Source organism: Acinetobacter sp. 766875, from assembly GCF_000582055.1.
Lineage (GTDB): Bacteria > Pseudomonadota > Gammaproteobacteria > Pseudomonadales > Moraxellaceae > Acinetobacter > Acinetobacter nosocomialis.
The window spans coordinates 57,672-288,357 of sequence record NZ_JEXX01000002.1 but is presented as its reverse complement, the minus strand read 5'-3'; the positions used below and the strand labels follow the sequence as shown (position 1 = coordinate 288,357).

Annotated in this window: 219 protein-coding genes and 7 pseudogenes (2 of these 226 only partly in view); 130 read left to right on the top strand and 96 right to left on the bottom strand. The window is 39.1% G+C overall.

The genetic code is table 11. The annotated features are described in order from the left end of the window. The 4 genes from leuC to leuB form a co-directional block, all read left to right on the top strand. On the top strand, window positions 1-43 hold the end of the coding sequence (leuC, locus tag J576_RS03835; protein WP_002053327.1) for a 3-isopropylmalate dehydratase large subunit. It extends 1,376 nt beyond the left edge of the window; 43 of the gene's 1,419 nt are visible here — the last part of the coding sequence; its start codon lies beyond the left edge, outside the window; the stop codon is at window positions 41-43. Window positions 44-61: 18 nt separating this feature from the next. Beyond that, a complete protein-coding gene (gene leuD / locus J576_RS03830) occupies window positions 62-709 on the top strand; it encodes a 3-isopropylmalate dehydratase small subunit (RefSeq protein ID WP_002053468.1) in 648 nt (215 codons plus the stop codon). Window positions 710-821: 112 nt separating this feature from the next. Then, a complete protein-coding gene (locus J576_RS03825) occupies window positions 822-1,412 on the top strand; it encodes a hypothetical protein (protein WP_004710709.1) in 591 nt (196 codons plus the stop codon). Window positions 1,413-1,443: 31 nt separating this feature from the next. After that, window positions 1,444-2,523, top strand: coding sequence for a 3-isopropylmalate dehydrogenase (gene leuB, locus J576_RS03820; protein ID WP_002053431.1), 1,080 nt, complete (start codon window positions 1,444-1,446; stop codon window positions 2,521-2,523). A 58-nt stretch (window positions 2,524-2,581) separates the two neighbouring features. On the opposite strand, the gene J576_RS03815 is transcribed toward leuB, so the two are convergent. Next, window positions 2,582-2,989, bottom strand: coding sequence for a hypothetical protein (locus J576_RS03815; protein ID WP_031951290.1), 408 nt, complete (start codon window positions 2,987-2,989; stop codon window positions 2,582-2,584). 167 nt (window positions 2,990-3,156) lie between these two features. On the opposite strand from J576_RS03815, the gene J576_RS03810 reads away from it, so the two are divergent. Continuing rightward, a complete protein-coding gene (locus J576_RS03810; protein WP_002053311.1) occupies window positions 3,157-3,531 on the top strand; it encodes a lysozyme inhibitor LprI family protein in 375 nt (124 codons plus the stop codon). Between the two features lie 51 nt (window positions 3,532-3,582). Here J576_RS03810 and infA read toward each other — a convergent pair whose 3' ends face one another. Next, the gene (infA, locus tag J576_RS03805) at window positions 3,583-3,804 is read right to left on the bottom strand and encodes a translation initiation factor IF-1 (protein ID WP_001284370.1); all 222 of its coding nucleotides are present in this window, start codon (window positions 3,802-3,804) and stop codon (window positions 3,583-3,585) included. Between the two features lie 263 nt (window positions 3,805-4,067). Here infA and J576_RS03800 point away from each other — a divergent pair, with 263 nt between their 5' ends. Beyond that, entirely contained in the window at window positions 4,068-5,078 is a 1,011-nt protein-coding gene (locus J576_RS03800) for an AraC family transcriptional regulator (RefSeq protein ID WP_004710706.1), read from the top strand. 16 nt (window positions 5,079-5,094) lie between these two features. Here J576_RS03800 and truA read toward each other — a convergent pair whose 3' ends face one another. The 5 genes from truA to asd all read right to left on the bottom strand — a co-directional run bounded on the left by truA (window position 5,095) and on the right by asd (window position 10,917). Further along, window positions 5,095-5,892: a tRNA pseudouridine(38-40) synthase TruA gene (gene truA / locus J576_RS03795; protein WP_002053407.1), complete on the bottom strand. Its 798-nt coding sequence runs from the start codon at window positions 5,890-5,892 to the stop codon at window positions 5,095-5,097. Between the two features lie 14 nt (window positions 5,893-5,906). Further along, window positions 5,907-6,878: an asparaginase gene (locus tag J576_RS03790; RefSeq protein WP_025467984.1), complete on the bottom strand. Its 972-nt coding sequence runs from the start codon at window positions 6,876-6,878 to the stop codon at window positions 5,907-5,909. 58 nt (window positions 6,879-6,936) lie between these two features. Continuing rightward, the gene (gene fimV / locus J576_RS03785) at window positions 6,937-8,229 is read right to left on the bottom strand and encodes a T4P machinery localization factor FimV (RefSeq protein ID WP_002053287.1); all 1,293 of its coding nucleotides are present in this window, start codon (window positions 8,227-8,229) and stop codon (window positions 6,937-6,939) included. 59 nt (window positions 8,230-8,288) lie between these two features. Next, on the bottom strand, window positions 8,289-9,650 hold the full coding sequence (locus tag J576_RS03780) for a type IV pilus assembly protein FimV (RefSeq protein WP_002053414.1): 1,362 nt from the start codon (window positions 9,648-9,650) through the stop codon (window positions 8,289-8,291). A 148-nt stretch (window positions 9,651-9,798) separates the two neighbouring features. Continuing rightward, window positions 9,799-10,917, bottom strand: a complete 1,119-nt coding sequence (gene asd, locus J576_RS03775) for an aspartate-semialdehyde dehydrogenase (RefSeq protein ID WP_002053322.1) — start codon at window positions 10,915-10,917, stop codon at window positions 9,799-9,801. 187 nt (window positions 10,918-11,104) lie between these two features. On the opposite strand from asd, the gene J576_RS03770 reads away from it, so the two are divergent. Together J576_RS03770 and gltP are read left to right on the top strand one after the other, a co-directional pair. After that, the gene (locus J576_RS03770) at window positions 11,105-12,226 is read left to right on the top strand and encodes an endonuclease/exonuclease/phosphatase family protein (RefSeq protein WP_002053517.1); all 1,122 of its coding nucleotides are present in this window, start codon (window positions 11,105-11,107) and stop codon (window positions 12,224-12,226) included. Between the two features lie 690 nt (window positions 12,227-12,916). After that, the gene (gene gltP / locus J576_RS03765) at window positions 12,917-14,203 is read left to right on the top strand and encodes a glutamate/aspartate:proton symporter GltP (protein WP_002053256.1); all 1,287 of its coding nucleotides are present in this window, start codon (window positions 12,917-12,919) and stop codon (window positions 14,201-14,203) included. Window positions 14,204-14,259: 56 nt separating this feature from the next. On the opposite strand, the gene J576_RS03760 is transcribed toward gltP, so the two are convergent. The 3 genes from J576_RS03760 to J576_RS03750 all read right to left on the bottom strand — a co-directional run bounded on the left by J576_RS03760 (window position 14,260) and on the right by J576_RS03750 (window position 17,313). Continuing rightward, entirely contained in the window at window positions 14,260-15,360 is a 1,101-nt protein-coding gene (locus J576_RS03760; protein ID WP_002053315.1) for a glycosyltransferase family 4 protein, read from the bottom strand. Window positions 15,361-15,625: 265 nt separating this feature from the next. Then, window positions 15,626-16,561, bottom strand: a complete 936-nt coding sequence (gene lpxL, locus J576_RS03755) for an LpxL/LpxP family Kdo(2)-lipid IV(A) lauroyl/palmitoleoyl acyltransferase (protein ID WP_002053409.1) — start codon at window positions 16,559-16,561, stop codon at window positions 15,626-15,628. Window positions 16,562-16,680: 119 nt separating this feature from the next. Next, window positions 16,681-17,313, bottom strand: coding sequence for a LysE family translocator (locus J576_RS03750; protein WP_002053241.1), 633 nt, complete (start codon window positions 17,311-17,313; stop codon window positions 16,681-16,683). Between the two features lie 140 nt (window positions 17,314-17,453). On the opposite strand from J576_RS03750, the gene J576_RS03745 reads away from it, so the two are divergent. Further along, window positions 17,454-18,461, top strand: a complete 1,008-nt coding sequence (locus tag J576_RS03745; RefSeq protein WP_002053447.1) for an acyltransferase family protein — start codon at window positions 17,454-17,456, stop codon at window positions 18,459-18,461. Window positions 18,462-18,480: 19 nt separating this feature from the next. Here the strand turns inward: J576_RS03745 and J576_RS03740 are convergent, their stop codons facing one another. Then, window positions 18,481-20,391 (bottom strand): ATP-binding cassette domain-containing protein, encoded by a 1,911-nt coding sequence (locus tag J576_RS03740; protein WP_002053207.1) that lies wholly within the window; start codon window positions 20,389-20,391, stop codon window positions 18,481-18,483. 32 nt (window positions 20,392-20,423) lie between these two features. On the opposite strand from J576_RS03740, the gene J576_RS03735 reads away from it, so the two are divergent. Next, a complete protein-coding gene (locus tag J576_RS03735) occupies window positions 20,424-20,669 on the top strand; it encodes a SlyX family protein (protein WP_002053395.1) in 246 nt (81 codons plus the stop codon). 55 nt (window positions 20,670-20,724) lie between these two features. Here the strand turns inward: J576_RS03735 and J576_RS03730 are convergent, their stop codons facing one another. Beyond that, window positions 20,725-21,732 (bottom strand): zinc-binding alcohol dehydrogenase family protein, encoded by a 1,008-nt coding sequence (locus tag J576_RS03730; RefSeq protein WP_002053379.1) that lies wholly within the window; start codon window positions 21,730-21,732, stop codon window positions 20,725-20,727. 99 nt (window positions 21,733-21,831) lie between these two features. Between J576_RS03730 and J576_RS03725 the strand changes: the two genes are divergently transcribed. The 10 genes from J576_RS03725 to J576_RS03680 all read left to right on the top strand — a co-directional run bounded on the left by J576_RS03725 (window position 21,832) and on the right by J576_RS03680 (window position 30,783). Beyond that, the gene (locus J576_RS03725) at window positions 21,832-22,209 is read left to right on the top strand and encodes a winged helix-turn-helix transcriptional regulator (protein WP_002053421.1); all 378 of its coding nucleotides are present in this window, start codon (window positions 21,832-21,834) and stop codon (window positions 22,207-22,209) included. A gap of 147 nt (window positions 22,210-22,356) precedes the next feature. Continuing rightward, entirely contained in the window at window positions 22,357-22,806 is a 450-nt protein-coding gene (locus J576_RS03720; RefSeq protein ID WP_002053270.1) for a hypothetical protein, read from the top strand. A gap of 35 nt (window positions 22,807-22,841) precedes the next feature. Further along, complete coding sequence (topA, locus tag J576_RS03715) at window positions 22,842-25,478, top strand: type I DNA topoisomerase (RefSeq protein WP_033855510.1); 2,637 nt, start codon at window positions 22,842-22,844, stop codon at window positions 25,476-25,478. 86 nt (window positions 25,479-25,564) lie between these two features. Further along, window positions 25,565-26,323, top strand: coding sequence for a hypothetical protein (locus J576_RS03710; RefSeq protein WP_002053211.1), 759 nt, complete (start codon window positions 25,565-25,567; stop codon window positions 26,321-26,323). Window positions 26,324-26,460: 137 nt separating this feature from the next. Continuing rightward, window positions 26,461-27,033, top strand: a complete 573-nt coding sequence (locus J576_RS03705) for an HdeD family acid-resistance protein (RefSeq protein ID WP_006580460.1) — start codon at window positions 26,461-26,463, stop codon at window positions 27,031-27,033. Window positions 27,034-27,149: 116 nt separating this feature from the next. After that, window positions 27,150-29,129 carry an ATP-dependent helicase gene (locus J576_RS03700; protein WP_002053312.1) on the top strand — a complete coding sequence of 660 codons (1,980 nt, stop codon included), beginning with the start codon at window positions 27,150-27,152 and terminating at the stop codon, window positions 29,127-29,129. A gap of 73 nt (window positions 29,130-29,202) precedes the next feature. Beyond that, a complete protein-coding gene (locus tag J576_RS03695; RefSeq protein WP_002053404.1) occupies window positions 29,203-29,442 on the top strand; it encodes an RNA recognition motif domain-containing protein in 240 nt (79 codons plus the stop codon). A gap of 6 nt (window positions 29,443-29,448) precedes the next feature. Further along, the gene (locus J576_RS03690) at window positions 29,449-29,808 is read left to right on the top strand and encodes an ASCH domain-containing protein (RefSeq protein WP_002053243.1); all 360 of its coding nucleotides are present in this window, start codon (window positions 29,449-29,451) and stop codon (window positions 29,806-29,808) included. Window positions 29,809-29,888: 80 nt separating this feature from the next. Continuing rightward, window positions 29,889-30,392, top strand: coding sequence for a DUF6586 family protein (locus J576_RS03685; RefSeq protein WP_004710685.1), 504 nt, complete (start codon window positions 29,889-29,891; stop codon window positions 30,390-30,392). A 112-nt stretch (window positions 30,393-30,504) separates the two neighbouring features. After that, window positions 30,505-30,783 (top strand): hypothetical protein, encoded by a 279-nt coding sequence (locus J576_RS03680; protein ID WP_002053465.1) that lies wholly within the window; start codon window positions 30,505-30,507, stop codon window positions 30,781-30,783. A 36-nt stretch (window positions 30,784-30,819) separates the two neighbouring features. Here J576_RS03680 and J576_RS03675 read toward each other — a convergent pair whose 3' ends face one another. The 4 genes from J576_RS03675 to J576_RS03660 all read right to left on the bottom strand — a co-directional run bounded on the left by J576_RS03675 (window position 30,820) and on the right by J576_RS03660 (window position 34,697). Then, a complete protein-coding gene (locus J576_RS03675; protein ID WP_002053504.1) occupies window positions 30,820-32,529 on the bottom strand; it encodes a cation:proton antiporter in 1,710 nt (569 codons plus the stop codon). A gap of 147 nt (window positions 32,530-32,676) precedes the next feature. Further along, window positions 32,677-32,832 carry a 50S ribosomal protein L33 gene (gene rpmG, locus J576_RS03670; RefSeq protein WP_001205031.1) on the bottom strand — a complete coding sequence of 52 codons (156 nt, stop codon included), beginning with the start codon at window positions 32,830-32,832 and terminating at the stop codon, window positions 32,677-32,679. 12 nt (window positions 32,833-32,844) lie between these two features. Next, window positions 32,845-33,081, bottom strand: coding sequence for a 50S ribosomal protein L28 (gene rpmB / locus J576_RS03665; protein ID WP_000048256.1), 237 nt, complete (start codon window positions 33,079-33,081; stop codon window positions 32,845-32,847). A gap of 167 nt (window positions 33,082-33,248) precedes the next feature. Next, window positions 33,249-34,697: a coniferyl aldehyde dehydrogenase gene (locus J576_RS03660; RefSeq protein ID WP_004710683.1), complete on the bottom strand. Its 1,449-nt coding sequence runs from the start codon at window positions 34,695-34,697 to the stop codon at window positions 33,249-33,251. 112 nt (window positions 34,698-34,809) lie between these two features. Here J576_RS03660 and J576_RS03655 point away from each other — a divergent pair, with 112 nt between their 5' ends. From J576_RS03655 to J576_RS03635, 5 genes are all read left to right on the top strand, one after another. Then, window positions 34,810-35,502, top strand: a complete 693-nt coding sequence (locus J576_RS03655; protein WP_002053350.1) for a TetR/AcrR family transcriptional regulator — start codon at window positions 34,810-34,812, stop codon at window positions 35,500-35,502. A gap of 74 nt (window positions 35,503-35,576) precedes the next feature. Continuing rightward, on the top strand, window positions 35,577-36,440 hold the full coding sequence (gene purU / locus J576_RS03650; RefSeq protein WP_002053369.1) for a formyltetrahydrofolate deformylase: 864 nt from the start codon (window positions 35,577-35,579) through the stop codon (window positions 36,438-36,440). Window positions 36,441-36,826: 386 nt separating this feature from the next. Then, window positions 36,827-37,582, top strand: a complete 756-nt coding sequence (locus J576_RS03645) for an energy transducer TonB (protein ID WP_002053518.1) — start codon at window positions 36,827-36,829, stop codon at window positions 37,580-37,582. A gap of 45 nt (window positions 37,583-37,627) precedes the next feature. After that, a complete protein-coding gene (locus J576_RS03640) occupies window positions 37,628-38,248 on the top strand; it encodes a MotA/TolQ/ExbB proton channel family protein (protein WP_002053291.1) in 621 nt (206 codons plus the stop codon). Further along, window positions 38,248-38,652: an ExbD/TolR family protein gene (locus J576_RS03635; RefSeq protein WP_002053449.1), complete on the top strand. Its 405-nt coding sequence runs from the start codon at window positions 38,248-38,250 to the stop codon at window positions 38,650-38,652. The genes J576_RS03640 and J576_RS03635 overlap by 1 nt, the downstream gene beginning before the upstream one ends. A 57-nt stretch (window positions 38,653-38,709) precedes the next feature. On the opposite strand, the gene msrA is transcribed toward J576_RS03635, so the two are convergent. The 8 genes from msrA to lgt all read right to left on the bottom strand — a co-directional run bounded on the left by msrA (window position 38,710) and on the right by lgt (window position 44,257). Then, window positions 38,710-39,234, bottom strand: coding sequence for a peptide-methionine (S)-S-oxide reductase MsrA (gene msrA / locus J576_RS03630; RefSeq protein WP_002053439.1), 525 nt, complete (start codon window positions 39,232-39,234; stop codon window positions 38,710-38,712). A 135-nt stretch (window positions 39,235-39,369) separates the two neighbouring features. Then, window positions 39,370-39,867: an SRPBCC family protein gene (locus J576_RS03625; RefSeq protein ID WP_002053247.1), complete on the bottom strand. Its 498-nt coding sequence runs from the start codon at window positions 39,865-39,867 to the stop codon at window positions 39,370-39,372. 148 nt (window positions 39,868-40,015) lie between these two features. Continuing rightward, on the bottom strand, window positions 40,016-41,071 hold the full coding sequence (locus J576_RS03620) for a DUF4105 domain-containing protein (RefSeq protein WP_025467983.1): 1,056 nt from the start codon (window positions 41,069-41,071) through the stop codon (window positions 40,016-40,018). Window positions 41,072-41,085: 14 nt separating this feature from the next. After that, entirely contained in the window at window positions 41,086-41,595 is a 510-nt protein-coding gene (locus J576_RS03615) for a dihydrofolate reductase (protein WP_000312548.1), read from the bottom strand. A gap of 44 nt (window positions 41,596-41,639) precedes the next feature. Beyond that, complete coding sequence (thyA, locus tag J576_RS03610; RefSeq protein ID WP_002053494.1) at window positions 41,640-42,482, bottom strand: thymidylate synthase; 843 nt, start codon at window positions 42,480-42,482, stop codon at window positions 41,640-41,642. Between the two features lie 146 nt (window positions 42,483-42,628). Next, complete coding sequence (locus J576_RS03605; RefSeq protein ID WP_002053416.1) at window positions 42,629-42,994, bottom strand: hypothetical protein; 366 nt, start codon at window positions 42,992-42,994, stop codon at window positions 42,629-42,631. Between the two features lie 11 nt (window positions 42,995-43,005). After that, window positions 43,006-43,365: a hypothetical protein gene (locus J576_RS03600; RefSeq protein ID WP_002053200.1), complete on the bottom strand. Its 360-nt coding sequence runs from the start codon at window positions 43,363-43,365 to the stop codon at window positions 43,006-43,008. A 73-nt stretch (window positions 43,366-43,438) separates the two neighbouring features. Beyond that, entirely contained in the window at window positions 43,439-44,257 is an 819-nt protein-coding gene (gene lgt, locus J576_RS03595) for a prolipoprotein diacylglyceryl transferase (protein WP_002053387.1), read from the bottom strand. A gap of 93 nt (window positions 44,258-44,350) precedes the next feature. On the opposite strand from lgt, the gene J576_RS03590 reads away from it, so the two are divergent. Next, window positions 44,351-45,130, top strand: coding sequence for an NRDE family protein (locus J576_RS03590; protein ID WP_002053495.1), 780 nt, complete (start codon window positions 44,351-44,353; stop codon window positions 45,128-45,130). 44 nt (window positions 45,131-45,174) lie between these two features. On the opposite strand, the gene J576_RS03585 is transcribed toward J576_RS03590, so the two are convergent. The 5 genes from J576_RS03585 to J576_RS03565 form a co-directional block, all read right to left on the bottom strand. Then, the gene (locus J576_RS03585) at window positions 45,175-47,367 is read right to left on the bottom strand and encodes a PhoX family protein (protein WP_002053374.1); all 2,193 of its coding nucleotides are present in this window, start codon (window positions 47,365-47,367) and stop codon (window positions 45,175-45,177) included. A 205-nt stretch (window positions 47,368-47,572) separates the two neighbouring features. Then, window positions 47,573-49,558, bottom strand: coding sequence for a PhoX family protein (locus tag J576_RS03580; protein WP_002053376.1), 1,986 nt, complete (start codon window positions 49,556-49,558; stop codon window positions 47,573-47,575). A gap of 176 nt (window positions 49,559-49,734) precedes the next feature. Beyond that, window positions 49,735-50,505, bottom strand: coding sequence for a twin-arginine translocase subunit TatC (gene tatC, locus J576_RS03575; protein ID WP_002053474.1), 771 nt, complete (start codon window positions 50,503-50,505; stop codon window positions 49,735-49,737). After that, window positions 50,502-50,939 (bottom strand): Sec-independent protein translocase protein TatB, encoded by a 438-nt coding sequence (tatB, locus tag J576_RS03570; protein ID WP_002053452.1) that lies wholly within the window; start codon window positions 50,937-50,939, stop codon window positions 50,502-50,504. The genes tatC and tatB overlap by 4 nt, the downstream gene beginning before the upstream one ends. A gap of 11 nt (window positions 50,940-50,950) precedes the next feature. Next, window positions 50,951-51,169 (bottom strand): Sec-independent protein translocase subunit TatA, encoded by a 219-nt coding sequence (locus J576_RS03565; protein ID WP_002053267.1) that lies wholly within the window; start codon window positions 51,167-51,169, stop codon window positions 50,951-50,953. 252 nt (window positions 51,170-51,421) lie between these two features. Between J576_RS03565 and J576_RS03560 the strand changes: the two genes are divergently transcribed. After that, window positions 51,422-52,297: an AEC family transporter gene (locus tag J576_RS03560; protein WP_002053292.1), complete on the top strand. Its 876-nt coding sequence runs from the start codon at window positions 51,422-51,424 to the stop codon at window positions 52,295-52,297. A gap of 196 nt (window positions 52,298-52,493) precedes the next feature. On the opposite strand, the gene rdgB is transcribed toward J576_RS03560, so the two are convergent. The 7 genes from rdgB to J576_RS03525 all read right to left on the bottom strand — a co-directional run bounded on the left by rdgB (window position 52,494) and on the right by J576_RS03525 (window position 60,886). After that, a complete protein-coding gene (gene rdgB / locus J576_RS03555) occupies window positions 52,494-53,120 on the bottom strand; it encodes an RdgB/HAM1 family non-canonical purine NTP pyrophosphatase (RefSeq protein ID WP_002053259.1) in 627 nt (208 codons plus the stop codon). 167 nt (window positions 53,121-53,287) lie between these two features. Continuing rightward, window positions 53,288-53,875, bottom strand: coding sequence for a tetratricopeptide repeat protein (locus J576_RS03550; protein ID WP_000751694.1), 588 nt, complete (start codon window positions 53,873-53,875; stop codon window positions 53,288-53,290). After that, on the bottom strand, window positions 53,872-54,465 hold the full coding sequence (gene metW / locus J576_RS03545; protein WP_001217230.1) for a methionine biosynthesis protein MetW: 594 nt from the start codon (window positions 54,463-54,465) through the stop codon (window positions 53,872-53,874). Before metW ends, J576_RS03550 begins: the two co-directional genes overlap by 4 nt. Beyond that, complete coding sequence (gene metX, locus J576_RS03540; RefSeq protein ID WP_002053295.1) at window positions 54,465-55,625, bottom strand: homoserine O-succinyltransferase MetX; 1,161 nt, start codon at window positions 55,623-55,625, stop codon at window positions 54,465-54,467. Before metX ends, metW begins: the two co-directional genes overlap by 1 nt. 83 nt (window positions 55,626-55,708) lie before the next feature. Beyond that, window positions 55,709-57,406 carry a 2-isopropylmalate synthase gene (gene leuA, locus J576_RS03535; RefSeq protein WP_002053486.1) on the bottom strand — a complete coding sequence of 566 codons (1,698 nt, stop codon included), beginning with the start codon at window positions 57,404-57,406 and terminating at the stop codon, window positions 55,709-55,711. A gap of 459 nt (window positions 57,407-57,865) precedes the next feature. Next, the gene (locus J576_RS03530; RefSeq protein WP_002053497.1) at window positions 57,866-58,549 is read right to left on the bottom strand and encodes a Fe2+-dependent dioxygenase; all 684 of its coding nucleotides are present in this window, start codon (window positions 58,547-58,549) and stop codon (window positions 57,866-57,868) included. 105 nt (window positions 58,550-58,654) lie between these two features. Next, window positions 58,655-60,886, bottom strand: a complete 2,232-nt coding sequence (locus J576_RS03525; protein WP_002053320.1) for a TonB-dependent receptor — start codon at window positions 60,884-60,886, stop codon at window positions 58,655-58,657. A gap of 415 nt (window positions 60,887-61,301) precedes the next feature. Here J576_RS03525 and tig point away from each other — a divergent pair, with 415 nt between their 5' ends. The 4 genes from tig (at window position 61,302) to J576_RS03505 (ending at window position 65,715) form a co-directional block, all read left to right on the top strand. Next, window positions 61,302-62,636 carry a trigger factor gene (gene tig / locus J576_RS03520; RefSeq protein WP_002053278.1) on the top strand — a complete coding sequence of 445 codons (1,335 nt, stop codon included), beginning with the start codon at window positions 61,302-61,304 and terminating at the stop codon, window positions 62,634-62,636. 194 nt (window positions 62,637-62,830) lie between these two features. Further along, window positions 62,831-63,436 carry an ATP-dependent Clp endopeptidase proteolytic subunit ClpP gene (clpP, locus tag J576_RS03515; RefSeq protein ID WP_000289452.1) on the top strand — a complete coding sequence of 202 codons (606 nt, stop codon included), beginning with the start codon at window positions 62,831-62,833 and terminating at the stop codon, window positions 63,434-63,436. Window positions 63,437-63,537: 101 nt separating this feature from the next. Further along, window positions 63,538-64,851 carry an ATP-dependent Clp protease ATP-binding subunit ClpX gene (clpX, locus tag J576_RS03510; protein ID WP_002053318.1) on the top strand — a complete coding sequence of 438 codons (1,314 nt, stop codon included), beginning with the start codon at window positions 63,538-63,540 and terminating at the stop codon, window positions 64,849-64,851. Between the two features lie 147 nt (window positions 64,852-64,998). Continuing rightward, window positions 64,999-65,715 (top strand): DUF2846 domain-containing protein, encoded by a 717-nt coding sequence (locus J576_RS03505; protein ID WP_002053277.1) that lies wholly within the window; start codon window positions 64,999-65,001, stop codon window positions 65,713-65,715. Between the two features lie 24 nt (window positions 65,716-65,739). Here J576_RS03505 and J576_RS03500 read toward each other — a convergent pair whose 3' ends face one another. The 4 genes from J576_RS03500 to J576_RS03485 form a co-directional block, all read right to left on the bottom strand. Continuing rightward, window positions 65,740-66,294, bottom strand: coding sequence for a DUF2059 domain-containing protein (locus J576_RS03500; protein ID WP_002053362.1), 555 nt, complete (start codon window positions 66,292-66,294; stop codon window positions 65,740-65,742). 141 nt (window positions 66,295-66,435) lie between these two features. Continuing rightward, complete coding sequence (locus J576_RS03495; RefSeq protein ID WP_002053445.1) at window positions 66,436-67,962, bottom strand: fumarate hydratase; 1,527 nt, start codon at window positions 67,960-67,962, stop codon at window positions 66,436-66,438. 226 nt (window positions 67,963-68,188) lie between these two features. Next, the gene (gene pta / locus J576_RS03490; protein ID WP_033855509.1) at window positions 68,189-70,333 is read right to left on the bottom strand and encodes a phosphate acetyltransferase; all 2,145 of its coding nucleotides are present in this window, start codon (window positions 70,331-70,333) and stop codon (window positions 68,189-68,191) included. Between the two features lie 43 nt (window positions 70,334-70,376). Further along, complete coding sequence (locus J576_RS03485; RefSeq protein ID WP_002053506.1) at window positions 70,377-71,579, bottom strand: acetate/propionate family kinase; 1,203 nt, start codon at window positions 71,577-71,579, stop codon at window positions 70,377-70,379. Window positions 71,580-72,341: 762 nt separating this feature from the next. Here J576_RS03485 and edd point away from each other — a divergent pair. The 5 genes from edd (at window position 72,342) to J576_RS03460 (ending at window position 78,723) form a co-directional block, all read left to right on the top strand. Next, complete coding sequence (edd, locus tag J576_RS03480) at window positions 72,342-74,195, top strand: phosphogluconate dehydratase (protein WP_002053258.1); 1,854 nt, start codon at window positions 72,342-72,344, stop codon at window positions 74,193-74,195. Window positions 74,196-74,215: 20 nt separating this feature from the next. Beyond that, window positions 74,216-74,836 carry a bifunctional 4-hydroxy-2-oxoglutarate aldolase/2-dehydro-3-deoxy-phosphogluconate aldolase gene (gene eda, locus J576_RS03475; RefSeq protein WP_002053427.1) on the top strand — a complete coding sequence of 207 codons (621 nt, stop codon included), beginning with the start codon at window positions 74,216-74,218 and terminating at the stop codon, window positions 74,834-74,836. Window positions 74,837-75,033: 197 nt separating this feature from the next. Further along, on the top strand, window positions 75,034-76,392 hold the full coding sequence (locus tag J576_RS03470) for a GntT/GntP/DsdX family permease (protein WP_002053229.1): 1,359 nt from the start codon (window positions 75,034-75,036) through the stop codon (window positions 76,390-76,392). Between the two features lie 17 nt (window positions 76,393-76,409). Continuing rightward, a complete protein-coding gene (locus tag J576_RS03465) occupies window positions 76,410-76,922 on the top strand; it encodes a gluconokinase (RefSeq protein ID WP_033855508.1) in 513 nt (170 codons plus the stop codon). Window positions 76,923-77,094: 172 nt separating this feature from the next. Beyond that, window positions 77,095-78,723 carry an NADP-dependent glyceraldehyde-3-phosphate dehydrogenase gene (locus J576_RS03460; RefSeq protein ID WP_002053334.1) on the top strand — a complete coding sequence of 543 codons (1,629 nt, stop codon included), beginning with the start codon at window positions 77,095-77,097 and terminating at the stop codon, window positions 78,721-78,723. A 105-nt stretch (window positions 78,724-78,828) separates the two neighbouring features. Here the strand turns inward: J576_RS03460 and J576_RS03455 are convergent, their stop codons facing one another. Beyond that, window positions 78,829-80,094, bottom strand: coding sequence for a glutamate-5-semialdehyde dehydrogenase (locus J576_RS03455; RefSeq protein ID WP_002053346.1), 1,266 nt, complete (start codon window positions 80,092-80,094; stop codon window positions 78,829-78,831). Window positions 80,095-80,393: 299 nt separating this feature from the next. On the opposite strand from J576_RS03455, the gene J576_RS03450 reads away from it, so the two are divergent. Beyond that, entirely contained in the window at window positions 80,394-81,707 is a 1,314-nt protein-coding gene (locus J576_RS03450) for an alpha/beta fold hydrolase (RefSeq protein ID WP_002053472.1), read from the top strand. A gap of 51 nt (window positions 81,708-81,758) precedes the next feature. On the opposite strand, the gene J576_RS03445 is transcribed toward J576_RS03450, so the two are convergent. Both J576_RS03445 and nagZ read right to left on the bottom strand, forming a co-directional pair. Beyond that, entirely contained in the window at window positions 81,759-82,601 is an 843-nt protein-coding gene (locus tag J576_RS03445; RefSeq protein WP_025467982.1) for a class I SAM-dependent methyltransferase, read from the bottom strand. Between the two features lie 304 nt (window positions 82,602-82,905). Beyond that, complete coding sequence (gene nagZ / locus J576_RS03440; RefSeq protein WP_002053488.1) at window positions 82,906-83,925, bottom strand: beta-N-acetylhexosaminidase; 1,020 nt, start codon at window positions 83,923-83,925, stop codon at window positions 82,906-82,908. A gap of 192 nt (window positions 83,926-84,117) precedes the next feature. On the opposite strand from nagZ, the gene J576_RS03435 reads away from it, so the two are divergent. From J576_RS03435 to J576_RS03370, 14 genes are all read left to right on the top strand, one after another. Then, window positions 84,118-86,301, top strand: coding sequence for a carboxy terminal-processing peptidase (locus tag J576_RS03435; RefSeq protein ID WP_002053305.1), 2,184 nt, complete (start codon window positions 84,118-84,120; stop codon window positions 86,299-86,301). A gap of 137 nt (window positions 86,302-86,438) precedes the next feature. After that, complete coding sequence (locus tag J576_RS03430; protein ID WP_081401011.1) at window positions 86,439-87,737, top strand: glycosyltransferase family 4 protein; 1,299 nt, start codon at window positions 86,439-86,441, stop codon at window positions 87,735-87,737. Between the two features lie 24 nt (window positions 87,738-87,761). Beyond that, complete coding sequence (locus tag J576_RS03425) at window positions 87,762-88,313, top strand: phosphatase PAP2 family protein (RefSeq protein WP_002053282.1); 552 nt, start codon at window positions 87,762-87,764, stop codon at window positions 88,311-88,313. Between the two features lie 99 nt (window positions 88,314-88,412). Next, window positions 88,413-88,613: a Fe-S cluster assembly protein IscX gene (gene iscX, locus J576_RS03420; RefSeq protein ID WP_000524329.1), complete on the top strand. Its 201-nt coding sequence runs from the start codon at window positions 88,413-88,415 to the stop codon at window positions 88,611-88,613. Between the two features lie 113 nt (window positions 88,614-88,726). Next, complete coding sequence (gene ndk / locus J576_RS03415) at window positions 88,727-89,158, top strand: nucleoside-diphosphate kinase (protein WP_000963851.1); 432 nt, start codon at window positions 88,727-88,729, stop codon at window positions 89,156-89,158. A 122-nt stretch (window positions 89,159-89,280) separates the two neighbouring features. Next, window positions 89,281-90,513, top strand: a complete 1,233-nt coding sequence (rlmN, locus tag J576_RS03410; RefSeq protein ID WP_002053401.1) for a dual-specificity RNA methyltransferase RlmN — start codon at window positions 89,281-89,283, stop codon at window positions 90,511-90,513. A gap of 39 nt (window positions 90,514-90,552) precedes the next feature. Then, a complete protein-coding gene (gene pilW / locus J576_RS03405) occupies window positions 90,553-91,329 on the top strand; it encodes a type IV pilus biogenesis/stability protein PilW (RefSeq protein WP_308646142.1) in 777 nt (258 codons plus the stop codon). Further along, window positions 91,320-92,111 carry a helix-turn-helix domain-containing protein gene (locus J576_RS03400; RefSeq protein ID WP_002053491.1) on the top strand — a complete coding sequence of 264 codons (792 nt, stop codon included), beginning with the start codon at window positions 91,320-91,322 and terminating at the stop codon, window positions 92,109-92,111. The genes pilW and J576_RS03400 overlap by 10 nt, the downstream gene beginning before the upstream one ends. Before the next feature lie 21 nt (window positions 92,112-92,132). After that, the gene (ispG, locus tag J576_RS03395; RefSeq protein ID WP_000572095.1) at window positions 92,133-93,248 is read left to right on the top strand and encodes a flavodoxin-dependent (E)-4-hydroxy-3-methylbut-2-enyl-diphosphate synthase; all 1,116 of its coding nucleotides are present in this window, start codon (window positions 92,133-92,135) and stop codon (window positions 93,246-93,248) included. Continuing rightward, window positions 93,245-94,537, top strand: a complete 1,293-nt coding sequence (gene hisS / locus J576_RS03390; protein WP_002053284.1) for a histidine--tRNA ligase — start codon at window positions 93,245-93,247, stop codon at window positions 94,535-94,537. The genes ispG and hisS overlap by 4 nt, the downstream gene beginning before the upstream one ends. 28 nt (window positions 94,538-94,565) lie before the next feature. Beyond that, complete coding sequence (locus tag J576_RS03385; RefSeq protein ID WP_002053293.1) at window positions 94,566-95,264, top strand: YfgM family protein; 699 nt, start codon at window positions 94,566-94,568, stop codon at window positions 95,262-95,264. Beyond that, window positions 95,264-96,409 (top strand): outer membrane protein assembly factor BamB, encoded by a 1,146-nt coding sequence (gene bamB, locus J576_RS03380; protein WP_002053514.1) that lies wholly within the window; start codon window positions 95,264-95,266, stop codon window positions 96,407-96,409. The genes J576_RS03385 and bamB overlap by 1 nt, the downstream gene beginning before the upstream one ends. 188 nt (window positions 96,410-96,597) lie before the next feature. Continuing rightward, on the top strand, window positions 96,598-98,007 hold the full coding sequence (gene der / locus J576_RS03375; RefSeq protein WP_002053398.1) for a ribosome biogenesis GTPase Der: 1,410 nt from the start codon (window positions 96,598-96,600) through the stop codon (window positions 98,005-98,007). Window positions 98,008-98,121: 114 nt separating this feature from the next. Then, window positions 98,122-98,778, top strand: a complete 657-nt coding sequence (locus J576_RS03370) for a 4'-phosphopantetheinyl transferase family protein (protein WP_002053214.1) — start codon at window positions 98,122-98,124, stop codon at window positions 98,776-98,778. Window positions 98,779-98,849: 71 nt separating this feature from the next. Here J576_RS03370 and secB read toward each other — a convergent pair whose 3' ends face one another. The 4 genes from secB to rsgA all read right to left on the bottom strand — a co-directional run bounded on the left by secB (window position 98,850) and on the right by rsgA (window position 101,177). Beyond that, the gene (secB, locus tag J576_RS03365) at window positions 98,850-99,308 is read right to left on the bottom strand and encodes a protein-export chaperone SecB (protein ID WP_031982311.1); all 459 of its coding nucleotides are present in this window, start codon (window positions 99,306-99,308) and stop codon (window positions 98,850-98,852) included. 27 nt (window positions 99,309-99,335) lie between these two features. Then, window positions 99,336-99,593 (bottom strand): glutaredoxin 3, encoded by a 258-nt coding sequence (grxC, locus tag J576_RS03360; protein WP_000729828.1) that lies wholly within the window; start codon window positions 99,591-99,593, stop codon window positions 99,336-99,338. An 11-nt stretch (window positions 99,594-99,604) separates the two neighbouring features. Next, entirely contained in the window at window positions 99,605-100,021 is a 417-nt protein-coding gene (locus J576_RS03355) for a rhodanese-like domain-containing protein (RefSeq protein WP_000443006.1), read from the bottom strand. Between the two features lie 97 nt (window positions 100,022-100,118). Then, window positions 100,119-101,177: a ribosome small subunit-dependent GTPase A gene (gene rsgA / locus J576_RS03350; RefSeq protein ID WP_002053397.1), complete on the bottom strand. Its 1,059-nt coding sequence runs from the start codon at window positions 101,175-101,177 to the stop codon at window positions 100,119-100,121. A 125-nt stretch (window positions 101,178-101,302) separates the two neighbouring features. Between rsgA and orn the strand changes: the two genes are divergently transcribed. From orn to J576_RS03335, 3 genes are all read left to right on the top strand, one after another. Further along, the gene (orn, locus tag J576_RS03345) at window positions 101,303-101,869 is read left to right on the top strand and encodes an oligoribonuclease (RefSeq protein ID WP_002053300.1); all 567 of its coding nucleotides are present in this window, start codon (window positions 101,303-101,305) and stop codon (window positions 101,867-101,869) included. 154 nt (window positions 101,870-102,023) lie between these two features. Further along, window positions 102,024-102,755, top strand: a complete 732-nt coding sequence (locus tag J576_RS03340; RefSeq protein WP_002053496.1) for a Bax inhibitor-1/YccA family protein — start codon at window positions 102,024-102,026, stop codon at window positions 102,753-102,755. A gap of 136 nt (window positions 102,756-102,891) precedes the next feature. Next, a complete protein-coding gene (locus J576_RS03335) occupies window positions 102,892-103,695 on the top strand; it encodes an enoyl-ACP reductase FabI (RefSeq protein WP_002027450.1) in 804 nt (267 codons plus the stop codon). Between the two features lie 68 nt (window positions 103,696-103,763). On the opposite strand, the gene J576_RS03330 is transcribed toward J576_RS03335, so the two are convergent. From J576_RS03330 to J576_RS03300, 7 genes are all read right to left on the bottom strand, one after another. Further along, the gene (locus J576_RS03330; RefSeq protein WP_081401014.1) at window positions 103,764-105,158 is read right to left on the bottom strand and encodes an efflux transporter outer membrane subunit; all 1,395 of its coding nucleotides are present in this window, start codon (window positions 105,156-105,158) and stop codon (window positions 103,764-103,766) included. A 22-nt stretch (window positions 105,159-105,180) separates the two neighbouring features. Then, a complete protein-coding gene (locus J576_RS03325) occupies window positions 105,181-107,175 on the bottom strand; it encodes a MacB family efflux pump subunit (protein ID WP_002053251.1) in 1,995 nt (664 codons plus the stop codon). A 2-nt stretch (window positions 107,176-107,177) separates the two neighbouring features. Further along, window positions 107,178-108,518, bottom strand: a complete 1,341-nt coding sequence (locus J576_RS03320; protein WP_002053440.1) for a MacA family efflux pump subunit — start codon at window positions 108,516-108,518, stop codon at window positions 107,178-107,180. A 107-nt stretch (window positions 108,519-108,625) separates the two neighbouring features. Then, complete coding sequence (holA, locus tag J576_RS03315; RefSeq protein WP_002053357.1) at window positions 108,626-109,615, bottom strand: DNA polymerase III subunit delta; 990 nt, start codon at window positions 109,613-109,615, stop codon at window positions 108,626-108,628. A gap of 20 nt (window positions 109,616-109,635) precedes the next feature. After that, entirely contained in the window at window positions 109,636-110,145 is a 510-nt protein-coding gene (locus tag J576_RS03310; protein WP_002053498.1) for an LPS-assembly lipoprotein LptE, read from the bottom strand. A 27-nt stretch (window positions 110,146-110,172) separates the two neighbouring features. Then, window positions 110,173-112,797, bottom strand: coding sequence for a leucine--tRNA ligase (gene leuS, locus J576_RS03305; RefSeq protein WP_033855506.1), 2,625 nt, complete (start codon window positions 112,795-112,797; stop codon window positions 110,173-110,175). A gap of 187 nt (window positions 112,798-112,984) precedes the next feature. After that, window positions 112,985-113,338 carry a DUF4124 domain-containing protein gene (locus tag J576_RS03300; RefSeq protein ID WP_002053283.1) on the bottom strand — a complete coding sequence of 118 codons (354 nt, stop codon included), beginning with the start codon at window positions 113,336-113,338 and terminating at the stop codon, window positions 112,985-112,987. A gap of 503 nt (window positions 113,339-113,841) precedes the next feature. On the opposite strand from J576_RS03300, the gene J576_RS03295 reads away from it, so the two are divergent. The 5 genes from J576_RS03295 (at window position 113,842) to J576_RS03275 (ending at window position 120,790) form a co-directional block, all read left to right on the top strand. Further along, window positions 113,842-115,566, top strand: a complete 1,725-nt coding sequence (locus tag J576_RS03295; protein WP_033855505.1) for an acetolactate synthase 3 large subunit — start codon at window positions 113,842-113,844, stop codon at window positions 115,564-115,566. Beyond that, on the top strand, window positions 115,566-116,057 hold the full coding sequence (gene ilvN, locus J576_RS03290; protein WP_001215920.1) for an acetolactate synthase small subunit: 492 nt from the start codon (window positions 115,566-115,568) through the stop codon (window positions 116,055-116,057). The genes J576_RS03295 and ilvN overlap by 1 nt, the downstream gene beginning before the upstream one ends. Before the next feature lie 32 nt (window positions 116,058-116,089). After that, complete coding sequence (gene ilvC / locus J576_RS03285) at window positions 116,090-117,106, top strand: ketol-acid reductoisomerase (protein WP_002053209.1); 1,017 nt, start codon at window positions 116,090-116,092, stop codon at window positions 117,104-117,106. Between the two features lie 462 nt (window positions 117,107-117,568). Beyond that, the gene (locus J576_RS03280) at window positions 117,569-119,623 is read left to right on the top strand and encodes a bifunctional diguanylate cyclase/phosphodiesterase (protein WP_004710647.1); all 2,055 of its coding nucleotides are present in this window, start codon (window positions 117,569-117,571) and stop codon (window positions 119,621-119,623) included. 603 nt (window positions 119,624-120,226) lie between these two features. Next, window positions 120,227-120,790, top strand: coding sequence for a TetR/AcrR family transcriptional regulator (locus J576_RS03275; protein WP_002053434.1), 564 nt, complete (start codon window positions 120,227-120,229; stop codon window positions 120,788-120,790). A 234-nt stretch (window positions 120,791-121,024) separates the two neighbouring features. Here J576_RS03275 and J576_RS03270 read toward each other — a convergent pair whose 3' ends face one another. After that, window positions 121,025-121,597 carry a TetR/AcrR family transcriptional regulator gene (locus J576_RS03270; RefSeq protein WP_033855504.1) on the bottom strand — a complete coding sequence of 191 codons (573 nt, stop codon included), beginning with the start codon at window positions 121,595-121,597 and terminating at the stop codon, window positions 121,025-121,027. 330 nt (window positions 121,598-121,927) lie between these two features. On the opposite strand from J576_RS03270, the gene J576_RS03265 reads away from it, so the two are divergent. The 3 genes and pseudogenes from J576_RS03265 (at window position 121,928) to J576_RS03260 (ending at window position 124,509) form a co-directional block, all read left to right on the top strand. Next, the gene (locus J576_RS03265; protein WP_033855503.1) at window positions 121,928-122,791 is read left to right on the top strand and encodes a heme oxygenase-like domain-containing protein; all 864 of its coding nucleotides are present in this window, start codon (window positions 121,928-121,930) and stop codon (window positions 122,789-122,791) included. A 227-nt stretch (window positions 122,792-123,018) separates the two neighbouring features. Further along, window positions 123,019-123,090: pseudogene (locus tag J576_RS20625) on the top strand (hypothetical protein); the annotation flags it as partial. Between the two features lie 219 nt (window positions 123,091-123,309). Beyond that, complete coding sequence (locus J576_RS03260) at window positions 123,310-124,509, top strand: tyrosine-type recombinase/integrase (protein ID WP_002053261.1); 1,200 nt, start codon at window positions 123,310-123,312, stop codon at window positions 124,507-124,509. Here the strand turns inward: J576_RS03260 and J576_RS03255 are convergent. Beyond that, window positions 124,502-124,723 carry a hypothetical protein gene (locus J576_RS03255; protein ID WP_000541019.1) on the bottom strand — a complete coding sequence of 74 codons (222 nt, stop codon included), beginning with the start codon at window positions 124,721-124,723 and terminating at the stop codon, window positions 124,502-124,504. The genes J576_RS03260 and J576_RS03255 overlap by 8 nt on opposite strands. Before the next feature lie 221 nt (window positions 124,724-124,944). Between J576_RS03255 and J576_RS03250 the strand changes: the two genes are divergently transcribed. Beyond that, a complete protein-coding gene (locus tag J576_RS03250; protein WP_002053239.1) occupies window positions 124,945-125,841 on the top strand; it encodes a hypothetical protein in 897 nt (298 codons plus the stop codon). Window positions 125,842-125,843: 2 nt separating this feature from the next. On the opposite strand, the gene J576_RS03245 is transcribed toward J576_RS03250, so the two are convergent. Further along, on the bottom strand, window positions 125,844-126,770 hold the full coding sequence (locus J576_RS03245; protein ID WP_002053248.1) for a hypothetical protein: 927 nt from the start codon (window positions 126,768-126,770) through the stop codon (window positions 125,844-125,846). Window positions 126,771-126,935: 165 nt separating this feature from the next. Between J576_RS03245 and J576_RS03240 the strand changes: the two genes are divergently transcribed. Then, complete coding sequence (locus tag J576_RS03240; protein ID WP_033855502.1) at window positions 126,936-128,573, top strand: helix-turn-helix domain-containing protein; 1,638 nt, start codon at window positions 126,936-126,938, stop codon at window positions 128,571-128,573. A 407-nt stretch (window positions 128,574-128,980) separates the two neighbouring features. Next, complete coding sequence (locus tag J576_RS03235) at window positions 128,981-129,916, top strand: YagK/YfjJ domain-containing protein (RefSeq protein ID WP_002053470.1); 936 nt, start codon at window positions 128,981-128,983, stop codon at window positions 129,914-129,916. Between the two features lie 67 nt (window positions 129,917-129,983). On the opposite strand, the gene J576_RS03230 is transcribed toward J576_RS03235, so the two are convergent. Genes J576_RS03230 through J576_RS03220 form a run of 4 tightly spaced genes read right to left on the bottom strand, consistent with a single transcriptional unit; the run spans window position 129,984 to window position 131,262 of the window. Next, complete coding sequence (locus J576_RS03230; RefSeq protein WP_002053358.1) at window positions 129,984-130,637, bottom strand: hypothetical protein; 654 nt, start codon at window positions 130,635-130,637, stop codon at window positions 129,984-129,986. 14 nt (window positions 130,638-130,651) lie between these two features. Further along, the gene (locus tag J576_RS03225; RefSeq protein ID WP_002053356.1) at window positions 130,652-130,876 is read right to left on the bottom strand and encodes a hypothetical protein; all 225 of its coding nucleotides are present in this window, start codon (window positions 130,874-130,876) and stop codon (window positions 130,652-130,654) included. Continuing rightward, window positions 130,877-131,005, bottom strand: a complete 129-nt coding sequence (locus J576_RS20540) for a hypothetical protein (RefSeq protein ID WP_002053253.1) — start codon at window positions 131,003-131,005, stop codon at window positions 130,877-130,879. Between the two features lie 2 nt (window positions 131,006-131,007). Beyond that, complete coding sequence (locus tag J576_RS03220; RefSeq protein WP_002053455.1) at window positions 131,008-131,262, bottom strand: hypothetical protein; 255 nt, start codon at window positions 131,260-131,262, stop codon at window positions 131,008-131,010. Between the two features lie 315 nt (window positions 131,263-131,577). On the opposite strand from J576_RS03220, the gene J576_RS20390 reads away from it, so the two are divergent. Beyond that, on the top strand, window positions 131,578-131,922 hold the full coding sequence (locus J576_RS20390; protein ID WP_155758097.1) for a hypothetical protein: 345 nt from the start codon (window positions 131,578-131,580) through the stop codon (window positions 131,920-131,922). Between the two features lie 59 nt (window positions 131,923-131,981). Here the strand turns inward: J576_RS20390 and J576_RS03210 are convergent, their stop codons facing one another. Then, window positions 131,982-132,743, bottom strand: a complete 762-nt coding sequence (locus tag J576_RS03210) for a hypothetical protein (RefSeq protein WP_002053467.1) — start codon at window positions 132,741-132,743, stop codon at window positions 131,982-131,984. 401 nt (window positions 132,744-133,144) lie between these two features. On the opposite strand from J576_RS03210, the gene J576_RS03205 reads away from it, so the two are divergent. The 13 genes and pseudogenes from J576_RS03205 to J576_RS03145 all read left to right on the top strand — a co-directional run. Next, window positions 133,145-133,432, top strand: a complete 288-nt coding sequence (locus J576_RS03205; protein WP_000058782.1) for a hypothetical protein — start codon at window positions 133,145-133,147, stop codon at window positions 133,430-133,432. Between the two features lie 58 nt (window positions 133,433-133,490). Next, complete coding sequence (locus J576_RS03200) at window positions 133,491-134,534, top strand: DUF932 domain-containing protein (protein ID WP_033855501.1); 1,044 nt, start codon at window positions 133,491-133,493, stop codon at window positions 134,532-134,534. Between the two features lie 168 nt (window positions 134,535-134,702). Then, entirely contained in the window at window positions 134,703-135,743 is a 1,041-nt protein-coding gene (locus J576_RS03195) for a YqaJ viral recombinase family nuclease (RefSeq protein WP_002050975.1), read from the top strand. A 180-nt stretch (window positions 135,744-135,923) separates the two neighbouring features. Further along, a complete protein-coding gene (locus J576_RS03190; RefSeq protein ID WP_002050936.1) occupies window positions 135,924-136,865 on the top strand; it encodes a recombination directionality factor in 942 nt (313 codons plus the stop codon). Between the two features lie 132 nt (window positions 136,866-136,997). Next, complete coding sequence (locus J576_RS03185) at window positions 136,998-138,938, top strand: DUF262 domain-containing protein (protein ID WP_002050986.1); 1,941 nt, start codon at window positions 136,998-137,000, stop codon at window positions 138,936-138,938. 238 nt (window positions 138,939-139,176) lie between these two features. Further along, window positions 139,177-139,770 (top strand): restriction endonuclease subunit S, encoded by a 594-nt coding sequence (locus J576_RS03180; protein ID WP_002050981.1) that lies wholly within the window; start codon window positions 139,177-139,179, stop codon window positions 139,768-139,770. Between the two features lie 27 nt (window positions 139,771-139,797). After that, window positions 139,798-142,035, top strand: coding sequence for a type I restriction-modification system subunit M (locus tag J576_RS03175; RefSeq protein ID WP_002050996.1), 2,238 nt, complete (start codon window positions 139,798-139,800; stop codon window positions 142,033-142,035). Continuing rightward, window positions 142,032-143,372: a restriction endonuclease subunit S gene (locus tag J576_RS03170; protein WP_002050927.1), complete on the top strand. Its 1,341-nt coding sequence runs from the start codon at window positions 142,032-142,034 to the stop codon at window positions 143,370-143,372. Before J576_RS03175 ends, J576_RS03170 begins: the two co-directional genes overlap by 4 nt. Window positions 143,373-143,407: 35 nt before the next feature. Continuing rightward, window positions 143,408-146,461, top strand: a complete 3,054-nt coding sequence (locus J576_RS03165) for a type I restriction endonuclease subunit R (protein ID WP_002050926.1) — start codon at window positions 143,408-143,410, stop codon at window positions 146,459-146,461. Window positions 146,462-146,581: 120 nt separating this feature from the next. Then, window positions 146,582-147,688 carry an ImmA/IrrE family metallo-endopeptidase gene (locus J576_RS03160; RefSeq protein ID WP_002050997.1) on the top strand — a complete coding sequence of 369 codons (1,107 nt, stop codon included), beginning with the start codon at window positions 146,582-146,584 and terminating at the stop codon, window positions 147,686-147,688. Continuing rightward, window positions 147,681-148,187 (top strand): DUF4411 family protein, encoded by a 507-nt coding sequence (locus tag J576_RS03155; RefSeq protein WP_002050938.1) that lies wholly within the window; start codon window positions 147,681-147,683, stop codon window positions 148,185-148,187. Before J576_RS03160 ends, J576_RS03155 begins: the two co-directional genes overlap by 8 nt. Window positions 148,188-148,291: 104 nt before the next feature. Continuing rightward, a complete protein-coding gene (locus J576_RS03150; protein ID WP_002050993.1) occupies window positions 148,292-149,284 on the top strand; it encodes a Fic family protein in 993 nt (330 codons plus the stop codon). A 25-nt stretch (window positions 149,285-149,309) separates the two neighbouring features. Then, window positions 149,310-149,612, top strand: a pseudogene (locus tag J576_RS03145) (recombination directionality factor); the annotation flags it as partial. Here the strand turns inward: J576_RS03145 and J576_RS03140 are convergent. The 3 genes from J576_RS03140 to J576_RS03130 form a co-directional block, all read right to left on the bottom strand. Next, the gene (locus tag J576_RS03140) at window positions 149,602-149,886 is read right to left on the bottom strand and encodes a putative quinol monooxygenase (protein WP_002050931.1); all 285 of its coding nucleotides are present in this window, start codon (window positions 149,884-149,886) and stop codon (window positions 149,602-149,604) included. The pseudogene J576_RS03145 and the gene J576_RS03140 sit on opposite strands and share 11 nt — an antisense overlap. A gap of 20 nt (window positions 149,887-149,906) precedes the next feature. Next, complete coding sequence (locus J576_RS03135) at window positions 149,907-150,905, bottom strand: zinc-binding alcohol dehydrogenase family protein (RefSeq protein WP_002050922.1); 999 nt, start codon at window positions 150,903-150,905, stop codon at window positions 149,907-149,909. Between the two features lie 74 nt (window positions 150,906-150,979). Next, the gene (locus tag J576_RS03130; protein WP_033855500.1) at window positions 150,980-151,720 is read right to left on the bottom strand and encodes an SDR family oxidoreductase; all 741 of its coding nucleotides are present in this window, start codon (window positions 151,718-151,720) and stop codon (window positions 150,980-150,982) included. 135 nt (window positions 151,721-151,855) lie between these two features. On the opposite strand from J576_RS03130, the gene J576_RS03125 reads away from it, so the two are divergent. After that, entirely contained in the window at window positions 151,856-152,755 is a 900-nt protein-coding gene (locus J576_RS03125; RefSeq protein ID WP_033855513.1) for a LysR family transcriptional regulator, read from the top strand. 14 nt (window positions 152,756-152,769) lie between these two features. Here the strand turns inward: J576_RS03125 and J576_RS03120 are convergent, their stop codons facing one another. Continuing rightward, on the bottom strand, window positions 152,770-153,786 hold the full coding sequence (locus J576_RS03120) for a zinc-dependent alcohol dehydrogenase family protein (protein ID WP_002050956.1): 1,017 nt from the start codon (window positions 153,784-153,786) through the stop codon (window positions 152,770-152,772). After that, on the bottom strand, window positions 153,776-154,771 hold the full coding sequence (locus J576_RS03115) for a zinc-dependent alcohol dehydrogenase family protein (protein ID WP_033855499.1): 996 nt from the start codon (window positions 154,769-154,771) through the stop codon (window positions 153,776-153,778). The genes J576_RS03120 and J576_RS03115 overlap by 11 nt, the downstream gene beginning before the upstream one ends. Window positions 154,772-155,238: 467 nt before the next feature. On the opposite strand from J576_RS03115, the gene J576_RS03110 reads away from it, so the two are divergent. The 4 genes from J576_RS03110 to J576_RS03095 all read left to right on the top strand — a co-directional run bounded on the left by J576_RS03110 (window position 155,239) and on the right by J576_RS03095 (window position 158,345). After that, the gene (locus tag J576_RS03110) at window positions 155,239-155,514 is read left to right on the top strand and encodes a metal/formaldehyde-sensitive transcriptional repressor (RefSeq protein ID WP_001133624.1); all 276 of its coding nucleotides are present in this window, start codon (window positions 155,239-155,241) and stop codon (window positions 155,512-155,514) included. A gap of 21 nt (window positions 155,515-155,535) precedes the next feature. Continuing rightward, the gene (locus J576_RS03105) at window positions 155,536-156,648 is read left to right on the top strand and encodes an S-(hydroxymethyl)glutathione dehydrogenase/class III alcohol dehydrogenase (RefSeq protein ID WP_000842149.1); all 1,113 of its coding nucleotides are present in this window, start codon (window positions 155,536-155,538) and stop codon (window positions 156,646-156,648) included. Window positions 156,649-156,876: 228 nt separating this feature from the next. After that, complete coding sequence (gene fghA, locus J576_RS03100) at window positions 156,877-157,707, top strand: S-formylglutathione hydrolase (RefSeq protein WP_002050963.1); 831 nt, start codon at window positions 156,877-156,879, stop codon at window positions 157,705-157,707. Window positions 157,708-158,042: 335 nt separating this feature from the next. Further along, window positions 158,043-158,345, top strand: coding sequence for a putative quinol monooxygenase (locus tag J576_RS03095; RefSeq protein WP_002050969.1), 303 nt, complete (start codon window positions 158,043-158,045; stop codon window positions 158,343-158,345). 84 nt (window positions 158,346-158,429) lie between these two features. Here the strand turns inward: J576_RS03095 and J576_RS20620 are convergent. Beyond that, window positions 158,430-158,764: pseudogene (locus J576_RS20620) on the bottom strand (IS3 family transposase); the annotation flags it as partial. Window positions 158,765-158,947: 183 nt separating this feature from the next. On the opposite strand from J576_RS20620, the gene J576_RS03090 reads away from it, so the two are divergent. The 3 genes and pseudogenes from J576_RS03090 (at window position 158,948) to J576_RS03080 (ending at window position 162,195) form a co-directional block, all read left to right on the top strand. Continuing rightward, window positions 158,948-160,105, top strand: coding sequence for an iron-containing alcohol dehydrogenase (locus J576_RS03090; RefSeq protein ID WP_002050973.1), 1,158 nt, complete (start codon window positions 158,948-158,950; stop codon window positions 160,103-160,105). An 85-nt stretch (window positions 160,106-160,190) separates the two neighbouring features. Next, complete coding sequence (locus J576_RS03085; protein ID WP_002050954.1) at window positions 160,191-160,868, top strand: type 1 glutamine amidotransferase domain-containing protein; 678 nt, start codon at window positions 160,191-160,193, stop codon at window positions 160,866-160,868. 199 nt (window positions 160,869-161,067) lie between these two features. Further along, window positions 161,068-162,195: pseudogene (locus tag J576_RS03080) on the top strand (alkene reductase). Window positions 162,196-162,278: 83 nt separating this feature from the next. On the opposite strand, the gene J576_RS03075 reads toward J576_RS03080, so the two are convergent. Together J576_RS03075 and J576_RS03070 are read right to left on the bottom strand one after the other, a co-directional pair. Further along, on the bottom strand, window positions 162,279-162,509 hold the full coding sequence (locus J576_RS03075; RefSeq protein WP_002050964.1) for a hypothetical protein: 231 nt from the start codon (window positions 162,507-162,509) through the stop codon (window positions 162,279-162,281). 107 nt (window positions 162,510-162,616) lie between these two features. After that, window positions 162,617-163,225, bottom strand: a complete 609-nt coding sequence (locus J576_RS03070) for a TetR/AcrR family transcriptional regulator (protein WP_002050928.1) — start codon at window positions 163,223-163,225, stop codon at window positions 162,617-162,619. Window positions 163,226-163,367: 142 nt separating this feature from the next. On the opposite strand from J576_RS03070, the gene curA reads away from it, so the two are divergent. Both curA and J576_RS03060 read left to right on the top strand, forming a co-directional pair. Beyond that, window positions 163,368-164,387, top strand: a complete 1,020-nt coding sequence (gene curA / locus J576_RS03065; RefSeq protein ID WP_002050967.1) for an NADPH-dependent curcumin/dihydrocurcumin reductase — start codon at window positions 163,368-163,370, stop codon at window positions 164,385-164,387. A 15-nt stretch (window positions 164,388-164,402) separates the two neighbouring features. Further along, window positions 164,403-165,041: a glutathione S-transferase family protein gene (locus J576_RS03060; RefSeq protein WP_002050959.1), complete on the top strand. Its 639-nt coding sequence runs from the start codon at window positions 164,403-164,405 to the stop codon at window positions 165,039-165,041. A 414-nt stretch (window positions 165,042-165,455) separates the two neighbouring features. On the opposite strand, the gene J576_RS03055 is transcribed toward J576_RS03060, so the two are convergent. Continuing rightward, complete coding sequence (locus J576_RS03055; protein WP_000407076.1) at window positions 165,456-165,887, bottom strand: PPC domain-containing protein; 432 nt, start codon at window positions 165,885-165,887, stop codon at window positions 165,456-165,458. Window positions 165,888-165,943: 56 nt separating this feature from the next. Continuing rightward, a pseudogene (locus J576_RS19485) lies at window positions 165,944-166,181 on the bottom strand (IS3 family transposase); the annotation flags it as partial. Window positions 166,182-166,190: 9 nt separating this feature from the next. Between J576_RS19485 and J576_RS20615 the strand changes: the two are divergent. The 8 genes and pseudogenes from J576_RS20615 to J576_RS03020 all read left to right on the top strand — a co-directional run. Beyond that, a pseudogene (locus J576_RS20615) lies at window positions 166,191-166,400 on the top strand (GIY-YIG nuclease family protein); the annotation flags it as partial. Then, a pseudogene (locus J576_RS19480) lies at window positions 166,389-167,288 on the top strand (IS3 family transposase); the annotation flags it as partial. The pseudogenes J576_RS20615 and J576_RS19480, both read left to right, overlap by 12 nt. A 296-nt stretch (window positions 167,289-167,584) precedes the next feature. Beyond that, window positions 167,585-169,174 carry a peptide chain release factor 3 gene (locus J576_RS03045; protein ID WP_002050972.1) on the top strand — a complete coding sequence of 530 codons (1,590 nt, stop codon included), beginning with the start codon at window positions 167,585-167,587 and terminating at the stop codon, window positions 169,172-169,174. A gap of 69 nt (window positions 169,175-169,243) precedes the next feature. Continuing rightward, entirely contained in the window at window positions 169,244-170,086 is an 843-nt protein-coding gene (locus J576_RS03040) for a hypothetical protein (RefSeq protein ID WP_002050934.1), read from the top strand. An 87-nt stretch (window positions 170,087-170,173) separates the two neighbouring features. Continuing rightward, window positions 170,174-171,115, top strand: coding sequence for an RsiV family protein (locus J576_RS03035; RefSeq protein ID WP_002050966.1), 942 nt, complete (start codon window positions 170,174-170,176; stop codon window positions 171,113-171,115). Beyond that, a complete protein-coding gene (locus tag J576_RS03030) occupies window positions 171,115-171,927 on the top strand; it encodes a TatD family hydrolase (RefSeq protein ID WP_002050989.1) in 813 nt (270 codons plus the stop codon). Before J576_RS03035 ends, J576_RS03030 begins: the two co-directional genes overlap by 1 nt. Before the next feature lie 124 nt (window positions 171,928-172,051). After that, the gene (gene acnA, locus J576_RS03025) at window positions 172,052-174,808 is read left to right on the top strand and encodes an aconitate hydratase AcnA (protein ID WP_002050987.1); all 2,757 of its coding nucleotides are present in this window, start codon (window positions 172,052-172,054) and stop codon (window positions 174,806-174,808) included. A gap of 329 nt (window positions 174,809-175,137) precedes the next feature. Further along, window positions 175,138-175,899, top strand: a complete 762-nt coding sequence (locus tag J576_RS03020; RefSeq protein WP_033854140.1) for a tRNA threonylcarbamoyladenosine dehydratase — start codon at window positions 175,138-175,140, stop codon at window positions 175,897-175,899. A 63-nt stretch (window positions 175,900-175,962) separates the two neighbouring features. On the opposite strand, the gene J576_RS19475 is transcribed toward J576_RS03020, so the two are convergent. Continuing rightward, window positions 175,963-176,085, bottom strand: a complete 123-nt coding sequence (locus J576_RS19475; protein ID WP_081400969.1) for a hypothetical protein — start codon at window positions 176,083-176,085, stop codon at window positions 175,963-175,965. A gap of 102 nt (window positions 176,086-176,187) precedes the next feature. Here J576_RS19475 and J576_RS03015 point away from each other — a divergent pair, with 102 nt between their 5' ends. Beyond that, entirely contained in the window at window positions 176,188-177,081 is an 894-nt protein-coding gene (locus J576_RS03015; protein ID WP_025467885.1) for a LysR family transcriptional regulator, read from the top strand. A gap of 11 nt (window positions 177,082-177,092) precedes the next feature. Here the strand turns inward: J576_RS03015 and J576_RS03010 are convergent, their stop codons facing one another. Then, the gene (locus J576_RS03010) at window positions 177,093-177,602 is read right to left on the bottom strand and encodes a hypothetical protein (RefSeq protein WP_002050979.1); all 510 of its coding nucleotides are present in this window, start codon (window positions 177,600-177,602) and stop codon (window positions 177,093-177,095) included. 336 nt (window positions 177,603-177,938) lie between these two features. Beyond that, a complete protein-coding gene (gene dusA, locus J576_RS03005) occupies window positions 177,939-178,955 on the bottom strand; it encodes a tRNA dihydrouridine(20/20a) synthase DusA (protein WP_002050941.1) in 1,017 nt (338 codons plus the stop codon). 134 nt (window positions 178,956-179,089) lie between these two features. On the opposite strand from dusA, the gene J576_RS03000 reads away from it, so the two are divergent. Next, on the top strand, window positions 179,090-180,238 hold the full coding sequence (locus tag J576_RS03000) for a tyrosine-type recombinase/integrase (RefSeq protein ID WP_000534873.1): 1,149 nt from the start codon (window positions 179,090-179,092) through the stop codon (window positions 180,236-180,238). Here the strand turns inward: J576_RS03000 and J576_RS02995 are convergent. The 5 genes from J576_RS02995 to J576_RS02975 all read right to left on the bottom strand — a co-directional run bounded on the left by J576_RS02995 (window position 180,222) and on the right by J576_RS02975 (window position 185,169). Beyond that, the gene (locus J576_RS02995; RefSeq protein WP_000500676.1) at window positions 180,222-180,494 is read right to left on the bottom strand and encodes a pyocin activator PrtN family protein; all 273 of its coding nucleotides are present in this window, start codon (window positions 180,492-180,494) and stop codon (window positions 180,222-180,224) included. The genes J576_RS03000 and J576_RS02995 overlap by 17 nt on opposite strands. Window positions 180,495-180,512: 18 nt before the next feature. Continuing rightward, window positions 180,513-181,493, bottom strand: coding sequence for a hypothetical protein (locus J576_RS02990; RefSeq protein ID WP_000170392.1), 981 nt, complete (start codon window positions 181,491-181,493; stop codon window positions 180,513-180,515). Window position 181,494: 1 nt separating this feature from the next. After that, window positions 181,495-182,730 (bottom strand): YagK/YfjJ domain-containing protein, encoded by a 1,236-nt coding sequence (locus J576_RS02985; protein ID WP_000838814.1) that lies wholly within the window; start codon window positions 182,728-182,730, stop codon window positions 181,495-181,497. A gap of 749 nt (window positions 182,731-183,479) precedes the next feature. Continuing rightward, entirely contained in the window at window positions 183,480-184,592 is a 1,113-nt protein-coding gene (locus J576_RS02980; protein ID WP_000235770.1) for a hypothetical protein, read from the bottom strand. A 361-nt stretch (window positions 184,593-184,953) separates the two neighbouring features. Continuing rightward, window positions 184,954-185,169 (bottom strand): hypothetical protein, encoded by a 216-nt coding sequence (locus J576_RS02975; RefSeq protein ID WP_000489165.1) that lies wholly within the window; start codon window positions 185,167-185,169, stop codon window positions 184,954-184,956. A gap of 546 nt (window positions 185,170-185,715) precedes the next feature. Between J576_RS02975 and J576_RS02970 the strand changes: the two genes are divergently transcribed. The 7 genes from J576_RS02970 (at window position 185,716) to J576_RS02945 (ending at window position 189,982) form a co-directional block, all read left to right on the top strand. Then, the gene (locus J576_RS02970) at window positions 185,716-185,979 is read left to right on the top strand and encodes a hypothetical protein (RefSeq protein WP_000790976.1); all 264 of its coding nucleotides are present in this window, start codon (window positions 185,716-185,718) and stop codon (window positions 185,977-185,979) included. 100 nt (window positions 185,980-186,079) lie between these two features. Continuing rightward, window positions 186,080-186,226, top strand: a complete 147-nt coding sequence (locus tag J576_RS20175) for a hypothetical protein (protein ID WP_000682545.1) — start codon at window positions 186,080-186,082, stop codon at window positions 186,224-186,226. A 70-nt stretch (window positions 186,227-186,296) separates the two neighbouring features. Further along, window positions 186,297-187,322 (top strand): J domain-containing protein, encoded by a 1,026-nt coding sequence (locus tag J576_RS02965; protein ID WP_000942646.1) that lies wholly within the window; start codon window positions 186,297-186,299, stop codon window positions 187,320-187,322. A gap of 81 nt (window positions 187,323-187,403) precedes the next feature. After that, window positions 187,404-188,102, top strand: coding sequence for a hypothetical protein (locus J576_RS02960; protein ID WP_001985473.1), 699 nt, complete (start codon window positions 187,404-187,406; stop codon window positions 188,100-188,102). A gap of 58 nt (window positions 188,103-188,160) precedes the next feature. After that, window positions 188,161-188,490, top strand: coding sequence for a hypothetical protein (locus tag J576_RS02955; RefSeq protein WP_001068164.1), 330 nt, complete (start codon window positions 188,161-188,163; stop codon window positions 188,488-188,490). Window positions 188,491-188,581: 91 nt separating this feature from the next. Next, a complete protein-coding gene (locus J576_RS02950; protein ID WP_000553831.1) occupies window positions 188,582-188,878 on the top strand; it encodes a hypothetical protein in 297 nt (98 codons plus the stop codon). A 54-nt stretch (window positions 188,879-188,932) separates the two neighbouring features. After that, entirely contained in the window at window positions 188,933-189,982 is a 1,050-nt protein-coding gene (locus tag J576_RS02945; RefSeq protein WP_000951143.1) for a DUF932 domain-containing protein, read from the top strand. Window positions 189,983-190,247: 265 nt separating this feature from the next. Here J576_RS02945 and J576_RS02940 read toward each other — a convergent pair whose 3' ends face one another. Beyond that, the gene (locus J576_RS02940) at window positions 190,248-191,129 is read right to left on the bottom strand and encodes a CopD family protein (protein ID WP_002035490.1); all 882 of its coding nucleotides are present in this window, start codon (window positions 191,127-191,129) and stop codon (window positions 190,248-190,250) included. Window positions 191,130-191,196: 67 nt separating this feature from the next. Beyond that, the gene (locus J576_RS02935; protein ID WP_000689221.1) at window positions 191,197-191,577 is read right to left on the bottom strand and encodes a copper resistance CopC family protein; all 381 of its coding nucleotides are present in this window, start codon (window positions 191,575-191,577) and stop codon (window positions 191,197-191,199) included. Between the two features lie 281 nt (window positions 191,578-191,858). Between J576_RS02935 and J576_RS02930 the strand changes: the two genes are divergently transcribed. Beyond that, window positions 191,859-194,198 (top strand): heavy metal translocating P-type ATPase, encoded by a 2,340-nt coding sequence (locus J576_RS02930; protein WP_000349577.1) that lies wholly within the window; start codon window positions 191,859-191,861, stop codon window positions 194,196-194,198. Between the two features lie 77 nt (window positions 194,199-194,275). Here the strand turns inward: J576_RS02930 and J576_RS02925 are convergent, their stop codons facing one another. Both J576_RS02925 and J576_RS02920 read right to left on the bottom strand, forming a co-directional pair. Beyond that, window positions 194,276-195,652 carry a heavy metal sensor histidine kinase gene (locus J576_RS02925; protein ID WP_000149039.1) on the bottom strand — a complete coding sequence of 459 codons (1,377 nt, stop codon included), beginning with the start codon at window positions 195,650-195,652 and terminating at the stop codon, window positions 194,276-194,278. Continuing rightward, complete coding sequence (locus tag J576_RS02920) at window positions 195,642-196,325, bottom strand: heavy metal response regulator transcription factor (protein ID WP_001221580.1); 684 nt, start codon at window positions 196,323-196,325, stop codon at window positions 195,642-195,644. Before J576_RS02920 ends, J576_RS02925 begins: the two co-directional genes overlap by 11 nt. A 149-nt stretch (window positions 196,326-196,474) precedes the next feature. Between J576_RS02920 and J576_RS02915 the strand changes: the two genes are divergently transcribed. The 8 genes from J576_RS02915 (at window position 196,475) to J576_RS02880 (ending at window position 206,569) form a co-directional block, all read left to right on the top strand. Next, window positions 196,475-196,816: a hypothetical protein gene (locus tag J576_RS02915; protein WP_033855498.1), complete on the top strand. Its 342-nt coding sequence runs from the start codon at window positions 196,475-196,477 to the stop codon at window positions 196,814-196,816. 83 nt (window positions 196,817-196,899) lie between these two features. Then, window positions 196,900-198,717 (top strand): copper resistance system multicopper oxidase, encoded by a 1,818-nt coding sequence (locus tag J576_RS02910; protein WP_081404060.1) that lies wholly within the window; start codon window positions 196,900-196,902, stop codon window positions 198,715-198,717. Next, a complete protein-coding gene (locus tag J576_RS02905) occupies window positions 198,704-199,633 on the top strand; it encodes a copper resistance protein B (RefSeq protein WP_001260874.1) in 930 nt (309 codons plus the stop codon). The genes J576_RS02910 and J576_RS02905 overlap by 14 nt, the downstream gene beginning before the upstream one ends. 45 nt (window positions 199,634-199,678) lie before the next feature. Beyond that, window positions 199,679-200,140: a hypothetical protein gene (locus J576_RS02900; protein WP_000771473.1), complete on the top strand. Its 462-nt coding sequence runs from the start codon at window positions 199,679-199,681 to the stop codon at window positions 200,138-200,140. 77 nt (window positions 200,141-200,217) lie between these two features. Further along, a complete protein-coding gene (locus J576_RS02895) occupies window positions 200,218-201,522 on the top strand; it encodes a TolC family protein (RefSeq protein ID WP_001028920.1) in 1,305 nt (434 codons plus the stop codon). Beyond that, a complete protein-coding gene (locus J576_RS02890; RefSeq protein WP_000945698.1) occupies window positions 201,522-203,012 on the top strand; it encodes an efflux RND transporter periplasmic adaptor subunit in 1,491 nt (496 codons plus the stop codon). The genes J576_RS02895 and J576_RS02890 overlap by 1 nt, the downstream gene beginning before the upstream one ends. Window positions 203,013-203,026: 14 nt before the next feature. Continuing rightward, the gene (locus J576_RS02885) at window positions 203,027-206,173 is read left to right on the top strand and encodes an efflux RND transporter permease subunit (protein WP_000561666.1); all 3,147 of its coding nucleotides are present in this window, start codon (window positions 203,027-203,029) and stop codon (window positions 206,171-206,173) included. 33 nt (window positions 206,174-206,206) lie between these two features. Then, a complete protein-coding gene (locus J576_RS02880) occupies window positions 206,207-206,569 on the top strand; it encodes a copper-binding protein (RefSeq protein WP_000911302.1) in 363 nt (120 codons plus the stop codon). A 71-nt stretch (window positions 206,570-206,640) separates the two neighbouring features. Here J576_RS02880 and feoB read toward each other — a convergent pair whose 3' ends face one another. From feoB to J576_RS02865, 3 genes are read right to left on the bottom strand one after another with little or no spacing between them, the layout of a single operon-like run. Then, window positions 206,641-208,470 (bottom strand): ferrous iron transporter B, encoded by a 1,830-nt coding sequence (gene feoB, locus J576_RS02875; protein ID WP_001086233.1) that lies wholly within the window; start codon window positions 208,468-208,470, stop codon window positions 206,641-206,643. Continuing rightward, entirely contained in the window at window positions 208,460-208,720 is a 261-nt protein-coding gene (locus J576_RS02870; protein WP_001048218.1) for a FeoA family protein, read from the bottom strand. The genes feoB and J576_RS02870 overlap by 11 nt, the downstream gene beginning before the upstream one ends. An 11-nt stretch (window positions 208,721-208,731) precedes the next feature. Next, window positions 208,732-210,039 carry a cation efflux transmembrane domain-containing protein gene (locus J576_RS02865; protein WP_000537300.1) on the bottom strand — a complete coding sequence of 436 codons (1,308 nt, stop codon included), beginning with the start codon at window positions 210,037-210,039 and terminating at the stop codon, window positions 208,732-208,734. Between the two features lie 75 nt (window positions 210,040-210,114). On the opposite strand from J576_RS02865, the gene cadR reads away from it, so the two are divergent. The 12 genes from cadR (at window position 210,115) to J576_RS02805 (ending at window position 220,067) form a co-directional block, all read left to right on the top strand. Then, window positions 210,115-210,507, top strand: a complete 393-nt coding sequence (cadR, locus tag J576_RS02860; protein WP_000480874.1) for a Cd(II)/Pb(II)-responsive transcriptional regulator — start codon at window positions 210,115-210,117, stop codon at window positions 210,505-210,507. 224 nt (window positions 210,508-210,731) lie between these two features. After that, window positions 210,732-211,166 carry an arsenate reductase (glutaredoxin) gene (gene arsC, locus J576_RS02855; protein ID WP_000213577.1) on the top strand — a complete coding sequence of 145 codons (435 nt, stop codon included), beginning with the start codon at window positions 210,732-210,734 and terminating at the stop codon, window positions 211,164-211,166. A 55-nt stretch (window positions 211,167-211,221) separates the two neighbouring features. After that, entirely contained in the window at window positions 211,222-211,545 is a 324-nt protein-coding gene (locus J576_RS02850) for a metalloregulator ArsR/SmtB family transcription factor (RefSeq protein ID WP_000373080.1), read from the top strand. Window positions 211,546-211,551: 6 nt separating this feature from the next. After that, window positions 211,552-212,025: an arsenate reductase ArsC gene (locus J576_RS02845; protein ID WP_000670223.1), complete on the top strand. Its 474-nt coding sequence runs from the start codon at window positions 211,552-211,554 to the stop codon at window positions 212,023-212,025. 7 nt (window positions 212,026-212,032) lie between these two features. Beyond that, window positions 212,033-213,073 carry an ACR3 family arsenite efflux transporter gene (gene arsB / locus J576_RS02840; protein WP_000068658.1) on the top strand — a complete coding sequence of 347 codons (1,041 nt, stop codon included), beginning with the start codon at window positions 212,033-212,035 and terminating at the stop codon, window positions 213,071-213,073. Between the two features lie 4 nt (window positions 213,074-213,077). Further along, a complete protein-coding gene (gene arsH / locus J576_RS02835) occupies window positions 213,078-213,782 on the top strand; it encodes an arsenical resistance protein ArsH (protein WP_001052988.1) in 705 nt (234 codons plus the stop codon). Between the two features lie 18 nt (window positions 213,783-213,800). Then, complete coding sequence (gene trxB / locus J576_RS02830; RefSeq protein WP_001191832.1) at window positions 213,801-214,754, top strand: thioredoxin-disulfide reductase; 954 nt, start codon at window positions 213,801-213,803, stop codon at window positions 214,752-214,754. Between the two features lie 104 nt (window positions 214,755-214,858). After that, a complete protein-coding gene (locus tag J576_RS02825; RefSeq protein ID WP_000080827.1) occupies window positions 214,859-215,926 on the top strand; it encodes an ArsO family NAD(P)H-dependent flavin-containing monooxygenase in 1,068 nt (355 codons plus the stop codon). A gap of 296 nt (window positions 215,927-216,222) precedes the next feature. Next, a complete protein-coding gene (locus J576_RS02820) occupies window positions 216,223-217,041 on the top strand; it encodes a hypothetical protein (RefSeq protein WP_000835370.1) in 819 nt (272 codons plus the stop codon). 407 nt (window positions 217,042-217,448) lie between these two features. After that, window positions 217,449-217,721, top strand: coding sequence for a type II toxin-antitoxin system HigB family toxin (locus tag J576_RS02815; RefSeq protein ID WP_000770669.1), 273 nt, complete (start codon window positions 217,449-217,451; stop codon window positions 217,719-217,721). Beyond that, window positions 217,711-218,934, top strand: a complete 1,224-nt coding sequence (locus J576_RS02810; RefSeq protein WP_000394712.1) for an ImmA/IrrE family metallo-endopeptidase — start codon at window positions 217,711-217,713, stop codon at window positions 218,932-218,934. Before J576_RS02815 ends, J576_RS02810 begins: the two co-directional genes overlap by 11 nt. Before the next feature lie 2 nt (window positions 218,935-218,936). Beyond that, window positions 218,937-220,067 (top strand): beta family protein, encoded by a 1,131-nt coding sequence (locus J576_RS02805; RefSeq protein WP_000975797.1) that lies wholly within the window; start codon window positions 218,937-218,939, stop codon window positions 220,065-220,067. Window positions 220,068-220,411: 344 nt separating this feature from the next. Here the strand turns inward: J576_RS02805 and J576_RS02800 are convergent, their stop codons facing one another. The 3 genes from J576_RS02800 to J576_RS02790 all read right to left on the bottom strand — a co-directional run bounded on the left by J576_RS02800 (window position 220,412) and on the right by J576_RS02790 (window position 223,023). Further along, window positions 220,412-221,602 (bottom strand): MFS transporter, encoded by a 1,191-nt coding sequence (locus J576_RS02800; RefSeq protein WP_002054558.1) that lies wholly within the window; start codon window positions 221,600-221,602, stop codon window positions 220,412-220,414. A gap of 18 nt (window positions 221,603-221,620) precedes the next feature. Next, window positions 221,621-222,028 (bottom strand): RidA family protein, encoded by a 408-nt coding sequence (locus J576_RS02795; RefSeq protein WP_002054562.1) that lies wholly within the window; start codon window positions 222,026-222,028, stop codon window positions 221,621-221,623. A gap of 68 nt (window positions 222,029-222,096) precedes the next feature. Next, window positions 222,097-223,023 (bottom strand): DMT family transporter, encoded by a 927-nt coding sequence (locus J576_RS02790; RefSeq protein ID WP_002054509.1) that lies wholly within the window; start codon window positions 223,021-223,023, stop codon window positions 222,097-222,099. Between the two features lie 239 nt (window positions 223,024-223,262). Between J576_RS02790 and J576_RS02785 the strand changes: the two genes are divergently transcribed. Genes J576_RS02785 through J576_RS02775 form a run of 3 tightly spaced genes read left to right on the top strand, consistent with a single transcriptional unit; the run spans window position 223,263 to window position 226,183 of the window. Further along, window positions 223,263-224,390 carry a Re/Si-specific NAD(P)(+) transhydrogenase subunit alpha gene (locus J576_RS02785; RefSeq protein ID WP_002054515.1) on the top strand — a complete coding sequence of 376 codons (1,128 nt, stop codon included), beginning with the start codon at window positions 223,263-223,265 and terminating at the stop codon, window positions 224,388-224,390. An 11-nt stretch (window positions 224,391-224,401) separates the two neighbouring features. Next, on the top strand, window positions 224,402-224,716 hold the full coding sequence (locus J576_RS02780; RefSeq protein WP_000230434.1) for a proton-translocating transhydrogenase family protein: 315 nt from the start codon (window positions 224,402-224,404) through the stop codon (window positions 224,714-224,716). Between the two features lie 12 nt (window positions 224,717-224,728). Then, entirely contained in the window at window positions 224,729-226,183 is a 1,455-nt protein-coding gene (locus tag J576_RS02775; protein WP_000394402.1) for an NAD(P)(+) transhydrogenase (Re/Si-specific) subunit beta, read from the top strand. Window positions 226,184-226,234: 51 nt separating this feature from the next. On the opposite strand, the gene J576_RS02770 is transcribed toward J576_RS02775, so the two are convergent. From J576_RS02770 to J576_RS02745, 6 genes are all read right to left on the bottom strand, one after another. Then, window positions 226,235-227,056, bottom strand: a complete 822-nt coding sequence (locus J576_RS02770; protein WP_002054525.1) for an SDR family NAD(P)-dependent oxidoreductase — start codon at window positions 227,054-227,056, stop codon at window positions 226,235-226,237. A gap of 236 nt (window positions 227,057-227,292) precedes the next feature. Then, entirely contained in the window at window positions 227,293-227,694 is a 402-nt protein-coding gene (rsfS, locus tag J576_RS02765) for a ribosome silencing factor (RefSeq protein WP_002054521.1), read from the bottom strand. Window positions 227,695-227,775: 81 nt separating this feature from the next. Beyond that, entirely contained in the window at window positions 227,776-228,570 is a 795-nt protein-coding gene (locus J576_RS02760) for a hydroxypyruvate isomerase family protein (protein ID WP_002054583.1), read from the bottom strand. A gap of 16 nt (window positions 228,571-228,586) precedes the next feature. Further along, the gene (locus J576_RS02755) at window positions 228,587-229,453 is read right to left on the bottom strand and encodes an NAD(P)-dependent oxidoreductase (protein WP_033855495.1); all 867 of its coding nucleotides are present in this window, start codon (window positions 229,451-229,453) and stop codon (window positions 228,587-228,589) included. Between the two features lie 11 nt (window positions 229,454-229,464). After that, on the bottom strand, window positions 229,465-230,253 hold the full coding sequence (locus tag J576_RS02750) for a crotonase/enoyl-CoA hydratase family protein (RefSeq protein ID WP_002054519.1): 789 nt from the start codon (window positions 230,251-230,253) through the stop codon (window positions 229,465-229,467). Between the two features lie 96 nt (window positions 230,254-230,349). Beyond that, window positions 230,350-230,686: the 3' end of a GacS-like sensor histidine kinase gene (locus J576_RS02745; protein WP_002054575.1), read on the bottom strand. 2,471 nt of this gene lie beyond the right edge of the window; only the last 337 of its 2,808 coding nucleotides appear in the window; its start codon lies off the right edge, out of view; the stop codon is at window positions 230,350-230,352.

The following is a 230,686-nucleotide window of genomic DNA, read 5'->3' as shown; positions in this document are numbered from 1 at the left end:
GGCTGCAATTGCAGGTCATTTTGTTGACGTTCGTTCATTTTAATTCGGTCTGGAGCAAACCATGAAAGCTTATACAGTTGAACAAGGTATCGTTGCACCATTAGATCGTGCCAATGTCGATACAGATTTAATTATTCCAAAACAGTTTTTAAAATCGATTAAACGTACTGGTTTTGGTGACAACTTATTTGATGAACTTCGTTATTTAGATGAAGGTTACCCAGGTCAAGATAACTCGGTACGTCCAAAAAATCCGGACTTTGTTTTGAATCAACCACGTTATCAGGGAGCAACAGTTTTAATTGCTCGTACGAACTTTGGTTGTGGTTCAAGTCGTGAGCATGCACCTTGGGCATTAAACGAATATGGTTTCCGTACCGTTATTGCACCAAGCTTTGCTGATATTTTCTTTAATAACTGTTTTAAAAACGGCATGTTACCAGTTATTTTATCTGAGAATATTGTTGATCAATTATTCAAAGAATGTGCTGCGAATAAAGGATATCAATTAACAATTGATTTGGCTGCGCAAGAAGTTCGTACACCAACAGGTGAAGCATTTAAATTCGAAGTGGATCCATTTCGTAAGCATTGCTTGTTAAATGGCTTGGATGATATTGGCTTAACTCTTCAAAATGCGGACGCAATTCGCGCTTATGAAGAAAAAAACAAACAGGTTCGTCCTTGGGTATTCCAAGAGATAAATTAACCTTTTGGTACATTTTAAACATAGTCATGGCGTCGTGTTCAAACTCTTGCTAACATGCTAAAGCATAACAACAGCTTAAAATTATGCACTAGATGAGGATTGGGCTTGAACAATGAAGAGGAACGTTACTCATAGCTTTTTGTTGGGCCTGTGCGCAATAACACTAAGTGCTTGTCAGAGCACTTACAATGTAGTGGATACTGTTCGTATTAAGCAGGCTGAACAAGAAAATTTGGGGCAGAATGCAGCAATATATTGTTCGGGCGCAAAAAGTTGCGAATTTGAACGGCTAAATGATATTACTGTTGTTGATGCACAGACACGTCGTATTAGTAATCAGGCAATTCATCAAGGAATTGTGAGATTAAATGGTTCGGTGTTAAGTCAAAGCAATAGTTTGTATTTATCTGTGCCTGCCAAACAATATGAAGTGGTGATTCGTTACTATCCGATTTCTCCAGATCGGGCAGAAACCATCCATGTTATTCACCAATTCAAAGCCAACCATCGCTATATGTTTAAAATGTACCGAGACAAATCTAACCGTTCGGGTAGTTTGCTGAATGTTTCTGTACCAGATCCATTATGTGTTGACTTAGAGCAGGATGGGCGTGTAATTCGCCGTTTTTGTCGACCATTTGATGTAACCACAGGACTCGGTGAATTTCTCGAACAGAAAAAACTAACACCACGGCAGTCGTAACGCTGTCTTGTCTTTGAAAATGGAAAACTTCATGTCTAAACAGATTTTAATTTTGGCTGGCGATGGGATTGGTCCTGAAATTGTTGGGGCAGCAGAAAAAGTATTAAATAAAGTAAATGAAAAATTTAATTTGTCTTTGACTTGGGAACATGGCTTGTTAGGTGGAGCTGCGATTGATGCTCATGGAGAACCATATCCAGCTGTAACAAGTGAGCAAGCCAAAAAAGCTGATGCCATTTTATTAGGCGCCGTTGGTGGACCAAAATGGGACACTATTGAACGCTCTATTCGCCCTGAACGCGGTCTTTTAAAAATTCGTAGTGAACTTAACTTATTTGCTAACTTGCGCCCAGCGATCTTATATCCACAATTGGCTGATGCTTCTAGCTTAAAACCTGAAATTGTTGCAGGTTTAGATATTTTGATCGTTCGTGAATTGACTGGTGGTATCTACTTTGGTCAACCACGTGGTATTCGTGAACTCGAAAATGGTGAAAAACAGGGCTATAACACTGACGTTTATTCTGAGAGCGAAATTAAGCGTATTGCAAAAGTTGCTTTTGAACTTGCAGGATTACGTGGCGGTAAAGTGTGTTCTGTAGATAAAGCAAACGTTTTAGAAGTGACAGAGCTTTGGAAGCAAACGGTTACTGACTTACAGCAAGCGAACTATCCAAATATTCAGCTTTCACATATGTATGTGGATAATGCTGCTATGCAACTTGTACGTGCACCTAAACAGTTTGACGTAATCGTTACAGGTAACTTATTTGGCGATATCTTGTCTGACGAAGCAGCAATGCTTACAGGCTCAATTGGTATGTTGCCGTCAGCTTCTTTAGATGAAAATGGCAAAGGCATGTATGAACCTTGTCATGGTTCGGCGCCTGATATTGCGGGTCAAAATGTGGCAAACCCATTAGCAACCATTCTTTCTGTTGCAATGATGCTTCGTTATACCTTCCGTGAAGAAGCTGCTGCTAAAGCAATTGAAGATGCAGTAGGGCAAGTACTTGATCAAGGTTTCCGTACAGCCGATATTATGTCTGAAGGCATGACTAAAGTAGGTACAGCCGAGATGGGTGCAGCTGTTGTAGCTGCTCTTGCTTAATCGCTACTTTGGTAAAAAACGCAGCCTAATCGCTGCGTTTTTTTATTGTCGAAAAGTTTTAACAGGCTTTGCCCTGATATTGGATTGATTCAGCAATGTCATTTTTAAGCTGAAAAATAACTTTGCAATTAAAATTAACATCGTAAGAGTTGCTCCCTAATGTCCCGGATTGGATAGGAACTGGATTACCACCCATCTCTACATTACTCACCATAGGAATGGGAATACTTAATGGCCGTAAAATCGTGTAGATGAGTTGATTTGATGTTTTTTGTGGAACATGCGCAATTTGAAAGCCAAGACCGCGTAAGTTTAGTTCTTGTTGAATGGTGGTCGATGATTTGCCCAGAAAGCCTTTTAAATATTCTTGTAAGTCGACAGATTGGCGTGGTTGAGTTGCGCAACCGTTCAAATAAATAGACATCACTGAGAGCAAGGTTATTCGGCATAGGTTCGGTATATTCATTTTTCTCTCTATCAAATTATATTTATTATTAGATAACGGTAGGTTGGATTGCCTAGCTTGTAAAGAAAAAAAGGAAGTTTATGATAAATGGAGGATGAGTTTATCTAGCAATTCATACTCACATCTGAAAGGCTTTATAATTACTTCGTAAAAAACTTAAGGAAAACATGATGAAAAAAATACTTTTAGCACTTTTATGCAGCTTTGGAGTAACAGCGGTATATGCCGATAATTGCGACACTACTCGTAATACCTATGATGATATTTACTGTACAAATAAAATCTATGCGAGTGCTGATGCAGATCTAAATAAAAATTATCAGGCATTAAGAGCAAAATTGAATGCGGCGCAAAGAAATACGCTTAAGAAGTCTCAGCTTGCGTGGATACGTCAACGTGATGCTGAATGTACAGATTCAAATAGAAATAGTGTAGACGTGCAGTGTCGTTTACAGACAACGCAGGAAAGAAACCATTGGCTACAAGAAAGATTGCGTGAATGCCAAACAGTTGGATGTAAGTCTAGTCGATTAAGTGAATAAATAAAGCAATAAAAAAGCCACATCATGAAGTGGCTTTTTTGCATTCACTAATTAGCGAGCACGGTACGTAATACGACCTTTAGTTAAGTCATATGGAGTCATTTCGACTTTTACACTGTCGCCAGTAAGAATACGGATATAGTGTTTACGCATTTTACCAGAAATGTGTGCAATAACTTCGTGACCGTTTTCAAGACGTACACGGAACATCGTATTAGGAAGCGTTTCGGTGACAACGCCTTCGAACTCAATGAGTTCCTCTTTATTGGCCATAGCCTACCTGATGATCAAATTGGAAAGGCGCAAATTATAGTCAATTTATTTAAAAAAAACAAGATAGACATCTTCTTGTTAAAGCATCTGGTTAAACTATGACTAGTAAAAAAGATGTAATTTTTTTCACAAAACAACTCTAATTCTGTTGTCAGTTTGGTCAATCAACGCTAATCTAAAATCATAGTTATTAGGGACTGTTCATGCATAAAGAGTCAACAGCTCCTAAGTATCAATGAAGTATCTACATGGAAGGGCACTGCGTGGGTCAGCTAACAGATGCATCAGTTGTATTACGTTTTGGCTATCAAGCAATTCGTCGTGCAGGATTGCCAACAGAAGAAATATTAACTAAAGCGGGAGTCGCTTTAAATCAGGTCGATACAAATGCACGTACTCCGTTAAGTGCACAGTACGCCTTTTGGACTGCAGCTCAGGAAGTCAGTAAAGATCCAGACATCGGTTTGCATTTAGGTGAGCATTTGCCTTTGTACCGTGGTCAGGTGATTGAACATTTATTTATTAGTAGTGAAACCTTTGGTGAAGGCCTTAAAAGAGCTTTAGCGTATCAACGTCTAATTAGTGATGCATTTGATGCAAAGCTGGTTGTCGAAGATGGGCGTTGCTATTTAACCAATGGTGAGCAAGTGGGGGCTGATAACCTTGTGAATCGTCATTTTTCAGAATGTGCGATTTCTGGTGTGCTTCGATTCTTCAAATTTATTACCGAAGGTCAGTTTCATCCTATCTTCATCGATTTTAACTTTAGTGAAGGTGCTTCGGAAGATGAATATTTCCGAGTTTATGGCTGTCCGGTAAGTTTAGGGCAAAAAGAAACAAGGCTATATTTTGATCCTGCCATTTTAGACTTCCAGCTTTGGCAGGCGGAACCTGAACTATTGCAACTGCATGAACAGCTCGCAATTGAAAAGCTACAAGAATTGGCTCGTTATGATTTGGTTGGTGAGGTTCGTCGAGCGATTGGTTCAACACTAGAAAGTGGAGAAACCACGCTAGAAACTGTAGCAGCACAATTAAATATTACGCCACGTCGTTTACGCACTCAGTTGAGTGAAGCGAATACTAGTTTCCAACAAATACTTTCTGACTATCGTTGCCGTTTAGCTAAAAAACTTTTGGCAAATACCAGTGAGAGCGTAGAGCGTATTGTGTATTTAACTGGTTTCTCTGAACCAAGTACATTCTATCGTGCGTTTAAACGCTGGACCAATGAAACACCAGTTGAGTACCGTAAGCGTAAACAGCATCGTTAATAAAAATGGGTTAAGCCTACTCAGGTAGGTTTAACCAATGTGGCCCAAGTGGTGGCTGTGGCAAGTCAAATTGCTCAGGGTAATAACATTGAATAAAGTAGAGACCATCAGGTGGAGCCGTGACTCCTGCCGCTTTACGATCTTGTGCCGCAAACATCGCATCGATATGGTCTATTTCATACATACCTTGACCAATTTCGAGTAAGCATCCAACAATATTACGCACCATATGGTGTAAAAAACCATCTGCTTGAATATCTAATACCAAGTAGCGACCATGTTCAAATAGACGGCAATGCGTTACATGTCGTACAGGCTTATTGGACTGGCATGCTGCTGCGCGAAAGGTTTCAAAGTTATGTATACCTTCAAATTTGCTAGCAGCTTTAATCATCTTCTGCACATCTAGCTGTTGGTAAATGTGTGTGACCTGTTTATGTAAGAGGGCTGGGCGACAAGGAGCGTTATAAATAACATAGCGGTAACGTCGAGCCGTCGCCTTAAAGCGCGCATGAAAGTTTTCATCCATCAGTTTAATCCACTGGATGGAAATATCTTTAGGTAATTGGCTATTTGCTCCTCTTAACCATCCCGTCTCTGGACGAATGGCATTCGTATCGAAATGAGCCACCATATTGGTTGCATGTACTCCCGCATCTGTTCGACCTGCACCGTGAAGTGCAATGGGTTCATCTGCGATTTTGCTGAGTACACGCTCAATAGTTTCCTGAACGCTGGCAACGCCTGGCTGTTGTGTTTGCCAACCTCGATATTGAACTCCGCTAAACTCAATACCGATCGCATAACGTTGCATAGCTTTACCTCTATTTAATGCAAATTTTCATTCCAATGGCTGAGCCATTGTTCTGGGGTTGGGTATTTTAAATAGATTTGAAGTGCTTTTGCATAAAGATCTGCATGACTATGTGCATCATTAATGACAATTTTTGCAGTTTTGGCCCATGCACTAATTGCATAACGTTGGTCAATGCCGCCAAATGTCACTTGTGTTGCCAAGATTGGAACACAACCATGAGCATAGAGTTCATCTAATGTTGCCAATAGTTCAGGGTTAACTGCGATATTGCCTGTACCAAAGCCTTGTAACACTAAAAAGTGCGGTGGAGCAGGAAGTAAGTGACGTAACTGTTGTACCAAGTGGTGTGTTGAAATCGGTTGCATCATCCAGTTTAAAATCTGAAATGAAGCAGCTCGTTCAATTTGAGCATCTTGTACGATCAATTCATTTTGTTGAGGCGTAAATTCAACTTCACTACTTAAACCTGAAAATGCATCGAGTTCAGTTGTATGAGTTTTTAATGCAGTTTGTGCATGGAATACTTGATGATGGAATGCAAGATAAGCACCTACAGGTAAGCTAATCACTTGTTCTAATGCAAGATATAAGTTCTCGATTGCATCAGTGAATTCACGAGTATTATCACCTTGAACATTGAGTAACGGGTATTGGCTACCAGTAATCACAATATGACAGCTTTGGCCTAAAAAGCGAGCTAGGGTCGCAGCCGCATAACTGAGCGTGTCTGTACCGTGAATAACAACGAAATGCTGATAGCCTTCAAGTTGTAGTTGTTGTATGCGTTGAATTAGGCGTAACCAATCAGGAGCCGTACATGCACTGCTATCGACAATATTGGGTGCCGCAAAGCAGTCAACTGTTAAGTGTGGAGGTATCACTTTCTCAAGTTGAGGTAAGAATTGGTCATAAGGCATAGGTGCTAACGGCTCACCGACGCAACCAAAAGTACCACCCATGTAAAATAAGGCTATTTTTTTCATATTTTTGCAGGCATAAAAAAGCAGTCATCTCTGACTGCTTATGGTAAATCGAACAGTTCTAAGAAGCTATGCGATTAAGTAGGTTTTTCGCATGTTGTTGTTGTTCTGTGTTGAATTTTTGCTCATTAGCCTGTAGTAAATTGCGCGCTGCTTGGTTCTCACCAAACTTGATATATTGCTCAGCCAGTTTTAAGTTGAGCTCACTTTCATTTACTTGTTTTAATTCTGGAAATGCGTCTAGTAGTGGATCCTCTATTTGAGTTTGAGTAGCCTCTTTAGTTACTATATCTAGATGGTTTTGAGTTTCAATTTCTGGTGCTGTAACTAGTGCAGGTTCATCTAGCGAAAACTCAAGAGGTGCGATAGAGGTCGCTTCTAATGGTGCTTGTTCTACGAGTGTAAGTTCATCTAATGATGGAACTTGTTCATCAGATTTTTTTTCTGAAATTGAAGGATTTAAGTCAAGGTTAAAATCTAATGCATTGACGCTATTTTCTTGATTTGCTTTTACTTCTACTGCTTGAGTTTTTTCTTCATTTTCATGTAGAGGTGCCAAGTCAAAAGAAAACTCTAAATCAGCTAGTTCATTTGTTTCTTGAGATGACGAAACTTCTGGTATTTGCTGAGATGTTGATTGTTCTGGTTCCTGTAGGGATTGACTGATATTTTCGGTAGCTGTAGTTTTTTCGAATGAAAAGTTAAATTCTAAAGGTTCAACTTCAACTGCTGGTTCTTGTTTTACAGGTGTATAGTCTTTCTGCAAGTCATCAAAAGAAGTTTCAGAAGAACTTGTTGTTAACTGGTCAAACTGAGCAGTTGTGTCAGGTGTGTTTTTCGGTTCTTCATACGATTGAGCTTGAGGAAAATCAATAGCATCGGGTTGTCTTGCAGATTCATATTCTTTTTGTCTTGCTTCTGCTTTAATCGCGATTTCATTTAATGCCAAACTGCGAATGTGGCTAATTAGTTGTTGAATCGCGAATTCATCTTTTTGAGCAATATGAACTTCAAGAAGTAATAAATACAATTCATGCTGGGTATTGTCTTTTTTTAGTGCCTGATTGACTTGAGCTTCAGCCGCTGAAAACTGTTTTTCTTGAATGAGCTGTTGAATATTTTGACGAACAGCCTCAGGAACAGGACTACTTTGTGGAAGAGCAGGAGTGACTTCTTCAACTACATTGGTTTTACTTTTTTCACGCGAGCTTTTACTCGATTTGGCACCTGCTTTTTTGCCCGATTTTTTACTTATACTTTTTGGGGAGGTGGTCTCTTGTTTTTGGCCATTCTCGCGCTTTTTTAAAACAACAGCAACCACGAGTAATATGATAAACGGAATCACATATAACATTACTTTCCCCTTAAAAAATAAAATTTTGCAATATAAAGCGAGCTAACTCTGGTTTTAACTTAGTGTTTTTGCTTGTGAGTTTGTTGCTGTGCTTTTAATTGCTGCTGTAACTCTGCCAAACGCGCATTCAGAAGTTGAATACGTTGGTCTTTTAAACTTAAAGTTTGATTTAGTTTGGTTACATTCCTTTGTAATGTAACGGTTTTTTCTCGAGTTGTCATAACTTTTACTGCTAACTCAGTATTGTTTTGACCTTGTTGTGTGCTCTTTTTTGCACTTCCATGATTAGAATTTGGGCTGTTCTCTGCCACAATGCTCATTTCAGCTTGTTGCAAACGATATTTAGCTCGGCCAGAAGTAGGTTTTGCTAAGTTAGCTTCAGTTGATTTAGGTTTTGTATGAGGCGCTTTGGCTGTATTTGCTGCTGTTAAATTTAGTGAAATTCCCTGACGTAAACGGTTTACATCGCCTTGGATAAAAGCATGTCGATTTTGAGCTTGGATATCTCGCATGACTTTAGCTACAGGTTGTTTAGTTTGTGCTGCGATACGATTAGCAATAGACCATAAAGACTCATTACGTTGTACGACATACTTACCTGTAGGTGCTGGACCTTTATAGGTGCTTATTTTTTGTTTTTTTTGTGTGTTTTTACTTAATAGATTTTTTTGTTGAGCAGGCTTAGGTTGGGCTGCTTTTTTGACTGTAGTTGTTTGATTGTCATTGCTTGGTTTAAGAGGCGTAGATGGCTGTTTTTCTATAGCAGATGGCTCAGTACTCATTGCTGCTATAGTTTGCTGTGGCGCTTGAGTCGAAGGTTTTTCGGCAAAAGGCGTCGCAGGAGCAGAGCTATTCAAAGCTGGAGCAGTTCCAGTACTAATATTTAGATTACGTTCATTAGCTGGAGTTTCTGCTACGGCTGTTGCTGTCTCAGCAGGTGTGTATCGAGTACTTTCCGGTAAGTTTAACGCGATGTCTTTTTCATTTACGATAAATTGCGGTGAAAGTGGACTTTCGTTAGCAGCGACCTTTTTTATAGGCGATGGCTTTAAAACGGTTTTAATATGTTGAAGACGAGTTGCATTACCTTCACTGACTTTTACGACAATATTCAATTCAGGATCAATAATAGGACGAGATGAGGTAATCACAATAACGCCAGAACCTTGGCCATTTTGGCGTGTATAAAAGTTCAGATTACCAGGAGGTTGGTGAGTGACTCCCAAACTATTAAGATCTTCTTGAGTGGCTAAACTGACTTGTAATGGGGTATTTGGATCTGCTTGCTGAAAATTCATTTCTGCATAAAGTAATTCCCCAGGTGCAGATTGAATTTGAATAGGATCTAATGTAATCGCATAAACACAAGGCGAAGACATAATGGTGAAAATGGCAATTTTTAATTTGTTATATGCAGTCATCTCAATCCATGACCTGATCAGTCGTAAAGTCGTTCAAAATTATACAATAATGAAATGTAAATAAATTGTTAATTTTTCACAAACCAGTTACGAAAAAGCCGATCAAATGTGATCGGCTTTTTATTTTGACTGAATAATTCAGGTTAAATTATGAGCTTTTGTATTCTACTAAAATACGTAACATACGACGTAAAGGTTCAGCAGCGCCCCAAAGTAGCTGATCGCCTACTGTGAATGCACCGAGATACTCTTTACCCATATTGAGTTTACGTAAACGGCCTACAGGTACAGTTAAGGTACCAGTCACAGCTACAGGTGTAAGATCAGTCATTGATGCTTCACGTGTATTTGGTACAACTTTAGCCCACTGGTTTGAGTTACGAATCATATCTTCGATCTCATCAAGCGGAACATCTTTTTTCAGTTTGATGGTTAATGCTTGAGAGTGGCAACGCATTGCACCGATACGCACACAGTGACCATCAATAGGAACAATTTGAGAGTTACCTAAAATCTTGTTGGTTTCAACTTGACCTTTCCACTCTTCTTTAGATTGACCGCTTTCAAGCTGTTTATCAATGTAAGGAATCAATGAACCAGCAAGTGGCACACCAAAGTTCGCAGAAGGGAAGCCTTCACCACGTTGTAACTCAGCAACTTGACGATCAATATCAAGAATTGCAGATTTAGGATCATCTAACAATGTCTTGGTATTGTTGTACAAATAACCCATACCTGTTAACAACTCACGCATGTTTTGTGCGCCAGCACCTGATGCTGCTTGATAAGTCATAGCAGTCATCCACTCAACCAAATTATTTTGGAAAAGTGCGCCTACGCCCATCAACATAAGTGATACTGTACAGTTACCACCAACGAAAGTTTTAGTACCTTTCGCTAAACCGTCTTTAATTACGTTAAGGTTAACTGGATCAAGAACGATGATTGCATCATCAGACATACGTAAAGTAGATGCAGCATCAATCCAGTAGCCATCCCAACCAGTTGCTTTTAACTGTGGGAAAACTTCAGACGTGTAGTCACCACCTTGGCAGGTAATAATGACATCCATTTGCTTCAGACTGGTAATGTCTGTAGCTTCCATAAGTGCTGGGGCAGTCTTACCACCAAATGAAGGAGCTTCACCACCTGCATTACTGGTAGAGAAGTAGAATGGCTCAATATGAGCAAAATCATTCTCTTCAACCATACGTTGCATAAGGACGGAACCGACCATCCCGCGCCAACCGACCAGACCTACTTTCATGTCATTTTGCCTCGGTGCGTTAAAATTGTTAGGGGGAGTTGAGTGTATCAAAAGTGCTCACAACTGCAAGCGTTACAGAATCAAAACAGCAATTTTATTGAGTAGAATATCTTGTTTATGTTACATACAAAATTGATAAAGATGACAAAAACATTAAAAAACAAATCATCTTAAAAGAGTAATTTCAATGATTTATATCGAGGTTGTGTCTGTGGTGGTGATTTGGTTGACTTTCTGGTCACTTATCCCTCGTGATGAGTGGTGGTTTAGAGGGGCTGATTTTCCACGTTTACAAATTCTGTTTGTGGGCTTTATTGCTTTAATTGGCATGTTGTTTTGGCCGTCTGAATGGAACATATGGCGTGAGCTTTTGCTTGCAGTACTCATTGCAGCAATTGCTTATCAACTTAAAATGGTTTTGCCTTATACCTTGTTTTGGAAAAAACAGGTTAAAAAGGTAAAGCAACATCAAGTAGATCCTAAAAAACAGATTTCACTAATTGTTTCTAATGTGCTTACACCCAATGATAAATATCATTTATTACTTGAGCATGTACGGACATTAAAACCTGATTTATTGTTGACGTTAGAAAGTGACAAGACATGGGAAAATGCTCTAAAAGAAATTGAAGAGGAGTACCCTTACCGTGTGCCGGTACCATTAGATAATTTATATGGCATGCATTTATATAGTCGATTACCGCTTAGAAATACTGAGGTCAAGTTCATTTTAAGTAATGAAATTCCTTCTATTCATACCACTGTAATCTTACGTTCTGGGATGCCTGTTCAGCTCTACTGTTTACATCCTAAGCCGCCTAGTCCAACTGAAGCAAAAGATTCAACACTACGAGATGCAGAGCTTTTAATTGTTGGAGATCAAATTAAAGATCTGGATGAGAGTTGTATCGTGATGGGAGATCTAAATGATGTCGCATGGTCACGAACAACACGTTTATTTCAGCGTATTAGTGGATTACTCGACCCGCGAGTTGGCCGACACTTTATTAATACTTTTCACGCAGATTACTCTTTATTGCGTTGGTCACTTGATCATATCTTTCATAGTACAGACTTTGGTTTAGTAAAAATGCAGCGTTTATCTCATATTGGCTCAGATCATTTTCCTGTCTACGTCGTTTTACAAACAGGTCGAATATTTGAAGAGATTCAAGAAGAAGTTGAAGAAACTCAAGATGATGAAGAAGAAGCTCAAGCTGCAATACAAGAAGGTATTGCTAAAGCTGAAAAAGAAGAAAAAATAGTGACTGATGAAATTGCAGAGCCTTATAAAGAGAAAAGTATATAAAAGCAGGTTGTAAGCAATATCGTACAAAGATTTGAGTCTAGGTCCAATAGGCAGGGTGAACTAAAACCCGTATTCTACATTCATCGGCACACGGAAGCGGGAATGGATAATCCCAAGTAAGGATGCACTAAGCTGATATGGAACGACATCACGGATAAGATGTTAGAACGGAAGCAATAAAAAGAATTATATACCCTGAAAGCACAACCTCATTTACCCGAGTTTTGCAGGACGCAGAACTCGGGTTGATATTTTAGATAAATACCATTTAATTATTTGTAAATTAAAGAAATATTTTTAAGATTATCTTAATTTTAAAATCTATTTAATTATAGGTAGTTGTCCATAAGTTTTTTTATATATCCGAGCCTTTTTCGATGAAAATAGATACAAAAATTTTTTTTGATAAGTTTTTGTTTTTATAGATTATTGAAGAATAAATATAGGCTTTGGTCTATTTAGACATAAATTGGACTTGTTTAATTGGCAAATCTCAATAGAATGTGCCGATCGTTGACATGTTGGATCGTCAACAGGCATTGTTGTTTACTTCGCCGGATCGGCGGGGTGTGATTTGCTTGTGCATTTAAATTTCTGTTTGGAAATTAGTGTACATATTGAGGTTTCACTCTAAGATAGTGGTCTTCTCCCTCTCATATTTGATACTTTGCGGTGCATAAGGATTGTCTTATGAAGAATTTTAAATTTAGCCTTGCGTGGCAAATTTTAATTGCTTTAATCCTAGGGATAGTTGTCGGGGCTGTTTTACATAATCAGCCTGAAATCAAAGATAGTATTGTAAATAACGTTCTTACGCCGTTAGGTAAGATCTTTATTAGCCTGATTAAAATGATTGTTATTCCAATCGTTTTCTCTACATTGATTTTAGGTATTGCGGGTGTTGGCAGTACAAAAAGTCTTGGGCGTCTTGGTTTTAAAACCATTCTCTATTTCGAAATTATTACTACTATTGCTATTTTGGTCGGCTTGGTTGCAGCAAATATCTTCCATCCAGGTTCAGGCATTGATATGTCTCAACTGGTTCAAACTGATATTTCTCAATATAAGCATACAACTGAAGAAGTACAGTCACAGTCTCATGGTATTATCCAGACGATATTATCGCTTATCCCAACGAACATTATTAGTTCAATGGCACATGGCGAAATGTTACCAGTGATTTTCTTTGCTGTGCTTTTTGGTATTGGCTTATCTTCATTGCCAGCTACAACAAAAGACCCATTATTAAATGTATTTCATGCTGTATCGGAAACAATGTTCCGTGTGACACACATCATCATGAAATATGCACCAGTGGGTGTATTTGGTTTAATCGCTGTTACTGTTGCAAACTTTGGATTTGCTTCACTTATTCCATTAGGTAAATTGGTTGTATTGGTTTACGGTGCAATCTTGTTCTTTGCTTTAGTGGTACTTGGTTTAACTGCAAAAATGTTCAGCATCAATATCTTTACTTTGTTTAAGATTTTGAAAGATGAATTAATCTTGGCATATTCAACTGCTAGTTCTGAAACAGTTTTACCGCGTATTATGCAAAAAATGGAAGCTTATGGTGCGCCAAAAGCGATTTCTAGTTTTGTAATCCCAACTGGTTATTCATTTAACCTTGACGGTTCTACGCTTTATCAAAGTATTGCAGCAATCTTTATTGCACAGCTTTACGGTATTGAAATGTCGATCAGCCAACAAGTTATTTTGGTTGTAACATTAATGATTACTTCGAAAGGTATTGCAGGTGTTCCTGGCGTATCGTTTGTGGTGTTATTAGCGACATTAGGCAGTGTTGGTATTCCTGTAGAAGGCTTAGCATTTATTGCTGGTGTTGACCGTATTATGGATATGGCACGTACTGCGTTGAACGTTGTTGGTAACGCGCTTGCTGTACTTGTTATCAGTAAGTGGGAAAAACAATATGACTATGAAAAAGCTGCTGCTTATGAAGCAACATTTAAATAAGACTGCTTTCTTTTAGTTAATAAAAAACCCGCGATGATCGCGGGTTTTTTATTACGTTATTTCAATACACTTTGATATAGCTCAAGGGTCTGGTCGCACATATCTTTTAAACTGAACATTGTCACAGGAGCAACTGTTTGCGGTTGTTCAATATGATACTTTACTGTTGCTAGTAAGGCTTTTTCATTTTCAGCTTCAACAAGACCTTGTGGATATACATGAGATAAAATCTCTGCAACACCTCCACGATTCCAGCCAATCACTGGCGTACCGACTGACAGTGCTTCTAATGCTGTTCTACCGAATGTTTCTGCCTGATTGGATAGAGAGAGCACAATATCGCTAAAAGCGAGCCATTCACGTATATCTGAGCGATGTCCTACAAAGGTGATCTTATCTGCAAGTCCTTTGTTTTGAATGGTGCTTTGCAACTCACTTAAATAGGCCTGTTTTTTAGCATCGGCACCACCCACAACAACAGCATGCAGTTGAGGATATTGCAAATGAAGTTGCTGCATCAGTTCAATTAAACTTTCATGTCCTTTTAAACGCGTAATACGGCCAGGCAAGCAAAGTAAAAATTTATTTTCGAGTTCAGGAAAGTCATTAAAAACTTGATTAAACCACTGTGCTGAGGGTTGGTAGTTATGCGGGAAAGCAGCTGGATCAATCCCTCGATAAATCCGGACAATATCTTGTGGTGGACAGTTTTTATAATGGTCAGTGATGTATTTAACCACGCTGTCAGAAACGGCAATTACTTTTTCTGCCTGAGTCATGATCGCACTATAGCGATTGACTGAGTAGAAACCATGTACTGTACTGATGAGGTGAGGGCGCTTATGGGCTGGTATTCCTTTTAAAGCAAAATGGGTAAGCCATGCAGGAACACGTGAGCGTACATGAACAATATCGGGCTGATGCTCTTCAATAAGTCGACGTAAAGGGCGGATTTGCCATAAGCTCGATAAAGATTTTTTATGAATCGGTAGTGTTAAGTGTTTAGAGCCCTCGGCTTCAAGTTGAGACACTAATCGTCCGCCATTCGATACAACCAAAGATTGGTGGCCTTGTGCAACCAGTGCACGTGCAATTTCCAGTGTGCCGCGTTCTACGCCACCGCTATTAAGTTCTGGGAGAAGTTGCATCACTTTCATTGTTTTTTGCCTTATACGTTCATAAAAGATGGATCATCCATAGATACATCATCTCAAACTAAATCATTATCCAGAGTTTACTATCGTGATAGCGACATGGATGTCGCTGTTGCGTTGTGTTACAAGGATGTAACATCAGCGGAACAAAGGATTTTTGCTTACTTTTTATCCCTAAAAAGTAAGGTCTGCCTATCCGAAAGTATTTGAATATCACTTTAAATCGAGGCTGTGCCTATTACTAATCTAAAATTATTACAGCCTTATCTTAATAAATCTCTTCATATCCCTCAGGACGTGTCTTAAATCGACGATGAAACCACATATATTGAGTTGGTGCGATGCGAAGCTGACTCTCAATAATCTTATTCACGCGGGTTGCATCATCGACTTCATCTTCGCTTGGCATATTGTCGACTGCAGGTTCTATCAAGATATGATATTTAGGGTTCTGTACATCGCCATGACGATAAAAATATAAAGGAACAGCAACCGCTTTGGAAATTTTTAATAAACGACGGTGAGCCGTTACTGTCGCAGCTGGCACTCCAAAAAATGGTGCCATAACGCCTTGTTTAAGCCCGAAGTCTTGATCGGGACTATACCAAATGGCATCACCATCTTTAAGGTGACGAATTAAGCCGCGCATATCATCATGATCAATTTGTGCTTTGTAGATTGTGCCGCGGCAGCGATAAATCAGCATATCGAGTAGTGGATTATTTTGAGGACGATAAACAACATCGGGTTCAAAATATTGAGCACATACATAACCACCGGCATCAAGCAAAGTACTATGAGTTCCCAGTAATAAAACACCTTTGCCCTGAGCTTGAGCATCAGTAATGTGTTCTAAACCTTCAATTGTGACGCGGTTTTTAAACCAGTAAGGCTTATACCATGCGTTTAAGGTCTCAAAAATACCAAGCATCATATCTACAAAAACTTGTTTTGCTTGTTGCTGTACTTTTTCAGGTGACCATTCAGGGAAGCAAACTTCTAAATTACGAATAGTAGTTTTGCGACGAGATTTTAAATATTTCCAAGCAAGGTTTGCTAATCCATGAGCTAAACGCCATTGGATCGCCCATGGTAAAATAGCCAAAAGCATGAGGAAAGTAATCGCAATCCATACACCCCAATATTTAGGTAATAAAAAGGACCATTGAAACTCACCGGGCGTATAAGGCTGCTTTTGGCTCATAACGATATAAAGAATTTAAAAAGTTAAAACTGGCAAAAGTGTATCACGAACTGAATTTATCGTCGTAATACACAGGAGTAAATTGAAGTTTTAGAGCAGGGGGAAGAAAACAAAGTGGGTTATCGGCGGTGTTCTAAAAGAATACGAACAGCGAGTCCGGCTAATACAGTCCCCATAATCCAGCGTTGAATGCTTGCCCAAAGCGGTTTTTGCTGTAGAAAGAGCGCAATACTACCTGCAGAAAATACAATAAGTGCATTTACTGAAACACTTACAAAAATTTGTATGGTTCCGAGTTGAATGGACTGCGCTAAAATACTGCCTTGTTGTGGATGTATAAACTGTGGCAATAAAGACAAATACATAATTGCAATTTTAGGATTAAGTAAATTTGTCAAAAAGCCCATTAAAAATAATTTTAATGGTGAGTCAATAGATAAGTCTTTTACACTGAAAATAGGCGCTGCATTTGGACGTAATGCTTTCCATGCAAGCCAGAGTAAATATATGGCACCGGCAATACGAATCATGTCATAGGCATATGGAACTGCCACAACAAGCGCTGTGATCCCGAAAGAAGCGCAGAGCATATAAAATACAAAACCAACAGCAACCCCACCGAGGGAAATAAAACCTGCTATTTTGCCTTGACTAATGGAGCGAGAGATAAGATAAATCATGTTCGGACCCGGGGTGAGTACCATCGCCAAGCAAATGAGTCCGAATGCCAAAATTTGAGAGAGATCTAGCACGGAATTATCCTTAAATATTATTATACTGGTAGGTATATCATAATTATTTTATATACAGCGAAACTTTATTCATTGTCTTTTTAAATTAAAAAATAAGAATAATTCAGTATGATAGGAATATCCTGATTTCATAGAAATTTATGAGAAATCTCCATATCGATGCCACAAAAGGCATCTTAATTTTTCTGGTTGTATTAGGTCATTACCTTGAAAGGTTAATTGGCTGGAACGAGTCTCTAAATCAAGCGATTTTAGGGAGTATTTACTTTGTTCATATGCCAGCTTTTATTTTTATATCGGGCATGTTTTTTAAAGAAGAGAAAATACTAGAAAAATTAATTTACTTTTTATCGTTATATTTGCCATTTCAGTTTTTATTTCAATTGCTTGATGCCTTTTATAATGGAAGTCTTTGGACTGGTACATTTCATTTGGTATGGTTTGCTAAACCTTATTGGGTGTTATGGTATTTATTTGGCATGGGGGCTTGGACGGTTCTCGCTTTTTTCTTAAAAAAGACGGCATATCCAGTTCTGTTTTCAATAGTTTTAGCTTTACTGGTTGGATGCTCACCCATCAATAATTACAGCTATTCGATGGGTCGAATTTTCGTATTTCTACCTTTTTTTATAGCTGGGGCGATTTATGGTAAAACCATTTTTCAGTATATATCGCAGTTGCCTTATGCAAAGTTATTTGCTGTTATCACATTATTAATCATTACTGCTGTAGCCGATATAAGTCATTATAGTTATTACTGGTTATTTGGTAGTTTGTCATATTTTCAACTACATGTAGATCTATGGCAGGGAATGCTGATTCGCAGTGTAATTATGTTGCTATCGACTATGGGTGTTTTGAGTTTATTTGTACTCACTCAAAATTTTAAACGATCTTGGATCGGTTTAGGCCAAAAAACGCTACCAGTTTATATATTGCATGGTTTTGTAATTATTGTTTTGACTCATCAACTAAGTTTTAAATATTCGGTCGAGATCAATATTTTCATTAGTCTTGTTTTGGCTATCCTCACTTGTATGATTTTGCAGTTACAGATATTTGAACGTTTAATTCGCTTCATCTCTTTATTTGTTTATAAACCTTTTATGGCATTACTACAAATTCTAAATCCAAAAAAAGGGCTTTAATTAAAGCCCTTTTTATTGATTAACTGCCTTTACTCATTTGCTCAAGTTCATCCCAACGCTCTAATTTTTCAAGCAATAATTCTTCAATTTCTGCTAGGCGTTGACTTGCTTGAGTCGCAGCATCTGCATCAGACACAAACCATGAACCATCTGCAAGTTTGTCAGAAAGCTCGGCTTGTTCAACTTCCAGCTTTTCAATTTCAGCAGGAAGTTGCTCAAGTTCACGTTGGTCTTTATAGCTCAATTTCACCTTTTTTACGCTACTTTGAACAGCAGCTTTTTCAGCTTCAGCTTTTGCCTGAGCTTTCTTAACGTCAGACTTCTGGTCTACCACTTTTTCATCTGGGCGTTGTAGTAAGTAATCTTGGTAACCACCGATGTACTCTGCAATACCACCTTTACCATCAAAGACCCAAGTAGAAGTGACAACGTTGTCCATAAATGCACGGTCATGCGAAATAAGTAATAGCGTGCCTTTATATTCGGAGAGCATCTCTTCAAGTAGCTCAAGAGTTACCATATCCAAGTCATTGGTTGGTTCGTCCATCACAATCAGGTTCGATGGTTTAAGCAATAATTTAGCAAGCAAAATACGGTTACGCTCACCACCAGAAAGGGCTTTTACTGGTGTGCGTGCACGTTCAGGTGAGAACAAGAAATCTTGTAAATAACTGTAGATATGACGACGGTTGCCATTTACATCCACAAAGTCAGAGCCTTCTGAAACGTTTGCCATGACTGTTTTTTCAAGATCTAAGGCATTACGTAATTGATCAAAATAAGCAATCTCTAATTGAGTACCTGTTTTAACAGAGCCACCGTGTTCGATTTCACCTAAAATAGCTTTAATTAAAGTCGTTTTACCGACACCGTTATCACCGACTAAGCCAATACGGTCACCACGCATGACGAGCGTAGAGAAGTCTTTGATGAGTGGTTTACCATCATAAGATACACTCAAGTGCTCAATATCAAATACTAATTTACCAGAGCGATTTGCTTCTTGAGTCGCCATGCTCACTTTGCCTTGTTGTGAACGGCGTGCTTTCGATTCTTCGCGTAAAGCTTTTAATGCACGAACACGGCCTTCGTTACGTGTACGACGTGCTTTAATCCCTTGACGAATCCAAGCCTCTTCTTCAGCTAATTTTTTATCAAATAAAGCATTTTGTTTCTCTTCGGCTTCCATTTGCTGAGCTTTAAGCTCCAAATAGCGTGAATAGTTACCTTCGTAGCCACGTAAGATGCCGCGGTCAAGTTCAACAATTCGAGTCGCAATGCTATCTACAAAAGAGCGGTCATGCGAAATAAATAGAAGTGTTAAATTATTTTGATCGAGTAGGAATTTTTCTAGCCACTCAATACTTTCAACATCTAAATGGTTGGTTGGTTCGTCTAGAAGCAATACGTCTGGCTGCGTTAAAAGAGCACGAGCGAGTAAAACACGACGTTTACGTCCACCAGATAAGTCTGCCAAATCTGCATTTGGATCGAGACCCATTTTACTTAATAGAGCATTCACCTTATTTTCAAGTGCCCAACCGTCTAGTTGGTCTAGCTTGTGCTGAAGGTTACCCATACGGTCGCAAGCTTCCATATCGCCAAGCATACAAGCATCGGTTGCTTGATGATACGCTTTAAGTACTTCAGCCGCTTCTCCTGCGCCATCTGCTACAATATCAGCAACCTTACCTGAATCCATTGGAACGTCTTGGGCTAACATGGAAACCGTTAAACCATTTTGGATAGAAACTTCACCAGAATCCGGTAATAAGCTTCCCTCGATGAGTTTAAGTAAAGTAGACTTACCTTCACCATTACGCCCAATTAAACAGACTCGTTCGCCACGTTCTAGATTAAAGTTCGCGCCATCGAGCAGGGCAGGTCCGCCAAAAGCAAGTTGGACATCCCTTAGGGTAATATAGGCCATAATGTTTTCCAGAATCTCAAATGAGGATTTAAATGACTAAACCACCATATCATGATGATCAAGCGTCATTTTCCGCACCCATTGAAGATTTGCAAGTGCGAATTACATTTTTGGATGATTTAGTTGAACAATTAAATCAACAACTCGCTATTCAAACTCAGGAAATAGCTGATTTGAAAAAACAAATGCAATTGCTTTATCAACGTGTGGAATCTTCGGATTTATCAGAAGGCATTGCACCTTTTGACCCTTTAACGAATAAACCCCCGCACTATTAATAAAAAGGCAAGTTCAATACTTGCCTTTTTATTGGGGGAATATTTTTAATTTTACTTAAAAACCATGTAAGACAATCTTACCTTTTGTTGTTCCACTTTCAATTTGCTGATGAACCCGTTTTAAGTTTTCAGCATTAATTGGGCTTAAAACCTGAGTTACAGTTGTTTTGATTTTACCCTCATCCACCAGTTTACTGATTTCATTTAGTAGTTCACTTTGTTTTTCCATATCTTCAGTCTGGAACATGGAGCGCGTAAACATAAACTCCCAGTGGACTGAGACAGACTTGGATTTAAACGGTTTAATATCTAACTGATCAGGGTCATCAATAAGTCCAAAATGCCCTTGTGGTGCAATCAACTCTACAATATCTGCTAAATGCTGATCCGTTTGAGTGGTCGAGAACACATATGAAGGTGCATTTAAGCCTAATTGCTTGATTTGTGGGGCTAAAGGCTCGCGATGATCTAATACATAGTCGGCACCTAGTTGTTCTACCCATTCTTTTGTTTCGGGACGTGAAGCTGTAGTAATAATTGTTAGATTAGTTAATTGCTTAAGAAGCTGAATGGTAATTGAACCTACACCGCCAGCTCCACCAATCACTAAAATAGTTGTATTAGCAGGTGCAGTCTTTGGAACTTGCAGACGATCAAATAGCATTTCCCAAGCTGTGATTGCAGTTAAAGGGAGAGCTGCTGCCTCTGTTGCTTCTAAAATTTTTGGTTTATGACCAACAATACGTTCATCAACCAATTGCAATTCACTATTACTGCCTTGGCGATTTAAAGCACCTGCATACCAAACAACATCGCCTACTCTGAATTGAGTGACTTTATCGCCAATCGCTTCTACCGTGCCTACAGCATCCCAGCCAAGCACTTTCCAGCCGGATTCCGCACTTATATTTTTACGTATTTTGGTATCGACTGGATTTACTGAAATAGCTTGCACGCGAACTAGTAAATCGTGTCCCTTCGCAGCAGGTGTATCGAGTTCAATATCAATGAGTGATTCTGGCGATGTAATGGGACCTGCTTTTTGATATGCGACAGCTTTCATAATTGTGATTCCTCTTGTTGAGAGTTTGATCATAACGTAAGCTTAAAAATAGTGACTACAGACAAATAACGCTCATAGTGTCAAAAAGGATACTGTAAAATGGCAAAAGCTCGACATTCAAGTTTTGACTGCTCACCGGGTTGTTCAGTTGAAGCCGCGATCAGTTTGATTGATGGCAAATGGAAATGCGTCATTCTTTGGCATTTATTAAATGAAGGAACTTTACGATTTAATGAAATCCGTAAACGAGTTCCAAGTATTACGCAAAGAATGCTCACCAATCAGCTTCGTGAGTTAGAACAAGATGGTATTATTCATCGCGAGGTTTATCCTCAAGTTCCTCCTAAAGTGGAATATAGCCTGACTGATTTAGGACGTGGGCTTGAGCAGATACTTCTTGCTCTAAAAACGTGGGGAGATGCGCATCTGGATCAGTTTGGTAAGTTAGCTACTCTTGAAACTGAAAAGAGCGCCTAAATATTGTGCCTAGATTGCTAAGAATATCTATGAGGAAATGTTGTAGTTTTTAACCTCGTCGGTTAATTGGGCATTATTTTTATGATGTAACTTGCGTTTTCTGGTCAGCTTATGCAACTCTAATAAAAGAGATTAATAGGTTTTGCTATGGACAATATCGGAATTTGGGTTACCGTTATCATTGTTCTTTTTGTGCTGGGCTCCATTTTTGGTTTAAGAGTGAGTCCGCGTGAAAAGGCACTCGGTATTATGCGAGACAAAGCCCGTAAAATGGGACTACATCCACGCATAATTGCCGCACCTGAATGGACACATGTCCCGATGGCAACTGAAAAGCGTGCCAGCATGGTTGCTTATTATAGTGTATTGATCCCCGATGCTCGTTTAACGCTCATGCGTGCTCGTGTTATAGACGGAAAATTAAAAGTAGTGCAGGGTGATGAGAAATTTAATGATTCTCCCATTGCATTAAAAGGGATTTATGCTATTGATATGCAGGCAAACTGTGTAGGCCTTTATTGGGATGAGGAATCGGACCTAAAAGCCACGCAATTAGATGAGATGAAGGCTTATCTGTTGGCCTTGGCTGAAGCCTGATTTTTAAATTTATTGGTATAGGAATAACATTTTATATGGCGAATACCTCGCGCTCTGCATCTCAAAGCACAGCATCTACTGCCTCTGCTGCACATAAACGTGCCTTAGTGATTGTGGAGTCGCCTGCCAAAGCGAAAACCATCAACAAATATTTAGGTTCGCAGTACATTGTTAAGTCTTCTGTAGGTCACGTACGTGACTTGCCAACAGGCGGCAGCAAATCAACAGAGAAAAAGCCGGCTACCCGGACAAAACTCACTGAAGCTGAAAAAGAACAAAAAGCCCAATCTGCGCTGATTAATCGTATGGGTGTCGATCCGGAACATGACTGGAAAGCACACTACGAGGTTCTACCTGGCAAAGAAAATGTTGTTGCTGAACTCAAGAAACTTGCCAAAGATGCAGATGCAATCTATCTCGCAACGGACTTGGATAGAGAAGGGGAAGCAATCGCTTGGCACTTACGCGAAGTGATTGGTGGTGACGATAGCCGTTATCATCGTGTGGTATTTAACGAAATTACTAAAAATGCCATTCAAGAAGCATTTAAACAGCCAACTCGCCTAGACTTAAACCGTGTTAATGCACAGCAAGCGCGTCGTTTCTTGGACCGTGTAGTAGGCTTCATGGTTTCGCCATTACTATGGGAAAAGATTGCCCGTGGTTTGTCAGCAGGTCGTGTACAGTCTGTAGCGGTAAAGCTTGTTGTTGAACGTGAACGTGAAATTCGTGCTTTTATTCCAGAAGAATATTGGCAAGTGTTTGCAGACACTAAGGCTAAAAAAGATGATATTCGTCTTGAGGCTGTGAAACAGGCTGGTAAGACTCTTAAATTAAAGAACAAAGCTGAAACAGATGCTCTGTTGGATGTATTAAAGGGCGCTGAATATAAAGTTGCACAGCGTGAAGATAAGCCGACTAAGGTGAATCCGAGTGCACCATATATCACGTCGACTTTGCAACAGGCTGCAAGTACACGTTTAGGTTTCTCTGTAAAGAAAACCATGATGTTAGCGCAGCGTTTGTATGAAGCTGGTTTTATTACCTATATGCGTACGGACTCAACATTCTTGAGTGATGACGCTGTAAGTATGGTCCGTGCTCATATTGAAAGCCAGTTTGGTGAGAAATATTTACCAGCAAAGCCAAACCGCTATGGTAACAAAGCGGGTGCTCAAGAAGCCCATGAAGCAATTCGTCCGTCAAATGTTGCACTTACAGGTGATCAACTTGCAGGTGTAGAGCGTGATGCGCAGCGTTTATATGATTTAATTTGGCGTCAATTTGTTGCTTGCCAAATGACTCCGGCAGAATATTTATCTTCAACTTTAACCGTTGAAGCTGGCAATGTGGAGTTAAAGGCAAAAGGCCGTACGCTTGTATTTGATGGCTTCACTAAAGTTCGTGGTGCTAACAAATCTGATGACGATATCATTTTACCTGCAATTAAAGTGGGTGAAATTTTAAAATTAGAAAAGCTAGATCCAAGTCAGCACTTTACTAAACCACCAGCTCGTTTTACTGAAGCATCTTTAGTAAAAGAACTTGAAAAACGTGGTATTGGTCGTCCGTCAACTTATGCTGCCATTATTTCTACAATTCAAGAACGTGGCTACGTTAAGTTAGAAAATCGCCGTCTCTTTGCCGAGAAAATGGGTGAGATCGTAACAGATCGTCTTGATGAAAGTTTTAATAACCTGATGAATTATGCTTTTACCGCAGATTTAGAAGGTCAGTTGGACCGTGTGGCAACGGGTGAGCGTAATTGGAAAGAATTACTCGATACATTCTACGGTGATTTTAAAAAGCGTCTGACCAATGCTCAAGGTGAGCAGGGAATGCGCCGTAATCAACCAGTTGAAGTACCAGCAGTACATTGTCCTGAATGTTCACGACCAATGCAGATTCGTACGGGTACTACAGGCGTATTCTTAGGTTGTTCAGGTTATAACTTGCCGCCTAAAGAACGCTGTAAAGGAACTTTGAACTTAACACCAGTTGAGTCATTAGCAGCGTTATCTGATGATGACAGTGCTGAAACCGCAGACTTGATGTCTAAACATCGTTGTCCGAAATGTGGTACAGCAATGGACAGTTATGTCATTGATGGTGGCCGTAAGTTACATGTTTGTGGTAACAACCCAGACTGTGATGGTTATGAGCTTGAAGAAGGTGAGTTCAAGATCAAAGGTTATGATGGCCCAACCATTCCATGTGATAAATGTGATGGTGAAATGCAGCTTAAAACTGGCCGTTTTGGTCCGTATTTCGCTTGTACAAGCTGTGATAATACCCGTAAAGTCTTGAAAAATGGACAACCTGCACCACCACGCGTAGAACCAATTAAGATGGAACATTTGCGCTCGACCAAACATGATGACTATTTTGTGTTACGTGATGGTGCGGCTGGTCTGTTCTTGGCTGCAAGTAAGTTCCCGAAAATTCGTGAAACACGTGCACCAAAAGTTGCTGAGCTTCGTAGTGTTGCTGACCAACTTGATCCAAAATACCAGTTTATTTTACAAGCTCCGGATGTAGACCCTGAAGGTAACCCAACGATTGTGAAGTTTAGTCGTAAGAACCAATCACAGTATGTGGGATCTGAAACACCAGAAGGTAAACAAACTAAATGGAGCCTGATTTACCAAGACGGTAAATGGATTGAAGGCTAAATAAGACAAATGAAAAATGCTAGCTCAGCTAGCATTTTTTATATCTAGAACAAGAAAAGAAAATTTAATTTTTATGGGGAACAAGAATGTGGAAAAACATTCGGATTTTGTGTCTATTGATTGTTTTATTAATCGTTGCAGTTCAAGCGTGGCGTGACCAAAACCAAGACTGGAATCAGCCTATTGTTGTGGTATTGCACCCAATAAATGCGGATGGTTTACAAACCACGCAAGCTTATATTCATCAGCTACAAAACGCTGACTTCCAAACGCTTAAAAGCTATCTAAGTGAATGGTCACAGCATTATCGTGGGCAATCTAGTAACTTTGAACTTCGTTTAGGGCAGCAACTACAGCAGAGGCCGCCTGTAGTTCCTCAAAATGCCAATATCCTGAATGTCATTTGGTGGAGCTTAAAGTTTCGTTTTTATGCATGGCGACAACAACAGCCTGAAGATAGTGGTGCATCACTCAAACTTTATTTAAATTATTATGATCCAAGTTATCAAAAAGTTTTGGTGCATTCGACTGCTTTAGAAAAAGGCCGTATTGGTAGCGTTAATTTGTTTGCTACACGAGAGCAAGCCCCACAAAATCAGGTTGTTATCGTTCACGAGCTATTACACGGCTTTGGCGCAAAAGATAAATATGATTTAAAAACAGGTCAGCCGATTTATCCATTAGGCTACGCACAACCTGAAAAGGTCCCTCTTTATCCACAAACACGAGCAGAAATCATGGGTGGTCGAACACCATTATCTGAACAGACCAATAAAATGCCAAGTGATTTACAAGAAACTGTAATCGGTTTACCGACTGCTCAAGAAATTGGATGGTTGAAATAAAATTGTGGATAAATACTGTTTTATCCCCATCAATTGTTAATAAACGATGCAGATCTTATACAGACAATAAATGTGAAGTACATCACTATAATGACATTATATAAACTTTCTAATACCTGATAATAAGAGTAGCCATGATGAAAACTGTAGGTAATGATTTAGTTCGTAATCAGCTACATGCTGATCGTAAATGGTATCTAATATTAGGCTTTGTGCTCATTATTTTCGGTTTGGTGTTATTTAGCTCACTGCCATTTGCAACATTTTCGGTTGTTTTCCTATTTGGTATTTTAATGATGATAGGTGGTGTGCTGCACTTGATTGCTGCCATAAGTGTATTTAAGGGCGGTAGCCGATGGCTGTGGGCACTTTTTGGTGTGCTGTATTTAATGGCGGGCTATTACGCATTTTCTACGCCTGTGACTACGGCTGTGGTTTTAACTAGCTTATTATCAATTGCCCTTATTATTGCCGGGGTAATTCGTACTATAAATGCATTTTTATTGAGACCAATCGCTGGATGGGGCTGGACCTTATTTTCCGGGTTACTAACACTCGCTACCGGTATTTTAATTTTAGTTTCTAAAGACTCACCTTTTTGGGTGTTGGGAATGTTTTTAGCAGTAGATATTTTATTTCAGGGAATCAACTTTTTAGGACTTGCTTCTGCAATTAAACATTTGCCTTCTAGTTCAAAAACGGTTTCTTAATATAAATAACGAACAAAAGGACACCTAGGGTGTCCTTTTTTGTTTTTAGTGAGTGAAGGTCCATCTCATGGCATGGGTCTGTTAAACTAAGCCTTGGTGTTTTAGCGATATGTGTTATGAGTCTTGCAAAGTTAATTAATGAATTAAATGCTCAGCAAAAAAAAGCAGCAACTACTACAGCACAAAACTGTTTGGTTTTGGCTGGAGCGGGCTGTGGCAAGACTAAAACCATTGTTGCTCGCGCAGCTTATTTAATTGATCAGGGTTTGTCAGCCAATCAAATTCAGATTTTAACGTTCACGCGCCGTGCTGCGAGTGAAATTGTTGCAAGGGTTGAACAGCATGTTGGTGCACAAGCCAAAGGCCTTCGCGCATCCACTTTTCATACCTTTTGCATGTATTTATTGCGTCGTAATCCGCAAGCGTTTGGTTTAACCCAATTTAGTATTATTGATCGTGATGATCAGTTACTCATGTTTCGCTTATTGAGAGGCAAAGACAAAGATAATGTTTTGCCTAAAGCGGCAGAGCTGTGTGATTTATATTCTTATGCCCGAAATACGCAATCTAAGCTGTCTGAAGCGTTACTCAAGCAATTACCTGAAGCATATCAATATAAATCACAAATTGCTGAGTTAATGAAAACCTATGAACAGCGTAAAAGAGAGCGTAATTTTTTAGATTATGATGATATTTTGTCGATCGTCGCTGTTCATTTACAAAACTCAGAAGCACTGACGAACTGGGTTGCAGGCTTTTGCCAAGCTTTACTGGTTGATGAGATGCAAGATACCAACCCTTTACAGTGGGCTCTTTTGCAACCACTGATTGGTAAGGTGAAATTATTTTGTGTGGGAGATGACGCCCAGTCGATTTACGGTTTTCGTGGTGCCGACTTTGAAAACATTCATTCGTTTAAAGAGCGGATTCCAGACGCAGTAATTCATACCTTAGATCTAAATTATCGCTCGACTCAAGAAATATTAGATTTATCAAATTGGTTACTCGCCCACAGTCCAATCGATTATCAAAAACAGTTACAGGCACATCGTGGCAAAGGACAAAAGCCACAACTCCATTTGTTTGGTAATGAATTTGAAGAAGCCAACTGGATTGCACAAGACTTAATAGAGAGACACCAACAGGGCGCAAACTGGTACGATCATATGGTGTTAGTCCGCTCTGGGTACAGCGCTCGCTATTTGGAAGGTGCATTTATTGCCGCTGAAATTCCGTATCGTTTTATTGGTGGCGTAAAGTTGCTTGAATCAGCGCATGTAAAGGATGTGCTCAGTTTATTGCGTATTGTGAGTAACCCACAGGATGACTTGGCTTGGATGCGCTTTTTAACCTTATGGGATGGTATTGGTGATGTTGGGGCCAGCAAGTTAGCGCAAGAGTTAATGAGCATTAGTGAGGTCGAAGAGCGTTGTCAGCGTTTGGAGCGTCATGGAAAAGTTCCTTTACAAGCCATTTTGATTTTGAAACAACTTGATGTGCTACAGCAGCATGTTGAGGCAAGTATTGGACTAGCTCTTGATGCCTTAAGTGAACAGTTGGAGCAAAACTATAAAACTAAAGATTGGTCACGTCGCGTTAGAGATTTTGACTTGGTTAAACAACTTGCGCGTAAGCATGCATCTCTTGGTGAGTTCCTCGAAGAATATGTGCTTGAACCAATTTCAATTTCTGAAATTGAAAAAGCGGGTGATGATGATTTAGTGACCTTAATTACAATTCACTCCGCTAAAGGTGCAGAACAGAAGGTGTGTTATGTGCCACATGTCTCACCAAACCAATATCCCTATGCGCGTGCACAGGGCGATTTTGATGAAGTCGAAGAAGAGCGCCGAGTATTATATGTTGCATTAACACGGGCGGAAAATGAGTTGATTTTGACGAAGCAAAATCTCAATACATGGTCACAAGACACATATGACGAACAAGGCCGCAAAATCGAAAGCTATTTTCTAAATGATTTACCTGCTCATTTGGTTCAGGCAAAAATTCATCGTCAGGTGCCACAGCCATTCGCCAAAAAACAATGGAATACTTCACGAACAGTAAACTTAGGTTTTGGTATCGATCTTGACTAAATTACTGTATAAGACACTGTGAATACTCAAATGTATATTGGCCTTTCTTTTGATGGTCAATGAAGGTTGGAAAATGAAAATATTAGTTCGTAATTTAGATCGCTCAGTGACTGAGGCTGAAGTTTTAGAGCTGTTTAAAGCTTATGGTAAAGTTGATTCTTGTATCGTTGTAACCGATAAAGATACGGGTAAATCAAAGGGTTTTGGCTTTGTCGAAATGCCGAATCCGCGTGAAGCCATTAAAGCAATCAAGGGTCTAAATACACTTAAAGTAAAAGGTTACGGTATTCGGGTTAAGGCCGCTGAAGAGTAAGCTTTTATGCAACAATTTTTAGCTCTTTCAGTGGTTGCTCCAAATGGAACCCGTATAGCTCAGGGCATAAAAACACTTGAAGTTCGTTCATGGGTCCCTGCACAGCTACCTCTTAAAGATCTATTCATTGTTGAGAACCAAAATTTTTTAATGAATGATGGTGATGAAGAAGAGGGAGTTGCCGTCGCTTTGGTCGATGTTGATTCTATTCACGTTTGGCGAAACGATGAGATTGAACCTGCCTGTGCCACCAGTTGGAGTGAAGGATATTTCGCTTGGGTTCTAAGTAATGTACGTCCTATGAAGCGACAGTTGAAAGTTCCGGCTAAACGTAAAATTTATCAAGTCTCTCTGGATTTACCATAAATAACGTTGATTTTATCAATGGAGTCGTTAAGCTAAGAATAGCCATATTGATGGCAATTTTAGAACAGGAAAGTTTAGTTATGTCACGTGTTGCTCGTTATCATGCCGATCGTACCAATCAAAAACTCTATTTTGCGCGCCTAGCGTGTCAACAAGCAGAGCAAACTGATCATGTACAGCAGGTACAAGCGTATCGTGAAACAGCTGTCTTTCACTTGCATGGTGCGATGTTAGCATTCCTGCAAGAACTGGTACGTTATTACCGTTTAAATGACTCACAGCCGACATTAAAATCGATTGAAGAGCATATGGCGGCAAAAGGACAAGTTTCTCCTGAAGTTTCTGTTTTGCAGCAATTGGCAAAAGATGGTTTTGTTGCAGAGTTAAAGCGTGCTTACCGCATGTGCCAATATGCACCGGAACCTACTGAACCGACACCGGAAGAAGAAACTTCTTCTAATTTGATCATTAAAGTGACTCAGGGGCCACAATCATGGTTACCTGATGTGAAAATTTTGCGTGAATGGCATAGAGAGTTAAGTCATTTAATTGATGGTTTTCGTAACGAAATGGTCGAGTTCTAAAATTAAACTGTCTGAGCGCTTGAAATTTAATCCTAGTGCGCCTATATAAATAAGACGAGAGATGCAAAGTGCAAGGGTGCTTTGCCACCATGTTGAAACATGGAGGAAGTATATGTCTATACAGCAATTGAAAGAGTTATTTGGAAATCAAGAAGCAGTGTTGGAGTTAGTCCAACTCGAAGGTGGTGAGCTCGCCTTGCGTAATGCTGGTTCTGAAAAAGAGCCTTTGGTTAAAATTCAATTTAGTGATGAACTAAAAGAGATATTAGGCGAGCAAACGCCTATCGTTGCCCAGCATATGATTCAAGCTGCTTTATTTGGACTGCTAGAGAAGCAGGTTAATGAATGGCAGGCTGAAGTTGTAGATGAGCAGCCTAAATTCCTAAGTTAAAAAAAGCGTACTCTTGAGTACGCTTTTTTGTATGCGTTAATGATGTGTTGACTGATGCGCAAGCTCGATTTGATTTAAAATATGATGGCTCATATTCTTTGCCATTTCTTCTTTTGCATAGAATACTTCACCAATATTTTCATCTCGAATAACGGCGGCTTCTTCTTTACTTTCTGCACAAATTAAAACCTGAATTTGAGGGTTCAATTGTTTGGCAATATCCACAATCCGGTGGATATCTAAGATATCCATAGGGGAAATCACCAATAGTCGTGCATGCATGATATGAGCCTGAATGAGAACGCTGGGTTCAGTTGCTACACCACTTACGGCAGCAATATTTGCTTGACGTAACTTTTCTACAATTTCACGATTTTCTTCAGCAATTACGACTTTAATATTCTGATTAATTAAATTTTCAGTAATACGTCGTCCAACGCCACCATATCCTACAATTACCACTTGATCGCGTAGATAAGCCTGATCGACTTCATCTGGCAGCATGGCTAATGGGTCGCCACTACGTTCAAGAAGTCGTGCTAAATGAGAGCGTTCACGAATCCAACGTTGTACAGGCTCAATTGCCGAGAAGATAAAAGAGTTCAGTGTAATTGAGAATAAAGCACCTGCTAAAATCAGATTTTGAGCTTCTAAAGTTAATAGACCTAAAGAGACACCTAGTGTCGCCAAAATAAATGAAAACTCACCAATTTGAGCAAGGCTAGCCCCGACTGTTAAAGCAGTATTGATGGGATAGCGGAAGAATAAAACCAAGGCCATTGCAGCAAGTGTTTTACCCACCATAATAATCGCGATAACAGCCAAGATATGTAGTGGACGTTCAATAAGGATATGTGGATCAAACAACATTCCTACCGAAACGAAAAATAAAATTGAGAAAATTTCACGTAGAGGAAGAGTCTCTTCTTCTGCACGATGGCTAAAGTCTGATTCTTTTACGACCATACCCGCAAAGAAGGCCCCTAAGGCCATTGAAACGCCAAAGATAGCATAAGAGCCATAGGCGATTGAAACAGCTGCTGCTACGACTGTCAGCGTAAATAACTCTCTTGAACCTAAGCGAGCAACAAACTGCATAATGATAGGCACTACACGCTTGCCTACAATGAGCATGAACGCAATAAAGCCAATCACTTTTAATAGGGTGATTCCAAGCGTTAACCAAATGTTGCCTTCCGCGCCTGCTGGTGCTTTGCCACCAAGTAAAACTGCTGTAGCTGGAAGAAGTACTAAAACAAGTACCATTACTAAGTCTTCAACTAACAGCCAACCCACAGCAATTTTACCGTTTACAGAGTCTAAAAGACCGCGGTCTCCTAAAGCTTTTAATAAGACAACAGTACTCGCACACGATAGGCTTAAACCAAAAACCAGAGCGGAGCCAAAGCTCCAGCCCCATAACATTGAAACGCCAATACCCAGTAAAGTTGCAACAGCAATCTGTAAAATCGCACCCGGCAAGGCAATACGACGAACTTGTAAAAGATCATTTAATGAAAAATGCATCCCAACGCCAAACATCAAGAACATTACGCCGAGTTCAGCCAGTTGGTTGGCAAGATGAATATCTGCTTCTATGCCAGGGGTATTCGGACTAATAATAATTCCGGCAATAAGGTAGCCAATAAGAGGGGGAAGTCGTAGTCGGGCGGCTATATAGCCAAAAAAGAGGGCAACACCGAAACCAACAGCAAGTAAAATAATTAAATCTACGTCATGCGGCACTAAAAACTCCTTTTACGTGAGTTAGGCTAAAGACAAGCATAAAAAATGCCAAGGCGGAATATGTAGAAAGTTTAACAAAAAGGCAGGTATAAAAAAAATGCAAAAAAAAACGACTTCTTTAAGAAGTCGTTTTTTTCGACGCTAAAATTATTTGATTTTAGCTTCTTTGAAAATCACGTGTTGACGGATTTTTGGATCAAATTTTTTGATTTCCATTTTTTCCGGCATAGTACGTTTGTTTTTAGTCGTGGTATAGAAATAACCTGTACCAGCTGAAGAAACGAGACGAATCTTATCACGCATTGCTCAGACTCCTTAGATCTTTTGACCTTGAGCACGAAGGTCTGCAACAACCTTTTCGATACCCAATTTGTCAATAATACGCATACCTTTAGTGGTTAAACGAAGACGTACAAAACGTTTTTCGCTTTCTAACCAGAAACGGTGGTGGTGCAGGTTCGGCTCGAACCGGCGCTTGGTTTTGTTGTTGGCGTGTGAGACGTTGTTACCAACGACTGGACGCTTGCCGGTAACTTGGCAAACCTTAGACATGGTGTAACTCCATTGATTTAGCCAACAGCAAATCTGTGGCCAGTCATACTAAATGTAAACGGATGAATTCATTCAAGGGGCGTTTTATACCAAAAATACGATTAAAAGACAAGCGAAATTGGTAAAAACGAGGCATGATCTAGTGTAACAGATCATGCCTTGATCAGTTAACGCAACAAGGTTTTCGAAATGAAGCGATGAATTGGTTTATTGAACGGTGGAAGAATGTATTTCAAGCTATAAAGTTTTGGATTTGACATGACCGAACGTTCATGTGACAGCCCAAAAAAGCCTTCAGGTCCGTGGTATTTACCCATACCTGATGCGCCGATTCCTCCAAATGGCAAGTCATCTTGCGCAACATGGGTAATCACCATGTTAATTCCGAAATGCCCTGAATGAGTATGTTGAGAGATATAATCAGCGCGTGCCTGATCATAATCAAAATAATACATTGCTAAAGGACGCGGGCGACTATTAATAAACTCAATGACCTCTTCGATTTGGTCATATTCTAAAATTGGTAAAACAGGACCAAAAATTTCATTTTGCATAATATCCATTGCAGTTGTTACACCAGTCACTAGAGTCGGTGCAATTTTGCGGACATCATCTAAAATTTCATTTTGCGGATTAACTTCAACAATACGCGCACCTTGATCACGGGCATTTTCGAGATATCCCTGAATACGGTTGTACTGTTTATCATTAATAATAGAGGTGTAGTCTTGGTTGTTACGGAAATGTGGGTACATTCCGGCCACAATCAATTTAAAGTTTTCAATGAACTCGGCAGTTTTTCCGCGTGGCAAGAAAATATGATCTGGCGCAACACAAGTTTGGCCTGCATTCCATAGTTTACCTACAGCAATACGCTGTGCGACATCTTTCATATCTACAGAAGCATGTACCAAAGCAGGGGATTTACCACCCAACTCAAGAATAACCGGAACCAGATTTTGAGCTGCGGCTGCCATGACGGTTTTACCAACAGAAGTCGAGCCAGTGAAAATCATTTTATCGAAAGGCAAATGACTAAACGCATCAGAAATTACGCCGCCGCCATTTACCACCGCAACCAGCTCTTGTGGGAAGGCTTCAGAAAGTGCATTTTCAAGAACCTGTCCAAAATTTGGAGAAGCACTCGAAATTTTGATCATGGCATGGTTACCTGCAGCCAACGCACAAATAAGTGGACCAACAGACAGTAGTAACGGGTAGTTCCATGGTGTAATAATGCCAATTACGCCCATTGGTTGATATTGTACCCAACCTTTTGCTGGCTGATGTAATACACTGATATGGCGTTTTGATGGTTTCATCCATCCGGTCAGGTTCTTACTGTAATACTTGATTTGTTCAAGACAGGTAAGTAACTCACCAATTTTGGTTTCCATAATGGCACGATTGCCATAATCAAGGTTAATTGCTTCGGCAATCTGATCTTGATATTTTACCAAGACTCTTTTAAGACGAGCTAAACGATCAATACGCTCTTTAGCAGTGGGTACCGGATGACGTAAGTAGGCAATCTTTTGCTGCTCAAGCAAATCTTGTAAATGCTTAACATCATAAGGAACCTGAGTCTCTGGATTTGTTTTTGTTTGACTGTTCATCGGTACTTACCAAATATACTGATATACTTATTTTTTAGAGTAAATACTCTAAAGAGTCAAGTTGGTTTCTGTGTGCAAGTCTTAACCATATGAATTAACGAAGGTTATTAAAATGTCTCTACCTAAAGCTTTGAAGACAAAAGACCGGATTTTACAAATCAGTTTGCAGCTTTTTAATGAGCGTGGCGAACGGTCTGTCACTACCAATCATATTGCTGCAGAGTTGGGCATTAGTCCTGGAAACTTGTATTATCACTTTCGAAACAAGCATGAAATTATTAAAGAATTAATGTATCAATATCAGGTCGAGACTTTGGAAATGCTATCTTTACCTGAAGACAGACCATTAACGACCAATGACAAAATTAACTATTTTCAAGTGCTCAGCGGTCAGTTATGGAACTATCGTTTTATTCATCGTGATGTTTATCACTTAGTTGAAAGTAACGAAGACTTTAAGAAGATCTATCCGCGATTTGCGGGGCAGGTGATGCAACAAGGACAACGAATTTATCAGGCCTTTGTTGATGCAGGACTTATGAAAATGACAGCTTCTGAAATTGAAGCTTTAATTATTAACCTTTGGATTGTCTTAACGAACTGGACCAACTTTCTATATATGTCTGGGCATATTAGTGACAACAATCACCTTGAAGAGAAATGGGTCTGGCAAGCATTACGTCAAATGGTTTTCTTAGAAGGGCCTTATTTGATGGGTGAAAGCCGTGCGACTTATGAACAATTGTTAGAATCACTTGGACCCTCTGATCTTTTTGCAAGCTTGTCATCCTTAAAAGATGAATAGTTGTGCTTGTTTATTTAGAGCGCTAGAATACTCGGCTTATCAAAATTTTGTCTCAATTAAGTGATATTAACCAAATGAATATGACCACTGCCAATACAGCCCGTTTACTGATTACTTGTGAAGACAAGCCTGGGATCGTACAGGCTGTATCGAGCTTTTTGTACCACCAAGGTGCAAACATTACCGCGCTTGATCAGTATGCGACGGAAGCTCAAGGCGGGCGTTATTTCATGCGTGTTGAATTTGAACTTGATCATTTACAGTCACGTAAGGATGCTTTAATTCAGACTTTCGCTGCAAATGTTGCTGAACGTTATGGCATGCAATGGCGTCTTGCTTTTGTAAATGACGTTAAAAAGGTTGGTATTTTAGTTTCTAAAGTCGACCATGCTTTGCTTGAGTTATTGTGGCGCCATGCTCGTGGTTCTTTACCTTGTGAAATTACCCACGTTATTTCTAACCATGAAGATTTACGTGAAGCAGTTGAAAACTTTGGTATTCCGTTTACTGTGATTAAGGTAACTAAAGACAATAAAGCAGAAGCCTATGCTCAAATTCATGAAATGATGCAGGGTAATGACTTATTAGTTCTAGCGCGTTACATGCAGATTTTAAGTGAAGATTTCGTTTCTAAATGGGAAATGAAAATCATCAATATTCACCACTCATTCTTACCTGCTTTCGTTGGGGCAAATCCATATAAGCAAGCCTATGAAAAAGGTGTGAAGTTGATTGGTGCAACAGCTCACTATGTGACTGCTGACCTAGACCAAGGCCCAATTATTGAGCAAGACGTTGAACGTGTGAGCCACGATTATAATGTTGAGCAGTTACGTGAGCTTGGGGAAGATGTGGAACGTAATGTGTTAGCTCGTGCTGTTAAATGGCATTTAGAAGACCGAATCATTGTAGATGGTAATAAGACGGTTGTTTTCTAATTACCTCATATTTTTAAAAGCACACTTTTGAGTGTGCTTTTTTATGGCTAAAATAAAATTAAAATGTTATAACATAACTATGATTTGAGGTTTCATTGATTACGTTCAATATAGTTGCTTAATGTTTTTTTAAGTTGAGCACGATTTGATAAGTAGTATCTGAAACCAACAAGTTTTAGTGCATTGTCTAAACATGAGAAAAGTAAAGTGATATCACTTTATGAAGTTAGATCGCACAATACTGAAAGTGTTTTCGCAAAAAAAAGTAGTTGCAAATGAAAACACTTCTCATTTATTATTGTGGCACTTTATTGTTCTATCCGATGTTTGAAATCGTTTCTATAAATTGAAGTCGACTTCATCATCCATTAGGTAATTAGATTCTTATGAGTCAATCTTCCGCAGCCTTAAACTCTCCCAATCCGATGAAAAAGAAAGTCATCACGGCACTAATTGCGGTTGCAATTGGTCATATCGGGGTCTTATGGGCAGTTAGCCACATTAAGCCTGCTGAACTAAAGCCAATTGATAAGAAGCCTTTACAAGTCCGCTTTGTAAAAATTCAAGAACAACCAAAACCTTTACCACCGAAACCGAAAGAACCGCCTAAAAAGCCGGAACCTAAAAAAGAAGTGAAAGAAGTTAAGGTTGTTGAGAAACCTGTGACTCCGCCTAAACCAGTGGAAAAAATTCAGCAGGTGAAAAAGGCTGAAACTCCTAAACAAGCAGTAAAGACAGAACCTAAAGTTGAACCAAAAGTAGTGACCCCAACGACTACTGTGACTGAAAAAGTCGTTGAAAAGCCAAAGCCAGTGGTACAAGAAGCACCTAAAGCTCAACCTGCGCCAGATCCATCACCAAAACATGTTTCAATTGGTGGTTCAGGTGTGCAGTGGAGCCGTTCACCACGTTTGACTGTTTCACCAAAAGATTTACAAGGCGAAGCGCGTTCGGTTGTTGTACTGATTGAAGCCGATGAAAAAGGCAAGATTACTAATGTGCGCGTAACCCGAAGCAGCGGCATTTCAAGTCTAGATGACAAAGTAGTCCGTGCTGTACGTGGTGCAAAATTTAAACCTTATATGGAAAACGGTGTTGCTTATCCAATTAAAGCAGAGCAACCGTTTGATTTAACCCCTTAAACGAAATTTGAGTCCCAACGGCTAACCTTAATCAGGAGTTCGAATATGAACTTTTCAATCTATTGGCAACATGCAGATGCAGTGAGTAAAACCCTGTATTTCATCTTATTGGCAATGTCGATTGCTACCTGGACAGTTTTCATCTTACGTTTGATGGGGACTCGCCAACTAAAACAACAAGCTTATGCTCAACTCTCTAAAGCTATTAGTTCGCTAAAAGCGAAGTTACAGCCTTTGAGTTTTGAACAGCGTAAAGCAGTTGCAGAGCAAGCATTATTGCGCCAAATTTCTGCTGAAAAAGTCAATGCTGAGAAAGGTATTTCTGTTTTAGGAACAATTGCTTCAATTGCACCATTTGTTGGTTTGTTTGGTACAGTATGGGGTATTTTCCACGCGTTGGTTGCTGTAGGTAAGAGCGGACAAGCAGGTTTGGCTCAGGTGGCTACACCAGTAGGTGAAGCACTTATTATGACTGGTCTTGGTCTTGCAGTTGCGATTCCTGCGGTATTGGCTTATAACATTTGTGTACGTGCTAATCGTGGTCTTGCTCATGATTTACAAGATCAAGCACACAGTTTGTTAATCGACACCATGTTGCAGCAAGACTCAACTGTAAAGTCTGATGTTAAAACTGCAGAGCAAAGTTATGTTGGAGGTCAAGCTTAATGGCTTTTCAATTGGGTGAAGACCACGATAGTGGCATAAATGAGATGAACCTCATTCCGCTAATCGACATTATGTTGGTGTTAATGATCATCTTTTTGGTCACAGCAACAGTTGCCAACCCATCGATTCCATTAACACTGCCTAAAACAACTGCTGAAATTATTGATCCACCACCAAAAGCAATTACGATTAGTATCAATGCAAATGGTGAAGTGGCTTGGGATACTCAAGTAATTAGTCTTGATGAGCTTCAAAAACGTTTCCAAGAAGCAGGTCAAGGCGCGGTTAAACCTACCGTTCAACTTCGTGCTGATAAAGAGTCGAAGTACGATACGGTAGCTCAGGTAATGTCTCGCGCCAGTGAAGCCGGACTGAGCGATATTGCCTTTGTAAGTGAAAACTAAAATTTAGTTTACTCAATAAAAAAGCAACCAAGTCGGTTGCTTTTTTATTGCTCTAATTTATTGATCTTTCATTAGATGCTGGAATTTACTATATAGCTTTAATAGCTTAGGTGGAATCGCAAAGTTGCAATAACCTTGTGAAGGATTCTTTGCATAGTAATTCTGATGATATTCTTCGGCTGGATAGAATGTCGGGGCAGGAGACAGCTCAGTCACAATATCAAGATCGTCATCTTTTAACGTTTGAATCGTGTGTTCTGCTGCCTGTTTTTGCTCTTCATTAAAATAGTAAATAACAGAGCGGTACTGAGTACCAATATCATTACCTTGGCGATTTAAGGTCGTTGGATCATGCGTTGCAAAGAACACATCAAGTAACTGAGAATATGTAACTTGTTGTTCATCAAAGTCGATGAGAACTACTTCAGCATGCTGAGTGTCACCTTGACATACTTGCTCATAAGTTGGCTGAGTTGTATGCCCACCAGCATAACCACTTGTTACTTTTTCTACACCACGTATTTGTAAAAATACGGCTTCGACGCACCAAAAACAGCCGCCGCCAAATAATGCCTGTTGCATTGTTTTTCCCTCTATTTCCTGCCTATTACAATAGGGTCTATCTATCTAGATTACAAAGTAAAGCGTGTATAAAAAAGTAAAGAAAAAGAGAATAACTTATTTAGTTTTCGATAGCCACCAACAGATCCTCTATATTTAAAGGGTTTTTAAATAAGCTTCTAAATTGGAGAATGTTCCATTAAAACCTTGCGTCATTCCATCGCGTGCAGAATCAAAAGTTGAGTTACCAATATCGTCAGAGTTCCACGGTTGCCAAGTAATTGTGACTTTTGTTTTATTATCAATATTTTCAAAAGTTGTGGTTGCTAACATTTCTAATGGCCATGTCGGTGACATAGGGTGTCGTGTGTTGTTACCGTCTTTGTCTGAAAAAGATTGAATAAACGTTAATCGCTCATTAGGTACAATCTCACGAAACACTTGCTTACCCCACATTTGTGTTCCATCGGGTCCTTCTAATCCATAGTGATAAGTGCCACCAACTCTAAAATCCATTGAGGTATGAATGATTGTGAAATTTTTTGGACTCATCCAATTTTGTAAGTGATTAATATCAGTATGTACCTTGAATAAAAGATCACGAGGTGCATTAAATACCTTAGAAATACTAAATGGTGTAATTTTTTCTGTCATGATTATTTTCCTTTATTAGAAAACTGGTTAATTTACAAATTGAATAAGTTATACAATTACTTTGTAATTTTTGCAGATCATATTCAATGCTATCAAAGTATTCTTCTAATATTTGGCGAAAATGAGCCTATAAAATATCAAGCAGACTCTAGTCAGCTTTGGGTAAACCTTGTCGCACAATTTGAGAGAAGTGTTCACTACTCTGATCTGAAAGTTGTTCAAAATGCTCAGTACGTGGATTGATATGTGCGATTTGATACCACTGTTTTAAACTAATATTTTGATTAAGTGCTTTAAGATCATATAAATAATTAGGTAAGTAACCAGACGCAATTAACCGATAATCTTTAGGAAGTTGATATGGGTTAATGGCTTGAACCATATCAAAAATCAAGGTTGTGCAATTACTTGTGAGGGTGTTATACCATTTTGGCTGTGCACGTAGCTCATCTGACTTTTTAAGATATTCTAAAAATAGTGCTTTTTGTTCAGAGCGAGGCATATTGACTGGAAAATTATAAACTTGCTCTTTACGGATGTTGCTACGCGTGTAGACAATATCTTTTTCATCAGACGCAATTAAGCTCAGTTCATATTTTCTAAAAAAGCCACCCACTGCCGAAAACTCTTCAGTCTTTTCTTTGCGAATCTCGATTGAAAAAACTAAAGGCTGTTGATTTTTAAATTCGAAACTGACCAGCGTATGGGCAATTTGTGGCCCCATCCAATAAGAGGTAATGATATTTATGCCATTTAACTGGTTTAGATCAAAAGTACGGGTTTCCCAACGGACATCATAAGTGCCATCAGGGTGCCAGTTGAAGTTACGGACATTGTGCAAAGTAATAACACTGCCGTGTTTTTCGTAACTTAACATATTGGCAACTTCAGGGTTCCAGTCACGGTCTTGACGTGCTGTAATCGAAAAGTACCAAACCAAAGAACAGGCAAAAGCTAAAAGATAAATTAAGATGTCTGTACGACGGCTAATGATATGCCCATTAAAATATAAGCCTGCCATACTTAGAGCAAAGGCAATCCATATGCCAATAATAATACGGCTGCCTAACCAGCCAAAAGGTTGTTGCACCCATAAGGCTAAGCATACCCAAATGCTGGAAAGCACAATAAACAACGTGAATAAACTATGTAAAGCGCCGAAGAGGAGGGCGATAATAAATTCACGTGTTCCGATATTGTGCATAGGCGACCAGAAAATTATTTTTTATAAGTGGCAAATTCGAATGAAGTTCCTGATTTTTCATCTACTTGCTGTTCGCTTGCAGTTTTATGAAATTCACTCGGTATAGTTGGATAATGTGCATCACCTTGTACATCTAAGTCAACATGAGTGAGCTCAAGACGGTCTGCAATTGACAAGGTTTGCTTAAAGATTTCACCGCCACCAATAATGAATAAAGCTTGCTTTTCGGTGTTTTTGGCATCTTCTAAAGCAGCATTTAAAGCATCTTCAATTGAATACGCAATTTTTACACCGTCAAAATGCCAGTTAATATCACGGGTAATTACCCAGTTCACACGGTTCGGTAGAGCACGACCCATAGACTCAAGGGTTTTACGGCCCATGATCACCACACCACCTTGTGTGATTTCTTTAAAGTGTTTTAAGTCGGCAGAGATATGCCATGGCAACGCATTGCCTTTACCAATACAGTGATTTTTGTCCATTGCGACAACGTGGACAACTTCTACATTTTGCCATGCCATAATCTTATTCTCTAAACCGTAATCTAATGAAATTTAAGCCGTCGTTATACTGCAACTGGTGCTTTAATTGCCGGATGTGACTCGTAACCTACAATCTCGATATCTTCAAATTTAAAGTCGAAAATATCTTTAACTTCTGGATTAAGTTTTAATTGGCAAAGTGGTAATGGCTCACGCGTCAATTGTAGTTTTGCCTGTTCAAAATGATTGGCATAAAGATGCGTATCGCCACCTGTCCAAACAAAATCACCAACACCTAAGTCACACACCTGAGCAATCATATGGGTGAGTAGGGCATAGCTGGCAATATTAAATGGCACGCCTAAGAATACGTCAGCACTACGTTGATAAAGCTGGCATGATAACTTGTTGTCTTGTACAAAAAATTGGAAGAGTGTATGGCAAGGCGGTAATGCAACTTGTCCTGCCTCATTTGGATTCCAGCCAGAGACAATTAAGCGGCGTGAATTTGGGTTGGTTTTAATTTCATTAATTAACCATTTAATTTGGTCAAAACCATCTTGGTTATAAGTACCATCGGCATTTTTGGTTGCGCCGAAATTACGCCATTGATGGCCATAAACTGGACCAAGTTCATGTTCTGGGCGGCCGAAACGGGCAGTTTGTTCTGCTGTTGCCCATTCATCCCAAATGGTGACTTTATTGTCTTGCAAGTACTTAACGTTAGTATCGCCTTTTAAGAACCAAAGTAACTCAATCACGATAGAACGAAAGTGAACTTTTTTTGTGGTGAGTAAAGGAAAACCCTTAGAGAGATCAAAACGCATTTGATGACCAAATACAGAACGGGTTCCTGTGCCTGTACGGTCGCCTTTGTCACCGCCATTATCAAGGATATGTTGTAGAAGGTCTAAATATGCACGCATAACACTCTCGAGTTCGGATTAATTCCATAAAATAAAAGGGGGAGACAGCTCAACGATAAATACATCAATGAACCATTGAAGATGATACCTGTTGTAGCCCAAGATGAAAATCTAAAAATGGTTCTATGAGATTTTGATGGATGTAATTAATCAAAACGCTTGGCACGATTTTGATAAATTGAAATAAGAAAAAATCCAACTAGTACAAAGCCTAAAGCTTGTATTGTTGCGATCCAATTGTGTTGAGGGGGCAATAACCACATCACAATAACAACAATAATGAGAGGGTAAATTCTAAGCAGAAACTGGAGTTTAGATTTATATGAGCTGTGCTCTGGAATTTTTGTTTGTAAATATTGCCCGAAATGAAGCCCGAACCCTAACACGAGGCTAAGAACAGTGTAAGTCGACGATAAAGGCTGAACTTGATTGGCTGCATAAATTGCAGCACAAACGACAATAATGAAGATGAGTTTGATGTGACGCGGTGCGTTATACCAATAAGCCAACATAAAAAATGAGCCTATTTGTTAAATAACGATTGGGGTGAAAAAATAAAAGCAGCAAGCGCCATAAATGCGATGCCTTGAACGCCCCAGATCAGTAAGTTAGGCATGGTTTTTACAAAAATAAGTGCAAACAATAGGGCAATAGGCACCCACGTAAATAGGCGATAAAGTAAACCGGTTGGGTTACTTTGAGCAAAATGCAATTTAAAGTAACGGCAGATTAAAAAAATAACCCCAGTTCCTGTAAACATTAAAATAGTATCTAAAGGCAATGGTTGATATTGATATAACCCAATACAGATTAAGAGGGTAATAATTAAGATCATTAATTTTTTAAAAGTCGGGACTTGCGTATTAAACCAGAATTCCAGCATGGCGAATCTTCTTTCTTGGGAGATAAAAACTGTAGCATAAAAAAGAGGAGCCGAAACTCCTCTGATTTAGATGTTAACTGTTCTTTTGAGGGCCCCAGTCATAAATTTTCTTTTGGTAGGCATACCACATCATCCAAAGGCCAATGAGTAGCATTGGAACGGTGAGGATTTGTCCTTTCGTCATCCAACCAAATAAGATAAAACCTTGGTCAGCATCTGGTTGACGGAAGAATTCCATTACAAAGCGTGCAACACCATAACCCATTAAAAATAGGGCAGATACGGCCATACGTGGGCGTGGTTTTGAGCTAAACCACCACAAAACAATGAATAGAATTAGACCTTCACAAAGCGCTTGATAAATTTGAGAAGGGTGACGAACTAAATGTAATGGGTCGGTTGGGAAAATCATTCCGAATGGATAATTCGGGTCTGTAACCGCACGACCATATAATTCTCCACCAATAAAGTTGCCGAAGCGTCCAAACATTAAGCCTGTCGGTACACATGGGGCAATAAAGTCGAGTGTCTGGAACCATGTTTTTTGATATTTTTTACACCAGAATAGCATTGCAATCATGACGCCTAAGAAGCCGCCGTGGAAGCTCATACCACCTGTCCAGACTTGGAAGAGCCAGATCGGGTTTTCCAGGAATTTATCAAACTCATAGAAAAGCACATAGCCGATACGTCCGCCGAGTACAACCCCTAAGGCACCGTAAAACACCAGATCGGAAACCATGTCCGATGTCCAGCCATCACGCTGTTTGGCACGGTAGGAAGCGAGTCCCCAAGCACATAAAAATGCCAATAAATACATGAGTCCATACCAATGGACTTGAAGAGGCCCTAGATGTATTGCGACCGGATCGATATTAGGATAGGTCAGCATTGCTGCTCCTTGATCTTACGTTTTGACAGATTGTAGCGGAATGATGTGAAAAATGTTGTACATTCAATGTGTAAACATAGGGAACAAGAATCAATGTGTATTGTGGCTTTAGCATGGCATGTTCTGGATGATATGCCCTTGTGTCTGATTTCAAACCGTGATGAGTTTTATCACCGACCAACAGCATTGTTGCATCAATGGGAACATACGCCAATCATTGCAGGGCAAGACTTACAGTCGGGTGGTACTTGGATGGGTGTTACGCCACAGGGCCGATGGGCTGTGTTAACCAATTTTCGTGATGGACATGATAAAAAACAATATGAAACTTCTCGTGGTCATTTGGTTCAGGCTTTTTTAGAGTCTGATTTATTACCGATTCGCTTTGCTCAGCAATTAGAACAACGGCAACAGAACTTTGCTGGTTTTAACCTGTTTATGGGGACTGCTGATCAGGCGGTCTATATGAGTAACCGTGGTGAGGCTCCTCAAGTATTAGCCAACGGTGTTTATGTGGTTTCGAATGGTTTAATGTCCGATCACTGGGAGAAAACCAGACATTTACGCACACGTTTTACGCAAGAGTTCTTGCCTATGCATCAGCACAAAACAGAAGAGTTAAGCTTACAACATGCAGCGTGGGATATTTTAGAAGATGAGCGCAAGGTCACCACAGCATTGTTGCCAAATACAGGCATTCAACCAGAAATGGAAGAGTTGTTATCATCGACTTTTATTCAAAGTCCAGTATATGGAACCCGGTGTTCGAATTTCTTAAGAATGACCAATAATGAATGGATTTGGTTGGAAAAGACCCAGCAAGGCGAACATAGCGGCCAAATTGTACAGCAGCAGGTGCCTCTAAACCGTTAAAAGAATGCCGATCACTTGATCGGCATTTTCTAGGAAGAAATCAATTAACCAGCAATAACACCGCCATCTTTACGGGTAATAACTACAGTTGCCGAACGTGGGCGCGCAGTTTTGTTGCTTGGATCTTTTTGTGTGGCAGGCCAGTTACTTTCTGGTTTTGCATAACTTGCCGAGTCTTCACCAGGATGCTGAACATTAATGAAAATAGCTTTGTAGTCAGGTGTCATAGCAATACCAGTAATTTCACATTGCTTTGGTCCAACTAAGAAACGACGTAATATTGCGTCTGTAACTTTAGCACCGGTTATAGTTTGCTGACCATTTGATGTAGTTGCCGCACCACCATCACCAATTTGACCTGGTAGGGCAGCAAGCATCATACAGTTGGTGACATCTGTATAAGCGCCGTCATCTGTTTCAATCCAGAGAACACCGCGTGGGTCAAACCACATCCCATCCGGAGACGAAAAGTCGTTATTATCTGTTAAGCCTGACAAATTGATATTTGAAGCCATCGAAGCTTCTGCACCGAACAGATAAATATCCCATTTGAAGGTTTCAGCAGTGGTTTTGTCATCGGCTTCTCTAAAACGGATGATATGACCGTTCACATTTCCCTTTTGTTCTTTTGTGCCTGCATACAGATCGGTATAGTTACGAGGGTTAGCCGCATCTGTAGGGTAATCTTTTCCACGGTTTGAGTTGTTTGTAAGTGTGACATAGATTTCGCCATTGATTGGGTTAACGGTAGCCCACTCTGGGCGATCCATTTTAGTTGCTCCGACTGAATCTGCTGCCAAGCGTGCAAAAGTGACTACCTCTGCCTGAGATTTAAATGGATAGGTAGTGTTACTTTCATTTAAACCATTTTTACCGTAGGCAAGTTCAATCCATTGACCTGAACCATCGTTATTAAACTTGGCAACATACAACTTACCTGAGTTCATGTATTTGTCACCGGCTGCATAACCGCCGTTTATATCTTTTGTGTCCCACACTGCGGTTGAAACAAACTTATAGATATATTCGCCACGAGAGTCATCCCCCATATAAAATGCGATTGGTTGACCTGCTACGGCACAGCATGCACTGTCTTCATGGGCAAAACGGCCTAATGATGTGCGTTTAACCGGATTTTGGCGGTTATCAAATGGGTCAATTTCGACCATCCAGCCAAATGTGTTTGGTCCATTGCGGTAATCTTGAGTTGCTTGAGCTGCTTTTACATCGGCATTCCAGCGGTCATATAGGTCTTGCGCCTCTACTTGACCAATTGCGGTTTCCCAACCGTAGCGAGAGCTTGATCCTGCTTTAAGACCATAGCGTTTAAGAGCAATAATTTCTTCTGGAGTACGTAGCGCATCATCAGTTGTACTACGCGCAAAATAACCAATGAAGTTTTCTTCCGTGGTTAAGTATGTTCCCCAAGGTGTATAGCCATTACCACAGTTGTTGTGTGTACCACGAGTCTGGCGACCAGCAGGCGAAAAACGCGTCGAAAGTAAGTTAGATCCTGCCGCGGCACCAGCGAAGTCCATGACTGTAGAACCTGTAATGCGTCTATTAAAAATAGAGTTTTTTACAACTTCGACTTTTTGAGTAGCAGGGTCTTTTTTGATATGAACTACAGAAACCCCATGGGCATTGGTTTCACGAATGACTTCGTCTTCTGGGCGGCGTCCATCAACTTTGGTTGGACCTTTAGGGTGTAGAAAGGTTTGGTTGATGTATTCGTGGTTCATCACCAATAAACCTTGTGCTGAAACAGTGTCATCAAAACGGTTTGTTGATGTGTTTAAACCAAAATAGTGCATACCATCATGGCAGTCACCTGAGCGAAACTGGAAGCTTGGACCAGATGGAATATTGTTATCGTCCCAATCACCAAAAGAAGGATTAAGAGAATCACCTAAAGCGTAAATTACATTTGCTTCGTAACCTTCTGGTACGGTCACAATATCATTTAAATTTTTAGCCACTGGCGTAAAGGTAAGTTTTTCAGGCTTTTTGTTTGGATCGACTGGAGCAGTTCCACCGTTATTAGAACCAGAGTCATCGTTATTATCATTACAGCCCGTTAAAGTAGAGGCTAAAGTTAATGCCACAGCACCGCTTGCTGCTTTAGTAATGAGGCTACGACGGCTCACATATTGGTCTAAAACATCACGAAAGTGAATATTGTCTGAAGTGTTGTTGTCTAATTCCTGATCTTCATGATATGGCGTCAAATCGTTCATATTAAATTCCTAATTCAAAATAAGTTTTTTATAAAAGTCTTGATTAGCTTAAATTTTGAATATGACGAGGTCTTGACGTTTTAATGATAACTTAATGAAAAATTTGATCGTTTAGTCAAAAAAGAAAAGGGCTTTTTATTTTTATGAATGCTTTTAAATAAAAGAAACCTGCATAAAGCAGGCTTCTTTTGAGTTGCGCTAAGAATTATTTCTTCACAACAGATGGTGCGATAGGGTCAGCTGTAATATAGCCAACTGCTGCTGCAAAACGATCTTTGTAGTTTGCACGAACAAGAGGATCAAGCGTTGCTTTTACTTTATCGTGTAATGGAGATTCCCAGTCACCAGGGTGCTGGAAGTTACTCATGATGTAAGTCCAGCCATTTACAGAGTCAACTGCGTGCAAACCTGTAGATTCTGCGCCAGCAGGTGTTGATAAGATACGGCTTAATTGTTTGGTATCAACATTATATGCCCATAAGAAGTTATTTACGTGCATACCACTATCTTCACCAATGAAGAGGGTACGTAAATTTTCAGAGAACTTAATGTTATCTGGGTTGGCAATTTTATCTGCATTTGCAGTATTACCTAAAGCATCAGCAGTTGTTAGGTCTTCACCCACTAAAGCTGCAGGTGGTTCCATATGAGTCGATACCCATTCACTGTTAATAAGCTGACCTTTGTTATCAACTTGGCTGCCTTTTAACGTATGTGCGTAAATTGCACCAGCTTTTGGACCTTGTACTTGAATATCAGTAGTTTTATCAACCATAGAAGACTGTACATAAGACATCGCAGAGTAAGCGATTTTATCTTTGATATTTACAGTTGTGCCTTCCATCTTAGTAAAGCCCATACTTGCACCAACCAAGGCTGCATAACGATGCGTTTCTAAGAAAGCCGCTTCACGTTCTTTACCAGGTACAAGTTTTACCCAGTTATCTTTACCGCTATAACGGATTTTGGTATAGCTTGCATCTTTTGGATCAGACGTTTTTACATCCATCAGGTCGGTAATCTTATATTGATCAGCCCAGCTCTTTACTTCAGCACTTGTCGCGTGACCAAGGTTAATCCAAGAAATATCACCGGCACCAGCACCTACGCCTGAGGTTTGCTTCCATTTAGCTACATAGAGCGTACCCGCAGATAAGTCTTTTTCTTTATCTGCAACAAACATGAATAAACCGCCATTTGTTGCATCATCACCCATCAATGCAGTGCGGTTATCTGGCATAACTTGAATAAGTTCGTGAGAGATACGACCTAAACAGTAATGTTTTTTGATTGAACCTGTACCATCCGTATTTACAGTAACTTCTGGTAAGTGACCGTAGTGGTAAGGATTACCTTTTGTACTGTCGCCAAATAAGTTTTTGCTAAATACTGGTAAATAGCTTCCAGCAACATTGTTTGCATCTGGTTCATATTCTTCACTCGACAGGTGAGTTCCCCATGGAGATAAACTTGCACCACACGTGATCCATAAACCGTTTACTTTAGAGGTATCAACATTGTGGTATTTAACAAGGGTTAAATGACCAGTTTTAGGGTCTTGGTCTAAAGTTAAAATCGCAATTGGAGATGGTAGTAAACCATACATAGACGCTAAGCTTTGGTCACGAGTCGTATATTCAAATTGAACTACGTGAAATACAGGGTTGCCAGTAACACCTAAAGCTTGTTTGTCTGCATCGGTAAAGTCACGGCCTGTTGCTTGTTTAAAGCTAATTAAAGAGCTTCCGTCCGGACAGTCAGAGAAGAATTGACGTTCTTGGCCTGGTTTTGACTTATCAATAATTGGTTGATTATTAATATCAACATAACCACCCGCCAGAATTTTTCCACCTTTACCGTCTGCAACCAAATCACCTGTGGTAAAGAAAGGCTTATACGCTAATGTGTAGTCAGTTTTTGAGCCATCTTCCCAATTAATTGAAAGGCTTGATGCAACAGTTGTGGTTGCCATCGCCGCTGGGTTAGCTAAAGATGGCGCTGCCATTGATGTAAAGGTTGCGTTTTTAAAGTTTACTGTTGGTGGTGGAGTAACAACATCTGAATCATTATTGCTGTCATTACAGCCTGCTAACGTTGCTGCCGTAGCCATCGCACCTAATGGAAGAAAAGGAATCCCCGTAAACCATTTTAAAATATCGCGACGTGTTGGGTGGTTAGAAGCAGTTGTCATAATAAATCCGTAACTTTTGTGTGTATATTTGTTGAGTCGATTCTATGGATTGGAAATGACACTTTTCTTACATTTTTAAGTCACTTTGAAGACAGTTTATGGTTTGATTAATTAAGACGATTTAAAAGTAAAAAGCCCAAATTTTAATATTCGGGCTTTTAAAGAGAAGTTTTAAATTATTCAGCAGTCTGGCTTTTTCTCTTCTCAAGAATCTTACCGAACAGTAGGCCTATTTCAAAAAGTAACCACATTGGAATAGCTAACATCACCATTGAAATCGCATCTGGTGGAGTAATAAACATTGCAACAAAAAAACAGCCCACAATAATAAAACGTCTTTTTTCAGCAAGGCTTTGCGTATTTACTACACCAATTAAAATCAGTAATAAGGTCGCGATAGGAATCTCAAAGGTCACACCAAATACCAAAAATAGCTTTAAACAGAAGCTTAAATAACTATTAATATCGGTCATTGGTGCTACTGTTTCAGGTGAAACGCTAATAAAGAAATGTAATATGGCAGGCAAGGTAATGTAATAAGCAAAAGCGACACCTGCATAAAATAGGACAATACTACCAATCAGTAATGGAAGCGCTAAATGGCGTTCTTTTTGATAAAGCGCAGGGCGAACAAAAGACCATATTTCATAAAGAATAAATGGCATTGCAAGCATAAGTGCGACAAATAAATTAAGTTTAAATGGCGCCATAAAGGTTGCTGTTACATCTGTTGCAATCATTGACGATGACGCAGGAAGTTGTAACCTTAAAGGCTCAGATAATAATTGGTAAGTATTATTTCGAAAGGGTAATAAACAAAAGAATAAGAATAATGTTACCCCTACAATCCTGAATAAATGGCGTCTTAAAACAACCAAATGATTCATGATTGGCATTTGGTCTAAGTTTTCTTGACTATTTACAGTGGTTGAAGGCAGTTGGTTCATACGGCAATCTTCAATTCAACAGGAGATGTTTCTGCAATATCAGTTTGAGTCACTAAAGGCGTAGGTTTAGCAACATACGGTACTTTGTAATGGTCTGATATAGGAATACATTTCCGAATAGGCTTTGGTGTTGTTTTAGGCGTTTCAGTAACTTCTAAATGTTCTGAAATCTGCTGTTTTTGTATTTCTTCAAGCTGTTGCTGTACTTTTCGTTCCAATGCTTCGATGCGATTAAGTTCCTCTTGCATTTCTTTGCGGAACTCAGAAAGACGCAGCTCCTGATCAATCTCGTTTTGCAGATTGGTAATATAGCGTTTTAGTCGAACATACCAGCGGCCTGCAAAGCGTGCAGCTTCGGGAAGCTTATCTGGACCTAAAACTAAAATTGCAATAATTGCAAAACAGAGTAGCTCTGTCATTCCTACATCAAGCATGGGTCAAACCTTTAGCTTTTCACTGATGTGCTTTCAGATGTTTTAACTTGTGCATCGATTGTACGAGGAGTATTTAAAGATGCAGCTTCGTCTTCTTCACGAACTGATTTTTTAAAGTCTCTTACTGCACCGCCAACATCTTTACCAATATTTTTTAATTTAGATGTACCGAACAATAAAATAACTACAATTGCGAAAATGACGACATGCCAAATAGATAAACCGGCCATAATTTTATACCTCTTTTTAGTTCGCTTTATCTCAACAGGTTGCCATGACAAGAATGTGACACTTATATTTCATTTTTAAGACAATATTTATAAGTAGACACTTATGATCAGTTTTTAAAAGATATTTTTTGGAAGGATTTTTAAGTTTTATTGAGCTTCTTTCTTAGATGAATTTACTTGAAATAGACCATACATTTCAAAATTAAAAGGTGTAGCATAACAAGCTGATTTTAACGAGCGAGAGGAGAGAGCGTGGCATTACTACTGCCTGTATTGGCATTTATCACAGGACTTCTACTTGCTCAGACCTCCATTTCAGAAACCGTAAAACCTATTCTTTCAGCTTGGCTTGCACGACTCCTGATTCCAGTTGTAATTATTTACAACATGGTCTTTTATCAATCGGGAAGTTTGAGCTTAATGCTCTTTAGTTTTGGATCAGCGTTTATTATTTTCTTTGCCTATTTGGCTTTATTTAAAGACCGCTTATTGGCGCTTTGCGTCAGTTATACCAATATGGGATGGCTTGGTTTTCCGTTCGCTATGGCTTTATTTGGACCTGAAGCAACTGCTCCAATTGTCGCTTTATATATTGGAATGTCGCTTTTTGGCAATGCTTGGGCTGTGACTGCCGTTACTACGGCACCGCAAAGTAAGCTCAATATATTAAAAAAGGTTTTAACGTCGCCACCTTGTATATCAATATTTTGTGCTGTTGTGCTCAGACTGTTAGGGGCCCAGCATATCGAAAGCCCTGCTATACATTGGGTTTATGAGGTTGCTAAATTTGCGATGACTTTCGCAGGTATGTGTGTGCTTGGAATGTGGCTACGCCGTACCAGAGTTTATACAAAAGATTTAATTTACAGTACGAAGGCTCAAACATTTAAAGTAGCCTGTGGATTTGTACTTTGTGGATTAAGTTATAGATTTTTACCGATTCCAAATATAAATCAGCATATTGGTGTAATGTTTTTAATGTTTTGTTTGCCACCGGCAGCCAATATTGTAGCTCTGGAAACACATTATCAAGGGACGGGTAGATCTGCGGCTTATATCGCATCAGGGACGATTGTGAGTTGTGTGTGTATTGCGATTTATGCAGTGTTTTTACACTTGTTCGTATAATTAATTATTTAATTCTAAGTTCCTCTACACTCGCTGGTGCGAAGGCGGCATGGATGCCGCCAGTTAGACTGTGGTACATGAACGTACCATCAGTCTAACAAAAGATTTTTGCTTACTTTTCATCTTTGAAAAGTAAGGTTTGCCTATACAAAGCTTAATATGTTTTAACGCTGCATATTGTGGCTATATGATCAGCTTACTTCTGCAAGCTCTCTCTAAATAACTGCATCGCTTGTCCACGATGACTAATCTTATTTTTTTCTTCTTTAGACAACTCAGCGCTAGAAACTTGTAGCTCTGGTAACCAGAACAGTGGGTCATAACCAAAACCATTTTCACCGCGTGGCGCTTCTAAAATTTCACCATGCCAGATGCCTTGGAAAATTTGTGGTAATGGATCTTCCGCATGAGTCACTAAAGCAAGCACACATACGAACATGCCTTCAATCACTTCTCCATTTTTACGAAATGGCAAAAGATCATTTAATAATTTGGCATTATTCGCTGCATCGTCACCATGTTCTCCAGCATAGCGTGCTGAATAAATACCAGGTGCACCACCTAAAACGGGAACACAAATACCTGAGTCATCAGCCATAGCAGGTTTCCCTGAAATTTTAGAGGCATGACGTGCTTTAATAATGGCATTTTCAATAAAGCTTAAGCCGTCTTCAATGGCGTCGGGAATATTAAGGCGACCTTGAGGAATAATTTCTACAGGTAACTTAAGCTGTTCAAAAAGTTTTTCAAACTCTGCGACTTTACCTTTGTTATTACTTGCAAGGACTAAAGAGCCCTGATCAAACCAATGTGGGGTAGACATAAGATAACCAAACTTTATAACCAATATTGAACGTGAGCTATGTTACGTGTTTTTTGAAAGGGGATATAGAGCAAAACAAATAGAATATAAAATTAGAAGCTTAAAAACTAAAACCACCTTATAGGTGATATAAGGTGGTTTTAGTCGAGTAAGTATAAGCTGGATTATTATTGTGCTTGAATCCATTTATCCGCGCGGTCACGTGCCATACGGATTTGCTCTTGAGTTAAGTTTGCAGCAAGAGCCGTCTTTTTACCTTCAGATAAGCTAATTACTTTATTGTCGAGCATGCCATCACGAGTTGAAAGCTCATACCACTGGTAAGCACCTACGTAGTTTTTCTTTTGCTCTTCCATCATCGCAAGGTTATAGCTTGCACGGTTATCGCCGTTACTAGCCGCTTTTTCGAAATACTTACGAGCCATAGACTCATCTTTCTTAACGCCAATACCATCGGCGTACATACGGCCAACATTTAATTGCGCAGGTGAAAGGCCTTGGTCAGCAGCAGCTTTGAACCAAGTAAAAGCTTGTTTATCGTCTTTTGCTACATCTTTACCGTATTGGTAACGTGTTCCAAGATAAAATTGTGCGCCAGCTTGACCCGCTTGAGCTGCTTTTTGAAGGTCATGAATCCCCATTGTGGAGAAGCGCGCAGCCTGGCTCGCAACCGATTGTGGCTGGGCGATATAATCTGCATGAGCCTGCATACTTAGCAGTCCTGCAATTAGTGTGCTAAATAATGTCTTTTTCATAGTGCACTCACTCGATAAATAGCGACTTCACCAAACAAATTCGGAACATGTTTGCTTAACAGGCTACCCTGCTGGTTTCCATTGACGGCGAGTCGATTAATAATTTGTATTTGATTTTCCGCACATAGTGCTTCGAAATCTTTAAACGTACATAAATGAATGTTGGGGGTGTTATACCACATATATGGTAGAGCATCCGATACAGGCATCATTCCTTTTAATGCTAGAAAAGAGCGAGTCTTCCAATGCGCAAAGTTTGGAAAAGTAATAATAGCCTGTTTACCCACACGCACCATGTCTCTTAATAAAACATCGGGTGCATCTACGGCTTGTAAAGCCTGTGCCATAACCACATAGTCAAAAGACTGGTCGGCAAAACGGCTCAAACCGAGATTCAAATCTTGTTGAATAATATTTAACCCGCGACTGACGGCAATTGCAATCTTTTCTTGATCAATTTCTAAACCATAAGCACGAATTTGATGCTTTTGGCTCATATGAGCGAGTAATTCACCGTCACCACACCCTAAATCGAGTACGCTAGAGCCGGGTTTAATCCACTTTTCTGCCAGTTGTTGATCAATACGCATTAGCTTGCCTCCAGTGATGTCGATTTTAAATGTTCTTCACCGCCTAAGAAAGCGCGCAGTGTTTTGACATACAGTGGAATCGGGAATAAGAACGAGTCATGACCTTGTTCAGCATCAATATCAAGATAACTTACCGGCTTATGGTTGGTAATGAGTGCATCTACAATTTCTTGTGAACGGCTTGGTGCAAAACGCCAGTCAGTGGTGAACGAGACAATAAGGAACTGACATTTGGTCTTACTCATCGCTTCTGTAAGCGAGTGGCCGTACTCACGCGAAGGATCAAAGTAATCCAAAGCTTTAGTCATAATGAGATAAGTATTGGCATCAAAGTTACGGCTAAACTGTTCACCTTGATAACGCAGATAACTTTCAACCTGAAACTCGACATCAAAACCGTACATAAACTTGCCGGATTTTAAATCACGACCAAATTTTTGTTTCATGGCTTCTTCGGAAAGATAGGTAATATGGCCGACCATACGAGCCAAAATCAAACCACGTTTTGGATAGCTATCATTTTCCAAATAACGACCATGATGGAAGTCCGGGTCAGACAGAATTGACTGACGTGCTACTTCGTTAAATGCAATATTTTGTGCTGAAAGCTTCGGCGCACTAGCAATAACGACACATTTTTGTAAACGGTCAGGGTAATCTACCGACCATTGTAGTGCTTGCATGCCCCCTAATGAACCGCCAACGACTGCATACCAAACGCTTACTCCTAAACGATCAGAAAGCATGGCTTGAGTTTTAACCCAGTCGCGTACCGTTACTAATGGGAAATCTGGTCCATAAGGGCGATTGTCATTTTCAGGGTTTGGTGAAGTTGGACCGGTCGATCCGCTACATCCACCAATATTGTTGAGTGCAACTACAAAAAATTTATTTGTGTCGATTGCCTTACCCGGGCCAATACAGCTATCCCACCATCCAGCTTTTTTATCATCTTCATGGTGATAACCCGCTGCATGATGATGTCCGGAAAGGGCATGGCAGATTAAAATCGCATTTGATTTATCTGCATTTAAAGTGCCGTAAGTTTCAACCATTAACTCAAAGCGCGGTAAAACACGGCCACATTCAAGATGTAAGGGTTCTTCAAATTGGAACTTTTGCGGAGTGACTAACCCCACTGAGTCAGCTGGAAAAGACACGGGAACATTTCGCCTTTTAAATCTTTCAGGAATAAAAAGAAAGGATACCAAGCTAGGTATCCTTTCCAAAGTCTTTTTTTTAATTAAACAGCGGCAGCAACAACCTGATCTGTACTTAAAACACCTTGATCAATCAAACGGTTGGTACATGCAATAATGGCTTCAATAGATGAAGTGACTGTGTTGTCGTGAACACCTGCACCAAATGAGCCTCTACCAGTACCTTTCACTTGAAGTTCAATTAAGGTTAATGCTTTGGCATTTGCGCCTGAACTAATACTACGTTCTTCGTAGTTCAATACGTCAATTGGTAATTGGAGTGCATTTAAGAATGCAGAGATTGGACCATTACCTTCGCCACGTAATTGTTGAGTTTCACCTTCAACATCAATCTCAAGTTCAATAATTTGAGTACCATTAATGTCAGATAACTTATAGTTTTTGACCGTGTAATGGTGGTTTTTCACTTCAACATACGTGTCTTTAAATAAAGTCCAGATTTGTTTAGCACTAATCTCTGTACCATTTTCATCAGTATATTGTTGAACAACCTGACTAAATTCGATTTGTAAGCGACGAGGCAATACAACGTTATAGTTTGATTCTAATAAGTAAGCGATACCACCTTTACCAGACTGACTATTTACACGAATGACAGCATCATAGTCGCGGCCCAAATCTTTCGGGTCGATTGGTAAGTAAGGCATATCCCAGATTTCTTCGTTTTTCTGGTATTCAAAGCCTTTTTTGATTGCATCTTGATGCGAACCAGAGAATGCAGTAAATACCAAGTCACCTGCATATGGATGACGAGGGTGTACAGGCAAACCAGTACATTCTTCAACCGTTGCAATGACTTCATTAATATTAGAGAAATCTAACTCTGGCGCTACACCTTGGGTGTACATGTTCAATGCAATTGCTGCAACGTCAACGTTACCTGTACGCTCACCATTACCAAACACACAACCTTCAACACGGTCGGCACCCGCCATAATGGCAAGTTCTGATGCGGCAATACCACAGCCACGGTCATTGTGACAGTGAACGGAAATAATCACACCATCACGACGTGCCAAATTACGATGCATCCATTCGATTTGGTCTGCATAAACATTTGGCGTAGAAACTTCGACAGTCGCAGGTAAGTTCAAAATAACTTTATGATCTGGACGTGCATCCCAAATTTCTGTAACCGCATCACAGACGTCTTTCGCTACTTCTAATTCAGTTGCAGAGAAACATTCTGGACTGTACTGGAAAATCCAATCAGTTTCAGGGTATTGCGCAGCATATTCTTTCACTTTCTGAGCTGCATTCACCGCCAACTGTTTTGCGCCATTAATATCTACATTCAACACTTTTTGACGGAAGGTTGGAGAGTTAGAGTTATAAATATGCACAATTGCGCGCTTAGCACCTGCTAAAGCTTCGAAGGTACGCTCAATTAAATGGTCACGTGCCTGAACCAATACTTCAATGTATACATCATCAGGTATATGATTTTCTTCGATCAACATACGAGTAAAATCGAAGTCAATTTGAGACGCAGAAGGGAAGCCGATTTCAATATGTTTAAAACCGATTTTTACAAGCATTTTGAACATTTTGAACTTTTGTTCCATGTTCATCGGTTCAAAAATTGCTTGGTTGCCATCACGTAAATCCGTGCTCATCCAGATTGGCGCTTTTGTAATTTCATTATTTGGCCATTGGCGATCTGGTAAATCGACTCGCTGGTACATACGGCGGTATTTTTTGCTAGGGTCAGCCAACATCATGAGAAAACTCCTTATCTCGTAGCACGGTTGCTCTAGGTATCGTATAAAAGGCAACGTTCTACAGTTATATATGGTATTTAATACAGAAAAATTAAAGGGAATTTGAAAAGGTCTGCTCTAAAATACAGACAAAAATTTATACGCGCGCGAGGCGCAGCATCAGGAGTTCGAGATGATGTCTTGCTTGAGTAGGCTGGGCAAACAAGTGATTCGTTTTCATCTATGGACCATGTAATAGTAAGTTTGGTGGTTTGCAAATATGCTTATTGTTTAGATATACCACATCTAAACAATGATTACACGTTGTGCAAAAGTCTTATACTCATTTTAATTTTAGTGTTCAGAAAATAATTTTCTAATTTTGCGTTGTTTAATGTTTTGTCGAAAATAATTTTCATTGTTTTGCCTTATTGAGATAAAAATAATTAATTAGTCCAAATAAGGCAAAAATAAATAGAGTTACAGTTCAGCCCATTTACGCATTAAGTTATGGTAAAGGTTAGTCAGTTTAATGACTTCGCTATGATTGTCACCCAGCTGGATTCTTAGGTTTTGTACTGTTTGATCTAGATTAAAAAGCATATGTCGCTCAGCATCATCACGCACCATACTTTGCACCCAGAAAAAAGAAGCAATACGACAGCCAGAAGTAATCGCCGTCACTTCATGTAAACTGGTAGATGGATATAAAATCATATCTCCTGCCGGAAGTTTCACTTCGTGATAGCCATAAGTGTCTTCTACGACTAGATCACCACCTTCATATTCTTCAGGTTCGCTTAAAAATAAAGTGCATGATAAATCGGTTCTAAGCCGTTCATTGGTACCACGTATGCGGCGGATAGAATTGTCTACGTGAAAACCAAAAGACTCCTGATTTTCATAACGATTAAACAGGGGAGGGATAATATCAAGTGGTATTGCAGCAGATAAAAATAATGGGTGAGTACCTAGTGCCTCAAGAATAATATTACTCAGATGGTGAGTAAGCGGATGATCTTCGGGTAATTGCTGATTGCGTTTTACAGTTGCAGAGAGTGTACCAGCTGTTACTTTGCCATTGACCCATTCAATTTTGTCCATTTCATTACGAAAATATTGAACCTGTTCTTTACTCAATACATTGGGAATATGGTGGATCACGGTGATACCTGCGAGTAATAGTAGTAGAAAATTAAAAATAGCCTCTAACTATAGAGGCTATTTTATATCAGAACCCATAAAAAGATTATGGGATTCTAGACTAACTTAGTATTTAAAGTTGATTGCGAGTACTGCGCTACGGCCTTCTGCTTCTGTTGCATAGTGAGAAGCATAAGCTTTAGTAAAGTAACGCTTATCAGATAAGTTGTTTAGGTTAAGCTGTAAATTAACATTTTTATTTACGTCATAACGAGCCATAGCATCGTAACGCACGTAAGATGGAACCCATTTAGTATTTGCTACATCACCATATACTTTGTCTGAGTAAACCGCACCAGCACCTACAGTAAATTGCGGTAGTAGTTTATAGGTAGTCCATAATGTTGCGGCTTGTTTCGGAACGTTTGGCATTTGATTGCCGTTATAAATCGATTGATCAGTACAGGTATTATTACGACAAGATTTACCATTTTTGGTTAGTTCACTGTCTAAATAAGTGTAGCCAGCTGAAATATTCCATTTATCAGTAATTTCACCGTTTAAGCCTAGCTCAAAACCGTCAACTTTACTTTCACCTACATTTGCATAAGTCGTTGGATCGATTTGTACACGAGTATTTTGTTTTTCAGTACGGAAAATAGCAGCTGTTAAGTTTAGATGATTATCTAGGAAATCCCATTTTGTACCGATTTCAAACGTTTGAGCCTCTTCAGGGTCAATCATTTGATTATTGGCATTAATCGTTTCGCTATTGTCGCCCCAACCCGCATTTAAGCCGACTGGACTAGCAGAGGTTGCATAGCTTGCATAAATAGAGCCGTTATCTGTTGGTTTAAAAGTAATACCAGCTTGATAGGTCACGAAATCTGAATCATTTTTTGCTGTATAGGCTGCTGCACTAGAAGTAGCTAAGAAGTTTTGTTCAGCTTCATATTTATCCCAACGCAGGCCAAGATCTAATAACCATTTTGGTGTGATTTCGATATTGTCGAGTAAGTAGACAGAAGTACTTTCTACAGTTGCGTCAAAGTCTTGGCGTGCTTGTAAACGGTCAACAAATGGCTTTTGAGTTGGGCCATTGAGTGAGGTACACCAGTTTGTAGACAAATTTGAACAGTCGCTATAAAAGCCAGTAGTAGAAACATTACCTTGTGCGTCAATAATGTTATAACCGCCTTTATCAGTTTTTTGTTTGCTGTACTCTGCTCCTACATTAAATCTGTGCTTTAAGAAGCCAGTATCAAATTTACCTGTAAGTGCTAATTGATCGGTAAACGTCTCACTATCTGTAATAGCTGAGTTCAAACGATGCCAAACAAGACCTTTGCCAACATTTCCTTTTGAGTCATCTGGGTTTGTCCAGACATAATCATTTTTTGATTTGGCATACATGGCCGTATTAGTAATAGTTATATTGTCGGTAAGGTCGTGTTCTAATTTAATTGTACCGATGTGATTTTCTTGCTTTTGAAAATCTCGATCTTTCCAGCCGTAATATGTACCTTGCTTGACTTCAGCTGGTTTACCTTGAGCTTTTCCAAGAGATGAATCCCAATAAGGAATACCTGAATCAGGTTTATCATCAGTTTGTAAATAATAGTAGCTCAGAGTTGCACGTGTCGGTGTATCTAAGCCAAAAGTAATACTTGGTGCAATACCAACACGTTTATATTCAGCTCCATTACTTTGGCCGGCTTTGTCATTTTGGTGTCCGAGAATAGCTACACGGGCAGCCACTCCATTACCAAACTCTTTATTACCATCTAGAGTGATACGTTGGTAGTTATCAGTACCAGCAGCTACTGAGCCTTCTAGGAAATCACCCTTTTTAGCTACCTTGGAAATCATATTGATGCTGCCACCAACTGAACCTGCACCACCCATTGCTGATGCAGAACCTTTGGTTACTTCTACTTGCTCGACCGCAAACATTTCACGGTTTTGTGAGGTAGAGTTGCGGATACCATCAATATACATAGAGCTTTCTGAACTATACCCACGAATGAAAGGTCGGTCACCATTCGGATTACCGCCTTCACCTGCACCTAAAGTAATGCCAGGAACAGTACGCAATGCATCTGCTAAAGTTGTTACTTTTGTATCTTCAATAAGTTGTTTTGAAATCACTGAAACTGATTTCGGAGTATCTAAAAGGGGAGCAACGAATTTTGCATTTGCTGATTGATCTACCTTTAAAGATTCTTCTTGTGTTGCTTGAGTATGAATCGTTGGTAGTTGTGAAACAGCTTCTTGTGCCATTGCAGTAGTTGCAATCATAGAAAGGGATGAAGCGATTGCAGATGAAACAATTTTTTTACGTGTTCTAATCAATGACATGACTTTCAGGACTTAAATACAAAACGTTATGCGAATAATAATAATTCTTATTTATATGTACAGTTTGTGTTAATTGGTTTTGCCGATAGGATTATGAAGAAAATATGAAAGATTTAATAGGTTTTTGTGTCTAAAATTCTCTAATTGATTGATTATTCTTAACTGTTTGTAAAGTCGATAATAATGTGAAATTTAATTGTAATTTTAGATTCATGAAGAATAACTAAAAAATTACTTTGGCTTAAGGTTGAATTAAAAAAAATTAAAAAATCATAAAATTATTGTGAAATTTCTTGGAAAAACCACCTTCAATTTACTGATCTGATCGGTTAATTTTGTATATCTTGAAAGTTGTCATATAATACAGCACTTTTTTAAAAACTGTTCCTACTAACTAATTTTTATCGAGGAAGCCATGCAAGTAACGACTGAAGCGGTTTCGGGCGTTGCCCGTCGTTTAAATGTTTCTGTCCCGACGAGCCGTATTAACGAGCAATTTGAAGCTCGTTTGAAGCGCACTGCCAAAACTGTGAAGATCAACGGCTTCCGTCCGGGCAAAGTACCTGCAAACGTTGTTCGTCGCGAATACGGTGCAAGTATTTATCAAGAAGTTGTGAATGACATCATTCGTGACAGCGTATTTGAAGCAATTCAACAAGAAAAAATCAATGCGGTAGGTATGCCGAACATTGAGAAAGTTGAACATAAAGAAGATGCTTTAGTTTTTGAAGCGACTGTAGAAGTTTATCCTGAAGTTGAAGTAAAAGCATTTGACGGCTTAGAAGTTGAACGTAAAACAGCTGAAATTAAAGATGCTGACGTTGACACTATGATCGAAAACTTGCAAAAACAACGTCAAACTTGGGCTGTGACCAAGGGTATGGCGAAAAAAGATATGCAAGTGACTTTTGACTTCGAAGGTTCTATCGACGGTGAGAAGTTCGAAGGCGGTTCTGCTGAAGACTTTAAACTTGTGTTAGGTTCAGGTCGTATGATTCCTGGCTTCGAAGACGGCATCATTGGTATGAAAGCTGGTGAAGAGAAAGTAATTGATGTGACTTTCCCTGAAGACTACCAAGCTGAAAACTTGGCTGGTAAAGCAGCTCAATTCAAAATCACTGTGAAGCAAGTTGAAAAACCTAAACTTCCAGAGATTGATGCTGAATTCTTAAAAATCTTCGGTGTTACTGAAGAAGAAGGCATTGAAAAATTAAAAGCTGACGTTCGTAAAAACATGGAACGTGAAGTTCGCAATGGTTTACGTAACCAAGTTAAACAAGCAGCATTTGATGCTCTTGTTGCTGCGAACGAAGTTGAAGTTCCAGCTGCAATGGTTGCTCAAGAAATTGACCGTCAACGTCAACAAATGGTTCAACAGTTCACTCAACAATTTGGTGGCGCTGGTGCTCAATCTTTTGACAAGAGTATGCTTCCTGACGAATTGTTCAAAGAACAAGCAGAGCGTTCTGTTAAACTTGGTGTATTAGTAAGCAAAGTATTAGCTGATGCTAAACTTGAAGTTGACCAATCACGTGTTGATGCTTACATCGACGACATGGCTTCTTCTTATGAAGATCCAACTGAAGTGATCGAATACTTCAAAAATGATGCTCAACAACGTGCTCAAATCGAAGCTGTTGTATTAGAAGATCAAGTTGTTGATCACATCTTAGCTGCTGCTAAAGTGACTGACAAAGCAGTATCTTACGAAGATTTATTGAAAGAACAACAAGCTCGCCGTATGGGCTAATCTTTTGAGAAGTCAGGAAAAGGCGCTTTAGGCGCCTTTTTCATTTTTTAGGTATGTGGTTAATTTGAGTACGTCATTAAGTACTTAGGTATAAATAATATAATATTTCAGTGCGAACCTTTTGCAATTTGAGAAATTATCCCGCATATTGTTGCCATAGGTTAAGTCACAAAAAATTTAGGAATAAATAACGTATGTATGTTCCAACAATTGAAAATGCTTTAGTTCCTGTTGTGGTTGAACAATCTTCTCGCGGCGAACGTTCTTTTGATATTTATTCACGACTTTTACGTGAGCGCGTCATTTTTCTAACTGGTGAAGTTGAAGACAACATGGCAAATTTGATTGTTGCTCAAATGTTGTTCTTAGAAGCTGAAAACCCAGATAAAGATATCCATCTTTATATTAACTCGCCTGGTGGTTCAGTCACTGCTGGTATGGCGATTTATGACACGATGCAATTTATCAAACCTGATGTAGTGACATACTGTATGGGGCAGGCTGCATCTATGGGCGCATTCTTATTAAATGCTGGTGCTAAAGGTAAACGCTATTGCCTTGAAAATGCACGTGTAATGATTCACCAACCATTAGGTGGATTCCGTGGTCAGGCATCAGACATTGAAATTCATGCACGTGAAATTCTATTTATTAAAGAACGCTTGAATCGTTTGATGGCAGAACACAGTGGTCAAGACTATGACACGATTGCTCGTGATACTGATCGTGATAACTTTATGACTGCACAAGCAGCAAAAGAATATGGCTTAGTCGATCAGGTATTAAGTAAGCGTCCATAAGGGGAGTTTTTAAGTGGCTTGAGTTGTTAGAAAACGCCTCCATATAGTCATTTAACCCTATCGCTTGCCCTCATATTTAAGATTCTATTTGTGGAGAGAATATGTCCGAACATCCTCAAGGACAAAAACATTGTTCATTTTGCGGTAAAACGCAGTCTGAAGTCGGGAAACTGATTGCGGGCGAGGACGCATATATTTGTAATGAGTGTGTAGATGTCTGCTTAGACCTTGTACAAACCAGCCAACAGGTTGAAGCAGGTGACTGGGCGAGCAAGGCATTGCCAAAACCACATGAAATACGTGCTGCGCTTGATCAATATGTGATTGGTCAGGATCTTGCCAAAAAGACATTATCTGTTGCCGTTTATAACCATTATAAGCGTTTGAAAGTCGGGCAATCTGGTCATGTGTCTAAAGATGTGGAAATTGCTAAAAGTAACATTCTACTGATTGGACCTACCGGTTCAGGTAAAACATTACTTGCTCAAACATTAGCTCGTTTGTTAGATGTTCCATTTGCGATGGCAGATGCGACCACTTTAACTGAAGCGGGTTATGTCGGCGAAGACGTTGAAAATATTGTACAAAAGCTTTTGCAAAAAGCAGATTACGATGTAGAAAAAGCTCAAAAGGGCATTATCTATATCGATGAAATCGACAAGATTACACGTAAATCTGAAAATCCTTCGATTACGCGTGACGTTTCTGGTGAAGGTGTACAACAAGCATTGCTTAAGATGATTGAAGGTACTGTAGCTTCAATTCCACCACAAGGTGGACGTAAACATCCTCAGCAAGAGTTCATTCAAATTGATACCTCAAATATTTTATTTATTTGTGGTGGTGCATTTGCTGGACTGGAAAAAATTGTACAACAGCGTCAAGAGAAAGGCGGAATTGGCTTTACAGCTGACGTGAAGAAAAAAGATGAAAGCAAGAAAATTGCTGAATTGTTCCGTCAAGTTGAGCCAACTGACTTAGTAAAATTTGGTTTAATTCCAGAGTTTATTGGCCGTTTACCAGTCATTGCGACGCTAGAAGAGCTTGATGAAGAAGCATTAATGCAAATTTTGACAGAACCGAAAAATGCATTAACTCGTCAATACCAATACTTGTTCAATATGGAAAATGTTGACCTTGTATTTGAAGACTCTGCTTTACGTGCAGTTGCTAAGCGAGCGCTTGAGCGTAATACCGGAGCTCGTGGTCTACGTTCGATTCTGGAAAACGTTTTACTTGAAACAATGTATGACTTACCAAGTCGTACAGATGTAGGAACAGTTTTCATTAATGAAGCAGTGATTAATGGTGAAGCTGAACCTGTTTATAAGCCAGAACGCCAGCCTAAAGAAACAGCAACTCATGAAAGTGTTGCTAAGGCAGATTTAAAAGTAATTGATTCGAAGTCTGCTTAGATTTCATTCATCTAAAAAGCATGAATCGCGTAAGTGATTCATGCTTTTTTTGTTTTCAATTCATGTAGGTGGTGTTAATCTAAAAAAACAAAATACGCATAGTTTTGCGATATAGAAAAATCAAAAGAAAACGCTTTGAGGGATGTCATGCGTTATTTAATTATTGCATTAAGTTGTACCGCATTACTTGCAGGTTGCCAAAGTTCATCACACTTAGCAAAAAATTCAGGTGAGCTGACTGCGACTTTACCGAAAGTTGATGTAGATAAAGCACCTGGGGTATTTGATCAGTACCATGTCGGTGGCTTTAGCATGGGCGGGTGGGTAAACCAGAAACTAGGTCAGACATTTGTACCGATTAAACCGCAAAATGAACATGCGGCAGTTGTCTATCTGTATCGGCCAGATACTAAATGGAACCGTCAGGAAATTGCAGCCATCAATTTGTTTGTAAATGGCAAGCGAATTCCAAGTTTATTGCATAACCACTATTACTGGATTGAACTGCCAGCAGGAAGTTATCGTATTTCTGCAAGTCGTCCTTTATTAGGTATTCATTTCCAAGAGCCAAAATATATTGATATTACGGTCGATGCAGGAACATCTTATTATTTAAAATACGATGAAGAAAATAAAATGGACCGTGGTGAACACACTGGCCCGTTTATGTTAATGCAAGATAATATCGGTCGTAGAGAAATTGCATTTACCGAGCTTAAATCTTCTAGCTATAATTTTGTTGCTGAAGATGCTTCAGGAAAAATACGTCATAAACCACAAGAGCTAAAACCAGCCAAATATGACGAAAAGTCAGATGTTCATCTGATTAAACCATTTAAATTGTGGAATCCTTTAACGTGGTAATGGGTTGCAAAAGATAAAGAAAAGTTAAGACTTTTCTTTATCTTTCATCAATGGGGCAATAATTTTAAGCATCTCTTCTTGCATATGATCACGTGCTTTAGGGTCATTAAAAGTTTGCTGTCCCAGCTCCATCATATATTCTGAAATTTGCCCCATAATCTGTACGTTTTTACGCGTAATCGATTGGCCTTCTGGGGTTTTTAAAAACTTTAAATTTGCTTGAACTTCTTCCTCAGTATATGTCTTTAAATAAATATCTTGTAAGGCTTGCGTAGTTTTTGGGCTACTAATGAGCTGGTTACTCGAATCTTTTAAAAGTAAGCCTAACTTTTTTGCGGCCTCTTTTTCTTTCGCACCTAAAGTTTTGATGCCAGTAATATTAGTGATGATCTGCTCAGCTTGTTGATCATAATAAGGTGTTAATTCATTAATTGATTCTTTCAGTAAATAATCAATTTGGCTCATTTGCATGAGTTCTTTGACTGAACTTAATTTGGCAGGAGAAGCAAATAAGCTTGTGGTAATACAGCTTAGGCAGAGGCTGATTGAGAGATTTTTGAGAATAGGGCGGATAGTCATGAAATGACCTATATGCAATATATGGCGGGGGGGGTTATTTATTAATAAAACAGATTGGCGAACTAATTGTTACAATTCTTTTCAATTTCCAAAAAAAATTATAAGGCATAAAAAAAGCACCGAATTCGGTGCTTTTCTTGATTAGCCTGCTGCGGCATCGATTACTGGAATTTTACCAATTTTCGCTTGCCAGATTTTTGGAGCCACTGCGTGAATTGAAGTACCGTTTACATCAACTGCTACAGATACAGGCATGTCTTCAACTACGAATTTGTAGATTGCTTCCATACCTAAGTCTGCAAATGCTACAACTTCAGCTTCACGAACAGCTTTAGATACGAGGTAAGCCGCACCACCAACTGCCATGAGGTAAGTTGCTTTATTGTCTTTGATTGCTTCAATTGCTGCTGGACCACGGTCAGCTTTACCAATCATACCGAATAAACCAGTATGCTCGAGTACTTTACGTGTGAATTTGTCCATACGTGTTGCAGTTGTAGGACCAGCAGGACCAACGACTTCATCACCCACTGGATCAACAGGGCCAACGTAGTAAATAAATTTACCTTTAAGATCAACTGGTAATTCTTCACCATTGTCGATCATTTCAACCATACGTTTGTGCGCAGCGTCACGACCTGTGTACATTGTACCGCTAAGAAGTAATGTGTCACCTGGTTTCCAAGAATCCATTTCTTCTTGAGTAATGGTATCAAGGTTTACACGCTTAGATTGTGAAGAGTCCCAAGTGACTGAAGGGTAGTCTTCAAGTTTTGGTGCTTGAATATGAGCTACACCTGAACCATCAAGCTGGAAGTGAGCATGACGAGTCGCAGCACAGTTAGGAATCATACCGACTGGTTTGCCTGCAGCGTGACATGGATAATCTTTGATTTTAATATCAAGAACAGTCGTTAAACCGCCAAGACCTTGAGCACCAATACCAAGAGCATTTACTTTTTCAAAGATTTCGATACGAAGTTCTTCGATTTTGTTCTCTGGCCCACGGCGAAGTAATTCGTCCATGTTGATTTCTTCCATGAGTGCTTCTTTCGCCAGCATCATGGCTTTTTCAGCAGTACCACCAATACCGATACCGAGCATACCAGGAGGACACCAGCCTGCACCCATAGTCGGAACAGTTTTAAGTACCCAGTCAACAATCGAGTCAGATGGGTTAAGCATTGCAAGCTTAGATTTGTTTTCTGAACCACCACCTTTCGCAGCAACAGTAATATCTACCTTGTTACCCGGGACGAGTTTGTAGTGAATAACAGCAGGGGTATTGTCTTTTGTATTTTTACGACCAAATGCAGGGTCAGCAAGTACAGATGCACGAAGAACGTTACTGTTTTCAAGGTAGCCTTGGCGAACACCTTCGTTTACTGCATCGTCTAAGCTCATAGTTAAATCAAATTTAACATCTAAGCCCACTTCAAGGAAAACGTTAACAATACCAGTATCTTGGCAAATTGGGCGATGACCTTCCGCACACATGCGAGAGTTAATTAAAATCTGTGCAATTGCATCCTTTGCAGCTTTGTTTTCTTCGCGATCATAAGCACGGCTCATCGCTTGGATAAAGTCTTGCGGGTGATAGTACGAAATAAACTGTAGGGCGTCCTTGATTGATGTAATCAAGTCATCTTGTTTGATAATCGTTGTCATACCAGAAAATCTCTTGAGCGGGCTGTTAGCTAGCGGGCTAAATTATATGACAAAAACACAAACTTGTGGGGGATTGGTTGATCTTTTGACCGAAAGTCGAATAGGACTAGTGCTAAGTGTTTTAAAACTAAGAATAACCAAAAGGGAATGTTGTTATTTAAGAATAAAAAAAGCCATTTGAGCGGATATCAAATGGCGAGAGGTAGAAAAGATTAAATGATATTAATTATTTCGCAGCAGCCTGTTGTTCAGCCTGAATTGCTGTTAAGGCAATAGTAAAGACAATATCATCTACTAAAGCACCACGAGACAAGTCATTGACTGGCTTTTTTAGACCTTGCAGCATTGGTCCAACGCTGACTACATTTGCTGCACGTTGTACTGCTTTATAGGTCGTGTTACCTGTATTTAAGTCAGGGAAAATAAATACATTGGCACGGCCAGCTACAGGTGAATTCGGTGCCTTTTGGCGTCCGACACTTTCAACGGAAGCTGCATCATATTGGAGTGGACCGTCAATTAGTAAATCAGGACGGCGTTGCTGTGCAATTTGAGTCGCTTGCTGTACTTTCTCAACATCCGCACCTGTTCCAGACGTACCAGTTGAATAGCTGATCATGGCAATACGTGGGTCAATTCCAAACGCTTTTGCAGAGTCAGCAGACTGAATCGCAATTTCAGCAAGTTGGTCGGCTGTAGGGTCTGGGTTAATTGCACAGTCACCGTAAACATATACTTCATCTGGTAAAAGCATAAAGAATATGGACGAAACTAAAGAGTAAGAAGGTGCGGTTTTAATCAGCTGAAAAGCAGGGCGCACGGTGTTAGCCGTGGTGTGAACTGCACCTGAAACCAAACCATCTACATGATCTAGCGCCAGCATCATGGTGCCAAGAACTACGGTGTCTTGTAATTGATCTTTGGCTTGTAACTCATTGAGTTTGCCTTTGCGGAGTTCAACCATAGGTGCAACATATTGATTGCGAATGCTGTCCGGATCAATAATTTCCAAGTCTGCTGGTAATTCAATACCGCGTGCCTTTGCAACGTCTTGTACCGCATCTGGTTTTGCTAACAAAATACAATGCGCAATACCACGAGCCTGACATATAGCAGCAGCTTCAATAGTGCGTGGTTCATCGCCTTCAGGTAGGACGATCCGTTTTTTGGCTGCAATCGATTTTTGTACCAGTTCGTGACGGAATGCAGAAGGAGAAAGACGTGGTGTTGCTCCATTATTACTGTGTTGTTTAAGCCATTCGACATCGATATGACTTGAAACAAAACGAGTCACTTGCTCGGCACGCTCAGTGTCATCGGTTGGAATTTCATTACCAAAATCGGATAAACGCTGTGCTGTTTCCAGTGTGTTTAAACGAGTATGTAAAATTGGCAACCCTTGTTTGATGGCACTTTGGCAGAACTCTAAAAGCTCAGGAGCAGGGGCTTCACGTTCAGTCAACACCAAGCCTGCCAGTGGAATACCATTACTGGTTGCTAAACTACTTGCAAGTAATACATCGGTACGTTCAGATGCACTAATAATCAGCTCACCTGCAATGAATTTATTAAGTTCATATTCAATACTTGAGGCAATTAAACTTGAGTGCAAAATACGACGTGTTTTCGCTTCGCCTTGATGTACCCATTGACCATCAATCACGTTCGCGATGTCTAAAGTTCTAGGTACACTTAAGGTATTACTAAATGGGACTAAACCAATAATTGGTAAATCGTTTGATCCAAAGTAGCGATTGTATTTTTGCAGTTCTGTCGTAAATTTTGCGATGTCTTCGGTTGGGCGTAGTGACGGATCAAATGCGACAGGTATTTGAGCTGTTTCTTCCGACAACCCGCGTGTACGCATAAAGAGTACGCCGGCTGTTCGGTTAGAGGTTGCACCACCAAACTGCCGTAAGTGTGCTTCAACTTTCTCTGCTGTTTTACGTGGGTTTTGAATATCTGCTGTACTGACTAAAACCACTTCAGCATCGAGAGCTTGTGCAAGGCTTGCATTAAGTTCACTAGCAAAATGATCTTGCCCATTTGGCAATAAGCCTTCAACAATAATCACATTATTGTCTTCTGAAATACTACGATGAAGACTTACCGCTTCTTCAAGTAGTTCATCTACTTCGCCTGACGCAATGCGTTGGGTTAGTTTTTCATGAGAAATGGATTGAACAGTTTTACCTTGAAATAAGTGGCCAAATAAAGAGGTGGTCCGGTCTAAATTTTCTTGATCTACCTGAGAGAACGGTTTTAAAAAGCCTGCTTTAATCCCATTACAATCAAGTGCATAAATCATACCTAAACAGGCAGAGGTTAGACCAACCCCTTCACCTGTAGGAATTAATAAAATTGTATTCATATAAACCTATAAATAAATGAATAACGTTCTTTGACTTCTGTAATTAAGCAAGGCTAACTTCAGGAGTTGTATTTGGTGAAACGTCTACAACCTGACGAGTTTCTTTGGCAATACGGCCTTCTTCATCTGTTGGAATCACCCAAATTTGTGGACCTGTACCGCTATCGATACGGCCTTCTGTACCACGTTTTAAGTCGTTATTTTGATCTTTATCGAGCTGTAAACCGAAGTGAGGTAAATAAGCTAGAGTTTTTTCACGAATATAAGCAGAGTTCTCACCGATACCACCTGTGAAGATCAGACCATCAATACTTGGTAAACCACAACTTAAGGCAGCAAGCGATTTTGCAAGGCGATAGCTAAATACCTCTATTGCAAGGCGAGCATCCTCGTTGCCGTTTTCAGAAGCTTCAATCACTGTACGCATATCGTTAGAAAGTTGTGATAAGCCAAGTAATCCACTTTCGTTATTTAAAACTTTGTCTATTTTCGCTAAGTCCCAGCCAAGGTTTTTTGCAAGGAAGCTGTGTAAGCTTGGGTCGACATCACCACTACGGGTTCCCATTACAACGCCTTCAAGCGGAGTAAGGCCCATAGAAGTATCAACACTTTGTCCATTCCATACTGCACAAGTCGAGCTACCATTGCCCAAGTGTGCTGTTAGCCAACCACCTTTTTGGAAATTTCCAGCCAGTTCACTGCCGCGGTCAGACACATAAGCATGGCTTGTGCCGTGGAAGCCATAGCGGCGAACGTTATGGTCTGTATATAAAAATTTCGGAATTGCATAACGGTATGCATGCGCAGGCATGGTTTGGTGGAATGCGGTGTCAAATACGGCAACTTGAGGCAATTCAGGAAATAGGCGCATTGTTGCTTCAATCCCAATTAAGTGAGCAGGGTTATGAAGCGGGGCAAGAGGCGTGGCTGCACGAATACGTTCTATAATTTCAGGGGTGAGTAATTCAGCTTTAGTAAGACTTCCACCATGTACGACACGATGACCGATTGCTTGAGGTTTATAGTTTGCAAGACGTGCAAGTAAGGTTTCTAAAGCTTTGGCGTGGTCAGCATAGGGAATTGAAAGCTCTAGCGGTTCTCCACCGACTGTAATTCCTTTAATACGAGCATCAGCTGCCCCTAAGTTTTCTGCTAAACCATAAATACGATCTTCACGACGCTCTGAAACCAGTGCGTATTTGATAGATGAAGAACCGCAATTAATAACTAATACTGATGTAGCCACGTTGAAATACCCAAGTCCTGATTTAAAAATAGTTTTCCTAACTTCCTGATCAAAAGGCATTAATTGCAATATGCACTAAGAGCAGGTTGTGATGTTTTAACATGTGTTGTTTTTCTGTCCAAGATAGACTTTAGCCCATTAGACTTAAGCACTATCGACCATCAAATTTTTTATAACTAATATCTGTTCAGTATAAAGCTTAACCACTGTATTTATTGTTTTTTTGTAGAAGAATTAAACAGTTTTTTGTATGTATTTATGAAAAGTAAATTTTGAATTAAAGTAATTTTCAACTATTTGGTATAAATTTTTTAAGAAAAAAGAAGTGCTGTCATTTTAATCAAACTAGAGGGGAGTATTACAAATAATATACGTAATTGAAATTAAGTTTTAATAGTTTCTATATAGGATAAAAAGAATAAATTATAAACATTTTTATTATAAAATTTAGTATAAAAAAACTGTGTTAATACATTTATAAAGATATTTTATTACTTTGATATTATGAGAATTTTCTCATAGTTATTAGAGGCTAATATACCGGTAAATATAGTCAAAAATAAAACCAGCTTCTTGTTTAAAACTTAAACATAATTTGTATTTAATACTCATGCTCAGGTATTACCGTAAAGTTGTCTAGGGCTTGCATGTCGCTTTTTGCCTTAATAATATTGTTCCTCCCCCTTATCAAATGATGATGAAATATATCATTTGGTCTATTTTTATTGTTCCGGCTTATCCGGTTGTACAGGAGCGTCCAGCATGGACTTGCCGAATCCAATATTGGCAAAAGTTACCGAACGTGTAATTGCGCGTAGCCAAAAAACTCGTTCTGCATATTTACAACGTATTGAACATGCTCAAGGCAAATTTCCAGCTCGTGGAGCACTTTCATGTGCCAATCTGGCTCATGGATTTGCCGGCATGGAAGATAATGAAAAATTAATTATTAAAGTGGGGCGTGAACCAAATATTGGTATTGTGTCTTCTTATAATGAAATGCTTTCGGCACATGCCCCATATAAAACATTCCCTGACATTATAAAAACAGCTGCTCGCGAAAATGGCGGCGTTGCACAGTTTGCTGGTGGTGTACCGGCAATGTGTGATGGTATTACTCAAGGTAATGCCGGTATGGAATTGTCATTGTTTTCACGTGAAACAATTGCAATGAGTACAGCGATTGCACTTTCTCATAATATGTTTGACGCTGCATTGTGTCTCGGGGTATGCGATAAGATTGTGCCAGGCTTGCTGATTGGTGCTTTACAGTTTGGTTATCTACCAACCATTTTTGTACCCGCAGGTCCAATGAGCAGCGGTTTATCGAATGATGATAAAGCTAAAATCCGCCAGCAATTCGCTACAGGCCAAGTAGGTCGCGATGCCTTACTTGAAGCTGAGTCTGCTGCATATCATGGGCAGGGCACATGTACATTCTATGGTACTGCCAATAGTAACCAAATGTTGATGGAAGTGATGGGTTTACATTTGCCAAGTGCTGCATTTGTTCATCCTCACACACCACTACGTGACGCGCTTACTGCCGAAGCTGCTAAACGTGTACTTGACTTAACTGCTGAGCGAGGCAACTACACGCCAATTGGTCATGTTATTGATGAAAAAGCCATTATCAATGGCATTGTAGCTTTACTGGCTACAGGCGGTTCAACCAACCATACCTTACATCTTATTGCGATTGCACGTGCGGCTGGCATCTTAATTGACTGGGATGACTTTGATGAGTTGTCTGCTGTTGTTCCATTGCTCGCAAAAATCTATCCAAATGGTAAAGCCGATGTAAACCATTTCCAAGCAGCGGGTGGGGTGGCATTCCTTATTCGTAACTTACTTGAGGCTGGTTTGTTGCATAACGATGTAACAACAGTGGCTGGGAAAGGTTTGCAGCACTACACCAAAGAACCGAAATTGATTGACGGTAAGCTCACTTGGGTTGACGGTGTGGTTCAAAGCCTTGATGACAAAGTACTCCGTAGCATTGATGCGCCGTTTCAGCCAGATGGTGGTTTGCGCTTAATGCAAGGTCGCCTTGGTCGTGGTGTTATCAAGATTTCTGCGGTTGCGCCAGAGCACCGTAAAGTTAGAGCTCCAGCAATTGTGTTTGATTCTCAAGAAGCGGTACAAGCAGCGTTTGACCGTGGCGAATTACACCGAGATTTTATTGCGGTTGTTCGTTTCCAAGGTGCACGTGCGAATGGTATGCCTGAATTACACCGTTTAACGCCTGTGTTGGGTGTTTTACAAGATCAAGGCTTCCATGTTGCATTAGTGACTGATGGCCGTATGTCTGGTGCTTCAGGCAAAGTACCGGCAGTCATTCATTTGTCTCCAGAAGCGTTATTAAACGGTCCGATTGGAAAAGTTCAAACCGGAGATATGTTAATCATTGATGCTGAAGCAGGCGTACTCGATATTGAGTTAGATGAACAAACTTGGCAGTCACGCCCTGTTGCACAGCCAGAACATCAGGCTGAAAACGAAGTCGGTTTTGGACGTGAATTATTTGGTGTATTCCGTGCAGCAGCAGCGCCTGCTGAGCATGGTGCATCTGTGTTTGGTGCACTTGTTGGCGAAGAGCCACAAGCGCATATTTGAGACGAAGGAATTACAAAGTAATGAGCAAGATTGAAGATGTTGTCAAATTAGGCCCAGTAATTCCAGTGTTGGCTTTTGATTCTGCTGAACAAGGTGAGCATGTATCACGTGCGTTGCATGCTGGTGGTGTAAAAGTACTGGAAATTACTTTACGTACCGCTGCTGGTTTGGCTGCTATTGAGCGAGCGTCTCAGTTAGCAGATGACATTGTGGTGGGCGTAGGAACGATTACTAAGCCTGAGCATTGTGCTCAAGCTAAAAAAGCAGGTGCTAAATTTGGGGTATCTCCGGGTTTGACTAAAGACTTGCATCTGGCTGCGCAAGATGCGGGCTTGCCTCTTTTACCAGGGGTAATGACACCGAGTGATCTTATTCAAGCGATTGAATTGGGTTACGACATTGTGAAGTTTTTCCCTGCTCAACAGGCTGGTGGTGTAGAGATGCTAAAAGCATTTTATGGGCCATTTCCAAACTTACGTTTTTGTCCTACAGGTGGAATTACAGCGGAGTCAGCTCCAGATTTCTTGAAGCAACCTAATGTCGTGTGTGTAGGTGGGTCATGGTTAACACCTAAACCTGTTGTCGCTGCACAAGATTGGGCTGAAATTACTCGTTTAGCCCAAATTGCAAGTCAGTTGTGAGTTTTACGAAAGTAATTGTGGTTTGAAAATCTAAAGTATCTTTTAGGTGCTTTAGATTTTTTGTGATGCGGTGACTGGCGGATGCCAGTCATACAAAATATAAAAAATGAGTGCTTCAACAATGAGTATATCTCTGGTTGAAGAGCTTCGTTTGGGCAGTATGCCTAGATAGCATTATTCCAAGGAGAAAGTGTCACATGGAGACCGTTCAGGGTGGCATGTTGCTTATCTATACTTTAATCGCGATTGTTGCTTTGATTGTTATGATCGCGAAGTTTAGAATTTACCCCTTTTTAGTTCTTATTATTGTTTCTCTCGGTTTAGCTCTTGCAGTTGGCATGCCAATGGATGGGATCGTTAAATCATATGAGGCTGGTACCGGTAAAACATTAGGTCACCTTGCGATTGTGATTGCGCTAGGAACCATGCTTGGCAAGATGATGGCCGAGTCAGGTGGTGCGGAACGAATAGCAATTACTTTAATTAAATGGTTTGGTGAAAAACATATTCACTGGGCCATGATGTTCATTGCATTAATTGTGGGGCTTCCCGTATTTTTCGAAGTCGGTTTTGTACTTCTAATTCCAATTGCCTTCAACATTGCTAAACGCACAGGTAAATCATTGTTGGTTGTAGGTTTACCTATGGTTGCAGGTTTATCGGTCGTACACGGGTTGATTCCACCACATCCAGCAGCTTTGCTCGCGGTGCAGGCTTACCACGCCGACATCGGTAAAACTATTATGTACAGTTTGTTGGTTGGTGTCCCGACAGCGGTTGTTGCAGGTCCATTGTATGCATTATGGATCAACAAATATGTCAAATTGCCTGAAAATAATCCTTTAGCAAAGCAGTTTGTTGAAGCAGATGCTAACAAGACACGTGAATTACCAAGTTTTGGTATTACCTTATTTACGATCATGCTGCCAGTTGCATTGATGCTAGTTGGTAGTTGGGCAGATGTTTTCTTTGCTCCAAAAACTTTTCCAAATGAGTTATTACGCTTTATTGGTACTTCTGATATTGCATTGCTTATTGCTGTTTTGGTCAGCTTTATTACTTTCGGCACCATGCAGGGTTTCAACCGTGAACAAATTGAAAAGTTCTGTGGTGGGTGCTTGGCTTCAATTGCCGGTATTTTGTTGATTGTTGGTGCTGGTGGCGGTTTTGGCGGTATTTTAAGAGACAGTGGAATTTCTAATGAAATTGTATCTACTGCCTTAAAAGCAAACCTTTCACCATTGTTGTTAGGATGGCTTGTTGCAGCTCTTATACGCTTGGCGACAGGTTCGGCTACTGTTGCGATGGCTACGGCTTGTAGCATTGTTGCACCTATTGCGGCGGCGGCAGGGGTAGTTGTTAGACCTGAACTTTTAGTATTAGCAACAGGTTCAGGATCATTAATTTTCTCGCATGTAAACGATGCTGGTTTCTGGCTAATCAAAGAATATTTTGGAATGACAGTTGGGCAGACACTGAAGACTTGGTCTGTACTGGAAACAATTATTTCAGTACTTGGTTTGTCTTTCACATTGTTGCTTAGCGCTGTTTTGTAATTAGAGGTAGGTAATCCATGATTGTGATAGCTATGGGTGTCTGTGGAACAGGGAAAACCCTCATTGGTGAGTTGTTATCAGAGCGTTTGGCTTGTGAGTTTCTTGATGGCGATACGCTTCATTCCGCTGCAAATAAAAGCAAGATGAGCCAAGGTATTCCTTTAACTGATGAAGATCGCTTGCCATGGTTGCAAGCCATTCGTCAGGCAATTGAAACAAAACAAAGAGATGGTGAAACAGCTGTGTTTACATGCTCATCTTTAAAGCGGATGTATCGCGATATTTTAAGAGGGCAGGACCAGAATGTTAAGTTTGTATATCTAAAAGGTTCTTTTGAACTATTACAGCAAAGACTTGCAGAAAGATCTGGTCATTTTTTTGATCCATCATTGTTACAAACTCAACTAGATACATTAGAAGAACCTGATGTGAATGAGGCAATAGCAATTGATATTGCTCTCACACCAGAACAGATCATTGAACAAGTCATCCAGAAGCTAGGGGTGACTGCTAGTGTGTGTCGGGGGTAAATTCATCTAGAAAATATCGAAACTATCACAGCCTTAAGATATTCACCTTGCATCTACGGTTCAAGCAAGGTGAGTACTGATAATAATAGTAGTATTGACCCGAATAAGACCTGATTACAGTGAAAGCTCGGTAGATATAAAAAGATATACAAAGAATAAGGTACTAAGAAGAATGAATCAGTTAAATAATTTACAGCATAAATTTCCAGTAGTGGACAGTATTCCTGAAAGTGTACGTCTGCCATCTCAAATTCATCAACGTGTCTCACTGGTGGACGGTGAGTTGAAGCTATGGGCTGGTCCAACCAAGAAAACATTATCTCCGATCTGGATTCAGCAGTCTGACGGTAGCCTACAGCAAGTTGAACTTGGTAGTTATCCAGTCATGGGCGAAAAAGAAAGTGATGAAGCTCTGGAAGCGGCAGTACGGGCTTACAACAATGGTCGCGGCGAATGGCCAATGATGAAAGTTGGTGAGCGCATCGCTTGTATGCAGAATTTCATTCAGCGCATGGTAGAGCAACGAGATCTGATTATTAAGCTGATCATGTGGGAAATTGGCAAGAGCTTGGCTGACTCAGAGAAAGAGTTTGATCGTACTATTACCTATATGCGTCAAACCATTGATGCTTTAAAAGATCTGGATAATGCTAACTCTCGCTTTGTAATTGCTGAAGGTACTATTGGTCAAATTCGTCGTACTCCATTAGGTGTTGTGTTGTGTATGGGACCATACAACTACCCACTGAATGAAACCTTCGCAACCCTAATCCCAGCTATGCTAATGGGTAATACCATTATTTTTAAACCACCTCAATTTGGAACTTTACTATTTGAACCATTGCTAGAGGCATTCCGAGATTCATTTCCAAAAGGCGTAATCAATACTATCTATGCACCCGGTTCTCTGGTAGTGCCTCACTTATTAGCGTCAGGGCAAATTAATGTACTGGCACTGATTGGTTCTAGTAAAGTGGCTGATCATTTGAAAAAGCAACATCCAAAATCCCATCGTCTGCGTGCGATTTTGGGGTTGGATGCGAAGAATGCAGCCATCATTTTGCCTGATGCTGACTTAGACCTGACAGTGAAAGAATGTCTACTGGGTGCATTGTCATTCAATGGTCAGCGTTGTACTGCTTTGAAAATGCTGATGGTACACCGCTCAATAGCCGATGAATTTGTTAATCGTTTAACGACTGAGCTGGCTAAACTGAAAGTAGGTATGCCGTGGGAAAAAGGTGTCTCTATTACGCCGTTACCGGGTATGCACCGTACCGCCTACATGACTGAAGTGATTGAAGATGCTGTGGCAAAAGGGGCTAAAGTGGTTAATCCGGAAGGTGGTGAATTCTGCAAAACCATGTTCTATCCAGCTGTCGTTTATCCAGTGACTGAGGGGATGAGACTATATCGCGAAGAACAGTTTGGGCCAGTGGTACCAGTTGCTGTTTATGATGATATTGAAACTGTATTGGATTATGTCACTACTTCTGATCATGGTCAGCAGGTGAGTATTTTTGGTAGTGACCCAGCGCAAATTGGTCATTTGGTCGATACACTGGTACATCAAGTTTGTCGTGTAAACATCAACTGTCAATGTCAGCGTGGCCCTGATGTATTCCCATTTGGTGGTCGTAAAGATTCTGCAGAAGGTACACTGTCTGTGCATGATGCGCTTCGTGCATTCTCGATCCGCTCTATGATTGCGGCTAAACAGACTGATGACAGTAAAGGTATGCTGGCTTCTATGGTGTCTGAGCACTATTCGAAGTTTGTGAATACCGACTTTATTTTCTAATTGATATACGATTAAAAAAACCAGCCTTCGGGCTGGCTTTTTTATGGGAAATAACAAAATAAAAACGCCTGATATGGATCAGGCGTTTTTATTTAAATAAGGGATTTATTGACGAATTTGACCGTCACCTAACACAATCCATTTTTGAGAAGTTAAACCTTCTAAGCCAACAGGGCCGCGTGCATGGATTTTATCAGTTGAGATACCAATCTCAGCACCTAAACCATATTCAAAGCCATCAGCAAAACGAGTTGAGGCATTAACTACGACTGAACTCGAATCTACACGAGCCAAGAACTGACGAGCTAAAGTATAGTTTTCAGTCACAATTGCATCGGTATGATGCGAACCATATTTGTTGATATGGTCAATTGCTTCATCAATCCCGCTAACCACTTTAATTGCAAGAATTGGTCCTAAATATTCGGTATACCAGTCTTCTTCTGTTGCAGGTTTGACAGTCGTACCCAAAATACGACGTGTTTCTGGACAGCCACGTAACTCAACTTGTTTTTCAGCATAAAGTTCAGCAATGCGTGGTAAGAAAACGTCTGCAATTTTTTCATCAACAAGCAGTGTTTCCATCGCATTACAAACACCGTAACGATGAGTTTTGGCATTTAAAGTAATCGGTAATGCTTTTTGCAAGTCTGCTTGTGCTTCTACAAACACGTGGCAGTTACCATCAAGATGCTTAATCACAGGAATACGGGCTTCGTTGGTCACACGCTCAATTAAGCTTTTACCACCGCGTGGAACAATGACATCTACATACTCAGCCATGGTAATGAGGTGACCAACTGCCGCACGGTCAGAAGTTTCAATCACTTGTACTGAGTGCTCAGGTAAACCAGCAACTTTTAAACCATGTTTAACTGCTTCTGCGATTGCTTTGTTTGACTCAAGTGCTTCTGAACCACCACGTAAAATAATGGCATTGCCCGATTTAATCGCTAACGAGGCAGCTTCAAGTGTTACGTTTGGGCGTGATTCATAAATCATACCTACTACACCCAAAGGCACACGCATTTTCCCAATTTGAATGCCTGTGGGGCGATATGCAAGATCCGTAATTTCCCCAATTGGATCGACGAGAGCGATCACATCTTTTAAACCTTGCAACATCCCCTTAAAACGTGCGGGCGTAAGTTCAAGACGATCAAGTAAGGCACTGTCAAGTTGGTTACTACGGCCTTTTTCCATGTCGAGTTGATTCGCCGCCAAAATCGCTGCCTGATTATTTTCTAAAGCAGTGTAAATAGCAGAGAGTGCATGATTTTTAAGCGAAGTCGAAGCACTTGTTAAGACACGTGAAGCCTCACGTGCTTGTTGCCCGACTTTTTGCATGTATTGTTCAATTGAATCTTGCATAGCAGTTTTTAATCATTTACCAATGACTACGATAGTAGCAGTCAAATGCGGAACAATGAATGGCTTTTTTTGAAAAATGTGACCGCTATAAAAAAACATTTAAATATTTTGCAAACTATTCGCGGCTTAAACAAGATGAGTGGTCATTTCAGCGATTGCGTATATTTCAGACAATTGTTTAGAATGGACTTGTGCAATACAAACTAATACAAATTTTAAAGATTTGTGCATAAAAGATTACATGTTCAAGAAGGAACTCTTGCAGCATAAAAAAATTACAGCAAGGAGGAAGCAAGGATATGAATTCCATTATTCAAATGGATTCGGAGATAAACCAAGCTTATGCCGGTTTTGGGTTTTTCGATATCTACCATAGAGATAGTTTTAAACAGCCAGCTCGTACGACATGGATTGACGGTTGGAAAATTGAATACATGGCGATTGCAGACCCAAAAACCATTCACAAAACACCGATTGTGATTGTTGGTGGTGCTTTTCAAAATTTTAACTCTTATAAATATTGTGTTGAGCAACTGTTTGAAAGTGGCCCGGTCATTTTAATCGACTTGCCATCTATGGGAGCAAATCAACAAATTACCAATCGAGATACCGGAATTTCTGCTGGAACATTAGAACTACCTGATTTGTCCGAAATGTTAGGTCGCTGGTTAGATATCGTGGGAATTCAAAAAGTTTCTGTAATGGGAATGTCGTTGGGTTCAGTTGTTGCTTCTTGTTTTGCTTATCACCGTCCAGATTTAATGGACCGTATGATTTTAATGGGTGTCATGCAAAAGACCCGTAAAAGTTGGCGGATGATTTTGGAAGAATCACTCAAACTCATGCAAGAAAACCGTATGGAAGAGTTTGGACAAGCGGTGATTCTATATTTGGTGAATCATGCCAAATTAGATAAAACACGTATGTCACCGACAGCTAAAAAATTATTTTTTAGGCAAATGGCTGAGTTTACGGGGACCGAGCGTGAACGTTATGACATTAACTGTAATCGACTTTTACGCTTAACAGATGTACCGATTCCACAGTGTAAAACACTGGTCGCAGCAGGGCAGTACGATAGTTTTACTTTGCCTCATGAAAATGCCAATTTTGCTTTGCAATGTCCGGATATGGAATTTGCTCTGATTGCTAACGCAGATCATGTGCCACAGCTTCAGCGCCGTAAAGAAACTATGAGTTTGTTCACTTCATTTTTGAAGGGTGAATCTATCCAAATTCTGGATGGCATTATTCCAATGACGCGGGAACAAATGCAAAGTATGGAACGTCGAGGTGAAGAACGGATTTCAGTTCTGCAGCCTAAAACCAAACTAAGCCACCGTGAATGTAAATCAGAAGTCCCAGTAACGATTGTGGATGTGACTTTCTTTGGAATGTATTTGAAGTTAGATGATGTGAAACAGCTCGCCTTTGTAAATGAACACCCACGTGATTTGGCTTTACATTTAGAAGATGAAGAGGGCGCTTTTTCGATTGAGTGTTTAATCTTTGAAGCTACTGAACAAGGAGTCCGTGCCTTATTTAAACATGGCAGTTTCGAACTTGCTGACCGTTTAAGTCGTTTTATTGCCCGCCAAAAGCAAGCAGCATAAAGTTTAATTTTTTATAAAAAAGAAGTCCCAAAAATATTGAGACTTCTTTTTTTATTTCAATTGAGCATGGATAGTCCATACTAAGTCGCCTAAATGCTCTTCATTGCTCTCTTTAGAAACTTGTCCGAAGAATATTTGCGGTTGTTCAACGTTAACTTGACTAAAGCCTGCATCTTTAAAAAAGTCTTTCACTTCTAGTGGAGTCTTAAAATGAAAACTAAATGAGCTTCGAGACATAAGTTTAAGTAATTTACTACTGTTCCAGATAATACTTGCGAGTTTGTTCTTAACGGGTTCAGGATACAGGTCGGTTAAATAATGAAGCTTTTTAAAAGAAGCACCATAGTGGGCAATGGATTGGATCAGTTGCTTTAATAAGTCTTTATCAAAATAGTTAATTAAACCTTCACTGATTACAACTAGTGGACGGCTAGGGTCAAACACTTCAAATGCTTGTGCGAAAGCCTCAGTAAATAAATCAACCGATAAAATTTCAGGTGCATTTTTTTCAATTTGTTTTAGTGCATTTTGTTTTGTTTGAGCCATATCGGGCAAATCAAGCTCTCGATAGCTAATAGAAGGATAATGCTGCCTAAACCACCAACCACGTGGTGATAAACCACAAGCGATTTCAAGCACCTGTAAACCAGGATTTTCTTGAATTAACTTCTCTAAATCATGATCAAGCATAGTATGGCGCTGTTTAAGTGTCGTGCGCATACTGCTACCGACATATTTCTCTGCCCAAGATTCTAATGGGTGAACTAAATATGCCAAAGATTTGCCTTTACTCGTAGCAAGTGCTTCGTGTGAGATCCCCATTTGATACCAGATATAGCCTGTATAGTGGGCTGTAAAAGAAATGTGGCGGTGTTTTGAAAGGTGTTGTGTCATTCGTCCTGAACTCGGTTTTTCCATAAGTTGATCTTGATATTTTTTATGTCGTAATTTTCATGGCAGAGTCATGCTGTGTTCTAATTTTATTTAGTCATCAGCCTTCGGCTCGACCTACTTTTCTTTGGGGAAAAGTAGGCAAAACCATTGTCATCCACAAAACCTGTTCAAAGCCTGATATTTTTTGATTTAATTGCAAAAACAGCTTTTTACATAAACCATGCAGGTTGTGGATGACGTTGTCGAGTATCCAATTGTTGAGATAATCTTATGTCATAAAAAACTTATTAATTACTCAGCAAAGTTAAATCGAATTTTTAAACTCTTCAATGGCTGTTTTGACATCTTGCCATTCATTTCCAAGCGATAAAGTTTCACCAACTTGGATTTGTGGAATTCGACCACGCATACGTTCTAAACGTTCTTGATTTGGTAACGCTAAGTTTGCAATACCATCGAGTGCTGTACATGCTGCACTACGGTCATTACACACTAGCCCCATATCACAACCAGCTGCCAGAGCTGCTTGAATACGCGCATCTGCACCTCCAGCGACACAAGCAGCTTGCATGCTTAAGTCATCAGAGAAAAGTACACCATTAAACTTCAAACGATTACGAAGGACTTCTTGAATCCAGAAAGGTGAGAAACCTGCCGGATTTGGGTCAACCTTGTCGTAAATTACATGTGCAGGCATGAGCGCATCGAGCTCAGGCATAAGCTTAATGAAGCTTTGCATATCATGGTTGTAAATTTCGTCATAGCTACGGCTGTCAATTGCGGCTGCGACATGTGAATCGGCTTTGACCGAACCGTGACCCGGGAAGTGCTTACCAGTATTTGCCATGCCGGCTTTTTTCATGCCGCGCATAAATGCACCAGCAAGAGGAGCAATATCTTCAATATTTTTAGAGAAGCCACGGTCACCAATCACATCACTAATCGCATTAAGATCTAAAACTGGTGCAAAACTAAAATCAATCCCCACAGCTAAGACTTCAGTTGCCATTAACCAGCCACACTGTTCAGCCAGTTCTAGAGCCTTTTGTGGTTGAGTGATATAGAGTTCGCCAAAGCGGCCCATAGCTGGCAATAGTGTAAAGCCAGATTTTAAACGTTGAACCCGGCCGCCTTCTTGGTCGACAGCAATTAAAATATCTGGGCGAACTTGACGCATATGGTCGGTTAAAGCACGGACTTGTTGTGGTGATTCAATATTTCGTGCAAATAAAATCATGCCACCGACTTGCGGAGCTTGTAATAGTTCAATATCTTCTTTAGTAAGTTCTGTGCCGGCAATGTCCAGCATCAACGCGCCAATCATATTGGTTCCATTTGAATTTTGATTGAAAAACAATAAGCGAATTTTGCAATGATTTGCTACATTTTGTCAGTACAGAATATGATAAAACTACACGGTATAAACAATTTAGTTGGTTAAGATGTTGAATCTGCTTAGTTCATATCGAAAACAGAGCGTGTAAGATACGAACACCCAAGGAAGTATTAAGAATTTATGAAACTTCAAACTATAGCTTGTGCAGTAGCAATCGCGACTGGCGGTTTATTCTTCTCTCATACGATGAACGAAGCAAGAGCAGCAACCAATACAGCTGCTGTTTCTCAATCGATCCAGCCAACGCAAGAGCAGGCCTTGGTGGCTCGTCAACTGGCAACTTTAGTTGATCGCCAACATTATTTAAATATGCGTTTGGATGCGAATACATCTAACCGTATTCTCGATATGTATTTAGATAGTCTTGATCCAGACCATTCATTATTTTTAGACGCTGAAGTTCAAAATTATAAAAAGCTCTATGGTTCAAATTTTGGTGCTTCATTAAAAGCGGGGAATTTAACTGGACCGTTTGCTATTCACCAGCAATATCGTGAACGCTTAAAACAATTTTATGAGTTCATGCTTGCTGAGTTAAAGAAACCACAAAATTTAAAACAGCCAAATACCTTTATTGAAGTAGATCGCGAAAAAGCACCTTATTTTAAAACATCGGCTGAGCAGCAAAATCACTGGCGTAAAATGTTAGTTTCGCAGTTAATTAATTTAACGATTAGCCGTGAAGAAGAGCAGGCGAAACAAAAGGCATTAAAAGAAAATCCATCACTTGCTGATGGTCAAGACTTAACAGGCCCAGAAGATTTAACACCAGCTCAGACTTTGACCAAGCGTTATACACGTCAGCTTGAAAGAATTAGCCGTGTGAAAAGCGACGATGTTTTAGATAAAATGTTAAATGCAATGTTGGCGACTTATGATCCACATAGTAACTATTATCCGCCAATTGATGCGATAGAACTGAACCGCCAAACGACCTTACAACTTGAAGGTATTGGGGTATCGATTCGTCCAGAGCGTGGCAATGAAGATTACACCAAGATTGAAACCATTGTAGAAGGTGGCCCGGCAAGTAAGTCTGGTCAAGTGAAATCAGGAGACCGAATCGTTGGTGTCGCTCAAGAGGGCGGTAAAATGATTGATGTGGTCGGCTGGTCGAGTTCAGAAATTGTTGGGTTGATCCGTGGTAAGCGTGGCACAAAAGTAACGCTGAAACTTCTTGGTGCTGGTGCGTCAATGAGTCAGGCACGCAATGTGACCTTGGTGCGTGATGTCATTCAAGAAGAAGATGCGGGCGTCCGTTCACGTACAGTTGAAGTAACACGTGATGGTAAAAAACATCTATTAGGTGTCATTGAAATTCCATCTTTCTATTTCGACTATCGTTCACGTCGTGCTGGTCAGCAATATCGTTCAGTTTCTGAAGACACTGCAAATGCGTTTGAGGCATTAAAAGCTAAGAAAGTTGAAGGTATTATTATTGACTTGCGTAATGACCCAGGTGGTTCATTAGAAGAAGTTGCACGTATGCTTGGACAGGTAATTAAGTCAGGTCCGGTTGTGCAAATTCGTGACGGCAATGGCAATGTAAGTGTATTTGAAGACAATGATGGTGGTCAGCAAATCTATACAGGTCCACTCGCTGTATTGGTGAACTTGGCATCGGCATCTGCAAGTGAAATTTACTCTGCTGCAATTCAAGATTATGAGCGTGGCATTATCATTGGTAGTACAACCACAGGTAAAGGTACAGCTCAGGTCCAACTTGATACTTTGGCATATGGTCAAGCAACCTTAACTCAGCGTAAATTCTACCGTGTTACCGGTGGTAGTACGCAAAACAAAGGTGTAGTGCCAGACATTAAGCTTGTTGATATTTATAACGAAGAGTTTGGTGAGCGTAAATCGAAAAATGCGTTAAAGTGGGATACGATTCCAACTGCACCATTTAAACGTGAAGGTTCTGTTCAGCCATATGTGGCGAAGTTGTCTCAACTTTCAGAGCAACGTGTAGCAGTCGATCCGCAGTTTAAATATTTAAATAAACGTACGGCAATCGCAAAGGTGACTAGCGATCAGAAACAAGTTGTTCTTGATATTGATAAGCGCCGCGCAGAGCTTCTGAGTTTAGAAAAGCAAACTTTAGATGCTGAAAATGAACGCCGTGTAGCGACAGGTCAAAAACCTTTTGCTAACTGGGAAAGCTATCAGGCTTCCTTAGATGCATTGGCTGAATCTCGTGCCAAAATGAAAGCCAACCAACGTCCTGCATTGCCAGAAGAAGAAACATTTGTGAATGAAGCAGCAAATGTACTTATGGATTATGCAAAATTGCAGAACCGTTAAGTTTTTTGTCTGTTTATAAAAAAGCACGCTGTTCTCAGCGTGCTTTTTTAATTTTTCATGTCAGTAAACTGTCATGCATTTATCATCAAAGTGTCAAGAAAGCTGCTTAATCTTTAAGCATGAAAATAAATACATTGATGGATGGCGCTATGCAAGGCTCATACGCGACAGCACTATTAAAACAACAGCAACTCCCTGAAAGCTTCCACTTCTATTTTAAACAAAAACAGCAGTTGTCTAATACTCAGGAATTGCACCAACTTCATGGGTTGGTTCGTCCCCGTTTAAAAATTGCGATTGTGACAGAGACATGGCCACCAGAAATTAATGGTGTAGCACTTTCGTTATTGCAGTTATGTCAAGGTTTGCAAAAACAAGGTCATAAAATTCTACTGGTTCGCCCAGAACAAAAAGCCAAGTGTCATGATTTTCTACCAGAGCAAGAATGTCTCGTCATGTCACAGGCTATTCCTAAATATCCAACTCTGCAATTTGGTTGGCCTCAATATTTAAAAGTTTCAAAAGCTTTTGAAAAATTTGTGCCAGATGTTGTGCACATCGTGACGGAAGGGCCTTTGGGCTTAACTGCCATGCAAGCTGCAAAAGCAAAAGATATTCCGGTCTCTAGTGGCTTTCATTCACCATTTCAAGATTTTAGCCGATTTTTTGATTTGGCTTTTTTAGTTAAGCCAATTCAAAAATATCTTTGCTGGTTTCATAACAATACTCAAGTGACTTGTGTGCCAAGTAAAGATACCGAAGAAGCTTTACGTGGTTTTGGTATTACCTGTCCACTGGTTGTGGTGGGACGAGGGGTCGATACCACACGCTTTTCACCAAAACATCGTTCGGAAAGCTTACGCCAGCAATGGGGTGTCGATGCCGATACTCGTGTCATGCTGTATGTAGGGCGTTTATCACCAGAAAAAGAAGTTCAATTGATTGTTGAAAGCTATGCAGCTATGCAAAATATGCAGCAACATAAAACTAAACTTGTGGTGGTAGGAGATGGCCCAGATCTTGCTCGATTAAAAGCATTACCTGAAGCGAGAAATGTCATTTTTACGGGTAGTTTGCGTGGACAAGATTTAGCGACCGCATATGCAAGTGCTGATGTCTTTGTATTTGCGAGTCAGGTTGAAACGTTTGGTAACGTAGTTTTAGAGGCAATGGCAAGCGGTTTGCCTGTTATCGCGTATGATTATGCATGTGCACATCAATATTTAGTCCATAATGTAAGTGGCTGGTTAAGTCCACTTGGACAGAAAAACCATTTTATACAACAAATTTATCAACTCCCTTCAGTACAACAACTTAGAGAAATGGGCATACAAGCCTGTCGTAAAGTACAGCAAAGCGGTTGGCAACTTCCGGTACAGCAATTAGAACAGGCATTTTATCAGGTAGTGAAGGAATCCTCGGTGGACTTCACCTAAGTATCCTAAAATAGGAGAACAACCATGAAATTAAAGAATGCAAAAATAAAAATACTCGATCTAGATTTACGAGGCTGTTTATACCTCAATCACTTTTCCCATTCACAGCGTGTAGCTTTATTTTTCAAAATTATTAGCCGTGCTGGCGATGGGCCATTTTGGTACCTCATGCTGGCAATTGTATGGGGAATGCATGGCATTACCTATAGTTTGCAAATTATCTATTTGCTACTTGGTGGTTCGGTCGGAACGGCAATTTATAAATTCTTAAAACATAAAACCACGCGTCCACGCCCTTACCAAGTACATCAGGTGATTGTGCTTGGAGAGAGACCACTTGATCACTTTAGTTTTCCATCAGGCCATACGCTACATGCAGTGATGGTGACAATTGTGTTAGGTTATATCCAGCCTGTGTTGCTGGCTGCCATGTTGCCATTCATGGTGCTTGTGGCATTGTCTCGTATGGTGCTTGGGCTTCACTACCCAAGTGATGTGATTGTAGGCGCACTTATTGGTGCGGCAGTAGCAAGTCTGATTATTTTTATCGCGCCATTATTGGGCATTGCTTTATAACGAACAGTAATTTTTATCAGCTTAAGCTATCGATTACGTTTGTGGATTTGCTAAAGTACACAGTTCGTGATTTAGCAGATTAAACAGATAGGAGCCGCTATGGGCTTACGTTGGACAGATACGATTGATATTGCCATTGAATTGTCAGAAGCACATCCAGAAGTTGATCCGCAATGGATTCGTTTTACCGATTTACATGCATGGGTATGTGCGTTACCAGACTTTAGTGATGACCCAAATAAATCAACCGAAGGATTGCTAGAAGCCATCCAAATGGCTTGGTTAGATGAAGTTCGCTAAAAACAGTAGAAAAAATCGCAACTTTTACACATTCAAAGCTGATTATTGCCTATGACATCGGTATAATGCGGCAAATTTTTTAAAGTTTAAATCTTAAAATAAAGGAGCCACTCATGGCAATTGAACGTACTTTGTCTATCGTAAAGCCAGATGCTGTGTCTAAAAACCACATCGGTGAAATTTTTGCTCGTTTCGAAAAAGCGGGTTTAAAAATTGTTGCGACTAAAATGAAACACCTTTCTCAAGCTGATGCTGAAGGTTTCTATGCAGAGCACAAAGAACGCGGTTTCTTTGGTGACTTAGTTGCATTCATGACTTCTGGTCCAGTTGTAGTATCTGTTCTTGAAGGTGAAAATGCAGTTCTTGCTCACCGTGAAATTTTAGGTGCTACAAACCCTAAAGAAGCGGCTCCTGGTACTATCCGTGCTGATTTCGCTGTAAGCATCGACGAAAATGCTGCTCACGGTTCTGACTCAGTTGCTTCTGCAGAGCGTGAAATTGCTTACTTCTTTGCTGACAACGAGATCTGCCCACGCACTCGTTAATCGAAAGCATTCAAACCAGATAAGTGGTATACTACTTATCTGGTTTTTTTATTCTCTCAAGAGCATATTGTTTGATTCTTGAACAATATATTCTTTTTTTGACATGGTTTAGGTAAATACACATGAGTTCTGCAGTGGTCGTTTCATCTGAAAATCTTGATGGACAGCAGCAATCTTCGTCCACGCCAGCATCGCCTGCTGCCGAAAAAGTGAATTTACTCGGCATGTCACGCGCTCAATTAGAAAAATTCTTTGAAGATATTGGTGAGAAAAAGTTTCGTGCCGGGCAGGTTATGAAATGGATTCATCAATATTTTGTCACTGATTTTGCTGAAATGACCAATATTTCAGGCAAATTGCGCGCAAAGCTTGAACAAATCTGTGAAATTAAAGCCCCTGAAGTGGTTCACCGTCATTATTCAAAAGACGGAACACGTAAATGGGTGTTTCGCGTAGGTGAAGGTTCTGGCTCTTTAGTAGAAACTGTATTAATTCCTGCCGAAGATAAAACTGGTTCACGCAAAACCTTATGTATTTCTTCACAAGTGGGCTGCGCATTAGACTGCTCATTTTGTTCAACAGGTAAGCAAGGTTTTCAGCGCGATTTAACGCCAGATGAAATTATTGGGCAACTTTGGATGGCAAACTATTCTTATATGGAAGAAGTGCCTGTTGCCGAGCGCGAGCGTTCAGTAACTAATGTGGTGATGATGGGTATGGGTGAGCCATTACTCAACTATGATGCTGTATTAAGCTCAATGCACATTATGCTTGATGACTTTGCTTATGGCATGTCAAAACGTCGCGTGACTTTGTCAACGTCTGGTGTTGTACCGAAAATTGACCAACTTGCACAAGATATTGATGTTGCATTAGCAATTTCTTTACATGCACCAAACGATGAACTACGTAATGAACTTGTGCCTATTAATAAAAAATATCCATTGGCTCAGTTGATTGCAGCGTGTCAGCGTTATATTGCCAAAGATGGTAATGAAAGTGCGCGTAAACATGTGACTATTGAATATGTGATGTTAGAAGGCGTAAATGATCAGCCTGAACATGCACAGCAGTTACTTAAGTTGCTTAAAAACTTACCAAGTAAAATTAATTTAATTCCATTTAATCCATTCCCTCATGCGCCGTATGGTCGCTCAAGTCGAAATCGTATTATCTCGTTCCAAAAAACTTTGTCTGATGCCGGATTTGTGTGTACGATTCGTCAAACACGTGGTGATGATATTGACGCTGCATGTGGACAGTTAGTGGGTCAAGTTGCTGACCGTACGCGCCGTGCTGAGCAGTGGCAAAAGAAAGTAGCGCAGCGACAAGAGATTTTACGTACACAAGGATAAAGTTGAGGGCAGACTTTGAGTACTCCGAAGTTAAAGATCATGTTATGTATGGGGGTTGCTGTTGCATGTCTGGCCAGTGGTTGTCAGTCTTCGCCAACACTTAAAAAGGACCCGGAAAAAGCAGTTAAGGTGCGTACGCAGCTTGCCGCTGAATACATTCGTTCTGGTGACTTGGACTCTGCAAAGCGTTCCCTTGACCAAGCTTTAAGTGTCGATAGTCGTGATGCAACGGCAAATATGATGATGGGTATTTTATTGCAACAAGAAGGCAGTAAACCCAATTTAGAAAAAGCAGAACATTATTTTAAACGTGCAATTTCATCTGAGCCAGATAATGCTCAGGCGCGTAATAATTATGGTACGTATTTGTACCAAATGGAGCGTTATAATGATGCCATTGAGCAATTCCGTATTGCTGGTGCAACATTAGGTTATGATCAACGCTATCAAGCCTTAGAAAATCTAGGGCGGATTTATTTAAAATTAGGTGATATTGCGAGTGCTGAAAAAACATTCAAACAAGCACTCCTTGCTAACCGCGATTCTTACATTTCAATGTTAGAGTTAGCAGAAATTTTTTATTTGCAGCAGCAGATTCCGGCTGCTACACAAATGTATGAACAATACGTTCGTACAGTGGGGCAGAAAAATCAGGGTGCTCGCGCACTTTGGATTGGTTTAAGAGTGGCTCGAGCCAATGCGGATAAAATGGGAATGCAAGTTTTAGTAAACCAGTTACGTGCTTTATTCCCGGAAAGTCCAGAATATCAACGTTATTTGCAATTACAGTATAGTACTGAGGCCGTATGGAAATAAATCCTAATTCACAGCAGCCAACTGGCTCAAGCTTACCGACTTCTGCTTTAGGAAATATTCAACGTCCTGGTGAGTATTTACGTCAAATTCGCGTTTCTCAGAAAAAAGAATTAGAGCAAGTATCTTCTGATTTAAATATGCCGCTTAAAACGCTAAGTGCGTTAGAGCAAGACGATTATAAATCTTTGCCAGAAGCAACCTTTATTAAAGGTTATTATCGTTCTTATGCGAAATATTTAAATGCTGATGCAACTGCAATTATTCAGCGTTTTGATGAAATTTATGCGAACGATACAGGTCTTTTGCCAAATCATGCTTTAAACAACTCACCAATTAAAATCATGGGTAAATTACCGGGTTCTAATAGTGATCGTAACAAAAAATGGTTAAAGCGTGCGTTACTTGCGATTTTGATTATTGCTGTCGTGTCATTGATTGTGATGGGTGTCCAAAAATGGACTTCAAACAAAGAAGAAGCTGATGTGCCAAAAGCCAATCAGTCTAATGTTGAAGTTTTACCTATGAAAGGAAGTGCCTCTGCAACAGCGGGTGATCAATTGGTGTTAAACTTTAACCGTCCAACTTCTGTTCATATTGTAGATGCAACAGGCAAGGTTTTAGCGACGGGTCGTCAGGCATCGACTTTAACCTTAAATGGTGAGTCTCCATTCCAGATTCGTCTTGATGATGCAACAGCTGTGTCATTAAGTCTAAACCAAGAACAGATTTCATTGTCTCCATATACGGTAAACGGTAAAGCTGAATTCCGTTTATCCCGCTAATACCATGAGTTGAGCGATACAATGATAGAGAACCCAATTAAACGTCGACCAACACGTAAAATCCGTGTTGGTTCGGTCTATGTCGGTGGCGATGCACCTATTAGCGTGCAAAGTATGACAAATACCGAAACTTGCGATGTCGATGCAACTGTTGCTCAGATTGAGCGTTGTGTTGACGCAGGTGCAGATATTATGCGTGTTTCAGTTCCTTCTATGGAAGCAGCTGAAGCCTTTGGTGCGATCCGCAAACGTGTTTCAGTTCCATTAGTGGCTGATATTCACTTTGACCATAGAATTGCCTTGGCAGTTGCAGACTATGGTGCAGACTGTTTGCGTATTAACCCGGGTAACATCGGTTCAGATCAAAAAGTTCGTGAAGTTGTTGCTGCTGCACGCCATCACGGTATTTCTATGCGTATTGGTGTGAATGCGGGTTCTCTAGAAAAAGATTTACAGAAAAAATATGGTGAGCCAACAGGGCAGGCACTGCTTGAGTCAGCTTTACGTCATATCGATATTTTAGACCGTCTAGATTTCCATGAGTTTAAAGTCAGCGTAAAAGCATCAAATGTGTTTTTAACCATGGATGCTTATCGTTTGCTTTCTCAGCAAATCGACAATCCATTGCACCTTGGTGTGACTGAAGCTGGTATTTACCGTACAGGTACTGTGAAATCAGCGATTGCTCTTGGTGGATTATTGATGGAAGGTATTGGCGATACCATGCGTATTTCGCTTGCTGCTGAACCAGAAGATGAAATCAAGATCGGTTTTGACATCTTGAAATCGCTTGGCCTACGTTCTAACGGTATTAACTTTATTGCTTGTCCAAGTTGTTCTCGCCAAGAATTTAACGTGATTCAGGTGATGCAAGCCTTAGAAGAGCGCCTAGAAGATATACGTACGCCAATGGATGTTTCAGTTATTGGTTGTAAGGTAAATGGCCCAGGTGAAGCAAAAGAAGCAGATATCGGGGTTGTTGGGGCTGCGCCTCGTTCACTGGTTTATCGTAATGGTGAGAAAAGCCATTTAATTGATACCAATCAATTGGTTGATGAAATCGAAACTATGGTTCGTCAACGTGTTCAAGAGCTTGAAGAAGCTAAATCTAAAGAAATTATTCGTAGTTCATCATGAGTTCAATTGTCGCAATCAAAGGTTTTAATGACGTTTTACCAACGCAAACAGCAGCGTGGAGACGTCTCGAGCAGCATTTAGCATCGTTAATGGATGCTTATGGTTACCAACAAATTCGTTTGCCGATCGTTGAACAAACGGGACTGTTTAAACGTGCTATTGGTGATGCGACCGATATCGTAGAAAAAGAAATGTACACCTTCTTCGATAAAGGAAACCCACCTGAGTCACTGACTTTACGTCCGGAAGGAACAGCGGGCTGTGTTCGCGCGTTGGTTGAACATAACTTGTTGCGTGGTGCTACGCCACGTGTGTGGTATATGGGACCTATGTTCCGTTATGAAAAACCACAAAAAGGCCGTTACCGCCAGTTCCATCAGTTTGGTGTGGAAACTTTTGGTGTGGCAACTCCTGATATTGAAGCTGAAGTTATCTTGATGACAGCTCGTTTATGGAAGCGTATGGGCGTTGCCCATATGGTTCAGCTTGAGTTGAACACGCTGGGCGAAAAAGATGAACGTACAGAATATCGTAATGCTTTGGTTGCCTTCTTAAATGAACATAAAGATGCTTTGGATGAAGATTCACAGCGCCGTTTAACAACAAACCCATTACGTATTTTAGATTCTAAAATTGAATCGACTCAGAAAATTTTGGAAAATGCGCCGAAATTAAATGACTTTTTAAAAGAAGATAGTCTAAACCACTTCCAGCAATTACAAGATTATTTGACTGCTGCGGGCGTTAAATTTGTAATTAATCAAAAACTGGTACGTGGTTTAGATTATTACAATAAAACGGTTTTTGAGTGGACAACGACCGCACTTGGTTCGCAGGGTACGGTGTGCGGGGGGGGGCGCTATGATGGTCTGGTTGGCCAGTTAAAAGGTAAGGCAGATCAATCTGTACCCGCTGTTGGCTTCGGTATGGGGATGGAGCGTTTATTGCTTCTGATTGAGCAAGTTGAAAAAGCTGAAATTGTACGTGATTGTGAAGTTTTCTTAGTAGCAGAGCCAGCTTATCAAGCTAAAGCATTAGTTTTGGCAGAACAATTACGTGATCAGTTAGAAGCTGCGAATAGTAATATTCGTATTAAAACAGGTTCACAGGGTAGCATGAAGAGTCAGATGAAAAAGGCTGATCAGGCTGGGGCCGTTTACGCCATGATTTTGGGTGAACGTGAATGGGACGCACAGCAGCTTGCTCTCAAAGAGTTGGCAACAGCTGAGCAGACACAAGTGGCACTAGCTGAACTCGTACCATTCTTAATTGAAAAATTTACAAAATAAACTGAAACATCTGGAAAAGGACAATCACATGAGCTTAAGTGATGAAGAACAATTCGACAGCTTAAAGTCGTTCGCCAAAAAATATGGTTCTGCCATGATTAGCGGGATTCTCATTGCATTGATTGCCTTTTTCGGGTGGGAATATTGGCAAAAAAGAAACCTTGCAACAAGTCAGACAGAAACTGCAAAAGTACAGCAGTTAATGGATGAAGCAAATGCAACAGCCGATAATCCAAATGCTTTAGCTTCAATAACAGCATCGGCAGATAAACTTGTAAAAGACGATATTGATTCAGTTCAGGCGATACAAACTCAATTTGTATTAGCAAAGCTTGCATATGAAAAACAAGATTATGCTGCTGCTGAAAAAGCTTTGAAAAAAGTTGAAAACTCAAAAGTAAAAGATGAAGGACTGATTCAGGTTGTAAAATTGCGTTTAGCAGATGCACAATTAGCGCAAAACAAATATGATGAAGCTCTAAAAACCTTGTCTGGTAATGTCGATCCGGCATTTAAAGCAACAGTAGAAGAGTTACGTGGTGATATCTTTGTTGCTAAGAAAGATATTGATTCTGCTAAAAAAGCGTATCAAGCTGCATGGGATTCGTTACTGGAACGTAAACAAGAGCGACAAATTTTACAAATTAAACTCGAAAGTGTTGGCGTTTTAGTTGAAGATCCACAGATTGAGCGCCCAATTTTGGAAACACAGGTGGAAGAGTCTTAATGAATCAGAAATTCAAACTGCCTTTGGCAATTGCAATCGCATCAGCTGTACTGGTGGGATGTTCTAGCAACAAAGTAAAAGAAGCAAAACCAAATCCACTACCGAAATTGACTGAGTCGAAAAAGGCTCTGGTACCGGTGTTTTCGCGCAGTGTTTCTTCTACAAATAAGGCAGATCCATTACGTTTACAACTTGACGCTAGTGACGGTGTTGTTTTTACGCTTGACCCTAAGGGTGAAGTTGCTGCATATCGTGGCAAACAACGTCTTTGGGAGAAAAAAGTCAGTAAATTGGGCTTAAGCTCTGGTGTTGAAGCAGCTGAAGGTATTGTTGTTGTTGGTAACAGCAAAGGTCAATTATTTGCTTTAGATCAAGCGACAGGTGAACAAAAATGGACTGCACAATTATCTGGTGCATTATTAAGTCCTTCTTTAATTCAATCTGGACGTGTGATTACGATTGCAAACGACGGTACCGTATTTGCACATGATGCGTCATCAGGACAACAAGTTTGGGCATACAAATTGCCAAACGTTCAGTTCAGTTTACGCGGTCAACCATCACCGGTAAGTCTTGACCCACGTACTGTTTTAATTGCTTCTGCAAATGCATATGTTTATGCAATTGATACGATTAGTGGTATCCCACGTTTCCAACGTCGTGTTGCGGTAAGTGAAGGTCGTTCTGATATTCAACGTCTAATTGATATTGATGGTGATCCGGTTGTTGCAGGCCAACTCATGGTTACAACCAGCTTCCAAGGTCAAGTCACAGTGACTGATTTGGCTTCTCAACGTGTAGTTTGGAGTGAAGATTCAAGCAGCACCAAGCGTCCAGAAGTTTATGACAACAAAGTATTTGTTTCATCAACTGATGGCAAGTTGACTGCTTATGATTTATCTACAGGCGAAAAGCTTTGGGAAAATGATAGCTTGTTGAATCGTCATTTAAGTAACCCTGTTGTGTTGGGATCGGACCTTATTGTTGGCGATTTGGATGGTGTTTTACACCTGATCGACCCAGCAACTGGTAAATTGGTAGGTCGTTCTAAAACAAGTGGTGAGGTTAATACTTTACGTGTTATTGAGAATCAACTCTACGTTTCGACCCGAAAAGGCGATTTAAGTATTTGGCAGAATCGTTAATTTTGTTCGCTTGTGCTAAAATAGCCGCTTAACAAATTACGCTGTTAAAAAATATCGGGGTGTTTGAATTAAATCAGTTCAAAGCCCCGTCTTTTATTATGGTCATATCTGACCTTAAAATATATCTCCTGTACTGTTTCTAATGCTCATGCCATGAGATATGGCTGGTCTTGAATTAAGGTTATTGTATGAAACCCGTTATTGCGCTCATTGGTCGTCCGAATGTCGGAAAATCAACGTTATTTAACCAGATTACCAAGAGTCGTGATGCACTTGTAGCCGACTTCGCGGGTCTGACTCGTGACCGTAAATATGGTGATGCGACTTATCAAAATAAGTCTTTCATTGTTGTTGATACGGGTGGTATCGGTGAAAGTGAAGGCGGTATCGATAACTACATGGCCGAGCAGTCAAAAACAGCCATCAACGAAGCAGATATTATTATTTTTGTGGTTGATGCGCGCGCCGGATTGTTAGCTTCTGATGAACAAATCGCTCGTGAACTTCGTACGTTAGGCAAGAAAATTTATCTTGTTGCGAACAAGGTAGATGGTGTGCATGCTGAAGCTGCTTTAGTTGAGTTCTATAAACTTGGTATGGGTGAACCATTACAAGTTGCAGCGAGTCATGGTCGTGGCGTTCAGCAAATGCTTGAAGATGTACTTCAAGATGTTCCTGAAGATGAAAACCCAGAAGAGCATGATAAAGATACTGGTTTACGTTTAGCCATTATTGGTCGTCCAAACGTGGGTAAATCAACGTTGGTAAACCGCTTACTTGGTGAAGACCGTGTAGTGGCATTTGACCAACCGGGTACAACTCGTGATTCTATTTATATTCCTTTTGAACGTGAAGGCCGTAAATACACTTTAATTGATACAGCGGGTGTACGTCGTAAAGGTAAAGTTGATGAAATGATTGAGAAGTTCTCGATTGTGAAAACTTTACAGGCAATGAAAGATGCTCACGTTGTAGTGGTTGTCGTTGATGCACGTGAAGGTATTGTTGAGCAAGACTTACATTTAATTGGCTATGCGCTTGAAGCTGGTCGTGCCATGGTGATCGCCATTAACAAATGGGACAACATGAGCGAGTACGACCGTAAACAATGTAAGCTTGACGTTGAACGTCGTTTTGACTTCATTCCTTGGGCAAAAATTCACTTAATTTCTGCTTTACATGGAACAGGTGTAGGTGAGTTATATCCTTCTATCCACCGTGCTTATGAGTCTGCAAATTTAAAAGTTTCACCAGCAAAATTAACTCAAATTTTGAGTGATGCGACAGAAGCTCACCAACCACCAATGATTAGTGGTCGCCGTATTAAAATGCGTTATGCGCATATGGGCGGACAAAACCCACCGACTATTGTGATTCATGGTAATAAGGTTGATAAGACACCTGCGGACTACCGCCGTTACTTAGAAAACGTGTTCCGTAAAGTATATAAACTTGAAGGTACGCCAGTTCGTATTGACTTTAAAACTTCTGAAAACCCATTTGAAGGTCGTAAGAGTCAAGTTGATGAGCGTACAGCTGCGCGCCGTCGTCGTTATATTCAGAAATTCAAAAAAGCGGAAAAGAAATTTAATCGTTAATCTGTATAAACGTAAAAAAGCCCAAAGTATTCTTTGGGCTTTTTATTATATGGTTTAATAAGTTATTGGTATTTTTATATTAGTTTTAATCCTTAATTAGATGGATTTAAAAAGATGAATGATAGGAAAATTGAAGTTTATATAGGAAAGCTCAATGAGTTTTTAAAACAAGAACAGCAAGACTTTCCTGACTTTCGTACATTTAATGAATATAAAAAGCAGCAAATACAGCACATTAAAAATAATTTATTAGCTCAAAAGCTAAATGTAAATCCAGAAGATTTGTTATTTGCTAAACATGAGTATGGCAAACCTTACTTATTGGACCATGTTCTGCATTTTAACCATTCACATAGCCAACAATACTATGCTTTAGCGCTAAGTGAGCGGGTTAAAGATATTGGTATAGATGTTGAAGAACTTGACCGTAAAGTACGTTTAGATAGTTTGGCACAACATGCTTTTCATCCTGATGAATATGCAACATGGCAAAATCTAGAACAAGATAAAGAGTATTGGTTTAAAGTCTGGACCACTAAAGAAGCTGTTTTAAAAGCATCGGGCCTTGGTATACGTTTAGATTTAAATACTTTAAACACTCAAGCACACCCTACAAATCATGGCGGATTATGTTCGCATGAACTTATTGGAACGTTTGCTTATCAAAATTTTGTTTCAGGTAACATGATTTTAACGGTCGCATGGCGTTCCGAGCAGTCTTGCCGCGGGTTTCAGTTTCCTTCTATTCAGCTTCATCCATTTGAAAGATAGAGTGTGCCAAATAGCACGTATAAAAAAACCGCGAATTACGCGGTTTTTTGAGTTTAGAGCAAGCTATAAAATTAAGCTTGACCTTCAACAGCAGCAGCTTGAGCACGTTCCATATTTGCTTCGAACTCTGCATCAAAGTTGATTGGAGTAAGAAGTAATTGTGGGAAGCTACCCTTAGTAACTAAGTCGTTTACCGCTTCACGTAGGAACGGGAACAAAATGTTCGGGCAGTATGCACCCAAAATGTAAGGTAAGCGGTCTTCTTCGATATTATCGATTAAGAAAATACCAGATTGAGTTACATCTACGATGAATGCTGTTTCATTGTCGTTATTGGCTTTAACCACAACTTTTAAAGATACTTCAAAGTGAGTTGGGTCAATCTTTTCAGCAGCAGAAGAAAGATTGATGTTAAGTTCAGGTTGCCATTGTTTAGTAAAAACTTGTGCCCCTGGAACCTCAAAAGAAATATCTTTTGTATAAATACGCTCTAAAGCTAATTGTGGTTGAACTTGTTGTTCTTCGCTCATTGTTTTTTCCTTAATATGGATGCGATGTTAAGCCAATAATTCGTCGAGTTTACCTTCACGCTCTAAAGCATAAAGTTGGTCAAAACCACCGATAAACTGATCATTAATAAAAATTTGTGGAACAGTACGATGATTTGTACGTTGCATTAATTCAGCACGTACTTCTGGTGCCTCAACAGAAAGATTTACTTCTTTGTAAGCAACACCTTTACGCTCAAGTAATTGTTTCGCGCGAACGCAGTACGGGCATACAGAAGTTGAGTAAACAATGACATTTGCTGCCATAACAATTCTCCTTAAGCTTTTGGTTTGCTTTTAACGAGAGGTAAGCCTTGAGCTTTCCAGTTACTGATACCACCATCAAGGCGATAGCTGTCATGGTGAGCAACTTTCTGTAAAGCGCTACCAGCAACTTGCCCTAGGTTGCAAATAAATACCAATGGACGGTCACTTGCTTTTAATTCATCAGCATGACTTGCAATTTGGCTATAAGGAATATTGCGGCTACCACTAATGTGACCTTCGCGGAAGTCTTTGCTATCGCGTAAGTCAATCAAAAGGGCATTTTTCGCTTTCACTAAAATACCAAGCGACTGTGGAGAAATTTTACGACCGTTACGTTGACCTTCAAAAATGAAGAACAATACGATCAAGACTCCGAGTGTACCAAACAAAATGGGGTGATTCCCCATAAACTCTAACCAGCGTTCCACAAGTCACCTAAAAAAATTAAAAACAAAATTGACCTAGAGTATAGCGTATATAGATGGTGATCAAAATCACCACTTCAAGGGCAAATGGAGCAGAAAATTAGTTTTTTTGCTGCGCTTCTTGAATCTCATCGATTAAACGTAAAAAGCTGTCTAGGCGGCGTGGTAAAATTTCACCTGCTTCAACAGCCTGTTTTAAGCCACAGTTCTTTTCATGAGTATGAGTACAATTACGGAACTGACACGAACCTAAATGTGCTTCGATTTCAGGGAAGCCCATACGAATTTTATCTAAATCGAGATGCCAAAGCCCAAACTCGCGAATTCCCGGCGAATCAATTAAGGCGCCATTTTTACCAAAGTTGATTAAGCGCGTAGAAGTCGTGGTGTGCTGTCCAAGTGCTGAGTTTTCAGAAATAATATTAGTTTTTTGTTCAGCATCTGGAATGAGTACATTAATAAGTGAGCTTTTCCCAACCCCTGACTGACCTACAAAAGCTACTGTCTCGCCATCAAGACGTTGAGACAATGCTGAGATGTCACCTTTAGAATGACAAATCATGACTTCATAGCCTAAATTTTCATACTCTTTGAGCATGTCGAGAATCGGATCATTTTCAGTGAGTAAATCTGATTTATTTAGTACTAGAAGAGCAGGAATATTTGCATCTGCACATGCTACTAAATAGCGATCAATTAAAGTCGGTGCCGGTTCTGGAAGCGGAGCAAAAACAATAACGATTAAACTAATATTGGCTGCTACAGGCTTTACTTTATGATAGCGATCCGGGCGTGTAAGTAATGAAGTACGTGGATGAATTGCGGTAATAATCCCTAAACCTGTATTAGGGTCTGCTTGCCACTTCACTCTGTCACCCGTGACTAGTAGTTCAAGATTTGTACGAGTGTGGCAACGCCAAATACTTTTTAGTTCAATCGGTTTCCAAAATGGTTCTGGTTCGCCTTCGGCAACTTGAGGTTTTTCTGGGTGATGCTCGGGTACAGAAAGTGCCTGTACTTCAAGTTGACGGCCATAGTGCTGTACTACCAGCCCATCTAGATCTTGTGAAGTATCGACTTCTTCTTGGCGAGTTTTATGCTGTTTTTCAATACGACGTTGCTGTTGCTCAGTTAAACGACGCTTACGAATTAGAGCCATTCATATCCCAAAAAAACCATTGTTTGAAGACCGCAAAAATAGCACGAAGCTGGTATGGAATTACAGCGCAGAAGCAAGAAATTTGCTACTATTGATGTTTTTACGGCATTTTAGAACGTACATACATGAGCAGTACTTTAAATACACGATTAATTTGGATTGATCTGGAAATGACCGGTTTGGATACCGACAACGACCAGATTATTGAAATCGCAACAATTATTACAGATGATCATTTAAATGTACTTGCCGAAGGTCCGGTTTTGGCTATTCATCAACCTGATCGTATTTTAAATGCAATGGATGAGTGGAATACGCGTCAGCATGGCCAGTCAGGTTTAATTGAACGAGTTCGTCGTAGTAAATTGACAGCTCGTGATGCTGAGTTACAGACTTTAGAATTCTTAAAAAAGTGGGTAAATCCAAAAGTTTCACCAATGTGTGGTAACTCGATTTGTCAGGATCGCCGTTTCTTGCATCGTCTTATGCCTGAACTAGAGCAGTATTTCCACTATCGTAATCTCGATGTGTCTACGATCAAAGAACTCTCAAAACGCTGGCGCCCTGAAATTATGAGCGGTCTGAAAAAGAATGCATCACATTTAGCTATGGATGACATTCGCGATTCAATTTCAGAGTTGAAATACTACCGCGAATATTTTTTCATTATGAACACTGATGGTAAAGATTGATTACGTTGTTCAAGTCATATGAAAGGGGGCAGTAGCCTCCTTTTTTATTGCTTATAAGACATGGTTACAATAATACCAAGGGGTAATTTGGCTTTCATATTCATTTTGCTTAAAATGATGTTTTAAGTTTATTTATTATAAAAAGAGAGCATTTATGCAAAGTAATAACCCGATACTGACTCGCGTTGAAACGGTCAGTGACTACAGTCAACCAATGACCGTGCAAGGTGCGATTCAAAAATCTGTGATGTTGACTATCATTGCTGCTGCAGTGGGTGTCGCTTTATTTTTCTATGCAGCCTTTACTGCAAATGTTGGTATTGCTTACGCAGCTTCAATTGTGGGTGCAATTGGTGGCTTGGTTTTAGCTTTAATCACAACGTTTAAACCAACGACTGCGCCAACTTTAGCAATTCCTTATGCTTTATTCGAAGGGGCATTTATTGGAGGTATTTCTTTTACTTTCCAGTTGAAATATCCGGGCGTTCCGCTTCAAGCCTTATTAGCAACTTTCGTTACCACTTTAGTGATGTTTGGTCTATATAAGTTCCAAATTATACGTGCAACCGAAAAGTTCAAATCAGTTGTAATTTCGGCATCTCTAGCAATCTTTATTGTATTTATTGTACAGATGGTGATGCGTTTAGCGTTTGGTTCAAGCATTCCTTATATTTTTGAAAGCAACTGGTTGGGTATTGGTTTTGCTGCATTTGTTGCAGTCATTGCTTCACTTAACCTGATTTTAGATTTTGACTTGATCGAAACCAATGCAGCATACCGTGCTCCAAAATTCATGGAATGGTTGTGTGGTATTGCCTTACTTGCAACTTTAGTTTGGATGTATATCTCGTTCTTACGTCTACTTGGCTTATTGTCTGATGACTAAAAATGAGATGATAAAAAGTCGCTCCTATGTAGGGGCGATTTTTTTTCGTGCGATTTTTGAAAAAAGATGCATTATGCAATTTCGAAAAATGTTGAATATTGGCATTATGCTGGAAATTGTTTTGAGTGAGATCGGCATGACACAAGGACTTTTAGCAGGTAAACGCTTTTTGATTGCAGGCGTTGCTAGTAAATTATCAATTGCTTATGGTATTGCACAAGCATTACACCGTGAAGGTGCTGAGCTTGCATTTACTTATCCAAACGAAAAATTAAAAAAACGTGTAGATGAGTTTGCTGAGCAATTCGGTTCTAAACTTGTGTTTCCATGTGATGTTGCCGTTGATGCTGAAATTGATAATGCATTTGCGGAACTTGCAAAACATTGGGACGGCGTAGATGGTGTTGTACATTCAATCGGTTTTGCACCTGCACACACGCTTGACGGTGACTTTACTGACGTGACTGACCGTGATGGTTTTAAAATTGCTCATGACATTAGCGCATACAGCTTTGTTGCAATGGCACGTGCTGCAAAACCTTTATTACAAGCTCGCCAAGGTTGTTTGTTAACTTTGACTTACCAAGGTTCTGAACGCGTTATGCCTAACTACAACGTAATGGGTATGGCAAAAGCTTCTTTAGAAGCTGGTGTCCGTTACTTAGCATCAAGCTTAGGTGTTGATGGTATCCGTGTAAACGCGATTTCTGCGGGTCCAATCCGTACTTTAGCCGCTTCTGGTATTAAATCTTTCCGTAAAATGTTAGATGCTAACGAAAAAGTTGCACCGTTAAAGCGTAACGTAACGATTGAAGAAGTGGGTAACGCAGCGTTATTCCTATGCTCACCTTGGGCTTCAGGTATTACTGGTGAAATTCTATATGTAGACGCTGGTTTCAATACTGTCGGTATGAGCCAATCTATGATGGATGATGAATAAGTCTTAAGATTTATTCAAATAAAAAAAAGCCGTAGTTGAAGGACTACGGCTTTTTTACTGGGCGCAAGTTATTGTGGCAATTCTTTTACAGGTGAACCACCTAATGCCTGCATGAGGGTGACATAAGCGTTGTATTGGCTTTGTTTGGTTTCAACAAGACTCAAGCGCGCAGTACGTGTTGTTTGCTGGGCATCGAGAAGTGTTTTTAACGCAACAGCGCCATAACGGTAACGTACTTCGGTTAAACGTTCGGTTTTTTCTGCAAGTTCAACATTACGTTGTTGCAGTTCTACTTGTTTGTCGAGTTCTGTACGGCTTGATAACGCATTTTCTACATCAGCAAAAGCCTGATAAAGCGTTTGGCGATATTGAATAATCGCTTTTTCATAATCAAGATTACTAATCGCAATATCTTTCTTCATATCGTTATATTGCAAAAACGGTAAGCTCAAACTCGCCCCAAGCGTGAGGGCAGGGTTGCGTAATAACTCGGTTAAAGATGTGCTGCTTGAACCTAAACTGCTGGTTAAGCTAATAGACGGATAGTAGCTTGCTTTAGTCGCATCTTTGGTTGCTAGCGCCTTTCTTAAACGAAGCTCGGCTGCTTGCAAGTCAGGGCGGCGTGACAAAATATCCGCCGGTAAACCTGCACCAATAGCAGGAAGCGCTGTACGTGGTAAACGCTGTGGTTCTTGAATGTTGAGTTGCTGTACTGGCTCATGCAATAACACTGCAATGGCTGTACGTGTTTCTACAAGCTGTTGTTCAATTTGGCTTAAACTTGCTTTTTGGCTTTGAACAGACTGCTCGGCTTGCGTAAGGTCTAAGCCTGAAACTGCACCTGCTTTATACTGAGTTTGAACTAACTGATAAAGCTTTTGTGAAGTGGCTAAGCTCTGCTGTGCAGTTGCATAACGTTCATTTAAGTAGCCCAGTTGCCAGTAGAGTTTCGCTGTAGTGGCAATCAGACTTTGACCTGTAGACTGTAAGTCTTGTTCAGTCGCTAAAGCTTCCCATTTACTTGCTTCGGTTTGACGAGCAAGCTTGCCAAACAAATCAAGTTCATAACTTACGCCTGCACTTAGCGAAAGTCCTGCTGAGCTGTCATCACCTGAATTTAAATCGAAACTATGACCTGTAGAAACTTTTGAATTGGTACGCAAGCCTTGTTGATTTGCAGTTAAATCAGCTTTCAAGCGAGCTTGCTTTAAGGTAATTCCCGCTACAGCTAAATCGCTATTACGCTCTAATACGTTGTTTACGAGTTGGTTGAGCTGTGCATCTCCAAACAGTGTCCACCAACGGTCAGAGTATTGTTCAACTGATGCTGTTTTAGTTTTAGTCGTATCGTACTGAAAACTACCCGGAACCTGTACAGACGGTGCTTGGTAAGGCGTTTTAACCATTGCTGCACATCCCACAAGAGAACTGCTGAGGAGAAGTGCTGCGCTAAGTTTAGTCATTGAAAAAGACATGCAATTTTCCTTATTCTCGTGATAGTGCTGCAACAGGGTCAAGTTTTGCGGCATTTTTGGCAGGCAAGAAACCGAATACGACACCAATCAGTGTTGAGCAAACAAATGCTGCCACAATCGAAGTCGTTGAATATGCCACTGCAAAATTACCTGCGGCTACTTTGTTAATAAGCTGTCCTAACCCCAGCGAAAGTAATACGCCGAGAACACCACCAATTAAACACACTAAAATTGCTTCAATTAGGAACTGTTGCAAAATATCACTTTGTCGAGCACCGACAGCCATACGTACACCAATTTCTTGCGTACGTTCAGTTACCGAAACCAACATAATGTTCATTACACCAATACCACCAACTACCAGAGAAATGACGGCAATTGCTGAGACCAGAAGGGTCATGGTGCTGGTTGTTTTCTCAATGGTTTGACGGATACTGTCACTATTCATAGTGAAAATATCTTGGGCACCATGTCGCTGCGTTAATAAATTAACGATGGCGTTTTCAGCAGCGCTGGTCGAGTATTTATCATTAATACGTACAACAATATTACGGACATGTGCCTGACCTAACATACGGCTCATGACCGTGGTATATGGCATATACACATTAAGCGTATCATCTGAGCCCATACTACTGGTCTGAGGTTCGACAATGCCGATAATACGAGCCGGCACACTACCTAGTAAGACCACTTGCCCGATTGGGTTAGTACCATCACTAAAGAATTGTTTTTGCGTATTCGTGTCAATCACTACATCTTGTGAACGGTCACGTACACTACGTTGATCAAAAGTTTGACCATCTTTAAAAACCAGACCTTTTACATCAAAAAAATCGTTACTTACGCCATTAATGGTCGCGTTCGCTTCATTTTGTTGATAACGCATAGTTTTGGATGTGCTGACCATTGGACTGACCGCACTCACATAAGGCTGCGTCATTAATGCATCGGCATCGGCAGGCACCAATGTTTTAAAATTGGCCGTCTTGGAGTTATCACCAAAACCACGCCCTTGGAATACCGTAATTGTGTTAGTACCGAGGCCGCTAATATTTTCCAAAATCTGCTTTTGTGAACCATTACCCAGTGCGACTACCGTTACGACAGATGCAATACCAATAATAATCCCGAGCATGGTTAAAAAGGTACGCATACGGTGGGCATTCATAGACAGCAACGCCATTTGGAACGCCTCAGATAAGCGGTCTAAAGTTGAACGCCAAGCTGAAATGCTTTTACCTTTTTTCTGCTTATTTTGTAGAGCAGGGGCAGCATCGGGGTCAGATTTAACTTCTTCTGTAGATTGGTCTGGAACATTAGGACGGTCACTAATAATTTCTCCGTCACTAATTTCGATAATACGCGTTGCATTTTTCGCAACTTGCATATCGTGCGTGACCAAAATAATGGTGTGACCAGCTGCATTGAGTTCACGCAAAATTCGCATTACCTCAATACCACTATGTGAGTCGAGTGCACCTGTTGGCTCATCGGCTAAAATCACATCACCGCCATTCATTAAGGCACGGGCAATTGAAACACGTTGCTGTTGACCACCTGAAAGTTGGCTTGGTCGGTTTTGTGTTTTTGTGCCTAAACCTAACTCGGTAAGTAAGGCAGTTGCACGCTGTTTACGATTTGAAGGTGTAACACCTGCATAAACGGCTGGAACTTCAACGTTACCTTCGGCTGATAAGTCACCAAGTAAGTGATAGCGCTGGAAAATAAAGCCAAAATATTCACGGCGTAATTGGGCTAACTGGTCAGGTTCTAGCTTACCGGTTTCTTGACCATTAACCTTGTAACTACCACTTGTTGGGCGGTCCAGACAGCCCAAAATATTCATGAGCGTTGATTTACCAGAACCGGACTGGCCGACAATCGCAACCAGTTCACCTTCATAAATGGTCAGGTCAATGCCTTTTAAAATTTGAATCGTGCTTTCGCCAGCAGGGAATTCCCGGACCAGATTGCTGACTTCAAGCAAAGCTTGTTTTGTCATGCTTACATTCCCATTGGACCATTACGGCGACGGTTATTACCACTATTTGCAGAGGCAGCAGAGTTTTCTGAACTATCCGCAATTACAACTTGATCACCTTGTTTTAATCCGGCAAGTACTTGTGCATTTACACGGTTATTAATACCTACCAAAATTTGTGTTGGTTTAGTTGTGCCATCTGCTTGTAAAACACGAACTACGCTCAAGGTTGCTTTGCCTTGTTCAATAAGTTGTTTTTGTTCAGGAGTTAAGTTTAAGCGTTCTAAACGGGCACCATTACCTGAGTGTTTTCTTTCGGCATTTGGAGTTGAAGCCGCTTTATCTGCTGACTGACCAGGTTTTTTCTGACCAGAAAATTGTTTGCTACTTAAGGCAGAAGATGGAACCAGTAAGGCATTTTTTGCTGAATCTAATACGATATAAACTTGAGCAGTCATATCAATACGCAATTTGCCATCTGTATTTGGAACGTCAAATAAAGCGTTGTAGTAGACAGCTGAGCTACTGGTTGAACTTGTAGTACTGTTTGACTCACTAGAAATTGAATCTGGCGCTGGCTCAATCTGACGTAATGTCGCATAACGCTTACTGTCATCGCCTAAAGTAGTGAAGTAGACTTTTTGACCTTTTTCTACTCGCATGATATCGGCTTCACTTACCTGCGCTTTAATCGTCATATTTTGCAGTTTTGCAATTTTAACGATCGTTGGAGCACTTTGGTTCGCGTTTACGGTTTGGCCTTCTTCAGTCACAATCGCAACAACGGTACCATCAGTTGGCGCAACAATACGGGTATAACCAATATTTGTTTGTGCTGTTGAACGAGTAACTTTCGCAGACTCGATTTGTGCATCTAATGCTTTGACTTGTGCTTGGGCTGTTTTATAAGCAGCTTCAGCTGACTCTAAATCTGCACGAGGTGTCGCATCTTGAGCATACATTTGTTGCTGACGACGATATTCGAGTTGCTTTTCATTTAAAGATGCCACTTGTTGAAGGCGCTGTGCCTCTAAGTTTTTAATATTGGCATCAGATGTTTTTAAACTGTTTTCTTGGGTGGTTGAGTCAATTTGTGCAATAAGTTGACCTTGTTTCACTTGATCACCAAGCTGCACATACATCTTTTTAACCTGACCGGATACCTGAGCACCGACACTAATGAGCTTGGTTGCATCAAGCGTACCGGTTGCAAGTACATTATTCTCAATATCTCCGCGAGTTACCTCAGCTGTAATATATTGAGGCTGCTGCTGTTTAGGTTTAAAAAACTTCCAAGCTAATGCAGCAATAACGGCTATACAGACGACAATAATAACGAGTTTAATGGGCTTTATTTTTGGCATGGCGAGAGGTCGAAAAGTCTAAAATTTTAATTAGTATAAGAGTCAATTGAGGATAAAACGTGAATTTTTATGATATTTCAACAAAGCAGACAAAGGATTTGACCGCTCTATTGTATAAATAATGTTTTCCCACACAACTCGGCAATCGCTTGTTGCATTAAATGTTCGGCATTTTCATTAGACATGCCTTTAATTGCCGCATCGATTTGCAAGAGTAGAGCAGACCATCCCAGAAATTGCTGTGGATTGAGTCTTCTTAAAGCTTGTTGGTATAAGCTAACTTTGGTTTTCCAAATACCGAGTTGCAATGCATTGTGTGGCTGTTCAAACAACTGCATTAATAAACGCATTTCTTTACTTAATGTCCATAAGATCAGACTTTCTGGTTCACCCGAACCAATTAAATATTGGAAAATCTTAATAGACTGAGCAAGATTGCCTTCTAATAAAGCATCGCTTAAATCATAAGTGGTGTAACGAGACTGATCTTGCAAACAAGCATATAACTGTTCAATTTGAATCAGTTTCTGGTCTGGGAAAGTATCTCTTACGCGCATCAAACTATTTTTAGCTGCGAGTAAATTGTGCTCATGATGCTGCATGAGCCACTGCCAAGCATCATTGTCGAGTTGAATTTCGAGCTTTTCTGCTTCAGCAGCTAAAATTCTTTGGCGGTCTTGCGGATAGTTTGCAGTAAGAGCAACAACAACGCCGTTTGCTTCAACAACTTGGAAAAAAGCAGACTTTAAGCTACTGCTATCTTGTTTGGGTAAAACAATTAACAGCAGGTTGGTTTCATTATGCTGAATATAACTTTTAAGCTGTTTTAAACCATTTGCATCGGGCTTGATATTGCCGTGAACTTCAATAGCAAGTTGCTGTGAAAATAAAGACAAGCTGTTCAGGGCATTAAACACATTTTTCCAGTCACTCACACTACTAATATCATAGCGCTGTCTTTCAATGTCTTGTTGCTGCCAGCTTTTACGGAAAGTATCTAGTAAATTTTGTTCAAGTAATGGTTCCTGACCATGCAGGATCCACGCACCCCGAGCTTCCGGAATGCGTTTAAGGGCTTGTAAGTAGTCAAGTTTCATTACTAAAGAATAGATAAATCTTATGGTTGAGCTTTTGGTAAGCGATTAGCTGAAATTTGACGAGTAATTTGCTGAGCAATGTCATCAATCACAATACGTTGCAAGTAACCTTCTTGCTGGTTTTCAGTGTTGACAGTTGCCAAGTCATATTGATAACTACGAGCTGCGGTTAAAGTACGTGGCTCGGTAATTTTATTCCCTTGACGGTCTTCAATTTGGAAAGTCACAGTCAGACGTAATAGAACTTCTGTAAGCTTACCATTTAGAAGTTGACGACGAGGCGTGTACTCTAAAACATGAAGAACATAGGCGTCGTTGTCATTGGTGAGCTGAACGCCATTTGCTGTTAAGTACACTTTTAATTGTGTTTCTAAGTCATCGGTTTTTGCCGGTAACTCAAGGCTCAACTTTTTATAAACAAGTGGAGTCGCAGTCGGGTTAGTTCCTTTTAAATGGAAACCACACCCGACTAAGCCTGCACTAAGGCCTAAGGTTAAAACAACAGCGGCTAAACGTTGGGCTAAGTGCATGCTTGATCCTCTCATTAATACCTGTAATTAAACCACGAGGTTAACCAATTTGTTTGGAACCACAATTTCTTTTTTGGTTGGTCCTGTTAAGAACTGTTGAACTTCTGGTAACGCTTTAGCTTGAGCTAATAATTCATCTTTAGAAATATCAACAGAAACTTCAAGTTTACCGCGAAGTTTACCATTTACTTGTACAACAATCGTTTGGGTATTGCGTGTTAACGCAGAAGCATCAACTTCAGGGAAAGTTGCTTCTGTTAAGTCCGTACCAAACTGAGCCAATAAAGTCTGGCTTAAATGCGGAGCAAATGGAGCAAGTAACGTTAACAATGTTGTGATTGCTTCACGTTCTACAGCAACGTCGTTGTCATCTTTTGCTTCAAACTTATTGCTTGCGTTTAATAATTCCATTAACGCGGCAATTGCAGTATTGAATGCATGACGACGTTCAATATCATCACTTACTTTTTGAATCGTTTCGTGAGTCTTACGACGTAAATCTTGAGCGTCTTTAGACAAGTTTGCCGTATCGATTGCAGTTGCAGCGTTTCCTTTTTCAAGGAAGCTTGCTACCAGACGCCATACACGTTTCAAGAAACGGTTTGCGCCTTCAACACCTGCATCAGACCATTCTAAAGATTGATCTGGTGGAGCAGCAAACATCATAAATACACGTGCTGTATCTGCGCCGTATTGATCAATAATGGCTTTTGGGTCAATACCGTTATTTTTCGACTTAGACATTTTTTCTTGTCCGCCGATAATCACTTCTTGACCATCACCTGAATATTTTGCAGAAATGATGCGACCTTTCTCATCACGTTCTAATTCGATGTCAGCAGGGTTGAACCAAGTTTTCTTACCATTTTCCGCTTCACGATAGAATGTATCTGCAAGCACCATGCCTTGAGTTAACAAGTTAGTAAATGGTTCATTACCTTGTACAACGCCTTCATCACGCATTAATTTGTGGAAGAAACGTGCATAAAGTAAGTGAAGAATCGCGTGTTCAACACCACCAATATATTGGTTTACAGGAAGCCAGTTTTGAGCTGCTTCAGGTTTAACCATACCGCCAGTGAAGTCTGGAGACGCATAGCGTGCGTAGTACCAAGATGACTCTACGAATGTATCCAATGTATCTGTTTCACGGCGTGCATCGCCACCACAGCAAGGACATTTTGTTTCATAGAATTCAGGCATTTTATTAAGCGGGTTACCTGAACCATCTGGAACAACGTCAGTTGGTAATACAACCGGAAGTTGGTCTTCTGGAACTGTGACTTGACCACAAGTATCACAGTTAATCATTGGAATTGGACAACCCCAGTAACGTTGACGAGAAACACCCCAGTCACGTAAACGGAATTGAACTTTAGAGTTTGCTAAACCTTGTGGCTCTAATTTCGCAAGGAATGCGTCAAACGCAGCTTGGAATTCTAAACCGTCAAACTCGCCAGAGTTAACAAGTTTACCTTCTTTAGAACCGTACCATTCTTGCCACTCAGTTGCAGAGTAGTCTGCATCGTCAGCGCCTTTGGCATCAATCACTTGCTTAATTGGCAAGTTGAACTTGTTTGCAAATTCAAAATCACGTTCGTCATGTGCTGGTACAGCCATTACTGCGCCAGAACCGTAAGACATTAATACGTAGTTTGCGATCCAGATAGGAAGCTCTTCACCAGTTACAGGGTGTTTTACAAACAAGCCTGTTGCCATGCCTTTTTTCTCGGCTGTTGCCAAGTCAGCTTCTGCAACTGAACCCATGCGGCATTCTTCAATAAATGCAGCTAATTCAGGGTTATTTTCAGCAGCTTTAAGCGCAAGAGGGTGTTCTGCTGCAACAGCAACGTATGTTACGCCCATAAGCGTATCAGCACGTGTTGTATAAACGGTTAAGCCGTCAGCATAAATTTCGGTATTAGCAGATGGGAAAGTAATTTCCATACCTGTAGAGCGACCAATCCAGTTACGTTGCATGGTCAACACTTGTTGAGGCCAGCCGTCTTGTAGTGTGTCTAGGTCGTCTAATAATTCTTGTGCATAGTCCGTAATACGGAAGTAGTACATTGGAATATCGCGTTTTTCGACCAATGCACCAGAGCGCCATCCGCGACCATTTTCAACTTGTTCGTTTGCCAAAACTGTTTGGTCAACCGGATCCCAGTTCACTGTTGAAAGTTTACGGTAGATCAAACCTTTTTTATAAAGCTGAACAAACAACCATTGTTCCCAGTGGTAGTACTCTGGTGTACACGTTGCAAATTCACGGTCCCAATCAACAGATAAACCTAATTTTTTTAATTGGTCACGCATATAAGCGATGTTTTCAAATGTCCATTTTGCCGGAGCAACTTTATGGGCAATTGCAGCGTTTTCCGCAGGCAAACCAAAAGCGTCCCAACCCATAGGTTGTAGTACGGTTTCGCCTTTTAAACGATAGAAACGGCTAATTACGTCGCCAATTGTATAGTTACGCACATGACCCATGTGCAGTTTGCCACTTGGGTAAGGGAACATTGACAGGATGTAACGATGTTTACCTTCGACAGTGTCGGCAACTTTAAAGACTTTACGATTTTCCCAATCTTGTTGGACGGATGGTTCAATCGTGTTTGCTTGATATTCTGGGTCAATGTGAGAAATAGTCATAGACGTAAGCTATACAACGAAAATTGAAATGAAAGATTGCTGCACAGCATAGCGCAAAATAGAGGAAAATGTCAGTTTTTAGATCACGATTTTATCTTTTAATATGCGCTATAAAAATTTCCCAACTTATTCTTCTTTATTTTAAATCCGAGAAGAGTGGTGAAAGTATTCACCACTCTCATTTTACTTATCGTGGTGCTGAAGCTGATGGAGCAGGTGCGGGTGCAGCAGGTGGAGCTGCTACTGCAGGCGCAGTTTTTTCCTGCGTGGCGTTAGCTGCTTCTGGTACGGCTTTATCTGTTTTAGTCTGAGCTGGTTGTTCTGTGTTTGATGTCGGATTCTTTACAGAAGGCTGGGTACCGTAAGTTGAAACTTTGTTCAAATGTTTCGCACCCTTAGGTGGTGGCGTCGTGGTGTAATGTGTCGAGCCGTTTTTATCTACCCATTTATAATATTGCTCGGCTTGACTTTGAGTTGAGCAAACTAAAATTGCTGTGATGATTGCTGTATATAAGCTTGTTTTTAAATAAGATAAATTCATATTAGATGTTCCCCAAAAAATACTGACTATATTTAAATAAAGTTTATAAATAAGCAATTTAGAATGCATGGTTTTATATAAAAAAGAGTGTTTTTTTAATAAAAATGGAGAGGGAATGAACAAATTTACGGCTTAAGATTAGATTAAAAAAACAACAGCTAAAACTTTTTATGGAAAAACCATTTCTTTATTCTTGACTTTGTATATAGAAACAACAAAAATGCTTTCTCTAGTTTTATATGTATTTACTCGATCACCCTTCGAATAAATATCATGTTTTGTAATAGACATTCTCTCTAGCCGAGAGATTGATTTTACTAAAGTATGTATATCCAGACATGCTTTATTAATGTTAAAACAGCTTATACGGCTGAAAAACAGAAATTTTTCTATTGCAACGAAAACTAGACAATATGTGTGCTATAACAGTGCAGACAATTCAATGAATGAAACACTATTTGTGCCTTCCATAAATAGTGATAAAAATTTTAGGGTGAATCACGTTGGAACTTTTATCTGGTGGTGAAATGCTCGTTCGTGCTCTTGCGGACGAAGGCGTTGAACATGTTTTTGGTTATCCAGGCGGCGCTGTATTACATATTTATGATGCGCTATTTCAACAAGACAAAATCAATCATTACCTCGTGCGCCATGAGCAAGCTGCTGGTCATATGGCAGATGCCTACTCGCGTGCTACAGGTAAGACTGGCGTAGTACTGGTCACTTCTGGTCCGGGCGCAACCAATACAGTAACTCCAATTGCAACAGCTTATATGGACTCAATCCCAATGGTGATTTTGTCTGGCCAGGTTGCATCACATCTGATTGGTGAAGACGCTTTCCAGGAAACTGACATGGTTGGTATTTCACGTCCTATCGTGAAACACAGCTTTCAGGTCCGTCACGCGAGTGAAATCCCTGCAATTATTAAAAAAGCATTCTATATCGCGTCAAGTGGGCGCCCTGGTCCAGTTGTAGTTGATATTCCTAAAGATGCGACGAACCCTGCAGAAAAGTTTGCCTACGAATACCCTGAAAAAGTGAAGATGCGTTCATATCAACCGCCTTCACGTGGCCACTCTGGTCAAATTCGTAAAGCAATTGATGAATTACTTACTGCAAAACGTCCTGTTATTTATACAGGCGGTGGTGTCGTACAAGGTAATGCTTCTGCGTTATTAACCGAACTTGCACATTTACTTGGTTATCCGGTAACTAACACACTTATGGGGTTAGGCGGATTCCCGGGCGACGATCCACAGTTTATTGGCATGTTGGGCATGCACGGTACATACGAAGCCAATATGGCAATGCACCATGCAGATGTAATTTTGGCGATTGGTGCGCGTTTTGATGACCGCGTAACAAATAACCCAGCCAAATTCTGCCCGAACTCAAAAGTGATTCATGTCGATATCGATCCTGCGACCATTTCAAAAACGATTATGGCGCATATTCCGATCGTTGGTGCAGTAGAGCCTGTTCTTCAAGAAATGTTGGCACAGTTAAAACAGTTAAATGTGTCTAAACCAAATCCTGAAGCAATTGCGGCTTGGTGGTCTCAAATTAATGAATGGCGCAAAGTTCATGGTTTGAAATATGAAAACCCATCTGATGGCACCATGAAGCCACAGCAGGTTGTTGAAACTTTATATAAAGTAACCAATGGTGATGCCATCATTACTTCTGACGTTGGTCAACATCAGATGTTTGGTGCACTTTATTATAAGTACAAACGTCCTCGTCAATGGATCAACTCAGGTGGTCTTGGCACCATGGGTGTTGGCTTACCTTATGCAATGGCTGCGAAGCTTGCTTTCCCTGACCAACAAGTTGTTTGTATTACGGGTGAAGCTTCAATTCAGATGTGTATTCAGGAACTTTCAACCTGTAAACAATATGGCTTTAACGTAAAAATCTTTTGCTTGAACAACCGTGCTTTTGGTATGGTGAAACAATGGCAAGATATGAACTATGAAGGTCGTCATTCAAGTTCTTATGTTGAGTCATTACCTGACTTTGCCAAGTTGATGGAAGCTTATGGTCATGTAGGCATTCAAATTAATCATGCCGATGAACTTGAATCTAAGCTTGCAGAAGCAATGGCCATCAATGATAAATGCGTATTTATCAACGTTATGGTTGACCGTAGCGAACACGTTTATCCAATGCAGGTTGCAGGTCAATCTATGCGTGACATGTGGATTTCTAAAGGGGAGCGCATTTAATGAGACATATTATTTCTGTACTCGTTGAAAACGAAGCTGGTGCGCTTTCTCGTTTGGTGGGCTTATTCAGCCAACGTAACTACAACATTGAAACTTTAAATGTTGCACCAACCGAAGATCCGACATTATCGCGTTTGACGTTAACGACTTATGGTGATGACCATAAGATCGAACAAATTACGAAACAGCTCAACAAACTTGTTGAGGTGGTAAAAGTAGTTGATTTATCAGAAGGTTCACACATTGAACGTGAACTTATGCTAATCAAAGTAAAAGCATTAGGTGCATCACGTGCCGAAATTAAGCGCACTGCGGATATTTTCCGTGCGCAAATTGTAGACGTGACACCAACGACCTATACCATTCAAATAGCAGGGACAACTGAAAAATTAGATGGTTTTATCGATGCGCTTGCAGAAAACACCATTCTTGAAGTCGTTCGCTCAGGTGTATCAGGTATCGCCCGTGGCGAAAAAGTTTTAGCCATTTAATTTTTTAAAAAGTATTTTAGCGGAGAACACAAATGCAAATTTTTTACGATAAAGACTGTGACTTATCAATCATCCAAGGCAAGAAAGTTGCGATTATTGGTTACGGTTCTCAAGGTCATGCTCATGCACTTAACCTTAAAGACTCAGGCGTAGACGTAACTGTAGGTTTACGTGCAGGTTCAGCTTCTTGGAAGAAAGCTGAAAACGCTGGTCTTAAAGTTGCTGAAGTCCCAGCAGCAGTTAAGCAAGCTGACCTCGTAATGATTTTGACTCCAGATGAATTCCAATCACAACTTTACCGTGACGTGATTGAGCCAAACATCAAAGAAGGCGCGACTTTAGCATTTGCTCATGGTTTCTCTGTTCTATATAACCAAGTTGTTCCACGTAAAGACTTAGACGTAATCATGGTTGCGCCTAAAGCTCCTGGTCACACTGTACGTTCTGAATTCCAACGTGGTTCAGGTGTTCCTGACCTAATCGCGATTCACCAAGACGCTTCTGGTAATGCACGTAACGTTGCACTTTCTTACGCTTCTGGCGTAGGTGGTGGTCGTACAGGTATTATCGAAACTTCATTCCGTGAAGAAACTGAAACTGACTTATTCGGTGAGCAAGCAGTTCTTTGTGGTGGTGCAGTTGAACTTGTTAAAATGGGCTTCGAAACTTTGGTTGAAGCTGGTTATGCACCAGAAATGGCTTACTTCGAATGCTTACACGAACTTAAGTTAATCGTTGACTTGATGTTCGAAGGCGGTATCGCTGACATGAACTACTCAGTTTCTAACAACGCTGAGTACGGTGAATACGTAACTGGTCCTGAAGTAATTAACGAACAGTCTCGTGAAGCTATGCGTAATGCATTAAAACGTATTCAATCTGGTGAATACGCGAAGATGTTCATCCAAGAAGGTGCGTTAAACTACCCATCTATGACAGCTCGTCGTCGTCAAAATGCTGCACACGGTATTGAACAAACTGGTGCTAAATTACGTGCGATGATGCCTTGGATTCAAGCAAACAAGATCGTAGATAAAGAGAAAAACTAAGTTTTTTCTTTAGCTTGAAACGCGCGTTAGCGAAGTAAAACTTCGCTCTTGCGCTCGGGTAGAGCAATGCTCTACTAGTCCTCGCTCATACCTTGGATTCAAGCAAACAAGATCGTAGATAAAGAGAAAAACTAATACTCTTTTCTATTGTTTAAAAAGACCCTGCTTCATGCAGGGTTTTTTTATTTTAGAGCAGCTAAAATAAGCTTAAAAAAACATCATTAAGGTCAATTGACCTAGATTTAAGAAATCCTATATTTTTCATATAATTGGATGCTTAATTTTTGTTTACTTTATTGATTTCTAAAGTAAAAAATACTTGACCAAATGTTAGATAATGTTATTGTTTATAACTGACCAAAAAAGTCGAATTTACTATTTTTCTTTAACGTGTTTAATTGTATTTTGTGCAATGAATTGAACAAAATAAAAAAAAGTATTGAATAATCATGGAAGTCCAATATGGGTCATGTTGATTACGATAGCACATTGATCGTCGGCTCTTTTATTGCGGCTGGCGCTATTTGCTATATTGTGATTTCCATGGAGCAATTAATATTTAAGCAAGCCTATCAAAAGATTGAACCGCTTATTTTATTATTTAATGGATTATTACTCGCTGCGGCTATTAGTATTGTCCATATTGTTGGTATGCATGCTTATCATTTATTTGAAACTGCCAACGCTAATCTTTCTTTAATTACGCTTTCTTTTGGTATTAGTGCTGTACTTTCTTGTGTGGCAATTTGGCTCACTTCCCGTTTTACACTACCATTATTTAGGTTGGTTTTAAGCTCAGTCATTATGGGAATTGGTATTTCAGCTTCATATTATGTGAGTATGCTGGGCTGGAATATTGATATTTATAAGAAAGATTACACCTCATTTCTCATTTTATTTTCTGTCTTAATTGCCATGAGTGGTTCAGGTCTAGCTTTTTTGTTGGCCTATAAATTAAAAGAGAGCGAGCGTAATCGAGTAAGTTTAAAACTCGCTTTTGCAGTCATGATGACTTTAAGCATTATGGGCATGCACTATACGGCACTCATTGCGACTAATATTACCGATAAATTTGTGAGCCAATATCAGGCTGAACATGACCTGTTGCTGTTTACTATTATTCTGGTTACATGTCTGGTGCTGGTCGCGAGTTTTATTGTCGCCGTGCTGGAACAACGACTGAACCAACGAAATTTAGAACTCCGTAAAGCCAATAAAGAACTCGCCAATCTCTCCATTCAAGATAACTTAACTAAACTACCAAACCGACTTTATTTAGTTGATTACGCAGAAGTTCTTTTGTCAGATCATCGTTATAAAGACCAGAAAATTGCTTTTCTCTATATTGATTTAGACCGTTTTAAATCGGTAAATGATGCCTTTGGTCACCACATTGGTGATCAACTGCTTATACAAATGGCCAATCGCTTACATTGGCAACTCAATGAAAAATGTAAGTTGCTTAGGATTGGCGGAGATGAGTTTTTATTAATAGCTGAAAATACCGATACTGAAGAGGCAATGCAACTTGCTGAAAAAGTATTGCAGCTTATTCAAGACAGTTACCAGATTTCCGGTAAAGAAATTAACATTTCGGCAAGCCTTGGCATCGCATTGTTCCCTGAACATGGGCAAAATGTTCAAGACCTGTTAATGAATGCCGATGCTGCCATGCTGATGTCTAAAGAGCAGGGCCGCAATACTTACACCGTCTTTAGTTATTCAACCCATCAACAAGAAACCAGAAGTCAGTCAAAACTGATCAATGATTTATATAAAGCAGTCGAAGAAAAACAATTTGTTCTCTATTACCAACCTAAATTTAATACCAATCTTGAGATTTGTGGGGTAGAGGCGCTCATTCGCTGGAATCATCCATCTTTAGGTATGCTGACACCACATATGTTTATTGGTGGCGCAGAAAAGACAGGTTTAATTATTCCAATGGGATATTGGGCACTTGAGCAAGCTTGCCAGCAAATTCAAGAATGGGAACGTAGCAATACCCAGTTTTATCCAATCGCAGTCAATTTATCGGCTTTGCAGTTTGAAAATAAAAAGCTCTTTAGTACCCTCGAAGGTTTGTTAAAAAAATACCAAATTAAGCCTCATCACCTCATTATTGAAATTACTGAATCAACTGCAATGCGGCATATCGACTTAAGCATTCGTGCTTGTGAACGGCTGCGTGATATGGGCATTCGTGTCGCAATTGATGACTTTGGAACAGGGCACTCAAGCTTCTTATATTTAAAAGACTTACCAGTCGATGAGCTTAAAATTGACCGTGGTTTTATTGTCGATTTAAAACCGGGCTCAAAAGAAGAAGTCATTTTAGAAAGTATTATTCATTTGGCGAAAAAGTTAGGTTTAACCGTAACAGCCGAAGGAGTGGAAACTCAGCAGCAAGTCGAAATTTTAACGCGTTTAGGCTGTCAGCAGTTCCAAGGTTACTTGTTAGGAATGCCTGTAAATGTAGGGCAACTGATTCAGTCACAAGGCGCTCATTTTGTTTAACGAACTTGTGATAAATTTTAAAATTACAACTTTATATAATATCTAAAATAATAATTTAGTTAATCTAATGAAAAATAATAAGAATTTTAAAAACTTGTCATAAATTCCACATTGACACTTCTAAACTCTCAGATTATCCTTTGCCTGCTGGCCTACATTGCCAGGTGGTTTTGACAGACCACATACGACCGCATCAGAGTTTTCCCGTCTGAGGGATAGTTCTGTGTGTAAGCTCCTCGTCTCCTCCCGTAGCGGTAGGACGGGAGAGGGACACCTTCGGGTGTGCTGGCGTCGTACCAGTCTGTCAACCCTCTTTCGTTCTGCCACCATAATTCTTTATTAATGCTTTGGCAGAACTCCCCATATAAGGAGTTGGCTGTGCATACTTTTTTTACACCTCCCAGTTAGTCTTTAACACAGTTTGATCACTTTCGAGTTTTCAGGCTTTAGTTCGTCACGACTAAAAAATCATATCAACAATAAAACTTGAGATGCCCTAGGGCCATCTTTGGGGCCTTTGCATGCTTTTTTGCCTAGAGCAAAAGTTGCGGCTGTTTTATCTCATTTAGACACAACAACAAATTATTTTATAACGGTACATATATGCCATATTCAGATCTCTCATTTCGCGCGTTAAGTGTGCTTCATACATCTCGTTATCTTTTTAATGACCATGGTTTTCACAACGTTGGTGTAGACCGCATTGTAGAAGAAGCGGAAGTGACCAAAACCACGTTTTATAAATATTTTCAGTCTAAAGAGCGGCTTATTGAAATGAGTTTAAACTTTCAAAAAGATGCTTTAAAAGAAAAAGTCTTCTCAATTATTTACACACAAAAAGATTTAGTGGTGCGTGAAAAGTTAAAGGAAATATTCTTTTTACATGTCAATCTGGAAGGGCATTATTATTTGCCATTTAGAGCTATTTTTGAAATTGAAAAAATTTACCCTACAGCCTATCAAGTGGTTATACAGTACCGTCAATGGTTAATTGATGAAGTTTATAAATTGCTTTTAACAGCGAAGAACGATGCTACTAAAAAAGATGCTCATATGTTTTTATTTGTAATTGATGGTGCCATTATTCAACTACTAGATGAAACAAAGGCTGATAATAGAGAACTGTTATTGCAATATATTTTAAAAAGTATTTTTCTTAGTGATTAATTAATTAAATAGATGAGCTTAACTAACATTAGAGTTTTATTAATAAATTTTTTTAAGAAAAGCTTGAGCTTATATAAAATAAGGCCGCTATGCATTTAAAACATAACGGCCTAATCTATATATAGCTAAGAAGATGAAACAAGTCTGTTCATGTAAAAGAGTATGTATTCAAGCTTTCGTATGGGTTAAAAAAAGGTTTATTTATGAGATAGCATCATAAATAATTAAATCTATTTACGCAGCCGCACAGCTCTGCGTTGTTTCAAGCTCAATGAGTTTATTTATATAAGACCATGTTCTTTCAGCATTAATTTCTGGTTTATTAATGGTGCCATCGATAATAAGCCCATCAATAATATTTAAAAAAAGGCTGCTTAGAACTGTTGGATCTTCAATTTCTAGCTCTAAAAACATAGAGACTACTAAGTCATAAATCCATCGTCTATATTGGTTCACTTGGCTTTTAATGGATGGATACATTTGTAAAACTTCTATAGTCGCTTTTTTAAATAAACAACCATAAAAATCTTCAGTATTAATCCAGTCTATATACCAGTTAAAAACATTTTTAAGTTTATTTAACGGATCATGTGCGCGGTTTACCTTTTCTAGTAAAGAAGCCTGCACTTCCAAAATTCTTCGCTGAAGGCATTCTTCAATTAAAACTTCTTTAGAAGAGAAGTACTTATAGAAAGTCATTTTTGCAACATTGGACTCAGCAATAATTTTGTCTACCCCAATTGAGGTATAACTTTTCTGATTAAAAAGGGTCATTGCTGTTGTTATAATCGTTTCTCTTTTTGACATTGGTTGCCCCGTCATAGATATTTTTTGATTAACTTTGCTATTGTAAAGTATGAAAGCTTAAATAAAACTTATTTTATGATATTTAAAAAATTATATTTATTCAATAGTTTGGTTTATTTTAAAAAACAATAATATATATTTTTTATTGGCAATAGTTTACTTTTTTAAATAATATTAATTAATCCATTGATTTGTTGAGATAATAAACATAATATCGACTCGTTAAGTATGGGTATATGGAATTTATCCTTTTAGCAATTGAGTGCGAAATGGAAATAGAGGGATAAGCCTTAGCTTAACTATAAGAAAAACTTTTTATTGAGAATGATTATGTCAAAAAAATTTGAAGACTTTGATAATCCAAGACAAAAAGCATTACAAGGTATGAAAAATAGTATTTCTGCCCAACAGTGGGAAGAAAACTTACAATTTCTCAAACAGTTAAGGAATAGAATTGCACATTTACCAGTAAGTCATCATCCAGCCATTGAAATATTAAATAACGGTTATCTTGATAAACAAACCTTGACACGTATTCATTTAGAATATCGTCATGCCATCGTACAAATTTTTACTGATGCTTTATTACAGGCACAGTTTTTAACAAAGCAATTGGAACCAAAGCTTCACTCTGGCGCCAAAATGTTTCCACGTGTGTTATTAAGCCTAAATATATTAGATGAATTTGGTTTTAGACCGGGTTTGGGTAAAGATAATTATTATTTAGGAAACCCTGAATACGCACATTATCCATTATATGAAGATTTATTAAATGACTACGGTTTGTCTGAGGACGACCGCCGTAATTATAAACCATCAAAAATTGCAGATCAGGTGAGAACATTTTTAGAAGCTTCTTATGATAGCTATATGAATGTAGTGGCTTTATTGGCTGTAGCAGAAGAAGAGTTTATTCTTTTTAGCCCGCCATTAAGACAAGCCACCAAGTTCGTTAATATTGATGTTGAGGGTGGTGGTTATTATCACGTCCACGGCGTCTCAACAGATGAAACAGCAGAAGCTGCTGACGATGATCATCAAGACGACTTGTGGTTTGCATTAGCACAAGCGATTACCAAAGATGATTATGAAAGCTTGACCAAACTATGTCTTGATTATTGTGCATTGTGGACTGAGTTTTGGGATGCACAAATTGCCGATGTTCATTTTATTGAAGAAAAGAAGTTGGCATAAGTTTTTTAAGTTCACTCGTAAAAGCCTGTTTATATTGGACAGGCTTTTTTATTGGTGTGAGGACCCAAATTTTTATATTTTCACCAAAGTTATTTCAAATATGAAAACACGGGCCAACAACTCAACAATCTCTAAACAGTACCTATAAATCTGCTACAATTACGCCAATTTTTATTTTGATCGACTTTAGATCTTTGGCACTGCAGTCTCCGCAGTAGGTGTATTTCATGAGTTTTAAAGATGAGTTAGCGGCACAGGTCGCTCAACGACGCACATTTGCTATTATTTCCCACCCAAATATTTGATATCTATTCAAGCCCATTCAACCTATTTCAAATATAATAATAAAATCATTGTAAGTACTGTAAAAATATAAAAATATTGCTATTCTTTATCTGATATATCTTTCAACCCCGTTCAATGGATTTCAAGTCTAGTCAGTATGTTTGTGTACATATGTGTGTACATATTTTCTAGAATTAGCTACTTGAAAAAAATATGTACACAGGTGGAGTAAAATGCCTTTAACAGATACTTGGCTTAAGAAGAATCTAGATCGTGAACGTTCAGCTATACATACAGAGCCTGATCAAGATGGATTGAGCGTTCGTGTATCGCAAAAAGGAAAGCTCACTTTTCAGATGCGTTTTCGATATAACGATAAGCAAGCTCGTTTAGACTTGGGAACCTATCCAAATATGAGCCTTAAAGAAGCTCGTATTGAATTGCAGAAAATGAAAGCAATTTTAGAAAAGGGACATGACCCACGTATTCATAAAAAAGTAGAACTTCACAAGATCACAGAGGCTATAACTTTTGAAGCGTTATTTCGTGAGTGGCATGCGAAATATAGTATTCCTAATAAAAAGAATGCAGATCAATATTTGAGATCATTTGAACTTTATGTTTTCCCAAAGTTAGGCGGCATACCTGCTGAGCAAATCACATTACATATGTGGTTAGATTTACTAGAAGAGCAATTTAAACAGTCGCCATCGATAACTGATCGCATTCTTACGAATACAAAGCAGTGTTTGGATTGGGGGATCAATCGAAAATTAATTGAGCAAAACCCTATAAGACATATCACTGGAAAACGTGACTTGAATATTAAGAAAAATAAAACTGTTCGAGTATTACAAGATGATGAGTTGTCTTTAATTTTTAAAATTTGTGATGAGTCTAGAACATCATTAAGGAATGTTTTATTTCTCAAGTTATGTTTGTTTTATGGTAATCGATATAGTGAGTTGAGGCTTGCACGGAAATCAGATTTTGATTTTAGTAAAAATACATGGACAGTACCGTATGAAAATCATAAGACAGGAGAAAGTAAAGGGGACATTGTTCGACCTATTATTGATGAGATCAAACCGTGGCTTCAGTCTGCAATGGATTTGAGTAATTCTGAATACATTTTCCCACATGAAAATGGCAAAGAGCCAATGGGGCGTAGTGGGCCAACAGATACCCCTTATAACTTCATGCAATTTGCAAGGAAGAATTATAAATTTGAAATGGATCATTGGTCTATGCATGATTTACGGCGTACAGCAAGGACAAATTTCAGTGCGTTTACGAGTAGGGATGTTGCGGAACTGATGGTTGGTCATGTGATGCCTGGGGAACAGGGGACATATGACTATTATGATTATCAAAAAGAGATGTCGAAAGCTTATAAAAAATGGTGGAAAAAGTTAAGTAATCTGTCTAGCTAGACAGATTACTCATTTGGTTGTTATTGAAATATTTGAGTAGCCATTCATTAAACATTTCTTCATCCCAAAGACTAGAAGAGCCAGCACATTTTTTAATAGGTTGTGGCATCGGTTGTTCGAACATTTTTTGATTAGGTTGTTGGTAACGCCATAATGTTGAAGGAGAGCAATTTTTAAGTTTGTGGCGAATTTCTTTAGATGTTAAGTAGCCCATACCTTTGATCCTTTTGTAGTAATAACAATTAGATGAAAGAACTAATTTCCAGCTTTAAATACAGGTCAGAGAGCAACGCGTATTTTTAAGTCATTAGTTCTGTTTGTTGATGAGGTCACTATAAAATTTAGAAAAGGATTAAAGTAGATCAGTACTCATGTATAAAAAAAATTTAGCATTATCAGGTTATAATGTTTTGTTAAATAAAGGATTAAAAAATTATGGAATCAAAAATAACTTCATATTTAGCATTACTTGAACAAAACATTGTTGAAAATTTCTGTTACTACTATCAGTGTGATTTGGTGGCAGAGTTTGGGAATCCATTATATGCAGCTATGAAAGAAAAAATTATGCTTCGAATGAAAGATAATGATTTTTCACTCAGTGAGCAAGCCTTAAGTCTGATAGAGGCGAGTGGCGATCTTAAATCAATTCCTTTTAAGCCTACTCAAATTTTTGAACTTCTTACTCAGATCAATAGCTTAAGACAAGGGATGGATCAGTTAAAAAAGACGCTCCAAAAAAATCATTATTCAAACATTTTAATGGCGTATGTGGATGCATTGGGTGGAGAGCTATATTTAATCTATAACTCGACGCTTGAAAGACAAGCCAAAGCAGTAAGGGCAGCGATGGCAAGTCACACTAAAAATTTATACCCAAGACGTGAAATAATACTTAGCGTTTTACGTGAGCAACTTGCTCAACGTGGGCATAAATGGGATAGCCTGAATCAGGCGGTCACTTCAATAATTCCTATATTAATAAAAGAGTTTGAAAAATATGATCTCATTTGGATCAAATCTCAAATGAACTTGATGCAAGCGGAGCTTCAAAAACTTGAACAAGAAGATACGCTCAAGTCTGAACCACTTTTAGATAATTCAATAAAACGTAAAAAAGTAACATCTGCTGTAAGAGCTAAAAAGATCGATAAAATTCAAACTGAAATTAAAAAATTAGACAGTATTCTTCATTCAAAAAATCCTTCATTCATGCTTAAGCATTTGAATTACAAAATACCATATAACAACACCGTGTATTTGGATGAAACGATCATTCATTGGCTGAGGGAACAGCCTGAAATATTGAAGGAAATATTGAATCCAATTTAAGCTTATTTGTTGGTGAATAGTTTTATTGGGTTTGTAAGGTACTCTGGCACAGCTCTCTGTTTGTTATCAGTTTTTTCTTCTATGCCATCATGAATAATTTCTCCTTGTTTAGTAAATCCTGAAGGTCGTGGATAAATAGGTGGGTAATCGTTTTCAGAAATAGGCGCAAGAGTTGTATGAAGGGGATTTGTGGTTTCTGATTTGAGTTCCAGTGTCGCTTTTATGCGGAGAAGGTTGTTATTAAAATCAGATTGTAAATTCGATTTTATTATCCTACGAGAGTTCTCCTTTTCTTCGTCACTTTGAGAAGCATAAATTTGGTCAAGGTCATCTTCATTCGGAAATTGGTTTTCTAGGACTTCCAATTTTTGCTGGGTTGAAACCCATTGGCTGAATAAGTAATCCTGAATTTTCTGATTGAGTGCATGTGCTGTCTCAAGCTCTAATTTGTGCTTACTATTTAGATACGCTTCAAAATCTCGCAGTTTTTGAATTTGTTCCTGTAATTTATTAATTTGAATTTGTTGCTTTAATTTGTCTTCATCAAAACTATTAATGACATGTTCAAGTGTCCCTGAAGCACTGCTATGTTCAAGCTTTTTTTTGATTTGTTCAAGCTTGGATGTTGAGCTTTTACTTATTCTTGCCTGAATACGGCTTTTGTGCTGTTTAGAGGTTTGGTGCTTGTGCTCCCTAAATTTTTTACGAATGGTTTCATAGAAATCTTTAGATGCGGCGACAAATTCTTTTGTCGAAAGTATGGCTTGTTCTTGATCATAACCGAATAGGATTTGGGGTTGGGATATAGACACTGTAAATTGTTTTGGGATTAATTTGCTCCATGCATCTTTATTTTTTTGGATGAAATCTTCCTTAGCTTTACTGTCTTTCTTCATCCAATTTTCAAAATGTTCGTATGGTCTTGTCATGATGAGCATTTCTTATGAAATTAATAACAGGAATAATATTAACTTATTAGTAAGTTAATGTTAACTATAATGTTAAATTAATATTTACTAAATTTTAATGGTTGCGTATATGAGTTTTATCATCCATATTTGTGAAATTACAAGTGGGTAGTGTTCGATAGCTTCATGGAAGATAGATTTTTACTTTTTTTACTTGCTCATGAATTTTCTCCTATTACTTTGAGCCCAACAGCACGATGGTTGTTACTCCAAATAATTCAAATGTATGGAGGGCAAGAATTTTGTTTAACATCTGCAATGAGTTCAAAGAAGTTTGTATTTCATGATAAAAAATTGCAGACAACGCTGAATGAGTTACAAGAGCATCAAATAATTGTTAGAGGAATTGATGAAAAATCTTGCAAAGAATTTGTAAGAATAGATATTGAAATGTTTGGTCTTTGGGGGAGTGTAAAAACGATAGGTGATTTTGAGAAAGAGCGATGGTTCTCTAAGATGATGAATCATGAACTTCCGCTGAAGGCTCTTTTTTTTCACCTTGTCGATACCAAATTAAATGACTTTTATGTACATCACTTACAACATACTAAACCGATATTATTTGGAAAAATAGATTTCAAAACGGCATTGGTATTAATGGTATTGGTTAGACATAGTAATCAATTTGGAATTACCAATAAATGCGGAATTCATAAATTAAAGCATAAAACAGGACTGTCTAAAGATGCGATCTTTCGGTGTATCAAAAAATTAAAGCAACAGGGACTCATTCGTACACGAGTCGATGGGACTCAATCAAGCAAGATTATCAGTCGAATGAATCCATTTTACGCACTCAACTTATCGCATGAGCTTTGGGGGGATAAAGCTCGATATGGTCGATTTTATATTGAGAAAAGTAAACCCACTCAGCTTTTTGAAGTACAACGGGTAGGTCGTTTACTTCAGTTGTTTGAAACCTTTAATAGAGAATTGGACTATTATTTAAATTTTAGACATGATCCACATTCAGCATATATCAGTTTGATACAGCATGAACCTAGAATCTTGAGTGATCGCTTATGCCAGCGAACGGTATTCAATTTTGAAAATTCATCCAGAATGGCTCAGGATGATTTAGAAAAGAAGCTTGTTCTTAATTTATTGAGTGGTTACTTTGAATTAAAAAAGCACCCTGTAGCTAAGAAGTGGTTGAAAGAAGTCATAAGTTATAATGAGTTGGACACCAAGTCGAATAATTTTGCTAACGCTTTAATGGCTTGCGCATTATTTCAGTGTTATTTGGAGCAGTGGAGTTTAGAGTTATATTCCTCCTCAACTAGATTGAAGCAATTATTACTAAATTTTGATGTTGTAGAAGTATATGATCTCAAGAGGCTTGAAAAAAACCTTAAGCTAAGTTCTTTGCTTCAGATAAATGATCGCGATTTGAGTAGATTCTTCGAACAAGAAATTCAAAGTGTTACCTTCTTAATTAGTTTTTTACTGACATTTATTGCAAACAATAAGCTTTATCCGTTCCTTGCTAAGCAAAGTAATATTAAGCAGTTGAAGCCTTTCAGTATTATGCCTCGTTCATATCATCAACAAATATATAGCTGCATTTTTATGATTGATCCAACCCTACGAGCAAATGAGTTTTACTTATTGGATGAAACAGATGAGGACTTTTCCGAGAGTCAACAACACAAAAATCGTGATTCAAATTTCAGTTCTTTTGACTCACCAAGTTTACAGCAATTACAAGATTTTGGTTTGCTTCCTGTGGAATGTAGGGAGGTAGATTGCTTAGTTAATATTTAACTATATTGGCGTAACTTTAGCCTAAGCAAATTTCGATGTATATTAGGATACATCGATGGTTAGCATCATATGGTTCAATGATCTTACCGAGGCAATAGCTTAAGGTACTTAACAGGTATCTTATATAATTATCTATAAGTAATATATTAATAATATAAACAATATCTTATCTAGTTGAGTAAGTACAATGAGTTGCTTAGTTCAGTATAGCCCATACTCAAAATGGGCTATACAACGTATAGATTCCAATGAGTTAAAACATTCTGAATTAACCCTATAGTATGTTCCAAAGTCTTAAAGCATATTCAGCTGAGCAGGATGACCACAACATCCTGCTTTAGAATCATTGTCAGTAAAATTTTACATCTCACTCTTAGATATGAAGCTTATATTTCAAGAGAAAACCAATGTCCCCAAATATTCCATTAGCCAATGAATCTTCCATTCTTATCTCAATCGAAGATTTTATGATTAGTACATGCCATGAGCAATTCATTGATGATCATGATGAGTTCAAACGAGAATTATTAGAAGCGGTAGTGCTGTTTAAGCAGATTTATAGATTTGATCTGAGCTATTCCAAAATCATACAAGTTTTTACAAGGGTGATTATCCTTGTCGATTACATCATGGAAAAACTGGATTTTCAGATTTATGAAGATATTCTACGGTTTGAACTCAATCATATCTTTCATATCCAAGGTATGATTCAGTATGAAATGAAAAGTTCTTTTCTAGATATTCATAAATTTAAATATCAAGAACGAAAAAATCAAATTGAATTAGAACGCTATTTGAACAAAATACTCAATCATTATGCTAGGTTGGTTTTTGTACGAGTAGATGTAGGAATCTTTCAAGAACATCAAGCGAATTGGGATGTTGAGGATTTTCATAGGGCTTTGGAAATATTACGGAATAGGATGTCAAATAAAGATTCCTGCTTTCGTCATTTACAAGGGTGTGTTTGGGCATTTGAGCAAGGTGCTAAGAAGGGCTATCACTGCCATTTATTACTTATTTATGATGGCAATATGCGTGACGGCGATGAATGGTTAGGAGAGGAAGTAGGGAAGTACTGGCAACAATACATTACTAATAATCAAGGGTGTTATTTCAACTGTAACCGAAAAGAGAATAAAGAAAAGTTTGAGGTCAATGGTTTGCTTGGTATAGGAATGATTCATAGAAATCAGCAAAAACAAGTCGAGAATGCTATTCGTGCTGGTCTATATTTAGTGAATCCCAAAAAAGTAGAACAACGCTTACGTGCCAAGACATCCCCTAAAATGAGGTCATTTGGGATTAGTCAGTTTGATCTGGATTGGCGAAGAGGCATATAAAGAATAGGTCATTTTGAGAATAGAGAACACTGGTAATGCTATGTTCTCTATTTCATATTTACTGACATCAAAAAGATAAACTGACATTGCCTTGGTCGGTTGTCAACTCAGCTTCAAGCACTTGATCACCACGACATTTCAACAAGTACGATACCGTTGAGCTATAACTCATTTGCACAGGCATCTTGCTATGGAAATCTGCGGTGTAATAACCACAACGACCACGATTAATGCTCATACCTTGAAGAACAAAAGGTTGATCGTTTGTGGACTGAATCTCTAAAATATATTCAATCGCTCCTTGTACATTAAATGCAGATTGAGACTCACGACTGGTAATTTGAGCACGAACAGATAATGCAGGCTGTTCCATTTCCATGGGAATATGATTGCTATATTCAGCATTGTTTGGATTAAGATCAGACTCCATCATGGATTTGAGTGCTTCGGGATATTTATCCCAACTCTCAAGAAATGACTGAGCTTGTTTGACCGCAGCAGGCAGATACTCAGTATCATTTTCCACAATCTGAGTTAAAGCTTGTACTTTGGCTTCAACCTCATCCTTGCTATATGGGGCGTATTTGGATTGTTCATTCTGAGCAGAAGCATTGGGTGAACTAGATGCTTGATCCGTTGTACTATTCTGAGTTGGCTGATTATTCTGATTACATGCCATCAGTAAACTAGATAACATCACAGTGGAAAGTATTTTTTTCATATCTAGCTACGCCTTTACTTAGAACGCATGGTCAGAAAGCCGACCAAACATAGAATCAAAATTCCACCAACGATTTTCCCCACTGTTGGAAACATTACCGCAGGCCAAACTAAGCCTTGACCAATGTTGTAGGCAAAAGACTTGTAGTTATACTGCCCCCAAAAGTGTTGATAGATGGCAAAGAAGAAACCAATTATCAAATAGACACTAATCAAACCTGTTTTAATATTTGAATTCATTTACTTTCCCCCCATTGCATATTTTGCTAATGCAATAAAAATTCCCATTACGATCATGAAGCCAATAAATGGCAAACCTAAAAAGCAAATCACTGCAATGATGCAGATGATGCCAGCAAGTGTTCTCATGGTTATTCCTTCATGCACTGATAGGAAATATTGACCATATCTTTTTGGAAGGATTCAGTTTGCTGCAAGGTGTAGAGGTTTTCTTTAAGCCCATCTTCCCCATATTTATTTTCAAGTTTGTCGTAAATACATGAACAGGTACTGCCATCAATGCCACCTGTTTTACAACCACTAATAAACTGACGTTCGGTTTTACTGGCACAACCTGAAGCCATTAATGCAACAGAGATGAGTACAAGTGAAGTTTGAATTTTCATCATTTCCCCTAATTTTTTATTGTGTTATTTGATGTGTAATAAATTTTGCTGAATGGACTAAAGTGTAGATGCGACAAAGCTTTCCAAGGCTAGACAGCGTTTAGATTAGTCAAATAAGCAAAAATTTATGAATGCTGTTAATGCAACAGAGGAATATAAAATTGTTTCAGGGAATACAATATAGATAGGAAAAACTTAGTCATGGGTATGACTCCTTTGGCTATGAAAGAAGCTTCACCACTTTACTGCTAAATAATGGTGGCGAAACGAAAGAGGGTTAGCAGACTGATAGCCAAAGGATCAGCACACCCGAAGGTGTCCCCCTCCCGTTCCGCCGCAGAGGGGGCACGCAGGGTCGCCCACCAAAAAGATATACTTTTTAGTGTGCTTTGGCTGAACGGTCTGCTAAAACCGACTGACGATGTAGGTCAGCAGTTGAATGATAAAATTAAGGTTTCGCTGAGTCAATCAAGTGATATGAAAAAACAAATAAAATCAAAGGTAGAAAATGCATTTTATGTGAGGTTAGGGGTTTATTTAACAATGACAATAAATGATCGATTTATATTGAATGCTTGTGCAGGCTTGAGGTTGGTCATTGCTGGAGACATTTATATCATTGATTATGGAAGTAAAGCAGAATCCAAGAGCGCTGATTGAATTTGTATATTTCCACTTCATCATGAAGTGGAAATATATCTTGATGATGCTAAGAGGGATTAGCAGTCTATAATTTCAATTTTTTCAGGGTCATTTTGAGCTGTAATAATAAATAAATTATGATCAAACTCTGATCTGTCATTTTTAAATTTTTGTTTATATTTTAACCCCTTAGTCGTCTTAAATACCATTTCAAAACTAAAGATAGCGTCTTTATTTGCAGAAATTGTAATTGTGACTTCTCGTGTTGTGGTATTCGTTTTCAGTACAGGAATGTAAGAGGTCATATGCTCAATGTTTTGGCCTTTAATTAAAGAAATATCAATAACGGGAGAGCCGATATTAATGACTTCAAAATAGTTGTAATTTCCTGCGAATTTAAACTGGATAACAGGCATTGAATTCAGCTCATCTTTTAACTCTTGATCGCTACGTTGATTAGCTAAATTACTTTGGTTTTGATTATATTGGGTGATCAGCAAATCATACTCATTTTTAGCTGTTTCAACTAATGCTTGCTGTTCTTGTACGCTATTTCTAAGTTCTTGGGCTTGAATTTTCAAGGCGCTTGTATTGAGCATATAACCTAGAATTAATAAAATGAATCCTAATGGGGCAAATGTTCCCGCTAGAAAATCCCCAAGGGCATTGGGTTCAAGTGCTTTTATTTTATTAAAATCAACCCCAAAAAAATGATAGATACCAAAAAAGTAAGTGCCAGTGATGATAATAAAAATGACAAATTGAACTATGGGTATTTCAAGAAACTTAGTCTCTGCTGTTGAGGTATTGCTTCCTGTAGGGCTATTGCTGGTATTCATGGGAATTTTCCATCTTATTTGAAAGTTATAACTATAAATAAAAACGAGGTTGTTCAGCTTTTTTGAGTAAAGCTTGTCCTCTTGTAAGTGATGATCTCAGATCAAGTTTTGTTCGTCTGCATACAGTCATTAGAGACCATCAAAATGAGAATCTTTTGCAGTAAATTAAAGCAGTGAAAACTAGACCGACGGCTCTTTAAAAGAGCGGGAAATGACGGTAAGAGCATCAACTCTTTGAGATCATTAAAATAATAGCTTGGTCAGGGCTATATTCCAAATAATTTCATATACATAACATACTAATGAGAATCATGAAACTCTTTTGAGAGGACATGAAAATATGAAAACAGAGCCTGCCATCGAGCAGGCTTTTTTGTGCCCAAAATTTAAGGAGTCGAGCCATGAGCTTGAGCTGTCCCTTTTGTCATTCAACGAATGTGATATTGGTTGAAGCAAGTACACAACAATCAAATACAACCTTAACCAATTTGGTCACACCGACCACATTGGGTGCATTGGGAACCACGGTCGCAAAGTCTTTCAATCTGCCACCGATTGTCGGTGGAATTGCAGGGACAGTATTGGGTAGTGTGTTGAATTCATTCACTGAACAAAGCACACCATCACAGCAGAATTTGTGCTTTTGCCACAACTGCTACCAAAAATTTCCAACTCATCTTTTGCACTAAAGAATATTCATATCCACACAGATTCAAATTTCATTTTCAATTTAAAAGGAATATAACTATGGCACATCAACTTGAACAAATGGCTTATGTCGGTGATACCCCTTGGCATGGTCTAGGTAATCAACTAAGTCAAAACCAACCGATTGAAGTCTGGGCACAGCAGGCAGGCATGGACTGGCGGATTGAGTCTTCCAATGTCAGTTATATGGCACAGAATGAACGTGGGCAAAGTATCATCATACCTTATGAAGAGCAACGAGTACTTTATCGCTCAGACACCCATGCACCACTATCAGTCGTTAGCCAACGCTTTCAGGAAGTTCAACCACGAGAGATTTTAGAATTCTATCGTGACTTGACTGAACAATCAGGCTTTGAGCTTGAAACTGCAGGCGTGCTTAAAGGTGGTAAGAAATTCTGGGCACTGGCTCGGACAGGGCAAACATCCATATTAAAGGGCAAAGATGTCAGTAATGGCTATATGCTCTTGGCAACAGCATGTGACGGAACCCTTGCCACCACCGCACAATTTACCTCGATCCGAGTGGTGTGTAACAACACTTTAGCGATTGCCTTAAAAGGACAGAACAGCAGTGCAGGTGTGGTCAAAGTTCCACACAGTACTAAATTTGATGCAGATAGGGTCAAACAGCAATTGGGTATTTCAGTACGTGCATGGGATGAACACATGTATGAAATGAAGCAACTGACACAACGTAAGGTGAGTCAGATGGAAGCATCCGCTTACTTTGATGCAGTATTCAATAACAGCACCATGAACAACGTATTAGATCAGGAGGATAACATCATTCAGTTCTACCGTGATGTAGCCTTGCAAGCCCAAGCCAATGGCAAGGACAAAGCTGAACCAAATGCGAGATCGATGAGTCGAGTTATGGAAATGTTTAATGGTCAAGGACGAGGTACGGAGCTAAGTTCAGCCAAAGGAACAGCCTATGGATTACTGTGTTCAATCACGGAATTTATAGACCACGAACGTCGTGCCATGAGTACCGATCACCGACTTGATTCAGCTTGGTTTGGTGCTGGCGCATCGATCAAACAACGAGGATTGGAACAGGCACTTAACATGCTTGCATAGTGTGAAATATACATTTTTCAATAATGGAAAGTTAGACCTAACTAATTATTTTTAAATTAAATATTAGATTTTTAAAATTATTAAAACCATAGCTTCGGCTGTGGTTTTTTTATGCCCAATTTTTGTGATCCCCATCATTTTACATAGCAAAATAATCAGGACTTCAATATGAATACCGCAATTTTAAATCCATCTATGCAACAGGTAAGTACTCCATTTATTGCCCCAAAATTATTCACAGCTAAACGCTTGGTCAATACAAAGAATATGACTCAATCTGACTGGCTTGAAGTTCGTCGCCAAGGTATTGGCAGTAGTGATTGTGCAGCAGCCTGTGGATTGAATCCCTATATGTCGATGCTCGAACTTTGGATGATCAAGACAGGACGAGTCAAACAATCGATTGAAGATGAAAGTTCAGGTATCGCGCCACTCTATTGGGGTAAGCAGCTAGAACCATTGGTGGCTGAGTACTACAGCATGCATACCAATAACAAGGTACGCAGAATCAATGCAGTGTTTCAGCATCCAGATCCTGATAAGCATTTTATGCTTGCCAATCTGGATTACTCCGTTGTGGGTAGCAATGAAGTCCAAATTCTGGAATGCAAAACAGCAGGTGAGTACGGCGCAAAACTTTGGCGAGATGGAGTACCTTTATACGTACTGTGTCAGGTGCAGCATCAACTTGCAGTGACAGGCAAACGAGCAGCACATGTTTGTGTGCTGATCTGTGGGCATGAAACCAAAATTTTCAAAGTGACGCGCTCCGAATCCGTGATCAAACATATCATCAATGCCGAACGTTACTTCTGGGAGTGTGTGGAAAAAGATACACCACCTGATGTAGATGCCAGTGAATCGGCAGCTAAAGCCATACAGCAGCTCTATCCACAACATATTCCGTTGACTGTTGAAGACTTGAGTCATAACGAACAAGCCAATCAATTGTTTGCTCAACTGATCCAGGAAAAACTTCAGATTGAAAAACATCAAAACAACTTTGATGAAACTAAGCATCAAATCCAGATGTTGATGAGGGATGCTGAACGAGCAACCTTTGCCACTGGTTCAGTGACGTGGAAGAAATCCAAAGATTCAATCAGTTTAGACAGCAAAGCCTTACTCAAACTTCATCCTGAAATGCTTGAGCAGTTTCCACAAAGTAAAGCTGGGACGCGACGTTTTCAGATTTATACCGATGACTGAATCCATCACATCGATATTTCCAATCTTCCAAAAAGCGCAAAAACCACCCCGATCCACCGACTCCCGAAGGAGCGGTGGACTAAATGGCGGTCTTTGCATTTCATCTGATCTTTAAACGGTTTTGTATTTGCTTACATAACAAAGGGTCAACAGTAAAATTTTATTTAGAGGAAAATTATCATGATTAAAGGTTTAGCAATCACACCACCGATCCTTGGACGTATCAGTATTGGTAAAGTTGTTGAAAAGAACGGTAAACGACTGCCTGAAAAGGATGACCAATTTACCATTACCAGTCAAATCCAAAGCAAAGAGGGGTGGATCAAACATCCGCTTGATGAGCAATTACGCAGTAAAGCACCGAATCAAAAACTCCGTACCATTCCAGTACGGATGATCTTCAATGATCCTGAACTGAATCTGAGAGCTGAGTACACTTTATTTGACCGACAAACAGGACGGCCTGTCTGTGTAGGTAATGGTGAAACCTGCCAGCGACTCACCAATCAGGGTGTTGAGCAGCACCCATGCCCTTCACCAGACTTATGCTCATTGGCACAAGGAGGAAACTGCAAGCCCTATGGACGTTTACATGTCAATTTGGATGAAAGTGATGAACTCGGTACATTCATTTTTAGAACCACAGGTTTTAATAGTATTCGGACCTTGGCGGCTAGACTGAGTTATTACCATGCTGCATCCTATGGTTTACTTTCTTGCCTGCCACTACAACTGACACTTCGAGGTAAGTCCACCACACAAAGCTATCGTACCCCTGTGTATTACGTGGACTTAACACTCAGGGAGGGAGTTAATCTTCAACAAGCGATTCAGATGGCGAAAGACATTGATCAACAGGGTAAGCAGAGCGGCTTTAATCAATCAGCGTTAGATCATACAGCAAGGCAGGGTTTTGCCAATGCACAGTTTGAAGTCAACAGCGAAGAAGGGTTAGATTTAGTGGAGGAGTTTTATAGTGATGAAAATCAAAAGGGAGACGTTGAACAAGCACAGTCTGTAACCACAGCGAGAACCAAGGCAATGTCTAAGCCGAATCAAGGTGAGGGTTTTGTGCAGGATATGCAGAAGGGCTTGCAGGGGAGTGTGAGGGCGGTGAATTGAGGGTTACTGGATAGCAAGGGGTGCAAGCCCCTTATTTTTAATAAATTGATTAAATTGAGATTGTTATAAATGAATTTGAAATATAATTGGTCACTCTAGTTCATAATCAAAAAATCATTTATTGGGCACCTAATGAAAAATAACTTTGTACATCAGCTTCGGACATTACCAGAGATTTTTGAGGGGAATTTTTTTTGTATCCCAGACTATCAGCGAGGGTATGCATGGGATGAAAAGCAGATTGATGAATTATTGAAAGATATTGATCATCTTCTTTTAGATACTTCAGCCGTTAGGCACTATACAGGTACACTTGTTTTATCACTGAATAAAGATCAGTCTAATCAATATCATATTGTAGATGGTCAACAGCGGTTAACTACCTTGGTTATTTTTTTAAAATGTATTTCTCTATTTGCTGATAGAGAGGACAAAGAGAGTATTGGCACCAAATATTTAAAGCGTGGTGATATTGGTAATGATCAGTTTGTTTTGAAGTTGAATTTAGATACTAATAAATTTTTTGAGAAAGTTATTTTATCTGATCGTAATTTAGAAAATTGCCCTATTACATTAGAGTCACACGAACGACTATTGAATGCTCATGATTTGATCCATAAATGGTTGACTCAAAAAACTTCTTCAGGAGTTCTTATTACGCAGATTTTAAATGTTTTAGAAGAGCGTTTAGGGTTTTTAGTTTATTCGCCAGTTGAAGATGCTGAAACTGGTATCATGTTTGAAGTGATTAACAATCGAGGTAAACAACTCAGTGAATTGGAAAAAGTCAAAAACTATTTAATTTATTGTTCAATTAAGCTATCTGCTTTTTCATTGCGGGATGATATTACTGAACATTGGTCTGATATTTTACAATCACTAAATAAAGCGAAAAAAACATCACCAAATGAAGAGAGTTCATTTTTAAGATATTGTTTGGTTGTATTTTTTAAAATGAATAAAACGGATAGCCAGTATGGGTATGATGTTCTTAAGGAAAGAATAAAAATAGATCAATGTTTGCAGTCCAGTGAAAAGAAAAATCAAACAATAACCAAACTACAAGATTTTATTCAATTTTTAAAATTATCTGCAAAATGGTACGAACATCTTTATGCCCCTAATTATGTTGGGCTTGATAAAGCTATTCAACCACTAATTGAAAACATTCGTGCTCAGAATGTTCATGCTTCAATTATGCCCTTGTTTTTAGCATTGGTACTCAAAAATAAAGGTAAGGGTGAGATGCTTGAACGGCATTTACAATTATTAGAAACGTTAAATTTTAGAGTTTATATCGCTAACGGCATGACATTTAGAAAAGATACAGGTCAGGGTGACTTATACCAGTATGCGAGTAGGTACTACTATGGGAATTTGTTAAACAGTTTTATTGCAGAGGAGAATAGAGTAGTTGGAAAAACAACACTAACAAATGATGACCAAGCATTGGAATATTTACTGGTTAGTTTTACTCAAAATCTTGCGCATGATGGTTGGTTCGAAGCCTCATTTTATTTGGATGGTAAGAGTTCTTTTGATTTTTATGGGTGGAGAGGACTTCGCTACTTCTTAATGAACTATGAATCTTCTTTACAACCTAATAAGACTATTAATATAGATAAGATTTTAAAGAGTAGATCATCTGGTAAAACCAATGATTATTTGTCGGTAGAGCATTTGTGGGCGACAGAGAATAGAAATTTTGAGGGACAAAATTGTAGAGAAGTTGATCGTTATCAAAAAAGAAGACTTGGAAATTTCGTTTTACTTGAACTCCGTTTAAATATTCAAGGTACTAATGATGATGCATGGATTAAAGCAGATCGATATCTTGAAGGGTTTGAACAAGAAGCTCCAACAGATTTATATCATGTACGACTAGCAGGAAAAAGTGTTCGGAAAACCTTTAACACTATGAGTGATGTCAAGAAAACCATTAATTATTATTCTGATTTTTATAGTGAAATTATTGGTGAACAGGAAGAGCGTTACATTAAGTTTGCGATGAAAAGATGGTCATTAAAGGGGTATATTGGTTATAAAAAACATCACGAAGAATTGGAAAATTAAATATTTTTTTGCAGTACGATAAAAAGTGCAAAATATATTTGCATTAATAAAAGAAGAAACGTATAGTGATTTCATGCAGTAAAAAGCTCAGTACGAGCTCTACTGCATGATTTGAAAAGTTGAGATTTGGCGATCAGATAACTTTTCAAAACAAAACTCGCTAATCACAGGAGACTTTGTTAAACAGATTATATCTGAAAAATAACAAAGTACTCCAAGTTTATTAAAAGGAAAGACTATGGAGACAAAACTAAAAAATATTGCTGAGATATATACAGGGTTTACGCAACGCCCCCCTGAAAAATCAGTAAATGCTTTTGATTTAAAAACGATTCAAATTAAAGATTTAACCAAAGATCAAGTGGTGATTTCAAAAGATCAATGGTCGGAACTTGAATGGGCTTACGACTCAAAACCTCAATATTTGAAATACAACTCAATTATTGTGGTCGCTCGTGGGGAACCAAGAGCCTACGTTTTTAAAGGACAAGAGTCTGATCGAGTTGCTGTGAGTAATCAATTTATCGTTGTAAATTTAAAGGTTGATGAAATTAAACCCGAATTTTTAGCTTGGTACTTTAATCATTCACAAGCAATGCGATCTTATTTTGAAATGAATAGTCGAGGATCATTGCTCATGATGCTCAGTATTTCGACCTTAAAAGAAGCTGAAATAGTTATTCCCTCTATGTTTCAACAAGAAGAGATTCTTCGACTTGTCGAAAAAGCACACAATGAAGCTTTAATATTCAAACAATTGACAGCTTTAAGAGCTGAATACAATCAAGCGAAGAGCGAACAAATTTTAATGCAAGCCAAAGTGGCGCAATAAACCGAATTTTTGAATTGGAGAATTGAAATGACAAATGAAGTAAATCAACACCCACAGCATTCTAAACTTGTTGGACTAGTTTGGAGTATTGCCAATATTATTCGTGGACCTTACCGCCCACCGCAGTACCGTCGTGTGATGTTGCCATTAATTGTATTAGGGCGTTTTGATGCGATTCTTGCACCTTATGCAGATGAAATGAAAGCATGCTATGAAAAAGCTGTGGCGAATTTGCAAGATAAAACCCCGAATGTCTTTTTACAAAAGCAGTTGAGCCAAATTGCGGATAAAGATCGTAAGCAAAATCTTTATAACATCAGTGGTTTTAATCTACAAAAACTGTTGGATGATCCAGATCAATTTACGGCAAATTTAACAAAATACATTGATGGTTTTTCACCTAAAGCGAAGGATATCTTTGCCAAGTTTGAATTTGCTAAAGAAATTGAAAAACTTGATGATGCAAACCGTTTATATAAAGTCTTCCAAGAGTTCCGTAATGGTTTGGTTGAATCAGGTTTAAGCCTTGCGCCTAGTAGCGTGAGTAATCTACAAATGGGCTACCTATTTGAAGAGTTAGTACGTAAGTTTAATGAACAGGCAAATGAGGAAGCAGGGGATCACTTTACGCCTCGTGAAGTGATTGAGTTGATGGTGAACTTAATCTTTGAAGAAGATCAGGATGAGCTTGTTAAGGCAGGGGTACATCGTAGTATTTATGACCCAACGGCGGGGACGGGCGGGATGTTGTCTGAGTCTGAAAAATTTCTCAAGAAATACAATGACAAGATTAGCCTTGATATGTATGGACAGGAGTACAATCCTGAATCATATGCTATCTGTTGTTCTGACTTATTGATTAAAGATGAACCTGCTGAAAACATTGTGTATGGCGATACGCTTGGTGTGAAAAATGCCAAGGAAAAAGATGGTTATGTTCCGCGTGATGGTCATGCAGATAAAGACTTCCACTATATGTTCTCAAATCCTCCTTTTGGTGTGGAATGGAAAAACCAAAAAGAATTTATTGATGAGGAAGAGAAACAGGGCTTTTCAGGTCGCTTTGGTGCAGGCTTGCCACGTATCAATGATGGATCATTGTTGTTCGCTCAACACATGATTTCTAAAATGAAGCCTTCGCCTGAAAATGGTGGGGAAGGTTCACGTATTGCCGTAGTATTTAATGGTTCACCATTATTTACAGGTGATGCAGGCAGTGGTGAAAGTAATATTCGTCGTTGGATTATCGAAAATGATTGGCTTGAAGCGATTATCGCTTTACCTGATCAGATGTTCTATAACACAGGTATTTATACTTATATCTGGATTATTTCGAACAAAAAATCTGAACAGCGTAAAGGCAAAGTGCAGTTGATAGATGGTACAGCACATTATCAGAAAATGGCGAAGAGCTTAGGCAACAAGCGTCATGAATTGTCTAAAGATCATATTGCTGAACTGACTAAGTTTTATTCGAAATTTAAAGATCAAGACACGAGTGCATTGATTCAAACCAAAGCTGGTGAAGCGAAGGTGTGTTCGAAGATTTTCAATAATCAAGATTTTGGTTATTTGAAGCTGACTGTAGAACGTCCTTTACGTTTAAACTTTAAAATTTCTGCTGACCGTATTGCTTTGTTGGATGATCAATCTGCCTTTGCAAGCTTAGCCAAGAGTAAGAAAGTAAAAGATACTGCTGAAATCTCGAAAGAAGAGCAAGCAGGTCGTTTACAACAGGACGCGATTAAAGAGGTTCTTACTGAAAAAATTTCTGATCAAGTCTGGAAGAACCGTGATGCATTCTTAAAAGTACTTGATCCAATTTTAAAAGGATTAACCTTTAAGCTTGGCGCACCTGTGAAGAAAGCGATTTTGGAAGCATTGTCTGAACGTGACCAAACTGCGGATGTGTGTAAAGACAGCAAAGGGAATATTGAACCAGATACGCAATTGCGTGATACGGAACTTGTTTCATTCCCTGACAATTTGACTTTACCTTTGCCTGTGAATTATGACAAAGAGCCTGACTTGTCTAAGTTATTGCCATTGGTTACAGCGCATTGCGAAGCTTATTTAAAAGCGGAAGTTTTACCGCATGTGGCTGATGCGTGGATTGACTATAGTAAAACTAAAGTCGGTTATGAAATTCCAATTAACCGTCATTTCTACGTATATGAGCCACCACGTCCTTTAGAGGAGATTAAGTCTGAGATTGTTCAGCTTGAGCAGGAGATTATGCAGATGTTAGGAGGTTTGTCTGCATGAGTCAGTTACCACGTTACGAAAGTTATAAGGATAGTGGCGTGCAATGGTTAGGGGAAATCCCTAGCCATTGGGCTATTGTACGATTAGATCAAGGTTGTGAAATTGTTAGAGGTAATACAGGATTTTCTAAAGCTGATTTATTAGAAGAGGGGCAATACGTAGCATTGCAATATGGTAAAACTTATAAAGTAGATGAAATAAATAATACTTTTTCTTCTTATGTAAATGAAGAGTTTTATAAGTTGAGTCAAATCGCAATGTATGGTGATACGGTTCTTATCTCAACTTCGGAAACGATAGAGGATTTAGGTCATTCATGTTTTTATGCCCGTCAAGATATTGGTCTAATAGGTGGTGAACAGTTTTTACTAAAAGTTAATCAGGAAGAACAGTTAGGCAAGTATCTGTATTATTTATCAAAAGCATTTTCTGGTTATCTGCGTAAATATGCTACGGGCACAAAAGTTTATAGATTTAATACAGATCATCTTAAAAAAATTTATATTCCACAAATACCATTTAACGAGCAAAAAGTTATTGCAGATTTTTTAGATAAACGCCTTGCCCAAGTTGATGCTTTAATCGCTAAGCAAGAAACTCTATTGGAAAAATTGGCTGAACAACGTGTGGCTTTGATTTCTCATGCGGTGACTAAGGGTTTAAATCCTGATGTGGAGATGAAAGAGAGTGGTATTAGTTGGTTTAAGCAAATACCTAAATCTTGGGATGTAAAACAATTAAAGTTTGTTATTACTAAAATTCAAACGGGGTCTACTCCTCCTAGTGCTGTGCCTGAATATTATAGTAATGATGATATTGTTTGGTATGGACCTGCTGATTTTACAGATGAAAATTATATTTTAAATGAATCAGTTAAAAAGATTAGCGCATTAGCATTAGAAGATAAAGTCGTAAAACCAATGCCGAAAGGATCGATTATGATGATTGGTATTGGCGCTACTTTAGGAAAAGTCGCGATTACTAATGTTGATTGTACAACCAATCAGCAAATTAACTCTTTGATTCCTATCGAAGATGTTAATGCTAAGTATTTGATGTATCAATTAAATTCTTTGAGAGATATAGTCAAATTATTATCTAGTGCTTCAACTTTAGGCATTATTAATCAGGAAAAAACGAAATGTTTGAAAATCATTGTGCCAAGTCTAAATGATCAAAATGAAATTGTTGAATTTTTGGATAAAGAGCTTAATGAAATTTCAGCGGTTAAAAAATCAGTTGAACAAACCATTAATAAGTTAAAAGAATATCGCTCGACTCTAATCACCCAAGTGGTGACAGGGAAAATCGATGTTCGAAATCTTAAAGTAAACTAAAAAACATTGGGTCATATTTTTTTGGGGGAAATGCCATGCATAGCGAATATTATTTTGAACAAGCTATTGAACAAAGTTTAACAACGGATGGCGGTTATGTAAAAGGTAACCCAAAAGATTATGACCCAAGAATTGCTTTATTTCCCAAAGATGTCGTTGCCTTTATTCAAGCAACACAACCCAAGACTTGGGAAAAAATCTATAACTCATGTAAAGAAGAAACAGCAAATCGTATTGTTAATGATTTAGCACATGCCTTAGATACTGAAGGCGCATTATCGGTTTTACGCCAAGGCTTTAAATGCTTCGGTAAAAAAATCAAAATGGCATATTTTGCACCCAATACCAGCATCAATAAAACCACTCAAGAACAATATGATGCAAATGTACTTAAATGTACACGTCAGCTCCATACAGAATTTAATGAAATCCCAGATATGGTGCTTTCACTCAATGGTATTCCATTGATCACGCTTGAACTTAAAAATGAGTTTTCAGCATCAGGCTGGAATGTGGAAGATGCCAAAATTCAATTTAAAAAAGATCGCAATGCCAAAGGACGTTTATTTGAATTTAAAAAACGTACCTTAGTTCATTTTGCCGTGGATACTTGTGAAGTGTATATGACCACGAAGTTGGATGGAGACAATACGTTTTTTCTACCCTTCAACAAAGGTTATTTAAATGGTAAGGGTAATCCACCTGTAGAAGGTGATGTACGCACGCATTATCTGTGGACTGAAACTTTAGCGCGTCATAGCTTTATGGAAATTTTTGCGCGCTACATGCATTTGAGTGTAGAAAGCAAAAAAATTAAAACTGAGAATGGTTTTCGATATATCGAAAAAGAAACCATGATTTTCCCACGTTACCACCAATTAGATGCTGTGCGTAAACTCACAAAACACAGTAAAGCCAATGGTTCAGGTCATAACTACTTAATTCAGCATTCAGCAGGTTCAGGCAAATCAAACACCATTGCTTGGCTCGCACATCAATTGGCATCCATGCACAATGCAGATGATCAGAAAATTTTTAATTCTATTATTGTGATTACTGACCGTATTGTACTTGATCGTCAGTTACAAGAAACCATTGCACAGTTTGAGCATAAAGATGGTGTGGTACAAAAGATTGATGAGAATACCCTACAGCTCACCAATGCCTTAGCTTCGAATGTACCTATCATTATTACCACAATTCAAAAATTTCCCTACATCATGCAATCTATTCGTACCCAAGCGAAAAAGGGAATTAAGGTTGATTTGAGTACAGAAGGCAAGAACTTCGCTGTTATTGTCGATGAAGCTCATAGCTCGCAAGGTGGGGAGACAGCACAGCAACTGAAGCAGATTCTAAATAAAGATGGGATTGAATCTGCAATTGCTCAAGAGTTTTTAGATGATGGCGATGAGGATGAAAGCGAACTCACTGATGACGTGAAAAAGCATTTATTTGCAGAAGCGTCAAAACGTAGTCGCCAACCTAATTTAAGTTTCTTTGCCTTTACCGCTACACCGAAATGGAAAACGCTCGCTTGCTTTGATGAAGCAGGTGATAACGGCGAAGCTCCGTTTCATCATTACAGTATGAAACAGGCAATTCAGGAAGGCTTCATTTTAGATGTATTGGCAAACTACACGACTTATGAACAGTACTTTAAATTAATCAAAATCGCTGACAATGATCCAGAACTTGCAAAAAATAAAACCAAAGCTTTAATGGCTCGTTTTGTTTCCATGCATCCAAGTGTGATCGCTCAGAAAGTAGAAATCATTGTCGAGCATTTTAGAACTGTGACGATGCATCGAATTGGTGGTCGTGCCAAAGCTATGGTTGTTACCAATTCTCGTGAGCAAGCGGTACGTTATAAACTTGCATTTGATGAATACATTAAAGAAAAAAAATATACAGGAATAAAGTCTTTAGTGGCTTTCTCTGGAAAACTAGAGGTTGATGGTACTGAATATACAGAACCTAAAATGAATGGTTTTAAAGAAACTGAATTACCTGATCAATTTGATACAGATGATTATCAAGTACTCTTGGTTGCTGAAAAATACCAAACAGGCTTTGATCAGCCTTTACTACACACCATGTTTGTAGATAAGAAGTTATCTGGAATCCAAGCAGTACAAACCTTATCGCGTTTGAACCGTTGTGCTTATGGTAAAGAAGATACTTTTGTATTGGACTTTGTGAATACCCATGAAGATATTTATAAAGCATTTAAGCCATTCTACGAGCTGACCAAACTTGGTGATATTCCAAATGAGCAAAAGTTAAATGAGCTTGGTCATACATTGGATCAATGGAAGTTTTACTTTGAAGTTGATTTAAATGAGTTTGCCAATATTTGGTTTAAGGATAGAAGCAAGCTAACAGGGCATGAACATAAGCAGTTGAATAGTATTATTGATCGTGCTGTTGATAAATATAAGAAAATTCAACCTGATGACCTTGTACATCAACAAGAGCAACAAAAGTTATTTAAGAGCCAATTGCAAAGCTATTTAAATCTATATCTATTTGTCTCACAAATCATGGACTTTACAGACTCAGAGCATGAGCAACGCTATGCCTATTTAAAAGCATTGTTGCAAAAATTGCCTAAAGGCTCTAAGGAAAATGAAGTTGATTTATCCAAAATTGTTGAACTCCAATTCTATCGATTGCAAAAGTTAAGTGAAAATAGTATTGATTTGGGGCATGGTGAAGCGAATGCTTTAAAAGGTTCAACGGATGTTGGAACAGGGCAGGCAGAATCTACGGATACTGTATCGCATCTGATTGATGAATTGAATGAGGCATTTGGTACTGATTTTACGGTAGCTGATCAATTGTTCTTTGATCAGGTTGAACAAGCAGCTATTGAAAATGAAGAGATAGTACAAGCGGTGAACGCAAATTCTCTAGACAGTTTTACAGAGTATTTATCTGGAAAGTTAATAGACCTTTTCCTTACGCGACTTGCAGGAAATGAGGAAGTTTGTAATAAAGTAATGAGTACGGAAGAATTACGCAAAAAAGTCGCTAAGCGATTGGCGAAGCATATTTATACTCGGACAAAAAAGAAAGCTTCAAAATAATTCTTATTAAAATTTCACGTCAAATTGTGCCGTGCTGTTATGAATGTTTATAGACAGTATTGCACAGTTAATTTATGTTAGCATAAGACAAGGTCAAATGGGCATAGAGGAGGGAATGTAATGTCAATGCGTATCGACACTAACACATTGAATTATTATGTTCAAAATGCCCAAATTTCTTTGAGTGTTTTAAGAACAAAAATTAATAATTTAGATCAATTTTTAAGTGGAGAAAAGCAGCCAACTTTTAATCAGTTATCTGAAATAGCAAAAAAAATTAATGTTCCGACAGGTCTTTTATTACTGAATAAAACTATTGATATTGACATCAAACGATTGGACTTCAGGACACTTGAGTCAGATTCAATCGATGAAGCAAGTGAAGAGTTAAGAGATACCATTGCAGAAATGGAGGTCAAACAGGAATTTTTGAAGAATGAAATTACTGAAACTTTAGATTTTGTGGGTCAATTCTCTATTGATTCCAATTTTCTAGAGGTAGCTAAACAAATACGTAATAAGCTAGAAATTCCTTTGTTTTTCCATAATCAAGCGGATAATCCATTAAATTATCTACGTGATAAGATTAATGGTATAGGCGTATTTGTTTTTTTTAATGGTAAAGTGAAAGACAATACACATCGTCCTCTAAGTGTGAAAGAATTTCGAGGGTTTGTATTACTTGACCATAAAGCACCTATAATTTTTATTAATCAGAAAGATACTAAGAATGGTCAACTCTTTACATTAGTGCATGAGTTAGTGCATATTTTTGTAGGTACTGAAGAAATATTTAACATTGTAGAGGCTGGCGATTACCAATTTGATCGAACTGAAGCATTTATAAATAAAGTAACAGCAGAAATTTTAGTTCCTCAAGAGATTTTCTTACAGCTTAATTCAACCGATAGTAATTTTTTAGCTAGAAAATTTAAAGTCAGTGAATTTGTAATTGTAAGAAGACTATTAGACTTAAATAAGATTACACGTGAAGAATACCTGAATCGTACTAGAGACCTAAAGGAAAACCTTGAACGTTTTTTACCGAATGAATCTAATGGTGGAAGTTATACTAATAATATTAGATTTAGAGTTGATAATAGATTTTTCAAATATGTAATGAATGCAGTAAATCATGATCGTATTTCATATACAGATGCATTTAATATTGTAGGTGTCGGTTTTAAAGGATATAAAATTTTGATGAATAGAGGTGGCAATGACTAAGTATTTATTGGACACTAATATTTATATCAATTTTTATGAAAGATATTATCAATTTGATTTTTTTCCAAGTTTTTGGGAGAAAATTAAAGTCATCATCAATTCACAAGTGGTACTTCCAGATATTGTTGTTAATGAACATTATCAAGATGAAAGTTTTAAAAAATGGCTTGAAGAAAACTTTACAGGAGCATCTTGTAAATACAAAGATTATGCTGATTTATGGGCTGAAGTTATCCAACATATTGCAACTCATGACTGTTATAGTGAGAAAGCCTTAACAAATGACAAAAGTTGGACACATGAAAAAATAGCAGATGGATGGTTGATCGCAATTGCAAAGAAAGATAATTTAGTGATTGTAACAAGTGAAACGAAAAATATTAGTTTAAATAAAAATCAACCTTCACAAAGCCCAAAAGTTCCTGATATTGCTAATGATCTTGGTATTCGCTGTATCAATATGAATACTTTTTTTCAAGAGATTGGCTTAAAAATTTAGAGATAATATTTCTATAATTTATTTATAAGTTAATTGAATGTGCTGGTTTAAAAATAGTTTTAGATTAAGTCAGAACTAATACAGTTTAGTTGAGTAAACTAATAATGAAATACCAACCGCCTTATACTATTACCTCAAAAATCATTCATCTGGTTGCGGAGATTAGTGAAAATATAGGGCGCTTGACTGTTTTAGAGGAAATCCAAAATAGTCTGAAACTACGCAAAGCTAATCGTATCCGTACCATTCAAGGCTCACTTGCGATTGAAGGGAACACTCTAAGTACCGAGCAGATCACGGCGATCTTAAATGGTAAGACAGTGATTGCACCTCCAAAAGAAGTACAGGAAGTGCGTAATGCCATTAAAGCCTATGAAGCCTTTCAGCAGTGGCAACCAAGCCAAGAAAAAGACCTATTACAAGCGCACCAAATTTTAATGACAGGCTTGATTGATGAAATTGGTCAATATCGTCATGGTGGCGTAGGCGTGATGTCAGGTGATCGAGTGGTACATATGGCTCCACCTGCAAATCAAATTAATCGACTGATGGTTGACTTACTTGATTGGTTAAATGATAGCGAAGTGCATCCTCTTATCCAAAGTTCAGTATTTCACTATGAGTTTGAATTCATTCATCCATTTGCGGATGGCAATGGTCGCATGGGAAGGCTATGGCAAACTTTAATATTAAGCAGATGGAATCCAATCTTTGCTAATATTCCTGTTGAGAGTTTGATCTATCAAAATCAAAAAGCCTACTATGAGGCTTTGCAAGTAAGTACAGTTCGTACTGATTCAGCCCCTTTTATAGAATTCATCTTACAGATGATTTTAGATGCAATCCTGAGTTCAAATGAGACCGCTCAAGCTAACGATCATGCTACCGCTCAAGCTGGCGATCATGTTCAACGTTTAATTTCAGCAATGAAGCAAGGAGACTATACTTTCGCTGAGTTGATGCAATTGGTCGGGTTGACTCATCGAGCAACGTTCCAAAAGAATTACTTGAATCCTGCCATAGAAGCTGGCTTGATTGAGCGTACTATTCCAGATAAACCGAAAAGTCCGAAACAAAAGTATAGATTAAAAAGATAACAATACTTTCAATTGTGGATAAATCCCCTATGGGTGCTTGTATATGAATTTGGATGACTCAGATGAATTTGGGACCTTCATCTTTAGAACCCCTGGCTTTAATAGTAACCGAACCTTGGCTACACGATTGAGTTACTACAGTGCAGCTTCAGGAGGCTTACTGTCGTGCCTACCATTGCAACTCACTTTAAGAGACAAAAGCACCACACAAAGCTATCGCCAACCTGTGTATTACGTGGATCTAACTTTACGGGAGGGTATTGGCCTGAATGATACCATTACTCAGGCCAAGCAAATTGATGAAAAGAGCAAGAAGGCTATATTTTTTTGATTTCTATAATATCACTTGATTCAATTAGCGATTGGATATTACCAAATAAACTTTGAATATAATCAGAGGCTATATGGATATCTAAATCCTCCCTGCTACGCCATTCTTCTAAGAAGAAATATCTACTCGAGTCATTTTCGCTAATATAAAGCTCATATTTCAAGCATCCTTCTTCTTGAAGCGTAGGCTCTATTACACTTTTTAAAAGCGCTTCTAACTTCTCTTTTTGATCTGATTTTGCCTTAAAGTTCGCAATTACTGAAATAGTCATTATTTCACCTTTAATTTGTTTTAGAAGTTTTCTAGTACAATTTTGCCTTTTGATTTACCTGATTCAAGCAACTTATGCGCCTTCTCCAAGTTTGAAGCGTTAATTTTGCCTAGATTTTGGTTGAGGGTACTTCTAATTTTTTGCTGGTCAACTAATTGGGCAACCTGTTGCAACAGATTACCTTGCTTTTCCATATCATCGGTTTCATACATTGAACGAGTGAACATCAACTCCCAATGGATAGAAATAGATTTAGTCTTAAACGGCATAATATCAAATGTTCGTGGATCATCGATCAATCCAAGCTTGCCTTGTGGTGCAATTACAGAAACTATTTGCTTGGTATAGGTGTCTGTATGATTTGTAGAGAATACGTATTTTGGTTTTGCAATGCCTAGTGTCTCGATTTGTGCATTTAAATCTTTGCTATGATCAATGACATGGTCGGCACCCAATGATTTTACCCAAGATTTCGTTTCTTCACGTGAAGCTGTTGCTATAACGGTCAGATTTGTTTTTGCTTTTAGGAGTTGAATAGCGATTGATCCTACACCACCTGCACCACCAATAATTAAAATACTGCCAACTTCTGTTTCTGAAATTTGAAACCGATCAAACAGCATTTCCCATGCCGTTATTGCAGTTAATGGCAATGCTGCTGCTTCTGCATTAGATACTGTAATTGGTTTAAGACTGATAATTCGTTCATCGACTGCTTGAAACTCAGCATTACTACCATCTCGGGTTAAATCGCCAGCATACCAAACAGACTCTCCTACTTTAAACGAGGTAACTTTTGGGCCAACTTCGATAATTTCCCCAACGGCATCCCAACCTAAAATACGATTATTTGCTTCAGACGAATTTTTTCTCACTTTGGTATCAACTGGATTCACAGAGATTGCCTGAACTTTTACCAGTACATCACGCTCCTTAAGTGTAGGCTTCGCTTTTTCAATATCTACCAATGAATTTTTAAAATCATCATGATTATTTATAACATACGATACGGCTTTCATAGATTTGTCCACAACTTTAAAAAAAATAGAGTAAAAATGGAAGCGAAGTGCTCCCATTTTATGTTATTCAATAATTAAAACTCTTGGCTCGTTGGGCGCAAAACAATTTCATTAATATCTACATCCGCAGGCTGTTCAATTGCATAAGCAATTGCTCGAGCGACTGAGTCAGCTGGTATGGCTTTTCTGTAGAAATTAGTAACAAAATCTGAACTTTCTTTATGAGAAGAACCAAATTTTAGTTCTGACTCAACTGCACCAGGCTCAATAGTCGTCGTTCTAATTGTTCCCCCAACCTCATGACGAAGGCCTTCAGAGATGGCTCTTACAGCAAACTTAGTACCGCTATAAACAGTACCTCCTGGACTAAATACTTTTATCCCTGCAACAGATGCGAGATTAATAAAGTGTCCAAAGTTTTGTTTTTGGAAAACAGGTAGGGTAGCTGCTATACCATAAAGAACACCTTTAATATTAATGTCGATCATACGATCCCATTCATCAACTTTTAGCTCACTTAATGGTGCAATAGACATTAATCCAGCATTGTTTACCAATACATCGATTTGACCAAATGCGCTTAATGCCTTTTCAATAAGTGCTTGTACTTCATGTGGTTTGGTTATATCCATACCAATAAATTCAGCTTGACCACCTTCAGCACGAATGTCGTGAACAATAGCCTGTAATTTTTCAGTACGTCTAGCACCAAGTACAACCTTTGCACCTTTTTTAGCAAGTAAGCGAGCAGTAGCCTCACCTAAACCACTACTTGCACCAGTGATAACAATAACTTTATTTTCTATATTATTCATACAAGTAACCTTCAACCTATCTGTCAATCATATTTGATGGATTAAGTATTACAGCCTTGTTAGGTATAATAAATGAATAATATTATCTTTCAGAATTCCTATTTACGGAATAATTACCAGAACACAGGATTGGACATGCAGAACAAATTGGAAATGATGCGTATCTTTTGTGTCGCAGCAGAGTCTCGAAATTTTAAAGAGGCAGCAACTCAGCTGGGTATTTCCCCGCAGCTAGTGACACGGGCAATAAAAGAGCTAGAAGAGCAGCGCGGAGAGATTCTGTTCTACAGGAGTACTCGACAAATTAAAATTACCGCTGATGGTGAGCGTCTGGCAAAGCAAGCACGTTTTGCGGTGGGATCGATCGATGCTTTGTTTGTAAAAGACACCAAGGAGAAACGAGATGAAATGCGTGGGACTGTCCGTCTTACTGTGTCGTCTGTGTTAGGGCGCAAATTGGTAGTACCCGCACTAGCAGAATTTTCCACACGTTATCCAGATATTGTCGTGGATTGTGTGCTAACAGATTCACACTCGGATGTGATCGATGAGCGGATAGATATCGGGATCAGATTTGGATTTTTGCCGGACAATCGATATGTGGCAAGGGAATTGGCTAAAGTGAACTTTTATTCTGTGGGTACGCCAGAGTTAATTGATAAGGTTGGAATGCCTAAAAAAATTATTGATCTTGATAAATACCCTCTAACAGCACTAGTCGATCATAAAACAGGGCGTTACTGGCCATGGACATTCACCGAAAGTCGAAGCTTTACGCCATCAAATCCCCGTTTTATTACAGATGATCTTGAAGCTGAATTTCAAGCTATTCTCGCTGGAGTCGGATTCGGACACATGCCTGGATTTCTAGTTTTGCCGTGGCTTAGGAGTGGTAAGCTCATTCAGATACTTCATGAGGAAACCTCTCCCGTTTGGCGCCTGTATTTATATCGTCCACAGCGGGGCCCGACACCTTTGCGAATCCGAGCATTGTTTGATTACTTAGCGGAAGTGCTGGGCCGTATAGAAACCTGAATCAGATAAGACCATCACGTATCTAGAGTAACTACAATTTTTCCTATTTGCTGATTTGATTCAAGATAGCGCTGAGCGTCATGCATGTCCTCAAAGTTAAAGCAACGGTCGATCACTGGACGAAGATATCCTGCACCTATACTGCTAAGAATAAATCGTCTGGCTTGCTCCCTTAGAACAGGGTCATGCAGAACCTCAAGGAACAAAAAACCTCGCATGGTTAAGCTCTTGCGTAATGCAACTTTAAGCGGAAATGGTGTGATCTCAGGGCTAAGTGCACCATGCATAACCATCGTTCCTCCTACAGACATCGCTTTTGCAATCTGTTCAATATGCGGCCCTCCTACAGCATCGAAGACGACATCAAGATGTTCTCCATCCAAACGTGAAACAAGCGCCTCATACAAATCTGGTTCATCTTCACTGGCTATAACATCTTTAACACCGAGATCTAGTAAACGTTGCTTTTTCTCTATCGTTTGTGTACTTGCAATGACCTTAGCACCCGCTGCTTCAGCTATCTGTATCGCAGCTAATCCTACACTACTTGAAGCTGCTGTGATCAAGATCGTTTTTCCTTTCGAAACTCCACCAGCATGGATTACACCACCCCAAGCCGTCAAATACTGCATCCAGATTGAAGAAGCTTCTTCCCAACTTAAACTATCGGGTTTGTGAACTAAAAAAGTTTCTGGAATCAGAAGCTTGTCCGCATATGTCCCATATTTGGCTAGATTGTCAGTCGGAAGAATCGATACTGCATCTCCTGGAGAAAATTGGCGTACACCTTCACCTATCGCCAGAACTACGCCTGCTCCCTCATATCCCAGACGAGAGGGGAATACTGCCTTTTGAATATAAGTACCACGCCGAAACATCACATCAGCCCGGTTGAGTCCGATCGTTTTCATCTGGATTAGAACTTCTCCTGCGGCTGGTAAAGCAACAGGAAGTGTTTCTAATGTCAGAACATCTGTATCTCCAATAGAATTGAAGCGCCAAGTCTTGGCCTGAAGTGCGTTAAATGACATCAATCACGACCTTAATATTGGCAGAGCGATCTTGAACAGCATCATGAGCCTCAATCGCTTGGTCTAGAGTAAAATGACGAGGATCAACAAGAGGACGCAGTTTACCTTCCTCAACGAGACGAGTAGCGATCTTAAGGACATCACCATGATGAGAACGGCGATTGCCTGTTAACATCGGCAATAGGACGAATACGCCAGACAGTGTGGCACACCGTAGAGATGAACTCGCTAAATTATGATTACCAAATGCAGCACAGCTGGTAATGTGGCCATAGTGAGTTGTCATGGAAAGTGAAGCTTCTAGTACTGGACCACCCACAGTGTCGTAAACAATGTTAAAACCTTGACCCTCAGGGCTTGCAGCAATAATGTCATCGGAAGATGCTGTTGTGTAATCGAGAGGTGTTGCACCGAGTTCTGAAATCAGTGATTGATCAGCTGTACGACCAGTCGCCCAAACATTTGCATCAAGTGCTTTTGCAAGCTGAACCACCATATAACCAACGCCACCAGCACCACCCTGAACCAGTACAGTTTGACCTGGTTGGACCTTCGCATGTTCCACTAAACCTTCCCAAGCGGTGAGGAACGTCAATGGTAGTACTGCTGCCTCGCGCATAGAGATATTCCGTGGCTTTAATGCGATCAGATCAGCATCTACGACAACATATTCTGCTAAAGATCCTTGAAGACCACGAACGCCACCAATCAGACCGTAAACTTCATCCCCTACGTTGAAGTCGGTGACACCTTCACCAACAGCAGTTACACCCCCAGCCATATCTGTTCCCAACACGGCAGGAAGCTCTGGCATAGCATATGGTGCTTCACCAAGACGAATTTTATAATCAATAGGGTTTACACCACTAGCATGAATACGTACCAGAACTTGCCCAGCCTCAGGGTGAGGTATAGGGAGTTCTACACGTTTAAATTCATGATCACCAAAATTTTCTAGGATAAGAGCATTCATCATCTTATTCATAGTTGTTCCTTATTTTTAACTGGGGGATGATGTGCACAGTACCAAAGTTAATTAATCCAATAAATGATATTTATAGGATTTAATAATTCCTAAATAATGAATAATAAATATCATCCGCTCACTAAAAATATTCTAGTACAGTTTGTAAAGGCAGTTTAATCTAAACTGTCGGTAGTATTTTCAAGGCTTGAAACGTTCAAAATATCTACAAAGTGGCTAAAATTTGAAACATAATTCTAAAAGGTCACAGCATTACAAAGAACATGAGACAAAATAAAAAATGGGAGCTAAAAGTCCCATTTTTTTTGTGACTTTGGCATCAACTCTATGATGTTAATTTAAAAAAACTAAAAACAGGGATAGAAAATTTTCGCTAAAGATCTTTTTAATTTTCGATTTATAAAAATTATTGCTTTTTTTATACTATGGGGTACTATAGTATTAATGCTAGCAAATAAGGAGATCTGATGCCTAATCAGGTTGAAGACAAAAAAAAGATTCTTCTACGCGTCAGAAAGATCAAAGGTCAGACGCAAGCGATTGAAAAAGCGTTAGAAGACAATGTGGAATGTGGTGCAATTCTGCAACAAATATGCTCTGTGCGTGGTGCTATTAATGGTTTGATGAATGAGATGTTAGAGGTTCATTTAAAGGACACTTTAGTATCAGGTGAAACCACAGAACAACAACGAAAAGAAGAATTGGCTGAAATCGCCAAGATTCTAAAATCATATTTAAAATAGATCTGTATAAGGAATTATTCCATGAAGTCACGTGCTGCCGTTGCGTTTGGTCCTGGTCAACCTCTTCAAATTGTTGAAGTTGATGTTGCACCACCGAAGAAAGGTGAAGTATTAATCAAGATCTCCCATACCGGTGTGTGTCATACAGATGCATTTACTTTATCTGGCGATGATCCTGAAGGTGTTTTTCCGGCTATTCTCGGGCATGAAGGTGCTGGTGTCGTAGTTGAGGTTGGTGAAGGCGTGACTAGCGTCAAACCAGGTGATCATGTAATTCCACTTTACACCGCTGAATGTGGCGAGTGCGTATTCTGTAAATCTGGAAAATCGAACTTGTGTATTTCCGTTCGCGAAACTCAAGGTAGAGGCGTAATGCCAGATGGTACCACTCGTTTTTCCTACAATGGTCAACCGATTTACCACTATATGGGCTGCTCAACGTTCAGTGAATACACTGTAGTGGCAGAAGTATCATTGGCTAAAATCAATCCTGAAGCCAATCACGAACATGTCTGCTTACTGGGTTGTGGGGTAACAACGGGTATCGGTGCAGTACATAACACGGCTAAAGTACAAGAAGGTGATAGTGTTGCGGTCTTTGGTTTAGGTGGTATTGGTCTGGCAGTCGTACAAGCCGCACGTCAAGCTAAAGCAGGGCGTATTATTGTGGTTGACATGAATCCAGATAAATTTGCGCTGGCAAAAGAGTTTGGTGCAACGGACTTCTTGAACCCTAAAGATTACGATAAACCAATCCAGCAAGTCATTGTCGAAATGACTGGCTGGGGTGTAGATCATTCATTTGAATGTATTGGTAACGTGAATGTGATGCGTGCAGCCCTTGAAAGTGCACACCGTGGCTGGGGACAATCCGTAATTATTGGTGTAGCTGGCGCAGGTCAGGAAATCTCTACCCGTCCATTCCAGCTTGTTACTGGTCGTAAATGGCTAGGTTCTGCCTTTGGTGGCGTAAAAGGTCGTACGCAACTTCCAGGAATGGTTGAAGATGCCATGAAAGGTAAAATTCAATTAGAACCATTTGTGACACATACGATGGGCTTGGATCAGATCAATGAAGCCTTTGATCTAATGCATGAAGGTAAGTCAATTCGTACTGTAATTCATTACGAATAATTCCGTCAGACCTTACAGTTTTCCATGCATGTGCATCATGAATGACATGCATGGAATCCTCTAAAACGGCACATTATCTGTAAAACCGATCTATCTGTGTAGGCATCGTGTATAGGTTCAACAAACCTGCCTACATTTTAAATCTTTATCACTATTCTCTGTGGAGAATATGAGACTCTTTGTTTACTCGATTTCTCATGAAGTCTTGCTCAACATAGGTAATTGATTATGGAAATAATTGAGAAACATGCTTCTTTTGGTGGATCGCAAGAAGTGTATCGCCATCAGTCAACAGCATTAAACTGTTCAATGAAATTCTCAATATATCTGCCACCTCATGACAAAGATGAGCGGTTGCCAGTTTTATATTGGTTATCAGGACTGACTTGCAACGAACAGAACTTTATTACTAAAGCCGGAGCACAAAAGTATGCGGCTGAACATAAAGTCATTGTTGTTGCACCAGATACCAGCCCACGTGGAGAGGATGTACCAGATCATGCAGATTATGATTTAGGCCAAGGTGCAGGATTCTATGTGAATGCAACACAAGCACCCTGGTCGCAGCATTTCAAAATGTATGATTATATTGTGGAAGAGCTCAGAAATCTGATTGACCTAAATTTTCCGACCAATCAAGTCCAAAGTATTATGGGTCATAGCATGGGTGGTCATGGTGCATTAGTAATTGGGTTAAAAAATCCTGAGCTGTATAAAAGTATTTCTGCTTTTGCACCAATTGTTGCACCTAGCCAAGTACCTTGGGGGAAAAAGGCTTTTACACACTATCTAGGTGAAACCGAAACTTTATGGAAAAGCTATGATGCGATTGAATTAATCAAAAACGCTGAAGTTCATTTACCTATTTTAGTCGATCAGGGAACAGCTGATGATTTTCTTGAAGAACAGTTAAGACCTAAGCTTCTTAGTGATATTTGTTTGGAACAAGAATATCCTCTTACACTTAACCTAAGAGAAGGGTATGACCATAGCTATTACTTCATTGCGAGCTTTATAGAGAAACATATAGAGTTTCACAGCAAATTCCTAGCAAAATAACTTTCATAGATATGAGGATATACATGTTGTTCTTGAATGCTTCTTGAGCAATATAATTTCCAGATGAAGAGGTCAGCTTATAAATCTAAGGACGAATCAATTGATCCTTATATAACTAAGATTGAATTTAATCATCTCATATCTTGATTTTTTGATTCAAATGTTAATGGTATTAACTTGAATAAATTCATAGCATTATGCCGAAATAAAAAAATCAGATTTTGGCTCTGCTATGGAAAATTGTTTTTAACCTTTGTACAACAAAACTTTCTGACATGCATACATTAGTAATGTCAGAATGAGTTTGAATTTTAATCAATTGTGGGGTTTTAGTCATGCTTAAAACAGCTTTATATGTCCGTCTTGAAGCTAAACCAGGTAAAGAAGACGAAGTGGAAGCTTTCCTTAAAGGCGGTTTACCAATCGTAATGGAAGAACCTGCGACAGTTGCGTGGTTCGGCCTACGTCTTGGACCTACAACATTTGGTATTTTTGATGCATTTCCTGATGAGGCGGGTCGCCAAGCACATTTATCTGGCAAGGTTGCAGCTGCTTTGATGGCTCAGGCCGATGATCTATTTTCAGAGCCACCGTCTATTGAGAAAGTAGATGTTTTGGCGAGTAAACTACCAGGTTAAACCGACGCTTAAATGTATGAGGGTGCTGCCTGAAATTTTGAATGAAAGGCAGCACTTCAACCCTGTGAGGTTTGTCAGAGGCTTTTATTCAAGTTGTCCTACTTTATTTATTGGTTTAATCCCATCATTTAAATGGGTCAATATCCAAAACAGGGCAGGGTAAATAAACGAATGCAACTATTTACATGCTTTATATTGAACCAATCTATCTAATTTACTGTCGCATTTGTACATCTGCTAAACCGTGCCAAACTGCTTTTAAAATATTCAATCATCGCTATTTTGTATGAGCCATTCACTGTTTTAGCCAATGCGTTCACGACCATGTCAGTAGTCAAGCGTGTTGATACCTTCCATTCAACAATCGCTCGTGAAAATACATCAATAATAAAAGTGGTATAGAACAAGCCTGAATGTGTTTAACCATCACTCAAGTCGGTAAGCTGAAATAATTTTTATAAAAATAGACGACTGGTCTATTTTTATGTATAGTTAGCACATGGTGCAGTCAAAAGCCGCAGTGTTGTCCAATTTTTTAAAGTTTATTTGATGAATAACGGTGGTTTTTCAAATCAATTAGCTGATCATCCTAGGATAAAAATATGCTGAATTTTAACTTTTATAATCCGACCCGCATTATTTTTGGTGGCGATACAATAGCTAAAATCAATGACTATGTGCCTACAGAAGCAAAAGTATTAATGTTGTTTGGTGGTGAAAGTGCACGTAAGAATGGTACTTTAGCTGAAGTGCGTGAAGCATTAGGTGCAAGAGAAATTCATGAATTTGGCGGAATTGAGCCGAATCCGAGTTATGAAACCCTCATGAAAGCTGTAGAGCTGATTCGTGAACAAAAGATTGATTTCTTGATGGCTGTCGGTGGTGGATCGGTAATTGATGGTACTAAATTTATTGCAGCAGCAGTCAATTATACAGGGGATGCATGGGAAATTTTAGAAACCCATGGTACTAAAATTACTCAAGCTTTGCCTTTTGCGAGTGTACTCACCCTTCCGGCAACTGGTTCAGAAATGAATAGCGGTGGGGTAGTCACCAGAAAATCGACCCAAGCCAAATTGTCATTTAGCAGCCCCTATGTTTTTCCGCAATTTTCCGTACTAGATCCGAATAAAACTTTTAGCTTGCCGACGCGCCAATTAGCAAATGGCGTAGTCGATGCATTTGTTCATGTCATGGAACAGTACTTAACTTACCCTGTCAATGCACAAGTACAAGATCGTTTTGCCGAAGGTCTATTGCAAACTCTGATTGAGATTGGACCGAAAATCTTGGACGATTCAGCAGATTATGACACGCGTGCGGATTTGATGTGGGCTGCTAGCATGGCACTGAATGGGCTAATTGGAGCTGGTGTACCACAAGATTGGTCAACCCATTTGATTGGGCATGAGCTCACGGCTTTACATGGTATTGATCATGCTCGTACCTTAGCCATTGTGTTGCCGGCCAATCTACAAGTGCGTCGTCAAGAGAAGCGAGAAAAATTACTACAGTATGCAGCTCGAGTCTGGCAGATTGTCGAAGGTGATGAAGAACAACGTATTGATACTGCTATTGCTCATACTCTAGCCTTCTTTGAGCAACTTGGATTGCCGACCCGTCTTAGCGATTATGGACTGGGGGAGACAGATATTGAGATCATCATTACGCAACTTAAATCACACAATCTTACACAGCTAGGCGAACATAAAAATGTTTCATTAGAGATCAGTCGCCAAATTCTCGAGGCGAGCATCTAAATAAGCGTATCTGTCATGGTCACGATACACGACAAGTGATCATGCAACAATGCTCCTCAATCCTGAAAATTATCGGAGAAATAACATGAAAATTTTAATCGTTTTAACCTCACATGATCAACTTGGCAATACTGGTAAGAAAACAGGTTTTTGGCTAGAAGAACTTGCTGCACCGTATTACACCTTTATTGACTCTGGTGCTGAAGTTACGCTGGCGTCGCCTCAAGGTGGGCAGCCACCATTAGATCCGAAAAGTAATTTGGCCGATGCGCAAACTGAAACCACTCATCGTTTTGAAGCTGATCCAACTGCAATGCAAGCATTGGCACAGACGCATAAACTTAGCGAAATTTCTGTAGCTGATTATGATGCAGTGTTTTATCCAGGCGGGCATGGCCCATTGTGGGATTTAGCAGAAGATCCGATTTCAATTTCTCTGATTGAACAGGCGATTCAGTCTGGCAAACCTGTTGCAGCAGTGTGTCATGCCCCAGGTGTTCTTCGTCATGTGAAAGCAAGTAATGGAGCGCCTTTAGTCAGAGGTAAATTGGTGACTGGTTTTACCAATACTGAGGAGGAGGCTGTAGGTTTGACTAAAATTGTACCATTTTTAGTTGAAGACATGCTTAAAGAAAACGGTGGTCATTATTCTAAAGTAGAAGATTGGCAAGTACATGTTCAAGTAGATGGCTTGCTGGTTACTGGACAAAATCCAGCCTCTTCTGCTGCAACCGCTACAGCATTACTTCAATTGTTGAAATAAAGAGTAGCTAGTGTCTGTTGTGGTGCTTTGCAGTGAATAAAACTTCTGACTTTGAGCAACTGGCGCAACAAGCAAAATAATCGTCACTTAATGGTGAAGGGCCTGAGTGAATAGCTTTCCTTCCTTTATTTTTCTATATACAGGAAGGATGGGTATTTAATTTAGATCAATTAAGTCATGATGACTTGGATACAATGAATTGAATGACAGTAAACTTTTTCAAAACTTAAGCTTAGGCCCTTATGTTTTGCAAAACCGTATTGTATTGCCACCATTAACGCGGTCGCGCAGTACTCAGCCAGGGAATATTCCAAATGAACTGATGGCAACCTATTATCAACAGCGTGCCGGGGCAGGATTTATGGTCACCGAAGGTACGCAAATTGAGCCACGTGGTCAAGGCTATGCTTGGACTCCCGGTATTCACAGCCCTGAACAGATTGCTGGATGGCGTAAAGTGACGGAAGCAGTGCATGCTAAAGGAGGCATTATTTTTGCACAACTTTGGCATGTTGGGCGTGTTTTACATACATCTTTGCAACCCAATCATGCATCACCGGTCGCGCCTTCGGCTATTAAGGCTGATAGTAATGTTAAAGTCTTTATTGAGACCGGGCCCAATGCAGGTGCCTTGGCTGATCCTTCAATGCCACGTGCTTTAAGCAATGCAGAAGTTAAAAAATTAGTGCAACTCTATGCTCAAGCTGCACGCAATGCCTTGGCTGCTGGTTTTGATGGAGTTGAAATTCATTGTGCAAATGGTTATTTGGTAAATCAATTTATCTCTGCACATAGTAACCACCGTGAAGATGAATATGGTGGATCACTAAACAATCGTTTGCGTTTTTTACGTGAAGTAGTAGAGGCCGTTGCTGAGGTGGTTGGTGCAGATCGTTTAGGAGTGCGTTTTGCCCCGCTATTTGAAAGTACAGAGGAAGATCGTGTTTACATGGGGTTGGTTGAAGATGATCCACATGTAACTTATATTGAAGCCATAAAAATACTTGAAGAAGTTGGGATTGCCTACTTATCTATTGCAGAAGCTGATTGAGATAATGCACCAGAACTTCCTCATGATTTTCGTAAAGATGTCAGAGACACTTTCAGTGGTCAGATTATTTATGCAGGTCGATATACGGCAGAAAGAGGGACTCGAATTTTAGAGGCAGGGGTGGCCGATTTAATTGCATTTGGACGCCCATTTATTGCGAATCCGGATTTACCCGATCGCATCGCGAATGACTGGCCATTGAATACAGTAGATGCAAGCACTATGTATGGTGGGACGGAAAAAGGCTATATTGATTATCCAGCTTACGCAGATTAATATTGACTTAATGAGTTATTTTGCCAACCTTTGTGGTTGGCAAAATAAGGACTTAGGATTGCTGTTGCCAGCACAATTTCTTCTTAAAACAAGTTCTTAAAATTTCTTAGCTGTGTAATGAGCCAACCTGCCAGTGGGAAAGAAATCAGTTGCGTTACTGGCACTAATACTATGACTTCAATCAACACCATCATCGGGAAACTTTGATGCTCAGTAATTGGCTTTAATAAAGTGAGTACCAGTAATAGTGTGGGATATAAGCCTAAATATCCGACTAAAATACGAGTCATGAGGGCTTTAGAAGAAGAATTCATTGTGCGCTATACTCATTCATGGATTGTAAATTGATCTAATAGCAATACAATAATATGTAATCATTGGACTGCTATTATGAATTATGTGGTTGATATTTAATTAATTTTTATGAATCTTTACTTTTTAATAGAAATTTAGTTGCTCTCAGCGCTTGATGTAATGGTGTTTTATCTTTTTGCAACTTACTCAGTAATGCTGCACCTAACCACATTTGGTAAAGTACTTGTGCCAACGTCGAGGCCTCGGTATCTGCTTGGATAGACTGATCCTGTTTTCCCAAATCAATTAAACCAGCAATCCGTTGGATTACATCATCGACGCCAGCGGACATAATGGAGCGCATATCTTCAGATAGATCGGCAACTTCTGCGGCAAGTTTCACAATTAAACAGCTATCCGCCCAACCACACTGTGTTTCAGGATCTTCTATCCATAAATTAAAATACTCAATCAGCTTTTGATAAGGGGATTTATCACTACGCCATACATCATTTAAACGGACTTGGTAATTATCTACATAATGCTGTACCAATTCACATCCGAAAGCTTCCTTGGATTGGAAATAATGATAAAACGAGCCTTTAGGGATTTCACAGCTCTGTAAAATTTCCTGTAATCCTACGCCAGTAAAACCTTTATGCAAAATCAGGTCTGAACTGGTGTTAAGAATGTGTAAGCGCTTCGCTTCAGACTTTTTAATAGGATTAGGCTTCATATTAATTGTTTACTCTATTGTAAAAATAGACCAGTCGTATTGTTTTTTATTATAACTCATCTACAATGGGTGTAAAGAAATTTTAATCATAATTTTTGATTGTGAAGCGAAATACTTCTAAATAAAACATGGAGTTATATGTTTGAAAACAGTTATTAATCAACGCATCGTTTTAGCTAAACGGCCAGTGGGTGAGCCAAAACACAGCGATTTTCGTATTGAACAAGTTGAACTCAATGAACTTAAACAAGGCGAGATATTGTTAAAAACCATTTACTTGTCACTCGATCCTTATATGCGTGGTCGCATGAGTGATGCTCCTTCATATGCAGCACCGGTTGAAATTGGCGAAGTGATGGTCGGTGGAACAGTCAGTCAAGTGATGGCCTCTAAAAACCCAAAATTCAAAGAAGGCGAGTGGGTTCTTTCAGGAAATGGCTGGCAGAGCTACGCAATTTCTAATGGGACAGCATGTCAAAGCTTAGGTATGCAACCTGAACATCCATCTTGGGCATTGGGTATTTTGGGAATGCCAGGATTTACTGCTTATATGGGGTTGTTGGACATTGGTCAGCCTAAAGCCGGTGAAACTTTAGTCGTTGCAGCTGCAACGGGACCTGTTGGTGCTACGGTTGGACAGATTGGCAAACTTAAAGGTTGTCGCGTGGTTGGCGTCGCAGGTGGGGCTGAAAAATGCCGTTATGCAGTAGAAGAACTCGGCTTCGATGCTTGTATCAATCATCATGATGAAAATTTTGCAGAACAATTACAACAAGCAGCTCCCAACGGTATTGATATTTATTATGAGAATGTGGGGGGTAAAGTGTTTGATGCGGTATGGCCATTGCTTAACTCTGCGGCACGTGTACCGGTGTGTGGTGTGGTTTCCCAGTATAACACTACCGAGCAAGCACAAAGGCCAGACCGTTTACCGGGCTTTATTTCCACCCTTTTAAAAAAGCGTATTCGCATGCAAGGCTTTATTATTTTTGATGATTATGGCAGTCAGTATCCGGAATTCTATCAGCAAATGTCTGAATGGTTGAAAGACGGAAAAATCAAATATAAAGAGCATATGGTGCAAGGTTTAGATAACACAATCAATGCTTTCAATGGTATGTTGAAAGGCGAAAACTTTGGCAAAGTCGTTGTAAAGATTTAAAAAATAGGAATTATCATGATTACACTACATCATTTAGATCAATCACGTTCTTTTCGCATTTTGTGGTTGCTTGAAGAAATCAAGCAGCCCTATGAGCTGAAACGCTATTATCGTGACTTAAACACGCATTTGGCCCCTGAATCTTTAAAAACCATTCATCCTTTAGGGAAATCTCCAGTATTGGAATGGGATGGCAAAGTTATTGCAGAGTCAGGCGCAATCGTTGAGTTATTAATTCAGCAACTTGCGCCGCATTTAGCACCAGATATGGATGAACCTACCTATGTCGATTATCTACAGTGGATTCATTTCTCAGAAAGCTCTGCCATGCTGCCATTTTTGTTAAAAACGTTTAATGCGATAGAAACCAAGCAGGGTACGAAGTTGGTATTTCTAGAAAATTATACTCAAGTTGAGTTCGATAAAGTATTTGGCCATTTAAATGAATATTTAAAAGATAAAGAATTTCTAGTGGCAGACCGTTTAACCGGTGCTGACTTTATGATGGGCTTTGGACTACATGCTTTAGTTTATCATATGGGACAAGGTGAAAATTATCCCCATATCCAACGTTACGTAGCAGTTTTAAGCCAACTACCTAGCTGGCAAGCCGCAGTACAAATTGAACAAAATGGTGTGAAAAGTCAAAAATAGCAAGATTGTTTTTTTAAGGCAATTGAGAAAAAGAATCATGATTGACAAGTACATCTAGTTATAAAATAAGCTGACACTTATTTAAATTAAACGCCTAATGAATTTCATCGGGCGTTCTCTATTTTAAAGATAAGGAATTACCATTATTTAAGGCAAGTTTTGCCTATTCTTCCCCTGCAAATTCCTATCAAAAGAGTTTGAATATCACGACGGTTACGTTGAAAGATATAATCAACTTTTGAAAGAAAGAAACGTGACTAAGGCTCAGCAAGATTAAATTATTCCTCGGGGTATTAAACAAGTAAACTACATCATTTTACTAACTTAAACACATATACGTAAAAATCACGCCCCGTTTAACTGGCAATAGTTTTTGAACCCTTTTATAAAAGTTTAAACGAATCTAGCAAGTCTTTATTTAATGTTAATACTCATCCAATATTGAGGTTTTTTATCTTTTCTTGCCTGTGATCTAGGTTGTAATACTCTAATTTCATACTCACCTGAAGCAGGTAAAATATAAATACCATTATCATCAAGCTCTGGAGAATATTCTCCAAGATTGATGGAGTCTTTTAATTGATTACCCCATAAGTAAGTTTCAACATTTCCTCCAGTCAACCTCACTTTTAACTTTTGCCCTTTTTTAGCATAAAATTTGTAGGAATCATACTTGTATCCATCTATCCTTCCGTAATAATTTGCAGAGTAAGCTTTTTTTGCAAACTTAACTACAACAGTCTTTCGTATATCATTGTTATCATTTGCAAGTACGGCAGGGCTAAGCATAGTTAAAGTTAGGGCCATAAAAGCTCCAGCTAGTAATTTTGTATTTACTATTTCCATAACGTTATCTTAATAATTGTATACCTCACTACATAATAACATATGAACCGTTGATCCTAGACAGTATCGTGGACAACTGATACCTCTAAATTTTTGAAATATTTCTATTCAAAGGCTTCGCTTCTGGGCTTAACCAGCCGTTTGCAGAATGTCTTCTGACCCGATTATAATAAATCGAAATATAGTCAAACAGACAGCATTCACTTCTTTTCGAGTCGAAAAAACGCTCCCATGTACCACGTGACCTTTTAACGTATGAAAGAAGCTTTCAGTCACTGCATTATACCAAAAATTGGGTTATAACTAGTTGAAAGTAATTACTATATTTTAAACGGCTTATTAGTTTATCTAGCAGATATTAATTTTACTTCTGAAGCTAAAACGGTTGATGGTAAACGTTTCCGTAAAGATGGCCGTACACGTACTATCTTTGAAAATTGTACTGAATCAACCATGCTGTACCGTTCATTAGCTAAAGCATTTTATAAAGATGTACCCATTGTTTCAGAAACAGCAAGACTACTTGGAATTTCATCTAGACTCTTTCCAATTGACACAAGAAATCCAAAGCAGGGACATTAGCGGGTACACAACAATATTTACCCTATCTCGTTGCGCTGCTTGAAGAGAATAAAAAGCTAAAACAACAACTCAAAACTGCTGAAATGGAAAGAGAATCCCTAAAAAAAGCAGTAGCGTACTTTGCCAAGGAAAATTAGTGAGGTAAGCTTATATGAAAGAGCATAAAAAAATAGATATCCAACGACGATGATGGCTAGACTACTAAAATTTTCAATATCAAGGTTTTATGATTGGCTTAAACAAGGTTTAAGCCAACGAAAGATTCAAACATATCAGCAGACTATCTTGGTCAAAATCGCCCATCAAGAAACTAAAGAAAGTTATGGCCATATTCGCTTAACGAGATACTTACAATCACAAGGCATTCAAATTAGCGCGTATGCAGTCCGTTGTATCAAAAGGTTAAATCAATTGTATTGTAAGTGCCATAAGCGTTTTAAATGAACTAGGAATAGTGACCACAAGCGTTCTGTCTACGATAATTTGCTAGATCAACAATTTTCAATGAAAACCCCGAATCAAGCATAGGTCAGTGACATAACGTACATTTGGACAGCCGAAGGACAGTTATATCGAGCAGCTTTAAAAGACCTTTGTACTAAACAGGTAGTTGCTTATAACTTAAGTGAACGGATGACAGCCCAACTTATTTGCAATGCTCTCAGCATGGCTGTTGGCAATCATAAACCATCTCGAAAATTAATCGTTCACTCGGACAGAGGAAGCCAATATTGTAGCCATGAATATCGCAATATGATTGAAAAATATGGATTTCAGGCTTCGATGAGTATAAAAGGCGATTGCTACAATAATGCACCAAATCAAATGGCAGAGGACTTTTACAAGTTGCCTGCCTAGAATCTCCTAAGTAAGAGTGTCCTGTTAATCCAGCAAACATCAATTCCCGATAAGCCGAAAAGTCCGAAGCAAAGAGATAAATTGAGTTTATAAAACTAGGTGTTTTCTCCCCCCAAAAAAAAGCCACTGGATTTCCACCTATGCCTATACAACTCTAAATCTGCTACAATTATGCCAATTTTGAATTCCCACTTTTTCAGTTTTAGTACATATTTAGAAATGTGTACATAACTGTGTACATATTGTAGATTTTTCTTATGTTTAAAGATGAATTAGCTAGAGAAGTAAAGGCTCGTAGGACTTTTGCTATTATTTCCCACCCCGATGCCGGTAAAACCACCATGACAGAAAAACTGTTGTTATGGGGTAAAGCGATTCAGGTTGCAGGGATGGTAAAAAGCCGTAAATCTGACCGTGCAGCTACATCTGACTGGATGGAAATGGAAAAAGAACGTGGTATCTCGATCACCACGTCTGTTATGCAGTTCCCATATAAAGGTCACACCATTAACTTACTCGATACACCGGGGCACGAAGACTTCTCGGAAGATACTTATCGTACGCTTACCGCGGTTGACTCTGCACTGATGGTGATTGACGGTGCAAAAGGTGTCGAAGAACGTACCATCAAATTGATGGAAGTGTGTCGTATGCGTGACACACCAATTATTTCTTTCGTCAACAAAATGGACCGTGAAATTCGTGAACCACTTGAGTTGTTAGACGAAATCGAAAACGTTTTAAATATTCGCTGTGTACCCATTACATGGCCACTTGGTATGGGTCGTGACTTTGCTGGTGTATACAATATTCTTGAAGATAAATTGTATGTTTACAAAGCAGGTTTTGGTTCAACCATTACCGATATTGAAGTACGCGATGGCTATGATCACGCCGATATTCGTGACAAAGTAGGTGAGTTGGCTTGGGCTTCTTTTGAAGAGTCGCTTGAGTTGGTACAAATGGCAAATGAACCATTAGACCGTGAACTTTTCTTACAAGGTAAACAAACACCTGTTCTATTTGGTACAGCATTAGGTAACTTTGGTGTTGACCATGTTCTCGATGCATTTATGAACTGGGCGCCTGAACCTAAAGCACATCCAGCGCAAGAGCGTATGGTTGAAGCGAAAGAAGAAGGTTTCTCTGGCTTTGTATTTAAAATTCAAGCCAACATGGACCCTAAACACCGTGACCGTATTGCCTTTATGCGTATTTGTTCAGGTAAGTACGAAAAAGGCCTGAAAATGAACCACGTGCGTATTGGTAAAGAAGTCCGCATTAGTGATGCCTTAACTTTCTTGGCTGGTGAACGTGAACACTTAGAAGAAGCATGGCCGGGCGATATTATTGGTTTACACAACCACGGTACCATCCAGATTGGTGATACTTTCACTAGCGGTGAAAACTTACACTTCACTGGTATTCCACACTTTGCGCCAGAAATGTTCCGTCGTGTACGTTTGAAAGATCCATTAAAGTCAAAACAATTGCAAAAAGGCTTGAAAGAGTTGTCTGAAGAAGGGGCAACTCAGGTGTTTATGCCACAAATTAGCAATGATTTGATTGTGGGTGCGGTTGGTGTGCTTCAGTTTGACGTTGTTGCTTACCGCTTGAAAGAAGAATATAAAGTTGACTGTGTTTACGAGCCAGTAAGCGTAAATACTGTGCGTTGGATTCATTGTGATGATGACAAGATTCTTAATGAGTTCAAGAAAAAAGCACATGACCAACTTTCAATTGATGGTGGCGGTCACTTAACGTATCTTGCTCCTAGCCGAGTAAACTTGCAGATTATGCAAGAGCGTTGGCCTGATATTGAGTTCCGTAGTACACGTGAACACTAAGCATATAAATGTGACAAACAGCTTCGAACAGAAGCTGTTTTGTTTTGAAAAATAAGAAAGGATGATGAAATGAATTTGAGTAAGAAGGCAATTATTGCGCTTGTAGTTGCAGCTGTAACACTAATCTCTGCTATTTCTGCATTTGTCTGGAAAAGCACTCAGTCCTCATCATCTTCTGAAAAAAATATAGCTTCTGCTCAAAAGAATACTACTGAAAAGGCAGAGGTTTTACCTTACTTAAACTTGACTGAAACCAAGGCAAATTATGCAGTGCCTTTTTGTGAAAAGAAAAACTGTATTGATGTCGACATTCAAACTATAAAAACCCAAGATGCATGGTTAAATAGCTGGATCGAAAAAAATCAGGCGAAAGTCATTCAGACTCAAATTAATTTGAAAAAAGATTTGAACCTGCAACAAGCAGTTGATGCTTACATTAAAAAGTCAGACGAATGGCAAGATAAATATTCTAAAAACCGTGCCTATGAATTACACATTCATACACGCATTGCTTCGCAGCGTAATCAATATGTATTACTACAACTGGCTTTGGACAGTAAACAAGAAGAGATCACTATAAAAGATCGTTATTATTTTTTCGTGGCTGATCGTAAATTGCATAAAAGCTTAACTTTGCTTGATGTACTTCAAAAAGATCAGCAAACCACTGTGCATCAAATCGTGCAAACTGCGTATCAGGATTGGCTGAAAAAACAAAATGCTGACGTTAAAAAAGACGCACCAAAAACTTTGTATTGGGGACAGGCCGACTGGTTCTTTGATGGTGAGGGTGTAGGTCTGCATTATCAGGCAAATCAGATTACCAAAGATGCGCCTCAGCTCGATATTTATTTAACGACAGAACAAACCAAAAAAATATTACAACCTGAGGTTTATGAACAAATGTTTTAAGTTGGTAGCAGAATTTGCAACTTACTTATAGATGCGCTAACTTCATATGAGTTATGCATAATCTTCTCAGAATAAAGGCAAAATATGATGTTAACTTCTAAGGCCTCGCTACGTTTAACGCTACTTGCTTCTGCACTATTTTTAGTGGCATGTCAGCCTAAAAGTGATCCTAAAGAGTCGAAAGATCAGCAAAAGCCAGCAGTGGTTGAGCAAAAGCCTGTGGAACTGACTTTAAAAGGGGAAACAGTTCAAAGTAAGGTGGTTTTGCCAGACTGTAGTGGTAAAACTTGCCCTGAATTTACTGTAGAGCGCTTGCAAAGTAACTATCCATTTATTGATAAGATTATTGATCAACAAGTTTTAAAAGCACTCGGCCAGATTCTTGAAATTGCAGAACCAGATGCAAAAACAGCAAAAGCTGATAAAAAGACAGAAGCTTCGGGAGTTGCTGCTGCTGACCAACAAGATAGTTTCGATGCTCAGGTTCAGCGCTATGCAAACTCATTTATTGGTTTAGACAAGGAACTAAAAGAGTTAAGTAGTAATCATCAGATTAATCTTTTAGTAAAACCTAAAATCATACAGTCGCAAGGTAAGGTCGTAACTGTTGTGGTCAACAGTAGTAGCTATTTGGGCGGGGCGCATGGTTCGGCTGCACAGCACTATTACAATTTTGATTTAAAAGAGGAAAAGCAAGTTAAACTTGAAAACTTGCTGCGTCCAGAGAAAAAAGCGGCTTTAGAAAAGTTAGCACATGAGGCGTTTAAAGCTTGGGTGACTGACTCAAAACTTGCCAATAGTGTGAGTGAATATGAACAAGCTTGGCCATTTAAACTCACCGAAAACTTCTTGCTCGGTGATCAGGGCTTGATTCTTCAATATGGCGAATATGAAATTGGTCCTTATGTTGTGGGATTACCTCGTTTAGTTATTCCATACGACCAATTACAAGATGTATTGAAAGAAGAATATTTGCCGCAGCCTAAAGCTAAACCAGCTTCGACACTTGCCGCAAAAAGTGCTAGCTAATGCATTTGTTTGATACCCATACCCATTTCGATGTTTCCGATTTTGATGAAGATCGGCAGCAGTTAGCACTTGAGGCTAAAAAAGTGGGTGTGGATGCTTTGGTGTTAATTGGCTTTTTACAGTCACGTTTTGATGAGTTGGTACGCACTCATCATCAGCTCAAGCAGTGGGAGAATGTGCCCACTTCTTATTTAGCGCCAGGGTTGCATCCATTTTATATTGAGCAACACAGGCCAGAACATCTTTCTCATCTTGAACAAATTTTGCAGCAAGAAGACTGCGTGGCAGTGGGTGAAATTGGCCTCGACACTTTTTTGAAAGAGCATAAGCAGCCCGATATATATGCCAAACAAAAACAGTATTTTGCCGATCAGTTAGATCTGGCAACTCAATACCAAAAGCCAGTGTTACTTCATATTCGAAAAGCACACGGGGACGTATTAGCAATATTAAAAGCACATAAGTTTAAACTCGGCGGAATTGCTCATGCCTTTAGTGGTGGAGTGGAAGAGGCAAAAGGTCTAATTAAGTTTGGTTTTAAAATTGGTGTGACGGGACAAGTGACTAACCCAAATGCGAAAAAGCTTCATACTGTGGTACAGGCTATAGGTGCAGAGCATTTAGTGATTGAAACAGACTGTCCTGATATGACCCCGCTTTGCTGTCAAACTTCAACTGAGCAGCGTACTCGCAATACGCCTGTGAACTTACCTTATGTACTCAAAAGTTTGGCCGAAAATTTAAATATGGCCGAGGCAGATTTAGCTGATTTGCTATGGAAAAACTCACTATCAGCATTGAAATTATCGTAATAAAAATCAAAGATTAGAAATAGTAACTAAAACAAAACACAGCGATGAAAAAAGAAGCTTAAAGTAAGAAAACAACATGTAAAAACGTGAAAAATAACATTGCCAGACATGGGAGGATAACCCAATGGCTAAGTATAGCAATATCAATAGTTTTAATGCTCTACAGACGCTAACAGTAGGTTCCAGCAATTATCAGATTTTTAGCTTAACCCAAGCCGAGAAAAAGCTAGGTGACATTGCCAAACTGCCGAAATCATTAAAAGTACTGTTGGAAAACTTATTACGGTTTGAAGATCAGCACAGTGTTAAAACAGAACACATTCATGCTTTAGCTGAGTGGCTAAAAACCCGTACTTCCGATCAGGAAATTCAATATCGACCTGCACGGGTTCTAATGCAAGATTTTACCGGTGTTCCTGCAGTTGTTGACTTGGCTGCAATGCGTGCTGCAATGGCACAAGCGGGCGGCGACCCTGAAAAAATTAATCCTTTATCACCTGTAGACTTAGTCATTGACCACTCCGTGATGGTGGACTATTTTGCCGATGATCAGGCTTTTGAAGAAAACGTTCAAATTGAAATGCAGCGTAATGGCGAGCGATATCAATTTTTACGTTGGGGACAATCTGCATTTAATAACTTTAGTGTTGTGCCACCGGGTACCGGTATTTGCCATCAGGTCAATTTAGAGTATTTGGCTCAAGCGGTGTGGTTAGGTGAAGACAATGGTCAAACCTTTGCTTTCCCTGACACATTAGTAGGTACAGACTCACATACCACTATGATTAATGGTTTAGGGGTTTTAGGTTGGGGTGTTGGTGGTATTGAAGCAGAAGCTGCCATGTTGGGTCAGCCTATCTCTATGCTTATTCCTGAAGTGATCGGTTTTAAACTGACCGGAAAATTACAAGAGGGAATTACGGCAACCGACTTGGTACTCACCATTACTCAAATGCTTCGCCAAAAAGGTGTGGTAGGTAAATTTGTAGAATTCTATGGCGATGGCTTAGCCGACTTACCACTTGCTGACCGGGCGACCATTGCCAACATGGCACCTGAATATGGCGCAACTTGTGGCTTCTTCCCAATTGATGAAGTGACTTTGGGGTATTTGAAATTAACTGGCCGTCAAAGTGACCGTATTGCACTGGTTGAAGCATATAGCAAGGCACAAGGCTTATGGCGTAATCCGGGTGATGAACCTGTTTTCACAGATACCTTAAGTTTAGATATGAGTACGGTTCAGGCAAGTTTGGCAGGTCCAAAACGCCCTCAAGACCGTGTGCTTTTATCAGAAGTACCAAAAACGTTTAATGCGCTCATGGAGCTAACACTTAAGCCAGCCAAAGAAGCCAAAGAGCGTTTGGAAAATGAAGGCGGTGGTGGTACGGCTGTAGAAGCGACCAAAGCCAATATTCAGCATGAAAGCCCGTCTTGTGTGATTGAAGGACAGGAATATCCGTTAAATCATGGCGATGTCGTCATTTCTGCGATTACTTCATGTACCAATACCTCTAACCCAAATGTAATGCTGGCGGCAGGTTTACTTGCTAAAAAAGCCATTGAAAAAGGCTTGCAGCGTAAACCGTGGGTAAAAAGTTCACTTGCACCTGGTTCTAAAGTCGTAACCGACTATTTATTGGCTGCTGGACTTACCCCGTATTTAGATGAGTTAGGCTATAACTTGGTAGGTTATGGTTGTACAACGTGTATTGGTAACTCGGGTCCTTTACCTGAACCAATTGAAGATGCAATTCAGTGTCATGATCTAAACGTAGCATCTGTACTTTCGGGTAACCGTAACTTTGAAGGGCGTGTGCATCCATTGGTTAAAACCAATTGGCTTGCTTCGCCACCACTTGTAGTTGCCTATGGTTTAGTTGGGAATATCCGTACCGATTTAACGACTCAACCAATTGGGCAAGGTAAAGATGGGCAACCTGTTTACTTAAAAGACATTTGGCCAAGTCAGGCAGAAATTGATGCCGTCTTACAAAAAGTAAATACCGATATGTTCCACAAAGAATATGCTGCGGTGTTTGATGGTGATGAAAGCTGGCAAGCGATTCAGATTCCAAAAAGTAAAACTTACGAATGGGCTGATGATTCGACTTATATTCGCCATCCGCCGTTCTTTGAGGGTATTGGTGAGCCACCAAAACCAATCAAAAATATTGAACAGGCACGTATTTTGGCAGTGCTAGGTGACTCGGTAACCACCGACCATATTTCACCAGCGGGTAATATCAAAAAAGACAGTCCGGCAGGTCGATACTTACAAGAGCAAGGTGTTGAGCCAAAAGACTTCAACTCTTATGGTTCACGACGTGGTAACCATGAAGTCATGATGCGAGGCACCTTTGCCAATATTCGTATTAAGAACGAAATGCTCGGCGGCGAAGAAGGCGGTAATACCATACATGTGCCAAGTGGTGAGAAGCTTGCCATTTATGATGCGGCAATGCGTTACCAACAAGAACATACACCGCTTGTGATTATTGCTGGTAAAGAGTACGGAACTGGTTCTTCGCGTGACTGGGCTGCCAAAGGTACGAATTTGCTGGGTGTTAAAGCTGTGATTGCTGAAAGTTTTGAACGTATTCACCGTTCAAACTTGGTGGGTATGGGCGTGTTGCCATTACAGTTTGTTGATGGTCAAACCAGACAGTCTCTTAACTTAACCGGTCATGAAGTCATTTCGATTCGTGGTTTATCGGATGGCATTCAGACCCATGAAATTCTAGAAGTTGATGTGAAAGGGCCAAATGGGGTAGCCAGCCACTTTAATGTGTTATGTCGAATTGATACGTTAAATGAGGTTGAGTACTTTAAGGCAGGTGGTATTTTGCATTATGTACTACGGAATTTAATTGCTGGTTAATGTTGTCTTGAGATTAATACCAATCAATATTTTTATTGGTTGGTATTTGGAGAATTATCACGACGGAGTCTTACCGTAAAAAATTCTAATAGTAGTAGTTCATAACCCTACTTTTGTTTCGGCAAAAGTAGGCAAAACCATTGCCATTCACAGAACCTGTTCAATCTTAATTAACATCTTACGTTTTGCAAAAACAGTATCTTGTCGATGCTCGACAGGCTGTGAATGGCTTTGGCACCAATCAGATAGCTGACTAGTGCCAAGTAGCAATTTGGTTTTGAAAAGCAGTAAAATACTCTCCGTGTTTTATATCCCCTCAAAGAGTAGCAATGACCGATCTTCAACAAGATGAATATGACCGCCGTTTTGCGGGTGTAGCCAAAATTTATGGTGATTCATCGTTCCAGCACTATGAAAAAAGTCATGTGATGGTGATTGGTATTGGTGGTGTTGGCAGTTGGGCGGTAGAAGCTTTAGCACGTACAGGTATTGGCGAGATCACACTAGTCGATATGGACGTAGTTGCGGCATCAAATGTGAACCGTCAGCTACCTGCGATGACATCAACTCTGGGCTGTGAAAAAGTTGAGATTATGGCGGAGCGTTGTCGCCAAATTAACCCACGTATTAAAGTTAATATTATTGATGACTTCTTAACACCACAGAATGTCGCAGAGCTTTTAAACCCTATACCAGATATTGTTTTGGACTGCATCGATGACGTTAAAGCAAAACTGGCTTTAATGCTCCATTGTCGTTTTAATAAAATTCCTTTGATTGTGTCGGGTGGGGCAGGTGGTAAACTCGATCCACTTAAAATCCGTGTGGCTGATTTATCAAAAACAGAGCAAGACCCAATGTTAGCGAAGTTACGTAGTCAGCTTCGTGCTCGCGGCATATGTAAAAAGCCAAAAGAGAAATTTGGCATTACCTGTATTTATTCTATCGACAATCCGTTTTCTAGTGCGGATGTCTGTCCATCGGCAGGGGTGCGCTGTGGAGGTTATGGTTCAGCGGTGGTGGTCACTTCAAGCTTTGCCATGATCGCCGTGGCGGAAGTTTTGAAAAAACTCGATTTAAAGAAAGCCTAATTTAAATATTGAAAAGGTATGCGCTTAGGTGAGGGCATGCCTTTTATTTTTGAGAGAAACTATTTAATCGTACAGCTCTATGTGGTCTTGCTGGAGCTGTGTGGGTAGTTGCTGATCATAAAATTTAAAGCACCATAAAATTAAAATAACGATGGTGCATATTGCGAAACCTTTTAAATACTTCATAAAGAATTCAATCAAGTGAATGGTCTTAATAAAATTCTAGCGAAGGGAATCTATCTAATCTAATATAGAAAATAGACCGAATGATCTAATTTTGAGATGGTAATGCTCACATTAAAACAATTCCAATATTTCATAAAAATTGTTGAAGAAGGGAGTTTTACCGCTGCTTCCGAAAAACTATTTATTGCTCAGTCTGCTTTAAGTCGACAAATGAAGCTATTAGAAGAACAGATAGGTTTTCAGTTGTTTGATCGCACGGATAAAAGGGCAAAACTCACGGCAGCGGGAGAAGTGTTTTATAAGAAAATAAAAGATAATTTGCTCTACTTAAATGAAATCATTGATCTTGCCAAGAGTGTTTCGGAAGGGAAAAACCGCCAGATTAAAATTGCTCATTCAAGTAGCATTGTTATGGATCATAAAAAGGTACAAATATTAAAAGAAGTTAGCTTAACGCAGCAGCTGAGTTTTGAGATCAATACCTTGTCATCCGAGCAGCAAATCTTAGCTTTAATGAACGGTGAAATTGATATTGGTTTTATTAGACCTCCCGTTCGGCACACTCTAGATGAGATGAGCATTCTTAAGTTATATGAAGAACCTTTAATGGTGGCTGTGCATACCGAGCATGCCAAATTTGCTAAAGCAGAAAAGGTTTATTTAAAAGACTTGAAAGATGAGTGTTTTGTAACTACACCTCATGCCGAAAGAGGAGGCTTAAGTTATTTGGTCGCAAATCTGTGTTTAGCTGCAGGATTTACTCCACAAAAAGCCCCCATTCTGTCACGTAAGATTTCGCAGTTACAATTGGTCGCTGCAAATTTGGGAATCAGTATAGTTCCTGAAGAGTTCAAACAAATTTTACCTAATCAGGTAAAGCTATTACCTTTGGCAGATGATTTGTCATTCTCAGAAGTTTTCTTGGTTTATAGAAAAGATCAGGATGAAATGATTCAGCATTGTGCCGAGCAAATTCATCAAATGTTTCAATCTTAAAAAGCAGTAAATTAACCTAATCTGTAGTAAGTATAGGTGACGTTGTCATCTTTATAGACGTCGTAACTGCTTTGTTTGAAGTCCGAAACCCATTCACTTCCTGTGTAACCAGCGATGTGACCATAAACATGGTTGCGAGTTCTGTGAATGATGTAAATGTCGCCTTCTTGAGGCTCATCAAAAGCTGGGTTAATTTCTTTATAGCCAATCTTTTTCAGGGTATCGCCCCAATCAGATGCTGCAATTGGGTGGTTTTCAACATCGGCACCAGCAGATTCAAGTGCAAGACGAATGCTACGTGCACAACGAGCTTTGCTGCGTCTAGAAGTAACACTTTCTAGTTTTGCTACGAATTTTTCTACATCAATGGCGGGAGGGGTATTGCTTTCAGTGCGGTGATTGTTGGGTTTCATGGTGAAGGGATAAGGAAGGCTTGGTGTGCTGTGTGATACAACAATCGCTGCCTGATTTGAATCCTGATACATATAGTTATCAGCTACTTGTCCGTCATAAATAATCATCGTGAAATCTCTACCCGTACTACCTATATCCGTATTTAGAAAATCACCACCTACCTGTGGCGTTCAGAGATACTAATTGCCCAAACTTAAAAGTTTTGTTTATGTTATGTAATAACGTATCTTTTTTCCAGTTTTTATTTCTGACTGCGAAAAAATAGCCTAGTTAAAATAGTGGCTAAAACTAGTAAAATTTAAGTAACTGATATTATTGAGTATAAATAAATAATCAGAGCTTAAATTTGAATATTTCGAGCCGACATTTGCGAATATACTCAAAATCTAAGTCTCTGATTTAAAATGCCACATTTTCTTACAATTTAAGAAGGCTGAGTGGGCTTAAGCCTGATGCTCTTTCACATATTCTTCAGTACGAATAATCGCAGCTTGCATGTTTCGAATAGCATTCTCGACATCAGTTAAAGTTTTTGCATTTCCACCGCTTAATGCTTGACGCCATTTACGGGCACCCGGTAGGTTTTGAAATAAACCTAAAATATGGCGCGTAATGATAGATAGTGGAGCTCCTTCCGCCATACGTTGTTCAATATAAGGCAGCATTTGTTCCATAATATCGAAACGATCTGGCGCTTCTAAATTCCAAAGCTGTCCCAGTTCTGCGAGTAGGTAAGGGTTGTGATAGGCTTCACGGCCAATCATGACCCCATCAACATGTTGTAAATGTGTTTGAGTTTCGGCAAAGGTTTTAATCCCACCGTTAATTTCAATGGTTAGGTGTGGACGTTCTTGTTTTAAGCGGTATACATCTTCGTAGCGTAAAGGAGGAACTTCTCGATTTTCTTTTGGAGACAAACCTTTCAAAATAGCAATACGGGCATGCACAACGAAATATGTACAACCTGTTGCAGCGACAGTATCTACGAAATGTAGCATTTCTTCGTAAGACTGCATGTCATCAATACCAATACGGTGCTTAACCGTTACCGGAATATTTACCGCTTTTTGCATGCTATGAATACATTCAGCAACTAAGTCTGGCTCTGCCATTAAACATGCGCCGATTTTATTGTTCTGTACACGGTCACTTGGGCAGCCTACATTCAGGTTGACTTCATCATAGCCCCAGTCTTCCGCCATTTTTGTACAAGTGGCAAGCTCTTGAGGATTTGAACCACCGAGTTGCAGTACGATTGGGTGTTCTTGAGCGTTATAGTCCAAGTGGCGTTTTGCATCGCCAAATAAAATCGCGCCTGTTGTCACCATTTCGGTATATAGCACAACGTTTGGGTTAAACAACCGTGCAAAGAATCGGTAATCCTTTGTAGTCCAGTCCATCATTGGGGCTACACTGATTCTTGGAGATTTAATAGTTTCAATGGTTTTGTTAATAGTCATTAAAAATCATACCTTTAATCAGTGTTTTGCAACCTGTTTGAATCTGTGGGAACTCATGTTTAGCTGCGTTAATCGGTTTGCATTTACACCAGAATTTACACCATAATGAAAAAAATGGTTCATGGTGTAAAATTATGGGGTCAATTACTGCCAGAAAAAGTGCAGATGGAAGTGTTAGTTACCGAGCTGCTATCCGGATCAACAAAAAAGGTTATCCTGCTTATTCTGAAAGCAAAACATTTTATTCAAAAAAAGTGGCAGAAAACTGGCTTAAAAAAAGAGAAGTTGAGATTCAAGAAAATCCAGACATTTTACTTGGCAAAGAACAACTGATTGATCTAACTTTGTCAGATGCCATAGATAAATATTTGGATGAAGTTGGGAGCGAGTACGGCAGGACGAAACGCTATTCTCTACTCTTAATTAAGAAGTTGCCAATTGCGCGCAATATTATCACAAAAATACATTCGATACATTTGGCTGAGCATGTGGCTCTAAGACGAAGAGGCGTGCCTAATCTTGGTTTAGAACCTATTGCAACAAGTACACAGCAGCATGAGCTTTTACATATTAGAGGTGTTCTATCTCATGCATCTGTTATGTGGGGTATGGAAGTTGATTTAAGTAACTTCGATAAAGCTACAGCACAGCTTAGAAAAACTCGTCAAATCTCGTCTAGTAAAGTGAGAGATAGGCTTCCTACAAAGGAAGAGTTAATTGCTTTAACAAAACTTTTTGCTGAGCGTTGGAAGTTAAATAAATACGGTACTAAGTATCCAATGCATTTAATTATTTGGTTCGCAATTTTTTCATGTAGACGTGAAGCAGAGTTAACACGCTTATGGCTGCAAGATTATGATTCTTACAACTCTTCATGGAAAGTTCATGATTTGAAAAATCCGAACGGTTCTAAAGGTAATCACAAGTCTTTTGATGTGTTGGAACCTTGTAAAACAATAATTGAACTTTTATTAGATAATGAAGTGCGGAGTCGTATGCTTCGATTAGGATATGATGAACAACTCTTATTACCTTTGAATCCCAAAAGCATAGGAAAAGAGTTTCGCGAAGCATGTAAAATATTGGGAATAGAGGATTTACATTTTCATGATTTGAGACATGAAGGTTGTACGAGACTTGCAGAACAAAGTTTTACTATTCCTGAAATTCAGAAAGTAAGTTTGCATGATTCTTGGGGGAGCTTACAGCGGTATGTTTCTGTGAAGTCAAGGCGAAATGTAATTCAATTGGAAGAGGTGCTACGCCTCATTGATGAAACGTAGCAAAGTCTTTAGCAGCTTCAGAATACTTCTTATCTAAGATATCAGCCAAGTCTTTAACGTGCACCAGAAATGGTGCGCGTTTGCTTGAATCTATTTTAAAGACAGAGAAAGGAAACTCTTGATTATTTGCCTTTCTCAGCGCCTCTGCCTTGCTTAAGTGAGGATAGTAGTCTTGTACTATGCTCATTAATTCGACAGTCATAGAGCGATATTTCATAAATAGGTAATCAGCGGTGTTTAACTGGAATGCACCCATTGTGAAATAGCCTCTTAACTAGTTAGTTTTAAACTTTGAATACAACACATCAAAATTGGACTGTGTATCCCAAATTCGAAGGACTGCATCACTGCCTATCAGGTACGTTTTGAGCAGCTTAATAAGATCTTTGCACCTTGGATCACTTTTAAAAAAATGATTAGTTTGCATAAACCCGTTTAATGGCATAGATACAGGATATGCTTTGCAATTAAATAGGCCTTCCAGATTACCTCGTAAGGCAATGAAAGCATTTTCATCAGAAGAACCAACAGGATCATCTATGAACTGGCGTTCCAGTAAAAACACCAGCCTAAGTGCTAATTGTCCTTGGGGTGTAAGTTCCCATTTCGAAAATACGGCAATAATTTCATTATTTCCACCTTCATTAAGGAAAATGGCGATCATCTCTTTTTTCTGCTGATCTAAATATTGTTGTTTCGAATACATTGGAGTATTCGCTGAAAGCGTAAATAGCATTGGCAAATATAGCTCATGTGTTTCGAAGCCTGCGTAGTCTCTGAATAGAACCTTCATTGTCGAATCAAATAACTCTTCAGCACGACTTTGTTCTGTATTCCAAGCTGTTAAATCCTCACTAAACTGCCTAGTGTTGAGCATATATTGGTAGCCCGTAATTTGATTAGAAAAATACTGATCGTGGCAGTAAATCCCCCCATTAAGCATAGGCCCCATATGTTTAATAAACTGAATAAACAATTCGTTCTCTGGCTTTAGTCGAACAGATAACATCCCATTAGTGACAGGGGAGCCTGTCACTAATGGATATGCTGATCTAATCAACTCAACAGGTTTACTGAGAGATAATGCCTGATTACTATTTTGAGAATTTTGTTTTGCAAACATGCTTGTAGTTTTTGATCTCCCAAGAGCTTTTGCTGACTTCTCAGAACCAATCAGATCGTAAGCCCAAATAGGTTGAATGCTGCATGACGAATGTGTAGCTGCAAGTAAAGCATCTGATGCGTACTTAGTCATGTTACTGTCCTCCTACTTGAGCATCATCTGACTGATCAGAGTCTAGTAGGTTAAGTTGCTCGAACTTGCGTGGACGGCCAAGTTTGGTAGCAGGAACTTTTGGTATTTGGCTTGTTCGGAAGCTCCGAATTTGTTCTCCATTAGTAAAGGCGAAGTACTGATCATTTTTGCATATGTAGTCAAACGTAGCCTTGAGATTCTTAAGCATTTCATGGTCGGTATACTCCAAAATGCCTAAGGCACGATAGCGGTACTCATCTTTCTTCATATTGCAGATAAAAGCAGTCCCAAGATTGTTTGTAGCAACCCTCCATTTCTCAGCAATATATTGCCCCCACGTGATGTCCTCACGATGGTCATTGGCATTGAAGAAGTAATAAAGATGTCCATGGAATCCCTTGGTTGGGGTGTGTTCAATACGCAGGATATACCCGAGCGCTTGCTTAAGCTGATTATGCTTAGATGCATCATAGAACCGAATAAAAGACTCTTGCATAAACTCACTATCATGTTCAGCCTGAGCAAAATCAGTTGAGATAGCAAGCTGTTGAAGCTTAGCTGGATCGCGTATTAATCCTAGGTCTACTCGAACAACAAGGATTCGAGAATGGATCTTGAGTAGAGTCTCTACAAGCTCAACACAACGCTCTTTAGAACGGCGTCGATTACTAGCACGATTCGAAAGTTGTTTACGAATTGAGGCACTGCTCATTCTTATTGCAAACAACTTCTGAAATTTAATTAAAGCTGCAACATAAGCCTGAGCCTGTTCAGATGTGTAACACTGATTGATCAGAGAAAATTCATAAAGGGTATATTGTTCTTCCTTTGAAAGTTCTAAGAATGAATCCTTAAAGGCCTGTAACTCTATGCCCATCTTGTAATTGCCAGAGTGAGCAGACACAAAGATTGTTGTAAGCTGGCACTTAAGCAAAAGTGGAATATCCTTCGCATATTCAACACGTAGTTGCTCTTTGCCCTTAAAACTTTGAACAGATTTAAGAGTAGCGATTGGGCGCTCTTTCTCAAAATACTTGATGAACTCAACACGACTGAGCATTTTTTCAACTTCAGGGTTTATACTCGTTTTGAATATTTTAATCTTACCGTTTTCTGTCATGTACTCATGAGTTGAAAAATCTTCCTTGAGCTGTTCTAGGAATGCATCTCTATCTGCAACTGAGAACTGTGCGATAGGTGGAAGAATTGGTTTAGCTGTGTTGTTCAGAGATTTCATAGTATACCTACTTACAAATAATTAATTACGTATCAGGCGTCATGAGGTAAATGCTCTCCCTATGGACATCGTTTAGAAATGTCCATTAGGGTAGGCGTAGAGTGGATATTGGCTAATCTATCTGGAGTGTATTCATCTCAAATGGATACACAATTAAATCAATCTAATCTATAAGCAGTATTTGCTAAGGCACACTGCTTATGACAATAAGTATCTAGTAGATTAATTACATATATCTAATATTACTTATTACAATTGTATTTAAACCGAAAAGCCGATTGCACTTTACTTCGAGAATGCTCTACCAAAAAATGACGGTAATACGAGGACTTTTTAAAAGTTGTGATGTCCTGCGTTATGCAGCATTTAAATGGCTTCGTTGAGCTATTCTTCGGGTGACCCACACCCGTAAATTGCTAAGCTTCCAATTGAATGTACTTATTAATTTGATGTGTTGCTGGCTTAGGTTTGAGTTGGTCATATTGGTTCCTTATGTAGCAAGTTTTGTATGCTTGATTGCATAAGGGAAATTCTAGAAAAAAATTAAGCACCCTCTAAAAATCTGCGAAGAATTTATTTAAGCTACTGATATATATGTATTTAAAATCTTTAAAATATAGAAATTTCATTGTAATTATTACTCTTTTAAAAATTTATTAATTTTTTTTAAGAGCATGTCAGTGTAGAACTAACAGGCTCTAAATAAATTATGTGAGTGATCGGATTTTTATTGGGGTGGGAGGGGAATTCTAAAGTTTTCTACCTTTCTTTTCTATAAAAATGTTCAGCGCATCATATAGGCTTGGCTCGCTTTCCTTTAACCAAGATTTAGCGCTATTCAGTAACTTCATTCTCTGATCGTCGGTTCTAATTTTACTTTTTTGAGTTTCTAAGGCAGAAATCTTTTTCTGATAAAATACTCTTATTTCCTTATAACGTTCGATAGGGCGACCTGCAAAAGAAGTTAGGGGTTGATCACGGTTCTGAGCTTGTATGATTACAGTTTTTTTACCATATTCTTCAATTTCTTTGACTTCAGCTGTAGATAGATCATTTCGAGCTGCAAAAAGAAAATATTCAGCTTCTTCTTTTTTTCGTAAACAATGTTCTATTTCAGCATTGTATTCTTGAGTGAGGTATTCTGGAATTTTTGAGATAGCTTGCTGCTCAATGGCTCCTAGAACCGTATCCATACTTGAGTAAGTTTTTTGATTACTGGTAATAAAACGTTGAACAAGTGAGAGGTAAGTTTTTTTTACCCTCTGGGATTTTTTATGGCTGTTTCGGGCTAATTGAGATTGCCTAATCTGTTTATAGATATCTTCTGGTAGCGTGTAGATATAGAAAGAACAATCATAATGTTTGGAGTAGAGACGAAATGCTTCTTCAAAATGTTTCTCAGCTTGTTGTGCTGTTTTTTTGAATATTCTGGTTTTAGTTGATACCAAGTTTTTGAATTTACGAATTTCAGTCGCGATTTCGCCATAGTGTCGGGCAAGTCGGTCCTCTTCGGGAATGTAGATGTAAATTTCCGATTTACCTCGAAGTAATGGTGGGGGTAATCTCCATGCCTGTTGACGGAGAGCCTTTTGTTCTGGCGATTCTTTTAATAAGCCTTGATCAAGCTGTTCATAAAACCACTTTCGGTCATTATCCGTCATTTCTTCACTGATAGGTTCCATTTGTTCGGGTAAATAAGCTTTGTAGTGTTCGGCATAGGCTGATGGCAAACCATAGGGAAATTTATGTCTTTTAATAATATGTTCTTCAAGTTGGTCAATTAAGCCAATAAGTTTTTTGATGTTACTCGTAGATGTGGTTTCTTGTTTAGCCTTAGCATTTTTTTTAGCTGAAGTTGCCATGTAATCAAGTTCACTTATTCATTTTAAAAGAAGTGCATATATTATAAGTCGTAACTACTTATAATTTAAAAATGATTTAGCTTAACTTGAGAGTGAATTATGAGCATTTGTAGAGGGGTGTTAGGTGTTAAACTGCACTCCATTTATGTACCGACTTATGATGATTCTGTACCGACTTGCGATGTTTTGGGTGAAAAGTAGTCAAAATCAAAATGTAGCTTAGAGTTATAATTGTTGGACTAAACTTGTAGTACTGTGAAGCATTCTACTGGATTATAAATTTATTATGGACTGAATCAAGTGCTAGAAAATCACTCATTATTGGTTAGTTAATAGTATGTCTTTGTATTACTAAAAGGTCTCAATAGCGTTTCATTAATTGCAATGCAAGATTGTAGGCTACGGTTGTAGAAATTGACTCTGCTATAAAGAACTCTTGGGGTGGGGTGAAGTTTAAAGCCTGCTTTCGATAACGCGTCTGCTTTCCTGTCTGTTTGTCTTTAAAAATAAACTCATCCTGAGCATGAGAATATTCTTGTCCATACAGTGGACCACCAAGACACTTTAACCGAAACACTGAATCATCCTTAAATTTACCTAATGGTTAGTTTAAAGAATTAATCTAATGAAAAACAATAACAATCACTTTACGACTTAGTCGATAGATCATTGACACCTTAAATATTGCACATTATCCTTTGCTTGCTGGCCACATTGCCAGTCGGTTTTGACAGACCGTTTTATTGGGTTGCATCAGAGTTATTCCTTCTGAGGAATAATTTTGAGGGTACATCTCGTCTCCTCCCGTTGCGGTAGGACGGGAGAGGGACACTTTCGAGTGTGCTGGTGTCAATCCAATCCGGTCTGTCAACCCTTTCTCGTTCTGCCACCATAATTCTCTAATGCTTTGGCAGAACTCCCAATATAAAGGAGTTGGCTATGCATATTCTTTTTATAACGCCTGATTAGTTTTAATAGGATTTGATGAACTTCTAGTTTCTCAAGCTTTAGATCTTTTCGTCTAAAAATTTACTTAAAAAAATGTCATGTGAGCTACACCATGGCAAGGCTTCGTGTTGCCTAAAAAAGCCTAAGCTCCATGACGACGTCACTGGATAAAATGATGAAAAATAAAATTTTGATGGGTTTGGTAGGTGTCAGTATTTTGTTGGTTACTGGTTGTTCTTCTGATTTCGAAAAGGGTATGAAACAAAGCTGTAGGAATACGGGAGGAAGTCGCAGTTTCTGTTCCTGCTTCTACGACAGGATGGAAGAACATTATGGTGAAGAAAAGCTGGAGGCGATTGGCATGATGCAAGTCAGGATGCCAGAGGATTTCGAAGAGGTGTCTTTTAAGTCTGGTCAGCAATGTGCACATAAACTTTAGAGCTCGTATTCACATTAAATCTTAGTTTGTCTTTTGATCTCACCTGCTGCCATAGAGCAGTGGGTTGGATAGGCTTACCTAAAAAAATGAGGAATTTACAATGAAACATCCATTGATTGGCCTTTATTTCACCATTGTGATTGGTTATTGGCTGTATTTGATTTGGCAGTACCCTATTTATTCTGGTTCATATTCTTTGGGTCGGGCACTTGTTTGGCCTGCTGATTTTCTACGTTGGTTGTTTTAGTCGCTAAATTGGGGAAGTTGCCATGACAATCATATCGAGAGAATCACTCCAGAAAAGCCGTTGGATGTTGATGTTAAGAGCGAGTGACAATATTTATTTTGCACCCGCTATTCCTTATAAAAAATTGCAAGGGGCTATGAGTTATCTCCCTCAAGGAATTCATCCAGATGAAATCCTTATGCTAATTGACGATACGGTATTTGGCAGTGCTAAAGCTGGACTTTGTGTGACGGCGACAGGACTCTTTTATAAAGAAAGCTTTGGAGATGAAGCGGTTTATCTCTTTAAAAGTATTCATCATGTCGAGGCAGATATTGGCGTCATTAATCATGGCATCGTACTGAATCGTATAGAAACCCTGACCTTTACCCAACTGGATAAGGGCACAGTACGAACATTGGCTTCATTTCTAAATGAAGTTTGTCAGGGTGAAACAGAAACCGATCGGGCTCCACCACAGATTGATGCAGAACTGAAGGTAATTATTGATCTGTTTGCTTATTTCATCACATTCAATATGGGTAAGTGGAATCCTGAATCTAGTCATGCAATATCTAAACATTTTGTAAAGCTGAATGATGAAGCATCACAGCACTATATTAAAAGGTTACTGACTGAACATCCCAACTTTGAATATGAAGAATTATTACATCGCTTTGCAGAACTGAAAGATGTGCTGGCTTACAAGCTTCGTACGGAGATGATCGAACAACTGGTTTATGCCATGGCACTGGGTCAGGTTGAGCAGAATCAGGCGGATCTCTTCATGACCCATTTATGTCGTGTATCCAATGTTTCTAAAGCCGTATTTCCTGATCTGGTCAAAATTATCTATCAATGTCTGGCTGATGAAATGAATCAGTCTACTACTTCTACTTTCAACGGTGGACAACTTCAAGCGTGCAAACTTCTTGATATTCAGCCTAATTCACTGACTGAGCAGAACTTACAATCTGCTTACCGAAAAAAGATGGCTGAGTTCCATCCCGATAAATACCAGAACTTACCTGAATCTGTTCGTCAGTTGATTGAAAGTCAGGCACAGCAACTGAATGAAGCAAGAGCTTTATTAAAAAGCTATTTGGACAATAACTGAAAATAAAGAATTTTTACTTACATATTACCCCAGTGAAGGCAGCCCTAAAGCGCCGTATATCCTCTATTTCAAGGTAATGATATGAATATGATAAAGAACAGCACTAACTCAACTAAAAAGATACCACCGTTATATTGGTTGTTAACTGTAGTCATGATGGCGGTGTTAATTGCAGGCGGTATTTTATTTAATCAACATCAAAAACGACAAACTGAACTTCAGTTAGCACAACTCGCTTTAGAACAATCTAAGGTACAAAATCAATCTGCCACAACACAAGCAGCATCGGAACCCGTTGAATCAGGTTTCACTGGAATTGAAAGTATGGTGGAAAACCCGGAATCAGAATCTGCTCATTCACAAGCTGAAGATGAGGTTGTTGCGGGGGCAATAGCCGCGGTTGATCAGGCAAAAGCACAAGATACAAGTCTAGGTAATCTCAGTTCAGAAGTTGATGGTGAGTACCATGAAGGGAAAACCTTAAGTTCCAATGCTTCTCGCTATGGATTAAAGCCAATCAAATCTGCTCCAGCTGATTTAAAGTCAACCATCCCGAATATTGATCAAATGTTAGCGTCACATCTCATGAATGTATGGGGCCGCTCAAGTCCAGATCAGGTGAGTAAACGAGTTGAAGGATGGAGCCAGCAAGGTAATACCATGACCTATCGTACTGCATGGGACTCTGACCGTTACCAATGTACTTGGTATGTGGTGAGTTGGGATAAGAACAGCAATCAAGTCCTTCACGAAGGATACCAGCCATGCTTTGGTCACTAATTAAAGCTGGTCTGTAGCATTCGTTTAATTATTACTTTACTTAATCAGAGAAAATACCATGAACCCAATCAAACTTATCGCATGTGGAATTTTAAGTCTTTCACTCAGTTCTATTGCTTTTGCTAAAACTGAGCAGATTACACTTAAAGCCAATGTCTATTACGGCGAAGAATCGGTGGTTTTTCCAACTACTAAAGGCGAAGTCATTTTAAATAGCTACGCTATACCAGCTAAAGTCGTTCCACAAGTTAAACCTTTTAAGAAGGGGCAATGTTTAGAAATCAAATCAAAACATGGTTTCTTTAAAGACACTGGAGATGGTCAATATATTGAAAGTATCCAACCTTGTAGCAAGAAAGGTTTAGCGACTCCAAAAGTAACTCGTTAATTTGACTTAATCTAAAACGACATAAAGCTCAATCAAACCACAAGCATTTGCTTGTGGTTTTTTTTATGCCTTTTATTGAGAGGAGACGACTATGCATCAATGTCCTTACTGCCATTCGAGACATCTGAAATTACTACGGCAGTCAGAACAAAGCCATCAAGGTGTATTTGCAAAACTTTCATCATTCTCCCCCATGTCTCTGGCAGCAGCCTGTATGCAATTGTCAAAACGTAGTCCTATTCACCCACTAGTCGGTGGCTTTGTTGGTTTAGTTGTAGGGGGCATGTTTCTGCTCTACGTCCAGCATCAAGACAATACAGTGTCCTTGCATTATCAGTGTGAGCAGTGTCTGCAACATTTTGAAATCCAGCAATCAAGCTTTTCTTAACTTCATCCCAAACTCTTAATCAAATTATTTAAATCACTTAATAGGAAAAACATCATGGCACATCAAGTTGAAACAATGGCTTTTGTAGGTCAAACCCCTTGGCATGGTTTGGGCAATCAACTCACTAGAAATCAACCTTTAGAAGTATGGGCACAACAAGCAGGGATGGATTGGCGAATTGAATCATCCAATGTCAGCTATATGACAAAAAATGAACGTGGACAAAACATCATCATGCCGTATGAAGATCAGAGAGTCCTTTATCGTTCAGATACTCATGCGCCGCTATCAGTGGTAAGTCAGCGTTATCAGGAGGTGCAACCGATGGAGATATTAAACTTCTATAAAGACCTGACAGAACAATCAGGCTTTGAACTGGAAACAGCAGGGGTATTGAAAGGTGGTCGTAAGTTCTGGGCACTGGCTACGACTGGACAATCAACAGCACTGAAAGGAAAGGATGTGAGTAATGGTTATATCCTTCTGGCAACAGCATGTGATGGGACATTAGCCACCACGGCGCAATTTACAAGTGTACGTGTGGTGTGTAATAACACCTTAGCGATTGCCTTACGTGGGCAGAATAGTAGTGCAGGTGTGGTGAAAGTTCCACACAGTACCAAGTTTGATGCTGAAAAGATTAAACAGCAATTGGGTATTTCGGTTCATGCATGGGACGAGCACATGTATGAAATGAAGCAGCTCAGCCAGCGTAAAGTCACCCAGCAGGAAGCAGCAGCTTACTTCGATGCAGTGTTCAATAATACAAACCTGAATATTGCTGAACAAGATGAAAGTATCATTCAGTTCTACCGTAATGTAGCTACGCCTAAACAAATCAACTCATCCAAAACCGACAATAAAACTGAGCCAAATGGACGTGCGATGTCTAAGGTCATGACCATGTTTAACGGGCATGGTCGTGGTGCCGAGTTAGCTTCAGCTAAAGATACGGCGTATGGACTGCTTTGTAGTATTACCGAGTTTGTTGATCATGAGCGACGTGCGATCTCAAAAGATCACCGATTAGATTCAGCATGGTTTGGGGTAGGAGCCAACCTTAAACAACGCGGGCTGGAACAGGCACTAAGAATGGTTGTATAAGTTATGATTATTTGTTTAAGTTTATTTATACATGAATTACAGAAAATCATGTAATTAATTTATAAAAACATGGGCAGATTATGGGGTAAGTAATTTTACCCCTATATTTTAAAAGATCTGAGACTCTACAGTCTTACACTACACTCTACTTACAATAGTAAAGCTTATGGAGTTAGAAAAAATATCAAGGATTGAACCAATGATGAAATCAAGCAGAATCAGATAATTTTTTTCATTTTACTTTTTTAAATTACTATATACCTATTTAATCAATTCCCACTACAGTTGTAATATATCCAGTCGTTAAAAGGATCATTAGGCCTAATGACATTTCAAATAAAATGGCATAGCCCAACTGTCTGGCAAATTTCGGGTCTTGTAAGCGAGGGGTAAAATACCATTTGTTGAAAGCAGCTAATAATAAAATGCTTAGAACAAATGCGATCTTAATAATAAAACCATGCCCATAAGGAGTATTTAGTAGAGTATTGAAATCTTTAATGAGTAACAGAGCAATACTAGCACCACAAGCGAGTAGTATTCCCACAACAAATGCTGCGATTCTCCCAAATAAGTGCATGCGATCTTTTAATGGAAGACCAGTAATTTTTTTACTTGTTTTCCATAAAGGAAAAAGTGATCCCATCCATAAGGACATTACAAGGACATGTATTGATAATAAGAATTGAGCGAAAAAGGGCAAGTTTGTGACATGGCCTAATTGTGAAAAACTAAAAACCATGGGGATAAGTAGGATGGTAAAAATTGTTCCTTCTACTTTGGAAACTTGGATAGTCCCTTTACTAAGCTTTACGATCATAAATAACAATAAAAGTGCAAAACTAACTGAGCGGATGATATGGATATGCCCAGTGGGAGTATTTATTAAGATATTAATGTAGTTACTGTCCCACATTCCTGAAAGACCTGTATTGGCAAAACTTCCTATAAGAACAAAGAAGCCTAAAGTGCTTGAAATAAAGCCTAATCCTGCACCAATAGTAATGTACTTTAGAAGAGTTTCCCTGATTTCTACATAACGTCCCAGTAGAAAATAGCTAAAGGCACCACCAACAACAAATGCTATTCCTAAATATAAAACGACTTTAATCAGCCACGTTGCATATATCCAAGTTTCAGGATTCATATTTTTCCTCCCTGCGATAGCAATATGCCAGCAAGCTGCTGGCATATAGACTATTGATGCTCTATAGTTATTTCGCTGATTTAATAGTGAAGCTATATTCGCCATTCATGTTATGGCCATCAGTACCCATTGTGGTCCAAACCACTGTGTATTTACCTTTCTTAAGTTTAGGTACTGCTACTTCAAATGATTTTTTTAAATCATGAGTTATCTGATAAGTTAAAGGGATGTCTTTACGTTGAGCATCAAGTAATTTGACATTCATTAACATGACTTCTTCACCAAAATTTAAAGTTATATTTTTTGGCTGACTTGCTACAGATGCATTAATAGCTGGAGTGGCACTTTCAAGTTTGACATGAGCAAATGCGCTTGAAGCAGCTACAACCATAGTCGCACCTACTAGTACATTACGTAGAGCTGACACTTTATTTTGGAAAATTTTCATTTCATCACCTTTTAAAAATTAGTACGTGCTAAGTAATGACCCAGTGAAATTCCTAAATTGATCGAGTTGGTCATCACTCTTTGTATGCTTATTATTTAAGAAAGAGAGCAACGTCTTGATGACTCCAAAATTACATTTTTGTCATTTTTAGAATTAAAAACTCACAAGTGTTACACTGACTTTATCAAGAATAATGTTCATTAAATACTCAAATAATCAGAAATGTATTTCTGCACGAAGGTAATTAATTTTTTAAAATCAAATATGAAGGAGGTTTCTATATGGACCATCATCATGAAAAGAAAACTATAAATAACGTACTAAAGGATCCTGTCTGCGGCATGGCTGTAACAGAAGAATCTAAATTTCATGAACAAGTTGGCAATAAGACTTTTTACTTTTGTAGTGAAAAATGTCAGATAAAATTTAAGCATGATCCTACTTTTTACATTGCTAAAGAAGATAGATCTGTTTCCGAAAATGTCTCCCTAAATAAGATGGATACACACTCAGATAGTGTAAATACCTCATCAATTTATACTTGCCCAATGCATCCGGAGATCCGACAAAATCATCCTGGTAACTGTCCGATTTGCGGTATGTCACTAGAACCATTACTTCCCAATCTAGATGAAGCCGATGATAATCCTGAACTTAAAGATTTCAAAAGAAGATTTTGGTACACCTTACCGTTAACCCTCATTATCATATTTTTGGCGATGTTTGGTCATCAGTTGAACTGGTTTGAGATGAAGGTACAAAGCTGGATTGAACTTGTTCTTACTTTACCTATCGTCTTTTGGGCAGGTTGGCCATTTTTTGTTAGATGTTGGCATTCAATTTTAAATCGTAGTCCGAATATGTGGACTTTAATTGGAATTGGGACTGGAGCTGCATTTATTTATAGTGTCGTTGGAACCCTAGCCCCACAAGTTTTCCCAGCGTCTTTCATCTCTATGGGGCGTGTTGCTGTATATTTTGAGGCAACAGCCGCAATTATTTCACTGACCTTATTAGGTCAAGTTCTTGAGTTAAAGGCACGTTCGCAAACTTCGTCAGCAATAAAATCTTTACTTGGGTTGGCACCGAAAACCGCAAGAAAAATTAATGAAGATGGCACAGAGGAAGATATCCCACTTTCCCATGTACATGTTGGAGATTTACTGAGAGTACGACCAGGTGAGAAGGTCCCCGTTGATGGAATAATTACAGAAGGTTCAAGTTCTATTGATGAATCAATGTTAACGGGAGAGCCAGTTCCAGTAACAAAACGTATAGGTGACCAAGTAATCGGTGCGACAATGAATATGAACGGTTCATTAGTGATACGTTCGGAAAAGGTCGGTTCTTCAACAGTACTTTCACAGATAGTTCAAATGGTAGCGCAAGCTCAGCGTTCTAAAGCCCCTATGCAAAGAATGGCAGATCAGGTAGCTGGCTGGTTTGTACTGGTGGTGATCGGTATATCTATCCTTACCTTTTTTGGGTGGGGAATATTTGGACCAGAACCGAGTTGGGTATACGGACTAATCAATGCTGTCGCAGTTTTAATTATTGCTTGTCCGTGTGCTTTAGGATTAGCCACACCAATGTCAATCATGGTGGCAACGGGTCGTGGTGCATCCAATGGCGTACTCTTCCGTGATGCTGCAGCAATAGAAAATTTACGTAAGATTGATACATTAATTATTGATAAAACAGGGACCTTAACAGAAGGTCGCCCCTCATTTGATAAGGTCATTGCTTTATCTGGATATGAAGAAAATGAAGTTCTCAGATTAGCTGCCAGCTTGGATCAAGGTAGTGAACATCCATTAGCGGATGCAATTGTACAGGCTGCCCGTGAAAGAAATCTTGTACTAACAACACCAACATCTTTTGAGTCAGGTTCTGGAATTGGTGTTAAGGGTGAGTTAGATGGACAACAATTATCATTAGGCAATACAGCTTTAATGGAACAACTCGGCATATCAGTTGATACATATATCCCTCAAGCTGAGCAATTAAGAGCAGAAGGCGCAAGTGTTATGCATTTGGCTGTTGATGGGACGCTCGTAGGACTATTGGCTGTTTCAGATCCAATCAAAGTCAGTACACCTGAAGCTGTGCATGCTCTGAAGAATTCTGGATTAAGAATTATAATGGCCACAGGAGATGGTTTAACTACTGCAAAATCAGTTGGAGCTAAATTAGGTATTGATGAAGTTTACGGAGAAGTTAAACCAGCAGATAAACTGGAACTGGTTAATAAATTACAAAAAGAAGGAAGAATGGTTGCAATGGCAGGTGACGGTATCAATGATGCCCCAGCTTTAGCTCAAGCGGATATTGGTATTGCAATGGGGACTGGAACAGATGTGGCTATGAATAGTGCTCAAGTCACTTTAGTCAAAGGTGATTTACGAGGTATAGAGATCGCTCGCTCCCTGTCAGAGGCCACTATTAAAAATATGAAGCAAAACCTGATGTTTGCATTCCTTTATAATGCATTAGGCATCCCTTTAGCCGCGGGTATTTTATATCCATTTACTGGTTGGCTACTTTCTCCTATGATCGCAGCTTTAGCAATGAGCCTAAGTTCAGCATCGGTTATTGGTAATGCTTTAAGGCTACGTAGTTAAGAAAGGATCATTTTCTGACTACTCATAATTTTTTAGATACTGGAAATGAGTAGTCAGTTGTCTTTTATTTACAAAAATTAGTTTTTAAAAGTTATTTTAAAAACTATCCGACCGTTGTTATAGTCTGCTTGAATCGTTGCGCCATGTACATCAAGAATTGACTTGGTAATTGCTAGACCTAAACCTGTGCCTTCCTCAACTCTTTGTCTGGATGCATCCGTACGGTAAAAACGGTCAAATAATCGATTCAGCTGTTCAGATGTTATTGGTGAGCTTTCATTTTCGATTGTGAATATAGTGGTATCAATATTTTGTCGGCAATTAATCTTAATTATTGAATCAGGTTTACCATATTTGATCGCATTTGATAGTAAATTACTCAGTGCACGACGTAACATTGAGGGATCGCCTTTTACGTATCCTTGTCCACTTTGTTCTAGGGACATTCCCTTTTCAGCAGCGATAGCATCATAGAAGTCAAATAAAGCAGAAATCTCTTTTACTAGGCTGACCTGTTGTAGGTTTGGTAAGTGTAGGCCATGCTCTGCCTTTGCAAGAAATAACATATCTGAAACCATTCGAGCCAAACGTTCAAACTCTTCCAGATTAGAAAAGAGGACTTCCTGATAAGTATTAATATCCCGACTACGAGATAAACATACTTGAGTTTGAGTCATTAAATTATTAATAGGTGTTCTAATTTCATGGGCCAGATCAGATGAAAAATCTGAGAGTTTTTCTACAGCCGTTTCTAGCCGATCTAACATATCGTTAAAGGCTATGGCTAATGATTTTAGTTCAGTGCGTGTATTATCGACCGCTAATCGTTCAGATAGATGCTGAGCTGAAATGCCTTCTGCAACTTTTGCCATTTTCTGAACTGGACGTAAGCCCCTCCATGCGGCAAACCAACCTAAAAACATTAAACAAATTGTGCCCACAACTCCGATATATAACAATTGTCGTCTAAAGTCGTTTAAAAAATGTTGATGTTCGGAGGTATCGATTCCAACAATAATTTGAGCAGTTGGAACACTCATATTTTTATCAAACGATTTTTTATAAACTAAGCCACGGTATGTTTTATTTTGAATTTCCCACTCTATCCAAGGGATATGTTTAGACTTTACTAATGTTTGAGCCTTTATAACGGCAGGTGCTGAACTAAAAATGATTTGGCCAGTTGGGCGTTCAATCTGGACAATTAGATCATGATGACCAACTAAAGCATCTTTTAAATATATCTTTAGTTCATCGGTGTTTTTCGGATTCTGTTCCAGTAAATTTTCTAAAAGCTGAATTTTCCCTTCTAGCTGAGTGCGGTCCTGAGTTTCAAAATGATGCATAACAAGCTGATGAATGACCAGCCCCATAATCATTAAGATAATAATGGTAGATAATGAAAAAATGATCGCAATACGGAAACTGATCGCATTAAACAGTTTATGAGTCATCTTCTACCTCTAAGACATACCCCATTCCGCGGATGTTTTGGATCAACTTAGGACTGAAATTACTATCTATTTTATTTCTTAGACGTTTAATAGCGACTTCTACAACATTGGTATCACTATCAAAATTCATATCCCATATTTGAGAAGCAATAAGAGCACGAGGTAGAATCTCTCCACGTCTACGCATAAATAATTCCATCAATGCGAACTCTTTAGCTGTAAGGTCAATTCTTTGTCCAGCACGTGTGACGCGACGTTTACGAAGATCAAGTTCAAGATCAGCAATTGTAATAATATTGCTATCTTCCTTTTGTTGACCGCGACGAAGTAAGGTTTTAATTCGGGCAAGAAGTTCTGCAAAAGCAAAAGGCTTAACGAGATAATCATCAGCTCCTAGTTCCAGGCCTTTAACTCTATCTTCAATTTGATCACGAGCTGAGAGAAAAAGGATAGGCATAGTTTTGCCACTTTTGCGAATATCATTAATGATATTCCAGCCATCTAACTTCGGTAACATTACATCTAGTATAATTAGATCGTATTCTTCTGAAAGAGCTTGATGTTTACCTGATAAGCCATCTGTAACCCAGTCTGTAATATATCCTGCTTCAGAAAGACCTTGCTTTAGATAATCACCAGTTTTTTGTTCATCTTCAACTAGTAAGATTCTCATTTATTAAGCCCCGTATCGCATATTAAGACCATAATAACGTTATAAATACAGGATGCGATGTAGATTACAAAAATGTCATTTTCAAGTCACATAGATGTCCGGTTCCAACCTATAAGTTAGTTATATAAAATTTATTTTTGGAGCAATCAATGAAAACTCTATTCCGTCGTGGCTTAACTGCTTTTATGTGTGTTGGGACTTTAATTGCTGGAAGCCAATCTTGGGCTGCTGATGCTCAACAGAAAAATACTTTAAGTACAGAAGTTAAAGTAAATTCAAAAGCGCAAGAGAAATGCAAAAAACCTTGTGATATGAAAGAAGATAAGGAAAATCAACAGAATCATAGTCAGCATGATCACAGCCAAATGTCTGATATGTCCCAAATGGACCATTCTAAGATGATGAATATGTACCATTCTAAGATGATGAATATGGATCATTCTAAAATGGGTGAGATGGACCATTCTCAAATGAATATGCCAAATAAATAATTAATACGCGAAATAAGATATTGAGGGAAAAGTATTTTATCCACCTGCTTAGCCCTCAATTAACTATAGATAGGTGAAAATAAATGTCTAGAAAATTAAGTCATGTCCTTTTAATAGGAGTCGGATTGTTTTCGTCGACTTGGGTTATGGCAGCGGTTAAAGAATATGATTTAACAATTGCTGAACAGACGGTGAATATTACAGGAAAGCCTCTAAAACGAATTACTGTAAATGGTAAGTTTGTTGCGCCTCTTCTTGAGTTTGAGGAAGGCGATGATGCCGTTATTCGTGTACACAACAAGTTGAAAAACCAAGATTCTTCAATTCATTGGCATGGTTTAATTTTACCTGGCATCATGGATGGAGTACCTGGGTTCAACCAGTTTGATGGTATTGCACCAAATAAAACCTATGAATATAAATTCAAGGTTCGTCAGAATGGAACCTATTGGTATCACTCGCATAGTAAAGGTCAAGAGCAAGATGGTCTGTATGGCCCTTTAGTCATTTATCCCAAAAATAAAGTACCTTTAACGGCCGGAGAAAAAGCTGATAGAGATTACGTAGTCTTACTCTCTGATTTTCACAACTCTACTAGTGGTCAGATTATGAGTAATCTCAAGAAAGAAGCTGATTACTACCAGAATCGAAGAGAAACAGTTTTTGATGTTTTTAGGCAGATTAAAAGAGACGGTTTAAAGGCAACATGGAAAGATCGTTCCATGTGGAATCAGATGCGAATGCTTAAGACAGATATGTCTGATGTAACAAACTATACGTTTTTAATGAATGGTAAGACTCCAGAACAAAATTGGACTGGAAATTTTAAAGCTGGAGAAAAAGTACGTCTTCGGTTTATTAATGCCTCGGCAATGTCTTTGTTCGATGTAAGAATTCCTAATCTGAAAATGACAGTAGTCAGCGCAGATGGACAACCAGTAAAACCCGTGCCAGTGGATGAATTCCGGATAGGAACAGCTGAGACTTATGATGTTATTGTAGAACCGAAACAAGCAAATTATCAGATTGAAGCTGAATCTATTGATCGAAGTGGTTTTTCTATTGGTACATTACATGATGAAAATACTTCACTTGTAAAAAGTACTACGATGCCGACACCTCGTCCCCGTGCTTTACTGACGATGGAAGATATGGGAATGGACCATGATATGTCTTCAATGAAAGGTATGGATCATGAAATGTCTTCAATGAAAGGAATGGATCATGATATGTCTTCAATGAAAGGTATGGATCATGATATGTCTTCAATGAAAGGTATGGATCATGATATGTCTTCAATGAAAGGTATGGATCATGATATGCCTTCAAAAACAGTAAGCTCTTCTGGATCTGATCAAGTGGTTTACGGATGGGCGAATGCATCAACACCAGCTGGTCTAAAAGCACTTCAATATAGTGATTTACAATCTTTAACCCCCCAAAAAGATACCCGTGCTCCAGAACGTGAAATTGAAATCCGCTTAGGTGGAAATATGGAGCGCTATATTTGGACAATTAATGGTAAGAAGTTTAATGAAACTGAACCATTTAAAGTGAAATATGGTGAGCGTATACGCTTGAAATTTGTTAACGATAGTATGATGGCTCATCCAATGCATTTACATGGCATGTTTATGCAACTGGAAAATGGCCAAGATCCTAGCAATATGCCGAATAAACATACAGTAATTGTTCCACCAGGTAAAACAGTTACAACTTTATTAACGGCTGATGAGTTAGGTGAATGGGCTATCCATTGCCATTTGCTCTATCACATGTCTGCTGGAATGATGAATAAACTTATTGTGGCAAATGTCGATAGTAATAGTACTGATTCGAAAGATGTTGTTGCTCAACCTAATACTAATGATAAGGGGGTAAATCAACATGCGCACCACTAAAAAAATATATTCTAAGACATTTTTATCTATAGCTTTAATTGGATTATCAGGTGTAGCTTTTGCAAATGATACTGCTGTTCAAAGCATGGATAGTAGTACTAAATCCTCTCAGTCCGAGAGTATGAAAATGCTGTTAAAAGAGCCTGGTGGATTAGGTTATGTTGATCGTAATACTTACCAAAATTCAACTTCTGGTAATGATGGAGATAATGGTATAGGCCTGGAAGCCGAAACTTCTAATAACCGAAATCATGATAAACATCTGAAAGAACATGGTGGACAAGTTTTCCAAATGACTAAGTTTGAGAATGAGTGGACTGTGGATGAAGATGGCAAAGGTGCTTTAGGATCGAAAATTGAAACATTGATAGGTACAGATGAAAATCGCCTATTTATTGAAGCAAATTTGGATAAAGCAGAAAGTCATGATCCAAAATATGATGTATCTGCGCTTTATAGCCGTAATGTAGCACCCTTTTGGGATGTACAGGCTGGGGTGAGATACAGTGAAGATAAAAATAACAGCAACAGCGATCGGGTTGATGGTGTTGTTGGCGTGTTGGGATTAGCTCCATATTTCTTTGAAACCCAAGCTTATTTGTACGGTGGTGAGAATAATTTTTGGGGGGCAAGCTTAGAAGTCGAGCGTGATTTCCTGTTAACCCAGAAATTGATCACACAACCTTATCTTGAAGTAGATGCTGTATTTAGCGATGATTCTAACTATGCTGCAAAATCAGGTTTGTCTGAACTAAAAACCGGTATTAAAACCCGATATGAAGTCACTAAAAGAGTCAGACCTTTTGTGGATGTTGCTTACCAATATGAAAAAGGACAAAAAGCAACTAACGTGCAAGAAGCAACTGAGTCCGAAAAAGGATGGAAATATGGTGCAGGCATCGAATTGGTATTTTAAAATACTATAACTTGAAATCATGAATAGTAGTTTCGGCTACTATTCATGAAATTGTTGCTATTACGATTCAATTCTGTAAAACTAAAAAAGCTTAAAATTTGGTCTATGTCTATGCAGTGGTTAAAAACATGCCTATCGCTGTTTTTATCGTTTGCTATCCTGTTAGTAGGATCGGCTGCTGTTGCCTCGTCTGTACATAAACGATGTTTAATGCCATCTGAACAGATGCAATCCATGCAAATGGAAGAGTCGAAAAATCAGAATATGATGCATACTGATTGTATGAAAGGAGAAGCAAAGTCCAAAAAAACTCTGCATGATCCATCCTGTCTGTCTGAACAAGATTGCATTATGTCTTTTACCAAGCTTGTATATGCTAATGACGTTCAGGGTATTTTGCACTCAATGGTTTCCTTTCCTATAGAGCGCTCAGCTTTTTACTCTTTAGATCAAAATCTTCCTTCTCCATACCCTTCGGGTTTATGGAAGCCTCCACGCTCTAACTAATTTGATAGTCCTCTATCATTCATAGAATTTTCTATGAATGTTCTGCGCGTGCGCGTAAACATTTTAGAGCAAAAAATATGAATATTTATAAAGAAAAGCAATCTCATCGTAAGAGATGGCCAATAGCTACTATCTGTTTCTGTCTGGTCTATGGTCAGGCTTATGCTGAGCCATTAACTTTGAATACAGCTATGAAGCTTGCTGAGCAATATGCACCTACCCTAAGAGCAAATAGTGCAAGGATTGAAGGGGCTGAAAATATGGTTTCAGCTTCAGGTATTTTACCCAACCCTAAATTATTTGTAGGTTTAGATAATTACCCTGTATCCGGCGATGCCGCATGGTCAGTCACACGCGAAGGTATGACTATGCAAAAAATTGGCGTGATGCAAGATTTTCCAAATCGTGCCAAAAGACAAGCTGAGGTCGATTTAGCAAAAGCTGAACTAGGTTCGGCCAATGCTCAAACTGAGATTCTGCGTATTGAGGTACGTCAGAAAGTCGCATCTGCTTGGCTTAAGCGCTTTTATCTTGAACGTAAATTAGCACTATATGATGAACTTTTTTCAGAGAATCGATTACTTTCTCAAATTACTCAAACACAGGTCATCTCTGGTCGTACAATCATTGCCGATGCACTTGATCCAAGACAAGAAGCCACGGTATTGCTTGACCAGAAGGATGATTTACTTCGTGATTTAAATAAAGCCAAGTTAGAGTTGCATCGGTTAGTCAGTGCAGAACCTACTGAAAATCTCTCTCAAATTGAAACCTTACCTGACCAAGCACCATCTATCTACCTTGATACATCAAAGCTATATCATCATTTGCATCAACATCCTGAATTAAAAGCATTTCAGGCAGAAAAGCAAACTGCTGAAGCAAAACTGAAGCAAGCTCAGGCTTTACAGAAACCAGATTGGGGTATTGAACTTGCTTATCAGCATCGAGCACCCGAATTTGGCGATATGATCGGGGTGCAACTAACAACAGAGCTTCCTGTCTTTTCAAAAAGACGTAGTAGTCCACTCATTCAGGCAGCTTTAGCCGAACAAAACAGGATTACCGCCGATCAAGAAGTCCAATACCGTGACCATCTCACTATGCTAGATGATGGGTTATCCGATCTTGATGCACTTGATCAGCAAATTAGACGTGCGATGCAAACAAGTATTCCACTCGCTAAACAAAAAGTGGGTTTACAGTTGGCAAGCTATCAAGCAGGTAAAAGTAATTTGTCTAATGTTATTGCTGCTCGACAAGCTCTTTTAGAACAGCGTTTGCGTCTCATTGATCTCCAACAGCAACAGGCTGTGACTAAAGCCCAACTTTATTATGCCTTTGAAGAACCGACCTTAAACCATGTTGAGGGGCAGCCATAATGTTAAGAAATAAATTAGCAGTTACTGTCATGGGCGTTGCGGTAATTAGTCTGGCTGCGGGTGGTGGTGCTGGATACTGGATTGCACATCAGAAATACAATCCTCAATCAGGTCCGCAACAGGCTGCCAAAGTGTTGTATTGGTACGACCCAATGAAGCCTGAACAGCATTTTGATAAACCGGGGAAATCGCCATTTATGGACATGCAACTGGTTCCTAAATATGCAGATGAAAATACTACGATGACTGAAGACAGTTATCCTGCGGTTAAGATTGATCCATCCCTCCAACAAAATTTAGCAATTCGTTATGCTTCAGTCGAACAAGCTGTGATGGGAAATACTTTGTTAACCAATGGTATATTGCAGACCAATGAACGACAGGTAGCTATTTTACAAACAAGAGCAAGTGGTTTCGTCCAACGAGTGTACGGACATGCTGTTGGGGATATGGTGACGCAAGGCAGTCCCATAGCTGATATTTCAATACCTGAATGGACAGGAGAACAAACTGAATTTCTAGCTGTACTCCGAACAAGAGATCGTTCTCTTATTCAGGCAAGCCGACAACGTTTACAGCTTTTAGGAATCCCACAAAATGTGATTAATCAAGTCGAGCGGACACATCGAGTGCAATCCAATATGACTTTAAGTGCACCTGTAAGTGGATTTATTGATTCGTTAGAAGTCCGCAATGGAATGGCTTTAGCTATGGGGCAAACGCTTGTCACCATCAAGGGGATAAGCCCAATCTGGTTAGAAGCATCTGTTCCAGAAGCACAAATTGCCGGGATAAAACGGGGAATGAAAGTTGAAGCTACTTTTGTTGCATATCCTCAAATAGTGTCCGGTAAAGTCATTGATATTTTACCAACTTTGGATAGCACGAGTAGAACCATAAAAGTTCGTATTGAGTTGCCCAATAGAGAGGGATTGCTCAAGCCGGGAATGTTTGCTTCCGTTAAATTCTCCAACAACCCACAAAGCAATTTAGTTATACCAGAGCAAGCTGTTATACGTACAGGTACTCGGAACGTTGTCATTGTGGGACATGAGCAAGGGCGTTTTGAACCTGTTGTAGTACAGTTAGGTCAAAGTGATGGCAATAAAATTGCAATTCTAAAAGGGTTGAAAGCTGGTCAGAAGGTGGTAATTTCAGGGCAATTCCTGATTGATTCTGAAGCAAATTTACAAGGTGTATTGGATAAGCTGAACACTGGACAATCGAAGACTTCATCTCAAGTGGTTAAGACATCAATATATCAAGGCATTGGTAAAGTTGAAAAAGTCACAGCTCAAGACATTACCATTTCACATCAGGCGATTCCTGAGTTGGGTTGGGGGGCTATGACTATGAGCTTTAAACAACCAGTGCAACCATTTACCCAAATTCAGCAAGGCGATCAGGTCCGTTTTAGTTTTACACATGCTAGAGATACTTACGTTATTTCTGACATTTCCAAGATGTCTATGACATCTATGAAGAACTAAACGGGAGGACGATTATGATTGCCCGTATTATTCGTTTTTCAATTGCAAATCGTGTATTTGTCCTGTTGGCCGCTTTAATTCTGGCTGCTTGGGGAACTTGGGCCGTAAAGAATACTCCGGTCGATGCATTACCAGATTTGTCTGATGTACAAGTAATTATTCGAACTAATTTTTCTGGTCAGGCACCACAAATTGTTGAAAATCAGGTGACCTACCCTTTAACAACAACCATGTTATCGGTGCCCGGTGTTAAAACTGTTCGCGGTTATTCTTTTTTTGGTGACTCATTTGTTTATGTCATCTTTGATGAACATACTGACCTTTACTGGGCCCGTTCTCGTGTATTGGAGTATCTAAATCAAATTCAAGGGAAAATGCCTGCAAATGCGAAATCTTCATTGGGACCAGATGCCACTGGCGTTGGTTGGGTTTATGAATATGCATTAGTAGACCCAACAGGACAGCATGATCTTTCGGAGCTGAGAAGCATACAAGACTGGTTTTTAAAGTATGAACTGAAGACATTACCTAACGTGGCTGAAGTTGCCACAATTGGGGGAATGGTTAAGCAATATCAGGTTGTCTTAGACCCAAGCAAGATGGCTACTTTAGGTGTCACACAAAACAATGTCATTGAGGCGATTCAAAAAGCTAATCAGGAAACTGGTGGTTCAGTTCTGGAAATGGCTGAAACGGAATATATGGTGCGGGCTTCTGGTTATTTAAAAACTTTAGATGATTTTCGCCAAATTCCTTTACGAACAAATAGTTTCGGTGTTCCTGTTTCTTTAGGTGATGTTGCAACTATTCAACTTGGTCCAGAAATGCGTCGTGGCATCAGTGAATTGAATGGGCAAGGTGAAACGGTTGGGGGTGTCGTGATTTTACGAGCAGGTAAAAATGCACGTGAAACGATTACTGCTGTGAAAGCGAAGCTAGCTGAATTACAACAAAGTCTACCGAAAGGTGTACAAGTTGTTCCTGTATATGATCGCAGTCAATTGATTGATAGAGCAGTAGAAAATCTCAGCCATAAATTAATTGAAGAGTTTATTGTGGTGGCTTTAGTCTGTGGACTATTCCTCTGGCATTTACGTTCAGCAATGGTGGCTATTGTTTCTTTGCCGCTTGGGATTTTATCTGCTTTCTTGGTGATGCATTATCAAGGGCTAAATGCCAATATCATGTCGTTGGGTGGTATTGCTATCGCGATTGGCGCTATGGTCGATGCCGCAATTGTAATGGTTGAAAATGCACATAAGCATATCGAAACTTGGCAACACGAACATCCTGAGCAAGTCTTGGAAGCACAAGTCCGTTGGAACATCATTACACGTTCTGCCAGTGAGGTCGGGCCAACTTTATTTTTCTGTCTACTCATCATTACCTTATCCTTCATTCCTATTTTTACTTTACAGGCACAAGAAGGTCGCTTGTTCTCACCACTGGCATTTACTAAAACCTATGCAATGGCAGCAGCAGCAGGTTTATCCATTACCTTGATTCCCGTTTTAATGGGTTATTGGATTCGAGGGAAATTACCTTCTGAACAGCGTAATCCACTGAACCGTTTTCTGATCAAAATATACAGCCCTATGTTGGATAAGGTTTTAGCTCATCCAAAGACAATTTTACTTGGTGCATTGCTAATTTTCCTTATTAGTCTTTTCCCTTTAACACGGTTAGGTGGGGAGTTTCTACCCAATATGGATGAAGGTGATTTACTGTATATGCCTTCAGCTTTACCGGGATTGTCCGCAGCAAAAGCTTCTGAGCTACTCCAACAGACTGATCGAATGATTAAAACCGTTCCTGAAGTTGCAACAGTATTCGGTAAAGCTGGTCGCGCAGAGTCAGCCACAGATTCTGCACCATTAGAAATGTTTGAAACCACGATTCAGTTCAAACCACGGTCTGAATGGCGTTCAGGTATGACACCTGACAAATTGATAAAAGAACTAGATAAGGCAGTCCAAGTACCGGGTTTAACAAACATTTGGGTGCCACCTATCCGTAACCGGATTGATATGTTAGCAACTGGGGTGAAAAGTCCAATCGGGATTAAGGTTTCAGCAAATGATCTGCAAGATATTGATCGGGTAGCACAGCAAATTGAACAAGTGGCTAAACAGGTGCCCGGTGTTAGTTCAGCTTTAGCTGAACGGCTCACAGGTGGTCGATATGTTGATGTTGATATTAACCGTATGCAGGCTGCGCGATATGGTCTCAATATTAAAGATGTACAGCAAATCGTCTCATCAGCGATTGGCGGGGAAAATATTGGTGAAACTGTTGAAGGCTTGGCACGGTATCCCATTAATGTACGTTACCCACGAGAGATTCGAGATTCACTGGAAGCCTTAAGAAATTTACCGATTCTAACTGAATCTGGTCAACAAATAGTCTTGAGTAGTGTTGCTAATATTCAAATTACAGATGGGCCGCCAATGCTTAAAAGTGAGAATGCCCGTCCAAGTGGTTGGATCTATGTCGATGTACAAGGACGTGACTTAGCTTCGGTTGTACAAGATTTGAAGCAGGCCATAGACCAAAAAGTAAAACGTTCTTCTGCCATGAGCATTAGCTATTCAGGACAGTTTGAGTTCATGGAGCGTGCGAATGCTCGCTTAAAAGTTGTTATTCCAATTACTTTGATGATCATTTTTCTATTGCTCTATTTGATTTTTAGGCAAGTACAAGATGCTGTTCTGATTATGGCAACACTACCTTTTGCCTTGATTGGTGGTATTTGGGCTATGTACTTGAGTGATTATCACTTTTCGGTTGCGATTGCTGTTGGTTTTATTGCACTTGCTGGTGTTGCCGCAGAGTTTGGTGTAGTCATGTTGTTCTATTTAAAGCAAGCAATTGAGCATGCACAGCAAAGCCTATCTTCTTCAACGGCATCCTTAACAGAGCAACAACTCAATAAGGCAATTCATACAGGAGCCGTGCTACGTGTTCGCCCTAAAGCAATGACAGTCGCTGTCATTTTGGCGGGGTTAATCCCTATTCTGTTGGGGACTGGAACAGGTTCTGAATTAATGAGTCGTATTGCTTTACCTATGGTTGGGGGGATGATTTCAGCCCCTCTCTTATCTATGTTTGTTATCCCTGCGGCATATCAGCTTTTAATCAAAAGAAAACTATCAAAGAATTGATAGTTTTATTATTTCGTCAAAAGAGGTTTTATTATGTTGAAATTTATGAAAATTGTGGCTCTTGTTGCAACTGTTGCTGCGTTAAGTGCATGTAGCAAAAATGAGGCATCAGAGCAAAAGAAAGCGGAAGCACCGATGGAGCAGATGAGTAAAGAGTCATCTACAGTTGCAACAGCTCAAGCTGTTGGTGTGATTACTGCTATTGATACGAAAGAAAATATTCTAACACTCGACCATGAAGCAATTCCTGCAATTAAATGGCCTGCAATGACCATGGGCTTTAAAGTTGCAGATCCAGCATTATTGAATGGTTTAACTGTAGGGGAAAAGGTTGACTTCGAATTAAAAATAGAGGGTGAGAGTCAGATTATTGTTGCTGTGAAAAAAAGCTCATAATCAGTTTGATACTTAAAAGAAAAATGGATGCGAAGGCATCCATTTTTCTTTATGAAATATTCTTATTTTGATTAAAGTCTACTAATAAGCTGATATGTAATGAAGGCAAAGAAATACGCAAGCCCAAATAAGTAAGTCGCCATAATAACAGGCTGTTTCCAGCTACCAGTTTCACGACGAATGGTCGCTAATGTTGCAAGACAATGTGGTGCGAAAATGTACCAAACTAATAATGACATCCCTGTAGCTAGCCCCCAACCATCAGGACCAGAGATTTGACTCAACAATGTTTGAGTTACAGTATCTTCATCTCCAGACATAGCATAAATTACACCTAAAGCAGCAATGACAACTTCCCTTGCAGCCATAGCAGGAATTAATGCGATACAGATTTCCCAAGTAAAGCCAATAGGTGCAAATATAGGCTGAATAATGTGTCCAAGTTGTCCAGCTAAACTATAGTTGATAGCAGGCATCGTGGCATGCTCAGGTGGTTGAGGGAACGTAACCAACACCCAAAGCAATATAGATAATGCTACGATAATACCACCAACTCTTTTTAGAAAGATCGTAGCTCGATCATAAAGTCCTAATGCAACGTTTCGAATATCTGGCAATCGATAAGTAGGCAACTCAAAGATAAAAATACTTTCTGTTTTATCTTTTCTAACTAGTTTCAAAAATAAAGAAACACATAATGCTGAAACAATTCCAGCCATATATAGTCCAAAAAGAACTAAACCTTGTAGGCTCAACCAACCATAAACTAATTTGTTTGGAATGAATGCCGCAATTAGCAAAGCATAAACAGGTAATCTTGCAGAACAAGTCATTAATGGCGCAATCATAATGGTTGCTAGACGATCTCTTTCCGAACTAATGCTTCGTGTTGCCATGACACCAGGAATAGCACAGGCAAAACTAGACAATAGTGGAATAAAGGAACGTCCACTTAAACCAGCTTTGGACATTAATTTATCCAAAAGGAATGCTGCTCGTGGCAAATAACCTGATTCTTCTAAAATTAAAATAAAGAAGAATAAGATAAGGATCTGCGGCATATAAGCCAAAACACTACCCGATCCAGCGATTACCCCATCAACAATAAGACTTCTAAGTAATGGATGAGTAATAAGCGGGCCAATTGTATTACCTAACCAAGCAATTGCATTTTCAATTAATGAGATAAAAGGTTGTGCCCAGATAAAAACGGCTTGGAACATGACAAACATGGTAAGCGTTAGGATGACTAAACCAAGTACAGGATGTAAGAAAATTTTATCCAAGAAAGCTGTTCTTGCATCACCGTTATCATTTTTTAAAATTACCTGTTTAGTAATATTTTTAATCTGATCAAAATGATTCAGATCAGAATGATAAGGAGTGACAAATAGATTTTTTTGATCTAATTGATTTAGTAGTTCTTGCACGCCTTTAGTTTTAACGGCAACAGCCTCAATAACAGGGATACCCAACAATTCTGATAGCTTATTAATATCTATCGAAATACCACGCTTTTTGACCTCATCCATCATATTTAAAACAAGAAGCATTGGTCGATTCAATGCCCTTATTTCAAGCACAAGACTTAAATGTAAATGTAAATTAGTGGCATCAACCACACATACATATATATCAGGTAGAACCTCACCCTCAAGCTCACCTAAGCATACAGCCCTTGTTACCTCTTCATCTAGACTCGTAGGCTTTAAGCTGTATGTGCCGGGCAAATCTAAAACTCGAACTGATTCACCAGAAGGTAGTTTAAAAAAACCTTCTTTCCGCTCAACAGTAACACCAGCATAATTAGCTACTTTTTGACGAGTACCTGTTAAAGTATTAAAGAGAGATGTTTTCCCACAATTTGGGTTACCAATAAGTGCAATATTTTTACTGTTCATTTGAAACAATCTCTACAAAAATTCGTTCAGCTTCATTCTTTCTTAACGCAAATCGAGAAGTTTCAATTTGAACCAATACTGGATCACCACCGAAAAGTCCCTTAGCTAGAACTTGTAAAGTTTCACCAATTCTGAAACCTAACAATTCAAGTCGTTCGAGAACTGGATCATTTTTATCTAAATATTGGTTACCTTTTTTTAGGTCAACAATTTTGACAAATTCGTTTGGTTTAACTTGGAATAAATTCATTTTTAATACTCTTATTTCAATGCCAAAATTTTTCGAGCACCGTTAAGTACGAAAAGTGAAACAATTATTCCTATAACAAGATCTGGATATGCGGAACCTGTCAAAGCAACTAGTATCCCTGCACAAATCACACCAAAATTGACTATGATATCATTGGATAAAAAGACCCAACTAGCCTTCATGTGTGCACCATCATTTTTTTGATGAGACATTAGGTATATACAATAAAAATTGGCAATTAGCGCTAAAGCAGCAATTCCAATCATCAAGAAAGACTCTGGCTCACTACCATAAATGAACCGACGCACAACATCTACAATTACAGAAGTAGCGAGAATTAACTGTAACCAGCCTGAAAGATGCGCTGCTTTTAATTGTTTTTTTACACTTTTACCAACAACAAACAGTGCTATACCAAACACTGTGGCATCAGCAAGCATATCCAATGAGTCAGCAATCAAGCCTGTAGAGGCAGCTACCAAACCACTGATAAACTCTATAAAGAATAATAGGAGATTAATCGCTAAAAGAATTTTTAAAACTTTTGCTTGTTCAGACGTATCTGCTTTTTCAGGCATTTCACCCACAGAGGCAGCGGTACTTTCAAGTTTGGCTCCAAAACCAAGTGCTTCAAGTTTGCTAGTAATTTCATTAAGACCATCATTATGAAAAACTTTTAATTTCCGATTAGGTAAATCAAATATTAGTCCTTTGACCTCACTCACTGGAGACAATGCCATACGAACCATTTGCTCCTCAGCAGAGCAATCCATTTTCGGAATCAGAAACGTACTGATTTCTTTTGCATGCTCTTTATTTACATAGGCTTCAGTTTTATTTAATTTAGCGCCAAACCCAAGAGCTTCAAGTTTTGCAGTGATTTCATTACTTTCACCATTATGCATAACTTTTAGGTTTCGATTCGGCAAATCAAAAACTAGCCTCTTAACATTTACCAAAGAAGATAAAGTCATCCGAACCATTTGTTCCTCTGCGGAACAATCCATTTTAGGGATTTTATAGTCACTGATGAAAGTCGCTACACCCTCATTATCACTGATTATCTCAGGTGAACTTATTGAATCTGGGGTGCAACATGAGTTTGACTGCGTAGAACATGGCTGAGTACTAGCACAAGAATCTTTTTCATCTGGCTTAGATTGTTGTGGTACTTCATTACCACAACAAGAGCTTTTACTTTCTTCAGCAGTTAAATCTTTACTGTTACCAGAATTTGTTTCTGATTCATTTTGATTTTGCTTAGTGTCTTCACAAGAACTTTCTTTATTACAACCGCAACCACTCATTGATGTGCCCATAGTCATATCTTTACTTATTGCATATTAAAATCTCTATAGCTACTATAGAGTCAAGTTGGATTTTGAGTATTTCTAATGTTTATGAAGATAGGAGAGCTCTCTGAGAAAACGTCGTGCTCAGTACTGACAATACGGTTTTATGAAAAAGAAGGTTTAATCCCGCAACCTGATCGAACTCAAGGTAACTATAGACTATATACTGAAGATTACATTGATCGGTTGAAATTCATTGTGAATTGTCGTTCTTTGAATATGAACTTAATTGAAATCAAAAAATTACTAAATTATAAGGATCTGCCTAATCTAAATTGTTCTGATGTGAATGAGCTTATCGATTCACATATTAACGATGTAGAGGAAAATATTCGGAATCAGCAGAAACTCATACAGCAGCTATTAGAAATAAGAAAGACTTGTGATGGGTTATGTACAGTGGACAAATGTGGTGTACTGAAGAAGTTAGCCTGAATAAAAAGTTAGTGATCACATTTGTTTCTCAAACTTACTGATACGTATATTGGCTTATTTAATATTATTGCTAAATTCTTAATCTAAAATGAATTGTTTACAGCAGTTTTTCAAATTTAACTAGCTTATTTAATGGATTGTATTTTGCAGACCATCATATATGAAGTTGCATATATATGCTAATTCATATATAAAGATATTAATATATTAGAGGTCCCAGTTTCATGACAACTTCATTAGATGTAAAGATTTATCACAATCCTGCTTGTGGCACCTCTCGGAATACTTTGGCTTTGATTCGCAATACAGGAATTGAACCAACCGTTATTGAATATCTCATTACACCACCTAGTCATGACGAATTAGTTAAATTGATTCAGGATGCAAACTTAACAGTAAGAGAGGCTATTCGTCAGAATGTAGATCCTTATCGGGATTTACAGCTTGATCGTAGTGATTTGAGTGATGAACAACTACTCAGTTTTATGCTTGAACATCCTATTTTGATTAATCGACCATTTGTTGTTACTGAATTAGGTACTCGCTTAAGTCGTCCTTCAGAAGTTGTCTTGGATATTCTGCCATTACCACAAAAAGGTGCTTTCACTAAAGAAGATGGTGAACAAGTGATCGACGAAAATGGTCAGAGAGTAAATTAAAAAATTTAGTTCTTGTATGTGATTATCTGCATATCCAAATTTATAGGTAGCAAAGATGGATCAAGTTAATTTTTTTAAATGCTTATCAGATGAAACCCGTCTCAATATTGTCACTTTAATTGCTGAGAATAAAGAACTCTGTGTTTGTGATCTGACAGAAAAGCTACAACTGAGTCAACCAAAGATTTCTAGGCATTTAGCTTTATTACGCTCTTCTGGTCTCTTACAAGACAGACGACAAAGCCAATGGGTGTACTACAGCATTAATCAACAACTTCCAGCATGGTGTTTTGAAATTCTAGATACTTTAAAAAAAACATCATCTAGTCAAGTTGTAAGCAATACCAACACGCTTTCTATAAATAGTTATTGTGAGTAATAGATTATGAAATTCCTTTTTTTGTGTACTGGAAATAGTTGTCGTAGCATTTTGTCTGAAGTGCTTTTTAACAGTCGTGCTCCTCATGACTGGAAAGCATACAGTGCAGGTAGTAAGCCATCAGGACAGGTGCATCCATTGACTATTGAAACTTTGGAAAACCTTGGTCTTTCAACAGAAGGTTTATGGAGTAAAACCATTGATGACTGTGAGCAATATAAACCTGATGTAGTGATTACTGTGTGTGATTCAGCAGCTCAAGAAGCTTGTCCTCTTTATTTGGGGGGAGCGATCAAGGCACATTGGGGCTTGGCTGATCCATCACATTTAGACTTGCCTAAAGAGGAAAAATTAAAAGCTTTCCAAGTGACAGTAGACCATATCAACCGTCGTTTAGATGCTTTATTTGCACTTGATACAGCAAATATGTCTCGTCCTGAATTAATTGCTGCAATCAATCACATATCAGATATTGAATGAGAAAATCATGGCTCAACAAAGACTGTCATTTTTAGATCGTAACCTGACGCTATGGATTTTCATTGCGATGGGGTTGGGGATTGCGATAGGTGTCTTCTTACCTCAAGCTTCCGTTACTTTAGACAAAATGAGTGTGGATTCTGTCAATATTCCAATTGCGATTGGTTTGATTCTGATGATGTATCCACCGTTAGCCAAAGTGGACTATGCAGCTCTACCACAAGTATTTAAAGACAAAAGAACATTAACTTTGTCTTTAGTACAGAACTGGATTATTGCTCCTGTATTAATGTTTGCATTAGCAATTATTTTTTTGCATAGCTATCCAGAGTATATGACTGGACTAATCCTGATCGGATTAGCTCGTTGTATTGCAATGGTTTTAGTTTGGAATGGTTTAGCCTGCGGCGATAACCAATATGTAGCAGCATTGGTTGCATTCAATAGTATCTTTCAGATTTTGTTCTTTAGTACTTATGCTTGGTTATTTCTTACCTTCTTACCACCTTATTTTGGTATTGCTGGGCAAGTAATCAATGTGGATTTTTGGACGATTACCCACGCGGTATTAATTTACTTGGGTATTCCTTTTTTTCTTGGTTTCTTGACCCGTTTGATCTTAGTCAACGCCAAAGGCTTAGAGTGGTACCAAAATGTCTTTTTACCGAAGATCAGTCCATTAAGTCTATTGGCATTACTGTTTACTATTGTTGCTATGTTTAGTCTCAAAGGTGGAGATGTAGTGAGTCTGCCTTTGGATGTAATTCGAATTGCGATTCCATTAACAATTTACTTTATCGTAATGTTCTTCATTAGTTTCTTTATGAGTAAGTGGATGGGTAATGACTACCCAAAAACTACAGCAATTTCATTTACTGCTGCGGGTAATAATTTTGAGTTAGCACTGGCTGTAGCCATTGCAACCTTTGGTTTAGCATCGCCTGTGGCATTTACTACAGTCATTGGGCCATTAGTTGAAGTACCAGTTTTGATTGCTTTGGTCAGTGTCTCTTTATGGCTAAGAAAAAAGTATTTTGAATCGGTGTAAATCTATGAATCTCCCAAATGTTGATATGAATCTTCTTGATCGACCTACTTTAGAGAAAGTTCAAGCTAAAGCACTGGATCATGCACCACGCATCTTATTGTTATATGGCTCGAATCGTGAACGTTCTTATAGTCGTTTAGCGGTGATGGAAGCAGGACGAATCTTGGAGGAGTTTGGTGCTGAGGTGAAAATCTTTCATCCGAAAGGATTGCCTTTGCCAGAAGATGCCGATACTGAACATCCAAAAGTAAAAGAATTGCATGAACTTTTGGCTTGGTCAGAGGGTATGGTTTGGTGTTCACCTGAGCGTCATGGTTCTATGAGTTCTATTTTTAAATCCCAAATCGACTGGATTCCTTTGGCTGGTGGTGCAATACGTGCGACGCAAGGTAAAACTTTAGCACTTATGCAAGTTAGTGGTGGTTCACAATCTTTTAATAGCGTTAACCAGATGCGTATTTTGGGGCGCTGGATGCGGATGATTACAATCCCGAATCAATCTTCAATTCCTAAAGCCTTTTTAGAGTTTGAAGAAGATGGACGTATGAAAGCATCTTCTTATTACGATCGTATAGTAGATGTGATGGAAGAACTCTATAAGTTTACATTACTTACGCGTGGACAAAGCCTGTATCTAACTGATCGATATTCTGAGCGTAAAGAATCTGCTGAAGAATTATCTAAACGTGTTAACCAGCGTAGTCTGTAACACATTGGAGAGAACTAAATGCAAAGTAGACATTCACGTCTGATAATTCTCGGTTCTGGCCCTGCGGGCTATAGTGCAGCTGTCTATGCAGCGCGTGCAAACCTTAAACCTACTTTAATTGCGGGTTTACAACTAGGTGGGCAACTTACAACAACAACCGAAGTTGACAACTGGCCGGGCGATCCTGAAGGTTTAACTGGTCCTGCATTAATGGATCGTATGCAAGCACATGCTGAACGCTTTGGTACAGAACTCGTCTATGACCATATTAACGAAGTGGACTTAAACGTACGTCCTTTTGTTCTAAAAGGTGATATGGAAGAGTACACATGTGATGCTTTGATTATTGCAACTGGTGCTACAGCTCAATATCTTGGCCTAGAGTCTGAACAAAACTTTATGGGACAAGGCGTAAGCGCATGTGCAACATGTGATGGTTTCTTCTACAAAAACCAAAAAGTAATGGTTGTAGGTGGTGGTAACACTGCTGTTGAAGAAGCGCTTTATTTATCAAATATTGCTTCACATGTAACGCTAGTACACCGCCGTGATAGCTTACGTTCTGAAAAGATTTTGCAAGATCATTTATTTGCTAAAGAAAAAGAAGGCAAAATCAGCATTATCTGGAATCACGAAGTTGAAGAAGTATTGGGTGACAATACTGGTGTAACAAGTGTTCGCCTTAAATCAACTCAAGATGAGTCTAAGCAAGACGTAGAGGTTCATGGTCTATTCGTTGCAATTGGCCACAAACCAAATACTGGAATGTTTGATGGTCAATTAAACTTACGTGATGGCTATATCCAAGTACAAAGCGGTACTTCTGGTAATGCAACAGCAACTTCTGTAGCTGGTGTTTTTGCTGCTGGTGACGTCGCTGACAGCATTTATCGTCAAGCGATTACTTCAGCTGGGTCAGGCTGTATGGCTGCTCTAGATGCTGAAAAATATCTAGATCAATTGAACGATTGAAAAGCTAATTCAATCACTTGAAAGTTTTAAGAAATAAGCCCAGTCTGTTAAACAGGCTGGGCTTTTGATTTTGTTTATGACAATAAAGAAGAGGGAGAGATAATTTGTCTCAATTACAAGCTGAAGTAGATGTAGTCATTATTGGTGGTGGACAAGCAGCTCTTGCTACAGCCTATTTTTTAAAACGTAAGAAAATTCCATTTGTGATTTTAGATGACCAAAATCAGGCAGGTGGTGCATGGTTACATGCTTGGGAGTCTTTACGTCTTTTTTCTCCAAATACTTGGAGTTCGTTGTCGGGCTGGATGATGCCAAAAACTGAACAAACTTATCCAACGCGGAATGAGGTGATTCAATACTTATCTGCATACGAACAACGCTATCAATTTCCTGTCATTCGACCTATACATGTTGATCATATTGAGAAAAAAAATGACTGCTTAGATGTATATGCGGGTGATAAATATTGGCGAGCAAAGGCCGTTGTCAGTGCTACAGGTACATGGAGTCAGCCTTATATTCCACATTACGAAGGATTAGAAAGATTTAAAGGAATACAAACCCATTCAGCACATTATGTTAATCCAGAACCTTTTATTAATAAAAAGGTTCTAGTGATAGGAGGAGGTAACTCTGGTGCTCAAATTCTTGCTGAAGTTTCAGAAGTTGCAGACACTATTTGGATCACAGTAAATCCTCCTCAATTTTTATCGGATGATGTTGATGGGCGTGTTTTATTCCTTCGAGCAACAGAACGTTTGAAGGCACAACAGGAGGGACGAATAGTTGATCAACCCATTGGTGGTCTAGGGGATATTGTCATGATTGATAGTGTCAAAGATGCACGTGAACGTGGGGTATTACATAGCAGAGAACCCTTTAAAGCATTTAAAGAATATTCGGTTGTTTGGGAGGATGGTTCAACACAATTGGTTGATGCTGTGATTTGGTGTACAGGCTTCAAAGCATCCCTAAATCACTTAAGGAGTCTAGGAGTGATAGAACCTAATCAGACTGTTGCTGTCAATGATGGGCGTTCAATAAAAATAAACAACCTTTGGCTAGTTGGTTATGGTGAATGGACAGGCATGGCATCGGCAACATTAATTGGGGTTTCTAGAACAGCCAAAGCAGTAGTCGATGAAATAGCTGTTTACTTAGCTATAGATTAAAAATTCTTAAATAAAGGATGGCTAAAGATATAGAAGGTTTATATATTTTTTATATCAAACACTTATATTTTTTTTTGGTGGTATTGGTTCTAATTTAGTTAGTGATCAATAACTGGAAAATTTTAACTAGACTCTAGTTGCTTAATATAATTCCCAATAAAACTAGTCTACTGTTTATATACTCTTTCATGAGTAAGGAGGTATCTGAGTACTACAAAAGTTGTTATTACTCAGATACCGACAGATTTAATTGAGCTAATTACACTGTAAGCAGAACCAATTACAGAGATGAAATCATGAAGTCTATAGATGAAATAAAAGCTCAAGAGGTATGTGTAGCTATTCTATTAGATAAAAAAGCTACTAATACGCAAGCCAAGATACTTCCTAGTGAAAATATAATCATTGATAGGTTACTTGAGCGTAAAGTTGAGTTACAACATGCTTATAGTGAGTTGTATTCAAAACTAGGGAAATATCATCAAGCCCTCACAAATTTTTTAGATTTGTTAGTAGAAATTACTTCAATGCATAGTCCAGAGGAAGTAATAAAGTCTAGAGCTGCTCAGAAAAAATTGAATGAGATTAATCAGCAAATTTCTATTAAAGCTCATGAATTAGCAGCTCTCCTAGAAACTAGATCCGAGTTAATAAATACTTCTGGCTTTATGACAGATACCCATTATCACATTGGTAATGTAATTCGTGAAGCATCTCAGAATAATCCGTATTTTAGAACATCTTTGCTAGATAAATTAAAGCAACTCCAAGGTCGGTTTGATCTTAAATATTGGCCTCGGTTAGATGATGTAATGAAAGTTATCGCTGAAGATGCAAGAATGGCCGTACCTATTGCTATTGATTCTATTACTGAAGTGGCAACAAGAGGTGAGAGAGCTTCCTTAGTTGATTATTTTAGAGCTTTATTTGAAGCTATTGAATGTAATCGTCAGAAAGAATATGGTTTCTTACCTAATGACTTTAAGTTAACAGATAATACAATTGCTACTTTAGCTAATTGCGCCTTAGCTTTAGAGCCAAAAGAAATGATTGATGGCCTATATGTGAAAAATTTTAGAAGTCGTGAACGCAAACGCATAGGTAGTGACTCCTAATTTTAAATATGTGGACAAGTCTGGATTTGTCCACATACATAAAACAATCTATAGACTACCTATCCCTATAACAGAAAGTATTTTTACTGTTATTTATTATTTAAGATCATTAGAGGTTAGTCAGACTGTAATTCTGTTAGAAAGACCGTGACTAAATTAGGTTTTGAATGAAGGAATTATGGGCAGCTTATGTCAATTCAATATCTAACATATCAAACTTTAAATATTGATTTATTTAATTAAATTTATTCTTTTATTTCAAAAAAATCTAACAAAGACCATATTACTGATAAATATTTAAGCAATTAAAGTAGTTCTCAATAATTAGTTTATGATAATTACCAAAATGGGAATTGAGTTGTATTTTGAAATGGTGTAATTTATTCCCAAATTGGGAATATTTTTAAATGAAGCTTTTAGGTCTTGAAAAAATAACAGTGATTGAGTGTGAGTTTGCTAAAAAATGGCTCATAAGTTGGATCTCTGAAATACGTGATGCTCATTGGCGGGGCGCGGAAGATATTCTGAAACAATTTCCAAAAGTATCTATTTTGGAAAATCAATGTTTCGAATTTTCGATACATAACTCTAAATGGGTTATTTGTCTACAAATCGCGTTTTCTCAAAGAATAGCGATTATTAAAGCTGTAAACATTAAAGGTGCTAACAATGGAATTTAAAGTTATTCGTACAAGAGAGCAGTATCAAGCTTATCTTGACGAAGTGCATTCTTTAATTATGCTAAATCCGGCTATAGGAAGTCCTGAGAGTGATCGGTTGGAATTATTATCGGTTTTAATAGAAGATTATGAAAATAAACAATATCCGATAGAGGCGCCTGATCCTATTGATGCAATTCTATTTAGGATGCATGAGAAAGGGTTAAAACAAGCTGATTTGGCCCCATATTTTGGTACTACTAGTAGAGTTTCTGAAGTTCTTAATCGAAAAAGAGCTTTAACCGTAGATATGATCCGAGCATTATCTGTAGGGTTGGGACTGTCGGTAGAGACATTAATTGGTTTATCAAATTCAAAGAATACATTAGATAAAAATAATATTGATTGGTCTAAATTTCCTGTTAAAGAGATGAAAAATAGGGGGTGGTTAAAAACATTTCTTGCTGATACGGCAGCATCAACTGAGAGTATTATCCAAAAATATATTGCTCAATCAGGGTTACAAATCGGCTCAGCTTCTTTTAAACGAAAGTTGTCTGGTGATGCCCAAACACCTAATACGATGTATGCACTGTATGCGTGGCTAGCTAGAGTCATTCTCCAAGCTAGAGATAAGAAAGATAGTCTAGGAAAATATGACCCTAATTTAATAAATAGTAATTTTTTAAGAGAGTTAGCTCAATTAAGCTGGTTTGAGCATGGGCCAATATTAGCAATTGAATACTTAGAAAAGCATGGAATTGCTGTAGTCATTGAGCCTCATCTTAAGGGTACGCATCTTGATGGAGCGGCATTGAAGGACAGTGACGGCACTCCTATTATTGGGCTAAGTTTACGATATGACCGATTGGATAATTTTTGGTTTACGTTACTACATGAATGCGCACATATTTGGAAGCATGTTGATGAAACAGAAGCATTTCTCGATGATTTAGATTCATCAAGTATGGAGGATCGGAGGGAGGCTGAAGCAAATCGATTGGCAAGAGAGGCATTTATACCAAGAGGAGTTTTGAGACGTACAGAGGCATTTATCTCACCAAGTAAAGAATCTATTGAAAAGTTGGCTAAAGAGTTGAGAGTTCATCCAGCAATCATTGCAGGGCGTATTCGAAAAGAGTTGGGAAATTACACCTTATTTTCAGACTTGGTTGGTCAATATCAGGTCAAGGCATTATTAACCAATTCTCATTTATTAAGTGTTGAGGAGTAGAGATGATGAAAATTCCAGAATATGTCCCAATCATGAAAGCGAAGCAAGGTGAATTTGATGCGATAAAACCTATTAGGTCTGAGCAGTTAGAATATCAAATACAGCCAACTTTCCACCCTTTATTTGAAATGCCTAATATTTATAAAGAAGGGGTTTCAAGACTTGTTGATATTAATAGCCGTTGCGAGAAAATAGGGAAATTATGGAGTGGAAATATTGCTTTAGTGGATGGTTATTTTTGGAAACCATCTGAAGCTTTATTGGAGAATGGTGAGCATTTCCTAACCTATACGTATAACAAATTGTTTGCATTAGGAGTAAAGGTAGTTCCTGTAATTGGTTATGACCGTTGGTTTGATCAAATGAGCAGTCTTTATCATCAAACAATGAAAAATTTAAATTATCCAGAGGCTCCTTATTTTTGTATTAGATTAGATGGTGAGGCAATGTATGATATTGATGAACCTGATTTTTTCAAAGAACAACTAGAATCAATTATTTCTGATTTAAAATTAGCAGAAAATAATTGTTCTATATTATTAGATTTTGGGGATGTAAGTGTCAATCGTATAACAATTGAACAGATGCTAAGCAAGTCTAGAGACTTTTTAGAAGTATTAACTGAATATGATTTTAAATACATTTCTATCAGTGGAGCTTCATATCCTTCAAGCGTTGCAGAAGCCATTGAAGATCATGATACGGATGGTCCAGTACTTCGAAAAGAAATGGTTGTATGGCAGACTTTAAGAAACATGTTCCCTAATGTTAAATTGAAGTTTGCAGATCATGGAGCAAGACATCCAGCTCCAGAAAAGCAGATTATTAATCAACATACGAATGGAAAAATTATCTACACTATAGATAAAAATTACTATGTCGTAAGAGGCCATCCATTTTCTAGAGATGGTGGAAGTCATGGGCATAGAAAGCAGCTAGCAATGAGATTAATTAATTCTATCTATTATGAAGATGTAAGCTTTAGTTGGGGAGACAATAAAATCTTTGAATGTGCGCACGGTATTAATAATTTTATAGGAAATCCTACGCAATGGGTTGCAATTGATACGAGCCACCACATTCGGTATGTCTTAGAGGAAATAGGATCTTTTGAGCTAGCTTATCAAAAATAGATCAAATAAAAATCCAGCCATTCATAAATGGGCTGGATTTTTAAATTATTTTTCAGTAATTAAATTTTTACACTAAATTTACACCATGAATTTTATTTTTGTTTCTAAGTTTTTAATAATAAATGATATTTTATTTTAGTTGATCCTATCCATCATTGGGGCAACTGAAATACGAGGTTGTAACGATTGAAGTGATTGCATAATCAATTATACCCAAAAGTTACTAAATTAAAGAAAGGGCAGCATTATACGGGGTTTAGCTCTGAATCGACAGAGACATTTAATCGTGTAATTTATAACCGCCCTTATGGTGAATGTAGAAAGATGATTTTTAACAAATTACCTTATGAGTGAGCCAACTGCTTTTTTTGTAAGAAAGCATCAATCACACTAAATAAAATACAAAACAGAACGAGTCCAACCCCTGCAAGGCAAGTCATGGTCCATCCACCATGATTCCAGGCAAAAATTCCTAATGCCGAACCAGCTGCGCCACCAATAAAGTAAGTGGTCATATAGATGGCATTAATGCGGGACTTGGCATCTGGACGTAGACGGAAAATAATACTTTGGTTACTGGTGTGAACGAGCGCGAGTGCTAATTGAATTAACGCAAATCCAATGACATATGTAGAAAGTAGAGTTTGTCCAAAGTAGAAACAAACCCAACTGACTAAGAATAGTCCACAGCCCATCCAAGTAAGTAATTTTGTGTAGCCTTGGTCAGCGTATTTACCAATGTAGCGGGTTGATAATGCACCAAAAATACCAACTAGAGGGACCAGTCCGATAAACAGATCGGGTAAATGGTGTGCTGAGGTCAGTAGTAAGGCGATAGTGGAATATAAAGTACTTACTGCTGCAAAGGCGAAAGCACCTGTAAGCGCTCTTAGTAATAGTCGCTTTTCCTGCTTTAAAAGCTGAGCCATGGAAACAAAAATTTGCCCATAGTTCATTTTCATACGCAAGACGTAAGGTAGACGACTTTTTAAAGTAAATGCCAGTAATAGCATTAATACGCCGCTTACCACATAAACGACTTTCCAGTTGAAAAGATTGGAAAATAAACCGGCCAGACTGGTAGAGAGTAAAATCCCGACCAATAAGCCACTCATTAAAAAACCAATAATCTCGCCTGTTTTTTCAGGTTTGACTGTCATGGTAGCTAATGGAATTAATACTTGAGCTGCAACAGAAAACAAGCCCGCTAAAATTGTACCAATCCAGAGCATAGGTAAGTTAACAGCAAAAGCAGAAGTAAATAGACCAACTGCGCAAAGCACCATCAAAAACGGAATAGCTTTGGCTTTATTGACGATGTCACCCATCGGAACAATAAAGAGTAGACCGAGGGCATAAGACACCTGAGCAAATGTCACTGTTAAAGCGGCTTGTGCTTGAGTTACAGCAAACTCTTGCTGAATAGAGTGAATTAGAGGCTGACAGTAATAATTCACACCTGCACATAAGCCACATGCTGCTGCCATCAACCAAAGCAAAGGTTTATTTTGACTGATATCTTCAGGGGTAGACATGATATTCTCTCGGTTTTATTAGGTGTATGCTGTTGCTTCAACTTCAATGAGCATGCGCTCTAATGCAAGGCGTGGTACAGGAATGAGCGTACAGGCTGGAAAAGGATGATTTTTCCATAGATTTTGCATGATTTTAATTAAAATTTGGTGTTTTTCGTCTGAGTGGTCAACAATTAAAACCCTTAAAACAGCAATATCTGAGATTTTTGCTTCTGCTGCTGTTAATGCATTTTGAATGTTATTAAAAACTTGAGTGGCTTGTTCTTCAAAATTTGGACTTAATTTACCTTTTGAATCTTCACCGCCTTGTCCTGCAATATGAATAATATTTTTAAAATTTTGGACTACAGCAATATGGCTATAAGCATTTGGCGTTGGGTTATATAAAGTAGAGGGGTTTATGATTCTAAAAGTTTCTTTATTCATCGGAACTCAACCTTTCAGTAAAATTTAGATGAGTATCCAACCTCAACTTAAGTTGAGGTCAAGAGAATTTAATGTTTTAGTCTTTTCTTTCTAAGCGTAATCATCATTACCCCTACAATATTGAGTAGGCAACCGACCCATTGCCACATATTAAGATGTTCATTTAAGAAAACAACGGCAAGTAAAATAGTTAAAACTGGCCCGATTGAAGCGATCATTGCAGATTGTGATGCACCAAGACGTTCAATACTTTGTATGAGCATAACGGTGGGTAAGACAGTGACTAAAAAGCCTAAGCCGACTCCATACCAAATTACACTTGAGGGGAGTTGTAATATTATTTGAATAGGGTGAGGAGTACTTAGTGCGTAATGTGTTAATGCCCCAATACAGGCCACAGTTAACGCTAAACCTGTGAAATTCCAAGAACCAAATTTTTTAATTAATGGTGGGGTTAACAGTAAATAACCAGCAAATGCTACAGCACTTGCAAATACAAAACTTGTTCCTAGCCAGAAATTGCCCTGAATTGGTGCGTTGTTGTGTTCTTGGAGCATCACTAGCACGGTTCCACCATAACTAAGAAAAATGGCGATTAAACTTTTTATATCTAATTTTTGTTTGTAGAGCAGGCTTGATGCAATCACGGTAAGTGTTGGATATAAAAATAAGATAATTCGCTCTAAGGAAGCACTAATAAACATAAGGCCCATGAAATCAAGCCAGCTGGCAAAGTAGTAGCCTAATAGACCGGCAAAAATTAAAATTAGCCAATCCTTCTTTTTTATGCCCTGATTATGATGCCTATTGAACCAGCAAATTAATAGAAAGAACGGTAAGGCGCTTAGCATACGTAAAGCCATCAGGACTGTACCGTCTACTAATGGAGAAAGGGCATAAGTTTGTTTAATAAAGATTGCTTTTGTGCTGAATAGAAAAGCAGAACAAAGCGCGAAAAAAGACCCAATTTGAAACGAAGATAAAGAAATTTTCATATACAGGACTGTATAAGAGAGACTATTGTCTGCAAAAAAAAGAAAAATCTTCCTATATTACACCTCAAGTCAAATATCGTGAATCATCAGTTCAAAATATGGGTATTTATTAAATAAATAGTGGGTGGTATTTTCAAAAAGTTCAATTAGAATCCAAATTCTGTACAAAGAATACACATGGGGGAAACATTGCGGGTTGCAATGTTTTTGACAATGAGAAATTAGCTTGAGGAACGCTCATGCAGATCGGAATCCCAACCGAAACTGTCGTCGGTGAAAATCGTGTAGCTGCTACGCCAGAGACAGTAAAGAAGTTGATTAGCGCTGGTCATAGCGTTGTGATTGAACGTGGTGCTGGTGTAAAGGCTGCGTACATTGACAGTGCTTATGAACAGGTCGGTGCAACCATTACGGATGATGCCTATACGGGTAGTCAAATTATTTTGAAAGTTCGTGCGCCACAAGGCGGGGAAATTCAAAAACTTGCAGCAAATACAGCTGTTGTAGCAATGTTTGATCCTTATCGTAATACCGAGCTAGATCAGTTTGCGAATCAGCAAGTGTCTGCTTTTGCTCTGGAATTGCTTCCTCGTACGCTTTCTCGTGCACAAAACATGGATGTGTTGTCTTCTCAAGCAAACTTAGCTGGTTATAAATCAGTTCTGCTTGCAGCTACTGAATATCAACGCATGTTCCCAATGCTGATGACTGCTGCTGGTACTGTAAAGCCTGCACGTGTTGTGATTATGGGTGTTGGGGTTGCAGGCCTTCAAGCGATTGCTACTGCAAAACGTTTGGGTGCAATTGTTGAAGCAACTGACTTGCGCCCAACGGCAAAAGATCAGGTTGAGTCTTTAGGTGGTAAGTGGTTAGACGTACCAATGTCTGAAGAAGAGCAGCAACGTGCAGCAGATGCAGCAAAAAATGGTTATGGCTGGATGCCAGGTGAGCAATACATCAAAGACCAAGCTGCGATTGTAGATAAGGCTGTGTCGAATGCCGATATCGTGATTACAACAGCATTGTTGCCGGGTCGTGATGCACCGCGTCTGATCAAAGCTGAAACTGTTGCCAAAATGAAACCAGGTTCTGTCATTTTAGATATGGCAGTTGAAACAGGCGGTAACGTTGAGGGTTCTAAAGTTGGTGAAACTGTTGTTACTGAAAATGGCGTAAAAATTTTGGGTATTCCAAATATTCCAGCCACTGTTGCGACAGAAGCTTCTGCATTATATGCACGTAACGTTTTTAATTTCGTAGAGACTTTATTCGACAAAGAGAAAAACTTTGCGATTAATCAAGAAGACGAAATCCAAAAAGCCCTATTGGTCACTCATGGCGGTCAAGTGCTGCTTAAGCGTGGTTAAGGAGATTTCTCATGGTTGAAACTATTACAATTTTCGTCCTTGCCATCTTCGTAGGTTATTACGTTGTTTGGGGTGTTACACCAGCTTTGCACACGCCACTTATGGCGGTAACCAACGCATTGTCATCAATTATTGTCGTTGGTGCGATGTTACAAACAGTCGGGCTGCCTGTACTTGGTGTAGATGCAAATGTTGCATTTCAAAGTGTGAATGTTGTAAGCGTACTTGGTGCGATTGCGGTATTTTTGGCAAGCATTAATATTTTCGGCGGCTTCGCAGTAACTGCACGCATGTTGGAAATGTTCAAGCCTAAGCAAAAGAAATAAGAGGGCTTTGACATGGAATTTATTCAAGCAAATGCAAACTGGTTGTACCTTGTAGGCGCAATTCTCTTTATCTTGACGCTTCGCGGTCTATCTGGTCCTAAAACAGCAATTCAAGGTAACCGTTACGGTATGATCGCAATGGCGATTGCAGTTGTAACAACCTTCTTTGTTGCCAACAATCCAGTGATCTGGATGATTGGCGGTGCAATGGTGCTTGGCGCGATTGTGGGTATTGCACGTGCACGTACTGTACCAATGACTCAAATGCCTGAAACTGTTGCACTTATGCACTCATTAGTAGGTTTGGCTGCAGTTTTAATTGCAGTTGCTGCAATTTTGCATAACAACCAGCTTACAGCATTGTTTGCCCAAAACGAGGCGGCATTAACAGCTGCTGGCGTACAACATGCGCACATGAGCAAAGTTCATTTATTTGAATTGTTTGTGGGCTGTTTCGTTGGTGCGATTACCTTCACAGCATCTGTATTTGCTTACGGTAAATTGGCTGCGAAAAAATGGGCTAAAACAATTTCTGGTGCATGGGTTAAACCTGTTCAAGCGCTTATCTTTGTTGCGATGTTGGCTTGTGGTTTCTACTTCTTCACAACTGGTAATATGACTGCTTTCTGGGCAATGACCGCACTTGCACTTGCATTTGGCTGGGTATGGATTGCACCGGTAGGTGGTGGTGATATGCCTGTGGTGGTATCGCTTCTTAACTCATTCTCTGGTTGGGCAGCGGCAGGTATTGGTTTTACCCTTGAAAACAACATGTTGATCGTTGCGGGTTCACTTGTAGGTTCATCTGGTGCGATTCTGTCATACATCATGTGTAAAGCAATGAACCGTTCAATCATCAACGTATTGTTTGGTGGTGCAATGGGTGGTGCGGCAGTTTCTACAGCGGCTAAAGGTGAACAAGTTCAACGTAACTACCGTTCAGGTTCTGCTGATGATGCTGGCTTCTTGATGTCAAATGCAGACAGTGTTGTGATTGTACCGGGTTATGGTATGGCGCAAGGTCGTGCACAAAATGCTGTGAAAGAGCTGTGTGAAATTCTAAAAGAGCAAGGTGTTCGCGTCCGTTTCGCAATTCACCCGGTTGCTGGTCGTATGCCTGGTCACATGAACGTATTGCTTGCTGAAGCAGATGTAGCATATGAAGATATCTTGGAAATGGATGAGATTAACTCTGACTTCCCGGCAACTGACGTAGTACTTGTTATTGGTGCAAACGACGTTGTGAACCCTGCTGCAAAAGATGACCCAGGTTCACCAATTTATGGTATGCCGATTCTTGAAGCACATAAAGCACGTACAATCATGGTGATTAAGCGCTCTATGGCGACGGGTTATGCTGGTCTTGATAATGACTTGTTCTATAATGAAAAAACAATGATGATCTTTGGTGATGCTAAGAAAGTTGTTGAAGACATGACTAAAGCAATTAATGGTACAGGCCACTAAGTTGCTTTGATACAAAAAACCACCTTCGGGTGGTTTTTTGCTTTTTGGGATTTAAAGAAACTTTTCTACTAAGTCCATTGATTGTTGGTAGAGGTCGCGTGCCAGTTGCTGGTTTTTGGCATGAGAAGATTTCCAGTCAGGCATATGCGCGCTGACATATTCGCCATTGCGATTTTGCCATGAGTCTCCAATCGCCATTTCTGTAATGAGCTTTGCGGGAACTGACGTTGGAACTAAACCTACTTTCATGGCTGCATAAACTGGTTTTGGTAAATCACGATAAATATCAGAAGCAACACCGCCGGGGTGTAATGCATTATTTGTAATTGTACTATCAGCAAGTTGTTTAGCTAATGCGTTGCTGAACAGTAAGTTTGCAAGCTTGGATTGTCCATAATAGAACAGGGGGTTGTAAAAACCTTCTGCACGAAATTTATTAGGTTTAATTGAGCCAACCCAGTGGGCAATAGATGCAAGGTGAATAATCCGTGCTTTAGGTGACTGTTTTAAAGCCGGAAGTAACTTTTGAGTAAGTAAGAAATGACCTAAATAATTAACGCCAAATTGTTGTTCAAACCCATCTGCGGTGAGCTGTTTTGTTTTTGCAAATAGCCCGGCATTATTAATAAGCACATCAAGGCTGCCATATTTATCTGCAATTTCATCAGCAGCTTTTCTGGTTAACTCAAGACTGTTCAGATCAAGAGAAACGATATCAACTTGTCCTTGGTTGAGTGAGCGTAGTTTGTTTTGTGCCTCTTGTGCTTTTTGAGGATTTCGGCATGCCAAAATCACATGTTGTCCTTGTTGTACAAGTTGTTCTGCTGTGGCAAAACCAATACCTGTGTTGGCGCCTGTAATGAGTATCTTCACTTTTTAGTGCTCCGGTTATGCTATTTATTGATGAGACTATAAGAATTGTTATAGTGCTGGAATTCTGACAATTTGTCATGTCAAATTTAAGTAAGATTGATGACTAGCTCGTAAGTGCTGTTGAAGCTTTGATGAGGATATCTGAGGCTATAAAAGATAGTTTTTTTAAATAAAATTTTGATTAGTTATATAAACAAAAAGCGGCTCAAAAGAGCCGCTTTTTTAAAAGCAAAATTTTATGCGACTGACTCTGGGACAGTACGCCATAAGCTTTCTAAATCATAGAATTTGCGGGCAGTTGGTAGCATCACGTGTACTACAACAAAACCAAGATCAATTAAGATCCATTCGGCATCTCGTTCGCCTTCAACGCCAATCGGGCGGAAACCAGCTTTTCGAGCTTCTTCTGCAACATTGTCAGCAAGTGCTTTGACGTGACGAGTAGATGTACCACTCGCAATGACAATAGCATCCGCAACGTTGCTAATAGAACTAACATCTAACTGTAGAATATCTTTTGCTTTTACATCAACTAAAGCGTCATGGACGACTTTGAGACAAGCTTGTACGTCTTTATTTGAGGTGTTCATTGCGAAATCGTGAGAATTAGACACGCTGGGCGATGGTTCTAAATTCATATAGGGTATATTTTCCTGACAATTACTCACTATCTAATATAGTGGTTTTTACTCAGAATTTCAAACAAAACTAGTAACAGTTTATATATTTACGTCATCGGAAAAATATTTCTTTTTCCATGTAAATGACTGATTTGACCCGTTTTTAGGTTTATATTCTGCTGCAATGTAACCGTCATACGTGCTTTGTTTAATCCATGAAAAAATTTGCTCATAAGGGATTTGAGCCGTATCGGGTTCATGGCGTCCAGGACAGTCTGCAAACTGAATATGGCCAATCTGGTGAATATTTTCTTGTAACCCTTCAAGTACATCTTCACCCATCATCGCCATGTGGTAACAATCATATTGCATTTTTAAAGCAGGGTGGTTGACTGCTTCAAGCATCTCTTGGGCTTGGGCAATGTTCTGTACTAAAAAGCGTGGCATATCTGTGCCATTAATCATTTCAAATACAGGTTCTATGTCGTGTTCTGTAAGTAAATCACAAGCTAGCTTTAAGTTGCTTGCAAGTGTTTTAAGGCAAGGAAGTAAGTCAGAATCTTGAGGTTGCTTACCTGCCAAAATATTAACTCGAGGCACTTTTAAGGCAGTGGCATAGCGAATAGTTAACTCTAGTGCTTCACGGAATGCTGCTTCTTGACCAGGTATGCCTGCTAAACCATTTCCACCTTGCATAAGATCGCCAGCAGCAACATTAATTAAACATAAACTTAGGTTGTAACGTTCAAGTTGGTCTTGAATATCGGCAATGGAAAGTTCGTATGGGAATTGGATTTCTACATGTTCAAAGCCCTCTGCATGGGCTAATGCAAAGCGTTCAATTAAAGAAACTTCGGTAAAAATCATGGATAAGTTAACGGCAAGACGACCCATACACAAACTCCGTTTATTATTGCTCTACTAGTTGAATGATAGTAGCTAAATCTTTCTCAGCAAAGCCATTTTTTTGGTGAGTTTGTAGCTGTAATAGAGCTTTTTGTGCAACAGGTATGTCTAAATTAACATTGTTAGCCAATGTTACCGCGTTGTTAAGATCTTTGGATAATGTTTGAACTTTCCACTGAATAGGCTCGAAAGTATGAGTTGCCATGCGTGGGGCAAGTATTTGAAAAGGCTTTGAGTCAGCAAATCCACCTGCTAGGGCGGGAGCGAGTAATGTCGTGTCTACACCTGCGTGGTCTGCTAGTGCTACAGCTTCGGCAATAAGAGCACTATTTGCTGCCACAATGAGTTGGTTACAAATTTTGGTGGCTTGGCCCGTACCTGTATCACCCATACGTGTTACACGTTGAGAGAGTACATTGTAAACAGGACTCAAAGCTTCAATAGTTTGAGCATCTCCACCTGCAAAAATGACTAGCGTGCCTTGTTCTGCCCCGGCTGTACCGCCTGAAACAGGGGAGTCAATCCATGTCACATGTTGTGACGCGGCAGCCTGAGCAAGTGCTTTTGTTGCAGCAACAGACAGGCTTGAGAAATCGACAATAACTTGATTTGCTTTTAAATGAGGCTGAATTTGCTCAAATACGGCTTTCACAGCTTTATTGTCAGCTAGGCAAGTTAAAACTATAGGGTATTGTCCGATGTTTGAAAGATCGAGAGCATGTGCGCCAATATCGATAAGTTCTTCACAAGCAGATGCTGTTCTGTTCCAGACAGCAACTTGAAAACCAGCTTGAATAAGGCGGCTAGCCATACGGCTTCCCATAAGTCCTATACCTAAAAAGGCAATAGGTGTATTACGATCAAAATTCATCTTCAAAGCTCTTATCTATATTGGCGTGGTAAAAATTTAACTTCCGGATGTTTGTCTTTTTCACGAGCAAGTTTGCTATTTTTACCAAGTAATAATTTAAGTTGCCAGATTTTTTCTAGACGCAATGATTTTTCTGGCTGGTGCTCCATTGCATCTAATACACGTTTTGCAGCAGTCAATGCATCAGGTGAACGTTGTAGCATTTCTGAGGCAATTGCATTCGCTTTTTCTAAAGGGTTCTCGCTTAGATGAGTTACAAGACCAATATCTTTTGCATAGTTTCCGTCAAACACACGGGCAGTTAAGGTGAGTTCTTTGGCAAGGTCAACACCTATCAAACCTTTGAGTGAGCGGGTAAGTCCCATGTCAGGTACTAGTCCCCAGCGACTTTCCATAATCGACATTTTTGTCTCTGGGTGGGCAATACGAATATCGGCAGCCAGTGCAAGTTGCATTCCTGCTCCGAAGCAATAACCTTCAAGTGCAGCAATCACAGGTACAGGTAAGTTTTGCCAAATCAGAAAGGCTTTTTGGAAAAGGCTTTGTCCAGGTTTTACAAGCTCCCAAATCGCAAATGCAGAGTTTTTAGGATTGTTTAAGTCGGATAAATCAATACCAGCACTAAACACTTGTGCTTCACCCGTCAAAATTACACAGCGGATATCTCGGTCTTTTTGTATGGCTTTAGCCGTTGAAACGAGTTCTTTGAGGAGGGCAAAACTCATGGCATTACGTTTATCAGGACGGTTTAGATAAACTGTCGCAATGCCATTATTCTTTTCAATACGTAAAAGTGCCATGAAATTCCCGCTTATTTTTTTATCGATAAACGGAGCATAACATGGCTTGAAATTGGAAACATGACAGGTCAGTCATGCCTTTTTACAGGTTCTTGTTTAGTCGGGTATAACTAAAATTTGATGAGCTGCACTTTCAACTTCTTTAATAACAAGACCTAATTCATCGAAACGTCTCATGACTTCTTCAATGAAGCCATCGTCAGCTCTGCGGCGCTCTTTACGTAATGTTGAAACAAATTGCTCGAAGTCACCAGTGACTTGTTGAAGCTTTGGTGTGCCTACATAGCGAGTTGCACCATAGAGGCGGTGCAACACATGTTCGAGTTGAGGAAAGTCTTCAAGCTCAATGAGTTGCTGCATTTCATCTAGCTCGGTTGGGAAACTGTCTACCAACATTTTCAATAAGTCTTGAGCAAGATCTTCTTTATTTGCA

Coding starts and splice junctions, on each gene's coding strand:
- pta (WP_033855509.1), bottom strand. CDS start 70,333: ATGAATACAATTTTATTAATTCCTACAGGTGAAGGGGTTGGTCTAACC.
- J576_RS03690 (WP_002053243.1), top strand. CDS start 29,449: ATGCAACAATTTTTAGCTCTTTCAGTGGTTGCTCCAAATGGAACCCGT.
- J576_RS03640 (WP_002053291.1), top strand. CDS start 37,628: ATGAACTTTTCAATCTATTGGCAACATGCAGATGCAGTGAGTAAAACC.
- J576_RS03445 (WP_025467982.1), bottom strand. CDS start 82,601: ATGACACAACACCTTTCAAAACACCGCCACATTTCTTTTACAGCCCAC.
- gltP (WP_002053256.1), top strand. CDS start 12,917: ATGAAGAATTTTAAATTTAGCCTTGCGTGGCAAATTTTAATTGCTTTA.
- J576_RS03385 (WP_002053293.1), top strand. CDS start 94,566: ATGAGCTTAAGTGATGAAGAACAATTCGACAGCTTAAAGTCGTTCGCC.
- J576_RS20540 (WP_002053253.1), bottom strand. CDS start 131,005: ATGAGAACACTTGCTGGCATCATCTGCATCATTGCAGTGATTTGCTTT.
- J576_RS03685 (WP_004710685.1), top strand. CDS start 29,889: ATGTCACGTGTTGCTCGTTATCATGCCGATCGTACCAATCAAAAACTC.
- J576_RS03700 (WP_002053312.1), top strand. CDS start 27,150: ATGAGTCTTGCAAAGTTAATTAATGAATTAAATGCTCAGCAAAAAAAA.
- J576_RS03745 (WP_002053447.1), top strand. CDS start 17,454: ATGAGAAATCTCCATATCGATGCCACAAAAGGCATCTTAATTTTTCTG.
- J576_RS03015 (WP_025467885.1), top strand. CDS start 176,188: ATGCTCACATTAAAACAATTCCAATATTTCATAAAAATTGTTGAAGAA.
- J576_RS02980 (WP_000235770.1), bottom strand. CDS start 184,592: ATGGCAACTTCAGCTAAAAAAAATGCTAAGGCTAAACAAGAAACCACA.
- J576_RS03320 (WP_002053440.1), bottom strand. CDS start 108,518: ATGCCAAAAATAAAGCCCATTAAACTCGTTATTATTGTCGTCTGTATA.
- J576_RS03330 (WP_081401014.1), bottom strand. CDS start 105,158: ATGACTAAACTTAGCGCAGCACTTCTCCTCAGCAGTTCTCTTGTGGGA.
- J576_RS03140 (WP_002050931.1), bottom strand. CDS start 149,886: ATGACTATTTCAGTAATTGCGAACTTTAAGGCAAAATCAGATCAAAAA.
- J576_RS03045 (WP_002050972.1), top strand. CDS start 167,585: ATGTTTAAAGATGAATTAGCTAGAGAAGTAAAGGCTCGTAGGACTTTT.
- leuD (WP_002053468.1), top strand. CDS start 62: ATGAAAGCTTATACAGTTGAACAAGGTATCGTTGCACCATTAGATCGT.
- J576_RS02945 (WP_000951143.1), top strand. CDS start 188,933: ATGGCACATCAAGTTGAAACAATGGCTTTTGTAGGTCAAACCCCTTGG.
- J576_RS03585 (WP_002053374.1), bottom strand. CDS start 47,367: ATGAACGATTTGACGCCATATCATGAAGATCAGGAATTAGACAACAAC.
- infA (WP_001284370.1), bottom strand. CDS start 3,804: ATGGCCAATAAAGAGGAACTCATTGAGTTCGAAGGCGTTGTCACCGAA.
- J576_RS02865 (WP_000537300.1), bottom strand. CDS start 210,039: ATGGGCACATCAATGAGTGGTTGCGGTTGTAATAAAGAAAGTTCTTGT.
- J576_RS03245 (WP_002053248.1), bottom strand. CDS start 126,770: ATGACAAGACCATACGAACATTTTGAAAATTGGATGAAGAAAGACAGT.
- J576_RS03605 (WP_002053416.1), bottom strand. CDS start 42,994: ATGTTGGCTTATTGGTATAACGCACCGCGTCACATCAAACTCATCTTC.
- J576_RS03615 (WP_000312548.1), bottom strand. CDS start 41,595: ATGGCATGGCAAAATGTAGAAGTTGTCCACGTTGTCGCAATGGACAAA.
- msrA (WP_002053439.1), bottom strand. CDS start 39,234: ATGCAACAGGCATTATTTGGCGGCGGCTGTTTTTGGTGCGTCGAAGCC.
- J576_RS03735 (WP_002053395.1), top strand. CDS start 20,424: ATGACTAAACCACCATATCATGATGATCAAGCGTCATTTTCCGCACCC.
- lpxL (WP_002053409.1), bottom strand. CDS start 16,561: ATGAGCCAAAAGCAGCCTTATACGCCCGGTGAGTTTCAATGGTCCTTT.
- J576_RS02915 (WP_033855498.1), top strand. CDS start 196,475: ATGAAAACTCTATTCCGTCGTGGCTTAACTGCTTTTATGTGTGTTGGG.
- ilvC (WP_002053209.1), top strand. CDS start 116,090: ATGCAAATTTTTTACGATAAAGACTGTGACTTATCAATCATCCAAGGC.
- grxC (WP_000729828.1), bottom strand. CDS start 99,593: ATGGCAGCAAATGTCATTGTTTACTCAACTTCTGTATGCCCGTACTGC.
- leuS (WP_033855506.1), bottom strand. CDS start 112,797: ATGACTATTTCTCACATTGACCCAGAATATCAAGCAAACACGATTGAA.
- arsH (WP_001052988.1), top strand. CDS start 213,078: ATGAATCTCCCAAATGTTGATATGAATCTTCTTGATCGACCTACTTTA.
- J576_RS02950 (WP_000553831.1), top strand. CDS start 188,582: ATGCATCAATGTCCTTACTGCCATTCGAGACATCTGAAATTACTACGG.
- J576_RS03155 (WP_002050938.1), top strand. CDS start 147,681: ATGACTAAGTATTTATTGGACACTAATATTTATATCAATTTTTATGAA.
- J576_RS03000 (WP_000534873.1), top strand. CDS start 179,090: ATGGGGTCAATTACTGCCAGAAAAAGTGCAGATGGAAGTGTTAGTTAC.
- rlmN (WP_002053401.1), top strand. CDS start 89,281: ATGAGTTCTGCAGTGGTCGTTTCATCTGAAAATCTTGATGGACAGCAG.
- rsfS (WP_002054521.1), bottom strand. CDS start 227,694: ATGAATTTAGAACCATCGCCCAGCGTGTCTAATTCTCACGATTTCGCA.
- topA (WP_033855510.1), top strand. CDS start 22,842: ATGGCGAATACCTCGCGCTCTGCATCTCAAAGCACAGCATCTACTGCC.
- truA (WP_002053407.1), bottom strand. CDS start 5,892: ATGCAACGTTATGCGATCGGTATTGAGTTTAGCGGAGTTCAATATCGA.
- J576_RS03340 (WP_002053496.1), top strand. CDS start 102,024: ATGCAAAGTAATAACCCGATACTGACTCGCGTTGAAACGGTCAGTGAC.
- J576_RS02905 (WP_001260874.1), top strand. CDS start 198,704: ATGCGCACCACTAAAAAAATATATTCTAAGACATTTTTATCTATAGCT.
- edd (WP_002053258.1), top strand. CDS start 72,342: ATGGACTTGCCGAATCCAATATTGGCAAAAGTTACCGAACGTGTAATT.
- J576_RS03090 (WP_002050973.1), top strand. CDS start 158,948: ATGCTGAATTTTAACTTTTATAATCCGACCCGCATTATTTTTGGTGGC.
- J576_RS03185 (WP_002050986.1), top strand. CDS start 136,998: ATGAAAAATAACTTTGTACATCAGCTTCGGACATTACCAGAGATTTTT.
- J576_RS03655 (WP_002053350.1), top strand. CDS start 34,810: ATGTCTCTACCTAAAGCTTTGAAGACAAAAGACCGGATTTTACAAATC.
- J576_RS02850 (WP_000373080.1), top strand. CDS start 211,222: ATGGATCAAGTTAATTTTTTTAAATGCTTATCAGATGAAACCCGTCTC.
- J576_RS03265 (WP_033855503.1), top strand. CDS start 121,928: ATGTCAAAAAAATTTGAAGACTTTGATAATCCAAGACAAAAAGCATTA.
- tatC (WP_002053474.1), bottom strand. CDS start 50,505: ATGAACCAACTGCCTTCAACCACTGTAAATAGTCAAGAAAACTTAGAC.
- J576_RS03740 (WP_002053207.1), bottom strand. CDS start 20,391: ATGGCCTATATTACCCTAAGGGATGTCCAACTTGCTTTTGGCGGACCT.
- J576_RS02960 (WP_001985473.1), top strand. CDS start 187,404: ATGAATATGATAAAGAACAGCACTAACTCAACTAAAAAGATACCACCG.
- rpmG (WP_001205031.1), bottom strand. CDS start 32,832: ATGCGTGATAAGATTCGTCTCGTTTCTTCAGCTGGTACAGGTTATTTC.
- arsB (WP_000068658.1), top strand. CDS start 212,033: ATGGCTCAACAAAGACTGTCATTTTTAGATCGTAACCTGACGCTATGG.
- metW (WP_001217230.1), bottom strand. CDS start 54,465: ATGCGTATTGATCAACAACTGGCAGAAAAGTGGATTAAACCCGGCTCT.
- tatB (WP_002053452.1), bottom strand. CDS start 50,939: ATGCTTGATGTAGGAATGACAGAGCTACTCTGTTTTGCAATTATTGCA.
- rpmB (WP_000048256.1), bottom strand. CDS start 33,081: ATGTCTAAGGTTTGCCAAGTTACCGGCAAGCGTCCAGTCGTTGGTAAC.
- J576_RS03130 (WP_033855500.1), bottom strand. CDS start 151,720: ATGAATAATATAGAAAATAAAGTTATTGTTATCACTGGTGCAAGTAGT.
- J576_RS03720 (WP_002053270.1), top strand. CDS start 22,357: ATGGACAATATCGGAATTTGGGTTACCGTTATCATTGTTCTTTTTGTG.
- ilvN (WP_001215920.1), top strand. CDS start 115,566: ATGAGACATATTATTTCTGTACTCGTTGAAAACGAAGCTGGTGCGCTT.
- iscX (WP_000524329.1), top strand. CDS start 88,413: ATGGGCTTACGTTGGACAGATACGATTGATATTGCCATTGAATTGTCA.
- J576_RS03705 (WP_006580460.1), top strand. CDS start 26,461: ATGAAAACTGTAGGTAATGATTTAGTTCGTAATCAGCTACATGCTGAT.
- rsgA (WP_002053397.1), bottom strand. CDS start 101,177: ATGGCTCTAATTCGTAAGCGTCGTTTAACTGAGCAACAGCAACGTCGT.
- J576_RS03625 (WP_002053247.1), bottom strand. CDS start 39,867: ATGACAGAAAAAATTACACCATTTAGTATTTCTAAGGTATTTAATGCA.
- J576_RS02890 (WP_000945698.1), top strand. CDS start 201,522: ATGTTAAGAAATAAATTAGCAGTTACTGTCATGGGCGTTGCGGTAATT.
- J576_RS03270 (WP_033855504.1), bottom strand. CDS start 121,597: ATGTCAAAAAGAGAAACGATTATAACAACAGCAATGACCCTTTTTAAT.
- J576_RS03135 (WP_002050922.1), bottom strand. CDS start 150,905: ATGAAAGCCGTATCGTATGTTATAAATAATCATGATGATTTTAAAAAT.
- purU (WP_002053369.1), top strand. CDS start 35,577: ATGAATATGACCACTGCCAATACAGCCCGTTTACTGATTACTTGTGAA.
- J576_RS03790 (WP_025467984.1), bottom strand. CDS start 6,878: ATGAAAAAAATAGCCTTATTTTACATGGGTGGTACTTTTGGTTGCGTC.
- J576_RS02800 (WP_002054558.1), bottom strand. CDS start 221,602: ATGTCTACCCCTGAAGATATCAGTCAAAATAAACCTTTGCTTTGGTTG.
- J576_RS03770 (WP_002053517.1), top strand. CDS start 11,105: ATGATTTATATCGAGGTTGTGTCTGTGGTGGTGATTTGGTTGACTTTC.
- J576_RS02935 (WP_000689221.1), bottom strand. CDS start 191,577: ATGAAAATTTTCCAAAATAAAGTGTCAGCTCTACGTAATGTACTAGTA.
- secB (WP_031982311.1), bottom strand. CDS start 99,308: ATGAGCGAAGAACAACAAGTTCAACCACAATTAGCTTTAGAGCGTATT.
- J576_RS03070 (WP_002050928.1), bottom strand. CDS start 163,225: ATGAAGCCTAATCCTATTAAAAAGTCTGAAGCGAAGCGCTTACACATT.
- J576_RS03695 (WP_002053404.1), top strand. CDS start 29,203: ATGAAAATATTAGTTCGTAATTTAGATCGCTCAGTGACTGAGGCTGAA.
- J576_RS03825 (WP_004710709.1), top strand. CDS start 822: ATGAAGAGGAACGTTACTCATAGCTTTTTGTTGGGCCTGTGCGCAATA.
- J576_RS03225 (WP_002053356.1), bottom strand. CDS start 130,876: ATGAATTCAAATATTAAAACAGGTTTGATTAGTGTCTATTTGATAATT.
- J576_RS03370 (WP_002053214.1), top strand. CDS start 98,122: ATGAATGATAGGAAAATTGAAGTTTATATAGGAAAGCTCAATGAGTTT.
- J576_RS03260 (WP_002053261.1), top strand. CDS start 123,310: ATGCCTTTAACAGATACTTGGCTTAAGAAGAATCTAGATCGTGAACGT.
- J576_RS03220 (WP_002053455.1), bottom strand. CDS start 131,262: ATGAAAATTCAAACTTCACTTGTACTCATCTCTGTTGCATTAATGGCT.
- J576_RS03085 (WP_002050954.1), top strand. CDS start 160,191: ATGAAAATTTTAATCGTTTTAACCTCACATGATCAACTTGGCAATACT.
- J576_RS02780 (WP_000230434.1), top strand. CDS start 224,402: ATGGTTGAAACTATTACAATTTTCGTCCTTGCCATCTTCGTAGGTTAT.
- J576_RS03055 (WP_000407076.1), bottom strand. CDS start 165,887: ATGGAAATAGTAAATACAAAATTACTAGCTGGAGCTTTTATGGCCCTA.
- J576_RS03255 (WP_000541019.1), bottom strand. CDS start 124,723: ATGGGCTACTTAACATCTAAAGAAATTCGCCACAAACTTAAAAATTGC.
- J576_RS03565 (WP_002053267.1), bottom strand. CDS start 51,169: ATGGCCGGTTTATCTATTTGGCATGTCGTCATTTTCGCAATTGTAGTT.
- J576_RS02790 (WP_002054509.1), bottom strand. CDS start 223,023: ATGAAAATTTCTTTATCTTCGTTTCAAATTGGGTCTTTTTTCGCGCTT.
- J576_RS03760 (WP_002053315.1), bottom strand. CDS start 15,360: ATGAAAGTGATGCAACTTCTCCCAGAACTTAATAGCGGTGGCGTAGAA.
- J576_RS02760 (WP_002054583.1), bottom strand. CDS start 228,570: ATGGGTCGTCTTGCCGTTAACTTATCCATGATTTTTACCGAAGTTTCT.
- J576_RS03275 (WP_002053434.1), top strand. CDS start 120,227: ATGCCATATTCAGATCTCTCATTTCGCGCGTTAAGTGTGCTTCATACA.
- J576_RS02965 (WP_000942646.1), top strand. CDS start 186,297: ATGTTAAGAGCGAGTGACAATATTTATTTTGCACCCGCTATTCCTTAT.
- hisS (WP_002053284.1), top strand. CDS start 93,245: ATGAGTTCAATTGTCGCAATCAAAGGTTTTAATGACGTTTTACCAACG.
- J576_RS02775 (WP_000394402.1), top strand. CDS start 224,729: ATGGAATTTATTCAAGCAAATGCAAACTGGTTGTACCTTGTAGGCGCA.
- J576_RS03105 (WP_000842149.1), top strand. CDS start 155,536: ATGAAGTCACGTGCTGCCGTTGCGTTTGGTCCTGGTCAACCTCTTCAA.
- J576_RS03810 (WP_002053311.1), top strand. CDS start 3,157: ATGATGAAAAAAATACTTTTAGCACTTTTATGCAGCTTTGGAGTAACA.
- J576_RS02955 (WP_001068164.1), top strand. CDS start 188,161: ATGAACCCAATCAAACTTATCGCATGTGGAATTTTAAGTCTTTCACTC.
- J576_RS03815 (WP_031951290.1), bottom strand. CDS start 2,989: ATGAATATACCGAACCTATGCCGAATAACCTTGCTCTCAGTGATGTCT.
- J576_RS03125 (WP_033855513.1), top strand. CDS start 151,856: ATGCAGAACAAATTGGAAATGATGCGTATCTTTTGTGTCGCAGCAGAG.
- ndk (WP_000963851.1), top strand. CDS start 88,727: ATGGCAATTGAACGTACTTTGTCTATCGTAAAGCCAGATGCTGTGTCT.
- J576_RS03550 (WP_000751694.1), bottom strand. CDS start 53,875: ATGAAAAAGACATTATTTAGCACACTAATTGCAGGACTGCTAAGTATG.
- J576_RS03170 (WP_002050927.1), top strand. CDS start 142,032: ATGAGTCAGTTACCACGTTACGAAAGTTATAAGGATAGTGGCGTGCAA.
- trxB (WP_001191832.1), top strand. CDS start 213,801: ATGCAAAGTAGACATTCACGTCTGATAATTCTCGGTTCTGGCCCTGCG.
- J576_RS03730 (WP_002053379.1), bottom strand. CDS start 21,732: ATGAAAGCTGTCGCATATCAAAAAGCAGGTCCCATTACATCGCCAGAA.
- J576_RS03725 (WP_002053421.1), top strand. CDS start 21,832: ATGGCAAAAGCTCGACATTCAAGTTTTGACTGCTCACCGGGTTGTTCA.
- J576_RS03235 (WP_002053470.1), top strand. CDS start 128,981: ATGTCCCCAAATATTCCATTAGCCAATGAATCTTCCATTCTTATCTCA.
- J576_RS03455 (WP_002053346.1), bottom strand. CDS start 80,094: ATGCAAGATTCAATTGAACAATACATGCAAAAAGTCGGGCAACAAGCA.
- J576_RS02805 (WP_000975797.1), top strand. CDS start 218,937: ATGATGAAAATTCCAGAATATGTCCCAATCATGAAAGCGAAGCAAGGT.
- leuA (WP_002053486.1), bottom strand. CDS start 57,406: ATGATGTTGGCTGACCCTAGCAAAAAATACCGCCGTATGTACCAGCGA.
- acnA (WP_002050987.1), top strand. CDS start 172,052: ATGGCTAAGTATAGCAATATCAATAGTTTTAATGCTCTACAGACGCTA.
- J576_RS03335 (WP_002027450.1), top strand. CDS start 102,892: ATGACACAAGGACTTTTAGCAGGTAAACGCTTTTTGATTGCAGGCGTT.
- J576_RS03525 (WP_002053320.1), bottom strand. CDS start 60,886: ATGTCATTGATTAGAACACGTAAAAAAATTGTTTCATCTGCAATCGCT.
- J576_RS02750 (WP_002054519.1), bottom strand. CDS start 230,253: ATGGCACTTTTACGTATTGAAAAGAATAATGGCATTGCGACAGTTTAT.
- J576_RS03780 (WP_002053414.1), bottom strand. CDS start 9,650: ATGACTGCATATAACAAATTAAAAATTGCCATTTTCACCATTATGTCT.
- J576_RS02895 (WP_001028920.1), top strand. CDS start 200,218: ATGAATATTTATAAAGAAAAGCAATCTCATCGTAAGAGATGGCCAATA.
- J576_RS03500 (WP_002053362.1), bottom strand. CDS start 66,294: ATGACTATCCGCCCTATTCTCAAAAATCTCTCAATCAGCCTCTGCCTA.
- J576_RS03450 (WP_002053472.1), top strand. CDS start 80,394: ATGAATTCCATTATTCAAATGGATTCGGAGATAAACCAAGCTTATGCC.
- J576_RS02870 (WP_001048218.1), bottom strand. CDS start 208,720: ATGAATTTATTCCAAGTTAAACCAAACGAATTTGTCAAAATTGTTGAC.
- J576_RS03435 (WP_002053305.1), top strand. CDS start 84,118: ATGAAACTTCAAACTATAGCTTGTGCAGTAGCAATCGCGACTGGCGGT.
- J576_RS03180 (WP_002050981.1), top strand. CDS start 139,177: ATGGAGACAAAACTAAAAAATATTGCTGAGATATATACAGGGTTTACG.
- J576_RS03190 (WP_002050936.1), top strand. CDS start 135,924: ATGATTAAAGGTTTAGCAATCACACCACCGATCCTTGGACGTATCAGT.
- J576_RS03020 (WP_033854140.1), top strand. CDS start 175,138: ATGACCGATCTTCAACAAGATGAATATGACCGCCGTTTTGCGGGTGTA.
- J576_RS02940 (WP_002035490.1), bottom strand. CDS start 191,129: ATGAATCCTGAAACTTGGATATATGCAACGTGGCTGATTAAAGTCGTT.
- ispG (WP_000572095.1), top strand. CDS start 92,133: ATGATAGAGAACCCAATTAAACGTCGACCAACACGTAAAATCCGTGTT.
- J576_RS02785 (WP_002054515.1), top strand. CDS start 223,263: ATGCAGATCGGAATCCCAACCGAAACTGTCGTCGGTGAAAATCGTGTA.
- nagZ (WP_002053488.1), bottom strand. CDS start 83,925: ATGATTGGCGCGTTGATGCTGGACATTGCCGGCACAGAACTTACTAAA.
- eda (WP_002053427.1), top strand. CDS start 74,216: ATGAGCAAGATTGAAGATGTTGTCAAATTAGGCCCAGTAATTCCAGTG.
- J576_RS03470 (WP_002053229.1), top strand. CDS start 75,034: ATGGAGACCGTTCAGGGTGGCATGTTGCTTATCTATACTTTAATCGCG.
- J576_RS03150 (WP_002050993.1), top strand. CDS start 148,292: ATGAAATACCAACCGCCTTATACTATTACCTCAAAAATCATTCATCTG.
- clpP (WP_000289452.1), top strand. CDS start 62,831: ATGTATGTTCCAACAATTGAAAATGCTTTAGTTCCTGTTGTGGTTGAA.
- J576_RS03635 (WP_002053449.1), top strand. CDS start 38,248: ATGGCTTTTCAATTGGGTGAAGACCACGATAGTGGCATAAATGAGATG.
- J576_RS02970 (WP_000790976.1), top strand. CDS start 185,716: ATGAAAAATAAAATTTTGATGGGTTTGGTAGGTGTCAGTATTTTGTTG.
- J576_RS03060 (WP_002050959.1), top strand. CDS start 164,403: ATGATTACACTACATCATTTAGATCAATCACGTTCTTTTCGCATTTTG.
- J576_RS03495 (WP_002053445.1), bottom strand. CDS start 67,962: ATGACAACGATTATCAAACAAGATGACTTGATTACATCAATCAAGGAC.
- feoB (WP_001086233.1), bottom strand. CDS start 208,470: ATGAACAGTAAAAATATTGCACTTATTGGTAACCCAAATTGTGGGAAA.
- J576_RS20175 (WP_000682545.1), top strand. CDS start 186,080: ATGAAACATCCATTGATTGGCCTTTATTTCACCATTGTGATTGGTTAT.
- J576_RS03250 (WP_002053239.1), top strand. CDS start 124,945: ATGGAATCAAAAATAACTTCATATTTAGCATTACTTGAACAAAACATT.
- J576_RS03230 (WP_002053358.1), bottom strand. CDS start 130,637: ATGAAAAAAATACTTTCCACTGTGATGTTATCTAGTTTACTGATGGCA.
- J576_RS02810 (WP_000394712.1), top strand. CDS start 217,711: ATGGAATTTAAAGTTATTCGTACAAGAGAGCAGTATCAAGCTTATCTT.
- J576_RS03590 (WP_002053495.1), top strand. CDS start 44,351: ATGTGTATTGTGGCTTTAGCATGGCATGTTCTGGATGATATGCCCTTG.
- J576_RS03400 (WP_002053491.1), top strand. CDS start 91,320: ATGGAAATAAATCCTAATTCACAGCAGCCAACTGGCTCAAGCTTACCG.
- holA (WP_002053357.1), bottom strand. CDS start 109,615: ATGAAACTTGACTACTTACAAGCCCTTAAACGCATTCCGGAAGCTCGG.
- J576_RS03195 (WP_002050975.1), top strand. CDS start 134,703: ATGAATACCGCAATTTTAAATCCATCTATGCAACAGGTAAGTACTCCA.
- J576_RS02755 (WP_033855495.1), bottom strand. CDS start 229,453: ATGAATTTTGATCGTAATACACCTATTGCCTTTTTAGGTATAGGACTT.
- J576_RS03030 (WP_002050989.1), top strand. CDS start 171,115: ATGCATTTGTTTGATACCCATACCCATTTCGATGTTTCCGATTTTGAT.
- J576_RS03680 (WP_002053465.1), top strand. CDS start 30,505: ATGTCTATACAGCAATTGAAAGAGTTATTTGGAAATCAAGAAGCAGTG.
- J576_RS02930 (WP_000349577.1), top strand. CDS start 191,859: ATGGACCATCATCATGAAAAGAAAACTATAAATAACGTACTAAAGGAT.
- J576_RS03010 (WP_002050979.1), bottom strand. CDS start 177,602: ATGATTATTTATGACGGACAAGTAGCTGATAACTATATGTATCAGGAT.
- J576_RS02910 (WP_081404060.1), top strand. CDS start 196,900: ATGTCTAGAAAATTAAGTCATGTCCTTTTAATAGGAGTCGGATTGTTT.
- J576_RS03465 (WP_033855508.1), top strand. CDS start 76,410: ATGATTGTGATAGCTATGGGTGTCTGTGGAACAGGGAAAACCCTCATT.
- J576_RS03110 (WP_001133624.1), top strand. CDS start 155,239: ATGCCTAATCAGGTTGAAGACAAAAAAAAGATTCTTCTACGCGTCAGA.
- J576_RS03280 (WP_004710647.1), top strand. CDS start 117,569: ATGGGTCATGTTGATTACGATAGCACATTGATCGTCGGCTCTTTTATT.
- J576_RS02990 (WP_000170392.1), bottom strand. CDS start 181,493: ATGACTAAGTACGCATCAGATGCTTTACTTGCAGCTACACATTCGTCA.
- J576_RS03160 (WP_002050997.1), top strand. CDS start 146,582: ATGTCAATGCGTATCGACACTAACACATTGAATTATTATGTTCAAAAT.
- asd (WP_002053322.1), bottom strand. CDS start 10,917: ATGAAAGTAGGTCTGGTCGGTTGGCGCGGGATGGTCGGTTCCGTCCTT.
- J576_RS03600 (WP_002053200.1), bottom strand. CDS start 43,365: ATGCTGGAATTCTGGTTTAATACGCAAGTCCCGACTTTTAAAAAATTA.
- J576_RS03580 (WP_002053376.1), bottom strand. CDS start 49,558: ATGACAACTGCTTCTAACCACCCAACACGTCGCGATATTTTAAAATGG.
- J576_RS02820 (WP_000835370.1), top strand. CDS start 216,223: ATGAAGTCTATAGATGAAATAAAAGCTCAAGAGGTATGTGTAGCTATT.
- J576_RS03425 (WP_002053282.1), top strand. CDS start 87,762: ATGAAATTAAAGAATGCAAAAATAAAAATACTCGATCTAGATTTACGA.
- leuB (WP_002053431.1), top strand. CDS start 1,444: ATGTCTAAACAGATTTTAATTTTGGCTGGCGATGGGATTGGTCCTGAA.
- arsC (WP_000213577.1), top strand. CDS start 210,732: ATGACAACTTCATTAGATGTAAAGATTTATCACAATCCTGCTTGTGGC.
- J576_RS02885 (WP_000561666.1), top strand. CDS start 203,027: ATGATTGCCCGTATTATTCGTTTTTCAATTGCAAATCGTGTATTTGTC.
- lgt (WP_002053387.1), bottom strand. CDS start 44,257: ATGCTGACCTATCCTAATATCGATCCGGTCGCAATACATCTAGGGCCT.
- J576_RS03460 (WP_002053334.1), top strand. CDS start 77,095: ATGAATCAGTTAAATAATTTACAGCATAAATTTCCAGTAGTGGACAGT.
- J576_RS02845 (WP_000670223.1), top strand. CDS start 211,552: ATGAAATTCCTTTTTTTGTGTACTGGAAATAGTTGTCGTAGCATTTTG.
- pilW (WP_308646142.1), top strand. CDS start 90,553: ATGTTATGTATGGGGGTTGCTGTTGCATGTCTGGCCAGTGGTTGTCAG.
- J576_RS03645 (WP_002053518.1), top strand. CDS start 36,827: ATGAGTCAATCTTCCGCAGCCTTAAACTCTCCCAATCCGATGAAAAAG.
- J576_RS03710 (WP_002053211.1), top strand. CDS start 25,565: ATGTGGAAAAACATTCGGATTTTGTGTCTATTGATTGTTTTATTAATC.
- J576_RS03210 (WP_002053467.1), bottom strand. CDS start 132,743: ATGAATACCAGCAATAGCCCTACAGGAAGCAATACCTCAACAGCAGAG.
- J576_RS03095 (WP_002050969.1), top strand. CDS start 158,043: ATGCTTAAAACAGCTTTATATGTCCGTCTTGAAGCTAAACCAGGTAAA.
- dusA (WP_002050941.1), bottom strand. CDS start 178,955: ATGACTATTAACAAAACCATTGAAACTATTAAATCTCCAAGAATCAGT.
- J576_RS03300 (WP_002053283.1), bottom strand. CDS start 113,338: ATGAATTTATCTTATTTAAAAACAAGCTTATATACAGCAATCATCACA.
- J576_RS03040 (WP_002050934.1), top strand. CDS start 169,244: ATGAATTTGAGTAAGAAGGCAATTATTGCGCTTGTAGTTGCAGCTGTA.
- tig (WP_002053278.1), top strand. CDS start 61,302: ATGCAAGTAACGACTGAAGCGGTTTCGGGCGTTGCCCGTCGTTTAAAT.
- J576_RS02795 (WP_002054562.1), bottom strand. CDS start 222,028: ATGAATAAAGAAACTTTTAGAATCATAAACCCCTCTACTTTATATAAC.
- J576_RS03075 (WP_002050964.1), bottom strand. CDS start 162,509: ATGAATTCTTCTTCTAAAGCCCTCATGACTCGTATTTTAGTCGGATAT.
- fimV (WP_002053287.1), bottom strand. CDS start 8,229: ATGTTATATGTGATTCCGTTTATCATATTACTCGTGGTTGCTGTTGTT.
- J576_RS03165 (WP_002050926.1), top strand. CDS start 143,408: ATGCATAGCGAATATTATTTTGAACAAGCTATTGAACAAAGTTTAACA.
- J576_RS03660 (WP_004710683.1), bottom strand. CDS start 34,697: ATGAACAGTCAAACAAAAACAAATCCAGAGACTCAGGTTCCTTATGAT.
- J576_RS03035 (WP_002050966.1), top strand. CDS start 170,174: ATGTTAACTTCTAAGGCCTCGCTACGTTTAACGCTACTTGCTTCTGCA.
- rdgB (WP_002053259.1), bottom strand. CDS start 53,120: ATGTCTACCCCACATTGGTTTGATCAGGGCTCTTTAGTCCTTGCAAGT.
- J576_RS03620 (WP_025467983.1), bottom strand. CDS start 41,071: ATGCACAATATCGGAACACGTGAATTTATTATCGCCCTCCTCTTCGGC.
- J576_RS03120 (WP_002050956.1), bottom strand. CDS start 153,786: ATGTCATTTAACGCACTTCAGGCCAAGACTTGGCGCTTCAATTCTATT.
- J576_RS02985 (WP_000838814.1), bottom strand. CDS start 182,730: ATGAAATCTCTGAACAACACAGCTAAACCAATTCTTCCACCTATCGCA.
- cadR (WP_000480874.1), top strand. CDS start 210,115: ATGTTTATGAAGATAGGAGAGCTCTCTGAGAAAACGTCGTGCTCAGTA.
- J576_RS19475 (WP_081400969.1), bottom strand. CDS start 176,085: ATGAAGTATTTAAAAGGTTTCGCAATATGCACCATCGTTATTTTAATT.
- J576_RS02925 (WP_000149039.1), bottom strand. CDS start 195,652: ATGACTCATAAACTGTTTAATGCGATCAGTTTCCGTATTGCGATCATT.
- J576_RS03325 (WP_002053251.1), bottom strand. CDS start 107,175: ATGACAAAACAAGCTTTGCTTGAAGTCAGCAATCTGGTCCGGGAATTC.
- J576_RS03240 (WP_033855502.1), top strand. CDS start 126,936: ATGGAAGATAGATTTTTACTTTTTTTACTTGCTCATGAATTTTCTCCT.
- orn (WP_002053300.1), top strand. CDS start 101,303: ATGAGCAGTACTTTAAATACACGATTAATTTGGATTGATCTGGAAATG.
- J576_RS02880 (WP_000911302.1), top strand. CDS start 206,207: ATGTTGAAATTTATGAAAATTGTGGCTCTTGTTGCAACTGTTGCTGCG.
- J576_RS03200 (WP_033855501.1), top strand. CDS start 133,491: ATGGCACATCAACTTGAACAAATGGCTTATGTCGGTGATACCCCTTGG.
- J576_RS03205 (WP_000058782.1), top strand. CDS start 133,145: ATGAGCTTGAGCTGTCCCTTTTGTCATTCAACGAATGTGATATTGGTT.
- J576_RS03115 (WP_033855499.1), bottom strand. CDS start 154,771: ATGAATAAGATGATGAATGCTCTTATCCTAGAAAATTTTGGTGATCAT.
- J576_RS03310 (WP_002053498.1), bottom strand. CDS start 110,145: ATGCACTTAGCCCAACGTTTAGCCGCTGTTGTTTTAACCTTAGGCCTT.
- thyA (WP_002053494.1), bottom strand. CDS start 42,482: ATGCGTGCATATTTAGACCTTCTACAACATATCCTTGATAATGGCGGT.
- J576_RS02815 (WP_000770669.1), top strand. CDS start 217,449: ATGAAGCTTTTAGGTCTTGAAAAAATAACAGTGATTGAGTGTGAGTTT.
- J576_RS03505 (WP_002053277.1), top strand. CDS start 64,999: ATGCGTTATTTAATTATTGCATTAAGTTGTACCGCATTACTTGCAGGT.
- J576_RS02995 (WP_000500676.1), bottom strand. CDS start 180,494: ATGGGTGCATTCCAGTTAAACACCGCTGATTACCTATTTATGAAATAT.
- bamB (WP_002053514.1), top strand. CDS start 95,264: ATGAATCAGAAATTCAAACTGCCTTTGGCAATTGCAATCGCATCAGCT.
- J576_RS03175 (WP_002050996.1), top strand. CDS start 139,798: ATGACAAATGAAGTAAATCAACACCCACAGCATTCTAAACTTGTTGGA.
- J576_RS03430 (WP_081401011.1), top strand. CDS start 86,439: ATGGATGGCGCTATGCAAGGCTCATACGCGACAGCACTATTAAAACAA.
- clpX (WP_002053318.1), top strand. CDS start 63,538: ATGTCCGAACATCCTCAAGGACAAAAACATTGTTCATTTTGCGGTAAA.
- der (WP_002053398.1), top strand. CDS start 96,598: ATGAAACCCGTTATTGCGCTCATTGGTCGTCCGAATGTCGGAAAATCA.
- fghA (WP_002050963.1), top strand. CDS start 156,877: ATGGAAATAATTGAGAAACATGCTTCTTTTGGTGGATCGCAAGAAGTG.
- J576_RS02900 (WP_000771473.1), top strand. CDS start 199,679: ATGAAATTGTTGCTATTACGATTCAATTCTGTAAAACTAAAAAAGCTT.
- J576_RS02920 (WP_001221580.1), bottom strand. CDS start 196,325: ATGAGAATCTTACTAGTTGAAGATGAACAAAAAACTGGTGATTATCTA.